Raw genomic sequence first — 230686 nt, forward strand, 5'->3', positions numbered from 1 at the left:
ACCATAGGAAAGATCAGCCGCATAGTTATCGACATCCTTTTCCAGCCCGACAGAGGTTAAAAGCTCCATCGCCCGATCATTCAGGCGATCCAGCGTATCCATCGATCGCCAGAACTGGATGGCAAGGCGATTGGGTCGCTGCAGGGCGACGCGAACATTTTCCAGAACCGTCAAATGCGGAAAGACAGCCGATATCTGGAAGGAGCGAACCAGCCCCATGCGGGCCACATTGGCGGGGGGCGTTTTGGTAATGTCCTGGCCCAGAAGCGTGATCTTGCCACTTGTGGGTTGAAGAAACTTTGTTAACAGGTTGAAAACAGTGGTTTTGCCTGCGCCATTCGGACCGATCAGCGCATGCACCTTGGCGTGTTCGACATCAAGGTTCACATTGTTGACCGCGGTAAAGCCACCAAAATCGCGGCGGAGGTCACGGGCGGAAAGGACCACCCGTGACTCGTTCGCGTTTTGTGACATACCGGGATTTTGACGTTCTCCGGTTGCCATCATGTCTTATTGCGCCAGTGCGCATCCGCTTTCGGAAGGTTTGATAAAGGCCTTGTCACCCGGGACGGTATCAAGAACCTTGTAATAGTCCCAGTCGCCCTTCATTTCGGACGGTTTTTTGACTTCCATCAGGTACATGTCATAGATCATGCGCCCATTGGCACCCACCTTGCCGTTGGGGGCAAAGACGTCATGAACCGGCATTTCATGCAGGGCCTTGGAAACGGCTTCGGTTTCGTCCGTGCCGACTTCCTTGATGGCCTTGAGGTACTGAAGAACAGCTGAATAGGTGCCCGCCTGGATCATGTTGGGCATGCGGCCGGTACGATCGTGGAAGCGTTTGCCAAATTCACGCGATTCATCGTTGCGATCCCAATAGAAACCCTCGGTCAGGGACAGGCCCTGTGCGGCTTCGGCGCCCAGGCCATGCACTTCGGACAGGGTAAACAGAAGGGCAGCAAGGCGCTGGCCACCCTGAACGATGCCAAATTCGGATGCCTGTTTAATGGCATTGGCAGTATCAAGCCCGGCATCGGCAAGGCCAATGACCTTGGCACCCGATGCCTGTGCCTGAAGCAGGAAGGACGAGAAATCGGTGCTGGAAAGCGGATGACGTACAGAACCCAGGACTTTGCCGCCATTGTCTTTGACAAATTTTGCGGTTTGTTCTTCAAGCGAATAGCCAAAGGCGTAGTCCGCCGTCAGGAAAAACCAGGTATCACCGCCATTTTTAACCAGGGCGCCGCCGGTACCAACTGCAAGGGCGTGGGTGTCATAGGCCCAATGGAAGCCATAGGGTGAACATTGATCACCGGTCAGGGCCGTTGTGGCGGCACCCGTTACAATGTCGATTTTTTTCTTTTCCTTGGAAATGCCCTGAACAGCCAGTGCCACCGAAGAGGTGGTCAGTTCCATGATCGCGTCAACCTTGTCCTCGTCATACCATTGACGGGCAATGTTGGCGGCGACATCAGGCTTGTTTTGGTGATCGGCGGTAATGACTTCGATTTTTTTGTCCAAAACGGTGCCGCCAAAATCCTCGACGGCCATTTTTGCGGCTTCATAGGACCATTTGCCGCCAAAATCGGCATAAACACCGGACTGGTCATTAAGAATACCGATTTTAACGATATCGTCGGAAACACCGGCGGCATAAGCCGGAAGCGCGGTCGCGGCGGCCATGACGGCAATGGATGCCATCGCGAGTTTCTTCATCTGAGGTTCCTCCCTAACTGAACCATATTTTAACCGCCACTCAAATTGGTGGCGGGTGACATTCCTGTTTTCCGAATTCTGCTGTGACCGTTTGTCAGTTGACAGCGGCGGAAGACAGGCAACGGATAAGTGTATACTGTTGTGTATACTTGTTCTTTTTAATGCACCGGAAGGTTGATTCGATGCCCTGACAGTTTCCGCCTGCGTGCCTTGGCGGGCAAGCGGGTTATTTATTTATTGTTCGTTATGAACGCTAACATTGACCAAAAGGTCAACAAATATATAATTTTGGACAATATCTGTACAAAAATGAACAGAACAGGCAAATGAGCAATTTTTCGTGGGATGATTTACAGTATTTTCTGGCGGTCGCACGCGACGGACAGTTATCTGCTGCCGCAAGGCGTCTAAGAACCAGTCATGTGACGGTCGCACGGCGTATTGACCGGTTGGAACAGCGATTGGGGGCCAAACTGTTCGAGCGAAACCCGCGTGGTTATGTCCTAACTCCGCTGGGCGCGCGTCTGATGTCTCCGGCCGAGACAATGGCCCAGGAGGCCGACAAATTGTTAGGCGAGGTGGGGACAGGTTCCTTTGCGCTTAGTGGTGTTGTGCGCTTTAGCGTCCCCGAAGGATTTGGCAATTTTTTCATCGGAGAAAAGCTTCCTTTTTTTGCCAAACGTCACCCCAGCCTGTCGATTGAAATGGTCAATATCCAGCAGATCGTTTCATTGTCACGACGTGAAGCGGATATTTCAGTTGCATTGAATACGCCCAAGACAGGGTCCTATCACCGCGAGAAAATATCGAGCTACGCGCTTTATGTGTATGGTTCGCGCCAATATCTGGCGGAGCACGGGCCGGTTACAGACCGCTCTCAATTGGCGTTACATCCGTTTATTGGCTATATCGAGGATATGATTTTTACCCAGGAATTAAACTATCTGGGGGAATTGCTGCCGGGACTGCGCGCCAGCTATCAAAGCTCCAGTGTCTTCGCCCAGTTAAAAGCAGCACGGGCAGGGTTTGGCTTGTGCATTTTGCCCTATTTCATGGCGGTTGCTTTTGATGATCTTGTACCGGTGCTGCCCGAAAGTGTGAGAATCATGCGCGATTACTGGATGGTTTGCCATAGCGATATGATCAATGTTGCGCGGATTCGCCTGTTGGCAGATTTCATTCGCGAAGAAACCCATGCTGCCAGTGGATTTCTGACCGGTGAGGCCATGCCTGCCGTTATCGGAGCATAACGGGCCGTGTTCGCATGGCGGGCATTGCTGGTATTGATGTGCCAAGTTGCGATAGAAGGCATGATGTTGACGAAATATTATGAGGCAGGGTGTTTAGGATGTTTTTGGGGCAGCACGGTCTTGCATCTTTTGTTTGATCCCCGCATGTTAGAAGGTGCAAATATATTTATGCTAGATCATTTTTCGGATCATATTTACTGGTTTGCACCCTAAAGCCCGCGAAATGAAAACAATGATAGATAACGCCACATCGCCGCATCGGAGAGAAAATGGGTAAGTTGGACAGGCGCCGTCGGGAAATTCTGGAAAAGGTAGCCGTTAGCGGTTTTATGACCATTGATGCACTGGCGACACATTTTGACGTTACCCCACAAACCATCCGTCGCGATATTAATGAAATGGCCGAGGAGGGGCTGATTGCCCGCTATCATGGCGGGGCGGCAAGTCTTTCGACGACTGAAAATGCTGCCTATACGGACCGTCAGGTGCTTAATCTGGAGGCGAAGCGCAAGATCGCCCATCTGGTGGCCCGGCATATTCCCGAGGGGGCATCGCTTTTTATTAATATTGGGACGACGACCGAAGAAGTTGCGCGGGCTTTGTCCGATCACAAGAACCTTAAGATCATTACCAACAACCTGCATGTTGCCGAGATTTGCGCCGCCAATCCTGGCTTTGAGGTGATTATTGCCGGGGGTGTAGTGCGGCAGCGTGACTTTGGCATTATCGGTGAAGCGACAATTGATTTTATCAGCCAGTTCAAGGTTGATTACGCCATTATCGGCATTTCGGGTGTCGATGAAGATGGCAGCCTGATGGATTTTGACTATCGCGAAGTGCGTGTCGCCCGTGCCATCATTTCCAATTCCCGACAGACATTCCTGTGCACCGATATTTCCAAATTCGGCCGACGCGCAATGGTCCGCCTGGGCCACCTTTCAGAGGTAGACGCCCTTTTTACCGATATTGCCCCCGGAAAATCGTGGGAAGGCATTCTGGAACAGGCAGATTTATCGGTATATTGCGCAGATTAAAGACAAATCGCTTTAGGCCACGACATGGTGGCCACGGTTTCGTGTGCGCATGGAGATTGGCCCTTGGGATGATCCGTTGAGCATTTGTGTCAGATGGTCGTTGTGTGCGGCCGAGATTTCATCTTGCTTGCCATGCCAATAGATGCGTCCTTCGTGCATCATGGTCAGGAAATCATAACGGTGTTTGGCGATTTCCATATCGTTGGTCACGGTTATGACAGTGGTTTTCTGTTTTTTGGCGATGGTTTCAATCATGTTTTCAATATGATTGGATAATACCGGGTCCAGACCCGCCGTCGGGTTATCGAGTAACAAAATTTCCGGATTGTTGGCAATGGCACGGGCAATGCCAACGCGTTTTTGCATCCCGCCGGACAGGTCGGACGGGCGCAATACGGCACTGTCAGCATCCAGACCGACCAGACCTAACAGTTCAACGGCGCGATCCTTGGCCTGCTTGCGACTGAGAGTGCCATTTTCGATAAGCTGAAAACATACATTTTGCCAAATCGGCAAGCTGTCAAACAGGGCGTTTTGCTGAAACAGCATGCCAATGCGATCCGACCAGTTTTCCTGGTTGTTGTCACTACTTTCGGTAATATCGACCCCATCGATCAGAACAGTGCCGCTATCGGCGCGATAAACGCCCGCCAGGCATTTCAACAAAACACTTTTGCCCGCAGCCGATGGTCCGATAATTGCCATTGTTTGTCCGCGATCAAGGGACAGGCTGACATTGTCCAGCGCGGTGTTTTCGCCAAATTTTTTGACCAGATTCTCAATTGCCAAAAAAGGCGACGTCGTGTTTGCCGGGCTTTGGGCTGTATCGTTGGGCAATGTCATGATGCAATCAGTGTTATTCATAAAATGCTGGGGCGATAGTCGCTGCTTGGCGGGCAGGGTGCAAGGATGAAATGCGCAAAAAGAAAAACGGCCCCGAAATTATCGGAGCCGTTTAGCCGTTTAAAGCCAGAATTGTGCCTAGTGCGACAGAATTTGGCTTAGGAACAGTTTGGTGCGTTCACTTTTCGGATTGGCAAAGAAAGCATGGGGTTCGCCCATTTCAACAATCTCACCGGCATCCATGAAAACAACGCGGTCGGCCACTTCTTTGGCAAAGCCCATTTCGTGCGTCACGCACAGCATGGTCATGCCTTCTTTTGCCAGTTCAACCATCACGTCGAGAACTTCCTTGACCATTTCCGGGTCAAGGGCCGAGGTCGGCTCGTCAAACAGCATGATTTTTGGCTGCATGCACAGGGATCGTGCAATGGCAACGCGCTGCTGTTGTCCGCCTGAAAGCTGGCCCGGATATTTATGGGCCTGTTCGCCAATGCGAACACGTTCCAGGTAGTGCATGGCAAGCTCGACGGCTTCCTTTTTCGGAGTTTTGCGAACCCAGATGGGGGCCAGGGTCAGGTTTTCCAACACGGTCATGTGCGGAAAAAGGTTGAAGTGCTGGAACACCATGCAGACTTCGCGGCGGACGGCCTCGATGTTTTTGACATCATCCCCCAAAAGGATGCCATCAACCGTGATTTCGCCGGTTTGATAGGCTTCCAGACGGTTCAGGCAGCGAATAAGGGTCGATTTACCCGAACCAGACGGGCCGCAAATGACGATACGCTCACCTTTGCGAACGGTCAGGTCCACATCTTTGAGGACGTGGAAGTTACCATACCATTTGTTTGCCTTGCTAATGGTAATCACGTCTTCATCGGATGGCGGCGGAGCAACATTTTTGTTGAGTTCAGTAGCATTCATTTTGTTTTTCCTCTCTCCTCACCGGCGCTCGCCTTTGCGCAATTCTTTTTCAAGATATGCGGAATAGCGGGCCATCGAGTAACAGATCAGGAAGAAGATCGCCGCTGCGAACGCGTAACCTTCGACATAATATTTGGTCCAGGCCGGATCACTGCGCAGGGCCAGCTTTACCGCACCAAGAAGGTCAAACAGGCCAATGATGACAACCAGGGTTGTATCCTTGAACATCGAGATAAAGCTGTTGACCGTTGGCGGAATAACCAGACGCAGTGCCTGCGGCAGAATGATCAGACGCATGGACTGCCAGTAAGACAGGCCAAGGCTGTCACCGGCTTCGAACTGTCCTCGGGGAACGGCCTGCAAACCACCCCGAAAAACCTCGGCGAGGTAGGCCGCGGTAAACAGGATGATCCCGATCTGGGCACGCAAAAGTTTGTCGATGGAGACGCCTTCCGGCAAAAACAGCGGGAACATGACAGATGCCATGAACAACACCGTAATGAGCGGGACACCACGAATGACTTCGATATAAACAACCGAAATGGTTTTGATTGCCGGCATGTCCGACTGACGGCCAAGAGCCAGCAGCAGGCCAAGCGGAAAGGCAAAGACAATCCCGATTGTCGAGAGGATCAGGGTGAGCGGCAAGCCACCCCAGGAGCTGTTCTGAACATAGGTGAGGCCCAACATGCCCCCCCACATCAGAATGGCAATCGCCGGAATGCCAAGAACCCACATCGGCAAAACAAATTTTTGCAGGCGCGGATATTTGACACTTGCCAGGCTTGCGACAATGACACCCAGCAAAATGATCATCGCCAGCAACGGCCGCCATTGCTCGCTATAGGGATAAACCCCGAAAAGGATCAAGCGCAAATTGGCGTTGACAAAACCCCAGCAGGCTCCGCTGACGGCTCGGCAGGCCTCAATGGTGGGGGTCAATGTGGCATTGACAAAGGCCCACTCAAAAATGGGCGGTACAATCCATGCCACAAAGGCGACGGCAAGAAGTGTCAAGATCGAGTTGAACCAGCTGTTAAACAGGTTCTTGTGCACCCAGGTGATCGCGCGCCGGCTGACAGTGCCGCTTGGACCTGGTGGTAGTTGGGTACTGGTTGCCATGTTACCTCTCCACCAATGCCATTTTTTTGTTAAACCAGTTCATGAACAAAGACGTGATCAGGCTCAGGCCAAGATAAACAGCCATATAGATCGAGATTGCCTCGATTGCCTGACCGGTCTGGTTCATGGTGGTGTTCGATACCGAAACCAGGTCCGGATAGCCGACAGCAACAGCAAGCGAGCTGTTTTTGGTCAGGTTGAGATACTGGTTGGTTAGCGGCGGAATGGCGACACGCATGGATTGCGGCAGAATGATTTTCCGCAAGGAAACCGAACGTTTCAGACCAAGACTGTCAGCCGCTTCCCACTGACCGCTTGGAACGGCCTGGATACCGGAGCGAACGACTTCCGCAACATAGGTTGACGTATAGACTGTCAGACCAATGAGAACGGCAAGAAATTCGGGCGAAATATTATAGCCGCCCTGGATATTGAACCCCTTTAGTTTTGGGATATCCATTGCAGTTGGTGCACCGCCTGCAAGATAGGCGACCAGAACCAGGCCGACAAAAATACCGATACTGGCCCAGAAAACAGGGAAGGGCTGCCCGGTGGCATCCAAACGTTTGTCGGCCCATTTCTTCATGAAATAGATGATGACAAACGCCAGAATGGCGGCAATTCCCATGAATTCATAGGCATTGTCGGCCACGGGAACCGGAACATAGATGCCACGATTGGTCATCAGAACATCGGGAATGGGTTGCAGCGCATTTCGCGCGGCAGGAAATGCACCCGGAATGATGGCGTACCAGAAGAAAAGCTGAAGCAGAACCGGAATATTCCGGAATGTCTCGACATAGACCGTTGCAAGTTTGCGTACGATCCAGTTCGATGAAAGGCGGGCAATACCAAAGATTGTGCCAATGATAGTGCACAGAACAATGCCGAGAAACGCGACCTTGACGGTATTAAGCAAGCCGACAATGAGCGCCGTTGCATAATTGCTTTTCGGCGTATAGTCGATCATGCTTTCGCTGATCCCGAACGATGCTTCCAGGTCAAGGAAGCCAAAACCGGTTGAGATGTTTTGTCGTTCCAGGTTGTCCAGGGTATTGGAAACCAGATACCAGCCAGCCAATATGACAAGTCCGATCGCGACGATCTGATAAATTACAGCGCGAACGTTTTCGTCATTCAGGTAATCGGCGAGGCCTTTGGAACGGACACCCCCCGGGGCCTGTTGAGTTTTACTCATCTGTCCCTCAGGTGTAGATTGTATCCAATATGCAGAAGCTGTAACGAAAAGCTCCGCCCCGGCAAGGAAGGCCAGCGGGCGGAGCTCATTCGTCTACGAAGGCCTGTACGATTAACGGACCGGCAAAGCGTACTGCAGACCACCGTCGGTCCACAAAGCATTCAGACCACGTTCAAGGCCCAGCTTTGCAGTTACGTTGGCTTTGTAGCTTTCGCCGTAATTGCCAACCTGTTTGACGATGCGGTAAGCCCATTCTTCGTCAACGCCAAGAGCTTCGCCCATACCCGGGGAGACGCCCAGCAGACGCTGGATGCTCGGGTTTTCGCTCTTTTTCATGTCGTCAACATTTTCGCTGTTAACGCCAAGTTCTTCGGCTTCGATCATCGCCATCAGCGACCAGCGAACCAGATCCGCCCACTGATCGTCACCCTGTGCGACAGCCGGACCAAGCGGTTCTTTGGAAATGATTTCCGGCAGAATCACATAGTCATCCGGGTTCGGAGCCATCGTCTGGCGAACAGACGCCAGACCAGAAGCATCGGTGGTGTACACGTCGCAACGGCCAGCAAAGAAGGCAGCCGTGGTTTCGTTGATGTTTTCGATAACAACCGGCTCGAAGCTCATGCCCTTGGCACGGAAATAGTCGGCCAGGTTCAGTTCGGTGGTTGTGCCCGGTTCAACACAGACGGTTGCGCCGTCCAGTTCGGTTGCGTGGGAAACACCAAGAGCTTTCGGGACCAGGAAGCCCTGGCCGTCATAGTAGTTAACGCCGCCGAAGGTCAGACCCAGTTTTGCGTCACGGGTCAGAGTCCAGGTGGTGTTACGCGACAGGATGTCGATTTCGCCAGATTGCAGAGCGGTGAAACGCTGTGCTGCAGTCATCGGAGTGTACTGAACCTTTTCAGCATCGCCCAGAAGTGCTGCGGCTACGGCGCGGCAAACATCAACGTCAAGGCCTTCCCATTTGCCTTCCGAATTTGCAGCCGAGAAACCCGGAAGACCGGTATTCACGCCGCACTGAACGAAACCTTTGGCCTTGATGCCGTCAACGACAGCGCCTGCATGGGCGTTGTTTGCGGCAATGGCAGCAACAGACATTGCGCCAGCGGCCAGGATCGTTTTCATTTTCATTTATTAGCTCCCTCATTAGCAAAGCATCTTTAACGGCTTTGGTAACTTCTATGCCACCCCAGACATGCCAAATTGGCATATCTGTCCTGTCCTTTTGTAAGGACAGCCAAATTAAGGAATTTTCGGACCATATGTGTCAAGAGTGAAAAATGGTTGGGGCGATTTCGCCACAGCAACATTTGGCCTAAATGGAGATTTTTTGCGTAATCAAATTAGCCCAAAAAAAATATGTGTAATTATTCAATTCAATTTATTAATTTGATATCAATACCTTAGGTTCTTGACCTTTTGGTCAGGTTTGTTGGCGGGATTTGCACTATTTTTTTTTCAACGCAACGTGGTATGTGCAAAAAAAATGCAAAAATTTCATTTGTTTAAAATTTCACCTCCGCTGCGGCGCGGAATCGAAACCAGCCATTGAAAGATGTTTGCAGCGTTCCCGAAAGCTGCGTTTTTCAACATTTCGGATAAAAAAACGGCCCCCTTGATGAGGGAGCCGTTCGCAATCAGGATGAATTGTTGCAGTGCAATGTCTAGTTTTGAAGAATTTCCAGATCGGCGTAAAGATCAAGTGCTTCCGGATTTGCCAGCGCCTCCTGATTCTTTACCTTTCGGCCATGAACAACATCGCGTACCGCAAGTTCGGTTATTTTGCCCGACTTGGTGCGCGGAATATCATCAACTGCAACGATTTTTGCCGGTACATGGCGCGGGGTACAATTGTTTCTGATCTGTTTCTTGATCCGGTCTATCAGGGCGTCATCCAGAACGACATTCGGGCTTAGAACGACAAAAAGGACGACACGCACATCATTATCCCATTCCTGGCCGATAACGATGGATTCCTGGATTTCGGGTAGTTTTTCGACCTGGCGATAAATTTCTGCGGTACCAATGCGCACGCCACCCGGGTTAAGGGTCGCATCGGATCGCCCATAAATAACCATGCCGCCTTCATCATCAAGTTCGACATAGTCACCGTGGCACCAGACATTGGGGAATCGGTCAAAATAGGCATCATGATAGCGTTTACCGTCGGGATCATTCCAGAAACCAACAGGCATGGACGGGAAGGGGGCTGTGCAAACCAGTTCGCCTTTCTGGTTAAGGACAGGCTTTGCATCATCGTCATAGACATTTACAGCCAACCCCAGGGCGCGGGTTTGAATAACACCGCGACGTACAGGCAGGACCGGACTTGCCAGCACAAAACAGCCCAGAATGTCAGTCCCGCCGGAAATGGATGCCAGGTGGATGTCTTCTTTTATATCGCGATAGACATAATCGAAACTTTCCGGTGCCAGCGGCGAGCCGGTTGACGTCATGGCCCGCACTGTGGAGAGGTCATGTGTTTCGCGGGGTTTGAGTTCCGCCTTGGCAAGGGCATCGATATATTTGGCCGAGGTTCCAAACAGTGTCATGCCTTCGGCATCGGCATAATCAAACAGAATGTTACCGTTGGGATAGAAGGGAGAGCCATCATACAGCAACAGAGTTGCCTCGGCGGCGAGCCCGCCCATCAGCCAGTTCCACATCATCCAGCCGCAGGTCGTAAAGTAAAAAACGCGATCGCCGGATGCAACGTCACAGTGCATAAGATGTTCGGAAACCTGCTTTAAAAGCGTGCCGCCAGTGCCGTGCACAATACATTTCGGCTTGCCGGTGGTACCCGAGGAGAACATGACATAAAGCGGGTGATTAAACGCTACCCGTTCAAATTCGATTTTTTTCGCATCAAAGCGGCCAGTATAATCTGCATAGGAAACAGCACTGCGAATGCCGGTGCTGTTTATGCCGTCAAAGGCATAGGGAACGATCACAACTGTTTCGATGGCGGGAATGCGATCGACGATGTCTTTGACCTTTTCACGGATGTCATGGCTTTTGCCGTTATAATAGTAGCCATCTACCGTGATCATGACCTTGGGTTCGATCTGGCCAAAGCGATCTTCGACACCCTGAACGCCAAAATCTGGCGAGGCCGATGACCATGTGGCACCAATCGCCGCCGTGGCAAGCATCGCAACCACTGTTTCGGGCATATTGGGCATATAGCCGCAAACGCGGTCGCCCTTTGTTACACCTTGCGCCCGGAGGGCTTGCGAAAACTTTGATACCGCAATATTCAGGTCGCACCACGACATCCGGGTTTTGACCTTGTCTTCCCCCCAAAAAACCAGGGCATCGCTGTGATCATCCCGTCGCAGCAGATTTTCGGCAAAATTCAATCGGGCATCAGGGAAAAATTTGGCCCCGGGCATTTGATGCGGGTTCTCCAGCACCGTATCGCCCCAGGTTTCGGCTTTCAGCCCGGCATATTCGATCAACGCTGGCCAGAAAGCCTGCATCTCGCGGACCGACCAGTCATAAAGGTCAACGAAATTTTCCAGTCGCAGGTCATTTCGGTTGTTCAGCCATTCACGAAAACGCGTCACATTGGCGTTTTGAATGCGTTCCGGGCTTGGTTGCCAAAGAATGTCCGTCATCGTCGATACCTCTGTTTCCTGCGTCGATGTTGTTATCTGTTTTCGGGAGCCACGGTGGTGTTGTCTTTGTCTAATTCGGTATGACCCTACCACTTTTTACGTCGAAATATGCTGCGCGGCAAGAATAGTACTATTGCAATGCCAAATAACGCCCTGGAAAGATTGTTTTCCGAGAACAAACTTGGCGATATTTTTTGATTAGGTATTTGATTTTAAGTGATTTTGCACTTTTGAGCGCAATGTTTTTTCCAAGTTAGGAAGTAGGGCTATATGGGCAGGTTCGCAACGGGGATGGTGCGATGAGGGCTGCAAACCATGAAATAAAAACGTTCCCGGCGCGCTCTGGCTTTAATGCTGTGGCATGAATGACTTGCGCTTGGGGAGCGGGGCGTTAAGCTGCGGACAATTATTGTTTGCGGAGTTTCGACATGCCTGGAAAGATAGATACTTCCTTGCCGTTCAAGCCAGTGAATATTGCGGTGTTGACGGTGAGCGACACGCGCAGTTTAGCCACAGACAGTTCAGGCGATATTCTGGTTCAACGCGCCGAAAAAGCAGGCCACGCGATTGTAGAGCGTAAAATTCTGCCCGACGACCTTGATCAGTTGGTGGTGCAATTGCGTGCCTGGTCGCTGGAGCCAAATGTGGATGTGGTTATTTCCACCGGCGGTACGGGTGTAACCGGGCGGGATGTGACGACAGAGGCCCACCAGGCGGTATATGACAAGGAAATATCGGGGTTTGGCGAACTGTTTCGTTGGCTGTCTTATGCAAAGATAGGCACGTCCACCATTCAGTCCCGTGCAGTGGCCGGGGTTGCGAACGGGACTTACATGTTTGCGTTGCCCGGTTCAAACGGGGCATGTAAGGATGCGTGGGATGATATTCTCGTCTATCAGCTCGATTTCCGTCATCGGCCTTGCAATTTTGTCGAGTTGATGCCGCGCCTGCTTGAAAAATAACCCTTTATTTTTGGTGCTCTGGCACAGGTCTGGTTGCCGCCTTTTTGCGCGGCATGTTGGCTGTTGGGCCTAGTGACAGGGGGTACATAAGGGGATGACTTAATGGAAGAACAATGGAAATAATCAGCGATCCATTTTTTTATATGGTGGCGATTCCGGCTGTCTTGATCGCCGGCGTTTCCAAAAGCGGTTTTGGCGGCGGCCTGGGGGTGGTTTCGGTTCCACTTATTGCCCTGGCTGTTTCGCCACAGGTCGCTGCGGCAATCATGTTGCCGATTTTATGCTTGATGGATTTGGCCAATGTTTGGGCGTATCGCAAAAATTGGGACCGTCGCAATATGATGATCCTGATTCCTGCCGCTCTGATCGGGATTTTGGTCGGGTCATTGTCGTTTAGTTATCTGAGCGAAGAAGCCGTCAAAATTCTGATTGCGCTGATCGCTATCGGCTTCACCCTTGATCATTGGTTGCGCCGTAAATCATCAGGCAACAAGCCGCGTTCTGCGACATGGGTAAAGGGTACATTCTGGGGCACCATTTCAGGCTTTACCAGTTTTGTCGCCCATGCAGGCGGGCCACCTTTATCAGTGTTTTTGTTTCCGCAACGGCTGGATAAAACGGTTTTTGTTGGCACGACAGTGATGTTTTTTATTGTCGTGAATTACGTAAAACTGATCCCTTATTGGTTTTTGGGCCAATTTAATGGCGCCAATCTCGAAACAGCAGCCGTTTTGGCACCTGTCGCGATTTTGGGCACATGGTTGGGCCTGTGGGCGCACGACAAGGTCAATCAGCAACTGTTTTATCGCGTTTGTTATGTGTTGTTGCTGATTACCGGGTTAAAGCTGCTTTGGGATGGTCTTACACATTACGGCGTTTTCTGATTTCGGCGGGAAAAAGTTGGTGAGTCTGGTTTGAGTTAGGGCAGGGTACAATCAGGTACCCTGCCTTTGTTTTTGGGGCCGGATTACTGTTAGCGGTATAGTGTGCCTCAGCATCTGCTTTTGAAATCTGCTTTGATGAACGTGCAGTTCCTGCTGACAGAATATGTCAGGATGTTCTGTAATGCTGAATATCTTTTAGTGTGGAAAAATATAGAACATAAGGGGAGCAAATTTTAGGGGCGTGATTATGGGAACACCGTTTAAGGAGTTGTTTTCAAAGGGGCTGATTGCCGAAATGGCAACGCACATTTTGCGTGTTTATCCGGAATTTGATGACGCGGGTTTTATGCGTGATGCGTCAAAAGATTTGGATGCACTGGAATTAAAGCAACGCAGTAATCAGGTTCTAGAGGCGCTGACGATGCACCTGCCGACTGATTTTTCAAGGGCGGTTGCAATCATTAATCAAAGCCTGGCACCAGCTCCAGGTGGTGATTTTAACGATATTACCGATCCCAAGCCGGATGTTTCGGGCCAGGGTGTCCGGGGCTGGGCCATTATGCCAATGGCTGATTATGTCGCCTTGCATGGTCAGGATAATCTCGAATTATCAATGGATAGTCTGTATCAGCTAACGCAACGCTTTAGTTCGGAATTTGCCATTCGTCCTTTTCTGGCAAATCATACTTCGCAAACATTGGCGATTTTATCGCATTGGGTGGATGACCCGAATGCCCACGTTCGCCGCCTTGTTTCGGAAGGAACACGAACGCGACTACCGTGGGGAATGCGCCTGTCGGTTTTTATTGAGGACCCTTCACCTGTTATCGCGCTGCTAACACGATTGCGCGATGACAGGGCGGAATACGTTCGGCGTTCTGTTGCCAATAACCTGAATGATATTGCAAAGGACCATCCCGATCTTGTGGCAGAAATTGCGGCAGAATGGTTACGCGATGCCCCTAAAAACCGTCAGCGCCTTGTGCATCACGCCTGTCGCAGTCTTGTGAAGCAGGGGCATGAAGGCGCGTTATCCGCCTTGGGGTTTGGCCCCGTCCAGGTCGTTGCATCGCCGTTGCGCCTAAAGAACTCCGCAATTGAAATGGGCCATGAAATTGCCTTTGCGATTGATGTAAAGAACGATGAAAAGAAAACGCGGGAACTGGTGATTGACTATGCCATTCATCATCGAAAGGCTAATGGTAGCCTGTCGCCAAAGGTTTTCAAATGGAAGAAACTGCGTCTTAAAGCAGGCGAAAGTATCAGTTTGGCGCGAACACACCGGATATACGAAATTACAACCCGCAAATATTATCCCGGACTACACATGATCGAAGTGCTGGTAAACGGGATTTCCGTGGCAACGGAGCATTTTGATTTGCAGACAGGATAATGTGTTGCGGCGTAGGCGTGGCGCAGGGGATTGCAAGATCAACTTTATTGTGGGTTTGATGCGCGGTGTATGTGGCCCTCTGGAAGGGGAGCATATTCCACTGGCATAATTTTGATAATATTGCGACAATTCGATAACGTTTTGTATTTTTGTGCTGCGTTGCGGGTTTTCCATGTCGCTTTTCATTGCCAAACTGGCCGTTTCGATCGTTGTGGTGCTTGGGCTTTCAATCCTTGCGGAGCGCGCAGGGCCCCGTGTCGCCGGCGTTTTGTCAGGTTATCCGCTCGGAACGGCAATATTGCTGTTTTTTATTGCGATTGAGCAGGGCGTGCCATTTGCTCGGGAAAGTGCGGTTTATGCCTTGCCCGGGCTGATTGCGACATTGGCTTTTTTATATGCCTATTATTTGGCGTCGCGTGCCGTTGCGCACCATTCGCTGAGGGTGCAGATGCCCGTTGCATCGCTGGCATCCTTTGCCGCATTTGTGTTTGTTTCCTGGTTGGGGCAACTTTTTACCTTCAGTCTGTTTGAGGCGGCCGCGGCCCTGTTGATTGCAATGGGAGTATCGATCTTTCTGTTCCGGGCCATTGAAAATGTCAGCATTGCGCAACGTGTACGCATAACCCGCAGCATTGTTGCCATTCGTGCCGCCATTGCCGCCCTGATTGTGGTGGCGATCAGTGGAGCGGCGGCCATTATCGGGCCGCGATGGGCGGGGTTATTTGCCGGTTTCCCGGTGACATTATATCCCATGATCCTGATTTTGCATTGGTCTTATGGCCTTGCGCCGGTCCATACCGTGATCCGCAATTTTCCGCGGGGTATGGGCGCTTTGCTAATTTACATTGTTGCTGTCAGCTATACATATCCGCAATTTGGTGCGGGTGTTGGAACGGTTCTCGCTTTTGGTGCGGCAACAATCTATCTTGTGGGCTATTCCAGCGTCGTATGGTGGCGCAGCAGGGGGCTTGTGCAAAACGGTCGCTGATCGCCGTTATTCATTCGGCACCCTTCCGGCACACCGTTACAAGAACGCATTTAGTGGGGGAGGATGAAACCGAATGCAGCAGGTTCAATCGCTGGTGCGTGCCCTTGGCATCTTAAATACGCTGGCAGATAGCGATGATGGCATGACCCTGACGGAGATCTCGCAGCGTGTTAAATTGCCGCCCTCTACGGTGCATCGCCTGTTAACCACGATGCAACACGAGCGCTACGTGACTTTTGATGGTGAGCGCACCTTATGGTCGATTGGGGTGCAGGCCTTTAGTGTTGGAAATGCCTTTACCAAGAACCGCAACCTCAGCCAGATCGCACGTCCTTATATGCGGGCCTTGATGGAAGAAAGCGGCGAGACGGTTAACCTGGCTGTTGCCGACGGTGGGGAGGTCATTTTTCTGTCGCAGGTTGAGTGCCGAAAGATGATGCGTGCCCTGGTAACACCCGGACGGCGTGCCTTGATGCACTGTTCGGGCGTTGGCAAGGCTTTGCTGGCATTTTTGCCTGCCGAGGATGTGGACGTTATTGTTGCCCAGCATGGCCTGCCTAAAATGACGGAACGAACCCGGACCTCAGCGCAAGGCCTAAAGCAGGATCTGGAAGCCGCCCGCAAGCAGGGATGGGCCATTGACGACGAGGAGCACGCTGTGGGCCTGCGATGTGTGGCCGGTGTTGTACGCGATGAAACCGGACAGCCGATTGCAGCTCTTTCGCTTTCCGGGCCCGCAGCCCGCATTTCCGAAGAGCGCCTTGCCGTTTTTGGCACGCTGGTCCGGCGTGTCTGTGGTGATTTAAGCCGCGAATATGGCGGTATTCCTGTATGATGGGTACTGTTTAACTGAGTACAGTGTTTTGTTGTGCCCAAATAAAGCGGCCCGTCATGTAGGACGGGCCGGATTGACGACTTGATTGCCTGTCATCAGCTGCCAGGGCACGAAACACCGGTGCCACCAAGGCCACAATATCCGTCAGGATTTTTGAACAGATATTGTTGATGAAAGTCTTCGGCGTAATAAAAGGTTGGTGCCGGTTCGATTTCAGTGGTGATCTCGTCCAGACCGGCACCTTTTAACGCGGCAAGATAATTGTCGCGCGAGGCCAGGGCGGCTTCGCGCTGTTCGTCTGTTGCCGGGTAAATGACCGAACGGTATTGTGTACCAATATCGTTGCCCTGGCGCATGCCCTGGGTCGGATTGTGGTTTTCCCAAAAGACTTTCAAAAGATCTTGGTACGAAATTATCGACGGATCAAAAACCACCAAAACAACTTCGGCATGGCCTGTTTGACCGGAGCAAACTTCGCGATAGGTGGGGTTTTGGGTATAGCCACCCGCATAACCGACCGCGGTGCTATAGACACCTTCCTGTTGCCAGAAAAGGCGTTCTGCGCCCCAAAAGCAGCCCATGCCAAAAATCGCCGTTTCCAGATGGGAAGGAAAAGGACCTTTTATCGGATTGCCGTTCACGACATGTGCTTCGGCGACAGGCAGGGCTTCGGCACGCCCCGGCAATGCCTCGGACGGCGAGGGCATCCGTGATTTTTCGGACGGAATGGTCTTAAACATGATCACCTGACAGATAAGAGAAACGTGTTGTTCAAAATGTAACCGGGATTTGCCCTGTTGCAATGATCGATCTGACAAATTGTCTTGATTGTTTCTTTTTTGTCCAGCCCCGGACCCCGGCATAATGACCTATGCGGCCATTTTTGCTGTCGATAAATGGTGCGATGGGATGCCATATGTTCCTATGCAGGAAGTGGGTGTAATGCGTTTGCTTCGATCCTTCGGGCTTGTCGGTGGTGGTCTGGTATTGCTGCTTGTGGGGCTGGCATTTTTGCCATTGCCACCGCCCTTTTTTGGTATGGTCCTGATCGCGTTTGCCATACCGATGCTGGCAAGCGGGTCAAAGCGGGCGCGCCGATTAATTCAGTTTGCACGCTGGAAAATTGCCCAGCGTAATGGCGTCCTTGAAAAGGCTCTTTATCAGGCCCCCCGCTGGATTGGGGTTTATCTGCGTAAAACCGATCCCGGCCCCGTTACACGGCGACTGCGGCAAAGGGAGCTGCATCAGCGGTCCTTGACCTAAGCTGTCAATTCCTGCAGGTGGCAAAGACCGGCGGTCGTGACTGTTTTAGGGCTTCACATAGCGGATAATGCAGTCGAGGTTGTTTGCCTTGAAACCCTGGCATACCCTTTCCGCTGTGCTTTTATCGGGGAAGTGGCCTGTCATCAGGCGGAAATACAGGCCTTTGTCCTTTTCGGCGTAGGTTCGGACTTCATGATCGATACCAGATAGCAGGCCGCCCGATTTTTTTTGTAGTTTTAACCAACTGGATTCGGCCATTTCCCGGCTACGATAGGCGGCAAGCTGCAGCGCGTAATATGGTTGACCAGCCTGGACGGAGGGTACCCTGTCAACGGTAGCAGGGGCCGCTGATGACGGCACCGGCGGGCCGTGCCGTTCCGGTTTTGTCGTCATTTCAGTTTCGACTGGTGCCGGTTTTGTTGCCATCCGGGCTGATTTTGGGTCGTTTGCACCGGGTACCATGTCATCCGGAAGTGGCGTTGCGCGTGTATTTTCCTGACGCGGTGCGGTCGGCATCGATTGCAGGTTACCATCTTCTTGTGGTGTGCTGTTGGGCTGCAGACTGGCACTTTTGACACTGGCGGCACCGACCCCGCCGGTCAGTTCCAGTATTTCTGACGCGGGTGATTCTTTTGGGGGTTTTACGGTGGTGACATTGCCAATGCCCACGGCCTTGTCACTTTTAAGGCTGACGGGTTCTTTGGGTGGCGTAACCCGCGCCAGGGTTTCTGTATTGGGACTTACCTCGATGGCGAAAGGCGGCGCAGGCGGATTGTTATCCTCCGGCATTGCATCCATCGGACCCGCCGTAAGGTAAAAATCGGTGTTGCGTTTTACCTTTGGCGGATTTGGCAGGGCAGGCCCGGGTGCGACTTTCGCCATTGCGACTTTTTCGTCGATTTCGTCGGATTTTGCCAGTTCCGGGTTGGAGATATCCATCATTGCCAGGCGCTGCTGTGCCAGACGCACAATTTTGCTGGAGAGATTAACACCATTGCCACAGGGCATGGTAAAGCTGCTGTCGGGATTTGCCGCTGTCAGCCACAGATAAAGTTTGCGCGCTTCGGCGGGATGCCCGCCCAGTTCCAGCTCAATTGCCTGTTTCAGGTCATTTTCCGGACTGGAGCTGATTTCAATATCCCGTTTGGCTGTATCGGTGGTGCTTTTTGTTTTGCTGTCTGGTGACAGGTAAATACCGCGTGCCGACGGGGTTTCTAGAAACAGCGAACAGGCCGCCATTTGCTGGGAAATGCTGAAATGATCAAAAGTCTGATCTGGGGGAGTGACCGTATTGGCAATGGTCGGGTGCTCTAATGTATTTTTGGCACTGTCGGTTGCGCACCCGGAGAGCAAAAGAGCCGCAGGCCCCGCAGCCATCATCAGGCACCTTGCCTGGCGAAAGTTAAGATTCCTGATTGGAAAGCTGAATTTCGCCATCGTTCCCCACAAATACCCGGCTGTTTATGCAATCACTTTATTGCGCTTATCATGTCGCAGTGCGGGGAACTGTCAAGGCGGAGTTTTGTAATTTTAAGCGATCCGAAAGTTATTGGTTGAGAATCTGGAACATGATTCCACCCAATAAAATCAAAACTGTAACTGCCAGCGAGATATTGATGATGGATTTTGTCATTCGCGACATCACTTCCGGTGCAAGAGTGCCTGACCCTTTTCCAGCACGCACGGCACCGGTTGTTGCACTTGCCAGATTGTCACGGTTCAGGATTTTGATGACCTGCTTTTTTTCCTTGCGGGTTGCATCGTCATATTTGTTCTCGACAATGCGTATTTCGGTATTATTCGTATTGTCGAGTGCCTTTTTCGCACTTTCCATTGCGGCACCGTATTCCTGAACGGTTTCCAGTTCCATCTGGTGGCCGGTCGTGCGTGTAACCATGATGGTATAGGTTTTGCGAAGAGGATTTTCTGACATTTAGACCCGTTGTAAGTGGTTGGATTGGCGACAAAATGCCCTGTTCTTACGGGAATGTATATCTATACATTCGCCTATGCTCTGAGCCCCGCGTTAGCAGGGTATTTTTTAAATCAGAGACCTGAAAGTTTGTTGCGCAGTCGTGTCACTATTGCGCGTTTGCATAATCAGGTAACGATTGTCTTTCCATATTGTTTAACGGCGCCGTGAAACAAGATCAGACGGTTCAAAAAATGGATGTGTGAATTTTTTGCCAATAGGATGGGGGGGAACAAGGGGCAGGATACCCACCCATATAAAAACCCTTCCAGGCCTGGAACCGGGAAGGGTTTGTAAATTCTCGAGAGATGTTAAGCTGGTTTCACCAGTTTGATTTTTTGCCGTTTAGCGCATCGTTCAGGTCTTTATATTGTTCGCAGTCGGTACCGCAAACGTCTTTCAGGCGGGCAAGATTTTGTTTTGCCATATCGACACGCCCGGTATGGATGTAAAGTTCGCCCTGATATTCCAGCGCACCACGATGATCGGGATTGATTTCAAGGGCCTTTTCGTAATTGGCTTCGGCCGATTTCATGTCGCCTGATTTGCGCTGGCTATAGGCAAGATAGTTCAGAACGTCGGCGTTTTTTGGATCGGCTTTGTTCATTTTTTTCAGGCTGTCGATGGCATCAGAATATTTTCCGGCATCAATCATTTTCACAACGGCCGGCAGGTCGGTTGGTGTGTCATCGCTTGAGCTGCTGAAAAAACCCGCTGCAAAACCGGCAGAGCTATAAAGGCTGACGGCACCTGCAATGGCGGCGATACGGACAAATTTGACAACGTTTTGTTTGTTCATTTGAAGCTCGTGCTTTCAATCGGATATGGCATAAAGGCGGGAATAATGTCAGGCATTGCGGGCGCATTATAGCTACATTCCGGATTTCAGTATCTCACAGCTCGCAGAATTGTTGTAACGAATGTGTGAGCCCGATGTGAAGGCGATAGCAAAAAGGCCCGCCGATGATACAGGCGGGCATTTTAAGGTGATGGCGCGATTTAGAAATCGGCTTCGATCACGCGATCCTGAATTTCACGGACCATATCTTCTGCCAGGTCGGAAATCGCAACGGTCTTCTGATGTTTGAAACCAAGACGGCGCACGGATGCGGTTTTTTCTTCGGCTTCGCGTTTGCCAAGTGCCAAAATCAACGGGATTTTGGCGTGGCTATGCTCACGAACCTTGTAACTGATCTTTTCATTGCGAAGATCAAGTTCAACATTCAAGCCTTTGGCTGCCAATGCTTCTTTGACTTCCTGTGCATAGCCATCAGCCTCGTTGGTGATGGTGCAAATGACCGCATGAACCGGCGACAGCCACAAGGGCAGGCGACCGGCATAGTTTTCGATCAGGATGCCGATAAAGCGTTCAAGTGAGCCTAAAATAGCCCGGTGCAACATGACGGGACGATATTTTTCGCCATCTTCGCCCATATAGGAAGCATCAAGACGTTCGGGCAAAACAAAGTCCGCCTGAAGCGTGCCACACTGCCAGTCACGGCCAATGGCATCGCGCAGAACAAATTCCAGTTTCGGGCCATAAAATGCCCCTTCACCAGGATTGATCTCGAGCTTCAGTCCCGCTTCTTCGGAGGCTTCGCGCAGTGCTGCTTCCGCCTTGTCCCAGATCTCATCTGACCCGGCACGCACTTCCGGGCGGTCCGAGAATTTGACAACGATATCTGTAAAGCCAAAATCCTTGTAAACCGATTTCAAAAGGTCACAGAAAATCTTGGTTTCTGAAACGATCTGGTCTTCGGTACAGAAAATATGCGCGTCATCCTGAATGAACTGGCGGACCCGCATGATGCCATGCAACCCGCCCGAAGGTTCGTTACGGTGACAACAGCCAAATTCGGCCATACGCAACGGCAGGTCACGATAGGATTTACTGCCCATTCGGAAAATCTGCACATGGCAGGGGCAGTTCATCGGCTTAAGCGCCAGAACTTTTTCATCACTATCAGGGGCCGTCGTGAACATGTTTTCACGGAACTTTTCCCAGTGACCGGATTTTTCCCACAACACACGGTCTACCAGCTGCGGCGTGCGCACTTCCTGATAACCAGCGTTGTCGAGGCGGCCTCGGATATAGTTTTCCACCTTGCGATAAAGCTTCCAGCCCTTATCGTGCCAGAAAACCGATCCCTGGGCTTCTTCCTGCATATGGAACAGGTCCATTTCGCGACCAAGGCGGCGATGGTCACGCTTTTCGGCTTCTTCCAGCATGTGCAGATAGGCATCAAGCTGTTCCTGCGTTTCCCAGCAGGTGCCGTAAATACGCTGCAGCATTTCATTGTCGGAATTACCGCGCCAATAGGCACCCGCGACCTTCATCAGTTTGAAGGCCTTGCCGATTTTACCCGTCGAGGGGGAATGCGGTCCGCGGCACAGGTCGATAAAGGCACCCTGGCGATAACACGTAATCGTTTCCGTTTCCGGCAAATCACGAATGATCTCGGCCTTGTAGTCTTCACCTTTATCAAGGAAGAACTTGATCGCCTCGTTACGATCCCATACTTCGCGTTCGATTTTCTCGTTGCGATTGATGATCTCGTGCATCTTCTTTTCGATCTTGACCAGATCGTCGGGCGTGAAGGGCGTTTTACGGGCAAAGTCGTAATAAAAGCCGTTTTCGATGGACGGGCCGATCGTGACCTGCGTGTCAGGATAAAGTTCCTGCACGGCTTCGGCCATGACATGCGCGCAGTCGTGGCGGATCAGCGGCAATACTTCGTCATGCCCTTTGGTTACGATCTCGATGGTTGCATCAGTCTCGATCTCGCGGCCAAGGTCGCGGACTTCACCGTTAACGATAATGGCAAAGGATTTTTTTGCCATGGAACTGCTGATGCTTTTGGCAACATCGAAACCCGAAACGGGACCGTCAAATTCACGTACGGCGCCGTCCGGAAGCGTAAGGGCAATCATGTTCTGCTCAACTCTGCTTTTTATACGGGCGAAATAATCAAGGCGCACACCTTATACCCGCTGTTGTTGCGGGAAGTCTGCACAAGAAAACGAATTTTGGGATGGGGTCAAGTTCGCACTTTGGAAAAGGCGACTTTCTGGGCAGCAAAAAACGCTGCACCGCCACGATGGCGTGCAGTGAATTCCGTCTTCATCAATTTTTTGTCGGCGATGCCGTGCATTGATGCTTTCCCGTTTGTTGCGGGTCAAATATAACAGGCTATTGCCTGCGGGCAAGCCGGAACTGACTGAAATCTGCCCTTTTTATACAATAATAATCAGCCAGGCGCCACCACGCCATTCAGGAAGGTCTTTCATGTCTCGCCCCGAAGTCAGACGTAACGTTATTGTTCTCAGTCTGTGTGTCGCCCTTTCGGCAAGTGCGATGTCGCTGTTGTTTACTGTTGCAGCCGTGATTGGTTATTCGCTGGCACCTGATAAATCGCTCTCTACCTTGCCAGTGTCGGCAACAATGATTGCGATGATGCTTACTACGGCACCGTCAGCTTTCATGATGAAACGGTTTGGCCGCAAGGTTGGTTTTTCCGTGGGCTGCTTGATTGGGATGTGTGGTGCCTTTTCCGGGATGGGGGCGGTTTATTGGGGTAATTTTTGGCTGATATGTGCGGCCGGGGCCTTTATCGGGTCGGCCAATGCCATTGCCATGCAATATCGGTTTGCCGCAGCCGAAGCCGCCCCGGCAGAATTTCGTTCGCGTGCGATCTCATTGACGATGCTGGGCGGTGTCCTGGCGGCATTTATCGGGCCAAATCTTGCCAGTCACGCCCGTAACTGGGTTGATACCATTCCGTTTTTGGGGACGTTTCTTGCGCTGTTGGGGCTGCAATTGTTGTTGATGTTGGCCATTGCCCAGTTGCGCCTGCCGGAAACGCACAAAAAAATACATGATGAACCCGCCCGTCCACTTGGCGAGATTTTTCGTGTGCCAGGGGTGTTGGTTGCCATTGTCGGCGCAGCCCTTGGCTATGCGGTCATGAGCTTTGTGATGACGGCAACGCCGCTTGCCATCCTTGACTGCGACTATGCCTTTGGGGATGCCGCCTTTATTATTCAGTGGCATGTGGTGGGTATGTATGCGCCGGGCTTTTTTACCGGCAACCTGATTCGCCGTTTTGGGTCACTGGTCATCATTCAGGCAGGTGCTGTCTTTACGCTTGTTTGCCTGGTGTTCGGGTTAACCGGGATTGATTTGCTGGCGAATTTCTGGCCCGCACTGGTATTGCTGGGGATTGGCTGGAATTTCATGTTCGTGGGCGCGACAACGTTACTGACGGAAAATTACCGTCCGTCTGAGCAGGCCCGTGTGCAGGCCATTAATGAATTTGCCGTGTTTGGGACAGTTGCTGTGGCTTCGTTGTCTGCAGGCTCGATTTATGCCGGAGCAGGGTGGTCCGTTTTGTTAATGTCGGCGGCCATGCCTGTCGGCCTGGTTGTGTTGATTGTTGCGATTTATGCCGTTTATAAACGCCGGTTAAAAGCAACTGCGATAAAATCAGGGTAACGGGAACGCCAAACCGCCCTGTCATAAGGGCGGTTTGGCAAGGCCTGTGGTTTGTTTATTGGCGAATAGAGCGCAAGAATTCACCAACCTGGTCGCGCAATTTGTCGCCATTTTTTGCCAATTCTGATGTTTCCCCCTGAACATGGCTCGCAGCCTTACCTGTGTCGTTGGCTGCCTCCGTGACAGATCGAACATTAGCCTGAGCAGATTCGGTGCTTTTTACAGCCTGATAAACACTGTTTGAAATCTCGTGGGTAACCGATCCCTGTTGTTCAATTGCAGAGGCAATGGCCGTTGAAATCTCGTCTACTTCGTTAATCGTGCGGGAAATGTTCTGAATGGCTTGAACCGCGTTTTGCGTTTCTTCCTGTATTGCTTTGATTTGGTTGGCAATTTCTTCTGTTGCACGCGCTGTTTGGGTCGCGAGGGTTTTTACCTCGGAGGCAACCACGGCAAATCCCTTGCCAGCATCTCCTGCACGGGCAGCTTCGATGGTGGCATTTAGGGCCAAAAGGTTGGTTTGTCCGGCAATGTCATTGATCAGTTTGACAACATCACCAATTTTTTGTGCAGCAGTCGCCAGAGATTCAATTTTGTTGTTGGTTTCGACAGCTTCTGAAACGGCAGTACTGATAATTTGGGATGATTGGTTAACACGTTTGCTGATGTCATCGATTGATGCGGACAATTCTTCTGTTGCCGATGCGACAGACTGAACGTTTTCGTTTGTTTCATGGGAGGCGGAGGCAACAACATCACACAAGTTTGCTGTTTGAGTTGCCGTTGATGTCATTGAGTGTGCGGCTTTATCGAGTGTTCTGGCGGATTCTGATACCGCTTCGACAAGTTTCCCCACAGAGGCTTCAAAAGCATCGGCCAACTTCTGACGCATTTCGTCACGTTCGGCTTCGGCAACTTTGCTATCATGAACGTCAACCAGTGACCCACATGCGCGGCGGGGAATGCCGTTTGCATCCTTCACGGTTCCACCAGTCGCCCGAAACCAGCGATAGGAGCCATCCTTTACCTTCAGGCGATATAGAACGTCATATGGTTTACCCGTTTCCAAAGCATTGCCAAAGGCGGCAAATGTGGGCGCGACATCCTCTGGATGCAGACGGTCCGACCAGGATTGCACGACGTTGGGAAAATCGTTTTCATTGTCAAAACCGCACAGGCGACGAAATTCAGGTGTCCAGGTCCATTTTGACTTTGGGTGCATCGCATCGCCATCGTGAAGAATGGCATCCCATAATCCAACACCGGAGTGTCGTGACAAAATTTGCAGCCATTCGATTTTTTCGGCTGTTTCGGCTGATGGTTTTAAAAACGCCATGCGATATACTTTCAGAACTTTTGACAATCTCATCCCTGCACCATCATCTTATCTTAAGGTGGTGATGTGCTATTCTTTTGGGATGTGTGTATTGATCAAAAGTCTTTCAAGGTTTTTGTATTCTCCATCAGTTTCCGTGCTGGTGCGTTCGTCCGTCTGTCGGTTTGGGTGATCTAACGCCCCATCATGATTTCCAGGGCATGGGAACGAAATTCACGATTGTACAGAATGACGATCACCCAAGTGGATCCAATCATGAAGGCTACAGGATGATAAAACCAAGCCAGCGCCGAAAGGGCGAAGAAATAAGCACGAATGCCACGATTGAAGTTATGGGCTGACATCATGCTCATACGGGCGGCCTGGGCTGCTATGTTGGGGCCTTTTTCATCGCTGGTTTCGGGGGTGGCACCAATCAGGATCGAACAGTAATTTGATAGCCGGAAAGCCCAGGTAAATTTGAAAAAGGCATAAACAAAGATCAACATCAGAAATACGACTTTGCAATTCCACAATAAGGGTGTGGACGCGGCGGCATAGGGCAGGGTGGAAACCAGTTCAATACCTTCTCTGCTGTAGCCAAGAAGCGCGCCCAGACCAACCAGAACCAGAATCGTTGTTGATGAGAAAAAACTGATCGCTGTAATCAGGTTGCTGGCGATAGAGGTATCAATCATCCGCAAATTACGTTTACGCATCTGTTCCATCCAGCGATGTCGATTATGCGCCATTAACGCGGAAATGCTTTTGCGTCGCCGCGTGCTGCTGTCAGCATAAAAGGTATAGCCAGCCCACCAGCAAATGGCCCAGCCGAGTGCCAGTGCATCGTGTAATGTTGTTGTTACCATTTATGTTTTTCGTCCTTTTCCCCTTTTTATGGGGGCGGATTATATCATTGATGATCAAAATTGGCTTAGGTGTTTCTTTTGGCAGCACCCTGGGCTTGGTTTATAATGATGCGATAGGCAATGAGATGACGAATTGCTGAAAATCATCTTCGGCGGGTTGTTTTCCGACCCGAGAAAGAGTATCAGCGGCGCAAATTTAACGGAGCAAATACCCCATGAGCGACCTTGATAACGACCTTGGCGAAGAAGACGTCGAACTGGCCGAATTTGAAGCACATACCGAAGCGCTGATCGAGGAAGGTCGCAGCAAGGATGATGTGTTTGAATTTGTCGGCTATATGAATATCAATGAAGTCGGCACCCACATGATTGCCGCCGAAATGGTGCTGGACGAAGACGACATCGACCAGATGAGCAAGACCCTGCGTCAGCTGGAAGTTGATTTGAAGCCACTGGGTGAATTAACCGGAGGGCTTAAGGGCGGCGAAGATGTCAAACGCGCGCTGGCGGCCCTGTTCCTTGAACTGGTGGAGCTGTGCGAACTTGACGATGATGATGAAGATGCTGGCGAATTGAGCGAAGAAGCCCTGTTGCTGTTGAACTTCATTAAACGGTTCAATCCGCAAATGCGCCGCCTGACGGTTGCGCTGACCGATACCGATGATGATGACGTATCGTGCGAATATGAAGTTGCCAACTGGTAACGGGGCAAAGGGTGGGTAACGCAGTTGCTTGCCACTGGCCGATAAATTCGATACCCACAAAGGCAGCATGGATAACCTTGCTGCCTTTTTTCTTTTGCGGAGCATCGCGGTGAGCCAGGAACGCCCGGTTTCAATGGATATGAATAACGAATTGGCGCAGGGCGAGGAACGCCTTGCGACCTATTTGGCGCGGCATGTAAAGGGCGAGGCACCGTTTCCCGAAGGACAAAAATTGCTACGCTGGATTGGCGATAACCAGGATCAATTCGCCTCGGTTTTGTCGTTTGATCTGAAAACATGTCGCAAGATCGTTTATGATTTCAGCCGCAATGGCGATGTGGTGATTGGCGGGACCAGCGACCCGGCCCGGCAGACGGAACTGATGTTTGCACAAATGGCCGCGCAGGATGCGCCTGTTGGTGTTGGCCGCTATCGCGAGGACCGGATTTGTTATCAGTCGCCTCAATTTAAGGTGGGCGGTGAAGCCCGGTCCCAGCATTTGGGGATTGATCTTTTCCTGCCTGCGGGAACGCCGGTTTTCATGCCGCTTGATGGCGTAGTGCACAGCTTTGCTGATAATGACCTGCCGCTGGATTATGGCCCCACCATTATCATGGAGCATAACCCCGAACCGGGCATCACCTTCTGGACATTGTATGGACATCTGAGCCGGGAATCGCTTGTGGGGCTTTATGAGGGCAAGCCCTTTGCGAAAGGGGAAGAGCTTTGCCAGTTTGGTGATTATCCGATCAATGGCGACTGGATACCGCACCTGCATTTTCAGATCATTTTTGATCTTCTGGGGAAACGCGGTGACTATTTTGGTGCAGCCAAACCGTCTCAATGGGATGTATGGGAAGCTATTTGCCCCAATGCAAACCTGATTTTGCAAATGCCGGAAAATGTAACAGCCAGTCGGGAAGGTGTGTGAAATGACCCAGCCCCGTTTAAAAGCCGGTATTTGGGTGCGTGGCCAGATCGGGATTTGCCAGGCCAATGGCATTACGGCAATGGTCGTGCATAAAGGCAACGAGGATGCCGGGGCGGTTTTGTTGAAACTAAACCGTTTTGCCGCAGGTTGTTTTGTATATTCGCGTGTCACCACGATGGAAGGTGAACTTGGCTGGATGCAGGTTGCAGGGGGTGGAAGCGGTGATCGTGAAACGGAAATGCAGTGCGATAAGTATTGCTGCCGACAGATTTCTTTTGACCGGGATATTTGGGTGCTGGAAGTCGAAGATCACAAGTCGCAATATGAGCTTGATGCGCCAATTGTTGAATTCTGATATAAAAAAAGGCCTGCAAGCGACTGCAGACCTTTAATTTTTTGCGATACCGGATTAAGCGGTGCGCTGCAGGATGTGATAACCGAAATCGGTTTCCACCACGTCGGACACGGTTCCGACTTCCATGTTGAACGCGGCCTGGTCGAATTCAGGGACCATCATGCCACGGCCAAAAAAGCCAAGGTCGCCACCCTGACGGCCCGACGGGCAATCGGAATTTGCCTGGGCGACTTCGGCGAAATCGGCACCATTGTCGACCTGGGTTTTCAGGTCTTTAATCAGGGTCAGGGCTTCGTCCTTGCTGCGTGACGCGGTGGAGCGTGCGGAACCGGCATACATCAGCAGGATGTGAGATGCGCGAACTTGTTCACTCATGATTTTTCCTTTCAGCCCGGCACCACACCATTGCGAAGTACCGGAAATCTGCAAAATTTCAAAATTATGGGAATTGCCATGGCTGGCACTTTCCCATAAGCCTTGTGGCTTGTTACGACAAAATGATCCGCGATGAAAGAGAAGAGGCGCACAAATGCTTGCTGTTGTTTCCCCGGCAAAGAAACTCGACTTTGAAAATCCGGCCCCAAAAATGCCTGTTAGTCAGCCGGTATTTCTGGACGATGCCGTTGAGTTGGTTGAGGTTGCGCAAAAAAAGACCCGTCGCGATTTAATGAATTTAATGGGGATCAGCGAGGATCTGGCTGAATTGAATGTGCAGCGATTTGCCCATTTCAAAACGCCTTTCACCGCCGAAAATGCCAAACCGGCGGTTTATGCTTTTCGTGGCGATACCTATGTCGGACTCGATGCTGATAACCTGAGCCAGAAAGATCTGGACTGGGCGGAAGACCATTTTCGCATGCTTTCGGGCCTGTATGGGGCGTTGCGCCCGCGCGACTTGATGCAGGCCTATCGTCTGGAGATGGGAACGAAGCTGGAAAATCCGCGCGGTAAGAACCTGTATGAATTTTGGGGCGAAAAGATTGCCCATCATTTGAATGACATCACCCGCGAGCATAAAGATCGCACCCTGGTGAACCTGGCCTCGAACGAATATTTCAAGGCGGTGAAAACCAAATTGATCGAAGGGCCGGTAATTACGCCTGTGTTTAAGGAAATAAAAGGCAACACCGCCAAAGTCATTGGGTTTTCAGCCAAGCGTGCCCGTGGCATGATGGCGCGATACATGATCCAGAACCGGTTGGAAAAGCCCGAAGACCTGAAATCATTTGATATGGACGGGTATGTTTACCGTGATGATTTGACAGACGGGAATGACTGGGTCTTTACGCGCACGCACGAATAATGTAGTGCCCGTGATCTTATTTTTTCACCAACACAGTGAGCGATCAGATGAGCGACGATCATCTCGAGCAGCCCGACGATGAAAATCATTTGCCAGAATCCCATCCGTTCTCGGGGTATTTGCGGCAGTTTTTTCGCGGACCGGGCAGGTCGCGCAGCCTGACACGTGACGAGGCCTTTACGGCCTTTTCCATGATTCTGCGTGATGAAGTCGATCCGATTCAGCTTGGCGCTTATCTGCTGATGTTGCGCTATCGCGGGGAAACCCCCGAAGAACTTGCCGGGATGATCGAGGCCGTGCGCGACATCGCCCGTCTGGAGCCCGATGAAAGCGATGTTCCAGAGGCCAGCCATCCGATGATCGATTGGCCGTCTTATGCTGCTGGACGCACACGCGGCTTGCCGTGGTTTGTGCTATCGGCCCTGTTGCTGGCACAAAACAAGATCCCGGTTTTGATGCACGGCTATAATTCGCATCTGGTCAAAGGCGTTGGCACCGAGGCGGCCTTTAAAGCCCTGAAATTGCCAACGGCCATGTCCGCCGAAGAAGCAAGGGCCGATATTGCCACACATGGTATTTCCTATTTGCCGCTGCGCCATATTCATCCCAAATTGCAGGAACTGATTGGCCTGCGGCCGTTACTGGGCCTGCGCAGCCCGGTAAATACCCTGTTGCGTCTACTCAACCCCTTGCAGGCGAAGGCGGCGTTTTTGGGGGTATTTCATCCGGCATTTTTGGATGTGCATCGTGAAACCGGCAAATTGCTGCATTTACCACGTATTGGCGTGATTAAGGGCGGTGGCGGCGAGGCAGAACGCACACCTTACAAACATGTCGATCTTCGGTTGCTCGATAATGGGGTCCTAAGCGACCTGCGCTGGCCTGCCAGCCTGGCACGGACGGAAAAACCCGAAGATGACGCCACACCGGCCAAGATGGATCATTTCCTGGGGGTCTGGCGTGGCGAAATCGAGGATGCCGATGCGATTGCCAAAATCAAGGGCAGTGCCGCAATGGCGGCATATCTGGCCGGGCGCGCGGATTATATTGACGAAGCGGAAAGCCTTGTTGAAGGCTGGTGGGATAACCGCAAAATCAAGCGGTAGTTACCTGAGGCGGTTTTGAGGAAGAAAATGTAAGGCAGGGGCGGTTTAACCCCTGCCTTTGTTGTTAGAACGACGAGCCCGGCTGTTTCAGAAAAGCCAGTTCTTCTGCGCTTGACGGGCGTCCCAGAATTTCATTGCGATGCGGATAACGGCCAAAACGATCAATGATCTGTTTGTGGCGTTTTTCGTAATCGAGATTTTCTTCAAGGCCCGGCTGGTCAAACAGCGTCAGCGCAATCTCGTGAATGATTTCGGATTCAGAGTGCATATAGGGCATATATAAAAACAGCCTGTGCTGCACATTGGACAGGTCCTGATCTGCCTTTACCCGCACGGCTTCCTGCGCCAGCACAAGTGCCATTGCATCGCTGGCAAAGGATTGTGGCTCGTCACGGTACATATTGCGCGAAAACTGATCGAGGATGATGATTTCGGCAAGGCGGCCCTTGGCGGTTTTGCGCCAGTCAAACAGTTCGCCCCTGGTGGCCGCAGCATGAAAATCGGCAAACCGTTCGGTGATGTGCCGGTCAAGTGCTGTATCTTTTTCAAACCATTTTTTGGGCGTCAGTTCCTTAAACCAGAAATGTAATATGTCGTCCGGATTCATGATGATGCGTCCTGTCGGGCTTTGTGTTTATTGCGGCGTATCAGAAACAAGTTTGCCATTTTGCAGCCGGATCTGGCGCGTCGCAACCTGCTTTAGGAACGCATGATTATGCGAAATGATCACCATTGCCTGGGGCAGATTTTGCAGGATTTCGGTCAGCCGGACTTCCACATGCTGGTCAAGGCCGGTTGTGGGCTCATCAAGCAACAGGATTTCGGGCTGCATTGCCAACACGGTTGCCAGGGCGACCAGGCGTTTTTCCCCGCCGGAAAGATGATGCGTGATGCGATTTTCAAACCCGAACAGACCAAGATCGTTCAGGGTCTTGCGTGAAATTTCCATGGCGTCGGTATCGCTGGCACCAAGGTTTAGGGGGCCAAAGGCAACATCTTCAATCACGGTCGGGCAAAAAAGCTGGTCATCCGAATCCTGGAACAATAACCCCGTGCGCCCGCGAATGGCGGCGAAATCTTGCTCGCTCACGCAGGTATTTTGCAGGATGCGGACCGTGCCGATATCGGCTTTGCGCAAGCCCATGATGATGTGAAACAAGGTTGTTTTACCGGCCCCATTGGGCCCGGTCAGCGCCACCCGTTCGCCGCGACTTAAACCGAAATCGGCATGATCCAGTACGGGTTTTGCCTGGTTAAATGAAAAGCAGATATCACGCAATTCAATCAAATCATCGGCGGGCATAGAACCTCCAGCGTGGTAAGTGCCGCTAACACTGCCAGCATTGCAATACCAAACACAATATCGCGTCGAGCCAGCCGGGGTAGGTGGGCAAAATGATAATGCCCATGAAAGCCCCGGCATTTCATCGCCCATATAATGCGTTCAGAGCGTTCATGCGCGCGCACCAGCAACATACCCACCAGATATCCGACCATTTTCCAGCTATGCCGGTTTGTTTTCAGGCGAAAGGCACGGGCACGCATGGATTGGCGGAGCCTTAAATATTCATGGTGAAGCACATCAATATAGCGAACCGTGAACATCATTAGGGTTGTCAGCTTGGTGGGCAGATAAAGGCCCGTCATGCCACGTCCAAGTTCGGTGCTGCTCATATTGCCCAGAAGGGCAATGATCCCGCACATCACGGCATTGGCCTTTAATGCAATCATGATGGCGCGATAAAGACCCTGCCAGGAGGCATCAAAGCCCCATAGCGTGAACATCACATCTCCCGGATAGGTAAAGGGCAGCAATATCAGTGTTGCGACAATAAAACCATCCATCGCCAGGATGCGGCGCAGGGATTTTCGCCAGTCAGGTGCCGAAAAGGCCATCATGGAGAGGGCAAAGAGGATGGTTGCCGTAACAGTCTGCCAACTGGCAAACGAAACCACGGCAATCGCCAGTATAATCGTTGCGGTTATTCTGACGCGGGGGTCGATTTTACCGGTAAGATCGCGGGCTGTTACCTTGCCTGCCGGTATCAGAACGGAATTTTTATTCATTCTGGCGGGGGCGATACGCGCTTTCGGGCCTGCCACCATGCAATTGTCCCGAATATGCCGATAATGATGCCAAGGCCGCCCATAATATCGGAAAAACGCACCTTGTTTTCATAAGCGACAATCTGTTCACGCAGCGGATTAACCTGCTTTGCAACCGCATGGCTGACAAGGCTGGATAATTGCTCTGCGGTTATTGTTATGCGTGGGTTTTCCGGTGCAATTACACTGCTTGTCGGGGATGGGCCGGTATTGGTCGACAAAGCAATATCGGTATTTGGCGCGTCTTCTGTGGCATTCAGGGCGATAACCGATGCCGGGCTGGTGGCAGTTGCCTTGGGCAGGTCATCGGCAAGTTCGCTGGATTTCACGATATAGGACGCCGCATGTCCATCGCCGGTATTGGCGCGAATGGTGTAATCATCCAGATGATCAACCCGAAGCCGGAATTCGCCATTATCATTGGTTTGCCCGGTCAAAAGGACTTTGCCATCGCTGCCTTCAATGGAAAAGGCAGCATGATGGGGCCGGGCGCCGCCGCCAAAATAGGCATAGCCTTCGATAATATCGCCATCGCCAAGGGCAAAAACATGAAAGCTGTGTGCTTGGGCACGATGAGGGGCGAGCAGCAGTATGATGGTGACCAGCGCAATGAAAATGGCCGTGCCCTGTGTAACAGAAGCCTTAAAGCCGGGCACACAACGATGAATGGTCGCGGGAAATGGCATGGAAGTGATCTCAGGCAGTGACACGGGAAGAGGCACCAGAAAGCAGCAGGGCTGGCCGCACCTTTTTGATCAACGAAAAAGCTGCGGCAGTCAGGAAGCCTTCGACCACCATGATGGGAATGTTGTTGATGAAAACGAGCTTTGCGGTCGCGAGAAATTCCTGGCCGCTCAGGGCAAGGGACAGGCCGACCATAACAGCACTGAGCATAATGGATGAGGCCCCGGCGACAAAGGCGACAACCGCCATGATCCGGCCATCTACGCGGGCTAGAAACGGGCTGAAAGCCAGCCCCACCAGAACCGCAGGCAGCGCCATATTGACCGTATTGACCCCTAACACGGTAATGCCGCCAAAGCCGAAAAACACGGCCTGAAGCAAAAGGGCAATGAACACCGCCGGAAAGGCCGCCCATCCCAGTATCAGACCCAGCAGGCCATTCATGATAAGATGGATGCTGGTTGGCCCGATGGGAACATGAATAAGGGACGCGACAAAAAACACCGCACTGAGCAAGGCGGTGCGTGGCATGTTTTCGATGGTGATGCCACGCAGGCCATAAGCAATGCCGCCCACCGCAATGACGGCGCCGGTCACAACCACGTCCGTTGACAAGACACCATCAACAATGTGCATTTGATCGTCCTTAAATATCAGGTTGGTCGTCGATACAACCGGCAAGGAGGCAAAGAAACCAGTGTACTGAAGTCTTATACGCAAAAAATGCGTATGCGATGACCGGTTTCATATTTTCTGAATGAAAAACAGCGTAGCGACGGAAACCGTTGAAAGTCAAGCGTCACAACGCCTATTTTCATATTTTTCCTGGAAATTTATGATAGATATTTTTTAGTCAACTATTTGTTTTTATATTATTTTTTCTTTCTTTCGTGCCTTCCGGGTTGCGCATGCTGCAAAGCGAACTGGGTTGGTCTAATTTGCCGTTTTGACCGGATTTTCGGTTTTGATCCACAAAACACCACCGCGTTCAATCGGGACATTTTCTTTGCCATCGGGTGTTGGCAGTGTGCCATCTTCAATCAATGCGGCAAAAACCCACCAGCCTGTCCAAGGGGTGGTATAGGTGAACGTGCCGTTGGCATCAGCCTTGATGATTTGGGTGGAAAAGCTGCCATTTGGCAATGTCACGCTGCCGTCATTTTTGAATTCAACTTCAATTTCGGCGAACGGTACGGGTTTGCCATTATGCTTTACCACACCGGAAAAGCTGTTGCCGGCCCACAGCCCATAGGGGCGCGTTAGGGGTTCGATCTCGACAGGAAACCCGACCATTTGATCCCACTTGCTGCCGTCACCAAAGGCATCAATGACGGTTTTGGTATATTGGACGATATATTTGCCTTCGGCAGGTTCATAATAGGGCTGAGGTTCCAGATAGAACACATAACCGGCCGGACGGGGCAGAGTGACATCGGCTTGGTAGGCCTCTTTTTTATCGACATCGTGGCGCATTAACTGATCGGACAGGTCGGTTTTTTTGCCATCCGCCTGCATCCCGAACTGGGCCGGACGTTTCATTTCCATCGTCGGTCCCATGTCGGTCGGGTGGGTAAAAATCATGTCGAAATGCACATCTTTGCCGGTGGTCTGATCCACGACATTGGTTGAGGGGATGAGTTCCTGAAAATGGGCCTGCGCGGTGCCCCCAAGCATCGATGAAACTGCAATCCCGGCAAAGATCGCCGTCAAAGTACGTGTTTTGACACTGGACATGAATTTAACCTTCTCTGATGGCGGATGTCGTTTGGACCGAACGCTAGATTTGTGAAGAACAATCGTCAAGCTATTGAAATCATTTTTTCATAAAAAATATCAAAGTGTGTGAAGTTAAAATGGTTTGTGTCCTTGCTGTCGTCCCGTCGGCTTGATGCGAGTGTAAATGCCTCTCTTTAAAAGCGTATTTTTTGCACGTATTACGGTTTATCCGTGTGTTGATAGTGGTATGATTCGGATAAGTTAGATGGGCTCGCATATTTATCGAAAAGGGGGATGGCTGTGTTAAGGATGGTCTATGTAACGCCCGATGGCGGGCGGCACTGGGTTGATAGTGAATGGCGCGATACCATGACATTGCGCGATGCGATTGCCGACAGTGTCGCGGGGGATTTGATTCGGCTTCTGCCCGGAAGTTATTTTCTGCCCGAGGCCATTGACCTGCCGCGCGATGGAACGCCGGCAGAACCTATTATCATTCGTGGGGAACATGGTGCCATTATTGATGGTCGTCGTCCGCCCGACCCTGAGGTTTCGGCCACCAGCCCGGGGCCGGCGCGTTATGCTGCATTCCGTTTGATCAATCGTTGTCATATTCGGCTGGATAATATTCGTATTGAACGCTGCTGGCCCAGTGCTGTGTATATGGAAAACAGCCACCATCTGACCTTCAAGGACATGTCGGTGGTTGGCGGGACTTATGCCTTTTATGCGGATGGTCCTGGCTGCCATCATATTTCAGTGGTGCGTTGTGACTGGGTGCAGGATGACAGCCTATGGCGTTACATCAACTGGGCGATGGTCCATGATGGCGAATTGGTGCCGGGCGAAAAGGCACCCTATCGTTATCTGAACGGGGCCTTCTTTGGCAGTAACAACATCCGGGGAGATGTTGTCATTCGCGATAATGATATCCGCCATTGTTACAATGCGATCCGGCTGGATATTTCTGATGAGAATGCCGATGCGCCTTTGGGGCAGTTCAATTGCAATGTTGTGATTACCCGCAATCGGTTTTCATTCGTGCGCGATAACCCGGTGGAGCCCGAAACCTTTGCGGTTAATTGGTGGGTTAGCTATAACCAGCTTTACAATTGCCATAAATGGTTTTCGCAGGACGGGGCGAAAGGCGGTTTTTGGTATTATTTTGGCAATCTTGGCTGGTTCGATTCCCGTCCCGGGCCCGAAGGGGACGAGAATAATGGCGGGGCTGTTTTTAAATTTGGCAAAGACCCGGATGATTTGCCAAGCCTGCCGTTCGAGACCTTTCACAACAGTTTTTATCTACGCCAGCAATATGTGAAAAAAGGAACTACCAGCCAGTGGTGCCATCGCCGCAATGCAATCGGCTATGCCGATAGGGCCGAATTGCCACCAGGCTTGATGGTGCCGGGGCAGCCGTTTTTGGGCGAGGGGCTGGAACTCTCCGCGCAGGAAGACGTCTCGTTTGAGGGTGATTTATGCAATCACCCGACTTTTCCATCGGTGTTTGACCGTTATCCTGGTGTGTATTTGGGTGGTTTCCCGGTCCAAGGCCCCATTTTCCGCGCGGGGATTTGCGGTGACCTCGCCCTGTTGCCAGGTACGGCAGAGCCTTATGACCAGCCATTGGCCGTGCCAATGCCCGATGGGACTGTTTGGCATTCGGAAAATGGTTTGATGCCAGGGGCGCTGGATGGCAATCGCCTGTTTGCCGGGCCGCGCTATCGCCCGATTGACCCGGATTATTTACAGCAATGTTTACAGGGGGCGGAATAGACATTTATCGGCGGAGAGAAAGTTGCAGCCGCGTCAAGCCGATTCATTCTGGTATGATGCTAACGTTAGCGTAAATTTATTGACTTTGACGTAGGTATGGGGCGATGGTGTAACAAGTGTCCCGAGCATAAGAAAAACAGATGAACGATAAGCTTTATAGCATCACAGAACTTGCCGAAGAGTTCGATATTACGCCACGCGCCATTCGCTTTTACGAAACCAAAGGCCTGTTATCTCCCCAGCGCGCCGGTGCAACACGTGTGTACAATTACCGTGATCGCGCAAGGCTGGTGCTGGTGCTGCGAGGCAAGCGCCTAGGCTTCACGCTTGAAGATATTAAGGAATATATCGATCTGTATGACGCGGATCGCAGTCATTCTGATCAGCTGGCGCATTTGATTCTGGTGGGGCGCAAACGCATTAGCGAGTTGGAACAGCAGCTTGAAGATGTGCAAACGACATTGGGCGAATTGCGCAAGATCGAATCTGAAGCCTATGAAGCGCTTGAATCCCGAGGCCTTGACCCCGAAGAGGCCGTGCGCGACATCGTGCGTAAATTACCGGCAAAGGCCGGGCTGTGATTTTGCGCTAACCCGCTGCATTGACGGCATTTTGACTGTTTATCATATAAAACACCCCGTCCGTGAGATGAACGGACAGGGTGTTTTTTGGTTAAGCTGCCAGCGTGGCGTTTAGTCCTGGTTGAGCGGCAATTTGACCTCGAAAACTTCCTCGTCTTCAAGATATTTGCGAGTAAAGCCCAGTTTCTCACATAGCGTGAGCATGCGCCGGTTGGATGGCAACACCTGACCAATGAAGGTGCCCACACCCTTGGTCCGGCAAAATTCGATCATTTTTTCCATCAGAATACGGCCAAGACCACGTCCCTTAATGTCCGAACGCACCATGATGGCGTATTCGGCATATTCATTGTTGGGATCAATGGCAACCTGGACAATGCCGTGAATATCCCCCTGGGCGGTGCCATCGGGAACGGTTGCGACAAAAGCCATTGCCCGGTCGTAATCAAGCTGGGTTTGCCGTGCCATTTCCGAATGCGGTAATTCGCGGACCGACCCAAAGAACCGGAAATGAATATCCTCCGGTGTCAGTTTGGACATGAACGCATAGTGTGCCGGTTCATCTTCGGGTTTGATCGGGCGCAGCATATATTGTGTGCCGTCTTCCAGCACAATTTCCTGTTTCAAATGGCGCGGATAGGGGTGAATCGCCAGGCGCGTATCCTCGCTTTCGACCTTGGGCGTGACCTTGATGCGGGCGTCAAGGGCAATCACGCCTTTCTGGTCAATCAGAAGCGGGTTCATATCAAGTTCGACCACTTCACCCAAATGCACTACCAGTTGCGACAGGCGCACCAGCGTCATGAACAGTTCTTCCAGGTTAACGGGCGGGACATCGCGATACCCCTTTAACAGGTTATAAATGCGTGTTCCTTCAACCAGTTCGCGGGCAAGCTTCATGTTAAGTGGTGGCAGGGCCATTGCCCGGTCACGCACCACTTCGACTTCGACGCCACCATGACCAAACAGGATGACCGGGCCAAAAATGGGGTCAGTCGTCATGCCAACAATCAGTTCGCGGGCATTACGCCGTGTGACCATTTGCTGAACGGTAAAGCCGCGCAGGCGTGCATCGGGGAATTGCTCGCCGATGTTTTTCAGCATTTTTTCGCCAGCATGTTCGACTTCTTCGGCATTCTCCAAATTCAGGACCACACCGCCAACATCGGATTTATGGCTGATATCGTCTGACAGGATTTTAAGCGCGACCGGAAAGCCGATTTCCTTGGCGGTGCTGACGGCTTCGGCAACATTCGTAACCGAAATGGTTTTGACCGTATTGATGCCATAGCATTGCAGAACCTGCTTTGCCTCGGGTTCGGTCAGCATATTGCGACCGGCATGAATGGCGGCATGAATGATCTGCCGGGCCTTGTCGGTTTCAGGGGTGAAATCCTGTGGTACCGACGGTGGCGTTTCCATCAGAAGGTCTTGCAGCTTGCGGTAATTGACCATGTGTTGAAAGGCCGTTACGGCATTTTCCGGTGTGCGGTAGGTCGGTATCCCTGCAGCATAAAACAGCTTGCGGGCTTGTGTGACGGTGGCTTCGCCGACCCAGTTGGTCAAAATATTCTTACGGGTGTTTTTGATGGCATCAATCACCCCGCTTGCGACCTCTACCGGGTCGGTAATGGCGGTCGGGGCGTGCATGACCAGCAGGCTGTCGATATTCGGGTCTTTTAAAACCTGTTCGATGGCACTGGCATAACGTTCGCCCGGCGCATCGCCGATAATGTCAATCGGGTTGGCATGGGACCATGTGTCGGGCAGCACCTTGTTCAGGGCATCAATCGTGCCGTCTTCGAGATGGGCCAACTGGCCGTGCTGTTCGATCAGGGAATCGACTGCCAGCACGCCAATCCCGCCGCCATTGGTAATAATACCCAGCTTGTCGCCCTTGAAGGGGCGCATGCGCGACAGCGTTTCAGCAGCCGAAAACATTTCCGAAACGGTGTACACGCGCAATACACCAGCCCGCTTGATGGCGGCGTCAAACACATCATCGGCCCCGGCAAGGGCCCCGGTATGCGAGGCGGCAGCGGCTGCACCCTCGGCAAAGCGGCCCGATTTGATGCACAGAATCGGTTTATTACGCGATGCGGCCCGGGCTGCCGAAATAAAGCTGCGGCGTTCGTGAATGGATTCGATATAAAGCATGATTGCCCGGGTTTCCGGATCAGAGCCCAGATAATCGATCACATCACCAAAATCGACATCATCGCATTCGCCCAGCGAAATAAAGTGCGAAAAACCAACACCGCGGGCTGCTGCCCAGTCCAGCACCGCCGTGCACAGTGCGCCCGATTGCGAGACAAAGGCGATTTTGCCTTTTTCAATGCTTTGATGGCTGAAGCTGGCGTTAAGGCCAATACCCGGAACCATCAGGCCCAGGCAGTTGGGGCCAAGCAGGCGCATTTTGTTGCGTGCAGCCGTTTCCAGCATGGCCTGTTTAACGCTGCGGGTTTCATCATGCGGGGTGGAACCAAGGCCGGCGGTGAGCACGATGGCAGCTTTGCAGCCTTTTTGATCCAGGCATTCCATTACTGGAATAACGGCCTTGGGCGGCACGCAGATAACGGCAAGTTCGGGAACAACCGGCAGGCTTTCAACATCGCGGTAGGCCAAAACGCCGCCAATGGACTGGCTGCGTGGATTGACCGGCATGATCGGCCCGTTAAAACCGCCTGCCAGCAGATTGCGCATGATGACCTGCCCGACAGAATGCGGGCGATTGGATGCGCCAATAACGGCGACCGAGGACGGTTTGAAGAGATGTTCGAGATTGACTGTGCTCATAACCGAATTCCCGCTTTGCTGTCGGAATGGACTGTGTGCAAATGCACAAGCTGCGCAATGTAACCCGTTTTCGATTCCGTATGATGTGATCGGAATAACGGCATTTCGCAGATGCGGAAATTATTACTTCCGACCCTTATTTGCCTTGTTCTGAATCAAAAAGGCGACAGACTTCATAATTCTGGAACAAAACTGTCAGGGCAGGGCGTGCGCATGCGTTATGAAATATGATCGGGCTTAATGCAAATGTTCGCCATGATCATGGTCAAGATCGTGGCGTTCGGAGTCTTCAATCCACTGTTCCACTTCAGCCGCACTGCTCATGGCAAGGGCGATGGCAACATCATTGTGAACATGTTCGAGACTATCAAACATCGGGCACCATCCAAAGGCCTGAATGCGTTCGTCCGTGGTTGAGGCGATAGTATAAAGCTCGCCGTCAATCGGGTGTACGGTGCCGTGAATGACATCTTTTTCACCAATGATCAGCCAGCCATCGGTTGATCCGGCCAGTGTGCCCAGTTGAACCTTGCGCAATTCGATATTTGCAATTTTCATTGGTTAATCCCTTTTGGCCTAAGGTGAAAAACGGTTAACGCCGATCAAACGAAAAAGGGACCGAACAAAATGTTCGGCCCCTTTTAAATTGGCTCCGGCAGCAGGACTCGAACCTGCGACCCAATGATTAACAGTCATTTGCTCTACCAACTGAGCTATGCCGGATCAGTGTTTGGCGCTCCGTTCGAAGCGTGTGGCAGGGGTATAATAAAACCCGGAAACGGGCGCAAGACCTTTTTTGATAAAAAAGCGCGAAAAATTCAAATTTGGCAAAATTTATCCAGTTTCAATGCCTTATCAAACGCTCAAAGCGAAGTGGGACCTGGCTGTTAAGCTACTGGTCCCGTTCTTTGGTCGTGATATATTCCAGCCCCGGCCGTGTAGGGCGCACGCCAGGTAATTCCAGGATCATCCGTCATCCCATTATGGCCCGGATAACAATTCGTTGATTGTTACGGCACAGGATGCCCCTGGGCCGCAACCAGGATGGTAAACCAGTCCTGGCGGTCCAACCTGATTGAACACGCCGTGGTGGCATCTTTCAGGCGTTCGGGTTTCATGGTGCCCAAAACAGGGATTGGCTGGCACGGTAGGGCCAAAAGCCAGGCAATGGCAATTTCGCCAATGCCGGGGGCATCGTATTTTACCCGCATGTCTTCAAGGACGGGCCTTAAATGGGCGGCAACGGCATCGTCTTTATCGCGAAACAGGCGCGCGCCGCCAAGTGGCGACCAGATCATGGGGCTGATACGGTTTTGCTGCATGAGATCAAACGTGCCATCAAAAACGGGCGCAAGCTCCAGTACCGAGCATTCCACCTGGTTTGTGATCATCGGTGCCTCAAGACGGCTTTGCAGCAGGTTGAATTGCGATGGGGTAAAATTTGAAACGCCAAAATAGCGTACTTTGCCATCGCGTTTTAGCTGGTTGAAGGCATCGGCAACTTCATCGGCAATCATCAGTGGGTCTGGCCGATGCAATAGCAGCGCATCAATATGATCGGTCCGAAGGTTGCGAAGCGAGGATTCGACAGATGCGAGAATATGTTTTTTACTGGTGTTGTAATGATTAATGCGATTTTCGGGTTTGCCCTCACAAGCTAAGGCAATATCGCACTTGGTAACGATTTCCATTTTCTGGCGCAAATGCGATGCCTTGGCCAGTGCGTTGCCAAACAATTCTTCGCAGCCGTAATTGCCGTAAATATCGGCGTGATCAATGGTGGTAATGCCAAGATCAAGGGCGGTTTCAACAAGGCGTAATATATCGTTGTCGCTATTGATATCCGGGCTGTTTCGCAGGCGCCAGGCACCCCAGGCCAGTGTTGAAAAGCTAAGGTCGTTGGCAAGTTTTCGGCGTGATAGCGACATATCCGGTCCCCGTCGCCCCGTATAAAGGCGCAAAACAGCAGGGTTTTGCGATCCAAGGGGCTATTGTTGTTGGTTTGGTTGCTGGCATTGTCCTAGCAAGCCCGTAGGGCGGGGTAAACTATTCATATATGTTCGCCAGCCTTATCATTGGGGGTGCGTTTGATGGCTTATAACGGGTGCTTGATGATGAAAGTACAAAGAAAAAGGGACCGAACCCAAGGTTCGATCCCTTTTCACATTGGCTCCGGCAGCAGGACTCGAACCTGCGACCCAATGATTAACAGTCATTTGCTCTACCAACTGAGCTATGCCGGATTAGTGGAGGCGCGAGCCGGAATCGAACCGGCGTACAAGGATTTGCAGTCCTCTGCGTGACCACTCCGCCATCGCGCCATCGCGTCGGCAGGGCGGTGTATAGCCCTATCGAATACAGCCCGTCAAGCACCCAATTTTACATTTTTTGTACAATGACAGGAATTTAGGCCAAAAAGCAGCTCAGCCGCCGGTTTGGGGCCAGCGGCTGGTGATAAAATTGTGGTGTTTGGCGGATTATGGGCAGCGTTTTATCTGTCGTTCCAGCCACGGCCGCAGCATTTTTTCGCGCCCTGACGGATCGGTGAAATACAGATTGGCAATGTCTTCGTGGCTGTTTTCCACCTCAAAAGACAGTTTGATATTTGTACCATCAAATTGAATTGTCCCCCGTGATCCTGGCTTGACTGGTTTTTTCAGTTTCACCTTGCTGCCGCCATTGGAAATGTCGATGGTTTTACCTTCGATGGTCTCGCCATTCACCGTAATGGCAATGCCGGCTTCAAAGTCAAATCGGGGGTCGCGGCGGCGATTAACCTCGGGCGTTGCCGTGCGCACGATGCGAACAAGGGTGGCACGCAATTCGGCAATGCTTTGATCGACCTGAACGGCAATGCGATTCATGCTTTCAGCACGCTCAAGGTTCTGGTCGGCTTCCCGGGCAACAATCGCGATTTTTTCGGTGACTTCATTGGAGGCTCTGGCCGTTTCAACAACGTTTCGGGCAATTTCCTGTGTCGCGCTATCCTGTTGGTGAACCGATGTGGCGACACTTGACGCTACATGGTCAATCCGGCGGATATTCTGGCTCATATGTTGGACGGTTGAGACGACCGACCCGGTGACGTGTTGTATTTCGCCGATTTGACGGGTGATTTCTTCGGTAGAGCGGGCAGTCTGGTTGGCCAGGTTTTTAACTTCTTGTGCGACCACGGCAAAGCCTTTGCCAGCGTCACCCGCGCGGGCGGCCTCAATTGTCGCATTCAATGCCAGAAGGTTGGTCTGGGCGGCGATATCGGCAATCAGTTCAGCTACTTCGCCAATCCGATCTACGCTATCTTTTAGAGATAAAACAGTGCGTTCGGCATCCATTCCTGAAGTGTTGGCTTCAGTTGTTACAGATGTTGCCTCGCTAATCTGAAGGGTGATTTCGCGAATGGACGCTGCCAGTTGTTCAGACGCCCCGGAAACAGTTTCAGCATTTGCCAGGGCCTCATGCGCAGCGGCGGCAACGCTGTCCGAATTCGATGATACTCGCTTCGACGAGCCCGCCATATCGCCAGCCGACGCGTTTAGGCGCGATGTTTGTTCGATAATGGTTGCGACAACGATCTGTAATTCGCGCTCGACCGTTTCTGCCAGATTTTGCAGGGCAGAAACACGCTGGTTTTGAACCTTTTCTTCGTTTTCACGGCGTTCAAGGATGTTATAGGCCAACTTGGCGTGCAAGGCGCGCAATTGCTGAATGACAGGTTTAAAGTCTGGCACGGTAGGGAGTTCGATATCGTGGGACAGGTCATTGCGGGCGATGGCTGCAAAATGGTCTTCCATGCGCAATAGGGGATTGCGCAGTTTACGGATGATAAGATTGCCGTAAATAACCGTAAGCACAAACGCAAACACGATAAGAAGGATATTAACTGTCAGCCCTGAATAGAGATCATCTTTTGCATTTGTAAGACCGTCATTTGTCAGTTCTGATTGCAATTTGGCAAGCTCGCCAATCGCAGCGGTTAGCGGCTCAATGGTTTGATAAAGGTGCTGTTTGACAAGGTTGTCCAGCAAAGGCCGGTCTTTGGTCTGGAAGCTTTGTTCCAGTTTTGTCGCCAGGTCGTCTGCCACTGTCATCATGGCGGTAACGTCGTGCACAAGCGATTCTTCGCTGGGATGCAAGTCACGGGAGAGGTAGTTGGCAAAATTGTCATGAATTCTGTCTTGGGCGGCCCTGATATCCTTTAATCCGCCTTCCCAGTTGGAATTTCCGTTATTGACCTTGTTTGCTGCATTCACAATGAACACAGCATAATCGTCGGATACTGACTTTAGAAGATTAAGTGGTTTGACGCGGTTTTCATAAATGTCAGAAACATGATTGATGGTGTTTTGTGCTGTCCATATGCCAAAGCCCACCGTGATAGACATTAAAACGATCAGCGATCCGAGAACCAGGGACAGGCTGCCGCGAATGCCGGTAAGACGATTCTTGATCCGGGCTGCAAGGCTATTGGTAACGATTTGGCCGTCATCAAGGCCAATGCCTGCACCTGAATTGTTGCGCAGGGCAGCATAGGTTTGTTCGGCTTGTCTTTTTTGTTCGGCCGTGGGTTTGCTTCTGATTGAAATAAAACCCGTAACGTTACCGTCTTCAATAACCGGGGTAACATTGGCGCGGACCCAGTAGTGATCACCATTTTTGCAGCGGTTTTTGACAATACCCTGCCACGGGCGGCCAGCCTTTATGGTTGACCATAAATCGGCAAATGCCTCTTGGGGCATATCGCGATGGCGGACGATATTGTGCGGCGATCCAAGCAGTTCATCTTCGGAAAAACCGCTGATCTCTATGAAGGTTTTGTTGGCAAAAACAATTTTACCACCAAGATCTGTGCGTGAGACAAGAATGCTGTCATTTTTCAATTCGACTTCTTGGTTTGTAACCGGTCCTGTATCCCGCATGATCCCCTCTGAAATTGTGAGCGTGATTTTTCGATGTGCTTGCAGGAAAGTTGATAACACACCGAAATATCAGAATTTTTTTTCACTAATAATGATTTGAGGGGCAGATATTTATACTATCCGATAGTATTATCAACAGGGAAAATCTTGCGGAGGTTTACCAACTTCTTGCTGGGCAATTTTGAAAAATTCCAGTCGATAAAGTATGTGTTAGTGGGGGGCTGCAGCCGGGAAATGGCGATTCTTTGTTTGTGAAACCTCCAGAAATATCTTGCTTACGTTTTTTGGGGCCCTGTCTCTCAGGGCGGGAAAATGTAAGACTTTTATATAGGTCGCAAAATGCAGCGCAGGCTCGACAGTCGAAGAGCAGGGGAGCGGCCTTGGAAAGTGACTGCTTTGTCTGATCAAACAGGCAATTTGGGTCCTGGTGTTGCTTTGCGGCAATTTCCAATGTTGTCAGGCGCACGCAGGCTGATTATAAACGTCTCACCTCGTCAGGCCTGCCCGGATGTGTTTCCGGTAGGCCATAGTGCATTTCTTGCGGGAATTTCAGGTCAGATATGATGGATTATCAAGTCGCGCGCCACAACATGGTGGAAAATCAGGTTCGTGCCAACAAGGTGACGGATCCTTTGGTCATCGCAGCGATGGAAGAGGTCCCGCGCGAACTGTTCCTGCCCGAAAGCAAGAAGGGTGTTGCCTATGTCGATGAAGACATTTCGATTGGCAATGGCCGTTATGCGATCGAACCGATGGTGATTGCACGCTTGATGCAGATTGCCGAAATTGAAACGACGGATGTCGCCCTGGTGATTGGTGCAGGCTTTGGTTATTCCAGTGCGCTGTTGTCGCGGGTGGCCGAAACTGTGGTTGCAATCGAAAGTGATGCAACGATGGTGCAGAAGGCCGAAAAAATCCTGCAGGAGAACAACTATGACAATGTCATCGTTGTCGAAGGCGATGTGGTTGCAGGTTATCCCAAACAGTCACCCTATAATGTGATTATGTTTGATGGTGCGGTTGCCGAAGTGCCCGAAGCCATCTTGGAACAGCTTGGCGAGGGTGGCCGTTTGCTGGCGGTTGTGCGCGAGGCTGATAAAGTTGGTGTGGCCCGTCTTTATGAACGCGAACATGGTGTGGTCGGGCATCGGGATCTGTTTGATGCCAATGTGCCGTATCTGCCAGGCTTCGAGCCGGTTGAAAGTTTTGTCTTCTGATTTGACCGTTACAGTGTTCCGGTGCTGGTGTACCAATACCGGAACGCATCGTTACGCTATTTGATATTGCAAGGTTTGTTTTAATTGGACATGGTCCGGGATATTTCGTGTCAGGAAGTTGCAAGCATGATGGAAACATCCGTTCCATTTACGCTTGTCGATGTTCGTGAAGCATGGGAGCTCGATATTTGTTCGATTGAAGGGGCCTTGCATATTCCATTGGGTGATATGGCCCGGCGTTTTCGGGAAATAGATGCCGAAAAACCGGTAGCGGTCCTCTGCCATCATGGTGTTCGCAGCCGTCATGCCGCGATGTTTTTGGTGGCACATGGCCTGCGGGATGTTTTTAATATTTCTGGTGGTATTGAAAAGTGGGCTTTGGAAATCGCGCCAGAGATGCCACGATATGACTGACGTGATTGTATGAATTCGGTTAAATAAGGGAATTTTTGGAAATTTTACTTCCAACTGGTTCTTTTTTTGGACATTTTTATTGGCAACGTTACCATATCGGAACTGCGCTGGGGTCGGGACTTAGTGTAGGACTTTGACAAGGGTGTATAAATGATAAAACGGTTCTTGCTCACCTGTAGCATTCTGGCAACGGCCGGCGTGATTTCTACGGGGGCGTCTGCTGAAACCCTCGATGATGCGCTTGCCAAAGCATATCAGAATAACCCGACCCTCGAAGCGGGCCGGGCACAATTGCGTGCAACTGATGAAGAAATCTCTCAGGCTTTGTCAAACTGGCGCCCGACGGTTCAGCTCAATGGTAGCGCGGGTATTCGCAAACTTGACGTTGATACTGGTCAGGCTGCCAGCACAAACGATACCACGCTTAATCCCTATCAGGTTGGTCTGAATGTCAGCCAGCCGCTTTATCGTGGTGGCCGGACAGAAGCCGAAACCAAACGTGCCGAAGCCCGTATTCAGGCGCAACGTGCTGCTCTGCGGTCAACCGAACAGTCTGTATTTTTGAATGTTGCAACGGCATATTTCAACGTTTTGCGTGATACGGCCGTTGTTGAACTGAACCAGAATAACATTCGCGTTCTTGAACGCCAGCTTGAGGCAACCCGGGATCGTTTTTCGGTGGGCGAAGTGACCCGCACCGACGTTTCCCAGGCTGAGGCACGTCTTGCTGGTGCAAAGGCCAATTTGATTGCGGCCCAGGGAACACTTGCCAATACCCGTGCGGTTTATGAACGCCTGGTTGGTAATGCACCGGTCGACCTGAAAATTCCGGCTTCTCTCGAGGGGCTTCCGACCAGCGTTAAGCAGGTGATCGACACTGCCAGTGTCCAGCATCCTGATGTGTTGCAGGCGCAGTATTCCGAAGAAGCAGCCCATGACAATATCCGTCTGAGCGAGGGGGCACTTTATCCCGTCGTTAATCTGACAGCGGGTTTGTCGCGTAGCCGGGAAGCCAGTTCCGAGGATACCACCACCGATACAGCCGAAGTTATGGCGGAAGTGACGGTGCCGATCTATCAGAAGGGGGCCGAATATTCCAGCATTCGTGCTGCCAAACAGACGGCAGGGCAGGCGCGCATTGTCGTGGATCAGACCCGTCGGGAAGTGATCGAAAGTGCAACCAGTGCCTGGGAAAATCTGGTAACGGCCCGTGCCAGCATCGAAAGCCAGCAGGCCGAAGTTTCGTCTGCCGAAGTTGCTCTTGATGGTGTCCAGCGCGAAGCCTCGGTTGGGTCGCGTACGGTTCTTGACGTGCTTGACCAGGAACAGGAACTGTTGCAGGCGCGCGTTGCACTGGTAAAGTCACGCCGTGATGCCGCCGTTGCCGAGTTCCAGGTTAAGGCAGCAATCGGAGCCTTGAATGCACAAGTTCTCGGCCTGCCGGTTGAAATTTACGATGTAGAACAGAACTATAATAAAGTTAAGGATCAATTGTGGGGAACTGATTGATCCGGAAGTGCCAACAACCGGCCTTGAAAAGAAAGGCCGTATAATCGACCGGATCCGTTCGGTGGTTATTTTAGCGCGGAAGAAAACCAATGAGTGATGGGCAACAGGAACCTTCAATGGAGGACATCCTTCAGTCTATCCGCAAAATTCTTGCGGATGAGGGCGAGGATGAAAAAAAGGAACCGGCAAAACCGAAGTCGGCCCCGGCTCCCGAGCCTGAACCGGAACCAGAGGTTTTTGACGAGCCGGAAGACGAATATGACGAACTGGTTCTGGAAGATGAACCAGAAGAGCTGGAGCTTGACGACGAGGAACCGGAGCCTCTTGATCTTGATGATGAAGAGGAGCTGGACCTTGAGCCTGAAAGCATGGACCTTGACGATATGCTTGATTTTGAAGAGCAGGTCGAAGAGGAAGAGCCGGAGCCCGAACCCGAGCCTGAACCTGTTCGGGAAGAGCCACGGCAGCCGATGCCAGCCTTTTATGAGCAGGAAGATGATGACGAACCGGCCCTGATTTCGGGAACGACGGAATCTTCTGCTGCCGGTAGCATGACGGAACTGGCCCAGGCGGTTGCGCGCAAGCGTGCGATTGGTTTGGGGATTAATGCCGGACATGCCACACTGGAAGATCTGGTGCGTGATATGTTGCGCCCGATTTTGAAAGAGTGGCTGGACGAGAATTTGCCTTATATGATCGAACGCCTTGTGAAAAAGGAAATCGAGCGGATCGTGAGCCGCGCCGAAGACCTCTAGGCGAGCCGATGAGCAGAATATAGCGGCGCGCCTTCGGTGCGCCGCTTTTTCTTTTAATACGAAAACCCGCAGCGGATCAGAAAGACGATGTTGGATAAAACCTACAACCCGGCAGACGTGGAAACCAAACTCTACGAAAAATGGGAAAAATCCGGAGCCTTTGCCGCCCACCCGGAAAGCAAAGAAAATCCCTATGTCATTATGATGCCGCCGCCCAACGTGACCGGTAGCCTGCATATGGGCCACGCCCTGACATTCACCCTGCAGGATATTCTGGTGCGTTATAACCGCATGAGCGGCAAGGACACTCTGTGGCAGCCCGGCACCGACCATGCCGGCATTGCGACCCAGATGGTGGTTGAACGCCAGCTTGGTGCCCAAAATGTGACCCGCCACGACCTGGGACGTGAAAAATTCGTCGAAAAGGTCTGGGAATGGAAAGAACAGTCCGGCGGGACCATTACCAACCAGTTACGCCACCTTGGTGCATCGCCCGATTGGCCGCGTGAACGCTTTACGATGGACGATGGCCTGTCGGCTGCGGTGCGCAAGGTTTTTGTCACCCTGCATAAACAGGGGTTGATTTATCGCGACAAACGCCTGGTGAACTGGGATCCGAAACTTCTGACCGCGATTTCCGACCTTGAAGTGGTCCAGAAAGAGGTCAAGGGCCATTACTGGCATTTCAAATACCCGATTGAAGGCCGCGAAGGCGAGTTTATTACCGTTGCCACGACCCGTCCTGAAACCATGCTGGGTGATACGGCTGTTGCGGTTCATCCCGACGATGAACGGTATGCCGATCTGGTTGGCAAATATTGCATTCTGCCGATTGTTGGTCGCCGTATCCGCATTGTCGCCGATGAATATGCTGACCCGGAAAAGGGCTCTGGTGCGGTGAAAATCACCCCGGCGCATGACTTTAACGATTTTGAAGTCGGCAAGCGCAATGATCTCGAAAAGATCAATATCCTCGATGATCATGCCTGCATTAACGACAATGCCCCCGAAGAATATCGTGGCCTTGATCGCTTTAAGGCGCGTGATCTGATCATTGCTAAAATGGAAGAACTCGGTTTGCTCGAAAAAATCGAGGAAACCGTTCATATGGTTCCCTATGGCGACCGTTCCAATGTGGTGATCGAGCCTTACCTGACCGATCAGTGGTTTGTAAATGCCGAAGTCCTGGCAAAACCGGCGACCGAAGCAGTTGAAGATGGCCGTATCCGTTTTGTGCCGAAAAACTGGGAAAATACCTATTTTGAATGGATGCGCAACATCCAGCCTTGGTGTATTTCGCGTCAGTTGTGGTGGGGGCATCGGATTCCGGCCTGGTTTGGCCCGGATGGCACCTTCTTTGTTGAAGAAACCGAGGAAGAAGCTATTGCTGCTGCCAAGGCCCATTACGGCAAGGATGTGGAGCTGACCCAGGAAACCGATGTTCTCGATACCTGGTTCTCGTCCGCCTTGTGGCCGTTCTCCACGCTGGGGTGGCCGGAAAAGACGGTTGAGCTGGGTAAATACTATCCTGGCGATGTTCTCGTCACTGGCTTTGATATCATTTTCTTCTGGGTTGCCCGCATGATTATGATGGGGATGCATTTCATGGATGGGCAGGTGCCGTTCCGTGATGTCTATATCCATGCGCTGGTCCGCGATGAACACGGTCAGAAAATGTCCAAATCCAAGGGCAACGTGATTGACCCGCTGGATCTGATTTCGGAATATGGTTGTGATGCCCTGCGTATGACGCTAACGGCCCTTGCCGCCCAGGGGCGGGACATCAAGCTTGCGACGTCGCGCGTGGAAGGCTACCGCAATTTTGCGACCAAAATCTGGAACGCGGCACGTTTCTGCGAAATGAATGAATGCCAGGTGATTGAGGGCTTTGATCCCAAATCGGTCAAATCCACGCTGAACCGCTGGATCGTCGGTAAGGTTGCCGAAGCCGCCAAAACCGTCTCAACCGCGATTGAAAACTATCGTTTCAACGATGCTGCGGGTGGGGCCTACCAGTTTGTCTGGGGGACCTTCTGTGACTGGTATCTGGAGCTGGCAAAGCCCGTTTTCATGGGGGATGATGCCGATGCCAAGGCGGAAACCCGCGCCACGGCAGCTTGGGTTCTGGATCAGATTTTGCTGATCCTGCATCCTGTCATGCCCTTCATCACCGAAGAGCTTTGGGCGCAGACCAGCGAAAAACACAGTGGCCTTCTGATGTCTCAGGCATGGCCGGTATTGGGCGAGGATCTGATTGATGCCAGTGTTGAGTCGGAAATGGATATGGCCTTGCGTCTGATCGGAAATATCCGTGGTGTGCGTTCGGAAATGAATGTCCCGCCATCTGCCGAAGTGCCGATTTATCTGGTGGATGCGTCCGATGCCATGAAATCGGCCATCACGGCACAGGAAGCTCAGATCAAACGTCTGGCGCGTGTTGCCAGCATTAATCTGGTCGGGCAGGACAAGGTTGAAGCCATTGCCAAAGGTGCGATCCAGACGGTTGTGGATGGCGTGCCGGTTTTTGTTTCGGTTGCCGATTTCATTGACGTGGCGGCTGAAAAGTCCCGTCTTGAAAAGGAAATCGACAAGATCGGAAAATATATCAAGGCACAGGAAGGCAAGCTGGCCAACGAACGCTTTGTCAGCCGTGCACCAGAAGAAATCGTCGCTGCGGAAAAAGCCAAACTTGAAGAGGCCCGTAATACGCTTGGCAAGCTTCAGGAAGGATATGACCGGATTGCTGCCATGTAAGGTTGCGGCTTCGCGTCAATGATTTGGGAAAGGGGTGCGGGAAATGTCGCACCCCTTTTTTGTTTCTGGAAATCTGGTGGGAATCGCCTAAATTGACGCCCTGAACATCGTGCAGGAGACAGCAGATGACGCTTTCGCGTTTGCCTTCGCCCCCTTATTACGCCGTCATTTTTGCATCGGTCCGTACTGATGAGGATGAAGAAGGCTATGGCATAACCGCCACGGAAATGAGCAACCTTGCCGCGCAACAGGATGGATATCTTGGTCAGGATTCCACAGCACGGGATGACGAAGGCATGGGGATTACGGTTTCCTATTGGCGTGATGAAGCCTCCATCCTTGCCTGGAAGAAGCAGCTTGATCACACCGCTGCGCGCAATATGGGCCGCGAGAAATGGTATAAAAGTTATACCTTGCGGGTTGCCCGCGTTGAACGGGCCTATGATTTTGACCGGCCGGAACAGGCATAATGCTGGCGATTGAGCATCCCTATATCGACCCGGAACTGGCATTTTCTGCCTTTGCCAATAATACGGGTCGGCATTTTCTTGATTCTGGCGGAGATAGCGGTTTTTCCTATATTGCCGTTCATCCGGTGCATATGATTTCGGCACGTGATGGTGTGGTAAGCGTTGATGATCAGGCCATTGATGCGGCACCCTTTACCGCCATCCGTGATTTGTTGGACAGCTATCAAATTGCCCATAATCCCGATTTGCCGCCATTTCAGGGCGGCTTGGTTGGTTATTTTGGTTATGACCTGTGCCAACAGCTTGAAACCCTGCCAGTACCGCAAAACGATTTCATCAATATTCCCGACATGTTGGCGGGCATTTATGATGTGGTAATATCTTTTGACCTTGCCAATCGGCGGATGTGGATCATCGCGCATGGCCTGGATGCCCAAAGTCAAACAGCATCCGATATGCGTGCTCAGGCACAAATTATGGATGCGCAGCAGGCCCTGGCGGGCGTGATGCAGGGGCAAAGCAAACAAACATTGCCTGCAGCACCATCCGCGCCTGCAATTGCCCCGTGGCAGCCCAATTTTACGCGCGACGGTTATCAATCCGCCGTTGGCCGGGTGAAGGACTATATTTTTGCCGGTGATATTTTTCAGGCCAATCTGTCGCAGTCTTTTTCGGCCCAATATGATTCTGCACAGCTTTGCGACCTTTGGGGGCTTTACCGGCGTATTCGGGGGCTTAGTCCGGCACCTTTTGGCGCGTTCCTGAATTTTGGCACTATTGCCATTCTGTCAAACTCGCCGGAACGGTTTTTGATGGTGGATGAAGCTGGGGCAGTTGAAACCAAACCGATCAAGGGAACGCGCCCGCGTGGCAAAACACCGGTTGAAGACGCGACTTTTGCGCAGGATCTGCTCGTATCGGAAAAGGACCGGGCGGAAAATGTCATGATTGTCGATTTGTTGCGCAATGATTTATCGCGTGTGTGCAAGCCCCATTCGGTTATCGCGGATCCGATTTGCGATCTGGAAAGCTTTGCCAATGTGCATCATCTGGTATCCACTGTGACCGGGCAGCTTGATGACGGACAAGATGCGATTGATTTATTGATGGCGTGTTTTCCCGGTGGTTCCATTACCGGGGCTCCAAAAATACGGGCGATGGAGATCATTACCGAATTGGAGCAAATGCGACGTGGGGCCTATTGCGGGGCAATCGGGTTTATTGGCTTTGATGGCGTGATGGATACCAACATCGCCATCCGAACCCTTACCGTTCATGACGGTAAGGTGGCCTTTAATGTTGGGGGTGGTATCGTTGCCGATAGTGAGCCAGCGGCGGAATATGAAGAAACACTGGCCAAGGCGGCGAAATTAATGGCGGCTCTGGATATCGTGCTTGATGATCAATAACGCGCCAATGTTGACAGTGATGCAGCAATACGAAAGACATCCCGCGTGATCTTGCTGATCGATAACTACGATTCGTTTGTTTTTAACCTGGCCCGCTATGTGCGAGAGCTGGGACGCGAGGTGATGGTGGTCAGAAATGATGCCATTGATCCGGTTATACTTCGCCGGATGGCACCTGCCGCTGTTATTTTATCGCCGGGCCCCTGTGCGCCGGACCAGGCCGGGCAGTGCCTGAATATCGTGCGTGAAAATGGGGCGGAATTTCCAATACTTGGGGTGTGTTTGGGGCATCAGGTCATTGCCCAGGCATTTGGGGGGGCGATTGTCCGGGCCAAACGCCCGCTACATGGCAAGACGACACCAATTACGCATCAGGCAAGGGGGCTGTTTAAGGCGCTGCCCAATCCGCTGACGGTGACACGCTATCATTCCTTGATTGCTGAATTACCTTATAATCACTGCCCCCTGGAAATAACGGCCCAAAGTGCCGAGGGCGAGATTATGGCACTGGCTCATAAAAGCCTGCCCTTATACGGGGTTCAGTTTCATCCCGAGGCTGTGTTGACCGCGCACGGGCATGATCTGTTGCAGAACTTTTTGACGATTGCTGATCGGTTTAACGCATCAAAAAAAGGGCATTCCGATACCGGGTCCCGGACTCTAAAGGTTGTCATTTAATGTTGTGGTTCAATGGTAAATTCCTGGCGCAAACGGATGCCTTGCTTCCGGTGCAGGATCGCGGTTTTTTGCTGGGGGATGGGGTTTTTGAAACCATGTGTGCGACGCAAGGCAAAGTAATTTGGTTGTCGCGTCACATAAAAAGAATAACGCAATCAATTGATAAATTGGGTCTTTTTTTTGTAAATCTGCCCAAAGAAGATGAACTGGCTGCGATTATCGCAACGTTATGCCGGGACATCACGAGCCCGCATGCGGTGATACGTCTTACGGTCTCGCGCGGGCAGGGCGGACAGGGCCTTTTGCCGCGTGGTGTGACGGATGCAGCTGTTTTGATAACCGCGAAACCGTTTGATCCGGGGGCAAGTAAGAGCACGGTTTCTCTGGCTGTATCGGAACAGGTACGGCGAAATCCCTGGTCGGTAGCAAGTCGCGTTAAAAGTCTGAATTACCTAGATAACATCGTCGCACGGCAGGAGGCGGACGTTCAAGGGGCAGGGGATAGCCTGATTTTGACCCAGGATGGCTTTGTTGGTGAAACGACCATTGCCAATATTTTTGCCCTTTTGGGGCACGTATTGCGCACGCCATCCCATCAAACCGGGATATTTGCGGGTTTGGCACGGGCGGAGACTATTGATTGGGCGCAAAGAAATCACATCTCGATATGTTACGATCCGCTGCCTGTTGCGGAACTTTACCGATCAGATAGTGTTTTTATTTGTAATGCCTTACGGGGTGCTTGCGAGGTCCGGGAGGTGAATGGCCGACAAATCGTGCCATCCGAACACGGATTAAAAACATATGACAAGATTTCGCAACATCTTGAAAAAAGTATCAGGGGTGCCGGTTAATTGTCATTTGGCTCTTGTGCACCCCGAACGATGAGAGTTGGGAGACGATGGGCGAAAACGGCAAACTAAAGGAAATTCCAGTCATCCGCTTGCTGGAGTTTTTGAAAAAGAATGACCAGTCTGGCAAGAAGCTGTTTGTTGGCCTGCTGGACGTCCCTGTTTCCTTAAGATTATACCCCGAAGATTACGCCTTGCTGATGCGCGAGGGGTTTCGTTTGCTGCCCGAGCGGACCCAGCAATACAAACTGGATAATGGTATGGTTGCCTTTGTGCGACTAGGGCGTGGTTTTGGTAATGTAGATCCGTTTGTCGATAGTATTTCCGCAATGCTTGAACAGGTGATATCGCGGCAGGGTTTGGGAAGTTTTCCCGAAAATTTGTGGAATGAATTTCGCTGGCCCGATGACGATGCCGCCTTGCAAACCATACTTGGCATCGACGAAAAAAAGGCGTTGCTGCCCACTGGCAAAAAGAAAATCGATTTGGCAAATATGCTAAAGAACGCCATTTCAAAAGAAGCAGTTTACGATTCCTGCCGCCGTCAGGCCATTCTGGAAATTCGCGATACGCAGCGCGAAATTATCGGTCATGAATTATATTGTTCGCTGGATTTTCTGCGCCACAATCACTTGTCGAGCTTTCAGCTTGAGGGGCCAGGTGAAATTGAAATCCTGTCGCGGGTGCTTGACGAAAAGGTGATGGCCTTAACCGAGCAATTGGCCCCGCGTATTTTGCCTGATGTGCTTCATTTAAACATCCAGGTGCAAACCATCTTTTCCGATGCGTTTACCAGTTTCCTTGATAGTGGTGATAGCCGTTTTGCCCGTAATCTTGCCATCGAGGTATCGCTGGAAAATGCTATAGCCGACTGGTGGGAATTTGAAGATGCCTGCAAATTGCTGCAATCGGCAGGCGTGCGCGTGGGCCTGGATCGGATCACGCTGCCGGCACTTGAATTTTTATCGCCGCGTAAAATCAAGGTCGATTTTCTTAAGGTTATTTGGGATCAAAATATTATTGGTTCCAAACGCGCAACAGTTGCCCAGCGTCTGCGGGAATTTGCCACCGTGCTTGGAAGCCGCAATATGATCTTGACGCGCTGCGACACCCGAACTGCCTTGCGGATGGGGCGCAGCCTTGGTGTGGATGCCTTTCAGGGCAGTTATGTCGATGCCCTGTTGGGGGCTTATCTGGCTGAGGAATGTAATTCTCCACACGCAGCAGGAAACGAGCGCCGCTGTGCCGTTTGCCAGTGGGCCCCGCGCGAAACCGAAAGCAACGGGTGCAGTTTCCATTTCCGTGCGGGCAAAGTCCTGCCCCCCTTGTGATGCCCTAAAATGGGGCTAAATATTTGGTTTCTTCCGTTTATATCCGGTCTGTCACAAGCAGTTGTTAAGGTTTGCGCTTGCCAAGCCCGGTTTGATTTTTTACTGTCGCGCTATCGGTCAAATGTTGGCCGGTATGTCGTTATTAAACGGCGCTTATTCTCAGGGCAGGGTGTAATTCCTGACCGGCGGTAACCCCAAAAGGGAAGCCCGCGAGCGCCTGGCGGTTCATCTGCCAGGGTCTAGCAGATCTGGTGTAAATCCAGAGCCGACGGTAATAGTCCGGATGGGAGAGGATAAAGCGTGACAAAATGGGACGGGCGGAAATTTTTTCGCCTTATTGTTCTGTTTTGTCGGGTATCGACAAAGGACGGTACAGCTTTGTGCCGGGTCTTTGACCTTTCTTGCGTGCCCTGATTCGTAAGCCGCCATTATTATGGAGGACGGTTATGAATCAGAGTGTTCATCAGGAACCCACATTGTCGCTGTTTGGCGATCCAATGGCCCGTATGGAACGTGCCATTGCCGATTTGCAGGCGGGCAAAGGGGTTCTGGTTGTCGATGACGAAGATCGCGAAAATGAAGGCGATCTGATTTTTTCAGCACAGCATCTTACCAATGAACAGATGGCGATGATGATTCGCGACTGTTCCGGCATTGTGTGCCTGTGTTTGACGGATGCCCAGGCCACGGTGCTTGATTTGCCGCCAATGGTGGCAAACAATACATCAAGCATGGGAACGGGCTTTACCGTATCGATCGAGGCCAGGGTTGGTGTGACCACCGGTGTTTCGGCTGCCGACCGTGTTACCACGGTCAAGGCTGCGACCGCTGACGGGGCAAAAGCCGATGATTTGGCCCGTCCGGGGCATATTTTCCCGCTGCGCGCCCGCGCCGGTGGTGTTCTGGAACGCCGGGGCCATACCGAAGCCACGGTTGATTTGATGCGTCTTTCCGGCCTGAAACCGTCGGGTGTCCTGTGCGAAGTGACCAACCCGGATGGTACAATGGCGCGGTTGCCTGAACTGGTGGCTTATGCACAAAAGCACGATATGGTCGTGATCAGTATTGAAGATATTGCGGCCTATCGTCTTTCTATGCAGGAAGCAGCTGAATAGGCTTTATACGCCAGGCCAATATGATGATTGAAAAAGGGACGGCGTTTATGCTGTCCCTTTTTGTGGTTCATGCCAGATATTAGTCGCGATCAATCGTCGATCATGCACCAGACAGGGGTGTGGTCTGATGCCTTTTCCTTGCCGCGCGGTTCGCGGTCGATGTCGGATGCGCTTAATCTGTCTGCTGCTGCCGGCGTTAGCAATAAATGGTCAATGCGCAGGCCATTATCCTTGTTCCAGGCACCGGCGCGATAATCCCACCAGCTATATTGATGGCCGCTGGCATTGAAAGTGCGGAAGGCATCAGTATAACCCATATTCATCATGGTACGCAGGCGCTTGCGTTCCTGGGTGGAGCACAGGACCTTTTCGTGCAGCTTTTCCGGGTCGTAAACATCGGAATCATCGGGCGCGATGTTATAATCGCCGCCCATCACGGCAGCTTCACCGCTGGCAAAAATGTCGTCAAAGCGGGTAATCAACCGGTCGAGGAAATTTAGTTTATAGGCAAATTTTTCGGACCCGACTTCGGTGCCCATCGGCACATAGATGGAGGCAACCCGAACCGGGTTTTCACCGGAAATGACGGCTTCTATATATCGTGCCTGGTCATCTTCATCATTGCCGGGAAGGCCACGCTGCACATCCTCGATCGGGAATTTCGATAGAATGGCAACACCGTTATAGGTTTTTTGCCCGTGGACCGCGATGTTATAGCCCAGATCCTCGATTTCCATTGCTGGGAAACCGTCATCCACGGTTTTGGTTTCCTGTAGCAAAACAACATCGGGTGCTGCGGCTTCCAGCCATTCGAGGATATTGGGCAGGCGTGCCTTGATCGAGTTGACGTTCCAGGTGGCGATTTTCATTGGGTCCTCGAATTTGCCTAAACAGTGCCGAAAAAGAAAACGGGACCTGCGATACCACAGGTCCCGAAAATATTTAACGCTTTAACAGCGGCCGATCAAATCGAGAAACTTGATCCGCAGCCACACGAGGACGACGCATTGGGGTTATTCACCCGGAATGCAGCGCCCACCAGTTCACGGACAAAGTCGATTTCGGCACCGCCCAACAGGTCAAGCGACACTTCGTCGACAACCATTTTGGCACCGTGATTTTCAAAGACATGGTCGTCGCTGCCGTTTTTGTCATCCAGCGAGAATTCATACTGAAAACCGCTGCAACCACCGCCTGAAACCTGAAGGCGCAGCATAAGGTCGCTGTTGCCTTCATTTTTGATCAGTTCCTGAATCCGCGTTGCGGCACTTTCTGTCATCTGTACTTGCCGGGATGCTTCCGCCATTTACATGCTCCTTGACGCTCAACCCAACGAAGGGGAATTTTCATTCTGAACATGATTTTACCATATTCAGACATATGTGTTTAAGCTGTATTTAGCGCGTCTGTGCCAAATGTCAAAACACAGGATCGGCAAGGCTGCCATGTTGTTGGCAGCCGCTGCTTGCGTTTTGCGATGAAATGGCTCAAAACACCGGCAGACTGTTGGCCTTTGGTCACAACTCACAACCGCAAAAGTCTTTAATGTCATGAATGTTTTCAGCCAGTTGAAAAGCGATATCGAAGGGCAAATTGCCGCCCTTCAAACCGAGGGCGTCCTGAGTGGCGAAATTGATACCGCACGTATCACGGTCGAACCGCCGCGCGACCCGTCGCACGGGGATGCCGCAACCAATGCCGCCATGCTGCTGGCGAAGCCTGCGGGGATGAAGCCGCGCGATCTGGCCGAAAAGCTGGCCGAAAAATTGCGCACCGTTCCCGGTATTGCCGCTGTTGAAATTGCCGGTCCCGGTTTTATCAATTTGCGTATGGCAAATGATTTTTGGCTCTCGCAAATTACCGAGGTTCTGAATGTCGGCACGGCCTATGGCAACAGCGACCTGGGGCAGGGCGAACGTGTAAACGTCGAATATGTTTCTGCCAATCCGACGGGGCCAATGCATGTTGGTCACTGCCGTGGGGCCGTTGTTGGTGATGTTTTGGCAAACCTGCTGGCAAAGGCAGGGTACGACGTTACCAAGGAATATTATGTCAATGATGCCGGTGCCCAGGTTGATGTTTTGGCCCGCTCCCTGCATTTGCGCTATCGCGAGGCATTGGGCCAGGATATTGGTAAAATTCCAGCTGGCCTGTATCCTGGCGACTATCTGGTGGCGCCGGGCAAGAAACTTGCCGCGCGTGACGGGGATAAATGGCTTGATCAGCCGGAAGATGCTTGGCTACAGGAATTCAGGGGCTTCGCCATTTCTGAAATGATGGGGCTGATCCGCGAAGATCTGGCCCAGCTTGGTGTCGAGCATGACGTGTTCACATCTGAAGCCGCTTTGGTTGCTGCGGGCAAGGTTCAGTCTGCCTTTGATTATCTGGAAGGTAAGGGCGATATTTATGTCGGTGTGCTCGAGCCGCCAAAAGGCAAAACGCCTGATGACTGGGAACCGCGTCCGCAAACCCTGTTTCGTTCAACCGATTTTGGCGACGATGTTGACCGTCCGCTGAAAAAGTCAGACGGAAGCTGGACTTATTTTGCCTCTGACATTGCCTGCCATTTCGATAAATATGAACGTGGTTTTGCGACCATGATTGATATTTTTGGTGCCGATCACGGCGGATATGTCAAACGCATGAAGGCCGCCACCAAGGCCATCACCAATGGCAAAGGCGAACTTGATGTCAAACTTTGCCAGTTGGTGAACCTTTTTGACAACGGCGAACCGGTTAAGATGTCAAAACGTTCCGGCACGTTTGTCACCCTGAAAGAGGTGGTTGAAACGGTTGGCAAGGATGTTGTCCGTTTCATCATGCTGACGCGCAAAAATGATGCGACGCTGGATTTTGATTTTGCCAAAGTGACAGAGCAGTCAAAAGACAACCCGGTCTTTTATGTGCAATATGCTCATGCCCGGATCAGCTCGGTATTCCGTCAGGCGCGCGAAGCCTTTACCAATGTCAATTTTTCCGATGCAGCCCTGGCTGGATGTGATCTTTCGGTGCTGAATTCGGAAGAAGAAATGCGCTTGGTGCGTCGCGTTGCCGAATGGCCGCGTATCATCGAGCAGGCAGCAACCGCGCATGAACCGCATCGTATTGCCTTTTTCCTTGGCGAAGTGGCAGCAGATTTCCATTCCCTGTGGAACCGGGGCCGCGATAACACCGAACTGCGTTTTATCAAGGCTGATGACCTTGCCGCAACCCAGGCCCGGCTGGCGATGATTCGTGCGGTCGCCCTGGTGATTGCATCGGGTCTGGCCGTTGTTGGTGTTAGCCCGCTCGAGGAGATGTAAGCATGTCCGGGGATCACAGCCGCGGATTATACGCCGAAAACCGCCGCACACCGCCGGGAACACCGGGCGGGAGTGGATGGAAACGGGGTGCCGCGACTGTGATCCTGGGTATTGCCGTTATTGGGGGTGGTATTGGTTTTGGGGCCTGGTGGTTTTATGGTCATGGCCAGCATGTCATGCAGGAAGGCGACCTTCCTGTCCTGATGCCGGAAGGCGGACCGGTCAAGGTTCGGCCAGACAATCCTGGCGGCATGGAAGTGCCCCATCGTGATACCACCATTTATCAGGAACTTGATGATAGCGGCGGGGATGTTGCCGTTGTCATTGAACCCATTCCCGATATGCCACGGGCACCCGAGGCATCCGAACTGGGGCCGCCACCTGATGCGCGCAAAATTGTTGGTGGTGAAATGGACATTTCCGCTGGCACGGATATGAATGGCCCTGAAAGTGGGGAACCGGCAACGGACCCGCAAAAACAGGCCGCCACGACGCCGGTAAAGCCAACGGTTCCTGTAACGTCCAACCCGCAAACTTCAACAGGCACGCCGGGTGTAAAAGCAGATGGTGCTGGCGTTCCGGCTACGGTTGATGCTGGATCTGAAGGGGAATTTCGTATCCAGATGGCTTCCTTTCGCGAGCAGGGGCAAGCCAGTGTGGCATGGAATAAAATATCTTCCGAGAACAAAGATTTACTGAGTAATCTTAAGATGTTTGTCCAGAAAGTCGATTTGGGCGACAAAGGTATTTTCTATCGGTTGCAGGCGGGGCCACTGGATGGTCGGGCGGCAGCCGATAAAATCTGTTCTGAACTGAAACAACGTAATGTGGGGTGCCTCAGTGTCCGGCCTTGAGTTAAAGCGACCCAAAGCCTGTATCCTTGGACTTGAAGGAACGGCATTAAGTAATTGGGAAAAAGGTTTTTTTCGCGAGGCAGATCCGTATGGTTTCATCCTATTCGCGCGCAATGTGGTCGACCCTGACCAGCTGAAACGGCTGACCATGGAATTGCGCGACATGACCGGGCGCAGCAATTTGCCCATTCTGGTCGATCAGGAGGGCGGGCGTGTTGCGCGGTTAAAGCCGCCGCATTGGCGCAAAATGCCCGCTGCGGGCGTATTTGGACAGTTATATGAGCAACGGCCCGAAGATGCCCGCGAGGCGGCCTATCTGAATGCGCGCCTGCTGGCTGCCGATCTGGTGGATGTTGGCATTTCGGTTGTTTGCGCCCCTGTGCTGGATCTTTATTTCCCGGGCATGAGCGATGTTGTCGGCGATCGTTCCTATGGCAGCGAAGTTGCCAATGTTGTCGCCCTTGCCAGTGCCGTTTCCGCGGGTTTGCTTGATGGCGGGATTATTCCCGTGATCAAGCATATTCCGGGCCACGGGCGTGCCGCCGTTGATAGCCACAAGGATTTGCCGGTGGTGACGGCTTCTAAAAGCAGCCTTTCGGTCAATGATTTTGAACCGTTCCGCCAGATGAAGGATATTTTGGCGGGAATGTCGGCACATATTCTGTTTACTGCGATTGATGATCAGCGTCCTGCAACGGTGTCACCAACGGTGATTCGGGATGTTATTCGCGGCGATATTGGCTTTGAAAACCTGCTGATCAGCGATGATTTGTCGATGGAGGCCCTTGGAGGGTCCATTGCCAGCCGGACGCATGAATGCCTGGCCGCAGGATGTGATATTGCGCTTCATTGCAATGGCAAACGCACGGAACTGGAACAGATTGTTTCCATGTCGCCCGCACTTGATGGTGTGGCTCTGGAACGTGCATTGGCTGTGACCAACCGTATATCTTCACTGAAAGGGGACGTGCCCGCCCGCCCGGTATTGGCGGACTGGAATGCGCGTCTTGCTCAGTTGCTTGCCCCTGTCTGGGCCCCGGCACAAGGAGAAGGTGCTTGAACCACGTCTTTGAAATGATTGTTTCGGCAACCACTTGGGTTTTGCCGGTGTTGTTTGCTGTGACATTTCACGAGGCTGCGCATGGTTTTGCTGCCAAGGCGTTTGGTGACGACACAGCCCAGCGTGCCGGGCGTCTGAGCCTTAATCCGATCCGCCATATTGACCCGGTGGGAACAATTGTTATTCCCGGTCTTTTGCTTTTGACAGGTGCGCCGTTTCTGTTTGGTTATGCCAAGCCTGTTCCGGTGGCCTTTCATCGACTGAGCCCGCAACGCCTGGGCATTATTGGTGTGGCCATTGCCGGACCGGCAATCAATATCGTTTTGGCGATTATTTCGATCATGCTGTTGGCCTGGCTGCCGTCGTTTTCGCCGGTTGTGAATGACTGGCTAGGCCGCACGTTGCAAAATTCGGTGGCACTCAATTGCGTCTTGGCCGTTTTCAACATGTTGCCCATTCCGCCTTTGGATGGCGGGCGCGTGTTAACTGCCATTTCACCCGCCCCGATGGCCCGTGTCTTGATGCGGATGGAAAAAGCAGGCATGGTTCTTCTGATTGCGCTGGTATTTCTGTTGCCTTATGCCACCGCCCAATTTGGTATTGATTTGCCGATTTTTCAGTGGCTTGTCATCGAACCGGCTTCGGCGTTGATCAATTTTCTGGCCAATATCATTACCTGATCATGCGATCCATTTTATTGCCGTTACACGAGAGTTGAATGGCCGAACCCGTTTCACCAGAAGCAAATATCAGTGACGAAGCTTTTGATGTTGCCCCCGTTGACGGGGGCAGTCTGGCGGATCGTCTTGTGCTGGATCTGGACGGTTTTGAAGGGCCGATCGACGTTCTGCTGGAACTGGCCCGAGATCAGAAGGTTGATATTATTCGTATATCGATCCTTGATCTGGCCGAACAGTTTTTACAATTTATCAGCCGCGCCCAGGAAATGCGCCTTGAACTGGCGGCGGATTATCTGGTCATGGCGGCATGGCTGGCCTATCTGAAATCCCGTTTGCTGTTGCCCAAACAGGATGACGACGAGGAAGAACTGAGTGCTGAAGAAATGGCCGAACTTTTGGCCTTTCAGTTGCGCCGTCTCGAAGCGATGAAAGCCGCCGGGGCAAAGCTATTGGAAGGCCCCAATCTGGGCCGTGATTTTTTTGCCCGTGGCGCGCCCGAGGAAATGAAGATTACGACATCATCGGTTTACGATGCGTCGCTTTATGACCTTTTGAAAGCCTATGCCCAGATCATGCTGACCGCCGAGGCCAAAACCCTCGAAATCGAGGCATTTGACCTTTATGCGATGGATGATGCCATTCGCCGCCTGCGTGACCTGTTTGGACGGCGGATTGTACCGCAATGGACATTGTTGCTGCAATTTATGCCACGCGGCCTGGGAACGCCTTTAAAAGCACGTTCGGCCCTTGCGGCCCATTTTGTTGCCAGCCTTGAAATGTGCCGCGATGGCGAACTTGAGATTTCGCAGGAGAAGGTTTTTGGGCCAATCATGCTGCGATCACCGCAAAAAAGGCGGGATGCCGACGGGGGCCGGTATGAGGGTGACAGTGCTGACGACGAGAATACGTTAACGGACGGGCAGGGCGGGCTGCCGGAAGATGTGATCGATGATGATCCATCCGGGGATTGGGACGAAGACGACGTAATTGAACGCAACGGGGACGATGATGAGCGCGGATAGCACCCAACAGCTTGAAATGGATGGCATGAACCAGAAACCTGCCATTGATTTGCAGCATTTGCGCATCATCGAAGCTGTGTTGTTTGCCTCAAGCGAGCCCCTGAGCGAAAAGCTGCTTGCCGCGCGATTGCCTGAGGATGCCAACATTGGCGAGATTCTGGCGGAATTACAGGAAACCTATGCTGAACGTGGGATCAATCTGGTGCATGTTGGCGAGAAATGGGCCTTTCGGACCGCCCTTGATCTTGCCGGGGACCTTCATGTTGAGGTCGAAAAGTCCAAAAAGATGACGCGCGCGACGCTGGAGACACTGGCGATCATTGCCTATCATGAACCCGTAACCCGTTCGGAAATCGAAGAAATTCGTGGTGTTGCCCTGTCCAAGGGGACACTTGATATTTTGCTTGAAGCAAAATGGATTCGTCCGCGTGGGCGCAAGCGTGTCCCGGGGCGCCCGGTTTTATGGGCTACGACGGATGAATTCCTCGATCATTTTGGCTTGCAAAATCGTGATGACCTGCCAGGGCTCTCGGATCTCAAGGCCGCTGGTTTGCTCGATAGCCGGCCTGGCATGGGCCGTTACGGGGCCAGTTCGGGCGAAGACAGCCTGCTTCCCGAGCCCGAGGATGACCCGGCGAGCACGGAATCCGCCGTGGAAGAGGCGCTTACCAGCCGGAACCTGGCCGAGCTGGATGCCGAGATTTATGCGGATTCTTTGCCCGGTGATGATCTGGAGTCCTGACAGTGTGTCATTATGGTCTGCTCGGCAAACTATTGCATGCCACGGATCATGCCGTTAAACCTGAAGCCGTAATTGAATTTCATTCGCATTACTGTATTAGGCCGTGATGCGCTGTCCGATAGAATCGCAAAAGGGTGTATAATGCCGGTTGGCCTGAGCCTTAGAAATGTCAGTCACGAATTTGGCAGCAGCCGGGTCCTGCGCGACATCAATTTTGATGTTGAACCGGGGGAACTGGTATGCCTGCTGGGGCCATCAGGTTGCGGTAAAACCACGGCCCTGCGCATTGCAGCGGGGCTGGAGCGGTTGCAGACCGGCACGGTTTTAATCCATGACGAGGTTGTGGCGTCCGCCGGCCAATATCTGGAACCCGAAAAGCGGGGCGTCGGGCTGGTTTTTCAGGATTATGCGCTGTTTCCGCATCTTGATGTAGCGGGAAATATCGGCTTCGGCTTGCGCCATATGGGAAATGCGCAACGCCAGCAGGCCGTTATCAACGCGCTGGAGCGGGTCGGTATGGCGGATTACGTTAACGCCTTTCCTCATCAATTGTCTGGCGGGCAGCAGCAGCGTATTGCGCTGGCCCGTGCTTTGGCTCCGGTGCCCCGCGTGATGTTGCTGGACGAGCCCTTTTCCGGGCTGGATGTTGCGCGCCGGGCGGAGCTACGCGACACGACGCTGCATGTTTTGAAAAATGCCGGTATTGCCACTGTAATGGTCACACATGACCCGGAAGAGGCCATGTATATGGGTGATCGCATTATTGTGATGAATGAAGGGCAGGTGATGCAGGATGGCACACCCGAGGATCTTTATTTTCATCCCGAAAACCATTTCGTCGCATCATTCTTTGGGGAGGTAAATGTTTTTCCATCACGGGTGGAGGGGACTGTTGCATCGACCCCGTTGGGGGATGTGGTTGTTGAAAATATGCCCAGTGGAACTGCAGTTGACGTACTGATCCGCCCTGAAGGACTGCGCATTGGATCACATGGCCGCGATGGGGATGTGCTTGCCAATATTGACGCCGTGCGTTCGCTGGGCGGTGTCAGTTTGATGCACCTTTCCATTCAGAACGGGCCCCATGTTCATGCCCGTGTCCCGCGTCCGCAGGTGGTTGATAAAGGCGGAGTGGTCTCTATAACGCTTGATCCCGAGATGACCTTCGTGTTTCCTAGAGACTAGAAAGGTGGCAGAAGCGTTAAATTGACAAACACCGCGTTGCGCGGTCACAGGCTTTCTGCCATTATCCCTTACCCCGTTTAAGGGGAGAGTACCGTATTGGGAGTAATAAGGTTATGAGTATCGGCGTCTGGCAAATTGTTCTGATCCTGGCCATCGTTCTGATTATTTTTGGTGCGGGCAAGCTGCCGCGTGTCATGGGAGATATGGGCAAGGGTATTCGTAGCTTTAAAGCCGGTATCAACGAAAAAGACGATGATGAATCCGGCAAAATCAGCAATAATAGCTCCGCTTCCGTTTCTAACGAAAGCAAAGACCAGGACTCGGTTAAGTCCTGATCCCGTCTGTCTGACTGGCCTTGCTCTAATAGGCGCTTTTCATGTTTGATATCGGTTGGACCGAAATGGCACTTGTGGCCGTCGTCGCGCTTTTTGTCGTCGGCCCCAAGGATCTGCCCCATGTTCTCTATAAAATGGCTCATTACTGGAAAAAAGTGCGCGGTATGGCGCGCGAATTCCAGGGTGGTATCGACAGCTTGATCCGAGAGGCCGAGCTTGACGAACTGCGCAAGCAGGCCAGTAGCGTTAATACCAGTGCCACCGAATTTCTGGAAAAGCAGATTGGTGGTGCTGACAGCAAGTCCGCTTCATCTGCTGAAAAAAAGGCAGATACTCCGTCGGTTCCGGCGGATGCGAAAATCCCGGCAAAATCTGATTCTGATAAAACGGCGACACCGGAAAAGCCGTCGTCAGATGCGGCGGCACAGCCCGCGACAGAAGCCGGAGATGGCGCGCAAGATAAACCCAAAGATCAACCTGAACCGGCAACCGTCCGGACCCAGCCGGAGAAATAGGCGTGAATATGCAGCTTCAAGACCCGCAGATGCCGATCATGGAGCATCTGATAGAGTTGCGGAATCGCCTGACCTGGTCGGTGCTGGCACTCTTTGTGACGTTTGGCATCTGCTATTATTTCGTCGAAGATATATATGGTTTTCTGGTGCGTCCCCTGGCTCAGGCGATGGGACCGGGCAGTGACCGACGGATGATTTATACCGCCTTGACGGAAGTTTTTTTCACTTACGTCAAGGTTTCGTTTTTTGCGGCCTGTTTCATCTCGACGCCGGTTGTGTTGGGCCAGATATGGGCGTTTGTCGCACCAGGGCTTTATAAAAACGAACGCAAGGCATTTTATCCGTTTCTGTTTGCCACCCCCATCCTGTTTTTTCTGGGCGGGGCGATGGTTTATTATTTCATTATGCCGCTGGCCTGGAAGTTCTTCCTCAGCTTTGAATCAACAGGTAGCCAGACGGGCCTGGCCATTCAGCTTGAAGCCAAGGTGGGGGAATATCTCTCGCTGGTGATGAAGCTGATTTTTGCTTTTGGCCTTAGTTTCCAGTTACCGGTTCTGCTTACCCTGATGGCGCGTGCCGGTTTGGTCACAGCACAGGGGCTGGCGAAAAAACGCAAATACGCCGTTGTTATTACATTCATTGCTGCCGCTATCATGACGCCGCCTGACCTGATTTCGCAGATCGGTCTCGCGGTGCCAATTATGCTGCTTTATGAAATCTCCATCATCATGGCCCGTATGAGCGAGCGCAAGCGCGCAGCAAGCATGGAAGAGGATGATCTGGACGATGAGGGCGCGCAGGATCATAGTGAGGATGATGTGAATGCGCAGTCTGCTGCTGCGGCGTCGGCTGGCAATATGGATGGTTCCTCCTCACGCGACGCTAGCGATGAAACATCGTCCAATGCCAAAAAGCAGTCAGATTCGTCTGCTTCCCGAATGTCGGGGGATGATGACGAAGATGATTTCAATAATGCCCGGTAATTAGACCTCGCAAAATACAAGAAATGCTTGGCGGGGTGGACCAACGGTTCACCCCGTCGTATAAGCAGCCCGAAAAATTCAGACAAATAAGGTGCGGTTTCATGCACGACATAAAATGGATTCGTGAAAATCCCGAGGCATTTGACGCAGCCATGAGCATGCGCAATGCCGATATTACAGCGGCACGCCTGATTGATATTGATGCCGAACGGCGCCGGCTGATGACCGAACATCAGGAATTGCTCGCACGCCGCAAAACCATTTCCGGTGACATCGGCAAGGCAAAAAAGAACGGAGAAAATGCCGACGAACTGATGGCTGAAATGGGTGGTCTTAAGGATCGCATCAAGGCCGCCGAAGATGGCCAGGCTGCGTTGAATGATCAGCTTGATCTTTTGTTGATGTCTTTCCCCAATATTCTTGATGCGTCGGTGCCCAAGGGGGCAGATGAAGACGAGAATGTTGAAATGCGTCGCTGGGGCACACCGGCCGAATTTGCCTTTACCCCGGCCGAACATTTCGACCTTGGCGAAAAGCTTGGCATGATGGATTTTGCCACGGCTGCGAAATTATCGGGATCGCGCTTTGTGATTTTGCGGGGCCAACTGGCGCGCCTTGAGCGGGCACTGGCACAGTTCATGATTGACCTGCATGTTAATGAGCATGGCTATGAGGAAACCACCACGCCGATGCTGGTGAAGGACGACGCCATGTTTGGTACAGGTCAGTTGCCAAAATTTGCCGAAGATTCCTTTAAAACCACCAATGACATGTGGCTGATTCCGACCTCGGAAGTCACCCTGACCAACCAGGTGGCAGGCGATATTATCGATGTGGCAAGTCTGCCGTTGCGTTATACCGCACTAACACAGTGTTTCCGCTCCGAGGCAGGCTCGGCCGGGCGTGATACCCGCGGCATGATCCGTCAGCATCAGTTTTCCAAGGTGGAAATGGTGTCGATTGTCGATCCCGATCAATCGGATGCCGAACTGGAACGCAAAACCAAATGCGCCGAAGAAGTGCTTGAGCGCCTTGGCCTGCCATATCGCACGATTTTGTTGTGTTCGGGCGATACTGGTTTTTCGGCCATGAAAACCTATGACATCGAAGTCTGGCTGCCGGGGCAGGGACGGTATCGCGAAATTTCCTCGTGTTCGAATACTGGTGAATTTCAGGCACGTCGCATGAATGCGCGTTGCCGTGGCCAGGGCGACAAGAAAAGCCGTTTTGTCCATACCCTGAATGGGTCGGGGCTGGCTGTCGGGCGGTGTTTAATTGCCGTCATGGAAAATTATCAGCAGGCTGATGGCTCCATTAAGGTTCCCGAAGCATTGTTGCCTTATATGGGCGGGCTGACTGAAATTTCCGCGACGAAGTAAGGTTTCTCGATGATCGATCTGCACAAGGCCCGCATTCTGATTTGCAATGATGATGGCATCGATGCACCGGGTATCAAACTGCTTGAAAGTCTGGCCCGGCAATTTTCAGATGATGTGTGGGTTGTGGCACCGTCGATTGAGCAAAGTGGCGCAGGGCATTCGCTTACCCTGCGTCGCCCGTTGCGCATTCATCAGCGTGATGATCGCCATTACGCTGTTGATGGCACACCGACGGATTGCGTTTTGCTTGCCCTGCAGGTGATCATGCGCGAAACACCCCCGGATATTGTTTTTTCCGGCATTAATCGCGGCGGCAATCTTGGCGAAGATGTGACCTATTCGGGTACGGTTGCCGCAGCAATGGAATCCGCATTGCTGAATGTTCCCGCTATGGCCTTTTCACAATATTTCACCCAAAAAATGGTCGATTGGGAAATTGCCAGGGCCCATTTGACCAACGTGGTTTCTTCACTTGTTACACAAGGGTGGCCGCGTAACGTTCTGATGAATGTGAATTTTCCAGAAAAGGAACGCGAGGGGGGTGCCAAAATTCGCATCACCCGACAGGGGCAGCGCAAAATTGGCGATCATGTTGCCCAACGTCTGGACCCGCACGGCGAACCCTATTATTGGGTGGGGGCCATTCGTTCGGAATTGCCCGAAAATGAAAACGCTGATTTACATGTGATCGAAAAGGGCGATATTTCTGTTACGCCCATCGGCCTTGATTTTACCGATAATGTGACCCTCGAAAAACTGACAAAGGCATTTCAGTGAGTACGTCTGCCATTGCCCGTACAGCCGAAATTGAAGTCCTGCTTGGCATTCTGCGCCAGGACGGCATTCATGACGAAGCCGTTTTAAGTGCTTTGGCAGATATTCCACGCGAATTGTTTGTTGCACCGCCCTTTGCCAGCCGCGCCTGGGAAAATGTTGCTTTGCCCATCAGCAAGGGGCAAACCATTTCCCAACCCTATATCGTTGCCCTGATGACCCAGGCGCTTCAGTTAAATGACCGCATGAAGGTGCTGGAGGTTGGTACGGGTTCAGGCTATCAGGCGGCCATCCTGGCCCGCCTTGCCCGTCGTGTGTACACCCTGGAACGCCACAAACCGCTGCTGCGCGAGGCTGAAGAACGGTTTCGCACGTTGGGGCTTCATACCATTTCAACCCTGCATGCCGATGGCGGGCTGGGCTGGAAGGCGCAGGCGCCTTTTGACCGTATCATCGTTACGGCATCTGCCCAGGATGTGCCGCCGGTTCTGGTCGATCAGCTGGCTATTGGTGGCATTATGGTGGTTCCGGTCGGCGAGGTTTCCCACACCCAGATTTTGTTGCGTGTGATGCGCACCCCGACCGGTATTGATGTAACGGAACTGATGCCGGTGCGTTTTGTGCCCATGCTGGCTGGTACCGAAGAATTTTAAAATCCCGTATTTTGTGAAAATTTCAATCTCGTTACCGATTGTTAACCGGTGATGCGGGAAAATCTGCGACATGATGAAAAATTATGTCAAACGCGTCGTTCATAATGTCCGGACGTTGCTGTTTGTCTGCGGGACAGCAGCAGCCCTTGGTGGGTGTTTGCTTAATTCCAAGCCCGTTCCGGTCGTTTATGGCGATGGCTCCAATTATTCGCTTTCGGCCATGCCGGATCTGCGCAATGGGGAACGTGTCATTACTGTTAAGCGCGGGGACAGCGTTTCGTTGCTGGCCGAACGGTATCATGCCGACTTTCGCAAGTTTGCTGCCAGAAACAATCTTAGCGCACCTTACGTGATTTACCCCGGCCAGCGGCTGGTTTTACCGCCCTGGCAGGCCGATTATGACAGCAGCCCGCCGGAAACGGCTGTGGCGCAATCCCGGTCCCGGTCGTCGGGTCGGAAAAATGTTGTTATTGCGGGGCGGTCCCAATCAGTTGAAATCACGTCGTCACCGTTGGCTTCACCCGCGCGGAGCGGGGAATCGCCTGACGATTCTTCGGCACAATCGGATCTCAGCCCGGTTACGGATATTACCGCATCCAAAAGCAAAGTTATTGCTGGCGCACGATTGCCTGTTCCTGGGATTAAACCGCAGGATATGGCAGCAAAGGCCGAACGGCAGTTTGCTTCGGCCAATAACTGGCATGAGTCAACAAAGAACACGGCTTCCAATAGCGGTGAGGGCGCAAGCACTGTTGCGTCGCGTGCGGTACCGCGGCCATCAAAAGTCAATGTTGATGATATTGTGCCAGCCGGTCGCCAGGGCTTTATCTGGCCGGTGCAGGGCAAGGTTGTGCTGGGTTATGGTGCAGGACCAGGCGGGCTGTTTAATGACGGCATTAACATTGCTGCCGAACGTGGCACGGCCATTATGGCAACGGATAATGGTGTTGTGACCTATGTTGGCAATGAACTGCGCGGTTTTGGCAATCTGATATTGATCAAGCATGCCGACGGTTATGTCTCGGCCTATGCCCATACTGAAAATCCGCTAGTGGCGCGCGGTGATATTGTCAGGCGGGGGCAGCAAATTTCCTCTGTCGGCTCTACCGGGGCGGTGAACCGGCCACAGCTTCATTTTGAAATTCGCCAAGGGCGCAAATCGCGCGATCCGGTAAAATATCTGCCTCAAGCCGTGGCTTCGCGTTAACAGTCAACAAACCGGCCTGAATATGATCAGGCCGGTTTGTTGTTTTAGTGTGCCAGCGGAATGGTCAGGAAATGTGTTTGCCCTGTTCGCCCGCAATTTCCTGAATGAACTGCCATGCGACTCGCCCAGAACGACTGCCGCGTGTGACCGTCCATTCCTTGGCCCGGGCAAACAGGGCGTCTTGCGGCATATCCAGGCCGTATTCTTTTGCGTAACCGGCAATGATCTCGAAATAGACATCCTGGGAAATATTGTGGAACCCAAGCCACAGGCCGAAACGGTCAGATAGAGAGACTTTTTCTTCGACCGCTTCCGACGGATTGATCGCGGTTGAACGTTCGTTTTCAATCATGTCCCGTGCCATCAAATGGCGACGATTGGATGTGGCATAGAAAATCACGTTTTCCGGGCGTCCTTCGATCCCGCCATCCAGCACAGCTTTAAGCGATTTGTATGATTCGTCTTGCAAATCAAACGACAGGTCATCGCAAAACAGAACGGTTTTGCGTCCGCTGTCTTGCAGGATTTTTAACAAAACGGGCAGGGTGGGAATATCTTCGCGGTGAATTTCCACCAGGGCCAGCGATGACGGCGCTTCCTGGTTAATCAGCGCGTGCATTGCCTTGACGATAGAGCTTTTGCCCGTGCCGCGCGCGCCCCATAACAGCGCATTATTTGCAGGCAGGCCCCGGGCAAACCGTTTGGTATTATTATAAAGAATGTTTTTCTGTTGTTCGATCCCCTGCAAAAGACCGATATCAACCCGGTTCACCTGCTTGACGGGCTGCAAATATCCGGTCTCGGCATGCCAGACGAAGGCATCTGCGATGGACAGGTCGTTTTGCTGGCGCGGCGGCGGCGCCATTCGTTCAAGCGCATCGGCAATGCGGGTTAATGTTGGCAGCAAATCGGCAAGGGTGTCGGTCATCGGGGCCTCTTGGATGTTTTCGTTTTTGGTGGCAGGGAAGGTTCTTCACTACGCTTTATGGCCGAACCCTAGCACAGCATGGTTTGCGTGGAATAGTCCGTATGAACCTGCATGATTACTGTGAATCTGGTCACAAAGACGCCTGAAGACAGGAAATTCAACCGCCAATGCGCAATGATGTGTGATTTATAAGGCACGGGCTGGCGAGTTTAAGGCAAAAAGAAGCGATCTTTCTTGCAACGGCGCATTACACCGTTATATTCCGGCAGTTGATTGGTTTTTCTGTTTTAGGTTAGGAGTTCCTAATGTTGATTTCACCGGCTTTTGCTCAGGGTGCTGGTGGCGCTGCTGGCGGAGCGGATATGCTGACCAGCTTTCTGCCGCTGATCCTGATTTTTGTGGTTTTCTACTTTTTGCTCATTCGTCCGCAGCAGAAGAAACAGAAAGAACACAAAGCAATGCTGGCTGCGGTTCGCCGCGGTGATAAAATTGTTACGGCTGGTGGGATCATCGGAACCGTCGCCAAGGTTGTTTCGGACGAAGAAGTCTCTGTCGAGATTGCTGATGGTGTGAAAGTCAAAGTCGCACGCGGCATGATCTCCAATGTTCTGTCGCGCACTGAACCGGCCAAGGGTGGTTCGGATGCCGAAGACAAGGCAGACGATAAAAAAACTGACGAAGTCAAAAAAGACTGATTTTTGTCAAAGTTTCGGGCGGAACCAACAGGTTCCGCCTTTCTGCATATTACTGGCGGTCGGCCGGGCAAGTTCTTCCTTATTATCCTGATTGAGCCCTGAGCCCGATGTCGCAATGTTCCCCAGACATCTCTGGTTAAAGGACACATGCTTTATTTTACCAAATGGAAAGCAACGCTGGTTTTGCTGGTGTGTGCTTTGGGCGTGATATATGCCGCGCCAAACTTTCTTCCCAAGGGCACTTTTCCTACCGAAGCAAGCTGGATGCCCGGCAAGCAGATTAGCCTGGGTCTGGACCTGCGGGGCGGGTCACACATGCTTTTGGAAGTCGGGGTCGATAGCGTTATTCGTGAGCGTTATGATGCCCTGACGGAAAATATGCGTGATGCCCTGCGTGAAGCCCGTATTCGCTATCGCGGTTTGCGTGGGTCGGCTGACGGGGCATCTGTCACCATCGTTAATGATGATGATGTTGAAAAGGCCCGCTCGCTGATTGCAAAGCTGGACCCGCAGACGGTTGTTGGCGGTGAAGGCAATCACATCATGTTGACCTACAACGAAAAAACGCGCCGGGAAATGGTCGATCGGGCCATTAGCCAGTCGCTTGAAGTTGTGCGTCGGCGTGTTGATGAATTGGGAACGACGGAACCGTCAATCCAGCGTCAGGGTGAAGACCGCATCGTTGTGCAGGTTCCCGGGCTGAATGATCCTTCTCGTTTGCGGGACATTCTGGGCCGGACGGCAAAGATGAATTTTCATCTGATCAACGAAAGCAAAACGCCGCAACAGGCGCGCGAGACCGGTATTCCGCCAGGCGCTGTTATTATGCCGGGGGCTGATGATGCGTCAGCAGGTGCGCCGCAGGAATATCTTGTGGATCGTCGCGTTGTTGTTTCTGGCGACAACCTGATTGACAGTCAGCCGACCTTTAATGACGGACGTCCGGTTGTGTCCTTCCGTTTTGATGCGGCAGGCGGGGCGCGTTTTGGCGATGTGACCAGTAAAAACACCGGCCGGCGTCTTGCCATTGTGCTTGATGGCAAGGTGATTTCGGCACCGCGTATCAATGAACCCATTATGGGCGGAAGCGGCATTATTACCGGCCAGTTCAGCGTACAGGAAGCAAATGACCTGTCACTGCTGCTGCGTGCCGGTGCTTTGCCAGCACCAATGAAAATTCTGGAAGAACGCTCTATTGGTCCGGGGCTTGGTCAGGATTCCATTGAATCGGGTGAAATCGCCTCTATCCTTGGTATGGTTTTCGTCATTGTGTTCATGGCGATCAGCTATGGCCTGTTTGGTATTTTTGCCAATATTGCCCTGATGATAAACCTGATCCTGATTCTGGCGGTCATGTCGATCTTGCAGGCGACACTGACATTGCCGGGCATTGCCGGTATTGTTTTGACAGTGGGGATGGCGGTTGATGCCAACGTTCTGATTTTTGAGCGCATCCGCGAAGAACGCAAGATAGGCCGGTCAATCATCAGTTCGATTGATGCGGGCTACCGTAGTGCGATGTCGACCATTCTTGATGCCAACATTACCACGCTGATTGCAGCTTTGGTGTTGTTTAGCTTCGGTTCAGGCCCGATCAAGGGTTTTGCCGTGACACTGGCTATCGGGATCATCACATCGATGTTTGCCGCCATTTGGGTGACACGACTGATTGTGGCCTCTTGGGTCAAATATCGTCGTCCCACCGAGCTGGTATTGTGAGGAAGGGAGCAAATCGCACATGAAACCTTTGCATATGGTTCCGGATGACGTGAACATCCCGTTCCTCAAATTCCGGAAACTGTTTTATATCTTCTCGCTCTCGATGGTTATTGTTTCGGGGGTCCTGTTCTTCACAAAGGGTCTTAATTTCGGTATCGATTTTCGCGGCGGTATTCTGCTCGAAATCAAAACCGAGGGCCCGGCAGACGTAACGGCCCTGCGGACTAATCTTGGCAGTCTGGGGCTGGGTGACGTTTCCATTCAGCAGTTTGGTGAACCTGACGACGTTCTGATTCAGCTTCAGCGCCAGGATGGCGATGAAAAGGCCCAGATGGCGGCACTGGAAACTGTGACCAAGGCTCTTGGTGACGGTGTCAGCATCCGCCGCTCCGAACTTGTGGGGCCGAAAGTCGGTGGGGAGCTAAAGGAAGCCGGTTTATATTCGGTTGTGATCTCGCTTGCGCTGATCATGATTTATATCTGGCTACGCTTTGAATGGCAGTTCGCCGTGGCGTCGGTCGTTGCCTTGCTGCATGACGTGATCATTACGGTTGGTCTGTTTGTGGTTTCCGGTATTCAGTTTGACCTGGCAACGCTTGCCGCCATTCTGACGGTTGGCGGCTATTCGATTAACGATACCGTTGTGGTTTTTGACCGTATCCGCGAATTCATGCGCAAATATCGCAAAATGGATTTGCCGGAACTTCTGGATCTGTCGATCAATACAACGCTTTCGCGTACCGTGATGACATCCTTTACAACGTTGTTGGCCCTGATTGCGCTGTTTTTGTTTGGCGGCGAAGCCATTCGCGGTTTCACCTTCGCACTCATTTTCGGTATCGTGGTGGGGACATATTCCTCGATCTGTGTGGCATCGCCCTTGCTCGTCGTGCTGAAATTGCGCCGCAAGATTCCCGAAGGCGAAGAAGCCAGCACTGAAGAGGCAAATGCGCTGTAATTTTGTATTGCAGTAAGATTTGATCCTACCAGATATTTACAGAAAGGCCGGGTTCGTGCGACAACGACCCGGCCTTTTTTGTGCCTAATGCAGACGCTATAAGGCTGTCCCATCCGTTATCATAAGCGAGGTCTCCCATGTCGATGGACGTTACACCGATGGTCGCATCGGGTCGCAAACTTGTTTCCAGTTACGGGGATGGTCTGTTCCGATTTGGCAATGAGAAGGCGGTCGGGTCCGTTTTGCTGTTTCCGGGTGAATTCCTGTCCTGGCCGCACCAGGATATCGCCACTGTCACCGAGGAGTCCTTTGCCGAGGTCATTTCCCGTGCCGGGCAGGTTGATATATTGCTGTTGGGGATGGGCCCCAGAATGCAGCCGGTGAAAACCGCCTGGCGCAATGCCTTGCGTCCACATGGTATCGTTATTGAACCAATGGATACCGGAGCGGCCTGCCGGACTTTTAATGTGCTGCTTTCCGAGGAACGCCGGGTGGCTGCGGCATTGATCGCCGTCTGACGGTTGTTTTTAGATCCTCTGAGCGGATGGTTTATTTGCCATTGCGGGAACATTTCCCGCTCTCTGGTGCGTTGTATGGATAGAGATATCACTGCAGACAGGGGACGGTGCAGGCTGTTTTGCTGGCAGGGCAGGCTGCATTTCTAGTATATGGAAGAACTGACTTCGGGGTTGCACAGCCTGACCGAACAGATTGTTGCAAAATTTACCGACTGGGCTGACCTGTTGGGCGGCGACGGTGTTGGGCGCGTGATTGTCGCCATTGCCGTTTTGCTGTTTTTTATTCTGGTTCGCAAATTGCTGGCGCATGGTGTTGTTGGTGGTGCTCGCCGGCTTGCCGATAAGCGAAAACACCAAACACTTGCGATGATTTTCAATGCCATACAAACACCTGTTGAAGTGTTTGTTGTGTTGCTTGGTTTCTATTTTTCAACCGAAGTAATCGACTTCTCAGACAAAACCGACGCCGTTATTTTCAGCATTTTGCGGGTTTTTGTCATTGCCACGATTTTCTGGGCATTTTACCGCGTTGTAGAGCCGCTTGCGCTTGGCTTTAATACCTTTGCCGGTCGTTTTGGGGCCGGCCTGGCCGATGATTTGCGACAGTTTTTTATTCGCTGTGTGCGGACCTTGGTGGTTGTGCTGGCCGGTGTTGCCCTGCTGGAAGATTGGGGCATCAATGTTACGGCCTTTTTGGGCGGGTTGGGGCTGGCCGGTATGGCCATTGCTCTGGCGGCAAAGGATTCGGTTGCCAATGTTTTTGGCGGATTAACCATTTTTGCCGACAAATTGTTTAAGCGCGGCGACTGGATTGAAACGCCACATTTTGAAGGTGTTGTCGAATTTGTTGGCTTGCGGGCAACCAAGGTTCGTACCTTTTCCAAGGCGCTGGTGGTGATGCCCAATGCCGAAATCGTGGATTCACCGGTGATTAACTGGAGCCGCATGACTCATCGCCGTATCAAAATGGTGATTGGCGTCGAATATCGCACCACTGCCGACCAGATTGAAAAAATCATTGAGCGTTTGCGCAGCTTTTTACAGGAAGACGAGGATGTGGCGCAGGAAGATGTGCCACAGATGGTGCATTTGGCCAATTTTGGCAGCAGTTCGATTAATATCGACCTTTACTATTTTACGCATACCACCGACTGGCTGAAATGGCGCGACATTCGCAACCGGCATATCATTGCTTTTAAACGCATCATCGAAGAAGAAGGGGCAGCATTTGCATTCCCCTCCCAGTCTCTGTATGTGGAGAGCATGCCGGATGTGAAAATGTCCGGAATGGCGGCCGATCGTGATGAGCAGAACAGGAATGCGCACCGACACTCTCAAGCAACCGGACAGGTTGAATGAGCGTGTTGCGTTTGAGCGATGGATAATTCAAAATTGATGAGTGATACACCTAGCCTTTCCTATTGTGCCGATTATGTGCGGCGGAACGACAAGGATCGTTTCCTGTGTGCGCTTTTTGCGCCGCCAGACAGGCGCGAGGATTTGTTTACGCTTTATGCCTTTAATCAGGAAATATCGAAAACCCGCGAAATGGTGAGCGAGGCCATGCTGGGGCAAATCCGCCTGCAGTGGTGGCGGGATGCCCTGGCAGATATTGCCAAAGGCAAAATTCGTAAACACGAGGTTGTTGAACCATTGGCGGCGCTGATCGGGCAGGGGCGCCTTGCACCCAAAACCCTTGAAGCCATGATTGATGCCCGCGAGTTTGATCTGTTTGATCAGGCCCCCAAAGATATGACCGCCCTTGAAGGCTATATTGATGAAACATCAGGAAAGCTAAGCCAAGCTGCCGCGACATTGCTGGGGGCAGAGGATGATGCCGCGCTAAAAGCAGCACGCCTTGCCGGGAATGCCTATGGTTTGGTGGGGATTTTACGTGCGATGGTGTTTCATGGGCGGGCCAAACGCCAATATGTGCCCGAGGATCATTTGCATAAACATGGTGTCGCGACGGGCGATATTTTTGAATTTCGCAAGACCGATGCGGTAAAAGCCATGACCCGTGACCTTGCCCATCAGGCGCAGGATAAAATCAACGCGGCACGTAAAATGCGCCGCCATTTACCGAAAAAAGCTGCACCGGCAGCCTTGCCCGTTACCCTTGCGGAAAATTATTTAAAGAAGCTGAAAAAGGCGGATTTTGACCCGTTTTCTGCCGAATTTGGTCTGGCGCGCCCGGCCAGTTTCAGGCTGACGCTCCGGGCACTTTCGGGATATTGGTAAGGCTGTATCTTTACAACCGACAAAAAGGTTATAAATCTTTCTAGATCAACCGGTTCATAACCTGTCTTTGTTGGGTGTCCGGCGATCAGAGGCTGCGGGGTCCCGAAATGAAAATATTCAGAAATATCGCGATTTTGGTCATCATCCCGGTGGGTTTGTTGATGGTGGTCTGGTCGCATAACAACCGGGCAGCAGCTACCTCGATTGATCCTTTTGTCGGAACCTATCACGGAACGGCCATTTCCGAAGAGACTGACGAATTGAAGGCGCGTGACCTGGATGTGACGATCCGGAAAAAAGATGAGGCCTTTACAGTCGATTGGTCAACCGTGATTTACAAGTCTGACGGTCGGGAAAAAAAGTCGGCCCTTAGCATTGAGTTTTTCAATACCGACCGCCCCGAAATTTATGGCAGCGCCATGCGGACCGGCCTGTTTGGCAAGCGTGTACCCAATGACCCGTTAAAAGGCCAGCCCTTTGTCTGGGCGCGCATCGTGGGCAAAACCCTGACGGTGCATGCAATGTATATTCTGGATGATGGCGGCTATGAAATGCAGGTCTATGAACGCACGCTGGATGCCAATGGCAACCTGGACCTGATTTTTAAACGGTTTCGCAATGGCAAAAGCATTCGCGAAATTACCGGTAAGTTGACTCGCGTTAACTATTAGTTGTCGCGCTAAGTCACGTAAAAACGCCCGCGCAGTTTGCGCAGGCGTTTTATTGCGTTGTTAAGGCTGTTGCCTTAATTGCCGATTTCAGCAAGCCATTCATCAAAGGCGGGAATGGCGCGGTCAGTATAAAGCTTTTTGCGATCCCGGCCTTTCACCCGTTTTGTTAGTTCCAGTTCCGGGAACAGCCCAAAATTCACATTCATTGGCTGGAAGCTATCGGCATCCGCGCCACCGGTAATATGTCCCAAAAGTGCGCCCATTGCCGTTACCGCCGGGGGCAGGGGCAATTCGCGGCCCAGCTTTTCAGCCGCGGTAAAGCGGCCCGTCATCAGGCCAACGGCCGCACTTTCCACATAGCCTTCACAGCCGGTAATTTGCCCGGCAAACCGGATGTCCCGGCGCGATTTAAGCCGCAGGGTCGGGTCAAGCAGGCGCGGGGAATTCAGGAAGGTGTTACGGTGAATGCCGCCGAGGCGGGCAAATTCGGCATTTTCCAAACCGGGAATGGTTTTGAACACCTCGACCTGGGCGCCGTATTTCAGTTTCGTCTGGAAACCGACCATATTGTAGAGCGTACCCAGGGCATTGTCCTGGCGAAGCTGCACAATCGCATAGGATTTAACGGTTGGATCATGCGGGTTGGTCAGGCCAACCGGTTTCATCGGGCCGTGGCGCAGGGTTTCGCGCCCGCGTTCGGCCATCACTTCAATGGGCAGGCAGCCGTCAAAATAGGGCGTGTCTTTTTCCCAGTCCTTGAATTCGGTTTTTTCACCGGCCAGCAGCGCATCAATGAAATTGTTGTACTGCTCTTTGTTCATCGGGCAGTTGATATAATCCTTGCCATCGCCCTTGTCATAGCGCGACTGGAACCAGGCCTTATCAAAATCGATGCTTTCCTTATACAGGATCGGGGCAATGGCATCGAAAAACGCCAGCGACTGTTCGCCGGTTTGTTCCAAAATGGCAGCAGCCAGAGAGCCCGAAGTCAACGGGCCGGTGGCAATGATGGTATTGCCCCATTCAACAGGCGGCAGGCCGTCAATCTCGCCACGTTCCATTGATATCAGGGGGTGGTTTATCAAGGCATCTGTAACGGCCTGTGAAAAGCCCTCACGGTCCACCGCCAATGCAGCGCCGGCTGGGACCTTGTGTTTATCCGCACAGCGCAGAATAAGCGAATTTGCCCGGCGCATTTCATCGTGGATCAGGCCCACGGCATTATATTCTTTGTCGTCCGAGCGGAACGAGTTGGAACATACCAGCTCGGCGCATTTGTCCGTCTGGTGAGCATCGGTCGGGCGTTCCGGGCGCATTTCGTGAATGATCACGGGGATGCCGGCTTCGGCCAGTTGCCAGGCCGCTTCGCTACCGGCCAAGCCAGCGCCAATGATATGAACAGGTGTAACCGTTTCCAAGCTGAACCTCCGTCAGAACAGGTTTTGGCATCAAGCCAAGTTTGGCCCCACACATAGCGGTCCAAGGGCACAAATATCAAGTCAATTGCAGAAAATTACCGGGTTTGAGGAATGGATGAATGTCCTAAACGTGTTCCGTATCACATTTGTCATCCTTCCGCGTCGATCAGGACAGTCTGACAACACATCAGCATTGTTCATCAGGGATAGATACAAACCATGATTGATCCAGCAAGTGCCCAAAAATCTGTGGTCGCCCACCCAACAGATACGAATATCGGTTCTGACAATGTCAGGAAAAGTGCTTCATCCGTTCCGAACAATTTTTTATCGGTTCTGGTGTCTGGGGGTGATGTTGCCCGGTTATCGGCAGCCAGCCTTGCGCTGGTATTGTCACCGGTGGTGTTGCTTGCCATCCTGGCGATATTTTTCGCGATCGACGTGATCGTCAGTTCGTGGGGCGGGCGCTTGTTCGGTTTCAGTTATGATTTGGTTTTCTTCGTGGGGATATTTGGCGCATTAGGCGCGATGGTCAGCGTCATGTTGCACATCAGTGACCCGCAGGAATGGCAAAATTTAACACCACTTGATGTTTTCTTTCGCTTTCTGTTTCGTCCGTTTTTAGGGTTTGTTTATGCCGTGCTGGCCTTGTTGATCGTAAGGGCGAATATAATTCCCGACAACCTGGACCAGCTTCAGGCTATTCGTGACCTTAATGACCTTGGATCGCTCAAACTTGATGCCGATAGCGGACAGCAGGTGGCCATCATGTTGCTGATTGCCTTTCTGGCGGGCTTTAGCGAACGGCTGGTCAAGGTCATTCTGCAAACGGTCGAAGGCCGCATCCGTGCTCTGGCGATCGGTTCCGATAGTGCCAAAACAACCTGATGCAGTCCAACGGTCAAATTGAATATTACGATAGACGCAAATGCCGTTTCAGATATTTACCAGTATAGCTGCGGTCATTTTTCATGATGTCTTCGGGCGTGCCGGCACCAACCAGTTCACCACCGCCATCCCCGCCTTCGGGGCCAATATCAATAATCCAGTCCGCTGTTTTGATCACATCAAGGTTATGTTCAATCACAACAACCGTATTGCCCTGATCGGCCAGGGTATGCAGCACTTCCAGTAATTTGCGAATATCATGAAAATGCAGGCCCGTTGTCGGCTCATCCAAAATGTAAATTGTTCTGCCAGTCGCGCGTTTTGAAAGCTCCTTGGCAAGTTTGACGCGCTGTGCCTCACCCCCGGAAAGGGTGGTGGCCTGCTGGCCCAAATGAACGTAACTTAACCCCACCTGTTTCAGGGTTTCCATCTTGTCACGAATGCTGGGAACGGCTTTGAAAAAGTCTGCACCTTCCTCGACTGTCATATCAAGAACGTCGGATATTGATTTGCCTTTAAAAGATATTTCCAGCGTTTCACGGTTATAGCGTTTGCCTTTGCACTGATCACACGTCACATAAACGTCGGGCAAAAAGTGCATTTCAATTTTGATCACGCCATCGCCCTGGCAGGCCTCGCACCGGCCACCCTTGACGTTAAAGGAAAACCGTCCTGGCTTGTAGCCACGGGTTTTTGCCTCGGGCAATTGGGCGAACCATTCCCGAATGGGGGTAAAGGCCCCGGTATAGGTGACAGGGTTGGAACGCGGGGTGCGGCCAATCGGGCTTTGGTCGATATCGATAATCTTGTCGATATGCTCAACACCTGAAATGCTGTCATGCGCACCGGGCTGGGTGCGGGCATTGTGCATCCGTTTTGCCAGCGATTTATACAGCGTTTCAATCACCAGGCTGGATTTACCACCACCAGAGACACCGGTCACGCACACGAATTTACCCAGCGGAAAATCAACATCGATATTTTGCAGGTTATTGGCCCGGGCACCTTTAATGGTAATGGCCTTGCCATTGCCATCACGCCGTTTGTCGGGCACGGCAATTTGTTCAATCCCGGTCAGATATTTACCTGTCAGGCTTGCCGGGTTTTGCTGAATTTCCTCTGGCGTGCCCTGGGCCACAATACGGCCGCCGTGAATACCGGCACCCGGGCCCATATCGACAACATAATCGGCCGCGCGAATGGCGTCTTCGTCATGTTCAACAACCAGCACCGTGTTGCCAAGGTCACGCAGGCGTTTCAGGGTTTCCAGCAGGCGGTCATTGTCGCGCTGATGCAGGCCGATGGAGGGTTCATCGAGCACATATAAAACACCCGTCAGGCCCGAGCCGATTTGTGATGCCAGGCGAATACGCTGGCTTTCCCCGCCCGAAAGCGTGCCCGATGTGCGCGACATGGACAGATAATTCAGCCCCACGTCACTCAGGAATTTCAGGCGGTCGTTAATTTCGCGCAAAATACGGCGGGCAATTTCGGTCTGTTTTTCATCCAGCTTGGGTTCAAGGGCGGCAAACCATTCCACGGCCTTGCCAATAGACAGGGCGGTGATTTCGGAAATGGTGCATTGATCAACCTTGACCGCCAGGGCTTCGGGCTTTAGGCGCTGACCGTGGCAGGCGTCACAGTCGGAAATGGTTTGGTATTTTGCCAGTTCATCGCGGGCCCACTGGCTGTCGGTTTCACGCCAGCGCCGTGACATGTTGGGAATAACCCCTTCAAAGGGGCGTGTTACCTTATAGCTGCGCGAACCGTCATCATAGGTGACGGTGACTTCTTCGTTGCCTGACCCATGCAGAATGATGTGCTTGGCCTTTTCCGGAAGCTTTTCCCACGCCACATTGGTTTTAAACCCAAAATGCTTGGCAATGGCGCGCAATGTTTGCAGGTAATATTTCGATGTACTGCTGGCCCAGGGCGCAATTGCACCGTCATCAAGCGTTTTTGTCGAGTCAGGCACCACCAGTTCCGGGTCAAATTCCATTTGTGTGCCAAGGCCATCACAAACCGGGCAGGCACCAAACGGGTTGTTGAACGAAAACAGGCGCGGTTCAATTTCCTCGATGGTGAAACCCGAAACCGGGCAGGCGAACTTGGCCGAAAACAGGGTGCTTTCACCGCTGCGGGCATCTTCGGCAAAGACGATGCCGTCGGTCAGCTCCAGGGCAGTTTCAAAGCTGTCGGCAAGGCGTGTCTGAATGCCATCCTTGACCACCAAACGGTCGACCACGACGGAAATATCGTGTTTCAGCTTTTTGTTCAGCTCTGGTGCTTCGTCGATGTCATACATCTCGCCATCGATTTTCACGCGCTGAAAACCACGTACACGAAGGTCTTTAAGTTCTTTTTTATATTCACCCTTGCGGCCGCGCACGATGGGGGCCAGCAAATAAAGCCGGGTGCCTTCTTCCATTTCCATGACGCGGTCCACCATTTGCGAAACCGTCTGGCTGACAATGGGAAGGCCGGTTGCCGGGGAATAGGGGATGCCGACACGCGCCCACAACAGTCGCATATAGTCGTAAATTTCGGTCACAGTCCCCACGGTCGAACGCGGATTACGCGATGTGGTTTTCTGTTCAATCGAAATGGCAGGCGACAGACCGTCGATATATTCGACATCCGGTTTTTGCATCATTTCAAGGAACTGTCGCGCATAAGCCGACAGGCTTTCGACATAACGCCGCTGACCTTCGGCATAGATGGTGTCAAAAGCCAGCGAGCTTTTGCCCGATCCCGACAGGCCGGTTATGACCACCAGCGAATCCCGTGGCAGTTCGACATCAATGTTCTGCAGATTGTGTTCTTTCGCACCGCGAACTGAAATTTTTGTCAGCATATCCGGCCTTTTGTTCCTGAATTGTTCGGGGAATGTATAGAGGAGCCAGTGGTTATACGCAAGTGCGCCCCCGACAGTTCCTGTCAGGATCTGTCAGCATGACTGATATGCGATCAGCACACGCGAATTTTGCGCCGCAAAAACAAAACCCGCCAGATCTCTCTGACGGGTTTTGGTAGCAGCTATTTAGGCTTAACCTTTGGCAATCGACTTGCCCGTAGCGCCCAAATCCTTGAAGGCTTCTTCAAGGCGGGCTGCCATTGAAAGTTCGGCTTCACGAACCCAAACGCGCGGATCGTACTGTTTTTTGTAGGGTTTGTCGTCGTCCGGATCGACCTGGTATTTAAAGGCCCGTTCGTTTTCTTCGACATATTTGCCAACGGCTGTCGCATAGGCAAACTGGGTGTCGGTATCGATATTCATTTTGAAAACGCCGTAACCAACGGCTTCCTCGATCTTTTCTTTTTCCGAACCGGAACCACCGTGGAAAACGAAATCAAGCGGGAAGCCATCCAAACCATGTTTTTCGGCAACGTATTTTTGCGATTCCAGCAGGATTTCCGGGCGCAGTTTCACATTGCCGGGTTTGTAAACGCCGTGAACGTTGCCAAATGCTGCCGCGACCGAAAAATGGCCCAGCGGTTTGAGGCGACGATAGGCTTCTTCAACTTCTTCCGGGCGGGTATAAAGGCGTGGATCGATATCGTCCTGACTGGTATCGAGTTCCTTGCCAATCCCGTCCTCTTCACCGCCGGTTACACCCAGTTCGATTTCCAGGCTCATATCGACAGCGGAAAGACGTTTCAGGAATTCCTCGCAGGTTGCCAGATTTTCTTCAAGCGGTTCTTCGGAAAGATCCAGCATATGCGAGCTAAACAAAGGCTTGCCGGTTTCCTTATACGCCTTTTCGCCCCAGCTCAGCATACCATCGACCCACGGAACGAATTTCCGGTTGGCGTGATCGGTATGAAGAACAACGGCGACACCATAATATTCAGCCAGAAGCTGGGCATGGCGGGCGGCGGAAACAGCGCCAATAACACGGGCCGCATTGGCATCCTTGATGCCCTTGCCGGCAAAGAACTGCGCACCACCATTTGAAAGCTGAATGATAATGTCAGAACCGGCATTGGCAGCAGCTTCAAGGGCTGCGTTCAGCGTGCTCGAGGACGTAATATTAACTGCGGGTAGAGCGTATCCGTCCTGCTTGCAGGCAGCAACGAGATCACGATAGGCCGCACCGGTTACAACACCGGGTTTAACGGAAGGCATGTGGGTACTCCTCCTGGGGGTCAGAGCATTATAACATTCCCCGTGCGGACCGACTGGTCCGCCGCTAGGGCGATCCGTAAGGAGCCCAATCCATCCGCCATATGCTGCGTAAGGTCAAGATTTTCCGTAATAGACTTTAGGAAAAACTGCTGCTCACGCAGACACAAACCATCATGATCGGGCTCGTCATCGGTTTTGATGATTTCGTCCGAATGTGAAAATTTTCCGTCCTGATCTGTGGCAGCATGGTGCAATTTTAAGGCATTCGTCTTGGTATGTGTGTCGACATTGGCCGATCCAGCGCCTTTTTCTTCTACATCTGTGATTGATACCGACCCCTTGGGCCCGATCACATCCTTAACGAAAAATGCCGTTTCGCTGATCATCGGGCCCCAGCCCGCTTCGTACCAGCCAATCGACCCGTCATCAAACCGGACCTGCAATTGTCCGTAATTATACATGTCCTCGGCCACATCGGGCGACAGGCGCACACCCATTGCATGAACCGAAACCGGTTTGGCCCCCGTCATCAGGCACATCATATCCAGGTAATGCACCCCACAATCGACAATCGGCGACACGCTGTTTAACAGGCGTTTATGGGTTTCCCAAAATTCACCACTGCTTTGCTGGTTCAAATTCATCCGCATCACCAGCGGTTTGCCCAGTGTTTGGGCCAGTTCAACGAATTTCTCCCACGACGGATGATGGCGCAGGATATAGCCGATCACCAGTTTACGGCCGTGTTTGACTGCACTTTCGATAACCCTCTCGGCATCCTCAACCGTTGCCGCGAGTGTTTTTTCGATAAACACATGCGCACCTGCTTCAAAGGCGGTAATGGCGAAATCGGCATGTGTTTCGGTATAGGTATTGATCGAAACCGCATCGGGTCGGGTTTCGGCCAAGGCGGTTTCGTAATCGGTAAATTGCGGATAGGATTCAAATCCGGCGGGCAGGGTGCCTTGTGAAATGGGGGACCGGGTGCATAGGCCTACGATCTCGAATCCGTCAAGGGCATGATAGGCTTTGGCATGGGACATCCCCATATTGCCCAGTCCGACAACAAGGATGCGTACGGGTTTCGACGTCATGGGGATGCCTCCTGATCTTATGTTTTAGATAAAATTTTTGCTTTATTTACCTGAAATCCAAGTGTTTTTAACCTCGAATGTTTCCGGGTCAAACAAAACCATATCGGCATCAAAACCCGGCAGGATTTTGCCTTTGCAATCATCAAGTTTCAGGAACGTTGCCGGATACTGCGACGCCATTCGCAAGGCTTCGCCAAGGTCAACACCGATCATTTCAACACTATTTTTGACTGCCGACATCATGTCCAGGTCCGACCCGGCCAGTGTACCATCAGCAAGGGCGCAACGCCCGCCAGAGGCTGTAATTTCTTCACCACCTAACACAAAGCTTTTGGTTTTTGCACCCACCGTCGGCATGGCATCGGTTACCAGCATAATCTTGCCTGTTTTCTTGGCCCGGACGGCTACTTGCATGGCCGCCGGATGAACATGATAGCCATCGGCGATCAGGCCACACCATGTGGTTTCGTCTGCCATTGCCGCCCCGGCAACACCGGGTTCACGGTGGGCAAGGGGGCTCATGGCATTAAACAAATGGGTGAAACCGCGTAATCCTTCGCCGATTGCCTTTTGCATGTCATCATAGGTGCCAGCTGTATGACCTGCGCACACCAGCACACCTTTGGCGGTTAATTTTTCTATGGTGCCCTTGGCAGCCTTTTCAGGTGCCAGCGTTACCAGAATGCGGCCATTTGGCAGGCTGGACAGAACCTCGATCGCATCATCTTCCATCGGGCGGATGATGTTTGGGTCATGCACGCCTTTGCGTTCCGTGTTCAGGTATGGGCCTTCAAGATGGATGCCAACGATGCCAGGTACGCCTTCATTAATGGCGTTTTTAACCGCGTCAATGGCGGCCAGCATTTTTTCGCGTGTGTCGGTAATCAGGGTCGGCAGCATGGCCGTGGTGCCAAATTTGCGGTGCCCCGCCATAATCTGGCGAATGCCGTCAACGCTAGGCGAGTGGTTTAACAAAACGCCGCCGCCACCATTGACCTGAACATCAATAAATCCCGGTGCCAGTACATTCCCTCGGGCGTCAAAAATATCAGCCCCATCGGGTATGCTGGCTGGTGACACAGCACTGATTTTACTGTTTTCAACGATCACAGTGCTATTTTCGTGAAACTGCTCGCCATCGAACAGCCGGGCATTTTTAATGGCAAGAATCTTCATCAATGCGTCTCCGTTACCTTGGAAAGATGCGGCGGTGCATCGGGGTTGCAGCCGCGCAGCAACGCAACATGTTCAGCCAGGGTATAAAATGTCTGGATCATCGCAATCGGGGCCAGCAGCGGGTGAATGTCTTCGACGACCGGTAAATGCCCCTTGGCAATTGCGTCGCCGGTTTCGGCGGCAAACAGGTTGTCGGTTTTTGCGCGCATTTCCGTCAGGAAACCCTCAACGCTTTCGCGGGTGGCGTCATCCTGTGAAAAAACCAGCAACGGAAATTCCCGCGTTACCAGCGCCATTGGCCCGTGTTTGACTTCGGCTGCACTAAAGGCTTCGGCATGCAGGCTGCTGGTTTCCTTGAATTTCAGGGCAGCTTCCTGGGCAATGGCAAAGGCCGGGCCACGGCCGATTACATAAAGCCCTTGTGACTTTGCAAGGGGCTCTGCCGCATCCAGCCAGTCTTTATCAAGGGCCTGGGTTAATTGGTCGGGCAGGGTGGCAAGGCCCGCATTCAATGCCGGGTCATCGCCCCAGCGCGCGACGATCTGGGCGATGGCCGATAATGTTGCGATATAGGATTTGGTTGCGGCAACACTGGTTTCGGACCCGGCCATAAGGGGAATGACATGATCAACCGTTTGCGCCAGTGGTGAATCGACAACATTGACCAGCGCCACGGTGCGGGCTCCGGCCTTTTTTGCAGCCATTGCACTTTGCACCAGATCGGGACTTTTGCCGGACTGCGAAACGGCAATAAACAATGCCCCCTTAACAGCCAGCGTCTTGCCATAGATGGACGTGATCGACGGTGCCGCCGACACCACAGGAATGCCAAGCTGGCTTTCGATCAGATATTTGGCATAAAGCGTTGCATGGTCCGAACTGCCGCGGCCACATGTCATGACAAAGGCAGGTGGTTGGGCGCGCAATTCATGCACCAGATCGTTGATCGGGCCAAGATTGGCAGCAAGCTGCGCCTTGATAACGGACGGTGCCTCGGCGGTTTCGCGCCCCATCTGGGTTTGCGGTTTCCAGCGTGTGGTCATGTCGGAGTTCCTTGCATGTCATGTAAGGTTTATATGCAAAAAGGCGCATGGACTATCGTGTATCGACCTGCATTTCGGCGATAAAATCGTAACTGTCGCCGCGATAATAAGATCGGGTGAATTCAACAGGGGTCCCGTTGGCCAGAAACGACCGCCGTTCGATATAAAGCGCGGCACTTCCTTCTGGCACCCCCAGTGCGCGGGCGGTTTCGCTGGTAAACAGTTCCGCGCGCAATCGCTGCAGGGCGCGATCAGGCTTTTTGCCATTTTTTGCCAGCGCATCATAAAGCGATCTGTCCACCGCCTCGGGGTCCGGGATAAATTGTTTGGGGATAACGGCAAATTCCAGCGCCATCGGTTTGTCATTCGCGGTTCGCAAGCGGCGAAACCGGGCAACTTCCGTGCCGGGTGACAGGTTTAAGGCCATTGCTTCTTCTGGCGAGGCATAGCCAACCGATTTTTCCAGCCAGATCGCTCCGGGGTTAAGGCCCCGGGTTGTCATATCCTCGGTAAAGGATGTCAGTCGGGACAGGGCCTGCTCGACGCGTGGGGCAACAAAGGTGCCAGCACCGTGACGCTGGATCAAAACGCCATCTTCCACCAGGGCCCGCACGGCATTGCGCACCGTCACGCGCGAAATTTTCAGTTCGGTTGCCAATTCGCGTTCGCTGGGCAGGGCATCTTCGACCTTTAAAATGCCATCATCGATGATGGCCTTGATGGCGGTTTGCAAACGGCGATAGAGCGGACCATGCCCTGTATTTTCAAAATCCCGGGTGCGCAGGCTGTTTAAAACGTCATCTGTTGCAATCACTGGCGTTCCTCCTGCAGGTGTTTGGCCATCAGGATGGCCCCCTCCAGCGCATCTCCGACCGCAGGGACAAGTTTGGCCTGAATGTCATCTGACATCAAATCGGCCATGCGCCGGGCGATACCCCCCATCAGGCTCAGCTTTGGGGCCCCAAAGGCCATAAGGTGACGTAAAATTTTCTCATTTGCCAATCTGGCCTGTCCGACAATGTCGCGGGCAATCGCATCCCCCTCATCCAGGGCGTCAAAAACCGTTAAGGCGAACTGGCCAAAATCTGACGGGCAGGCGGTTTCGGCAAAGGAAACCATTTCCTCGGGGCTGTGGTGGAAATGCGCCATAAGCTGGTGTGTCAGGCTGGTTGCCATACCAATTTTTTCATGGGCCAGCAGGGCTTTTTCCAGGGCCTGTTTGCCAATGCGGGCACTGCCGCCAATGTCTGAAATCTCAAATCCCCAACCCGCAATAGCAAGCTGTCTGCCATCGACAATTGCCTGCCCGCAGGTGCCGGTTCCCACAATCAGGATGGCACCATCCTCGTCGTTATGGGCGCCCAGGCAGGCTGTATAGGCGTCGGTTTCAAAAACAGCACTGGCAAAGGGATGGGGGTAAGCGGCAATATGTTTGCGTTCGCGCTCCAGCGATAATCCCGCCAACCCCATACCGGCATGAATATCCCTGATGCGCTCGCGGGGGATAGCAGCCTGGTCAAGGGTGTCGTGTGCTGCGGCGGTGATTTCCGAAAAGATTTTATCAAGTCCCAGACGGGTGTTTGCGCCGCCCCGAACGGCTTCGCCCAAAATATTTCCCAACCCGTCGCGCAGGCGTACCCGGCAGCGCGTACCGCCGCCATCGACGCCAAGAAAAAGACCATCAGAATCCGGTTTATTCATTGTTTGTCACCCCTAACTGCCTGCACCATAGCAGAGTGGTATCAATATTTGCAATACCAATATAGGTCCAGTTGAGTGCAAGTTCCGAGTTTGCGCGTTCCGCGGTCTTGTCATTCTTTGCCGATAGATGATAAAATATTTCGCATATCTGTATGAAATTTAAACATTTATCTGGTTATATGTGCTGGATTTTGATTGGGTAAGGGAGAGTAGGAAAATGGCGTTAAGCACCTTGATGCTGGTGGGCTCGGATGCGCCTTTGACCATCGCCATGTTTGACCGTTTAAAGCAGGGGTCAACACCCGTTCTTAACGCGCTTTCATTGCTGTTGATGGTGGTTTCCGGGGTGCTGGCCCTGCTTTCTGTTTTTGCCCAGCGGGATCGCACGGAAAAAAGCGAGGGGTAGCTTCGCGCCGTTTAAACCAGTTTTGAAATGAACATTGTTGAAACAAGCGGCCCGATTAGGTCGCTTTTTCTTTTGTTGATTCAGTGTTAAGGTAAAAATGATAGAAATAATTCTCCGTAAATCAACCTTAAGTAATTAATTTCTGAGTGACTGGCATGTTTGGAGCCAAAATGATGTTGTGTTTCGATAATATGACATCATTGAATGCTGGTGATTTAGCTATTGACTGAGCTGAAACATCCTCAGTTTCGTTTCACTTGCCGATCAAGTGAAAATTTAATTGTTTATTTATGCGCCAAATGAAAATGAAATTTGTTTAAAACATAAGTTTCCGAAAACTGTCACTTGAGTGAATGGGCTCTGCATTGGAAAAAATAGCCGTGTTGTTTGGCCTGGTAGACAGCGGGTCAAAGCAGGCTATTTATTTTATTTGGGAGTTCACAGAACCATGTTTCGCAAAACGCTGATGGCGGCTGCGGCGCTGTTTGCTATGGCAAGTTCGGCCAACGCAACGACGGAAATTACCTGGTGGCACGCAATGGATGGCGCCCTTGGTGACGTCGTTAATCATATTGCTGACGATTTCAACAAAAGCCAGTCAGAATACAAAATCGTGCCGGTCAACAAGGGCGGTTACGAAGACACGATGACGGCCGGTATCGCAGCGTTCCGTGCGAAAAATCAGCCCAACATCATCCAGATCTTTGATGCCGGTGCCGCCACCATCATCAATGCGAAGGGGGCTGTTTATCCGGTTCAGGATCTTTTGGAAAAATACGGCTCCAAATTCGATATTAACGACTACATCCCGGGTGTGCGTTATTTCTATGCCGATTCCAAAGGCAAAATGATCGGTCTGCCGTTCAACAGCTCGACCCCGCTTTTGTATTTCAACAAGGATGCCCTGGCAAAAGCCGGTATTCAAAACCCGCCGAAAACCTGGCAGGAATTTGAAGAAATGGCTCCGAAGCTGAAAGAAGCCGGTTATCAGGGCCTTGCTGAATCCCATAGCCCGTGGATCTTCTTTGAAAACTTCATGTCGCGCCATAACCTGCAATTGGCAACCGCCAATAATGGCTATGACAGCACCGACGTCAAACTCCTTTACAACAATGAAAACCTTAAAAATCATTGGAAAAAAGTGAAGGAATGGAAGGACAAGGACTATTTCGGTTATTATGGCCGTGCCTGGGGTGCAAACCAGGATGCCTTCCTGCAGCAGAAAGCTGCCATGTGGCTAGGGTCTTCGGGCTCGTTCGGGGGCTTGCGCAAAAGTGCGACCTTTGATTTTGGCACATCGACCCTTCCTTACTGGAAAGGTGTTGGCGATGCACCGAAAAGCACCTTTATCGGTGGTGCAGCCCTGTTTGCCTTTACCGGTCATTCGGAAGAAGAAAACAAGGGTGTGGCCAAGTTCTTTGAATTTCTGACCAAACCGCAGACCCAGTATTACTGGCACAAGGAAACCGGTTACGTTCCGATCACGAACGCAGCCTATGAACTGGCCAAAAAAGACGGCTATTACAAACAAAGCCCGGATGCCGAAGTTGGCATCAAGCAGCTTTCCGAAGAAGGCGGGGAGTGGACCAAGGGCTATCGTCTTGGCTATTATGTCCAGATTCGCGAAGTCATCTATGCCGAAGTTGATAAAATGATGAATGGTGACGAAACCGTTGATCAGGCCTTTGATGTGATCGAAACCGAAGGCAACAAGCTGCTGAAGCGTTTCCACGACACCTACAGCAACTAACATTATCCTTGCGGGGCAGGGCGACGTTTATTGTCGCCCTGTCTTTTTGGTTTTTCCGTTTCTCTCAGGCCGATATTTGTCATGAAACGCGTTCAGTTCGGGCATAGCCCGGTGCCATATCTGTTTGTGGCACCTCAAATCATTATTATTGCCATCTTTTTTCTATGGCCCGCCGCACAGGCGATCCATCAGTCATTCTTGCTTGAGGATGCGTTTGGCATGTCTTCGCAATTTGTCTGGTTTCGCAATTTCGAGGATGTGCTCTCGAATCCCGCCTGGCTAAGGTCTGCCTGGTTTACTGTCATTTTTTCGGCGCTGGTGGCCGTTCTTTCAATTGCCATTTCACTGTTTCTGGCCGTGCGTGCCGATGAAGTCATTCGCGGGGCAAAGGTTTATAAAACCCTGTTGATGTGGGGCTATGCCGTGGCACCGCCCGTTGCCGGGCTTTTGGGCATCATGATGTTCAACCCCTTGATGGGGGACCTTTACCTGTTCATTAACCGCATCGGGATTGATTTCAACCATATTCAGAATGCCAATGATGCCACCTTTGTCGTGGTGCTGATTGCGGTTTGGAAACAGGTTAGTGTGAATTTCATTTTCTTTCTGTCCGGCTTGCAGGGTATTCCCAAATCTGTGACCGAGGCGGCAACGCTGGACTGCAAAAGTGCCGAACGCCGGTTCTGGACCATTACCTTCCCATTACTGGCCCCGACGACCTTTTTCCTCATGGTCATCAACCTGACCTATGCCTTCTTTGAAACCTTCGGGATCATCGATGTTTCGACCAAAGGGGCGCCGGGTGGTGCCACGGCAACCCTGGTTTACAAGGTCTATGTCGATGGTTTCCTGGGCGCGGATATGGGCGGCAGTTCGGCACAATCGGTGCTGCTGATGATCATGGTCAGTATTTTGACCGTGTTCCAGTTCCGCTTCATTGAACGCAAAGTCCATTACTAGGAAAGGGCATCGTTATGTATCAGTCAAAATGGCGGTCCCTGACCAACCATATCATCCTAATTCTCGGTTCGCTTTTCATGATCATGCCGGTCTGGATTGCCTTTGCATCCTCGACCCACACAAGGGAATTTCTGTTCCAGCATGGTTTGCAGCTCTTGCCGGGTGGGCATTTCTTTGAAAATTACGGCAAAATCCTGTTTGATGCCGAGGCGACCAAAGGCCGTGTCACGGCCCTGCAAATGCTGTTTAACAGTATGGTTCTGGGCCTGGGCTTTGCCATTGGCAAGGTCATCATTTCCATGATGGCAGCCTATGCCATTGTTTATTTCAGGTTCCGTTTTGCCGTGCCGTTGTTCTGGGTGATTTTTTCTACCCTTTTGTTGCCGCTTGAAGTGCGCATCGTGCCGTCTTACGAGGTCGTCTCAAATCTCGGCCTGCTGAATACCTATACCGGTTTGATCCTGCCTTTGATTGCTTCGGCCACCGGTACTTTTTTCTTCCGGCAGTTTTTCCGTTCCGTACCGGATGAATTGCTTGAAGCTGCCCGTTTGGACGGGGCAGGGCCGCTGCGCTTTTTCATCGATATTCTGGTGCCCCTTTCTGTCACCATGATTGCCGCCATCTTCATCATCATGTTTGTGGTTGGCTGGAACCAGTATCTGTGGCCGCTTTTGATGACGACGGATGATCAGCTTTACACCATCGTGATCGGCATCAAGCAGGTTTACAACTCGCTTTATGAAGGTGGGCAGGTCCCGCAATTTCCCAAGGCTTTCGCCCTGACCATCATGGCATCCATTCCGCCGGTTCTGGTGGTGGTGATCTTTCAGCGCATGTTCATCCGGGGGCTGGTTGAGACGGAAAAATAAATCGTTTCAATACCCTGATATTATCTTTTGAACAAAAACATCAGTCCCCGTGACGACAGGATAAGAGAATGGCGACGTTAAATTTGAAACAGGTCGAAAAGACCTATGCCAACGGTTTTAAGGCAATTCATGGTGTCGATATTGAGATTGCCGATGGCGAATTTGCTGTACTGGTTGGCCCGTCCGGCTGTGGTAAGTCAACTTTGCTGCGCATGATTGCCGGCCTTGAAACCATTACTGGCGGCGAAATATCGATTGATGGCAGGGTGGTGAATAATGTGGCCCCGGCAGATCGCGACATTGCAATGGTGTTCCAGAATTATGCGCTTTATCCGCATATGTCGAACTATGCCAATATGGCTTACGGCCTTAAAAACCGGGGCTATAGCAAGGACGAGATTGACCGTCGTGTGCGCGAAGCGGCCGGGATATTGCAATTAAGCGAGCTGCTTGAGCGCAAACCCCGCCAGCTTTCGGGCGGGCAACGCCAGCGTGTGGCAATGGGCCGCGCCATTGTGCGTGAACCCAAGGTGTTTTTGTTTGACGAACCCTTGTCAAACCTGGATGCCAAGCTGCGTGTTGATATGCGCCTGGAAATTAAGAACCTGCAAAAACGCCTTGGTACGACATCGGTTTATGTGACCCACGACCAGGTGGAAGCCATGACACTTGCGGATCGGTTGATTGTCATGAATGGCGGTGTTGCAGAACAGATCGGAACCCCGATCGAGCTTTATGAAAAGCCGGAAACGCGGTTTGTTGCCGGGTTTATCGGCTCACCTGCAATGAATTTCATCGATGGTACCGTTTCGGATGATTGCAGCCATGTTGTCCTCAATGACGGTACACGACTGGACCTGGATCATAATGTCGCGGCCAATCGACCAGTTGTTGTTGGCATTCGTCCCGAACATCTGTCGTTGAACACACCGAGCAACAGCAAGATTACCGCCCGTGTGCGCATCATCGAGGCCCTGGGGGCGGAAACCCTGGTTTATCTGAATTTTGGGGATAAAAACGAAGCCATCACCATTCGGATGCAGGGAACGCACCAGTTTGAAACGGGGGCGGAACTGGTGCTGTATTCCAATCCGCAGCAAATCCATTTGTTTGACCGGGAAAGCGGCCATCGAATTTAAACTGGTCAACAGGATTAAAATCGTGCGAAACCACCCGTAACTTTTGCGGGTGATTTTTCTGCGTTCGGGCTGAATGCGGGCCGGCTTTGCGTATGCGACCATTTTGTCCTTGTTTCCGGGCAAGCGAAACGTTAGTTCCATGCCTAAGCAAGACAGGAGCATGATCGTGAACAGCGACCAGAAAAACGCACTTTATGCGGATGCGACAAAAGAACTGACAAGCATTACCGAAGGCGAAACCAATGTGACTGCATTGATGGCCACGGTTTGCTGTGTACTGGCAGAAAAGTTCGACTATTATTTCTGGACCGGCTTCTATATCGTTGATCCGGTCAAAGAAAATGAATTGGTGGTTGGCCCCTATCAGGGCACACTTGGATGTCTGCGTATTCCGTTTGGTCGCGGGGTTTGTGGCACGGTGGCATCTTCACGAAAAAGCAGCGTTGTCGAGGATGTGCATGCCTTTCCAGGGCATATTGCCTGCGACAGCCGTTCAAATTCGGAAATCGTGGTGCCGGTGTTTGACCGGCAGGGGTCCCTGATTGCCGTTTTTGATGTCGACAGTGTGGAAACTGGATCGTTTGACGAAACTGATCAAAAGGCACTGGAAACCATCATGGCGCAGGTATTTGCGCGCTGACCGCTTATATTCATTCGCCGGTTCTGACACGGAATCGCAAGCTAACATCGAACTCTGGAAGATAACTCATGGCAGGCAGTGTCAATAAAGTCATTCTCGTCGGTAATCTGGGCCGCGACCCGGAAATCCGTTTTACGCAGGCAGGCAAGAAAATTGCCAATTTCAGCATTGCGACATCTGAACAGTGGCGTGACCGCCAAAGTGGCGAGCGTCGTGAGCGGACGGAATGGCACCGCATCGTTGTCTTCAACGAAGGCCTGGCCGATGTTGTCGAACGCTTTGTGAAAAAAGGCAGCAAGCTTTATATCGAAGGCGCATTGCGCACCCGCAAATGGCAGGGGCAGGACGGCAAAGACAACTACACCACCGAAATCGTTCTGGAAGGCTTTAACAGCACCTTGACCATGCTTGATGGCCGTGGTGATGGCAGCGGCGGCGGCGGATCGTCGTCTGGCGGCGGTAACTATGGCAATGATAGCGGCGGCGGATATGGCGGCGGTTATGATAATGGCGGCGATGCCGGTTGGGGTAATTCTTCTTCGTCTTCGCGCAGCGGCGGCGGCAATTCCGGCCCCGGTGGCGCCCCGGACCTGGATGACGACATCCCGTTCTGATTTTTACTTGCGGCGTTAACCGTTTGTAAGGCGACGCCCTTATGGGGCACAACAGGCAGTTTTAAGGCAGCATCCATCGTGGTGCTGCCTTTCTTTTTATCATTCCAAAGTGAATGTATGTTGACATGAAAATTCATTCGGTTCACTTCGACATGTCGTGATGAAATTGCAGTGCCTGCGGACTGCCAATGGAGAAAACTGTGTGATCGGCCCTATATTTGGCAGCCCGGAGCCGGGCAGGTTTTATGATATTCAGGATTGTGCTTATGCTGTCATCCCTGACGGGAAGGGGATGCTGGGCGTTGTTCGGACGCCCAAGGGCATTATGCTGATTGGCGGGGGGATCGAGCGTAATGAAACCGCTGTTGATGCCCTGATCCGTGAAACCATCGAGGAAACCGGCAGGACAATCCGTATTGTTTCCCGGCTTGGTTTGGCGACCCAATATGTCAATAATCGCGCCAAGGGCAAATACCGCCTGAAGCGCGCGGTATTTTTTGTTGCCGAAATTTTGGCAAAGTCTGCCAAGCCTGTTGACCAGGACCACGAGTTTTTATGGCTTCCCGTACAGGATGCCGAACAGCAGCTCGTACGGTCCTTTCATAAATGGGCCGTGCAACAACATGTCAATGTGACAGATACGCTGTATTAGGATTTTGCTTTTGGCGGGTCGTTTCGGGATGTTGCCGCCGCTTAATGAAGGGCTTGAACTTGCCGGGCAAAGGTCTTGAGGATTTTGCGTAAACCATCTTCCCGAACGATCTCGATGGCTTGCGCAAGGGTAACCCATTTCCGCCCGCGATGCGCTTCTTCCCAGTCTGTTTCAGGTAACAGTTCCGTAACCTTCATGGCAAAAACCTCAACGTCGCAGCGTGCACCCCATTTCTGGTAATGATAGCTGCCAATGGCAGGCTCAAGGGCTGTGCCGATACAACCTGCTTCTTCGCGGGCTTCTTTTTGCGCGCTTTCAACCGCACTCATCCCGGGGTCAATTGCACCCTTGGGGATGACAAAATGTTTGCCGCTGCTGGAAAGCGTCATCAGGATTTCAATATTTTCGCCTGCGTCATCATCTTGCTTAACTCGGAACGGAATGACCGATGATTGCCGGTAAAAGTAAGGCGGGCGTTTGCGCCTTTCCGTACCATCCTTATCCGGCCAGGGAAAATCCTGCGGGACCTTGGAGGGGTCCACCTGCTGCAAAATACGCCCGGAAGAGGTTTCCAGATCAGCCCAGTTTCCTGTCATTTCGATCATGATCATTGCCGCAGGTTTTAATGACGGAAACATGCGTTTTTTGCGGATGTCCGCGCCCGCGATAAGGGTGGGCAGGGCGCTGATACCGGGATTATGCCCGACCATCACAACATGATGCACGTCATCAGCCAGATTTTGCAAAACGTTCCGCAATGTCTGCGCATCGGCATTATAAAGCTGGCGATCGAGGCTAATGGCCGGTTTCAGGCCGGGAAACAGCATTTTATGCAGTTTTTCGGCTGAATGCTGGGTGCGCTGTGTGGGGGAAGCCAGGATCAGGTCTGGGTAAAGCCCCTGTCTTTCCAGAAATGCGCCAATACGCTGGATATTCAGTTTACCATCTTCGGTGAGCGGTCGGTAAAAATCGCCCCGGGCGTCATAGGTGACAGCTTCACCGTGCCGCAAAAGGGTGATTAAACGTTTCATGCCGCTGTCCTTGATATCTGATGTCCATGTGGTTCGGTTTGTGGGAAACCGGATGTTTCTTGCTGTAAAAACAAACCGAAACGTGCGGTGTCTGTCAAAGTAAGTACATCGCTATCGTTAGTTACTTATGCAAGTAGAAAGTACGGTCGCCGTATTACATATATCGCTAATTGAATCTATGAAATTTTTGTGACGGGAGCGCGGCCAGCCCTACGCATTGCTGGCTTTTAGGGCAGAAATTCCCCATCCATGTAAAGCCATTTGCCATTTTGGCGCACGAAGCGTGATTTTTCATGGTGCGCACCCGAACGGCCTTTTTCCTTAAACCGTGCAATGAATTCAACATATCCGGTCTGGTCAAAAAGCCCGCCTGCTTCGGTGCTGACAATCTCAAGCCCGGTCCATTTTGTTTGCTGGCGGGCAAGACTGTCACTGTCATAGCCTGCACTGTTTTGTGCAGGCACGGTATCGGCAAGATACGGTGCATTGCCAAATACAAAGGCGCTATAGCGCGATCGCATCAGTTGTTCGGCCGTGGCGGGCAATTTTACGCCCTGGTGAAACGGGCCGCAGCAGGCACCATAATTCTTGGTGCTTCCGCAAGGACAGGGCAGGGAAATATCCTGTTGTAAAGGGATCGCAGTTGTCATTTCAAAGGCACCTGGTTTGCGAGTTGAACACGAAATAGAAGGGAACTTTACGGGTCTCACAGCGTTGTGAACATAGAGTGACCGCACCAGAAAGCAAATTGCCTTTTTTTCGCCTTATATCATTTCTACCGTGAACTTACGGGAAAGATACATATCCGACTATATCAGTCGGGTATATTTGATAAAGGACTGATATCATGTCCGAATTTGACGTCAGGTTTCGTGTTTTTAACTTGACGAAATTAGTCGGGTTTAGGTATATTAGTCTTAAAGCGGGTGGGGGCCCATTAGGCACCGCCGGATTTCAGTCCGGCCAGGTTTGGCGGACGTAATGTCGATTTGCTTCAGAGTAAGGATGAGACGTATCATGAATACAGTTATCTGCTTCAGTCGTCCTCTCGCATAGGCGTTTTGCGAAATGGCACTTTTCGGGGACCCAACGCCCCGCCGCCATTTCTGTCTATGACGTGTTTTGTTTACACAATTACGAGGTCGCGTATCGTTTCCGGTTTTGACATCAGACCCAGGATATACCGGATACGTTGACCTCCCAGGAGGACAAGAACCATGAGCACCCTTAAATTGCCTGCCGTCCCCCAGGATGACGGTTTCTCAGGATATCTTCGCCAGGTATGGAAATTCCCGATGCTGACCGCAGACGAGGAATATATGCTGGCACGCCGCTACGTGGAACATCAGGATACTGAAGCAGCCCACAAAATGGTGACGAGTCATCTGCGTCTTGTCGCAAAAATCGCCTTTGGTTATCGTGGCTATGGGTTGCCGCTGCCTGATCTGGTAGCCGAGGGCAATACCGGCCTGATGCGTGCGGTTCAGAAATTTGATCCGGAAAAGGGTTTCCGTCTGTCAACTTACGCCATGTGGTGGATCCGTGCCGCTGTGACGGAATATATCCTGCATAGCTGGTCGATGGTGAAGCTGGGCACGATGGCTGCACAGAAGAAACTGTTCTTTAGTCTGCGCAAAGCCAAGAAGCAGCTTAATATTTACGATAATGGTGAATTGACCCCGGAACAGGCCGGTGAAGTTGCACAGCGTCTGGGTGTGACCGACAAGGAAGCCCTGGACATGAACCGTCGTTTGGCGGCGCGTGACTTCTCGCTCAATACTCCGATGCCCAAGGACGAGGGTATGGAGTATCTCGATACCCTGGCATCCGAGGCACCGTCACCCGAGGCCCTGGTGGCAGATTCCGAAGAGCGGACCCTGCATAACGGCATGCTGAAAAATGCGCTTGGCGAATTGCCGGATCGGGAACGTGAAATCATTATGGCCCGTTTCCTGAGCGATGATCCGATCACGCTGGAAAAACTGGGTGAACGTTTTGGCGTTAGCCGTGAACGTGTCCGTCAGTTGGAAGCCCGCGCTTTCAAGAAGTTGCAGGAATCTGTTCTGACACAGCATCAGGCAGCTTAACCGGATTTCCGGCCTCCCGTAACATGATCAAGATTTAAGGGTGGTAACATTGCCACCCTTTTTTTGTGTTTGGATTGTTTGTTTAAGACGAAGGAAGCCGATTCCGCCGGCCGTGCGCCTGGCGCGATTTTTCGATCACCCGCAAAGTCACGGTCCATAAATTATAGGTTTCAAGCCTGTCGGGATCAGCCCAGATGGCATCACTGGCATCGTCACCGGCAATAGGCAGGGCTGTGCCGGTCACCGCATCGGCCGAAAAATCCAGAAGCGTATAATGATAAAGCGGTTTGCCATGTGCGCCGCCCGGCGTGATCAAATCGATAATCTCGAGAAATTCGATATTGGTGATACGAATGCCGGTTTCTTCAAAAACTTCGCGTTCCAGTGCCTGTTGCACGGTTTCCCCCAGTTCCTGGGCACCGCCTGGCAGACTCCATTCGCCCGCTTTGGGCGGCCGCCCCCGGCGGATCAACAGAACCTTGCCCTCATGCCAGACAACGGCCCCAACGCCAATCATGGGCCGTAACGGATTTTCCCGACCAGCAGATACAGTCATTTACAGGTCGCCATTTTCATCTTCATCTTCATCTTCGGGATCCGGGATGTCGCTTATGATTTTGCCAGTCATTTCATGGGCCTGAATAACGGTGCGCCCTAAAAACTGTTCTTCAGACTGCGGGCGCACGGACATGACAAAGTCCTGGGCGGGGGCATTGGCAACGGCAAAGGACCGGGCTGTTTCATAATCCTTGGCCCGTATATTGGCCGTGTTGATGCGAACAGCACCGTCATCATCGTAAATATATTCAACAATCCAAACCTGCAAAACGGATCCTTTTTTCTGGCGGCTTTTTGTTTGGTTGCGCTGCAAAAGCCGTTGCTGCTATCACTGTTCTAAAGAGGCCTGCTGTGACATTGATCAAATCGGGGAATGGCCGTCGCAGCAATGCCACAATTTTTCAGGCAGACTTTCAAAACATATTTGTAGTGTCTCGTTACAGTACAACCTATCAAAGGTGATAAATGAACGCCAAGCGTGATGATTCTCCCGACCATAATAACGGCGCCCCAACGCCCCCCATGCCTTCGTTGGGAATTTTAGGCCGACTGCGCACCTATTTTCTAACGGGAGTTCTGGTAAGCGCACCGCTGGCAATAACGTTTGGCCTGGCCTGGTGGTTCATCGAATTTGTCGATGGTTCTGTCATGCCGCTGATTCCGTCCAAATATAATCCTGAAATTTACCTGCCTGATGCCTATCAAAGCTATGGTATCCCGGGCTTTGGCCTGTTGGTTGTGGTTATCGCCATAACGCTGGTTGGCTGGCTGACCACCAATTTTGCCGGTCGAGCGCTCATCAAGGTTTATGAACGCATTCTCGGTCGTATTCCGGCTGTGCGCAGTATTTATGGTGCAATCAAGCAAATTCTTGAAACGGTTCTCGCCAATCAATCCAATGCCTTTCGCCAGGCTGTTTTGCTGGAATATCCGCGTCGCGGTATGTGGGCGATCGGGTTTATTACCGGCGAAACCAAGGGTGAAGTGCAGCACCTGACCGAAGATACCGTCATCAATGTGTTTTTGCCGACAACACCAAATCCAACATCGGGATTTTTGCTGTTTGTCCCGAAGCGGGATGTCATCGTGCTGGACATGACGGTCGAGGAAGCCATTAAAATGGTGATGTCGGGCGGGATCGTCACACCGGTGGACCGCCGCCCTGCCGAAGAACAGGACAAGCCCCAGGTATCGGCAAAAACCTATGAGGATGTCGATATTTTGCGCGAAAAGGAAAAAGCCCCTGTGCTGGTATCCCGTCATGAACCGGGGGCAGCACCACAGGAACCTGAAAAACAGAATTCCTGAAATTGGCCGCAACCATCGCCAACATTTTGATCCGCACGAATTAGTATCAAGGGCAGGGGCATATTCCTGCCCTTTTTGTTTTGTGATTAGCCAGAGCGAAAATAACGAACCGCTTCATCGCGCTCGAATAAATACAGGAGCAATCGAAGCGATTGGCCGCGCTCGGTTTGTAAATCGGGGTCACGTTCCACAATCAGCCGGGCATCATCACGGGCAATGGCTAAAAGGTCGCCGTGCAAATCCAGGCTTGCCAGGCGATAGGCCTGAAGGCCGCTTTGCCGGGTTCCCAGAACTTCACCCGCACCGCGCAGGCGCAAATCCTCCTCGGCGATGACAAAGCCATCTTCGGTTTCGCGCATGATTTTAAGCCGCGCCTTGGAAATCTCGCCCAGGGGGGAGCCATAAAGCAGCAAACATGTCGACGCCCCGCTGCCGCGTCCGATGCGCCCGCGCAACTGGTGCAATTGCGCCAGGCCAAACCGTTCGGCATGCTCAATTACCATAACGGTGGCTTCGGGCACATTTACCCCAACCTCGATCACGGTGGTGGCGACCAGAATGGACAAATCGCCGTGGGCAAATCTGTCCATGACCTCGTCTTTTTCCTTGCCCTTCATCTTGCCATGAACAAGGCCAACGCGCCCTTCGCCAAACTGGTCAACAAGGATACGGTGGCGTTCTTCTGCGGCTTGCAGATCGACGATTTCGGAATCTTCGACCAGGGGGCAAACCCAGTATATTTTTGCCCCCTGGCGCATGGCACGGCCAATACCGGCGGCAACATCTTCAACCTTGTCGATCGGGAGAACACGGGTATCAACCGGCTGGCGTCCCGGCGGTTTTTCATCCAACCGGGAAACTTCCATATCGCCAAAGGCCGTTAAAGTCAGGGTGCGCGGAATGGGGGTTGCCGTCATCACCAGCACATCAACCGCCGTGCCTTTGCCCGCCAGCATCAGGCGTTGATGCACGCCAAAACGATGCTGTTCATCAACCACAGCAAAGGCGAGGTCGTGAAAGGCGACACTTTCCTGAAACAGGGCGTGAGTGCCAACGGCCACGGCAAATTCACCATTTGCCAGTCCATCAAGGATTTTCTGCCGCGCCTTGCCTTTGTCTCGCCCGGTCAGAAGGGTGCAGGTAATGCCGATTTTTTCCAGCATCGGAGCAATGGTTTCAAAATGCTGCCGGGCCAAAATTTCGGTCGGGGCCATCAGGGCGGCTTGCCGCCCGGTTTCGACCGCATTTAGCATCGCCATTAAGGCAACAACCGTTTTGCCCGACCCGACATCCCCCTGCAGCAGGCGCAGCATACGGCCCGTGCTGGCCATATCTTCGTTAATATCGCTTAGCGCACGTTTTTGCGCCCCCGTCAGGGCAAAGGGCAATTGCTTTGCCAGCAAGTTTCGTAACCTTCCGTCACCCTGAATGGAACGACCGCCCAGCTTTTTCATTTTCGCCCGAATCAGCGTTAAGGCCAGTTGGTTTGCCAGCAATTCATCATAGGCAAGCCGCGCCCGTGCGGCGTGATCTGGTAACAGATCACTTTCATTTTCCGGTTTATGTACTTGATAAAGGGCGGTTTTGAAATCCGGCCAGCCGTGACGTGCCTTCAGCGCCTTATCATGCCATTCTGGCAAGTCTGGCACATGGCCCAAGGCAGCCAGGATGGCCTTGGTCAGGGTTTTTCCGGTCACACCTGCCGCCATCGGATATACCGGCTCGACCGTTTGAATGCTTTCGCGTTCGGCTTCGGTGCCAATGCGATCCGGATGGGTGATTTGATATTCGCCGCGATAATGGTCAATTTTACCGGAAATGATGCGCTTTTCACCTTCGGGCAACACATCATTCAGATATTTGGCACGGGCATTAAAAAACACCAGCGTGATAAAGCCGTCCTCGGTGCGGCAGACAATACGGTAAGGGCGCCTGCGGTCTGGGGCGGGTTCGTGCCGCTCCACAACAACATCCAGGGTTACAATGGTACCATCAATGGTTTCGGCCAAAGGCGGGGAAAAACGCCGGTCAATCAGCCCGCTTGGCAAATGCCACAAAAGATCAACCAGATGTTCGCCGCCAATAAGACGTTCCACCAAAGGTTTCAGGCGCGGCCCGATACCGGGCAGGCTGTTGATTTCGGCAAATAGCGGAAACAGAATTTCGGGGCGCATTGGCTTATGACTTGAAACTCAGAAATGGAACATTATAAGAACAAAGGCTTGTTTCTGTTCGGTATACAGCATATTTTCACGCTCGCAACCATCGAGTTGGCCCCCTGGGGCAAAACAATTGTGCGCGGCATGGACCAATTTCGGATTTTACCGTACAAAGCATGCCATTGCCGCAAAGCACCATCGTGCCATATGAAAGCGGGCGCGAAAATAGTGACAGGAGAATAGGGTCCATGAGCAACCAAGACACCGACCATGAAAATGAACTGGAATTGCGGCGCAAGAAACTGCAATTTCGCGGTGCGCATCGCGGGACCAAGGAAAACGATATTCTGATTGGCCGCTTTATGGATGCCCACCTGGCGACCCTTAATGCCCGCCAGCTTGATGAATTTGAAGCCCTGATTGTCGAAGTGCCCGATGCCGACTTTTTTAAATGGGCCACCGGCAAGGAAAAGGCACCAGCCGCCTATGACACCGAAGTCCTGGCTATGATCAACGCCCTTAGCAACGCCCGATAAAGCATTGAATAAAATCAACGATATCATTTCGCGCCATGATCGTGTCCGTCTGGGCGGTGTTCCAGAAGGGTATGATGCACTTTTGCTGCGCGAACTGCTTGATGCAGCCAAAGGCAGTCGTACCATTTTGCATGTCGCACGCGATGACAAGCGAATGGCGCAAATGGCCGAAGGCCTGCAGTTTTTTGCCGGCGAGGTCGAGGTTTTGACATTCCCGGCCTGGGATTGCCTGCCTTATGACCGCGTATCGCCCATCGCCGAAGTCACCGCGCGCCGGGTGGAAACCCTGACCATCCTTGCCGATAAAAAACAGCCCGCCGGTGAATTTGGCCGTATTGTTTTAACAACCGCCGCTGCCGTCATGCAGCGTGTTCCGATGGTCGATGTGATGGAAAAGGGTAAATTGACCCTGACCACCGATCAGGAATATTCGCGTGCGGACTTGACGGCTTATTTCGAGCGTATGGGCTATGGCCGTGCCGAGCAGGTTATGGAACCGGGCGATTATGCGGTGCGCGGTGATATTGTTGATATTTTTGCCCCCGGCATGAAAGAACCGGTGCGCCTGGACTTTTTTGGCGATGAAATTGAAAGTATTCGCCGCTTTGATGTTGAAAGCCAGCGCACGGTTGGGCGGGTGAATTCGGTATCGCTGTTACCCGTTGGCGAAATCTATCTTGATGCCGATACCATTTCACTGTTTCGCAGCAAATATCGCGAATTGTTTGGCAATGTGTCGCAGACAGATCCGCTTTATGAATCGATCAGTGCCGGGCTGAAATATGGCGGCATGGAACATTGGCTGCCCCTGTTTCACGATGGGCTCGATACCCTGTTTACCTATGTGCCGGATGCGATTGTCAGCCTGGATCATCAGGTGGACGAGGCGGTCGATAATCGCCTTGAAATGATCGACGATTATTATCAGGCCCGCCAGAACATCAAGGGCGGCGGTCTTTCGGGCGACAGCGTTTATAAACCCGTGCCGCCAGAACGCCTTTATCTGGATAGGGCGGAGCTGGAGCGCAATCTTGCCGGTCGGCTGGTAATGGATTTATCGCCCTATGTAGAAGAAGAAAATACCGAACGCGGTATTTTTGACATGGGGGCGCGTAAGGGCCGCGACTTTGGCGATATTCGCGCCCGGGCCGATGTGAACCTGTATGATGAATTGCGCGATTTTATCTCTGCCCAGCGTGGTAAGGATAACAAGGTCGTTATTGCTTCCTATTCCGATGGATCGCGGGACCGTATGGTCTCGCTTTTGCGCGAACATGGCGTTGGCAAGGTGGTGAATGCCGAATGCTGGGAAGACATTACCGATGACCTGGGCAGCGAGCATTGCGCTGTTGTGATTCTGGATATCGAACATGGCTTTCGCCGTGAAGGCCTGTGGTTTTTAACCGAGCAGGACATTCTGGGCGACCGTATGAGTCGCCCGGGTGGCCGCCGACGCAAGGCCGAAAATTTCCTGCGTGAGGCTTCCGAAATTGCCGAAGGCGACCTGGTTGTTCACATCGAACATGGCATTGGCCGTTATCTGGGGCTGATGACTGTGACCGCCGGCGGTGCCCCGCATGACTGCTTGCAGCTGGAATATGATGGCGGTGACAAACTTTTTGTGCCGGTCGAAAATATCGAGGTTCTGTCGCGTTATGGCTCCGACGAGGGGCTGTCGATCCTGGATCGGTTGGGCGGTGTCGCCTGGCAGGCCCGTAAGGCCAAATTGCGTGAACGTATTCGCGATATGGCCGATAAGCTGATCAAGGTGGCCGCTGCGCGACATTTGCGTAAAGGCGAGGCGCTCACCGTGCCCGAAGGCGCCTATGACGAATTTTGTGCCCGTTTTCCCTTTACCGAAACCGAAGACCAGGCCCGCGCCATTCACGATACCCTGGGTGATTTGACTGCAGGCAAGCCGATGGATCGCCTGGTATGTGGCGATGTTGGCTTTGGCAAAACCGAAGTCGCCCTGCGGGCCGCCTTCGCCGCTGTCATGTCGGGCAAGCAGGTGGCGGTTGTGGCCCCAACAACCTTGCTGTGCCGCCAGCATTACCTGAACTTCAAGGAACGCTTTAACGACCTGCCAGTACGTGTTGAACAGCTTTCGCGCCTTGTCACCGGCAAGAATGCCAAGCTGGTTAAGGATAACCTTGAAAGCGGGCATGTCGATATTGTGTGTGGCACTCATGCGCTTTTGGGGCAGGGTGTCAAATTCAAGGATCTGGGTCTTCTGATTGTCGATGAGGAACAGCATTTTGGTGTGAAGCACAAGGAACGGCTCAAAGAGCTTAAAACCGATGTGCATGTGTTAACGCTTACAGCAACGCCTATTCCGCGGACTTTGCAATTGGCCCTGACCGGGGTGAAGGAACTTTCCATCATTGCAACGCCGCCGGTCGACCGGCTTGCAGTGCGCACCTATATCACGCCTTATGACCCGGTTGTGGTGCGTGAGGCCATTTTGCGCGAACGCCATCGGGGCGGGCAGATTTTCTATGTTTGCCCCCGGGTTTCCGATATTGGCCGGGTGGCCAAGGAACTTGAAACACTGGTGCCGGAAATCAAATTTGATGTGGCACACGGGCAAATGGGGGCGCGCGACCTTGAACAGGTCATGACCGATTTTGTTGAACGCAAATTCGATTTGCTGTTGGCAACCAATATCATTGAATCGGGCATTGATGTGCCCAACGCCAATACCATGATTCTGCATCGTGCCGATATGTTTGGCCTGGCCCAGCTTTATCAGCTGCGCGGGCGTATTGGCCGCTCCAAGCAGCGGGCTTATGCTTATTTGACGCTGCCAAATGGCAAAAAGCTGACGGCAACGGCGATGAAGCGCCTGGAAGTGATGCAAACCCTTGATAGCCTGGGGGCGGGCTTTAACCTGGCCTCGCATGACCTGGATATTCGCGGGGCAGGGAACCTGCTGGGTGAAGAACAGTCCGGCCATATCAAGGAAGTCGGGATCGAGCTTTATCAGCAAATGATCGAAGAAGCCGTGGCCGAGGCCAAAGGGGAAATCGAGGATGCCGCTGATGCCGGATTTGTGCCGCAAATCAATATCGGTATGCCGGTTTTGATCCCGGATCGTTATGTGCCGGATTTGGGGGTACGCCTTGGCCTGTATCGCCGTCTTTCCGAATTACGCACGCGCGAGGAAGTGGATCAGTTTGGCGCGGAAATGATCGACCGGTTTGGCAAACTGCCCAAAGAGGTTGAAAACCTTCTGGATGTGGTGACGATCAAGCTTTGGTGCCGGGCATCCAACATCGAAAAACTTGATGCCGGGCCCAAGGGGGCGTTGATTACGTTGCATAACAATGAATTCCCCAATCCGGCTGGTTTGATTGGATTTATCCAGCAGCAGGTCGGCGTTGCCCGCCTGCGGCCAGATCATAAAATTGTTTATACGGCAGGCTGGGACGGACCAACTGACCGATTGGAAGGTGTCAAACGCCTCATGCGTCGCTTGTCGGATATCGCGGCAAAGGCCTGATTTCAAAGGTTATTCATTTTTTGTATCAGGGTGAAACAATAATGGCGGCACCATATCTCGGTGCCGCCATTTGTTTGATTGTTCTGCGGGGAGTTATTGCAACATCAGGCTGTCTTCCTGGCGTGCCAGGCGGATCATGCGTTGTAAAATAGCCGGTTCCTGTGCGCCTGAAAGGGCATGGCGGCCATTAAACAAAAAACAGGGCACGCCACTGACACCCAATTGGTGGGCCAGGCGGCTTTCCTGCATAATGAATTCATGGTCCATATCGCCATGCAGATAATCAATGATCTCGCTGCGGTCTGCACCATGAGAAACCGCGATTTCGACAAGAATATTGCGATCTCCGATATCCTGGCCGTTCAAAAAATAGGCGGCAAAAATATCCTCTATCAAATCGCTGCCAATCGCGGGATTTTCGGCGCACATTTTATAAATCAGCCGATGGGATTGTCTTGAATCCGGGGTTACGCGAATGGCATCAAAATCAAAATCGATACCAACACTGGCACCGGCGGCGGCGATGGATTTATAAACGCGGTTCGCACTGTCCATGCCGCCGAATTTGGTGGATAAGTACCATTGCCGGTCAACGCCGCCTTCGGGAATATCGGGATTGAGCAAAAACGGCCGCCATTGAACGGCAAAGCCGGAAAGGTCTTCTTTTTTAAGGGCCTTTTCCAACCGTTTTTTGCCGATATAACACCACGGACATACAGTATCGACAATCGCTTCGATGCGCATGGCGGAAAGCTGCATGACCGTGATCCTTTCTTTTAAATACCAGCCTTAACCGTGCAGGAAAGACGTGCCGTGATCAAGCTTAACCCCAAGGTGATCCGCAACGGTTTGACCAATATCGGCAAAGGTATCGCGTCCGCCAATCGGGCCGGGCGCAATGGCCGGGCCAAATGCCAGAATGGGCACCACTTCGCGGGTATGGTCATTGCCCCGCCAGGTTGGATCACAGCCATGATCGGCCGTAATAATCACCAGATCGCCGGGTTTTAATGCTGCCCGCAATTCGGGCAGGCGGGCGTCAAATTCTTCTAGCGCGTTGGCATAGCCTGGCACATCGCGGCGATGACCAAACTCCATGTCAAAATCAACCAGATTGGTGAAAACCAGGCTGTTATCGGGGGCTTGCGCAATTTCACCCATCATGGCGTCAAACAACGCCATGTTGCCCGCCGCCTTGACCTTTTTGCTGATCCCGCGCTGGGCATAAATATCGGCGATTTTACCCACCGAAATCACCGTGCCACCCGCCTTGGTAAAAATATCCAGCAAGGTGGGGTGGGGCGGCGGTACTGCAAGGTCACGACGGTTGGCCGTGCGTTTGAAATCCGCCGGTGACGAGCCAACAAAAGGCCGGGCAATAACACGACCAATATTGTAAGGCTCCACCAAAGTGAACGCGGTTTCACAAACCTCCATCAAACGGTCGAGGCCGAAATGTTCCTCGTGAGCGGCAATCTGAAACACGCTATCGGCCGAGGTATAACAAATCGGTTTGCCGGTCCGGATATGTTCTTCGCCAAGACGGGCAATGATTTCGGTGCCTGATGCGTGGCAATTGCCCAGAATACCGGGAATGCCGGTTCGTTTGATCAATTCGTCGGTGAGCTCTGCCGGGAAGGTCGGGACTTCGGCGGGGAAATAGCCCCAGTCAAAATCCACCGGGACACCGGCAATTTCCCAATGGCCGCTGGGCGTGTCCTTGCCGCGCGAAACTTCGCGGGCAAAGCCATAGGCCCCGATGATGGCGCCACCATGTTCCAACCCCGGCGGCAGATGCCCGTTTACATCGCGCGCGGCCTCGCCAAGGCCAAGGGCCGTCATGTTCGGCACATTAAGTGGACCCTTGCGAAAATCGGTATCAGCCTGACCCCTGGCACAAAGTTCGGCGATATGGCCGAGGGTATCGGAACCGGCATCGCCAAATTTTGCGGCATCCGGCGCGGCACCAATTCCAAAACTGTCGGCAACGATCAAAATGGCGCGTGCCATGTAAAATCCTTTCGTGGTCGTCACAAAGGGCAGGGACCAAGTTTACCCGCCTGTCATGGCCCAAAGATAGGCATTAATATCAATAGCTGCCAGCATCGTTTGCCGGGGTTTCACCATTGTCAAAACCGCATGTCTTTAACAGATCCGTCAGCACACTGCTGGCACCAAAGCGGAACGTCGACGGGCACGCCCAGTCCGGTCCCATCATATCGTCTGCAATTGCCAGATAAAGGGCAGCATCCTGCGTATTGCGTACCCCGCCCGATGCCTTGAAACCACAATCCAGGTTTTGTTCGGCCTTGGCATCGCGGATAGCGGCCATCATGGCAACGGCAGCTTCGGGCGTTGCGCCTGTGGCAACTTTGCCGGTCGAGGTTTTGACAAAATGGGCACCGTTGGAAATGGCAAGCCGTGCTGCATCATAAATCGCCTGGGCATCAGGATATTCACCGGTTTCAAGAATAACCTTCAATGTCAGAATGGGGCCACAGGCCTGACGGGTGGCGGCAATAACCTCGGCCGTGGTATCATGATCCCCGGCAAGAAATGCGCGATAGGGCATGACAAGGTCAATTTCGTCGGCACCGGCGGCAACAGCGTTGGCCGTTTCATCTGCAACACGTTGGGCGGTTTCATCGCCTTTGGGAAAATTAACGACCGTTGCGGTTTTTATCCCGCTTTTGCCCAGTGTTTTCCAGGCTGTTTCAATAAAGGGAGCATAAATGCAAACAGCGGCAGTATGGCCCGCAGGGGTTTGGGCTTTATGGCACAGGGCCTCGATTTTCTCGGCAGTGTCATCATCATTCAGGCTGGTCAGATCCAGAACAGAAATCGCCCGTTTGGCTGTTTCCTGATTGGCAATTGATTTTTTGTGTGCGTTTTCAATTATTTCTGGAATGGTATTTATGTCGAACATTATCATTGCCTCAAATAACCAGGTCGTTCCGTCGCCCTTATCGTCGCTGTTTGATCCATTCGGCTTTAGGGCGTCTCCCATCACGTTATACCGGATACTGCGTAAGGTTTCATAACCGAAAAAGGCCCGGCATCGATTAAATGCGCGGGCCTTTATTCACTATGTTTGCGGATATCGTTTATCGGGCGGTCAGCAAATTGCCGCTTTTACCAGCCAGAATTTCAGCCCCGGCAATAGAGCATAACAGCCCGCCAGGCACCACCAGGCGTCCGCCGACGCGGGCATACATGAACCCATCGGTACGGCTGCTAAACGGTGTTTTTTCGCCGGTTTCAGTATCAAGAACATATCCCAGTTCCTGACCTGCTTTAACATGGTTACCGGGTTTGGCAGAAAATACAATCACCCCGCCATGTGTTGCGGTAACGCGGTCTACACCTGCAAGCGGTGTTGCATCGCATTTTGCTGCCGGAAGCGGGCCGGGATCGCCGGCAATAACTTTACGGCGTTGCAGGAACCGGAACAGATTGGCCGCATCCTCGGCGGCGTAATGGTCATAAACATCCTGTTCGCCGCGCAATTCGATGGTGGTGGCCAATGTTGCCATCGGAATGGGATATGTATCGCCAAATTTGCGGCGTAGCTCCACCCAGGGGCGGCTAAAGGCTTCGTCGAACGGATTATCACCGGATTCCTCGGCGATCAGGCAGGCACCGGCCCCCAATTGCGCACTCAAATCCGCTGCATCAGGCCAGCTTGAATCGCTGGTATAAATGTGCATGGCGGCTTCCCAGTCGCAATGCAGATCCAGCACCAGATCGGCATCAATTGCCAGTTCTGCCAGCGAAAAACGCAAATCCTGCAAATCGGTCAAGGGACCGGAGGTCACCCGGCGTTCCTTGATCAGGCGGCGCAGTTCAGCCCGGATCAGGGCAATATTCTCGTCGGCATTCTGGCCCAGCTTACCCTCAACTATGGCAAGAAGTTCGTCACATAAATCGGGATAATGCCGGTTGAAGTTTTGCCCGGTACGCATTTCAAAGCGGCCCAGCGGTTTCATGTCCACATATTGCGTGAAACCGATCGGGTTGGCAAAGGGGACAACAACGACTTCACCCGTGATGTCACCTGTTGCTTCGGCATCTGCCAGCAGCTTTTCAAGATGGTGAAGCACCAGGACGCCCGGCAGTTCGTCGGCATGCAGGGCTGCCTGGAGATAGGCCTTGGGGCCTTTGCCCGGCGTACCGTAGGTGCGAACGGTCAGGGCACGTTGGGTGCCCATTTGGGGGCGAAGAAGCTCAATGCGCTTTTGCTGCATTTCATACCTTTGAATTTGTTGTCTCTGTCGGTGGCGCCGACGGATGGGGGTTTAACATATTCAGTCCCGGCGAACACCCGAAAGAAACCCGTCAACGGCAGCTTTCAGGGAAATGCCCTGCTGACTTAGTTCGTCGGAAACGCGGGTGACTTCCCGCGATGCCAGGTCAGATTCTTCCGATGCCTTGGCAACGCCGTCAATCGAAGAAATAACCGATTGTGTCCCATTGGCGGCCGAATTGGCACTTTGCGAAATTTCTGCCGTGGCACTGCCTTGCTGTTCGATGGCGGCCGAGATGCTGGCTGTCAGGGTGCTCAGCTCACTGATCGTCCGGGTGATGGTTTCGATTGCCTTGACGGCTTCGACGGTTTCACCCTGAACTTCGGCGATCTGACGGCCGATTTCCTCGGTGGCCCGGGCTGTTTGCGAGGACAGGTTTTTAACCTCGCCCGCCACAACGGCAAATCCCTTGCCCGCATCCCCGGCACGGGCGGCCTCGATGGTGGCATTCAGGGCCAGAAGGTTAGTCTGTTCGGCAATTCCGCTGATCAGGGCAACAATTTCGCCAATCTTGTTAACGGACTGATCCAGATCCTGGATTTTGCTATTGGCAGCCTGTGCCTCGCTAACGGCTTCTTCGGATTTGGTCAGGGCCGTTGCTGAATTGCGGCCAATTTCATCAATCGAGGAAGAAAGCTCGGTCGTGGCTGTTGATACGGTCGTTACGTCATTTGAGGCACTTTGCGAATGCCCCAGGGCATCACTGCCAAGGTTTCTTGTTCGTTCGGCAGCCGTTTTCATCGATTGCCCAGCGTGATCAAGATGGCCCATAGAGGCATTGAGTTTTGTCAGAATATCGGTGATTTCATCTTCAAACTGTTCGGTAAGGCGTTGAAGTCGCTGGCTATACTCAAGCTGCTGGGCTTTCTTTTCTTCTTCCTGGCGCCGCATGTTGCGCCGTTCCTGGATATTGTTTTTGAAAATAGCCAGTGCACGGGCAAATTCGCCGATTTCATCGGTGCGATCCGTCGAGGGAATTTCAGCCGTCAGGTCATCATCGGCAAGGCGCATCATGGTGGCCCGAACATCGTCAAGCTGGCGAATGACACGGCGAACAATAAACTGGCCGACAAGCCCGATCACCAGCAGAATTGCAATGGCCCGCATGATCATGGAATTGCGCAGATCAGCGACAGGCGCCATAATTTCACTGACCCGTGCTTCGGCGATCATGGCCCAGGTGTTGGTGCCATATTGAATGGGCTTGTAAGCCGCAACCTTTTCGACATTTTGATCATCCTGATAGGTCATTACACCACTATTGCCAGCCAGTGCTGCGTCAACCGGTGCTGTCGCATGAAGGGCGGTCAATACTGCCTGCGAACGTTCGTCGCCTCCTGTCATCTGACGATCAACCGTGCGTAAAAGCTTATCGGGGCCCACAAGATAAATAGAGCCGGTTTCACCCAATCCGGCGGGATCGGCGGTGACTTCGCTGATTTCCGTAACCGGTTGCTCAACAACCAGATAACCACGGACATCGCCCTTGTCTGCCACAATCGGGGCAACGACAAAACGCGAAATCAGATTGGGAACATTGCGAACAAAATCGCCAAAGGCAACCGGTGTGTTGGCGGGATCGGCCATCACCCCCTTAATGAGGGTCGCCAACGCCGGATACGGAAAATTACCATTGCTAATGTTTTGGGCAAATTCATCGCGTTTATTGACGGAATAAATCACATCACCGCTTAAGGATACCAGCATAAGGGAACGGTAATGGCGTTCGTTTGCAATTGCTCTTAGATCAACGTGGAAACGGTTGTGATAGCGGGTATAAGGCGTGCGCTCTTCGGGCTTGGTCAGTTCGGCGCGTTTGTCTGCCGGGTTCGGATTTTCATCAATAAACAGACGACGCAGGTTTTTGGCACCTCCGTCGCCCTCTAGGGCCCAACCAGATGCAAAACTGTCATTGGCTTCCTTGATCTGCAAACTGTTGGCAAGGCGTTCTACCGACTGGTTTTCAACATTCAGCAAACGGTTAAGTGTTGACGTCCTGGCGTCAAGCAAGGCCGTTAGTTTTTCGGCTGAAAGAGTACGAATGTCTTTTGAAGCCAGCCAGTAATCGGCGGCGCCAAGCACCAGAATGGAAATCAGGGAACTGATGGCAACAAGCAACGGCAGCTTGACGGCCAGACGCATATTTTTCTTACGCGAATGGGTCGCAAGGCCAGCGGCGGATGAACGCGGCATGGTGGGCGAAAACCTTTAAAATTGCGACCGGCGGCAGGACACCGGTCGCACGTAATGGAAAACCAGATCAGGTCAGGCCTGGATGTCCGTTTTGATGGGTTGTTTTTTGTTTGCCTGACGAACTTCATTGCGGCGCAGATATTTCTCCACACCTTTGAAACCAAAGGTCAGCACATAGACGATGACCAAATAGATAAACCCGGCGGAAATAAAAGCCTCATAGGGCAGGGCGGTACGCGCGACAATTTTACGCGCGGCACCTGTCAATTCCATCATGGTGACGGTGGAGGCCAGAGACGTTGCCTTGAGCGTAAAAATGACGTCATTGGTATAGGCAGGCCAGATGATCTGCCACATACGCGGGAAAATGATCCGGCGGTAGGTGGTAACGGGTGTCATACCGCAGGCACGGGCGGCTTCAATTTCACCGCTGGGAACGTTGTTGATGCCGCCGCGCATGATTTCAGCGACATAGGCCGCCGTGTTAAGCACAAAGGTTAGCAGGCAATACCAGTAGGGATCCCGCAGATAGGTCCATGTCCAGCTGTCCTGAATGCCATCAATATTGGCAATCAGCTGCCCAACGCCATAATACATCATGAAAAGCTGCGCCAGCAGCGGTGTGCCGCGAAATACATAGATAAAGCTGAAAGGCACGGCCTGCACCCAGACCTTTTTGGAGGTGCGGGCGATGGCCAGAGGAATGGCAAGCAGGCTACCGAAAATCACCGATATGACCAGAAGCTGAAGCGTGAGTCCCAAACCCTGGATCAGCCAGCCATGATATTTATCGAGAACATAAATCAGATCTTCAAACATGATCATGCCCTCGCAATACCACGGGAAGCCCGCTTTTCAAGATAATGGAAAGCAATCAGCGATACCGTGGTAAAGGCCAAAAACATCAACATTGCCGTTAAATAAAAGGTGAAAGGTGCCTTTTCAGTCCCGGCACCAATTGCGGCCATGCGCAAAATCTCCTCAAGGCCAACAACCGAAATCAGCGCGGTATCCTTGATCAGAACCTGAAACAAATTGTTTAGCCCTGGCAGGGCAAAGCGCCAAAGCTGCGGCAGCTTGATGCGGTAAAATATTTGTGTGGGCGTCATGCCGCAGGCAATTGCCGCCTCGATCTGGCCCTTGGGAATGGCCAGCATGGCTGCGCGGAACACTTCGGATGCAAAAGCCCCCTGAACCAGTGCCAGGGCGGCAACACCAGACCAGAACGCCGGAATGTCAACGCGGGCGGACTCACCACTGATCAATTCAGCGATTTTTTGAACCGCAATCGTGCCGCCAAAATAGATAAGTAAAATGACCAAAAGTTCGGGAATGCCCCGGATAATAACCGTATAGCTTTCGCCAATCAGGCGCAGAACTTTATAGCGCGACAATTTTGCCGACGCTCCCAGCAGGCCAATAATAATCATAAAGGGCAGGACGGTCAGGCATAATTTGATGGTGACAAGCCCACCATCAAGCATCTGGTCGCCACGCCCGTATAAATCAAACATGTTTTCTCTCGCAAGCCTTGATGCCGGTTAGAAAAAGGACCGGCAATAAGGGAAGGGCGACACCAGAGTGCCGCCCTTTTCCGGTCAATCACCGCGGATGCAGGTTGATATTCGGGAAATATTTCTTGTTCAGTTTTTCATAGGAGCCGTTGCCCAGCATTTCAGCCAGAGCCTTGTTGAACATTTCTTTCAGGTCCTGGTCTTCTTTGCGCAGACCAATGCCAACGCCTTCACCAAACCATTCAGACGGCGCAAATGTATCGGAAACGAAGCTGTAGCCCTTGCCTGCATCCGATTCTACCCATTTAACCAAAACGCCGGAATCAGCCAGGGTTGCATCAATACGGCCAGCCGTCAGGTCAAGCAGAGCGTTATCCTGGGTGTCATACATGCGGATTTCGGCATTCGGGAAGTTGTCTTCCAGGAAGTTTGCATGCGTCGTGGAACGCTGAACACCAATGACCATGCCATCAAGTGCGTCTTCCATAACCTTGCCGTCTTTATAGGCTTCGATTTTCATGCCATCTTTGCCAACAAAAACTGCCGGTGTAATGCAGTAATAGTTGGTGAAATCGATGGAACGCTTGCGTTCTTCAGTAATCGACATCTGGGCAATGATGGCATCATATTTTTTTGCCAGAAGGCCCGGAATAATGCCGTCCCAGTCCTGGGCGACGATTTCGCATTCAACGCCAGCAGTTTTGCAAAGCTCTTTGGTGAAATCGACATCAAAACCCTGAAGGTTTCCGTCTTTGTCGATGAAGTTGAACGGAGGATAGGCACCTTCCGTTGCAACGACGACTTTTTCCCAGGCGGCACTTGCGGCAGATGCGCTAAGTGCAATACCGACAGCTGCAGCCGCAGCAGCCTTAATCCAGTTCTTCATTCATAGTCTCCCTTGTTGTAACGGAAAGGCAACTTATGCTGCATCTTCCCTGTCCGGTCTGCCACCGCCAACCGGTATATCCAGATCAGAAATCGCGCTGAAGAAATTGTTTCATGCGTTCCGATTTTGGATTCTCGAAAACCTCTTTCGGGTCTCCGGATTCTTCGACAATTCCCTGATGAAGGAACATGACCTTGTTTGATACCCCTTTGGCAAAGCCCATTTCGTGGGTTACCACCAGCATGGTACGGCCTTCCTCCGCAAGATCTGTCATTACCTTGAGAACTTCGCCAACCAGTTCCGGGTCGAGTGCCGAGGTCGGTTCGTCAAACAGCATGACTTCGGGTTCGATCGCAAGCGCCCGGGCAATGGCAGCACGCTGCTGTTGGCCCCCGGAAATATGACCGGGATAATAATCGCGGCGTTCATACATGCCGACCTTGTGCAACAGGGCATCGGCACGTTCTATTGCCTGTTTGCGCGGTACACCCAAAACATGCACCGGCGCCTCAATCACATTTTGCAAAATGGTAAGGTGGCTCCAGAGATTGAAGCTCTGGAAAACCATTGCCAGCTTGGTGCGGATACGCTGAAGCTGTTTTTTGTCGGCAGGTTCCTGGCCTCCATCGGCCAATGCGCGCATCTTGATCAATTCGCCATGTACATAGACATGGCCTGAATCGGGTGTTTCAAGAAGATTTATGCAGCGCAGGAAGGTACTTTTACCGGACCCCGATGAGCCAATAATGGAAATGACATCTCCGGTATTGGCAGTCAGATCAATGCCTTTGAGCACTTCGTGATCACCAAAATTCTTGTGCATCCCCTCGACTTTAAGGGCGGGTGTTGCTGTGCTCATAACGATAAAAAGAGCCCCCTGTTGGTATTTGTCAGCGTGTCTAGGACATCTGGATACAGAGAAACGTCAATTGAATAGCCATTTGATGATTCCCCCGAATATCATTGTGCCCACCAATAATGGCGCGTGATGGGACCGTATTTCTACTGATTTTTTACATATCTATGAACAAAAAGCGCTAACCAGTCAGATATGATGCCTGTTTTTTCAATTTCTGGCAAAGATTCTGCCGCCAGAGTTGTTTTTGCGCAATAAAGTGTCTGCCTAGATTGAGGGCAATGCAAATCCCTGATTAAACTGTAACCAGAATCCGCTTTTAAAAGATTCGCGTTAAGGCTTGGCTAAACACCTTCCTTGGCTTGGGAAGGCCTCAGGAATATCTAGGTATAGATTTAGCGCGCTGTAGGGGAACGAAATGGGAAATATTCTTAAGGCTATTGCCGTAATTGAATTTTTTGCAGCCATTTTCTGGGCTGCGAAAATTGCAGAATTCGGCCAAAAAACAGATCATTGCAAAGCAATCTCGGATATTCTTGTCAGAATGCAATGCGAAGACCTCGTAAAAAATACGTCCGCAGGCTCAGATATTACCGCGATCTATATCATTGCTGGCGGCATTGTTGCGGCTCTCGTTTTCTTCGCCCTTGGGCATATGCTAATTTTGGTAGAACAAATTCACAAACGAACATTTGAGGGCACGAAATAGGCCGTTGCAAGACAAGAGATAAGGAGGTTGAGTATCCCATTTTCGGCTGCTTCCAGGCGGCTCAAACCGGAAAATCCGTCAAGAAACACCACATAAGCAATTGAAATTGTTGATTTTTATTTTTGAATTGCTTTTGGGAAAATGGCGGAGAGACAGGGATTCGAACCCTGGGTACCCGTAAAGGCACGCCGGTTTTCAAGACCGGTGCATTCAACCACTCTGCCATCTCTCCGCAATGTGGTCGTTTCTGGTGCGGCCATTCAATAAGGGCAGGGGGGCGCGCTGTCAATATCTGTTATTCGGTTATTGCACGATAAAATTTAACTTATTTTTGCCGATGCGAGAGGACAGCCGTGCGGGTATTCCTGTATCCAAAAGGGCGGGGCGAGGGAGAAGGTCAGAGTGTTTTTTGTTTTTTCAAAGATTGCGACATTTTTTATTCTAATGGGAAATCTGGTGACGCTCGGTTTTGGCGTGGCGTTGCTGATGCTGCTGTTTCGCAAATCCCGCAAGCTGGGGCATCATTTACTGGTCGTGATCGCTGTTTGTTGTGTTTTTGTCTCGCTTATCCCGGTTGGAGAAATAGGGGTGCGCATACTGGAAGACCGCTTTCCCAAGCCATCGTTTGAAAATATTGCCACACAGGATATTGCCGGTGTGATCGTTCTGGCCGGTGCGGTTGATGGTGATCAATATGTCGGGCGTGACCAGGTGGAATATAACGCGGCGGCAGACAGAGTTTTGGAAATGCTGGCCCTGGCGCGGCAATTACCAAAACTGCCGGTCATTTTTACGGGCGGCGATAATGTAATCAATACCCGCAAGTTTAGTGAGGCCATTGCCGTGCGCAATGATTTGGACCGCCGCAAACTGGACCGCGACAATATTTTTTACGAAGAAAAATCCCGCAACACAGCCGAAAACGCGGCCTATAGCCACCAGATGATTGCTGAAAAATGGCCGGGAAAAGCTGATGGAACCTGGATTTTGGTGACATCGGCCCGGCATATGCCCCGGGCAATGGGGGTGTTTCGGCGTTACGACTGGTCAATCATTGCCTGGCCGGTAGATTATATTGCAAGGCCGCAGCGCCATTTAACAGATATTAACGTCTCACATTCTATCAAGATGCTGGAAGATGCGTTGAAAGAGTTTGTCGGGCTAACGGCCTATTATTGGACCGGGCGGACAACGACGTGGTTTCCGGCACCGTAAGAACGGTTCGTTAAATTCAAAACCGATTAATTCTGAGATATAAGGACAGGGCAATTACCATGAAAATTCGGACATTCGGAACTGTTGCCACACTTCTTGGTGCGCTTCTGGCAGCGAGCCCGGTTGTGGCTGCGCCCGCAGATGCCCCATTGCCCGCCTTTACGACGGAAGGCTTTGATAGCTGGCTGGCTGATTTTAAAACCGAGGCCCTGAAAGATGGTATTTCGCAAAAAACGCTGGATGCCGCCTTTGCCAATACCCAACCGATCCCGCGCGTGATTGAGCTTGATCGCAGCCAGCCGGAATTTAAGCTGACATTCGAACAATATATGCAGCGCGTTGTGCCGCAGTCCCGCATTGATGAGGGCCGCAAGAAATTTGCCGAGAACCGCGATATTCTGGAAGCTGCCGCCAAAAAATACGGTGTGCCAGCCCATTACCTGGCAGCATTTTGGGGCATTGAAACCGGATATGGCAGACATACGGGCGGCTTTTCGGTGATTGATTCGCTGGCAACCCTGGCCTTTGAAGGGCGCCGGGCTGAATATTTCCGCGGTGAATTGATGAAGGCGTTAAAGATCATTGATGCCGGGCATATTTCGGCTGATGCCATGGAAGGATCCTGGGCCGGTGCAATGGGGCAGGCGCAGTTCATGCCGTCCACCTTTATGGCCTACGCCACCGATGGCAATGGCGACGGAAAAATCAATCTTTGGACTCAGAAAGAGGATGTCTTTGCCTCTGCCGCCAATTACCTGTCGTCGGTCGGTTGGAAAGAGGATGAACGCTGGGGCCGACAAGTAATCCTGCCCAAAGGGTTTGATGCCGGCAAGGCAGGCCGCGATATCCGTAAACCCATTGCCGAATGGCAAAAAATGGGCGTACGCATGCCCAATGGTGCCGATTTGCCAAAGGCTGATATGCAGGCTGCGATTGTGCTGGTAAATGACGGGAACGGTCCTGCCTATATGGTCTACAACAATTTTAACACCATTATGCACTGGAACCGGTCGACTTATTTTGCCATTGCTGTTGGTACACTTGCCGATGCGATTGCCGGTCGTTGATCGGCCTTTAACGACCCAGAGTGACGAGGAAAAACTGGATGCCAAAATCAGCTCTTAGTCCGGCTCGCCCGTGGTGGCGCCTTGGCTGTCAGGTGACAGGAATCGCGACCATGTTGGTGATGCTGGCGGGCTGTGCGGAAACCCAGCTTGCAGTTCATGGTGTTAAACGGATAGGCGCACAAAACCAAACAAGTGCACCTACGCAAATCGGCGCTTATAAAATAGGCAAACCTTATGAAATTGGCGGGCAATGGTATTACCCGGCCGTCGATTACGAATATCGCGAAACGGGCATTGCATCCTGGTACGGCCCGAAATTTCATGGCAAATACACCGCCAATGGCGAGATTTTTGACCAGAATGAAGTTTCAGCGGCACACCGAACTTTGCCACTGCCCAGCATTGTGCGCGTGACCAATCTTGAAAATGGCCGCTCGTTAAAGGTGCGTGTTAATGATCGCGGGCCTTTTGCCCGCAGCCGCATTATCGATATGTCACGCAAGGCTGCCCAGCTTTTGGGGTTTGAAAAGCAGGGCACGGCTAAAGTGATGGTTGAGGTCCTGGAAGCCGAAAGCCAGCAGGCTGCCCTGATCGCGCAAGGCAAATCTGCAACCCCGACAACCGTGACTGCGGCCGAAAAAAGTACGGTAACGGCCGCCCCCCGGGCATCGGTAGAGACGGTTTCGCTTGATGCGCCACAAGGGAACCCGACCCCAAAAGATTTTAACGATAGCCCGCAAACCACCAAGCGGGCAAAATATCATCCTGTTTCGCCAGCTAATGATGTTGCTGTAACCGCACAGGCCAACCCGGAAGTCAATATTGCCGCCGTACCGCCCAGTGCCATTTATGTGCAGGCGGGTGCCTTTTCGGTTTATGATAATGCCCTGAACCTGCGAAACCGGCTTTTTAATCTTGCGCCAACAAAAATCGAACCCATTGATGTTAAGGGAACGACATTTTACCGCGTCCGGCTGGGGCCAATGGCGACTGTGCCCGAGGCCGATGTTTTGCTTGACCGTGTTCTGGCAACCGGGCAAACCGGGGCAAGGGTGATTGTTGAATGTGCCGGAGCAGGGGAGATGACTGCTGCCGGATGCTAATTTGATCGGGTAAAAAGGGCGCAAACGCAAGATTTGCACATTTTTGCCCGATTTACGACATAGGACGGCCCTGTTGGCCTTTGGCCAATCCTCCGGGGACGAAATAAATCAACAGGACAAGGACGTTATGAATTTACTTCCGTCAATTCCGTGCAAAGCCACATTTAGCCGGCTTCTCGCCGGGGCTGTGCTTCTGGGAACAGCGATGGCGGCTTCGGTCAGCCATGCTCAGTCGATCGAAACGATCGCACGCGAGGCGTATCTTGTTGATTATGATACCGGTACCGTCCTGTTAAACAAGAATGGCGACGATCTTGCCGAGCCGGCATCGCTGACCAAAATGATGACGATCTATATGCTGTTTGATCGTATCAAGAATGGCAGCCTGACATTGCAGGATACCTTTCACGTTAGTGAGCATGCCTGGAAAAAAGGCGGCTCGAAGATGTTTGTCGAGGTCAATTCCGATGTTTCCATCTATGATTTGATCCACGGTATTATCGTGCAGTCGGGTAATGATGCCGCCATTGTTGTTGCCGAAGGTATCGCCGGTACCGAAGATGCTTTTGCCCATGAGATGACGGAAAAGGCCCGTGAAATTGGCATGACCAAATCGGTCTTTAAAAATGCCACCGGCTGGCCTGCCGAAGGACATGTGGTTACTGCGCATGACCTTGCGACTCTGGCGCACCGCACGATCCATGATTTCCCGGAACTGTATAAATTTTATAGCGAACCTGTTTTTACCTATAACGGCATTCGTCAACATAACCGCAACCCGCTTTTGGGCACCAGTGCTGGTGTTGACGGCATGAAAACAGGTCATACCGAGGCCGCTGGTTATGGTTTGACGGCTACTGCCAAGCGTGATGGCCGTCGCCTGATTTTGGTGGTAATGGGCCTTAATTCGATGCGTGAACGCCGCACCGAGGGCCAGAAGTTGCTGGATTGGGGATTCCGCGAGTTTGACAATTACCACCTGTTTAAAAAAGGTGACGTTGTCAGTACGGCCGATGTCTGGCTGGGAGATTCCGGCAAGGTTGATCTGGTGACGGATCAGGATATTACCCTGACGATACCGCGCAAAGATCGCAAGGATATGAAGGTTTCTGTCGTTTATGAAGGTCCGATCCCGGCTCCGGTTAGTGCTGGTCAGCAGGTTGCGACCCTGAAAGTCGAAATTCCCAACCAGGATCCACAATCCTTCCCGCTTTATGCCAAAACCGGGGTTGAACGCCTTGGCCTGGTCGGCCGCATTGGTGCAGCGATCAAATATCTTGTCTGGGGGGGCAGCAACGGGTGAGCCTCCCGGACGGAATTTTTATCAGCTTTGAAGGCGGTGAGGGCAGTGGAAAATCCACCCAGATCCGCCTTCTGGAGCAATGGTTTCGCCATCGTGGCTGTGACGTCATTGTCACCCGTGAACCAGGCGGATCACCGGGTGCGGAGGAAATCCGCGCCCTTTTGCTTACCGGGGATTCCGGTCGTTGGGATGCTGTTGCCGAGGCCCTGTTGATGTTTGCGGCACGGCGCGACCATGTGGAGCGCACAATTCGCCCGGCACTGACGCGCGGGCAGGTGGTGTTATGTGACCGTTTTGCCGATTCATCGGTTGCCTATCAGGGCTATGGTCACGGGCTGGGCGCGGAATTTATTGCGCAATTGTGGCAACTCGCGATTGGCGGTTTTAAACCCGATCTGACCTTGATGATGGATTTGCCGATTGAAACCGGCCTTGCTCGTGCCTTTGCCCGCTTTGCCGATGCCAAAGCTGCCGAAGACCGGTTTGAAAAAATGGAACTCGATTTTCATCATCGCCTGCAACAGGGCTTTCGCGAAATTGCGGCAGCCGAACCTGAACGCTGCCGGGTGATTGATGCCGACGGTGACATCGAAACGGTTTCAGGGCGTGTTAATGCCGTTGTTGAGAAATTTGTCGCAGGTCGATCATTATGACAAGCGATGACAGTGCTGAAAACGGATATCCCGAACCGCGCCAGAATCATCAGCTTTTGGGCCATGACGCGGTTGAAAAGGTAATTATGGACGCCTGGAACAGCGGGCGCATGCACCATGCCTGGCTTTTGTGTGGACCGCGCGGGGTCGGGAAGGCGACGCTGGCCTATCGTATGGCGCGCTTTGTGCTGTCGCAGGGCGGTGAAAACGCAGGCGGGGGCCTGTTTAACGACAAACCAACCAGTTTGTATGTTGCGCCGGAAGACCCGGTTTTTCGTAGAATTGCAGGCGGCGGGCATGGCGACCTGAAAGTCGTCCAGCGTCTTTATGACGAAAAGAAGAAACGTCTGCAGGGCGAAATTACCGTTGATAATGTCCGCGCTGTTGGCGGTTTTATGTCAAAAACCTCGGCCGAGGGCGGCTGGCGAATTGTTATTGTTGACGCAGCAGACGAGCTTAATCGCAATGCAGCCAACGCCATTTTGAAGGTTTTGGAAGAACCGCCGTCAAATGCCATGATGATCCTTGTTGCCCATCAGCCAGGCAAGCTGTTGCCGACCATTCGGTCGCGCTGTCGCCGGTTGAATCTGGGCACGCTGGAAGATCAAACGGTAACATCGCTTCTGGCGCAATATTGCCCGGATATGGCAACGGATGACTTATATGCGCTGGCTGGCCTTGCCGATGGCAGCGTTGGCCGGGCCTTGCAATTGCACGATGTTGGCGGCCTGGAGCTTTATACCGAGCTTGTTCGTCTTATTGCCGGCTTACCGGAGCTTGACGTGGCGGCCCTGCATAAATTCGCCGAACGTTTTTCACTGGCCGATCGCGACGAAGCCTTTGTGACGGTAACGGCACTTTTGAACTGGTGGCTGGCGCGAATGATACGGTTTGCCGCAACCGGAAGTGCACCGCGCGAAGTGGTTGAAGGTGAATTGCCCGCGATGCAACGCATGGCAGCTGCGCAACCGCTTGATCAATGGCTGGAGGTATGGGAAAAGATCACCGACCTGATGTCAGCGACGCGCGGGCTTCATCTGGATCGCAAGCAGGCAATTTTGAATGCGTTTTTCCTGCTTGAAGAAACGATTAGAAGCTAGTGCTGCCGGGCTGATTTAAATATAAATGACCTGACGGCCCGCAAGGGCCGTTTTGCGTCATGCTTTAATACGAAGGATTGCGACCATGACCGGGCAAAAACCGCCCTTTTACATCACGACGCCGATCTATTATGTCAATGACAAGCCGCATATTGGCCATGCCTATACCACGCTGGCTGTTGACGTGATGGCACGTTTCAAACGGCTTGATGGCTATGATGTGATGTTCCTGACGGGAACGGACGAGCACGGTCAGAAGGTGGACGCATCGGCGGCGGCCAAGGGCATTGACCCACAGACCTTTACCGATCAGGTATCGCAGAATTTCCGCGATCTTGCCGTGCATATGAATTATTCCAACGATGATTTCATCCGCACCACCGAAGAGCGCCACAAAAAGGCCTGTCAGGCCCTGTGGAACACACTGGTGGAAAAAGGCGAGATTTATCTGGGTTCCTATGACGGCTGGTATTCGGTTCGTGACGAGGCGTTTTACGCCGAAAAGGAACTGATTGAAAAAGACGGCAAAAAACTTGCCCCGACGGGTGCGCCCGTCGAATGGGTTTCCGAACCCAGCTATTTCTTCAAGCTGTCGGAATGGGGCGACCGTCTGATTCAGTTTTACGAAGACAACCCTGATTTTATCGCACCGAATTCGCGCCGTAACGAAGTGATGAGCTTTGTGAAGGGCGGCATGCACGACCTTTCGGTCTCGCGCACCAGCTTTAAATGGGGGGTGCCGGTTCCGGGTGATGAAAAGCACGTCATGTATGTGTGGGTGGATGCGCTGACCAATTATCTGACGGCGGTTGGGTATCCCGATGTAAACCCGGACATGATGGAAAAATACTGGCCGGCGGATTTGCATATGGTAGGCAAGGATATTGCCCGTTTCCATGCGGTTTATTGGCCGGCCCTGTTGATGGCAGCAGGGATCAAGCCGCCCAAACGTGTTTTTGCACATGGCTGGTGGACCAATGAAGGCCAGAAGATTTCAAAATCGATTGGCAATGTGATTGATCCGTATGATTTAACCGCAAAATACGGCCTGGATCAGACCCGTTATTTCCTGCTGCGCGAAGTGCCGTTTGGCAATGATGGTGATTTTTCCCATCAGGCGATGGTTAACCGCATGAACAGCGAACTGGCAAACGACCTGGGCAATCTGTGCCAGCGCGTTTTGTCGATGATTGGGAAAAACTGTAATGCCAAGGTGCCGGCTGCAGGTGAATTTACCGATGCCGACAATGCCATTTTGAGCAAGGCACACGGCATGCTGGAAACCGCACGCAACCATATTGATGCCCAGGCATTTCATAAAATGATCGAAGCGATTTGGTCGCTGGTCGGCGATGCCAACCGCTATGTCGATGAAATGGCGCCCTGGGGCCTGAAAAAAACCGATCCGGCACGGATGGAAACGGTTCTTTACGTGCTGGCCGAAGTTATCCGCCATGTCGGTATTCTGGTGCAGCCTTTGATGCCGGAATCGGCGGCAAAAATTCTGGATCAGTTGGCTTTGGGAGAAGATGTTCGCGGTTTTGACAGTCTGGGTGCTGACAATGCACTGGTTGCCGGCACCGATTTGCCCAAACCGGCTGGCGTGTTTCCCCGTTATGTTGAACCTGAAACAGAAGGAGAGAAGGCATGAATGTCGCCCTTGTCGACAGCCATTGCCATCTGGACTTTCCCCAGTTTTCTGAAGATTTTGCGGGCACGATGGCGCGTGCCCGCGATGCCGGTGTTGGCATGATGGTCAGCATCGGTGTGCGATTGTCTGCCTTTGACAAGGTGCGCGAGATTGCCGGGCGGGCCGATAATATTTACTGTACGGTCGGTGTGCATCCGCATGAAGCAGGTAAAGAGGGGCTGTCGACTCCCGATATCCTGATTGAAAAGGCCCAGGACCCGAAGGTTATTGGCATTGGAGAAAGCGGGCTGGATTATTTTTACGATAATGCCCCGCGTGATGCCCAACAAGAAAGCTTTCGCGCTCATATTGCCGCCTGTCGTGAAACGCAATTGCCGTTGGTCGTTCATACACGCGATGCCGATGACGACACGATGGATATTCTTGAAGAAGAATATGCCAAAGGTGCGTTTCCCGGTGTGATCCATTGTTTCAGCTCGTCGGCCGAACTGGCCCAGAGGGCACTTAAAATCGGGTTTTACATTTCGTGTTCGGGCATTATCACGTTTAATTCCGCAACCGCCATTCGTGATGCGGTAAAGGATGTGCCGCTGGACCGGTTGCTGGTTGAAACGGATTCACCGTATCTGGCACCGGTGCCCAAACGCGGTAAAACCAACGAACCCGGATATGTGGCCCATACCGCTGCAAAACTTGCAGAAATCAAAAATGTTAGTATCGAGGAAATCGCCCGCATTACTACGGATAATTTCTTTACCCTGTTTTCCAAGGCTGATCGTTCGCTTCTGAGCAACACAGGAGCAAGCGGGCAGTGACGAAAATTACCATCCTTGGCTGCGGGTCCTCAAACGGGGTGCCTTCCGTTGGTTTGGGATGGGGGGCGTGCAACCCGGATAATCCGAAAAACCGGCGGCTGCGCAGTTCGATCCTGATCGAGGAAGCGGGCAAAAAAATCCTGGTGGATGTGGGGCCCGATTTTCGCGAACAGGCATTGGCCGCCGATATCCGGCATATTGATGCGATCCTGTTTACGCATTCACATGCCGATCATGTGCATGGCATTGATGATCTGCGCTGGATCAACGTTGCCATGCACAGTCCGATTGATATTTATGCCTCTGCCGAGACAATCCAGACCCTGGAACACCGGTTTGATTATGTGCTGCAACCGTTGGCTGAGGGGGTGGATTTTTATTATAAGCCCGTCCTCGTTCCCCATCAGATAGATGGACATATCGATATTGGCGGGGTGCCGGTAAAAGTTTTCCCGCAGGATCATGGCTTTTGTGAAAGTCTGGGCTTCCGGGTGGGCAACTTTGCCTATTCAACCGATGTGGTGAATTTGCCGGAATACTCACACCAGTTTCTCTATGACCTGGATGTCTGGGTGGTTGATTGCATGCGCTTAACGCCGCATGCAACCCATGCACATCTTGAAAAAGTAATGGGCTGGATCTCGGAATTTAAGCCCCGGCAGGTTTATTTTACGCATATGAGCATCCAGGTCGATTATGACCAGATCAATGACATAACGCCGGACCATGTGGGGCCGGCATATGATGGGTTGGTGATTGAAATTTGATTTATAATCAAAATATTACGCTGATTATTTCATCCATCGCGCAATCATTTTGTGCTGCACATTAGCCTGAGCTGCCACGCGATAATAAGACAGCATCTCGCGCATTGGATCGGATAATCGGTCAAAGCCGGAAATAAAGGCCACAACAATCCCGATGGTGGTTTGTCCTTCAATCACCATATACCCGCCGACAATCAACACAATCAGTGGTGTCACACCATTAAGGAAGTTGATAATCGCCTTCATGCCGAATTTCAGCACAAAGGTCACCATGCGGTTGCGATAAAGAATATCGATCCGGTCGGGAAGCTCCGTTTCTTCCAGGTCTGTATCTTTGTGGGGCAGGTGGGTAAGGTCGTCCCCAACCCGGCGCATGGTATTAACGCGCCGTGCAATCAGCACATTAATGCGTTTTTGAACAACCGGGACCAGCAACACCTGGGGAATAAGGGCTGCCAACCCGATTGCCGCAACAAGCGGTGCCTGGGACAACATATAGCCCAGACCAAAAATCAGCATCGCGCTGTTGACCACCGGCTGGGACATGCATTCGCCAACGAAACCACCAAGTTTGTCAATTTCGGTACCGATGATCGAAACGACTTTTCCGTCTTCTTCATGGGCACGTTCGCTTTCATTGTCCTCGTGCAACTGGCTGAGATGCAAGCGGTTATAGCGAATGGAACTTTCGCTGAGCCACCCCTGATAAAGCCGCAACAGATATTTGCAAAGCCCGTGCAGGATTAATACCGTCGCATAGGCAGCGGCAAGCTTGAGCAGCAGGTCGAGCTTGCCATCAGATATGGCATCATCTACTAACCTTCGCTGCAATTCGATGGGCAGCATATTCAGGGCAGCAACAACAACGGCCAGTAACGATACCCAAAGCTGGTGAACTCCGCTCATCCGCCAGACATAGCGCCACAAGGATGGGGCAGGCGTATCATCACCGGTTCTTTCGGGTTTACGGGGCTCGATCATGTCGAAATGCCTTTAACAAAGAAGATACGAAAACAGGATCAGAAGAATGAATTAGATTATTGAGTATGAACGAAAAAAGCTCCCGAATGATCCGGGAGCTCTAGGATGTTTTTTCACGATTGTGTGACGACCTGCTTATTCAGCCGGGTGCGAGACAATCGGAATATGTTCGTTATCATGGCCATGCTGGGTGAGAGGCCGGTTTCCGGTGAGGCGGCGCATCATTACGTAGAAAACCGGGGTTAAAAACAGACCGAAGGCCGTAACCCCGATCATGCCGGAAAATACCGCAATCCCCATTGCCTGCCGCATTTCAGCGCCTGCGCCAGTGGAAAGAACCAATGGTACAACCCCCATGATAAAGGCCATCGATGTCATCAGGATCGGACGCAGACGCAGTCGGCTGGCCTCTATCGCAGCCTGGATGGGTGTTTTACCGCCAAATTCAAGCTCGCGGGCAAATTCGACAATAAGGATCGCATTTTTTGCCGATAACCCGACCAGAACCATAAGGCCGATCTGGGTGAAAACGTTATTTTCTCCACCCGTAAGATACAGCCCGGTAAAGGCGGAAAGAAGCCCCATCGGCACGATCAGGATAATCGCGATGGGCAGTGTCAGGCTTTCATATTGCGCGGCAAGAACCAGGAAAACCAGAAGCAGAGCAATCGGAAAGACGATAACACCCGTGTTGCCAGCAAGGATTTCCTGATAGGTCAGTTCCGTCCATTCATATGAAATGCCCGGCGGCAGGGTTTCGTCGGCAATGCGTTGCAGGGCATCCTGCGCCTGACCCGATGAATAACCCGGGGCAGGATTGCCGTTAATATCGGCCGACAGAAAACCATTATAGTGCATGGCACGTTCCGGCCCGAAGGTCGGGGAAACCTTTAGCACGGCTGACAACGGCACCATGTCACCATTGGCACTGCGCACTTCAAGGTCGCCGATATTGTCTTCGTGGGCTCGATAAGGGGCATCTGCCTGTACCCGCACGCTGTATGTCCGGCCAAAAATTGTGAAATCATTGACATACATGCTGCCCAGATAGATTTGCATGGTTTGCAAAACATCACTGACCGAAACACCCAACTGACGGGCTTTGGTTCGGTCAATGTCGGCATAAAGCTGCGGAACACTAACCTGATAAGTCGAATACACACCCGCCAGTTCAGGCGTTTGATAGGCTTTGGCCAGTAATGCCTTGCGGGCATCATCCAGTGCCTTGTAGCCCAGCGAGGCACGGTCTTCGAGCTGCATTTTAAAGCCGCCCGTTGTGCCCAGCCCCTGAACCGGCGGTGGGGGAAAGATGACCGTGAAGGCCTGCGGGATAGAGGCGAATTGCTGGTTAAGTTGCCCGGCAATGGCACCGGCGCTCAGGCTCGGGTCTTTGCGTTCAGCAAAAGGTTTGAGGGTGGCAAAAACAATGCCGGAGTTTGAACTGTTGGTGAAGCCATTGATTGAAAGGCCCGGGAAAGATACTGCGTGTGCAACACCGGGATTGGCAAGAGCAATATCGCCCATCTTGCGAATGACATCGTCAGTGCGGTCCAATGTTGCGCCATCAGGCAACTGGGCAAAACCGATCAGATATTGTTTGTCCTGTGACGGAACAAAGCCACGGGGAATTTCGCGAAACAGGCCGAATGTCAAGGCAACCAGTGCCAGATACAGACCCATCATGACGGTTTTGCGGGTTACGATGCCGCCAACACTTTTGCTGTAACCATTTGATCCCTTGGTAAACACCTTGTTAAAGCCGCGAAAAAACCAGCCGAATGCCCCATCAAGGATGCGGGTTGGCAAATCGCGCGGGGCATCATGCTTTTTAAGTAACAGGGCAGAAAGGGCAGGTGACAGGGTGAGCGAGTTAATGGCAGAGATCACCGTCGAGATGGCAATCGTTAGGGCGAACTGACGATAGAACTGTCCGGTCAAACCACTAATGAAGGCCAGCGGTACGAACACCGCCACCAGCACCAGGGCGATGGCGACAATCGGTCCTGAAACCTCCCGCATGGCGCGATAGGTTGCCTGGCGCGGTGAATAGCCTAATTCGATATTGCGTTCGACGTTTTCAACAACAACGATGGCATCATCCACGACAATCCCGATGGCAAGCACCAGTCCAAACAGACTAAGCGCATTGATCGAGAAGCCAAACAGATACATCACCGCAAATGTCCCAACCACGGAAACCGGTACGGACAAAACCGGGATCAGCGATGCCCGCCATGTCTGAAGGAAGACAATTACCACCAGCACCACCAGAGCGATGGCTTCAAGCAGGGTATGAATAACCGCATCAATCGAGGCACGAACAAATTCAGTCGTGTCATAGACGATTTTGTAATCAACGCCTTCCGGCATGTAGGCTTTGACTTCCTTCATCGTCTCGCGCACATGATCGGCAATGTCGATCGCGTTGGACCCGGGAGCCGCGAAAATACCCAGGCCGACCGCATCCTTGTTGTCAAGCAGGGCGCGCAGGGAATAATCGGCGGCACCAATTTCGATGCGGGCCACATCGCGCAGCCGCGTAACAGAGCCATTGGGCCCCGAACGTACAATGATGTTGCCAAATTCCTCCGGGTCCTCCAGGCGGCCCTGGGCATTGACCGACAATTGCAGGTCAAGATCGGGGGAAGAGGGGGACGCCCCGATAACGCCGGCTGCCGCCTGAACGTTCTGATCGCGGATTTCATTGACGATATCGCTGGCCGAAAGGCCCTGTTCGGCAACCTTTTGCGGGTCCAGCCAAATGCGCATGGAATATTCGCCGCCGCCAAAGGCATTTACCTGGCCCACCCCCTGAATACGCGCAAGACGGTCCTTGATATTCAGGATGGCATAGTTACGCAGATAGTTCATATCGTACCGCCCGTTGGGCGACACCAGGTGAACCACCATCGTCAAATCTGGTGAACTTTTAATCGTTGTGACACCCAGGCGCCGGACTTCCTCAGGTAGGCGCGGTTCTGCCTGTGAAACGCGGTTTTGAACCAATTGCTGGGCTTTGTCCGGGGCTGTTCCGAGCGCAAAGGTCACGGTTAGTGTCATGACGCCATCGGTGGTCGCCTGACTGCTCATGTAAAGCATGTCTTCAACGCCGTTGATGGATTCTTCAAGCGGTGTTGCGACACTCTCCGCAATCACTTTCGGGTTGGCCCCCGGATATTGGGCCCGCACCACCACGGAAGGCGGCACGACCTCGGGATATTCTGCCACTGGCAGCAACGGGATCGAGATAATCCCTGCCAACAGGATAAGCAGTGACAGCACCGCCGCGAAGATCGGGCGATCGACAAAAAACTTTGAGATGTTCATAAAATTGGTGTCCCGAGCCCCTAATTAAGAGCGGGAATCTCCCTTAATTGTACGACCGGCCTCGACGACGGCACGACGATCCATAGAAACGATTTCAGGGGCGACGGTCATACCCGGGCGAATATGCTGCAGGCCTTCGACAAGGATACGATCGCCATCTTTTAGGCCACTTGTGACAATGCGCATGCCATTCTGTTCGTCACCAACACGAATTTCGCGATATTCGACAACATTTTGTGGGTTTACCACCAGAACGAACTTTTTATCCTGATCGGTGCCAACAGCGCGTTCGGCAATCATGATTGCCTTGCCAGCATTGGCCTGGCCCAATTCAAGGCGGGCAAACTGGCCCGGTACAAGACGGCCTTTCTTGTTGTCAAACACGGCCTGGACGCGAATGGTGCCGCTTTTTGAGTTGAATTCATTATCGATCATCTGAACATGACCGGTAATGACATCAGGGCCAATAAAATCACTGCTTAGCTGCACCGGGATTTTCTGAACGGTATCGACAGACGGCTCGTCATTTTGGTGCATGGCCTGCAACAATGCCTGTTCGTTGACATCAAATGTCGCATAGATTGGGTTAACCGAGACCAGCGTGGTCAGGATTTCGGCATTTGCACCGGCAGCAACCAGATTGCCTGGGGTGAGGCGAATGTCGCCCACACGGCCTGAAATTGGTGCTCTGATTTCAGTATAACCCAGATTAAGTTTGGCGAAACGAAGCTGTGCCTGGGCCGAATGCAGGTCGGCTTCGGCATTCTGTTTGGTTTCCTGGCGTTGATCCAGAATTGTGCGGGTAATAACACGGGTTTTCCAAAGCTCGTTACCGCGTTCAAGCTCCGTTGTTGCCAGTTTCAGACGCGACCGGGCCGAAGAAACGGCAGCTCCTGCACGGGCAACCTCGGTCTCAAATGGGGCAGGGTCCAGGGTAAACAGTAAATCCCCCTGTTTGACCAGTTCGCCCTCGCGAAAATGAACTGCCTTGATCGCCCCGGCCACGCGCGGGCGTATTTCAACACGATCAATGGCTTCCAGTCGGCCCGAAAAACGTGACCAACGGGTGATATTTTGATTGTGAATTTCGGCAACAGCCGCCGGAACCGGCGCGGGGGCCTGGGCCGGAGCAGGGGCTTCCTGTTGTTCTTCGGCGTGAATGAATGGCACTGCAACCAATCCACTCGCGCCAAGGGCAACCAGCGCAGCAATGACAGCGCCAGCCCCGTATCGCAATTTGGATTTCGATGACACTATGTCTCTCCAGATTTCATTGGGCATATGACATGCAACTTTGGTGCGACCATATGCCGCAATGCGAGATTGCAATAGCTGGTGTTTCCAACACTTAGCGTTCCAAAATAAGAACGAAGCCAAATCTCAATACAAATCACGCACTCAATGCGCCGACAAATCGGTATAGCAATGATGTGATATGAGAAAGTCCGGGAAGGAAGTTCCAGCCGAAGCAATCGGGGAATATGTGGCAAAAGATACGTACAATCAGAGCCGCTACGTTAGAGCAATGATCGCCGTTTTTTGCACGATCCTGCAAATTAGCGCCGCAAAGATATATGTGCTTAAGAAATCCAGAGGGTTATCGTTCTGCATTCAGATAAGGAGATATGGAGACGATACGGAAATCCACTAAGGTTTGAAGTGCAGAGTTTGTTCAAGTTAACGCAATGGCCTACGAGAATGGAACATACGTCTAGAAATCATGAGCAGAGCGGCAGAAACGGGCGTTTCTTTTTGCACCACCAAAAGTTCTATAATATATATTATGACAAATTAAGATCATTAACCGAGTACATCAGGCGATTGATATATGCTTTAAAAAACAACAGGTTAAACGTCCCTGTAAAAGCATAGAAACAATGATCTCCTTTCCCGTACTCTCACTGAAAACGCTACCTCCCGCCGAATTAGACAGACTATCCCAACATTTCCAGTACTTAGCCGATACTTGCGCAGACTTTGCAAAGGCAAATCGCAAGCGCGACCATCACACAGCATACGTGCGCGATTATCGCAAGCAAATTGACGCGACCGTAGACGCGATACGCGCCAAGATCGACAAGGGCCTTGATGAAGCTACCGCTCTACGTAAAGTTGTGGCAGAGACCCGCCTTCCAGAGGCAACAATTTTTGCAAGATGGCGGTTGCATAAAAAGCGAAAGACCCGTGATTATGTCAAATTACGGGGTCAAAAAATCATGCAACTGAAGCGACGCGGGCACACGAATAAGGAAATCGCACAAAAAATCGGCCTATCCGCAAGTCAGATAGGCCGCATCATTGCCAAAATTTCGGTCGAAACGGGTTAACGTCCGCCCTTTTCGTGCATGAAGATCGACAGCAGACCAAACAGACCTGCGCCGATGGCGGTTGCATAATCGCCCTGGGCGATGGCATGGCCCGCATTCGTGACGGTATCTGCAATCGCCGGGGCTTCGTTGATTTTCCCCAAGACACCCACCGACGTAATCACACCGGCAAGCCCTGCATAAGTGGACGGTTCCTTGAGACGGTCTTTCACTTTTTCCCACATTCTTAATGCTCCCCTGAAAGCTGGATTTCGAGTTTCAACAAGCGGCGATCAAACCGCCACATGATCAGCACAAGGGCGATAGACGCGAGATTTCCGCCCCCCTGCAAGATTTCGGCAATTGGCAAATCCATAGCTCACCATTTTTTCATGTATTTGCCAGCCAGATAGATGCCGCCGCCGATCAGGGCCGCATTACCGACCTTTTGCGCGGCGTCACTGGCAAGCCAGACCCCACCACCACCGACAACCACACCGATAGCAACCCCGATAAGCAATACCGGCATTACTTGCGGCCTTTGGCCTTGACCACGCGCCCGCCTTTAGCGAAACGATAGCCTTTTTTCAGTCGTCCGTTTGATTTCAAGCCAGTCTTGGCCATGTCATTTTCCCCCTTATTGATCGTCTGCAATCGCAACCCCAAGCGCACGATTACCCCCTTTTAAAACTTGCCATGACCATCAGAGCCCCGGCGACAAGCAGGCCGATTAACGGCCAATTGATCACGGTCTTTTCGATACCGACCACAAGCGGCGTGTCATTGCCCTCAAACGGGCCCGGCGTTGCGTTCGGCTCTTTTTCATAGGCGGCGACCTCTTCCGCCATGTTAATGCAGGCGGTTTGATCCAGTGCGTTGCAGGCCAACCATTTACCGTTTGCATATTCGACCGCGTGTAAGTCTGGATCGTAATAGACCGCCATTATTCCCCCTTACGCCCGATAAAAGGCATGTCGGCCAATGTCGATAAGGTGGCTCATTGTTTGCGCCCAACTGGGTAAAACCACGTTGGGATTGAAATAATGATCCGCGCCCCCGGTAATATCTGGCAACGTGCCAGCAACCGCACGGGCGGCAATCTGCAAGGCTTCTGCAAAGGCCGGGTTGTTCGTGGTTACGGCATGGGCCGGTTGATAGTTCGGATCGCCTTTTGTCCAGGCCGTAAACTGGCCTTTTTTCTGGCAGACTTCGACAACGGTTTTGCCGTACCAAGTCTGTTTTGCAACCCGGTTCATCACCACGTTCGCCACGGCCTGCATACCGCGAGTGCCCTCGCCGCGTGCCTCGCCCCAGATCGTGCGGGCGAGGATGTCAACATCTTGCGCCGTGCGACCGGGATTTGACCCGACGTCATAGTTTGACGGTTCGGTAGCGCCCGACCGTGCGGCCATGAAAGCGGCATAGGCAAGCCCACCGGCACCGATTAGCAAAAGTGCATCTTTATTCATTTGGCGCGGCCTCCGGTTCGGGTTTTGGCAGTTCAACCATTTCCCTCTTAATGACCTTTTCGGCACCATCAGCGAAAATTTCGGTTGTGACCCGGCGACCGTCCGGAAACTGATCGACGCGACCCCCGACAACATCGTCGGGACCGGGTGCAGCAGGTTCAAAAACCGCCATGTCCTGTTTAACGCTGGCAACGATTTCAGAAAGCGGGCGGTCGTCGCCCTGGCCCCGCAATTGATAGGCCAACTGCATGATTTCCATGTTTGTCATCACAGATAATCCCACGTCAGTTGCAGCGAACCGGAATTAGAGCCGCTGCCAATAAAATAGACGCCGTCACCAGCAGGGAGATAAATCGGATCGCAATAGTTATAAGCAACTGTATAATTGTTATAAAATTGCAGTATTTTACGTTTCGTCGCGTCATTCCATGAAGACGGTGCGTCTGGACCGACAAAAACAGCGCAAGCATCCCCAGCGGCATTAGCTCCGGTAACCGTGCGAATAATGACCCCATTCGTGTTAGATGCTGGGTCAAGCATCACAAACGGCACAGCATCTACGTTTATTCTTGACGCAAATGACGCGCCGACTTTGTGTTTTGGTGCTTTGAAATTGCTCTGATAACCGGTCTCTTCAAAGGCAGACCGACTAAAACGGTACCAATATGTATTATTTACATCACCGTTACCTTTTAAGGCGGCAAAACTCTCCCCGGTATCAGGATCAGCAACGCGCAAAATGCCGGATGCAGTCAGGCGGTTGTCGTTGACGCGCCCCATCGCGGTTGCAATCTGAAACGTTACGGGCGTGTCGTTCGGGTTCAGCAACTGGATGCGTTTGAACTCGTAATCAAAATCCAGACTGACACCGGCAAAGAATGCAGAACTTGAACCGTCATCAATGACGATTTCAAGGGCAGCACTTGCCTCAAAACAGGTAACAGAACGCCCTGCCCGCGTGATGGTGAACAGTTCGCCCGGCTGGATCGTCCCTGCATAAGTCTGATAACGGGTAATGCTCATGTTTAAACCTATTTCTTAAGAATTGCGGGCAGGATGAAGGCCGCACCAAGGACCGGCACGCCGATTTTGATCAACAGTTCAAGCGTGTTTGCGGTTTCCGACGTGTTGGCTTTACGCACTGCTTCCATTGCAGCACCTACCGTCTTGTTCGCGTCTGACAGCGCCCCGAATGTGCTCCCGACAACAACGCTTGTCAGGTCAATCACATCGGCGGCAACGTCCCCGGCAAAGTCGAAGGCTTCCGGGCTGGTCGCGTCAATCGTAACGGATGCGCTACCACTTGCCGCGATAGACCCGTTGTCGGCCCCGGCCCGCTGGTCATAGTTCTGGCTGGTCGTGCTGCTTTTGCTGCTCGAATGACTGAAACCCGCGCTCATACCAGAACCTTTCTCATGACCGTTTTCGCAACGGTGTAGCCCTGTTTTTTCATCTTATGCACCAAGCCGGGGCGATGCGTTGGCGCGTCAACGGCCCGACAACCCAGCTTTTTCGCCCATGCTTCAAGGGCCGGCATACAGGTCTTAACCAGATCAACCCCGGCCAAATGGCTATTGGCGCATTCAATGATAAAATATTTGCCGTCCCCGCCCTGCTCGATGCGGACAAGCAGGGTGCCAATGCGTTCGCCCCTGGCCTCGACCGCGAGAATTGCGGCGCGACCGCTTTCAACATCATTGCGCAATCCGTCAAGACCCGCCGGGCATTCAGGCAGGACAACGGGGCGGATATGGTCCGCCGCCGTTTGATCCCACTGTGACAGGCCGATGTTTATTTTTTCAGGACCAGCCATGCCACTCCCCCCATAACAATCCAAGGCACAACGGACGCAATCAGGTTGACCGGCGTTTGAGCCGCGCCACCGACTGAAAACGGGGCCGTATTGTAGGAATAAATATGCCCGCTATCGGCTTTGCTGCCCGCCGTGGCATGGCTGGTCGTGTCGATAAACGAACCGCCACCCCCGCCAGCCATGCCGCCGCCGAACATGCTCATAAGACCCTGAAACATGTTCGCCCCCTATTTGCGCCCTCGCGTGATCAAGATCATCCCCGCCAGCAGTGCCACGCCAACGCCGATGTAAAGCCCAAGATTGGGATTACTGGCTTGCACCGGGGCAGCCGGATTTGACCAACCGCTGTTATAGTTCTCACCATCGGCATAATTGTTGGAATTGCTGGCATTGTTTTCCCCGCCAAAGGTGTTTTGCCAATCGGAATAGGTCGAAAAGACCGCATCTTTGGCCTGTCCAAAATACTTAAACAGGTTGTCTAATGCGCCTTCCCAGCCCCCCGGACTGGTCTGATTGTCTTGTTCTGCCATGTGATCCCCCCAAGGCAAGCCGGAGTGCATAAGCACCCCGGCCTATTCCGATTAGGCAGCAACCGCCCCGCGCACTTCTTCGGTGTACAGGTTGAAATTGCCGGTCGCGCCCATTTCAAGGCGTACCCGGAAATCTTCCAGCAGCATCGGTAGCATGTCTGAAAGCCGATCACTTTCCACCATGTCAATGTGCGTGAAACCGGGCTGCCATACCTTGCCGGTCTGGATGGCCGTTGCCTCGCCCACTACCCGGTCAAAATCGCGGATAATGCGCTGGTTTGCTTCAAGCTGAACGCTCGAAATCTGATCAGTGCTGATGTGCATTGCCAGCAGGTTGTAGGACGTGCGCGGCAAATCCTGCAATTCGCGGGTGCCTTGGTTGCCAACGTTAAACGGATATTTCTTGATCGCGTAAAACTGGCCGAGCGGCGTATTCGGCCCGATCCGGGCATAAACCACCAGTCCCGGGGACGTCACACCGTCCTTGATGTCAATTTCAAGCGAAAGCGACTGAATATCCGCCGTGCCGATGGCCGGGGCATCCTCACCAGCCGCTGTGCGCTGTGACGGATTAGCAAACATCAAGGGCAAGGCACCGGCTTTAACCGTCTGCCCTTTATATTTCAGGATCACGGCGAGATCAGCCGCATCAACGCGGATGCTTTCCTGTCCGTCGATATACAAGCGAATTTCGCCGATCACATCGCCCAAGCTGGAAACCGGCACGTCAACAATGCCGCTGCCAAGGTCCGCACGGATGCGTAGCATAAGCTGATAATACGTAATGCCCAGCGGCAGATTGAAAGTGGCCGTCTGGCCCGCACCAATGCCCGAACCGTTCGGCATTTTCTTGAAAATTCGTGTGGTCATCGCCTTGCGGCTCCCCCTGTTTTCTTTTCGTTATCTGGCCGCGCCAGATCACATGTCGAAGCCGTCGGACGCCTGCTTAACAACAGAAATGCCGTAACCGACATTCATGATGTAACCGGCAACCAGAACCCCAAGGGCGACAAGGCCCACCGTCTTGATGTCTTTGGTCATTTTTCCCCCGAAAAGCCTTACACGTTGGCTTTGATGAATTTGTCGTAAATGACCATTGCAAGCACCGAAGTCGCAACGGTCACAGCGATTGATTTAACGTTCACGAGAACCCCCAACTTTGCGCCGAAAACAAAAAAGCCCGGTCGCCTGTTGACAACCGGGTTACGCCCAAATTTTCGGGAACTCAAATCTAGGTAACGTTACGTTACCTTACGTAGGAAAAATCATGATTTTTCAGTTTTTTCCCTTACGGATTTCACCATCCTTTTCCCAAAGGTAACAATGGGGCAGAAGGCTTTGAATTTGTTCCGGTTTCACCCCGCCAAGTTCATCACACGCTGCTTTAATGTCACGCGGCCCTTTTTGCCGGAAAACATAAGTTTCGGTGCAATTGCCACGAAAATTTGTGTTTACGTTGGCAATGCGTTGCGAAACGCCAATAATGTTAATTCCTGAATGACGACCGCGTGAGCAAAGATCACCAAAACCGCCAAACTTGCGCGGGATGCCGGTTACAGGAAATGACGTGTGCATTTCCTCAACCAGTAGCGTAATCTGGCGATTGTCCCTGCCTTCAAAAAATGGCGTTTGTGCCAGTTTCAGCAGCTTGGACAATCTGTCCAGGGCCTCCATTTCGGCACAGGCGGGCGGCACATAAGCCACCTTGAAATTGCGTTTCCAGTTTCGCGCCATATATCGGCGCACCTCATCAATGGATCGTACTGTGAAAACTCCTTTCACCTCGCTGTATTCGTCTTGGGTGTCGAAAATGACCGCCCGCTTGCATTTCGCAATCAGCGCCTTTGCCCGGCGTGATTTGCCGGAACCGGACCGGCCCCAAATGCCGATCCGTCCCGCGTCCGAAATCGCGACCATTATGCAGCGGGTGCCCAGCCAACAACATCGGGGGTTTCAGCCTGTTTTTCGCCCGGTGGCGCATCTTTGGCCGGTTCGGCATCGTTTGCCCCGGCCCGTTTCTTTTCGGCCCACAGCGCGGCGTTTTGGGCGGCAATGCGTTTTTCACGCAATTCCTTGGCAACACCCATGACCTTAGGCACTGCAAACATGCCGATAACGGACAGGCGCTTGTACCAGACGCCCCCCGGCTGAATAATGAAATGCAGCCCCGGTGTTTCCAGACAGATTTCATACATTTCATCCGATGCAGCCCGGGCTTGCTGCATTTCGTCTTTTTCGATCTTGAGAGATTGCACATAAGGCGGAATCAGTGCGGTCAGGTTAAAGGCGGCACAAAACCCGACAAAAAACGCATCCTTGCCGATAAATTCGGCCTGTGTGGCACCTTCCCCCATTTCCCCGGCTTCTGTGTCGGTTTCGGTGGTAATCCCTTCCATGCCACCAAAATCGTCCCCCTCGCCTTCAATCGGGTCAACCGTGAAGGACGCCAAATGTTCGGCCCCCGCTGCAAAGTCCGGTTCAGGATCGGAGATATTCCCGGATTGCGTCAACCGCTCGGGGTTTATGGCCGTGCTGGATTTCAGGTTGTTCTTTGTCGTCTTGCTGGTCGTTGCCCCCGGCAACCATTCGTTTTGTTCGGTCATCATCAAAGCCCTTGCGTTCATGCGCTTTTTTGGCATCCCAATAAGCGCGCAATTTCTGATTTGAAGCGACCCGTCCCCATTTTTCGTGGTGCGAACACCCTTGACCATTATTCATGTCGTTGGGTGTGCAAAAGTAATATGCGATCTGGTTTTTATTGGCCTTGATATGCACGGGGTTCCCACACCCCGAACAAGTACCAATTTCGATCACTGTCCCCGGATCAACGGTAGCCATTTTCTAAGGCTTCGATCCGTGCGGCCATTGTTTCCATCAATGCAACCGCATCCTGCAAGGCCAATTCTGCTTGTTGCGCCTTAGCAAATAGCGGGACTTTTTTCGCCTCCGCAATGCGCTGCTTGAGACGCTGCAATTGTTCGTTCATCAAGGATCACCCCATCTTCGTCATGGATTTCATACCGGCGAAAAACCTTTGTCATTTTGTCCTTAAACTCCTTGGCGCTTTCTCCTTTCACGTTGTTGGCAATCATTTCGGAAATCAGTTTAGGCAGTTCGGCCAGTCGGTCTTTGTGGACCCCGGCCAGAACGGCAAAATTTGCAGACAGACCGATCATCATTGCGGAAATGGTTTGCCGTTGCTGTTCCTGCATGACCTGTTTCACAACGCCCGGTGTGGCATTGCTGGTATATTCAAACAGGTTTTCCCCGACGACACGGCGGCAGCTTTCCCACATTTCATCGTCGGGTATCCGCGTTACGTTATCGGCCTCGTCCCACAATTCGGCCTTGTAACGTATACGTAGGAGCGCGTGAGCATATATGTCGCCTAATTTGGCCCGCAAATCGGCCCATGACGTAACGCCCCATTGATCCTTTAAATGTTTCTTCCCGGCGCGTAATTCGATGCGCCACATCTGATCCCCGGAGGCTTCAAATTCGTCCCGGTCAATCCCCCAAATCTTCCACCATTCATCTTTACGCTTGGCGACAATATCGCGACGTTTGTCGTAAATGCAGATTTGCCGCCCCGGCATTTTGCCAATGGTCAAGCCGGTACACTGGCGCTTTTGCCAGTGCTGCCCGATTTCTTCCCCGTGCATGTCTGCCTTGGTTGTTCCGTGCAAGGCAAAACGATGTGGATCAAGGCGAAAATCGCCGGACATACGCCAATCCATTGCAAAATCAACGCGGGCTATTGCCTCTTGCAGAACGGTCGCGCCAACCGCGTCAAGGTCCGCATACATGCGCGATATGGCCCCTTCAAAGCCATAGGCGGCCAGGGTCGCAGACTTGCAGGAAACCCGAATATTCCATCCTTCCCGCTTCTGCGATTTGGAAAAGAACCATGTAAAGCCAAGGTTGCCTGTATCAACCCGGTAGGTATACCCGCCCCGCGCCCCGGTTTCAGCGACATGCCCCTTAAATTTCCCGACTTGCGCAAAGGTTTCCTGCTTGGTTTCTTGCGCTGTCACCTTGGCAGCTTCAAACAATTCGACCGCCCGCAATGGAATGAAACCCTGAAACGTCACGTCTAAGCCATCAAAACCCGCGTAAATTAAATCCATTTTTCCCGTTCCCAGTCATCCGTTGTAATCAGAAGGGGGCGTGATACAAAAATGCCCCCTTTTGCCTCTCTAACCTGGCAACAATTCGGCCTGGCCGGCCGTATTCTTGGCATGGAAGTGAGCCAGGTCATTATTGGCCTGGTCATCGATCACTTTCTTGGCCCAGCCAGCAATGAACCGCGAATATGCTGGCGGGACTGCCTGCACAATTTCCCGTCTGTTCATCCAATGAATTCCCATAGCGTCGCACCAGGCCGAGAACGTGCCAGCTGACCCCCCGCCACCACCGGCGACAGTGACCGATCCGGGCCGCGTATCTGGACCAAATCGCGGCCCGGGCGCAGGGGCCAAAACAGGAAAATTCACCTCGAAAATGCGTTTGCGATAAGTGTTTAATCCGAACATGTCCCCGGTTAAAACGACATCAGGTCGCAAGGGCGCACATTCAACATTTTCCATACAATAAGGCTTGCCGGATGCTTCAAGCGCCGCACGACAAGGCTCTATCAAATCTTCATGCAAGGCCCGCCTGTCCATTGGTGTCGCTTTTGAAAATTGCTGGCATGGCGGCGAAGCCCAAATAAAATCAAACATGCCAAGATCAAGCCAGGTCAGAACCTCGAAAACATCACCAACGATTTTTGGAAATGGATAGTTTTTTGAATACTTGCGATCCACTCCGATCACTTCAAAACCGGCTTCGGCTATCCCTTTAGACGCGCCACCTGCACAGCAAAACAAATCAAGAGCTTTCATCGCTCAAACCCCTCGACATAGCCCCACCTGGCAAACTCCATTGACCACATGCGATAATTGTTGAACTCGCGCAGATTGCGCACCTGCCCCCACAAACGGTTAAGCGTTGACTGGGTCAGCAGCCTGCACATCGGCCAGATTTCAAAGCTGTCTATCGGGGCCGGTTCTGCTAGCGTCATCTTTTCGCAAGCTGCCAGCAGGTCAAAACCGCGATCTCGCGGAAGGAATGCGGCAAACTCGTTACCGTCCTCATTCCATTCAACAAAGACGTGCTTGCACCGCTGCAAAGCTTCTCCAAAGGCCACCATGTGAACGGGCGGGGCCTTACGGTCCCGCCCTTGCTCGTTTGCCCTGTTAAGCGGCTGCATTTGCACCCGCCCGGCGCGGGCGCTCCCATTTGATTTCGTAGGTTCCGGCTTTCAGTTCCCACGCTGTCAGGTTCAGCGACATATGAAAGCTGGGATCGTCGAGCGTCATGGTCAGGAACTTTTTGCCTGCATTGTCCCCGCGCTTGATTTCCTTGATCCATGCCGCGCCAATCTTAACAGCACCCCGGCGACCGGCCCCGAAAACGTCGAAGGCAGGGCGTCCCGGTCCGTTTTCATCACCAACGGGCGGTTTGCCACTTTTCCAGTTTTCAGGGATTGCATGCAATTCAATGTCAATCCCGAAATCCAGCGTTTCAAACTTGCCGTTTGCACTGGTGAACTTTTCATCAAAATTCAAAACATTCATCGGTCCATTTCCCTAGTGTGATTGCAAATTGGCGCTTCGCGCAGAGGGTTTTCTTTGGGTTTAAAAGGGGGCGGCAGGTTTTCGTTGCTCACATCTGGCGCATTACCTTGTGGTGACTTACGGCACTGCCCGCCCCGCTTGATGGAGAAGCGCAAAACGCCCCTTCCAAACCCCCGGTAATTTTGGCTCCCCAGCCTCAACCGGGCGAAACTTTAAAGACTTAAAAGGCTGGTTTGGTCCGTGTTGGCCTGCCTTGCGCGTGCTTCAAGGATTTCTGCAATATCGCCTAACCCTGCCTCGTGGCATTTAACCGCGGCTTCCAGCATTGCTTTTTCTGCAACCTCACAGGCTAAAACCGCCCAGATCATCGCTTTGCGCGCTGAATTGCCCTGATTTTGCTTTGATTGCGTCATTTTTCGGTTCCCTTTTCCCATTTACCGTTCCCGGGATTTGAGGGGCCAGCCGGGTAGCCAGCCCCTCGACCGCTGGGAAAACGGATCGCTATTAGCAACGCATCAACGTCACATGACGTTAGACAAAACAAATCAGAAATCATTGTCAATGTCTAATATCACATGACATATTGATTTCTGGGAAACGGAGGTTGCTATGAATACGATTGACGATTATTTGGACGCCGCCATCATCAACGAAAAGTTGCGCTCGGATCGCGCTTTGAGTGTCAAGTTGGGATTGTCGCCGGGATCAGTTAACCATTTCCGCACAAAAAAGGCTTGGCCTTCTGACAACACAATGATCAAGATTGCCAGTCTTGCTAACATGGACGAAACCGAGGCCCTTTTAAGCCTTAACATTTGGCGCAACATGGATGGTGCCGCCGCGCCCTTGTATTCGCGCCTCATGGACAAATTAAAAGCCGCCGCGATGCTTGGAATTGCTATGTTTTTTATTATTGCAGCCTTTAGCGGAACGTCTACCCCTGCTCACGCCGACCAGTTGCATGGGGTATTCAATGGTATATATTATGACAAATAATTTCCAGTCTACAGATACCGACGATGAAGTTTCTGCATGCGCCGTCTTTCGTTGCGCGACCGGCATTGCCGGGTTTCAGCATCCCGTGGATGAATATGACCGTGTTCATCAATATCGAATGTCCGGCTGGCCCCGATAACACCATTTTCCGAACTGTAAACCCCGACAACCATAATTTCAAAGGAACGGCATTTGATACCTTGATCTGTCACAAGCCCGGCTTCGCCTCGTTTGTGATCTTCCGCATGACGCTGTGAAATCAGCCGTTTGATGTCGCCAATGTCAAGGGAGCATCCGGCCGCCAAAGGCCCCTGAAACGTTCCGTAAGCATTCGTGTCAGCCTGGCTGTCCTCCTGCATGGGTTCCCAGTCGCTAACCAGGTGCCATGTTTGTTCATCGTTGTTAAAAAGCCCGACCAGAATGACTTCTATATGGACGCTTTCCAGACTCATATTGCTGACAAGAAACCGCGAATGCAGTGTGCGTCCACGGGTTTGGTTGATCAGGATTTTGGGACGTTTGGTACGCCGATATTGCGCAAGCAGGATCTGGGCATAAAAGATCCAAATTCCCAGCGTAACAAAACTGATGGCTAGCTGGAGAACGGTATTGTGAGTCGTGATCCATTCAAGCATGCAAACCTGCGAGACTGCGAATTGAGGAAAACCTTCAAGACGCACCTTTAACGTCATAAAAACGTGAAAGGTTCCAGCAGCCATTCACCGGAAAAATAATAACAGTGCGACACCAGCATAGAGATAAAAAACACCCGCGTCGCAATTACACCCTGCCCGTCTAAGTTAACCGATAATCAATGTGTAACCGTCATTGGCTCAGACATTTTTTCCGGTATCGGGGCTCTTTTCGACGATTGCTTCATGATCAAGAAGTGGTGCGACATCGATATCTCCAGCGTCCATCATGGTTGAGACCCGCTGTAAAGCGGCGACGAGAAAGCTTTGCTCCCATTCCTCAAGATTCTTGAATTTCTCGGAAAAACGGTCATGCAATGCCATCGGCGCCTTGCCCAGCACATCATGCGCCATATCTGTCAGCCTGACATATACTTTGCGTTTGTCGGAATGTCCGCGGGCGCGCTTCACAAGTCCCATTGACTGCAATTTATCGACAAGAGAAGTAGTCGAGGCCTGGGCAAGGTTCACTTTAGCCGCGATTTCGCCAACGGTCATTTCCCCTGCATCGTCAAGAGACTGCAAGACAAGCAACTGTGATGTTTTCAGGCCAGCGAGTTTACTAAGCCGTTTGGCATGAATGTCACTGGCGCGAAGAATGCGGCGAATTGAAATCAATGCGTCGTGCAACTTGTCCATTTGCGGATCCGATAGAACTCATTCCAGATTTTTTTATAGCCCTCAAACCCCTGAAAGACAAAGGCTTTTCTCATGATCAATCGCAAAACTATGTAAGTTTATATCGAATACTATATTTTTGTGACGCTGAAAAACTTTGATAATGAATTTGTTCCGCATCATAATAAAAATTATTTTTACGTTTTATATCAATGAATTAATCGAAATTTTTGACTGCGGAGGATCAATGATGTTGATTAAAATGTATCGATAATCTATATTTCTTTTCATTCATCTAGATCGATTGGCGAAACAATTAGGCAGATAGAACGATGAAAGTTGCCACAAGCGACGGCAAGTCAAAAAGCAAGACCAAGAATCTGGTTATTCGTAAGCCGAATTCCACAGACGGAGCGGCGGTGAACGAGTTGATTGCAGATTGCAAGCCGCTTGATGAGAACTCTGTTTATTGCAACCTGCTTCAATGTTCCCATTTTGCGCCGACCTGCGCCCTTGCAGAGCTTAACGGTGAAGTTGTGGGGTTTGTTTCCGGCTACCTTGTGCCCGAAGCCCCGGAGCGCCTGTTTATCTGGCAGGTCGCGGTATCTCCCAAGGCGCGCGGACTTAAACTTGGCAAGCGCATGATCCTCGATATTCTGGATCGTGGGATCTGCCATGATGTAACGGAGCTTCATACGACCATTACGACCTCCAATGCACCGTCTCAGGGTGTTTTCAGGTCCGTGGCCCGCGAGCTGGAAACAGACGTTAACCGCAAGGTGCTTTTTGACCGTGAGAAGCATTTTGATGGCGCAGCCGCCAGCGAAATTCTCTGGCAGATCGGCCCGTTTGAGCGGGTTGATGTTGAACGCGTTGCTGCCTGAGGCTCTTACGCCGTGATTTTAAAAAACGCCGAATTTCCGGAACAAAACCGGACCTTCGGCGTTTAATTTGCCAGACGAATTTTATTTCTTCCCAAAAGAAAGAGAAAGTTATGACTGTATTTGATCGCCTTGAGTCGGAAGTTCAGAGCTATGCACGCTCCTTCCCTGTTACCTTTGATAAAGCCGAAGGTGCCTGGCTGACGGATACGGATGGAAATCGTTATCTGGACTTCCTCGCCGGTGCCGGTAGTCTGAATTACGGGCACAACAACCCTGTTCTTCAGGAAGCCCTGATTGACTATATCAAGTCAAACGGCATCACGCATGGCCTTGACATGCACAGCAGCGCCAAGGAAAAATTCCTGACCGCGATGGAAGAGAAACTCTTCAAACCGCGCAATATGGAATATAAAATCCAGTTTACCGGCCCGACCGGTACCAATGCTGTTGAAGCAGCTTTGAAGTTGGCACGCCGTGTGAAAGGCCGTGAAAACGTCATTTCCTTTACAAACGGTTTTCATGGCGTAACCCTTGGGGCGCTGGCTGTTACCGGTAACGAACATCACCGTGGTGCTGCTGGCGTATCGCTGGATAATGCCGTTTCTGTCCCGTTCGACGGTTATATGGGCGATGGTGTGGATACCACCGACTATCTTGACCGCGTCCTGAGCGACAATTCCAGCGGCGTTGAATTGCCTGCAGCCATCATTGTTGAAACTGTTCAGGGTGAAGGTGGCCTTAATGCTGCTGACTTTGACTGGCTGAAAAAAGTCGAGGCCCTGTGCCGCAAGCACGACATCCTTCTGATTGTTGATGATATTCAGGCTGGGTGTGGCCGTACCGGTACATTCTTCAGCTTTGAACCGGCCGGTATTAAACCGGACATTGTGACGCTGTCGAAATCCCTTTCAGCCTATGGCCTTCCGTTCGCGGTTGTTCTGATCAAACCGGAATACGATGTATGGCATCCGGGCGAACATAACGGCACGTTCCGTGGCAACAATCATGCCTTTATCACCGCTGCTGCGGCGCTGGATCATTTCTGGTCGGACGATGCGTTTGCCAAAAGCATCCAGGAAAAAGGCGAATTTCTTGGCAAGCGCCTTGAAGAAATCGCCTCGCGCTATGGTGACAATGGCAGCATCTATCGCAAAGGTCGCGGACTGATGCAGGGGATTTGCTTTGAAAACGGCGAAATCGCCGACAAGGTAACATCTGAATGCTTCACTCATAACCTGGTTATCGAAACCAGTGGCCCGGAAGATGAAGTTGTCAAATGCCTGGTGCCCCTGATTATTTCGATGGAAGATCTGGCGCATGGCCTGGATATTCTCGAAATGTCGACCGCCAAGGTCATGGGCAAGGACGTTGTGACCGCAAAGGCCGCAGCCGAATAATAAAAGTCTTTTAGGGTGACGGTACGTGCCGTCACCCACTTCACCCAGTTATATATGATAGATCAAAGAGTTAGAGATGATTGTTCGTACACTGAAAGAATGTGAAGAATCTGGCCGTCGTGTTGTTTCGGACAACTGGGAAAGCACCCGTTTGTCCCTGGCGGATGATGGCATGGGCTTTTCGTTCCACATCACGACCATCTATGCCGGTACCGAAACCGAAATCTGCTATGCCAACCATTTTGAAACGGTTTACTGCATTTCGGGTAATGGCGAAGTTGAAACCATTGAAGATGGCAAGAAATACAAGATCGTACCGGGAACTGTTTACATCCTGAACAAACATGATCGCCATTACCTGCGGGGTGGCACGGAAGACATGGTTGTTGCCTGTGCCTTTAATCCGCCGCTTAACGGCCGCGAAACCCATGACGAAAATGGTGTTTATCCGCTCGATGGCGAAGCCCTTGCCAGTTAACAACTGTAAGACGGGGCAGGTATTGCATACCCTGCCCCGCTCCAAGAGAGAAACTTTCAAGGAAACGGCCCCTAAAGGAGGCATCATGGTTTCAGCCCGTAAACAAGCGGACGCCGGACATAGTGTCCACAAAATCGGTGGAACGTCCATGACGCAGGTTCAGGCTGTGATGGATAACATTCTGGTTGGTGATCGCAGCGAGAGCGACCTTTATAACAGGATTTTTGTTGTTTCAGCCTATGGCGGCTTTACCGACCTGCTGCTTGAAAACAAAAAAACCGGCGAGGCGGGCGTCTACCAGCTTTATGCCGGTTCGGAAACGGATTGGGCATGGGGTGACGCCCTGACCAAGGTAGCCGATAAAATGTGTGCCTTGAACGAGGAAATTTTTCAGGATCAGAACGATCTGAAGCTGGCAAATTCCTTTGTTCAGGAACGCGTTGAAGGTACACGCAGTTGCCTGATGGATTTGCATCGCCTGTGCAGCTTTGGTCATTTCAAGCTGGAAAAACACCTGCTAACCGTACGTGAAATGTTAAGCGCCATTGGCGAAGCCCACAGTGCACACAACACCATGTTGCTGTTGCGCGGCAAGGGCGTAAATGCCGTATTTGCCGATCTTTCCGGCTGGCGCGAGCCCGAAGCATCGACCTTGGATCAACGCATCAATAGTGTTTTTGACAATATTGATGTGAACTCCCAGCTGCCGATTGTAACCGGCTATGCTCAGTGCAGCGAAGGTTTGATGAGCATCTATGGGCGTGGCTACAGTGAAGTGACCTTCTCGCGCATTGCCTGCCTGACAGGTGCGCATGAGGCCATCATTCACAAGGAATTCCATCTTAGCAGTGCCGATCCGCGCATTGTTGGTGAGGATGCGGTCCGTCCGATCGGACGCACCAGCTATGACGTTGCTGACCAGCTGTCAAACATGGGTATGGAAGCCATTCATCCGCGTGCGGCCAAGGGCCTGCGCCAGAACGGTATTCCTCTGCGTATTGCCAATACCTTTGAGCCCGAACATCCGGGTACTGTTATTGATGATGACTGGAAACCGGACGACAGCCGTGTCGAGATTGTGACCGGCATCGGTGCTGCATTCGAGATCGAGGTTTTCAACCAGGATATGGTTGGTGTGCCGGGTGCGGAAGAGGAAGTACTGAGTGTTCTGAAACGCTACAAGGTTCCGACCGTAACAAAGAACCTGAATGCGAATACGATTACGCATTATGTTTCAGCGCCGCTCAAGCAGATACGCCGTTGTGTTGAAGAGATTGAAACCCGCCAGCCTGAAGCGACGGTTAAAACGCGCAAGGTTGCGATTGTTTCGGTCATTGGTGCCAACATCAACCAGCCGGGCCTTTTTGCCCGTGCGGTCAGCATCCTTGATGATGCCGGTGTTGAACTGGTTGCCAGCCATTCGCCCAGTCGCCGGGTTGACCTGCAATTCGTGGTGACAGAAAGCGACTTTAACAAAGCAATCGTTGCCCTGCATCGCGGTCTGGTCGAAGGCAAAAAAAACACCTCAAAGAAAGCCAAATCCTCGGATGAGGATAGCGGTTCAGAAGACCAGGTAAAACTGTCTGCCGCCTGATTTTCAATCCTGAAAACGATCGCCAAACAGCCACGTCATTGATTTGACGTGGCTGTTTTTGTTTGGATGACGGTTTGATTACTTAAAGGTAACAGAGAAAAGAACTTTCCGCCCGGCACTAGCAAGCTGCCCAGCCCTCACCTTAATATTCAACAAAACGTCCTATCAAATCCCTGACGACGCCGCCGAGTTTCCTTTTCCGTCGTTGTAATCCAGTGATTTCATGCAAATAGACACATATGACTAATGATGCTGCGATGGATATTCATGTGCGAAAATCGGTTGTAACACCGCTTTTATCGCGTTTCCGCCCGTCAGGCATAAGCAGCGACCTGATATTGCCGCTGGTGCTGTTTTTTATTGGTGTGATCGCCTATTTACCAGGCCTGTGGCAGGTGCCGCCGCTTGATCGCGATGAACCGCGTTTCACCCAGGCGACCAAGCAAATGCTTGAAACCCGTCAATATGTCGATATTCGCTTTCAGGATCAGCCGCGCTATAAAAAACCTGTCGGAATATACTGGCTGCAATCTGCCGCAGTCCTTTTGACCGGGCATGATGCCAGGGCCCCGCTTTGGGTTTACCGCCTGCCCTCCTTTGCCGGTGGCATTTTGGCCATTCTGCTGACTTATTGGGTTGCCCGGGCTTTTTGCGATCCCAAAGCCTCTTTTATTGCTGCCCTTTTTGTTGGGTCGACGATTATTTTAGGCGTTGAATCCCGCCTGGCAAAAACCGACGCTTCCCTTTTATGGACCATTCTGATGGCGCAAGGAGCGCTGGCCCGCCTTTGGCTTAGGCAAACACAGCACCCACGCTGGGGATTGGCCTTTGTTTTTTGGACAGCCCTTGCCGTGGGGATTTTAATCAAGGGGCCGATTGCGCCAATGGTTGTCTGCTTTACGGTGCTGGGCCTTTGTGTCGTAAAACGGGACATCAAGTGGTTCAAAGCCGCCGCACCGTTATATGGGTTTTTATGGCTATGTGTTCTGATATTGCCATGGTTTTTTGCGATTGCAAAATTGACTGACTATTCCTTTTTTCAGGAATCCATCGGTCATGACCTGCTGGGAAAAGTGGTCGGGGGCCAGGAAAGTCATGGCAAGCCACCAGGGATGCACCTGGTGTTTATGTTCTTTGTGTTCTGGCCGCTTACCGGATTTTTTGTGCTGGTCCTGCCACATCTGTGGCGCAAACGTTCGCAAAAAATGGTCCAGTTTTGCGCCTGTTGGTTTGTCCCGTCCTGGATTGTCTTTGAGCTGACAGGCACAAAATTACCGCACTACACCATGCCGCTTTTACCGGCTCTTGCGATATGCGTGACGGCAAGCCTATGGAATAACAATACAGTTCGTCAGACCAACAACTATCTTGCATGGGGCAGTGCAATTGTGTTGGCTCTGCCTGCAATCTTGTTACCCATTACGACAATCGTGCTTCCCCTGCACCTGAAAATTTCTCCCTCTGTCCCGGGTGTCGGCGTGTCCATTCTTGCTGCCGTCCTGGCAATAATCGCGGCCATCTACATCATCAAACATCGTGTTCGTCACGCCATGCCCTTTGCAATTATTGGCGCAATTATAATGAGCACCGGTTTTTGGGGATTTGTCGCGCCATCCCTAAGCCCGATCTGGATCAGCTCGCGCCTGGTGACGGCAATTTCAAAAGTCGCCCCCTGCCCTTACCCCGCTGTTGCAATTGCTGGCTTTAACGAACCCAGTTTCATCTTTCTTGAAGGCACCCATACGCGCGTTTTATCCGGCGCCCAAGCGGCAGACTTTCTATCAACCAGCCAGGAAGCCACACCAGCCGATGCTATTGCCCCTGCAACAGATCAAACAAACACCTGCCGAATTGCCGCGATTGAAAGCCGTCAAAAGGCCGCCTTTCTTGACGAAGTTGCGAAGATGGGCCTCCGCACCAAGCCAGCAGCATCGGTGCAAGGTCTTAATATCAATGGCGGCCATCATTTAAATATCGAAGTTTATGTGAATTCCCGAAACAAAACGGATCAATGACGGATAATGTCATGCGTTTTCGAGAGCTATTTCTGGGCACCTGCCAACGCATTATCGCAAATGCCACAGGGTCATACCGCATTTTCAAAAATCGCAAATGTCGGATTCGGTTATCTGGCAGCTCGGTTTTACCGGTATGTTATCCGCAAAACCTGGCCGCCCTTGTGCTGATTGGCACTGGCTTGTGCATGATCTTTCTGGACGAGCCAAGCCATTACTGGCGCGAAACCCTGCCAGTGGGTTTTTTGCATACATTTGGCTGGCTCAACGCGCTGGGTAATTCATCGTGGCTGTTGATTGGCAGCGGTGTTTTATGTCTGGTTTTGCTTGCTCAAAACACCCGAAGATATGGTTTTCGGTTGCGGATGGCGCTTTATTCCGCCTTCATTTACAGTGCTTTTTTGTGTTACACAGTGGCGGCCAGTGGCCTGCTTGTCATCGCAATCAAATGGCCGCTAGGGCGCGCCCGGCCCAAATTATTTGACACAATGGGGGCTTTTCATTTTGATCCCCTGATTTTTAAGGCCGCATATTCAAGCTTTCCTTCTGGTCACTCCACCACAGTCGGTGCGACGATTGTAACGCTGTCGCTAATTTTTCCATCTTGGCGGGGCTTCATTATTGCGGCCGGTTTTTGGGTGGCGATCAGTCGTGTCATATGGGGCGCGCATTATCCATCTGATGCCTATACCGGTGTTTTGTTGGGGGCGGCTTTTTCATATTATAGCGCACGTATTTTGGCCCGCCGCCATATCGGATTCAAGTTATCCGATGATGGGCGTTTACATCGATCTTTAGGGGTTTCATCTGCTCGCCAATGCAGGCATGTTATCGGCAAGATGCTGAAAAGGCAAAAGAACAGGCAGGCGACGACATCTTCCTCAGTCCCGGATATCGTTGTGCAACCACCCGCCCCTTTAAGATCGAGAAAATGGAATGTCCGATAGCTCCAAGACTGCAATAAATGATCTACTTATGATCATGGCCCGACTGCGCGACCCGAAAACTGGCTGTCCGTGGGATATTGAACAGGATTTCTCGACGATTGCCCCCTACACCATCGAAGAAGCCTATGAAGTGGCCGATGCCATCGCCGATAACGATATGGTGGAGTTGCGCGAAGAGCTGGGAGACCTGTTGTTACAGGTCGTCTTTCATGCGCAAATGGCTGAAGAATTGCAGCTTTTTACTTTTAATGATGTCGCCCAAAGCATTACCGATAAAATGATTGCCCGGCACCCTCATGTTTTTGGCGACGGGGATGCCAAAACTCCTGAAAATGTCAACCAGACCTGGGAAAAACTGAAAGCGGCCGAACGCGCGCGCAAGGCAGATCGAAAAGGTGATGCCGTGCCAAGTGCGCTGGATGGTGTGGCCTCCGCCCTTCCCGCCCTGATGCGGGCAGAAAAGCTGACCAAACGTGCCGCCCGTGTCGGCTTTGACTGGCCCGATATTGAGCAGGTTTTTGATAAGCTGACCGAGGAAATTGGCGAATTACGCGCTGAAATGACCGAAAACCCGGTACAGGATCGCCTGGAAGATGAATTGGGGGATATGTTATTTGTGATGGCCAACCTGGCCCGCAAGATGAAAATTGACCCGGAAGTGGCCTTGCGACGCGCCAATCATAAATTTACCCGACGGTTTCAGTTCATTGAAAAGGAACTGGCACAGGTGGGTAAAACACCGGATCAATCCTGCCTCGACGAAATGGATGATCTTTGGAATGCTGCCAAAATTGCCGAACGGAAGAAGGCCGCAAGCAAGAGCTGACGACCTTCAAGCAGATTATTTATTGCCAAACAGGTTGCAGCAATTGGTTGATCTCGTCCCATAATTCAGGTGAGGATGCGCAAATCAGGGCTGCTCCACTGCCATTGGCATGATAATCGTCTTTTTGGCCATCTTTCGAGAAATATCGGGCAATCCCGCCGGCCTCACGAACCAGCAAGGTTCCCGGTGCGTGGTCCCACGGCTTTAGGGTGCGATAAACGCAAAAATCATAGTTTCCTAGCGCTACATCCTGATATTCGGCACCACAACAGGAATAGTAGGACAGTTTTTCAAAAAAATGGCGCTTGCCATAGGCCTTGGCAAGACGGTTGCGAACATAGAAAATCAGAAAACCACGGGCGCTAGAGGCCGACATTATTTCAGATCGGACCTTCACGGGCATTCCGTTATGAAAGGTGCCACTTCCGTGCTCAGCAACGGTCACGTCACCGGTCAAGGGATCAACGATCCAGGCGGCAACTGTCCTGCCATCTTGATAAAGAGCCAGCATGGAGCGAAACGGCTGGCGCTGGTGGGCAAAGTTTTTGGTGCCGTCAACCGGATCAATAATCCAGATCGGTGCTGTGCCCGCAAAAACGGTCTTTTGCAAGGAGGCATCATGATGTGCTGCCTCCTCACCCAGCGCGACACTGCCTGGAAGTAATGCTGTCAAACGCCGGGTTAAGATACGTTCGGCCTCGGTATCAGCAATTGTCACCAAATCCTGGGCATGGGTCTTGGTGTCGATATCACCGGCTTCAAGTTGCCCGAATCGTGGCGCAATTTCTTCTGCGGCGACCTCGCGGATAATGGTTGTTACCTTGTCTATATCCGGTGTCATCACGTTAAACTTCCTGCGTCCTGTTCGGGTTAAACGGTTAAACGGAATAAAGTTCCAAACCGTTTTTCTGGCACCAGTCCTCGAATCGACCCAAACGTGTCTCATCAAGACGGATCTCGATACTGATGCCGTCATTGCCTTCGATACGGTTCAAAACTTCGCCCTGCTGGTAAAGTCCGGCCAGTGCCTTGCCATTGGCATAAGGCACCAGAACCTGAAATACCGGCATTTCGGCGGTCAGGCGGTCTTCGACCAAACGCAGCAAGCTGTCACAGTTTTCGCCGCTCAGAGCAGAAACCACAATGGTGTTATTTTGACGGCTGCTTTGTTCCAGCACGGCAAGGCGGTCTTCTTCATCCAGAAGATCAACCTTGTTTAAGGCTTCAACCAGTTCTGCACCATCAATAACCTGCTGCAAGCCAAGTTCTTTAAGGACTTCCAGCACATCTTGTTTTTGTGCATCGGTTTCAGGCGAGGACGCATCGCGAACATGAACAATCAGGTCCGCTTCCAGCACTTCTTCAAGTGTTGCACGAAAGGCAGCCACCAAGTCATGCGGCAAATCGGAAACAAACCCCACCGTATCAGACAGGATGACCTTGCGACCGCTTGGCAGCTCCAACCCGCGCATGGTGGGATCAAGAGTGGCAAACAGCATGTCCTCGGCAAACACGTCGGACTTGGTTAAGCGGTTAAACAGTGTCGATTTCCCGGCATTGGTATAACCAACCAAAGCCACAATCGGATAAGGCACACGGCGGCGGGCCTTGCGGTGCAAATCGCGTGTGCGTTTCACTTCTTCAAGTTCACGCCGCAACTTTGCCAGCTTGTCCCCGATCAGGCGACGGTCAATTTCGATCTGTCTTTCACCCGGTCCGGCCAGAAAACCACGGCCCCCACGCTGGCGCTCAAGGTGCGTCCATGTACGCACCAGACGCGAACGCTGATAGCTTAACAGCGCAAGCTGAACCTGCAGGCTACCTTCACGGGTTTGCGCACGATTGGCGAAGATCTCGAGGATCAGGCCAGTCCGGTCAATAACCTTGGCCTTCCACGCACGTTCAAGGTTACGTTGCTGAATCGGGGTTAACTGGCCATTGACCATAACAAGGTCCGCTTCTTCGTCACGGATCCAGTCGCCGATTTTTTCGACGGTTCCCGTTCCGAAAAGCGTGGCCGGGCGCGGCTTTGCCACCGAGACGATTTCTGCCCCGGATACGTCAAAATCAAGCGCACCAGTGAGATTTACCGCTTCGTCCAGACGCGACTGAGCGTCACGCCAAACTGAAGCGGCGTCCATACGTTTGGGATCCGGATGGATCACCAAGACGCGGGGGCGAGCGTCTTTATCGTCCACCCCCGATGTCAAAGTTTCGTCAGCTATTTTCTTCGTCCGTGGCTGGCTGGCTTGGATCAAACAATTTAATGGGCGTCGTCGGCATTACCGTCGAAATCGCATGTTTGTAAACAAGCTGTGTATGGGCATCGCGCCGCAGCAAAACAGAAAAGTTGTCAAACCAGGTAATAATCCCCTGAAGCTTGACTCCGTTGACCAGAAATACGGTAACCGGCGTTTTGTTTTTACGGCAATAATTCAGGAATACGTCCTGAACATTTTGTGATTTTTCCGCCATTGGTTAGACCTAGCCTTCTTTTATGAGCGTTTTTTTGGTTTTGGGCGGTCAAGGAAAATACCGAACCATTACCCCCCTCAGGAATTAACAGTTCGCGTCCCACCTTCTTATGACCTTGTGGAACTATAAGGCTTTCCCCAAGTGTTTTACAACCCCTGCAAGCTCTTCGCAATCACGGAAATGCCAATCAGGGCAAAAAGCCGCCGTTTCAGCGGCATCAGCACCACCGGTTACTTCGTCGCCAACGATGATGGCAACGGCCCCGGCATTGCGTGCGCATTCAATATCAACAACGCTATCACCGACAAACCACAGAGTCCCGGTTTGCGTTGCAGCATTTTCACCCAGCGCCATGTGAACCGGGTCAATTGCCGGTTTATCCTGGGCCGCATCAGTTGCCCCAATCTGTTTGCCAAAAAAATGCCCCCACTCCAGATGGGCAACTTCGGCGCGCAAAAACGCACCCTGTTTGTTGCTGACGATTGCCGTGTAAATGCCCGCATCCTTCAAAGCCAGCAAAAGGTCATGCGCGCCCTTCAGGGGCTCAACCTTTTCAAGGTGAATGCGTGCAAAATGGTTATAAAACCGGTCCTTGGCACCTTCCCAGTCATCGCCGAACAGAGCAGGAAAACTGTCGCGCATGGAGCGGGCAACACGGACATGGGCTTCTTCCATTGTCCAGCGTTCCAGGCCGTAATCATCAAATGTCAAATTCAACGCTACAAGAATCGGCCCCCAACTATCGACAAGGGTATTGTCCCAATCAAACAGGACGGCATCCGGGCGCGTAAGTTCAGGTTTTGACATTGTTAAAATTTCAGTTCGTTAGAATGTAAAGTAACACCCTGCTTGATATAAACGGTATCTTACAGGGAAAGGTGAAAAGAGCGGGCACAAAGCACCCTACCCGTCTTGATCCAGTGATCAGCGTCCCTGTTTTGCCTGGTCAGCCAGTTTTTCCATCGCATCGAAATAGGCATTGCGCAAGGTTTGGGCGACTGGCCCCATCTCGCCATTGCTAATGGCAACATGATCGATTTTCCAAACCGGCATCACAAAGGTTGAGGCACTGGATATAAAGGCCTCGCGTGCGTTTTGCGCTTCTTCGACGGTGAAAGGGCGTTCTTCAAAACGAAACCCATTTTCGCGGGCAAATTCAAGCAAGGCCATGCGCGTAATCCCGCGCAGGATATTATGGTCCGCCTGTCGGGTGACGATGACGTTATCCTTTGTCACAATCCAGGCATTCGATGATGCCCCCTCGGTGACATATCCGTCTTCATCAACCTGCCATGCCTCAAAGGCCTTGGCCTCGCGGGCTTTTTGTTTGGCAAGGGCTGCGGGCAACAGGCCAACCGTTTTGATATCGCGCCGCGCCCAGCGTTGATCGCGGGTTGTAATAACCGCTACCGGCTTCACATCGCGCCCCGGAAAGCTTTTGCTGCGCGCGGTGACAACAATCGTGGGCATGGCAGCATAGGGAAACGGAAAATCACGTGCAGCAACGCCGCGCGTGACCTGAAAATAAACCAGCCCGTCGCGTACCAGATTTAACCGCACCATCCGGCGCAAAACCTGCGACAAGGCCGCCCGTGCCATCGGCATGGCGATTTGCAATTCCGAAAGCGACCGTTCAAGCCGGTCAAGATGCCCCGCCTCGTCTATTAACTGGCCTTTATAAACCGCCACCACTTCATAAACGCCATCTGCGAACTGAAAACCACGGTCTTCAACATGAACGGATGCTTCTGAATGTGGAACATAACGTCCATTCACATAGGCGATGCGCGACATTTAACAATTTCCAGATAAATCAATATGGTGGTGGATGTTTAAAAAGCAGTTTGCAAAGTAATCAGGTTCGACAGGTTAGAAATATTCCAGCCGGACCGCAAACATCTTTTCAACCTTTTTAATCTGCTCGGATCCGGCGAAAACCACGATACGGTCATTCGCCTCGATCACGGTATTGGCACGCGGCATAACAACCTTGTCATCACGCAGGATCGCACCAAAAACAACACCCGGTGGCATTGCAATGTCTTTAATCGCTTTGCCAACAATCGGTGCTGTTTCAAGGGCCTCTGCCTCCAGCACTTCACCAAACCCTTCGGACAGGCTGTGAACCGCACGGATACGGCCACGGCGCACATGTTGCAGAATGGTGGAAACCGTCGTCATGCGCGGGCTGATTACCACGTCCACACCGAGTTCGGATACCAGTGAGGTATAAGTACTTTTATTGACCAGCGTTAAGGCACGCGGGCAGCCATACCGTTTAGCCAGAAGCGACGACAAAATGTTGGTTTCGTCGTCATTTGTCAGGGCCACCACAGCCTCGGCATTGGCAACGTTGGCTTCTTCAAGCAGTTCGGGGTCCAGCACGTCCCCACACAGAACAACGCTTTTCTTTGGCAGCTTCTGGGCGACAAACCGGGCCCGTTCCGGGTCGGATTCAATAAGGCGGGTCGTAACCCCCGGGAAATTGTTATTGATTTCTTCGGCAAGGAACAGGGCAATATTGCCGCCGCCAAAAATAACAATACGGCGTGCTTCGGGGTCTTCATGACCAAAGGCCGACATGGCCCGGTCCACCTGATCACTGGAAACAGCCAGATACACCAGGTCGCCCGCCAGCATCTGGTCTTCGCCTTTGGGATAAACCGGTTTGTCATTACGGATCATCCCAAGGATCGAAATATTGAGATCGGGAAACAACTGATGCAGCTGGCGTAGCGGCGTATTGATCACCGGGCAGTCTTCGTTGCACCGCAAGCCAAGAATTTTAACCATGTCATCGGCAAACGGGATCATATCAAATGCCCCGGGGGCCCTAAGGCGGCGCGCAACCGCACGGGCCACTTCCATTTCCGGTGAAATGACAACGTCAATCGGCAGCTTTTCCCGGCCAAATAATCCGGCCCATTCAGGCTGCAGATAGGTCTGGCTGCGAATACGGGCGATTTTGGTGGGAACGTTAAAAAGCGAATGCGCCACCTGGCAGGCCGTCATATTGACTTCATCGGCAAAGGTCACCGCGATCAGCATATCGGCTTCTTCTGCGCCGGCCTGCTGCAGAACATCGGGGTGCGACCCAAAGCCGATGATCCCCTTAACTTCCAGGGTGTCGGAAATTTTGCGAATCAGTTCTTCGGACTGATCAATAACCGTCACATCGTTTTGTTCGGCTGCAAGATACTTGGCAATGTGGAACCCCACCTGCCCCGCGCCGCAAATGATGACTTTCATTTATGTTTTCTCCTGATCAAAACCCTGTGGACCAGAACCGGTGCGATGGCATCAATCGCCAACACGGTCCCCGTAAATTCCCAGGCTTTTGAGCTTTCTATGCAAAGCGGAACGTTCCATTCCGATAAAATTGGCAGTTTTCGAAATATTGCCACCAAATCTGTCCACTTGTGTTTGCAAATATTCCTTTTCAAACAATTCGCGGGCTTCACGTAAAGGCAGGGCCATGATTTCGCTGGTTTTATCAAAGACAAGCGATTCAGGCATGTCGGAAAACAATTCACTTGGCAGCATTTTGCCGCTGATCATCTGGGTGCTGTCGCCTGGTGCCATGATCATCAAACGTTCGATCACGTTTTTAAGCTGACGCACATTTCCCGGCCAGTCATAGGCATGCAGGGCGGCAATCGCTTCGGGGGACAGGGTACGACGGGGCAAACCGGTGGCATCAGCATAACGCGACAGGAAATAATCAGCCAGTTCGGGAATATCATCCCGCCGGGCCACCAGTGGCGGCACTTCAAGCGGTACAACGTTGAGCCGGTAATAGAGATCCTGGCGAAATTTCTGTTCTTCGATCTTTTCTTCGAGATTCCGCGACGTGGTCGCGATTACCCGCACATCAACACTGACCGGTACGGAACCGCCGACCCGCACAAAGGTTTGATCCTGCAGGACCCGCACAATTTTGCCCTGGGTTTCAAGCGGCATATCAGCCACTTCATCAAGCAAAAGAGTGCCGCCATGTGCGATTTCCAGCATTCCGGTGCGCGCTTCACGCGTTGCATTGCCAACCGCACCAAACAACGAATCTTCCATCGTCTCGGGTGATATATTTGCGCAATTCAACACAACAAAGGGACCATTTGCCCTTGCTGAATTCTTGTGAACCAGCCGTGCAACCACTTCTTTGCCAACGCCGGCCGGGCCGGAAATAAGAATACGGCTGCCGGTACGGGCGACACGGTCAATCGCCTGGCGCAAATTAACGATTGAAGGGGTTTTTCCGACAATTTCAACATCGCCGCCAGCGCGAAGTGTCAGTTCACGGTTTTCACGGCGCAGGCGCGCATCCTCGATCGCCCGTTCAACAACAAGCAATAACCGGTCCGTATTAAACGGTTTTTCGATAAAATCGTATGCACCATTACGCGATGCTTCAAGCGCGGTTTCAATATTGCCGTGACCGGAAATCATGACTACAGGGACTTCGGGATGTTCGCGCTGGATCAGCTTTAAGGTCTCGATCCCGTCATGCTCGCTCCCCTCCATCCAGATATCAAGCACCACCAGTGTCGGTCGCCGTGCGGCAACCTCAGAGAGGGCCTGCTGGCTCGATGCCGCAGCCCGGGTGGTGTAACCTTCGTCTTCCAGAATGCCAGCAATGAGCGACCGGATGTCTTCTTCATCGTCGACGATTAAAATATCGTGCGCCATGTTTCGACAATAACCTTGGTGTTTCTATTCATTTTTCTTGCCGCACAAAAAATGCGTCATACGGCTGGCGGCAAACTATCACTGTCCGAAGAATTTTCAGTTAATTTTGTAGAATTCTTTGGAAAAGACAATGTCACTCGCGCGCCTGTTTCTTCTCTGTCGGCGAGTATAAGCTCTCCGCCGTGGTCTTCCATGATTTTCTTAACGATCGCCAGACCAAGCCCGGTTCCCTTGCTGCGTGTCGTAACATAAGGCTCGGTCAAACGTTCGCGGTGTTCGGTAGGCAAGCCCCTGCCGTTATCCTCTATCACAATATCAATCCGCTGATCCGGATCGTTGCCTGGGCGAATATAAACGCCAATATGCCCCGGCGGCAGGTCGCCGTCACCTTTATCGCGCCCGGCAATGGCCTCTGCCGCATTTTTAAGGGTATTGATCAGGCACTGGTTCACCTGGCGGGAATCGCATTGGATATGCGTATCGATCCCGTCATCAATGACAAAGTCATATTTAATTGCTGAATGCGCCTGCTGTTGCAAAAATAGGGCATTTTTAGCTAGGTCAGCCAGATTTTCATTGCGCATTTTCGGGCTGGGCATTCGGGCAAAAGACGAAAACTCGTCCACCATTCGACCAATATCGCCAACCTGACGGATGATGGTTTCAATGCAGGTTTTAAATATCTCGGTATCGCTTTGAATTTCCTTAAGATATTTGCGACGCAGCCTCTCCGCCGAAAGTTGGATCGGTGTCAGCGGATTTTTGATTTCATGTGCAATACGTCGTGCAACATCAGCCCAGGCCGCCATACGCTGCGCATTCTGAAGTTCAGTCACATCATCAAAGGTTACAACATAGCCAAAAATGGAACGATCCCCTGCACGCTCGACCGTAACTCGGGCAAGTAACATCAGGTTTAGCCCGTCACGCCGAATTTCGATCTGGCGGGGTTTGGAACGTTCTCCTTCCTTGATGGCCTCGTCAAAAAGCACGTTAAATTCGGGTATAACCTCGCAAATGGGCTGCCCCAATTTGTTGTCAATATCCAGCCCCAACAGTTCCGACGCACTTCGGTTTGGCAAATTAATGCGACAATCGGCATCAAGACCAATCACACCTGCTGTCACCCCACCCAAAATAGCTTCGGTGAAGCGCCGTCTTTCGTCATTCAGACGATTCGCTGCAATCAGTTCGGCACGTTGCGTATCAAGCTGAGCTGTCATCCGGTTAAAGGCCCGGCTTAAGGCCTCCAGCTCGTCTCCCTGCCCGTCTAACGGTACACGGAAGGACAAATCACCGTCACGGACCTTTTCGGCCCCGTTAATCAATTGCGAGATCGGCTCCACCAGCCGCGTTGCAACCGTAAGGCCCAACATCACGGCAGCAAGCAACAGGACCACAGCGATGATGACAAAAATCATCACAAAGGTCACGACGATGCCGGAACGTTCACCTTCAAGGTTTTCATAGGCCTTAACCGCACGTCGGGCCTGTTCGATGCGATCAAGAACGCTGCTGTCAACGAACCGACCCACCAGCAAAAAGCCATCGATAAAATTATCCAGCCGCACAACGGCACGAATGCGGTCCTCGGTATCGCCCAGCATCAGAACAACGTCATTGACCCGCGCCCGGTCAAAGACCTCCTGTGGAACGGGCGCCCCTTCGGGATCATAGGAAAAACTGTAATCGGACTGGGCAATCACCTTGCCGCTGCCATCAATGATCAGGGCTTCGGGTAGACCGCGGGCATCGGCCTGCGCCGTCAATATGCGCGACAAGCGGTTGGGATCGGTTGCAAAGGAAACCCCAAGGCGCTGCAAATCGCTTGCGGTTGCCAAGGCATCGGCGCGGATAAGTTCCTGATGTTCCTGAAGATAAGCTTGGGCAATGACCATGCTTTCTTCAACCGCCGTGCGAATACGGTCGCTAAACCAGCCCTGAATGCCAAAATGCAGAAACAGGGCCGAAAACACGGCCACAATAATGGCGGGCGTTACGGCAACCAGACTGAACATCAAAACCAGCCGTGTGTGCAGCTTTGCCCCGGCGGTTCCCTTGCGCCGCTCCACCCAGATTTGCACCAGCTTGCGCGCCACCAACGTTGCCAGTGCAAGAAGCAATATCAGGTCGATATTAAGCAGGATAATAATGGTACGTGGATCGGGCCGTAATGGCGCCGTTCCCGTCATGGCAAGATAGGTGACTGTCGCGGAAATCAGGGCGGCGATGACCAGTCCGATTGCAAATTTGCGCGACTGTGCAATCCGTCCCAGCAATTTGACAAATGCCGATTGCTGCCATGCCTTACGGCGCTGGCGCACGGGTAAGCTCATTTTGCGCCCCGTACCACTTCCAAACCCAGATCCCGGATTTTCTTGCGTAAGGTATTGCGGTTAAGCCCCAAAACTTCGGCCGCCTTCACCTGATTACCCCGAGTTGCCTCAAGCGTCACGGTTAATAGTGGGCGTTCCATTTCGCGCAAAATGCGGTCATACAGACCACTGGAAGGCAAATCATCGTCATGGGCGTCATAATATTCACGCACATGCCGCTCAATTGATTCCGAAAGCGATTGCGGTTCACCAGCCGGGGCCGATTCTGCCACGCTGTTTTCCGCAAACTCGGTTTCAATCACGTCAACGCCAATCATGTCCTGCGAATAGAGCGCGGTTAAACGCCGCACCATATTCTCAAGCTCGCGAATGTTACCGGGCCAGCGATGCGCCTTCAGGCGTGCCATTGCTTCAGCAGACAGGGTTTTGCGTGGCAGGCCCTGCTCGCTTGCCTGGGCAAGAAAATGATTGACCAGTTCCGGGATATCTTCAAGGCGTTCACGCAGGCTGGGCAAACGAATGGGAACCACATTCAACCGATAGAAAAGATCCTCGCGGAAACTGCCTTCGCGGATCAATTTGCGTAAATCACGGTGTGTTGCGGCAACAATTCGCACATTGACGCGAATGGGGGTTCGACCGCCAACACGGGTATATTCGCCTTCCTGCAAGACACGTAAAAGCCGGGTTTGCGCCTCTAGCGGCATGTCCCCGATTTCATCAAGAAACAGTGTGCCACCTTCGGCCTGCTCAAACCGGCCTACCTTGCGTTCATTGGCACCGGTAAAGGCGCCTTTTTCATGACCAAAAAGCTCGCTTTCAATCAATTCACGCGGGATGGCGGCCATATTGATGGCAACAAACGGGCCGTGCCGACGCGATCCATATTCATGAAGTGCGCGTGCCACCAGTTCCTTACCGGTCCCGCTTTCGCCCGTTACCATCACGGTCAGGTCAGTATTCATCAGGCGCGCCAGCGAACGATAAATTTCCTGCATTGCCGCGGAACGGCCGATTAGCGGCAGGCGATCATCACCCTCCTCGCCTGCCGGTTTGGCATTTTCCTGATTTACCGGTGTTTCAAGCGCACGATCAACAATTCCCATCAATTCGTTCAAATCAAAGGGTTTTGGAAGATATTCAAACGCACCGCGCTGGGCGGCTTTAACCGCTGTTAACAGGGTATTTTGCGCACTCATGACGATAACACGCAGATCGGGGCGCAGCTTGCGAATACGCGGCACCATATCCAGGCCATTTTCGTCGGGCATCATCACATCGGTGATCACCAGATCACCCTCGCCATCCGCGATCCAGTCCCACAGGGTTTTACCGTGTCCGGTGCTACGAACTTCGTGGCCCTGCCGCGACAGAGCCTGCGTCAGAACGGTACGAATGGCGCGATCATCATCGGCGACAAGAATACGGGCTGGTTGCGCACTCATAGTGTTTCTTCCTTGATCCAGCTATCTTTCTGATTGGCTTGAATATCTTCTGCCAGGGTCCGATGATAGATCGGCAGCATAATTTGAAATTCCGCCCCGCCTGTCGGCACGTCTTTTACCTCGATCACGCCGCCATGATCGGCAATGATTTTCGCAACCAAAGCCAACCCCAAACCGGACCCGGTAGGCTTGGTGGTGACGAAGGGATCAAACAGGCTTTCGCGCATATCGGGCGGAATCCCCGGGCCATTATCACGAACGGAAACCACCAGCGGCAAATGCACACGGGTATCGCCGCCTGCAACTGCAAGGCGTACACCATGTTGATAGCGGGTGGAAATCGTAATCAAACCTGTTTCGGACTGTACTGCCTCGGCCGCGTTTTTCACCAGATTTAAAAACACCTGGATCAGCTGATCGCGGTTACCATAAACCGGCGGTAAGGACGGGTCATAGATTTCTTCAAAATGCAGGTTATGACCAAAACCATTTTCGGCCAGGCGACGCACATGTTCCAGCACCGTATGAATATTGACCGCACCGCGCTCCAGCGGCTTGTCCGAAAATATTTCCATGCGGTCAACCAGGTTCACAATCCGGTCGGCTTCATCACAAATCAAGCGGGTCAATACCCGGTCATCTTCGGTTGCCGTCTGTTCGATCAACTGGGCGGCCCCCCGGATGCCTGACAGCGGATTTTTGATTTCATGGGCTAAAATGGCGGCCATCGCACTGACAGATCGTGCCGAATTACGGCTCAGCAACTGGTTATCAATTTTTTGCGCAATCGAACGTGGTTCGAATGTTAAAACGGCACACCCCGTTTCATCCGCCATTGATCCAACCGTTAAATTAACGGCATGGCGCCCAATTTTCGGGCTCTCGATCAGCAGGTCATGGTCAGCAACAAGCGTCGCCTCATCAATCGCCTGCGCAACAAGCGAGAAAACGGGGCTGTCTTCCGGAATGAAATCTTTGAGGTTGCTGCGGCATAATACTGCCGCACTGGTGTTAAACAGTTGTTCGCTCGCCTGGTTGACAAAGCGTATTTTGCCATCCCGATCAGCAACCACAACTGCACTGGCAATGGCGTTCAAAACGCCAGCGGGATCAACAGAATATCCCTTGCCAAAGCCTAGCCTCATTTTTGTCCCCCGATCGTCAATCAGTTATCAGGCAAATGATTGCGGCCATTTCAGGCGGCACATTCACGTAATTCGGTTTCAATTTTGGGTTCATAAAAGGCACGAATGGCATCTTTAACCTGAACCGGATCATCCAGCACATTAACAGTTCGGCGAAACTCGGTTGCGTCGCGCAAACCGTTGCAATACCAGCCAAGATGCTTTCGCGCGATGCGATAACCGGGAATGAGCCCGTGATGATCCAATATTGCATCATAATGGGCCAAAATGGTTTCAAGCTGCTGTTCGAGCGTCGGTGACGGCAGTTTTGTTCCCGTTTTCAGATAATGGGAAACCTGCTTTAAAAACCAGGGCCGCCCCTGCACGCCCCGACCAATCATAACGCCATCGGTACCGGACCGTCGCAAAAGCTCTGCGGCGTCTTCTTCGCTTTGCACATCGCCATTACCAATGACCGGTATGGACACGGCGGCCTTGACGTCAGTAATCGCATCCCAGTCCGCCTCGCCCTTATAGAACTGGCAGCGCGTGCGACCATGAATAGTCAACATCTGTATTCCCAAGTCCTCGGCAATACGAGCCAGACGCGGCGCATTGCGGTCATCGTCATCCCAGCCAAGGCGCATTTTAAGGGTAACGGGCACCTTCACCGCATTTACGGTTGCTTCCATGATCTCGGCAGCCAGCTTTTCCTGGCGCATCAGGGCTGAACCGGCATATCCCTTGGTCACTTTCTTTGCCGGGCAGCCCATATTGATATCAATGATCATGGCTCCACGGGCTTCATTCATTTTCGCCGCTTCGGCCATTTCTGACGGTTCGGTGCCGGCCAACTGCACCGAAAGCGGGCTTTCGGCTGCACAATCGCCGTGCATTTTACGCACTTCTTTCTGATGCTGCTGAATACGGGTCATGGCGTCCGACGCAATCATTTCCGACACAACGAGATGATCACCAAAACGGCGCACCTGCTGACGAAATGGGAGGTCAGTAACACCTGACATCGGTGCCAGAACAACATTTTCCGGCACGGTCACAGAACCGATCTGCAAAGACATGAAGAACTTCCGATTGCCTAAAACTTGGGCAGATTAATGAAACTGAAGGCAGAGTGCAACAACTCTAAGCGTAATAAGCCTACGAATAGTGTAAACAGCATAAAATTGGCTGTTTTCACCCCAAAAGATAGACCGTTACGAAACGCACCCCCGGAAATGCCAGCGTTAGTAACAACCACGCGCCCAGCACAAACCTTACCGCCATGCGCCCGCGCAAACTGGATCGTTCATGTATCCAGATCAGGGTGCAGATAACGGCAAAACCCGACAGCGTCAGCAGCATTTTATGATCAATTGTCCATAAAGCGGTGCCTTCTATCTGACGCAGGGCAAAACCAGTGACAATACCAACGACAAGCACCCAGGCAGACCATTTAAGATAGCTGATCAACATCAGCTCACTATCGCGCAATGGCGGCAAACGCCTGCTCCAGCGGTTGGGGCGCCGGTTTTTAAGGGCATTTTCCTGCACGACATAGGCCATTGCCGCAATGGCTGCGATGGTAACAAGCGCATAAGTGATCAGGGATGTTCCTATATGCACCCACAACCAGGCGGAATAAAGCACCTGTTCCTCAACCTGGCCCGGTGCGGCACCGCCGATAGATTCGAAAATGGCGGCAACAACGCCAAACAGGATCAGGTATGCCCCAACATAACCGCCCAGTCGCCAAACCTGCTGATGGAGCACACAGGTCGCAACACCCCCGAAGATAAACAGCACCGTTAACTCCGACCAATGCAAGGCAGCAGAAAACCCGCGCGATTGCACAGCCTCGCCCGTCAGGCTTAATACCGCGATGGTTCCTGCAATACCCACACCGATCGAGGCATAAAACCAGAAATCACGCTGTGGCTCACGCCGCATGATCTGGCATGTCAGGGGCAAAAGGGACAGAATATGAATGGCGGTGGCGAACATGCAAAAATGTCCAGAATGGTTGCAGGCAACAGAAGATAAAATTTGGCGACTTGGCAAATCGGGTTGGTAAAGTTAGCTTGTCGCCCACTTTATTGATGTGAGCATATATCGTTTATGAACAAAAAAATCTCGGTTGTCATCGTTGCTGCCGGTAGCGGTAGCAGATTTGGTGATCCGCTGCCAAAACAATATCATCACATAGGTGACAAAACGCTTCTGCGTCATAGCATCGAAGCGTTCATGCAGCTTTGCCCAGCCCATCATATTCAGGTTGTTTATAATCCCCTGCATCAAAATCATCTGGACGCCGCGATTGGCGATTTGATAACGGGCAAAGGGTTGCGTCCAGCTGTTGCCGGTGGTGCCACGCGACAGCAATCAGTGCTCAACGGCTTGCGTGCCCTGAGCGATGTCACACCGGATTATGTCCTTGTGCACGATGCGGCCCGCCCCGGCATTGATCCTGATGTCATTTACCGCGTTCTTGATGCCTTGCAAGATCACAAAGGGGCCATTCCCGGCATTGCCGTGCATGACACCATTAAACAATGCGATGATGACAAGGTCATTTTGCGTACCATTGCGCGTGATACCCTGATGCGGGCGCAAACGCCGCAGGGATTTGACTTTAACGCCCTTCTGATGGCCCACACCAAATTCGAGGGCCAGGAAATGACAGATGATGCCAGCCTGCTTGAGCAACTGGGTATCCCTGTCAAATGTGTGCCCGGCAGTGAGCGGAACGATAAAATCACCCGACGCGACGACATTGCCCGGCTGAGCGAATATTTAACCCCGGAAAATCCCCCCGAAAATCCCCTGAAAGAGCACGCCATGATTGCAGAAGAATATCGCACCGGCACCGGCTTTGATGTCCATCGCTTTGCACCGGGTGATGCCTGCATGTTATGTGGTGTCTCGGTACCGCATAAGGCCCGGCTAGAGGGACATTCCGATGCCGATGTTGGCCTGCATGCCCTGACCGATGCCATTTTAGGCGCAATCGCTGCCGGGGATATTGGCCAGCACTTCCCGCCCAGTGATCCGCAATGGAAAGGTGCGGCATCGGACCAGTTTTTAAAACATGCAGCCAACCTGGTTGCCCAGCGTAACGGGCGCATTGTGAATGTCGATGTGACGCTGATTTGCGAACGCCCGAAAATCGGCCCGCATACGCCAGCCATGCGCCAGGCCATTGCTACTATCCTGTCCATCGACATTGACCGCGTCAATGTAAAGGCCACCACGTCCGAACGTTTGGGTTTTACCGGCCGCGAAGAAGGCATTGCCGCACAGGCCGTCGCCAGTATCGCGCTTCCCCGCACGGCATAAACGCGTAAAGCAACCGATAAAACCTTCACGCACTTACGACAACAGGCGGGCCACATGACCCGCCTGTTGTCGCATCAACGCAGAATAATCTCTCAGGCTTCCGCTTTTTCTTCTTCCGGCAATTGATATTTTAAAATTACCGGCACTTGGGCCAACCCAAACAGCAATGTGATGGGGGTAACGGCCCAAACCTTAAAGGCAACCCAAAAGTCGGTACCAAAATTGCGCCAGACCACCTCGTTGGCAATGGCCAGCACCACAAAAAACAGGCCCCAACGCCAGGTCAAAGTACGCCAGCCTGCATCCGTTACCTGAAACGCCGTTTCCAAAACGAGTTTCAAAAACAGCTTTCCCATCGCAAGACCACCAAACAGAATGGCCGCAAACATCAAATTCACGATGGTCGGCTTGATCTTGATGAAAAGCTCATCTTGAAGATACAGCGTTAAACCACCGAAAATAATAACAAAAAAACCACCGATAAGTGGCATCATCGGAATGGTACGGTTGATCAGAAACGACACAGCAAGCGCAACGACTGTCGCCACAACAAAAACCAGCGTTGCCGTCATCAGATTATGTGTAATGCTGTTAATTGCAAAAAACAGCACCAGCGGCCCCATTTCCAGGACCAGTTTGGTTACATGGTTCATTGTGTCACTTCTTTTGTCATTAAGGCGCCATCCTATTGTCGGCAGGGGCGCGGCGCAACAGCGCGATTGCCTTAAGGCCCCTCAAATTTCCGTCAGCTCACTTGTTGGTGCAGCCAGGCCGCATAGCCATCATTAATCCGGCCAAGCGGCACTTCAAGTACACAAGGGGTATCATAAGGATGAATGTCCAGCACATGGGCCTGCAATTTGGAAAATATCTGTTTTTCGGTTTTCAGCAGCAAAACAGTTTCACTTGCCTCTTCCACTTCGCCATTCCATTCATAAACCGATGTCATTGACGGTAAAATGTTGGCGCAGGCCGCCAGCCTTGCGCCGAGCGCGGAACGGGCGATTTTGCGTGCACAATCCATATCCGGCACCGTGACATAAGCCATTACCATTTCAAGCGCATTGGTTTTGATATTTGTCATGGCAGTTGCCCTTTCTGCGAAATTCGGCAAGACTTTGGCTATGATACGCCTACCAGATCCCCCCCGTTTTTGGGGTACGTTCAACAGGGAGTTTTATCATGCCAGCGGCAAAGGCGACAAAGCCGACCAGCACCCAGAAAAACTGGCTTAAACGTGGCCTTTCACAGCCAGGAGGCAAATTGCCACTTTTTGATGAACAGGGAAAGCAGGTATCGGCAAAAACGGTTCAGGCCTGCATTGACCGTGGCTGGGCCGAACCCTGGTTTGCCAATCCGTTAAAACCCGACTGGCTGGTCTGCAAGCTTACCGATAATGGTCGCAGTGTGATAAAGGAATAATCTGTCTCTGGCGATCCGGTATATTCGTCATCCCTACTAAGGCCAGAGTTTGGAGAAGATAATAAAAAACCCGCGCCACGAACTGGTGCAGGTTAACTGTTTTGGATCCTTGAAGGAATTGGTCGGAGCGAGAGGATTCGAACCTCCGACCCCCTGCACCCCATGCAGGTGCGCTACCAGGCTGCGCCACGCTCCGACCGATGTGCGCCTTGCGGCGCGGACAGATACATAGCCCCGCCGCGCCCAAGACGCAAATGGTTTTTACGGATTTTTTTTCACTTCCTGAAGAGTAGCCCTCAAAAGCGATTGCAATCCTTCAAGTTCGCCTAAAACGTTCATCAGCGACTGCCGATCAATCGCTTTTTTCGACGAATCTGAAACAACATCAATGGCATCGTCTGAAACTGATTCGGCATAAGACACAGTTTCGCTGTCCGCCACGGAAGCATCTTTTGAGGCAGGCTGGATAGCGCCACCAGGCAACGTCCCGCCATTTTGCGCGATCAGTTTTTGTACACCCTTGATGGTGTAACCCTGATCATGCAAAAGCGCACGAATACCTTTGAGAAACTCAATATCATCCGGCCGATAATAGCGACGACCACCCGCCCGCTTCATCGGTTTGATTTGCGGAAATTTCTGCTCCCAGAAACGCAAGACGTGCTGCTGCAGACCCAATTCGGTTGCCGCCTCGCTGATTGTTCTGAAAGCAGAGTCAGATTTCATGGTACGGCGATTTTTCGCCGTCTCCCCCAATTCATTTTTCATTGATCGCGTTTATTCGTAATTTTATGCGTTAATGCGCGATTTGAGAACCTGGGACGGTCTGAAAACGAGCACTTTGCGGGGTAGAATCGGCACTTCTTCACCCGTTTTCGGGTTCCGGCCGATACGCTCGCCTTTGCTGCGTACGGAAAAACTGCCAAAAGAAGAAATTTTGACAACCTCGTCCCGGATCAGCGCACTGGAGATTTCGTCCAACACTGTTTCCAGTAATTGGGCAGATTCATTTCGCGACAGGCCGACTTCCTGATAGACCGCTTCGGCTAGATCGGCGCGGGTAACCGTTGTTTCCGACATGCAGACCGCCTCCTCATAACAGGGCAATGAACACAAAGGTATAGTTGGTGGCTAAATCAGTCAATATCAATAGGATACACGTGATTGTGGCGGAAAATTGCACTTTTTACGCCAAATCACTGATTTTTAATCATTTTTCCTGATTTTAGCTTATTTTGACCTTTAAAACAGATAAAAATTTTACCAACGTACCAGTGAAGCACCCCAGGTAAATCCGCCGCCCATTGCCTCAAGAACAACAATATCGCCGCGTTTGATACGCCCATCATGCACGGCTTCACTCAGTGCCAGCGGAATGGACGCGGCTGATGTATTGGCATGACGATCAACCGTCACGACCACACGATCCGGCGAAATGCCAAATTTGCGCGCCGTACCATCCAAAATGCGCTGGTTGGCCTGATGCGGTACCAGCCAGTCGATTTGCTCTGCTTCGATCCCTGTATCTGCAAGGACTTCACGAATAACCGATGCCAGATTGGTAACAGCATGACGAAAAACCTCGCGGCCTTCCATTTGAAGATGACCAACGGTCTGGGTTGAAGACGGCCCGCCATCGACATAAAGCAGTTCATATTTGCTGCCGTCAGAATGAAGCCGGGATGCCAGAATCCCCTGATCCTCAATTGTGCCGGTCCCTTCATAGCCCTGCACAATAACCGCCCCTGCCCCGTCACCAAACAACACACAGGTACGACGGTCTTCCCAGTCCAGAATGCGCGAAAAAGTTTCGGCACCAATCACAAGTACGGTTTTGGCCTGACCATTGCGAATATACATATCCGCGGTTGTCAGCGCATAAATAAAACCTGAACAAACCGCCTGCACATCAAAGGCAAAACCAACCACACCAAGGCGATGCTGAATTTTTGTTGCCGTCGCCGGGAACGTGTTATCCGGCGTAGCCGTCGCAACAATGATCATATTGATGTCAGAGGCCGATACCCCGGCATGTTCCATCGCCTGAACAGCAGCATGATAGGCCAGATCACTGGTTGTTTCGCCCTCGGCTGCAATATGGCGCTGACGAATACCGGTTCGGGATACTATCCACTCATCTGTTGTATCAACACGATGTGCAAGTTCTTCGTTGGTCAGCACATTAGAAGGAAGATAGGAACCACAACCAATGATGCGTGAACGAATTGTCATGATGATGAACTGCCAATATGCGAAGGTTTAAACAAGGAATTACTGTGCGGTATCTTCAGGCGCAACGTCAGGGTCTTTAACTTCCGCCTTGGACATTTCAGCCTCGAAAGAGGCAATTTCCGCCTTGATCGTTTCATTCAGCCGATTGGCAATCAAATCATGGCACACACCAATGGCGTTTGAAAAACCAAGCGCATCCGTGCCACCGTGGCTTTTGACGGCAATACCATTAAGCCCCAAAAGCATCGCTCCATTGTAACGACGCGGGTCCATACGTTCGCGAAAACGCTGAAGCGAACGTCGTGCAAGCAAATAGCCGATCTTAGCCCAAAAAGAACTGCGAAATGTTTCGCGCAGGAAATGCACCAATAGACGTGCTGTTCCTTCTGCCGTCTTAAGGGCCACATTGCCGGTGAAACCATCGGTGACAATGACATCGACGGTTCCCTTTGCCAGATCATCCCCCTCGACAAACCCGGCAAATTGAATAGGCAAATTGATTTCCCGCAGGATCGATGCCGCCTTTTTGACAGACTCATTGCCCTTGAGTTCCTCAATACCAACATTGAGCAAACCAACAGAAGGCTTTTCAATGCCAAACAAAACGCGGGCAAAAACCTCGCCCAACAGGGCAAACTGCACCAGGTTTTCTTCGTTGCATTCAATATTTGCGCCCAGATCCAGCATAATGGTTTCACCACGCTGGGTCGGCATATAAGTGGCAATTGCCGGGCGATCAATTCCCGGCAGTGTTTTAAGAACAAACTTTGCCATTGCCATCAATGCACCGGTATTCCCGGCAGAAACGACGCCCTGGGCGTCACCTTCCTTTACGGCGTTGATTGCCAGACGCATACTGGAGTCACGACGCTGGCGCAGGGCAACGGACGGCTTGTCGTCCATCGTTACTTCCTGCGTTGCATGACGAACCTCGGTCACAGCTGCCAGTTCCGGACAATTATCCAGAAGCGGTTTGATCCGCGCCTCGTCGCCATACATCAGAAACTTCAAATGCGGCAAACGTTTAAGCGCGATTTCAGCCCCCGCGACAACCATGTCGGGCGCGTGGTCTCCCCCCATCGCGTCAAGTGAAATGCGAACCTGTTCAGGCAATGTATTCTCTTGTCGTTGTTTTAAACATTATATACAGGAAAACGTAACCGCCGCGAAACCGGTCTGCGCCGCGGTTCAGCGAGATACGCCCGGAAAGCCCGTAATTACCGGAAATTCCGTTGCGGCACAAGGTAAAGCATCAGAAGCTTCAGTTCTTGTTTTCCAATTTTTCCTTTAAGCCCGCCAGTTTGGCGAACGGGTTCGGCTGTTCTTCAACTTCCTCTTCCTCGGCGAAATCGTCAATATCAACACCGTCCTTGCGCGGATACGGGTCCATCGAAATTGCCAGGAACTGGGAAGCCACTTCACCAAGGTCAATCTCGCCATCGGTCAAGGGTTCGGGCTGATCCAGCAACGCCATCAGTTCTTCTTCACTGAGGCCTTCAAGATCATCCGCGGTCGATGGCAGGTTGTCCTCGCTGACATGCGGCGAATACAGAACCTCGATTTCATCATCAACGGTTTCGGGAACCGGCTCTAGGGAAACGACACAACGCTGTGTAATTTCAGCATGCAGCGGGCCACGCACCGTGACTTCGCCGTTCCCGGCAACGGTCAGGGTCAGCTTGGCGACCATTTTCTCGATACCCACCAAATCGAACCGGTCCGCAAGAGCCGCACGTTCGGCTGCAGTCGCTTCGATATCATGGGTGGTTTTTTTCGCGGTCAGTTCGTGCACTTTAACAATGCGCGAAAATTCCGGTGTCAGATTTTCAGACATTACGTAAGCTCTTTTGTTTTCAGTTTTTTACTGTCCGGCGGCTTCGTATGGCGGCGCCGGAAACGAGACTTCACCACGCAAAAGCGCATCATCATCCAAAAGCGAGAGATGGTCTAACGTGGCAAAAACATAAGCCGTCATCGTTGCAAGCTGATCAGGTGTGACCTGGGTATCTGCAAACAGGTTGCGATCCAATGCCGCAGCCAGACTGGCATCACCGGCCAAAACACCCTCTTCATAGGCGACAATACGGCCATGATAGGATTCTGACATTTTGCGTATGCGTTTGAGGATGCCAACATCCCCAATCCCCATTTCCCGCATATTCTGATCAAGATCAGCAAACATCACATCAAACACCTGCTGGGCAAGTTCTTTTTGTGCAGAGCTGCCTTTCAGCCGGCGAAACAGCATAAAGGCATGGACCAGAATCAGATCAAAGCGGCCTTCTTTTGTATCGGTAACACCGCCCTGAAGATAAAACTCAGGTCGGCGCGCCTGGTTTACCAAAGCAGTATATAACGCATAGGCAGAATCAGGATTTTTGCCTTTTTTTGTTAACCAGCCGAACAACGTGCCACTCCTTCGTTGACATTCGAGCCACAGCAAGCAGAATGCCTTGAAATTTTCGGGACGAACGTCCCATCCTGTTGCCCGGCACTATCATGCGCTCTGCGCTGAAACTCAAGGCAATTCATTTAAGATATCAACAAACGGATCAATCCGGTGGGTTCAATGGATTCAAGACTAAAACGCTTCACCTTCCTGTGCGTCGCTGGTTTAACCGCCGCCTATCTTGCCGCCTGCAGCCCACAAATAGCTAATCGTGGTAATTTGCCCGAACCCGAAGATCTGGCTCAGATCAAGGTGGGGCAATCTACCAAAGGAGATGTCACCGATCTCCTTGGAACGCCATCAAGTGTTGCGACATTTGATCCGAATGTGTGGCTTTATATCTCCCGTCAGGTTGAAACGCTGGCCTTTTTCAAGCCGGAAGTCACCAAGCAGGAAGTTGTTGTTATCAGCTTTGACGCCTCAAACCGGGTCGATCTGGTGAAAGAATATCATCTTGAAGATGGCAAGCGGGTTGAACCCAGTGATCGCGTCACACCGACGGCCGGTCGCGAACTGACCATCCTGCAACAGTTGTTTGGCAACCTTGGCCGCTTTAGTGAGACGGCCAAATAAAACCACCCTGATCTAATCCATAAAATCAGGAAAATATTTTAAGGCTTTGAAAAATGGTCGAACCCGCCTTTGGCGAGTTCGGCCATTTTACCATCCAGAGACTTCATTAAAATCTCGCCCGGAGTCTCCGTTACCGTGCCAATAACAGTAACGTCATTTCCCAAGCGGGCAATATCGTCTGCCGGGCCGCACAGCAAGAGTTCGTAATCATCACCACCGGTCATAATTTGCTGCCAACAGGTGGCATCGTGGTCTACAGCCGCCCTACCCGCAACAGATAACGGAATGGCAGCCTGATCCAGAATCACACCGACATTAGAAGCATGGGCAATTTTGCGAATATCGCCCGCCAGTCCATCCGAAATATCCATTGCGGCAATACGTGCCCCCAGTGCCGAGGCTTTCATACCGATTGTTAATCTGGGCTGTGGCAGCCAGTAGCGATCTGTCAAAAATGCCCTTAAATGCTGATCCGTCAGATCAAGCCGATTTTGCAGGATCGCCAGGCCAAGTGCGGCGTCACCCAAGGTGCCTGTCACGGCAATAACGTCACCTGGCCGCGCTGCATCGCGTCGCAATGCCCGTTCGGCAACCACTTCGCCGATGGCCGTTAAGCTGAAAAAACTGGGCCCGACCGTGGATACGGTATCACCACCATACAGTTCGACGCCCCAAAAGGCGCAGTCCTCGCCAAATGACTTGGCAAAAGAAACAATCCAGTCTTCGGGAAGGTGCCGATTATAGCCGCACGCCAATACCACGCCCGTCGGCCGCGCCCCCATTGCCGCGATATCGGATAAATTGACGCGCAATACCTTGCGGGCAATGGTTTCAGGAGCATCAACGGCACGAAAATGTACGTCGGCCACCAACGCATCGCACGTTACAACACTGCTGTTCCCTGGCATTTGCGCAAAAATGGCGGCATCATCGGTTAATCCCAATGATGCCGCCGAATGGCGGGCAATCGGCGTGAAATAGCGCGCGATCAGTTCAAATTCGCCTGATCGCTGCACAGCTCACTCCTTGTTTGCTTCAAGCGGACGCAATGACTTTCCGATACGGTCCAGTACCGCATTAACTAAACGGGGTTCGTTTTCATCAAAGAACGAATGCGCCACATCAACATATTCGGTGATGACAACCCGCATCGGGACATCTTCACGCATCATCAATTCATACGTGCCAGCGCGCATGATACTGCGCAAAACAGATTCCAGCCGTTTTGTCGTCCAGCCTTTTTCAAGGGCACCGTCAATCAGGGCATCAATATCCACCAACCGGTTTTCAACACCCTGCACCAGATCGGCAAAAAAACCGCGATCCGGATCAATCAGGTTTTCATTCGGTTCGTCACTGTCACGCTGCCCCTGTCCATCAAGGCGGAACTCGGAATATTCCTGCACAACGCGCCCTGCGCCGGCCTGCGACAGATCAGCCTGATACAATGCCTGAATGGCGGCAAAACGTGCGGCACTGCGACGCTGGGCAATGGTGGGTTTGGATTTCTCGGTCATTACTTGTGATGTATTCCAAAATGGTTTTGAACTTCGATCATGCGCAGAACGGCATTGGCAGCCTCGCCACCCTTGTTCTTTTCGTCCGCACTGGCACGCGCCAAAGCCTGGGCTTCGTTTTCAACGGTCAGAATACCATTGCCGATGGCCAGGTTATAATCCAGGCAAAGCTGCATCAGCGCCCGGTTGGCTTCGTTACAGATATGATCGTAATGAGTGGTTTCACCCCGGATCACGCAGCCCAGGGCCAAATAACCGTCATAACGCGGGCCGGTTGCCAGTTCGTTCATCGACTGAACAGCATAACGGATCGCAACAGGCACCTCGAAGGCACCACTCACGGAAAGACGGTCCCAGGTTGCCCCGCCCGCTTCAAGCGTGCTGGCAGCACCTTTCACCAGATCTTCGACGATATGAGTGTAATATGGCGCATCAACAATCAGGATGTGCGGGGAGCTTGTGCTTTTCATTTTTCCTCCGAGACGCAAAGCGGACGCTGATCAACCAGATTTAGACCAAATCCGTCAAGCCCTACGATGTGACGTTTGGTGTTTGAGAGCAAAATCATGTCTCGCACCCCCAAATCATGCAAAATCTGGGCGCCAACTCCATAGTCTCTAAGATCGGAGTCTACCGAGTCTGTGCCCGCAATATCTGCGCGCAATCCCGATCCATCACCACCATGATGGTCGATCAGGCCGGCAACGGCACTAGAAAGGCTGTTGGCCCGTGCCTCGCGAATAAGGACAATAACACCCCTGCCTTCTTCGGCAATGGCATTCATCGCTGCATGCAAATCGCCCCCATGCCCGGTCTGGCGGTCGCCCAGCACATCCTCAAGCACATTTAAGGCATGAACACGCGTCAACACCGGTTCGCCATCCGAAATATCGCCTTTGGTCAGGGCAATATGTTCGGCATAGTTTAGCGTATTTACAAACAAATGAAGATCAAACGCGCCGCCATGAATGCTTTCGATTTTGGTCGTCGCTTTACGCTGCACGACTTTTTCATGCTTGCGGCGATAACGAATCAAATCGGCAATCTGGGCGATTTTTAAATTGTGCTTTTGCGCAAATTCCACCAGTTCGGGCAAACGGGCCATTTCGCCGTTTTCGTTCATGATCTCGCAAATCACACCCGACGGATTAAGCCCCGCCAGGCGGGCAATATCCACCGATGCCTCGGTATGGCCTGCACGAACCAGAACGCCGCCATCACGCGCACGCAAAGGAAATACATGCCCAGGCGTGACAATATCATGCCGGTCGCTTGTCGGATCGATGGCAACTGCAACCGTCCGGGCACGGTCCGGTGCGGAAATGCCGGTGGTTACACCGGTTTTAGCCTCGATTGACACGGTAAAGGCAGTTTCATGCCGCGTCCCGTTGGTTGCTGTCATCAAGGACAGGCCCAAATGGTCGCAACGGGTGGATTCCAACGTCAGACAAATCAAACCGCGCCCGTGGGTCGCCATAAAATTGATGGCTTCAGGTGTCGCCATTTGGGCCGGTATCACCAGATCCCCTTCATTCTCGCGATCTTCATCATCTACAAGAATGAACATGCGCCCGTTGCGGGCTTCCTCGATAACATCTTCAATGGGCGACAAATGACGGTGAGGCATGGCGATCAGTCCTTTCCAACCATTCGGGCAACGTAACGGGCCAGCATGTCGATTTCGAAATTGAAACGATCGCCCACTTTACGACCGCCCAAGGTGGTGTGGGTCTGGGTATGTGAAATAACGTTAATGCCAAAACTGTTACCATCAACCTCGTTAACCGTCAGGGAAACACCATCAAGCGTAATTGATCCCTTAGGGGCGACATAACGGCCAAATTCTGCGGGCAGTTCAAAGGTCATCCGCATGGAATCACCTTCGGGATGCAATGCCGTCAGGGTTGCTACACCATCGACATGCCCCGATACAATATGCCCGCCAAGCTCGTCGCCCATACGGAGGGACTGTTCAAGGTTCACACGGCTACCGACATCAAGATCGCCCATCGTGGTCATAGCCAGACTTTCGGCAGAAGCCTCGATCGCGAACCATCCTTCACCCTTTTCAACAACCGTCATGCAGGCGCCACTGCAGGCAATTGACGCGCCCAGGTCAATTTTTGACGTATCAAAGGCGGTATTGAACTCAAAGCGGGTGTCGCCCTTCTTTTCAACTTTGCGAACGGTTCCGATGTCGGTGATGATACCAGTAAACATATAAATTAATCCGTTATTTTAGCGTAACTTATCAAAAAATCCTGACCAACAGCGTCAACGGACTGACGGGTGAAACGCGGCATATGGGCGAGGTTTTGCAACCCCAGTTCCGCAATAATCCCGCGCCCGTCCGCACCAATAATGCCCGGTGCCTGAAAATGTATAATCCGGTCTACCAGGTCCTGCTGCAAAAGAGCTGCGGCGAGTGCGCCGCCGCTTTCGACAAGAATACGCGTAAGCCCCTGTTCTGCAAGAACATGTAATACATCATGTAGGTCAAAATGTCCGTCCGCGCATCGGGCGGAAAGCACTTTTACGGCTGTTTTTGCAAAATTCTTTTCAGCGAGTGATTTATGTTCGGATGCGACAAACAACCAGGTTGGTGTTTCGTCAGCAGAACGTGCCAAATTGCAATCGGGCGATACACGAACCGTTCGATCCAGAATAATTCGGACTGGGGAGTGGTGTTCTCGGCCGACAATGCGGCACCGCAAGTCAGGATTATCGGCCAAAACCGTATTGGCACCAACAAGGATCGCATCGTGGTTGGCGCGATAAAAATGGCCCTTTTCCCGGGCGTGACTGCCCGTGATCCACTGGCTGGCCCCATTGGCCAGGCTGGAACGCCCGTCCAGGCTACCAGCCAGCTTTAACGTAACAAGCGGCCTGCCTGCGCCAACACGCAATAAAAACCCGGCATTATGCGCGTGCGCTTCCGATGCCAAAAGGCCGGTTTGAACCACAATACCGGCATCTGCCAGCATTTGATGGCCGCGCCCGCAAACCCGGGGATCAGGGTCCTCAAGAGCACTGATCACACGGGAAACCCCGGCCTCTATCAAGCCAAGGGCACAGGGCGGTGATTTGCCATAATGACTACAAGGTTCCAGTGTTACATAGGCCGTTGCACCGCGTGCGTGCGCACCCGCCTGATCAAGCGCAACCCGTTCGGCATGCGGACGGCCTCCTGGGCGGGTCCATCCGCGACCAACAATTTCGCCCTCACCCGAGACGATAACGCAACCCACGGCCGGATTAGGCCATACATTTCCCAGTCCGCGCCGGGAAAGGCTTAGGGCAACCCGCATAAAATGACGGTCATCATCACTAAAGATTGCCCCGGACATGATTACTGTTCCGATGCCTCTTCGTTATCCTGCATATTTTCCACGAAGGCTTCAAAATCTTTCGCTTCGCAGAAATCCTTATAAACAGAGGCGTACCTCACATAAGCCACCTGATCGAGGGCATGCAATGCCTCCATCACAATACCGCCGATGGTATCGGTTGTAATGTCGCTTTCGCCACTGCTTTCAAGGCGGCGCTGAATACCGTTCAGGGCCTTTTCAACGCGTTCATCCTCGATCGGACGTTTCCGGCAGGCCAGGAAAATAGACCGTGCCAGTTTGTCGCGATCAAAAAGTTCGCGCTGCCCGTCTTTTTTCACCACCATCAATTCCCGCAATTGAACACGTTCAAAAGTGGTGAATCGCGACCCGCACGCCGGACAAAATCGACGCCGACGAATGGCGTGATTTTCTTCGGTCGGACGGGAATCCTTCACCTGGGTATCGTCGTGACTACAAAACGGACAGCGCATGATCTGTTCTCGCTATATTTCAGAGAAATCAGCTATAGATCGGGAACTTGTTGCAAAGTTCCTGAACCTGGGCACGTACCGAAGCTTCAACTTCGGCATCGCCTTCCGGCTGATCAACCAGAGCATCAAGCACATCGGCAATCAGCTTACCGATCAGTTTGAATTCTTCAGTCCCGAAACCACGCGTGGTGCCGGCCGGGGTACCAAGACGAATGCCCGAAGTCACAGTCGGCTTTTCGGTATCAAACGGAATGCCGTTTTTATTGCAGGTGATCCCTGCCCGTTCCAGGGCGATATCGGCAACGTTGCCCTTCAACCCCTTCGGACGCAAATCAACCAGCATCAAATGGGTATCGGTGCCATTGGTGACAATGTTGAAACCGCGCGACTGAATAACGTCCGCCAGCACCCGGGCGTTATCAACAACCTGTTGGGCATAGATCTTAAATTCAGGACGCAGTGCCTCGCCAAAAGCAACAGCCTTTGCCGCGATAACGTGCATCAGCGGACCACCCTGCAGACCCGGGAATACGGCCGAATTGATTTTTTTGCCGATTTCCAGGTTGTTTGACAGGATCATGCCGCCGCGCGGGCCGCGCAGGGTTTTATGGGTGGTGGTGGTAACAATATCGGCATAAGGCAGCGGGCTCGGGTGAACGCCACCGGCAACCAGACCGGCAAAATGCGCCATGTCGACCATCAGGTAAGCCCCGACCTTATCGGCGATTTCACGGAAACGTTTGAAATCGATCTGGCGGGGAATGGCCGAACCACCAGCAATGATCAATTTCGGATTATGTTCAACAGCCAGAGCTTCAACATCATCGTAATCGATCAGGAAGTCCTGTTCACGCACACCATATTGAATGGCGTTAAACCATTTGCCCGACTGGGCCGGACGCGCACCGTGGGTCAGGTGACCACCGGCATCAAGGGACATACCCAGAACCGTATCGCCCGGCTGCAACAGGGCCAGCATAACTGCACCATTGGCCTGTGCGCCCGAATGCGGCTGAACGTTGACGAATTCACAGCCGAACAATTCTTTTGCCCGGTTGATGGCCAATTCTTCGGCAACGTCGACATATTCACAACCGCCGTAATAGCGGCGCGACGGATACCCTTCGGCATATTTGTTGGTCAGGACGGATCCCTGTGCTTCCATCACCGCCTTGGAAACGATATTTTCAGATGCAATCAGTTCGATCTGGTTTTTCTGACGATCAAGCTCATCGGAAATGGATTTGAACAATGCCGGATCTGCATCCGACAGGCTGGTCGAGAAAAAGCCGTTAAAAGACATGGGCTAGCCTTTCAATAAAACGGAAAATATAGAGCCCAAGAGCCCTGGTGCGTGCCATATGGCGAATTTGATTATTTATTATTTAGGGGTGGTCAGCTTGTCGACACGAAGTTGATGACGACCACCTTCAAAGGGAGTCGAGACAAACGCATTGACACAATCCTGTGCAACGGCAACCCCCGACAGGCGCGCCCCAAGACACAAAACGTTGGCGTTGTTGTGTTGACGGCACAATTCAGCAGAAAGCCGGTCATGAACCAGGGCTGCACGAATTTCGGGATAACGGTTTGCCGCGATGCTCATGCCAATACCAGATCCGCAAACCAGAATACCACTTTCAGCTTTGCCATCGATAATGGCCTTGCAAACAGCATAGGCATAATCGGGATAATCAACCGACGCCGAACCATCGGTCCCAAGGTCAAGAACCTCGTATCCCTGCTCGGAAAGTTGCGAGACGATTAAGGTTTTGAGGTCGACACCGCCGTGATCGGCAGCAATAGCAATGGTTTTAGCCGACATTCCCAGCACCCTTTTCAAACTGATAATGAAATTTGAGCGCCTTTTAGCACATCGCCTTCCCCATGCCAACGCACAGTCGCGCCGTTATGTGTGTGTTCTGCTATGCACATTGTGCGACCAAAAAGCACTTGTCTGCGCAACCAATGGTGCCACATCATTCAAATACAGTCTGTTAGCCATGCGATCATGGGCAAATAAACACCAAAAAAAATGCCCGGCATCTTAACTATTGAGTAGAAACTTACTATTTATATGAAGAAGCGAAACGTCAGTTTTGACCTGTCAACTATACCGCTGTACGTTTGTTTGAATTAATGTTATTTGTTAAGTATAAAAATGACGTTTGAGCCATATGTTTCCGCCATTATTGAACAAACGTAAATGCTGATTATATACCCTTCATGCTGCATTCTTTGCCGCAATTGGGGACCGGTTTAAGGACACAACAAAAAATGAATGACCTGACGACTGACACCTTTGATCGTGATGAACTTCTGCAAATGACAGTCGATATCGTTTCGGCTTATGTCAGCAACAATGCACTTGCGGCAACGCAGCTTCCGGAATTGATCACAACAACATTCCGGTCGCTTGAAGATTTACGAGGTGTCGAAGAGATCGAAGAAGAAGAACCGCTGAAACCGGCAGTTCCTGTCAAAAAATCGATTGGCGATGACTATATTATCTGTCTCGAAGACGGCAAAAAATTGAAAATGCTCAAGCGTCATCTGCGTACAACTTATGATATGACGCCGGAAGAATACCGTGCGAAATGGGGTTTACCCGCCGATTATCCGATGGTTGCGCCTAACTACGCCAAGCAGCGTTCGCAATTCGCCAAAAAAATTGGCCTGGGCCGCAAGGCGGACTAACGGACCGATTTTCCAACTGACCTGTTAAACGGCGCCCTGATCTTAAGGGCGCCTTTATTTATGGCATTTAAGTATTACTTAGAATTGACATGACGCCAGTTGAACGGTGATCATTTTTTATTGATGTGAAAAATTAGATTAAATCCAAGGTCTCCTGTCGATAAAAAAAGCCCGGCGCATAACACGCCGGGCTCCGAAATCGTCAAGCTCGATTAGCCAAACTTAATCGGCATAGTCGTAGCTGCCATTTTCCCATTTATAGAAAACATAACCTGGTGCTGCAACGTCCCCCTTGGAGTCAAAGGAGATCGAACCTAGGACGGTATCAAATTTGTCACCGCTCTTGAGTTCTTTTACAACCGGTTCAAAGTCGGTGGTACCGGCTTTGCTCGCAGCCTGGGCCCAAGCCTGGATCGCACCATAGGTATAGAGGGTGTAACCTTCCGGCTTGTAGCCTTTGGTTTCAAAGTATTTGACGAGGTCCGCGTTGCGCGGATCTTTTTCAAGCGCCGGCCCCGCCGTGAACATGGTGCCCGCACCGGAATCACCCGTGATGGACCAATATTCAAGGGTATTGATGGCATCCCCTGACATTGCCAGCGTATCCATGCCCTGGGCACGCATCTGACGCACGATCAAACCAAGTTCGGTATGATAGCCACCGTAATAAAGCACATCGACATTTTCAGACTTCAGCTTTGTCACCAAGGCCGAATAGTCTTTTTCACCCGGAGTGATGGCTTCATACATCACTTCCTCAACGCCTGCCTCATTGAGGAACTTCTTGGTTTCGTCCGCAAGCCCCTTGGAATAAGCCTGTTTGTCATGAACGATGGCAATGCGCTTGTCAGCGAAATTTTTCGCCAGATATTTGCCGGCAACTTCGCCCTGCTGATCGTCACGGCCACAAACGCGAAATACGTTATCAAGGCCACGTTCGGTCAGTTGCGGATTGGTCGATGCCGGTGAAATCTGAATAATGCCTTCTTCATTGTACACTTCAGATGCCGGGATAGACGAACCCGAACAGAAGTGACCGGCAACCAGAGCAACATCCTTGCTCACCAACTGGTTGGCAACAGCAACAGCCTGCTTAGGATCGCAGGCATCATCGCCAACTTCCAGAACCAGCTTTTCACCATTAACACCACCGGCTGCGTTGATGTCTTCAATAGCTTTGGTTGCACCCTGACGCATCTGTTCACCAAATGCAGCATACGGACCAGTCATCGGGCCGACAGTTGCAATGGTGATGTCAGCCTTTGCCGCCCCCATCGACAGGACAAGCGCAGATGCAGTTGCCAGAAGGCCAAGCTTGGTTTTCGACATAAGTGAAGTCTCCCTGTTCCAAAGGTTGGTTCCGACACCATGCCAGAACCATCTTTTAGGATATGAAACCGGCCTGGTTATTTTGCCCATTTACCGGTTTCATCTCCTGGTACTCTAGCACCCCGTTTCGAGTGTGCAATAGTACAAATCCAATATTCACCAACAAATGGTTGTATAGACATGTTGGTAAAAAGTTATTTCATTCAACCCCTTCACGAGAGCGATAGGCAAATGGGCCAACACGCTCATACAACCAAGGATACTGAGACAGCATCTTGTTTACCCGCACAATCCGAAAAGAAGTCATCGCAATGGCAAACAGGATGATCGTGTCAAAGATAAACCCTGATAGTGACAGCAATTCACCGCCAAACAGGGCATATCCGAGGAAACGGGATGTGAACCCCAGCAGGATTGAATACGGCACAAGATGGCCTACCGGACGCCAGGTATTGGCCACGGCCTGCCCGGTCATCACTGCGCAAAACCCCATCAGGATAATCGTAATCCCGATTGTGACACCAAGGCTGGTACCTGTAATTGCTTCCATAACGCTTTCTCCTAGTGTCCACCTTCAAGATACGCAGCGCGCACTTCAGGATTTGCCAGCAATTCAGCGCCGCCACCCGACATGGTAATGTTACCATTAACCATGACGTAGCCGCGATGAGCGAGTTTCAACGCATGGAAGGCGTTTTGCTCAACCAGGAACACAGTCACCTTGTTTTCCTTGTTGATCTTTTTAATGGTGTCGAAAATCTGCTTGACCACCAGAGGCGCCAACCCAAGGGATGGTTCATCAAGCAATAACAGTCGTGGACGCCCCATCAGGGCACGGCCAATTGCCAGCATTTGCTGTTCACCACCCGACATTGTACCAGCACGCTGGCTAATGCGTTCCTTCAGGCGCGGGAATAGATCAAACACCATTTCCAGGTCTGAATCGAAATGCTTTGGGTCCTGGGTGCAGGCGCCCATCTGCAGATTCTCATAAACCGACATACGCGGAAAAATACGGCGCCCTTCCGGCGACTGCTGAATACCAAGCTGGCAAATCTCGTGTGTCGGCATCCGGCTGATGTCGGTGCCTTCAAACAAAATACGCCCCTTGGTCGCCTGCGGGCTTCCGCAACATGTCATCAGAAGGGTTGTCTTACCTGCGCCATTGGCACCAATAAGCGTAACAATTTCGCCTTCATTGACTTCCATATCAATGCCCCTGAGGGCTTCGATATTACCGTAGAAGGTATGCACACCTTCAATTTTCAACATGGTCATATCGATGTCTCCCTCACTGCGCCTTCGGATCAAGGTGAAGATCGCTGGCAACTTCCGGGGGAAGTTCGTCATCTTCTTCTTCACCAAGATACGCACGGATCACCGCCGGGTCGTTCTTCACGGCGTCGGGGTTTCCGTCTGCAATTTTTTTGCCGTAATCAAGCACAATGACATGATCTGAAATCTGCATGACCACGCTCATGTCGTGCTCAATCAGCAACAAACCAATCCCCTGCTCGTCACGGATGCTTTGCAATAGCAGGTTCAATTCCGCAGATTCACGCGGGTTGAGGCCAGCTGCCGGTTCGTCAAGGCAAAGCAGTGATGGCTCGACACACATTGCACGGGCAATTTCAAGACGCCGTTGATTACCATAGGGAAGATTACCGGCATTCCAGTCTGCAAATTCATACAAACCTGTTTTGTTCAGCCAGAACTTAGCCCTTTCCAACGCCTCCTTTTCCGCACTGGCATACCGCTTCAGGTTAAATAACCCGGCCAGAGAAAACAGGGATGCGTCCATTAGGCGATTATGCTGGGCGACAATAAGGTTTTCCAAAACAGTCATCCCGGTAAACAGGCGAATATTCTGGAACGTACGGGCAACACCATTGTTACGCGAAATTCTGAAGCCCTCGGCACGTTCCAAAAGGCGCGGTCCGTCCTTGGCATTCAATGTCAGGCGGCCTTCGGTCGGTACATAAAAGCCCGTAAGACAGTTGAAAACCGTGGTTTTACCAGCACCGTTCGGACCGATAATCGCGGTAATTTCACGCTTTCTGGCAGTAAAGGACAGATTATCAATCGCCACCAAACCGCCGAAACGCATAGTAAGATGTTCGACTTCAAGCAATTTGTTGTCGGTCATGATTTTTCTCCGGCAACTTTTTCTTTCTTGCTCATATTCAGCAGGATCGTCGGGTCACGGAAAGACAGAAGACCGCGCGGACGCCACAACATGATGGCAACCATCCCTGCCCCGAAAATCAACATGCGATATTCGGCCAATTCACGGAACATTTCTGGGAAACCGATCATGACGATGGCGGCAAGTACCACCCCGATCTGGCTGCCCATACCACCCATCACAACGATGGCCAGGATCACGGCAGATTCAAGGAAGGTAAAGCTTTCCGGGCTGATAAAGCCTTGACGGGTTGCAAAAAATGCTCCGGCAAAGCCGCCAAACATGGCACCAATAGCAAAAGCCGAAAGCTTGGTGTTGGTCGGATTAATGCCGAGCGAACGACAGGCGATTTCATCCTCGCGTAATGCTTCCCAGGCCCGGCCGATTGGCAATTTGCGTAGACGCATAGTGACAAAGTTCGTCACCAAAGCCAAAATCAGGATTAGGTAATACAGGAAGATCAGACGGTGCATCGACGAATAGTCTATGCCGAACAAGTCGGAAAAAGCCGTCACACCTTCAGGCACCCGGCGCGAGAATTCTGCCAGACCAAAGAAGGAGGGGCGTTCGATCGAGGCAATGCCATCCGGACCACCGGTAAGATCATACCAGTTGATCAGGACAACACGGATAATTTCACCAAAGCCCAGCGTCACGATGGCAAGATAGTCCCCCCGCAAGCGCAGAACCGGAAAACCCAGGATAATGCCAAAGCTGGCCGAGAAAAGACCCGCCATTGGCAGGCACAGCCAGAAGCTCAGACCAAAATGTTGGGACAACAGGGCATAAGAATAGGCACCAACGGCGTAGAAGGCCACATAACCAAGGTCCAGAAGACCCGCCAGCCCCACCACAATATTCAGGCCCCACCCAAGCATGATGTAAATCATCACCAGGGTTGCAAGGTCAATGGCGGAACGGTTTTCCCCAAAAAGCAGCGGGAAGATGAAGAAGAAAAGAATACCGACAAAACCGATCTTCTTGGTATTTGTCCGATAAGCCACCTGCAAACGTGCAGACAGGCTTTGGGCTTTTTCTTCCTCGGTCACGACCCGTTTGGTCGAAGCCGAAAAATAAGCAATGGCAAAGACCACAGCAATCATCGACAGAAAGACAATTACACTGGTTACACTTTGAAATGCCATATCAAAAGTAACGGGTGCAGCCCAACGATCATCCATGTCGCGAAACCGGACGAACATTTCAAACACCATCACCGCCGAAATCACAATCAAAGCCGACTGTAAAAGACGGGACATGCGTTCCCGACGGACGATCAACCCGAGACGCCCGACAAGCGTTGACGCGATGGCAAGAATAACCAGATCCCAGCGAAGAGCCAGTTCAAGCCCTGTCGGACGATCAACCGTTTCCACCCCGAGGATCATGATCGACATCATGAAAGCAATAACAGCAAAGAACGCGAGTTCCTTGGCGATATCAGCTGGCGTAATACGCGAAGATGTAAGCAAAGACGACATCAGACTTTCTCCACCTCCGGCTTGCCCAGAAGACCCCAGGGACGGAAGATCAACACCAGAACCAGAATGCCAAACGTTGCGACATCCTTGTATTCAATGGTGAGATAACCCGACCAGAAAGATTCGATCAGGCCAATTAGCAACCCGCCGAGCATTGCGCCCGGAAGCGATCCGATACCGCCAAGAACGGCAGCAGTGAACGCTTTCACACCAGCAAGGAAGCCAATATAGAAATCGATCACACCATAATACAACGTCACCATCATCCCGGCGACCGACGCCAGGGCCGCGCCCATGACAAAGGTGGTTGAAATGGTACGGTCCACATTGATGCCAAGCAGCCCAGCCATCGTACGATCCTGTTCGCAGGCACGCTGCGCACGTCCAAGCGATGTTTTGGCAATCAGGGTCGAAAAGACAACCATCAGAACAAAGGTCAGCACGATGATAATGATCTGCATGTAACTCAGCTGAACATTAAAGTTCGGGCTTTCCATCAGTGTGATCCCGCCCTTGATAAAGGGCTGCATTGCCTTGACACGCGCACCCTGCGCAATCTGGACAAAGTTCTGAAGGAAGATCGACATCCCAATGGCAGAAATAAGGGCTGCCAATCGGAATGATCCACGCAATGGCCGATATGCAATGCGTTCAACGCCCCAGCCATAAACCGAGGTCATTACCATTGATACGACCAGCATCAAAAGAAGTGTTAACGGCAGAATGCCGCTAATTCCTGCCGCCTGACAGATCAGGAACGTAATCAGGGAATGAAAAGCGCCCAGCATGTAGATTTCGCCGTGCGCAAAGTTGATCATACCGATGATGCCATAGACCATCGTGTAACCGATCGCGATGAGGCCATAAATGGCGCCAAGCGTCAGACCATTGATCAATTGTTGTAAAAAATAAGCCCAATCCATTGCTCAACCTTAGATTTGGCACAGACAAACGCCGTCCTCGACAGCAAGGCCGAAGGCAAAGAACAAGGATATACAAATGTTTTTGGGTAAGAACCCATCTCCCCATTGCCCCCTCGCAAACCTCCGAAGCCTCCGTCTTTTTGTTATCGGGGTATCCCCGCTTTTAAGTTTCCGGACGCGACCATTCTTTTGTGGTTCTATGTCCGAAAACGCGATTTACGATTGAAACCTTAGACACATGTGGTCAATGGCTGCAAGCGTGTTTGGAAAATTGGTTGAATCTCTGGTTTTCCCTCTCCCGGATAGAATTTTTTACCATAAAGGAGAAATAACCAACGCTTCCAATATTGTATATTTTATTCCTTATTCAAAATGTATTCAAGTTTTTGTACTGCAACGCGCTTCAGTTGTTCAGGATTGCGCGATACCGGGCCTGCAACCGTAACCTCTTTTCCTGTTACGGAATCAATCGCCGTGCAGCGAAGATATTGCCCTACCTGCTTGAATTCTATATAAATTTCGCGATTTTTTGATGAAGCTGGTGCCATGACTGAATGTGGAACCCTTGTTTATTCCCGTCATCAGGAATCCGTAAAAGTTGGTATAACAGCAAGAATACTACCAAACCTGCCGAATCTGGACATAGAAAATGCGAAGGACCGAAATCCTTCGCATGGCATAATAGTCGATTATGCTGTCAAAGGCCAAAACTGCCTTAATAAGTTGCGTTATTCGCCATCCAGCATTTTGACAATTGCCGAAAAATCCCGGCCACCGTTTCCGCCAGCACTGTACATTGCATACAGGCTTTCGGCGAGTGCCCCCATCGGGGTCGTCGCATTTGCCGATGCCGATGCCTGCTGTGCCAGTTTAAGGTCCTTAAGCATCATATCAACGGCAAAGCCTGCCTGATAATCCCGATTGGCCGGTGACGTCGGCACGGGCCCTGGAACCGGGCAATAACTGGTCAGCGACCAGCACTGACCTGACGCCTTGGAAGAAATATCAAACAATTTCTGCGCATCAACACCAAGCCGTTTTGCCAGCATAAATGCCTCGGACACAGCAATCATGCTGACACCGAGGATCATATTGTTGCAAATTTTGGCCGCCTGCCCAGCCCCGCTGTCACCCGCATGAATGATATTACTGCCCATCGCCTGCAAGATGGGCTCTGCCGTGGCAAATGCCTCTGCCTCGCCGCCCACCATAAAGGTAAGGGTACCGGCAGTTGCCCCCCCAACACCGCCAGATATGGGAGCATCAACAGCACGCATCCCTTTTTGTTTGGCAAGTTCTGCGGCCTTACGCGCGGCATCCACCTCGATGGTGGAGCTGTCAATCATCAGCGTACCGGGTGCTGCATTGGCAAGCAGCCCTTCCGCACCGTCATAAACACCCAGCACATGCTTGCCTGCCGGAAGGACTGTGACGATGGCATCAACGTTTCCCGCAACATCTGCCAGTGATGCGCTTGCAGTTGCACCAATATCCACCGCCGCCTTCACCGCCTCGGTCGAGAGATCAAAAACCTTAACTTCATGGCCGGCACGAACAAGGTTGGCAGCCATCGGACCGCCCATATTGCCCAAACCGACAAAACCAATCTTTGCCATTTTTACGTCTCCTCTGATGGTCCGGTTGATACCGGTTTATTTGTTCATCATGTGCCAGCGTAAATACACGCGGCATAAACCGTCTTATAAAGGCTTATATCGCCAGTTCTTTTGTCACGGGCAAAGGTGCGAAAAACGCATCCACATCACGCGGATCAACCTGGCCGACATCTCCCTGCGCCCAACGCGGGGCATGATCCTTGTCAACGATAACAGCACGGACTCCTTCAAACAGATCAGGTTTTTCAACCATACGCTGGCTTAAGCGAAATTCCATTTTCAGGTCTTCCGCCAGATCAAGCTTTGCCCCTTCACGTATCTGTTTAAAAGTAACCGCCAAGGCCATAGGTGACTTAGATATTAGCATTTTCAGCACTTTAACTGAAAATTCTGATCCATTTCCTTCAAGGTTACGAAAAACATCGATCAGGGTTTCAGCAGAAAAGACAGCATCAATCTCCGCCCGAACATTTTCCAGATCAGCCTTGCCATGCTCATGGGAATAGTTTGCCAGTATCTTGTCTACCCGCTGACACACAATTTCATAACCAGTGCCATCGGCATGAAAATCAGCCGTTGCCAGCGCATTCTTGATTTCCGGAATATCCGCACTTAGCGCCCCATGCGTTGCTATGCCCGTATAAAGGCAATCCGCCGCTGCCAAACGCGCACCAGTCAGGCCAAGATATATGCCGGTTTCACCCGGGCAGCGCGGCAGGAAATATCCCCCGCCCACATCGGGGAAAAAACCAATTCCGGTTTCTGGCATGGCAAACATGGTTTTTTCTGTCACAACCCGATAGCGACCATGAACCGATACCCCAACACCACCACCCATTGTGATGCCATCCAGCAAGGCAATACAGGGCTTGGGATACACCGACATATAGTGATTTAGCTGGTATTCGCGGCGGTAAAAGGCATCCAGCAATTCCGGCTTGTTCTGCATACGGGCATCATAAAGCCCGCGAATATCCCCGCCCGCACAAAATGCCTTTTCCCCTGTCCCTTCTATGGTCAGCACCGCAATGGCATCGTCGTGTTCCCATAGGCGCATTTGATGGTGAATGGCATCCACCATCGGCAGGGTCAGCGCATTCAGGGCTTTGGGCCGATTCAAGTGAATTTCACCCACCGCGCCATTGATGACAAATTCGACACCAACATCGTTCATATCTCGGGCTCCTGGTCGTTTAAGGGCAGGCATTGATCAATCACGCAAAGCCGCACGCGCGATGATAACCCGCATTATTTCATTTGTGCCTTCAAGGATTTGGTGCACACGCAGATCACGCAGCAGCCTTTCGACGGGATATTCGCGAATATAACCATAGCCACCATGCAGCTGCAGGGCATCATTACAAACTGCAAATGCACTGTCAGTCGCATAGCGCTTGGCCATCGCGCAGAACTGTGTGGCATCATGGGCCTGCGCGTCAAGCTTGCAGGCAGCCTTGTGTAGCAACAAACGAGCGGCCTCCAGTTCTGTTACCATATCGGCATATTTGAATTGCAGGGCCTGGAACGTTTCCAGCGGTTTGCCAAATTGCTTGCGAACCCGCATGTGTTCGCGCGCATGTTCCATTGCGGCACGGGCCCCACCAATCGAACAGGCGGCTATATTCAATCTTCCTCCATCAAGGCCCTTCATGGCGAATTTGAACCCATCGCCCTCGGCGCCCAAAAGGTTTTCCGCCGGTATTTTGCAGTCACTGAAAATAACCGCCGAGGTTGGTTGACTATGCCAACCCATCTTTTCTTCCAATTTGCCAAATGACAGCCCTGGCGCATCCTTGGGAACAATGAATGCTGAAATCCCGGAGGGGCTGTCATCTCCCGTACGCGCCATAACAATATAAATGTCACTGCGCGACCCGCCAGAGATAAAGGCCTTTTCCCCATTCAAAACATACTGATCTCCATCCCGCACTGCCCGCGTCCGAAGTGAACCCGCATCCGAACCAGCACCTGGTTCCGTCAAACAATAACTGGCAAAATGTGCCATACTGGTTAGCTTGGGCAGGAAGGCCTGGCGCTGCTGTTCATTACCGAATCTGTCTATCATCCAGCACGCCATATTATGGATTGAGAGATACGCCGCCGTAGACGGGCATGCTGTTGCCAGTTCCTCGAATATGATTGCGGCATCAAGGCGCCCTAGCCCGGCACCACCCACATCATCGCGGGTATATATCGCGGCAAAGCCCATTTCGGCGGCTGCGCGCAGGGTCTCTTCGGGAAAAATATGTTCGGCATCCCATTGTGCAGCACGCGGGGCCATCTCGCCCGCCGCAAAATCGCGGGCAGCCTGTTGAAATGCCTGTTGGTCTTCTGAAAGGGCGAATTCCATTGGATTTTCCTCGTCCGGGCGTGTTGTTTCCTTTTACGTAAACGTGAATAATGCCAGATGTCAATTAATTCGGCATAACTATACCAAAATACGACATTATACAGATCAGGGAAAACCATTACCTGTGCCACGGGGCATGTCGCACGTCTTGCCCGTATGGAATTATTATGTCTTACTGCGCCTCAACGTGGAAAAACAGCAACAGGGAAATGGAAATGACCGACAGTAAAAACCCGGAAACAATAGTCCTGCACGCAGGTTATCGTGCCGATCCGACCACCGGCTCGGTTGCCGTGCCAATTTATCAGACAACCAGCTATCAGTTCCGCGATACGCAGCACGCCGCAGACCTGTTTGCCCTGAAAGAACTGGGCAACATTTACACCCGCCTGATGAACCCGACCAATGATGTCCTGGAACAGCGCATAACAGCCCTTGAAGGTGGCGCCGCCGCCGTTGCAGTGGCATCGGGCCAGTCGGCCTCGACCTTTGCGATTCTGAACATTGCCCAGGCAGGCGACAATATTGTCAGCTCAACCGACCTTTATGGCGGAACCTGGAACCTGTTTGCCAATACCTTCAAGCAGATGGGCATTGAAGTCCGTTTTGCCGATCCGTCAGACCCGGAAAACTTCCGCAAACTGGCCGATGACAAAACCCGCGCCTTCTATGCCGAAACCCTGCCCAACCCGAAACTGCATGTTTTTCCGCTGCGCGAAGTGGCCAACATTGGCGATGAACTTGGCATTCCGCTGGTGGTTGACAATACTGCCGCCCCGGTGCTGTGCCGCCCGATTGAACATGGGGCTGCTATTGTCATGTATTCGACAACCAAATTTATTGCCGGTCATGGTACGTCGGTGGGGGGTATCGTTGTTGATTCCGGCCGTTTCGACTGGGAAAAACACGCAAAACGCTTCCCGCTTCTGAACCAGCCAGACCCCAGCTATCATGGGGCTGTCTGGACCGAAGCCGTTAAACCGATTGGCCCGGTGGCCTATGCCATTAAACTGCGCTGCACCCTGTTGCGGGACGTGGGCGCCGCGGCCTCGCCGCTAAGTTCCTTCCAAATCATTCAGGGTATGGAAACCCTACCCCTGCGGATGGAACGCCATTGCGAAAACGCCAACAAGGTTGCCGTATTCCTGAAAGACCACCCGAAGGTCGCCAAGGTTATTCATCCCAGCTTGCAGGAAGGAGAAACCCGCCGTCGCGCGGATGCCTATCTGAACGGCGGTTTTGGTTCGCTAATGGGGTTTGAGCTTAAGGAAGGTCGCACGGCGGGCGAGAAATTCATCAATAGCCTGAAGCTGTTTTATCATGTCGCCAATATTGGCGATACGCGTTCTCTTGCCATTCATCCGGCAACGACAACCCATTCCCAGCTTTCAGAATCGGAACTGGCCGCATCGGGTGTCAGTGAAAGCTATGTCCGCCTGTCGATCGGGATCGAACATATCGACGATATTCTGGCAGACCTTAAACAGGCACTTGATGCCAGTTAAGATTCAGACATTCTGATAATCGTCCGCGTCAAACACCGGTCATGCTTTGCATGGCCGGTTTTTGTTTGACCCTATCAGTACCCAGCCTGTAAATATGCAATAAAGGCAAAACGTGCAAAATAGGCAAAATCATGTCGAGCATCGAAAACCGTCACCGCGAGATTACATCCTTACTCAAGCAATATGGCACCGTCCATATTCATGATCTGGCAGAGCGCCTGCACACATCGCTCGACACAATTCGCCGCGATTTGCGCCAACTGGAGCAACAGGGCGATTTACGACGCATCCACGGAGGTGCCATTTTGCCTGCCACGGGTGACGGCAGTTATCAGGAACGCAGTCAGGAAATCCGCCCCGAGCGGACAACAATTGCCCGCTATGTCGCCCAAAATCATATCCCCGATGATGCCATCGTCTTTTTCGATAGCGGGACAACGGTGCTTGAGGTCGCTCGGAACCTCAAACCATCCTTTCATGGGAGCGCAATCGTTCTAAATCCTGCAGCGGCGGTCATTCTTGCAGACCACCCGAATGCAAACGTGATCATGGTTGGCGGTAAAATCCTGAAAAAGGAAATGGTCGTTTCCGGCGCTGGAACGGTAGATGAAATCCGGCATTATCACGCCGATATTTGCATTCTTGGAACCTGCGCCATCCATCCAGAATTGGGTGTCAGCACTCAAAATATCGACGAAAAAGCCAGCAAAGCTGCAATGATTTCCCAATCATCCGAGGTCATTGCGATTGCAACGGTCGACAAATTTGAAACCAGGATGCCCTATAAAGTGTGCGATACAAATTTGGTCAGTACCCTTGTGACCGGCCGCAAGCTATCTGAAAGCTATTTATCAAATTATCGCACTCAAGGCATTGAGGTTGTTCAGATATGAGCAATCCAGCATTGTTACTATCTGATGCAGAAAAACGGCGTGCCCATCAGCATAGCCGGGGTATCTTTTTTATTCATGGCGCGGGTTTCGCCAGTTGGGTTCCGCATATCCCGCTGGTTCAGGAACAACTTTCGCTTAATCATGAACGCTTGGGCATTGCCCTGTTGGCGGCGGCGATTGGCGTTATTGCCGCCATGCCCTTTGCGGGTCGATTTGCCGATATGTTCGGCTCCCGTCAAGTCGTAAAGATTGCGGGACTGTTTTTCTTTCCCACCCTTGCCCTGCCTATTTTCATGCCGTCCTTTTGGGCTCTCGCACTCTCGCTGCTTTTCATGGGTTTTGCTGCGGCGATGATGGATATTGCCATGAATGCAAATGGCGTGAGCCTGGAACGTGCGCGCGAAAGAAGCATTTTATCGGGCCTGCATGGTTTCTGGAGCCTTGGCGGCTTTACAGGTGCCGGATTTGCAACATTATGGTTCGCCCTGCCCCTGGCAAAAACCATCCATCTTCCCTTCAGCGTAACAATATTGCTTGTCGCCCACTGGTATTTACAAGCAGGCCTGATTGAAGATCAGGCAAAATCAGCGACGCGCCAGCCTTCAAGCACAACGAAGGAGCCCGGGAAGAATGCCAAAACCAACAAAGAGACGGACAAATCCATTTTCTGGGTACTGCTTCCCTTTGGCATTTGTGCCTTTATCGGTCAATTTGGCGAGGGCGTTGTTACGGACTGGGTTACAGTCCTGATGATTGACACTCTTGGTAGCACTGCAGCGATTGCCGCCGCGGGATTTGCCTTATATTCGGCTGCAATGGCGCTAACCCGCCTGAGCGGGGACTGGCTGGTGATGCGTTTTGGCCGACCCGCAATTTTACTAACAAGCTGTGTTCTTGCAACATCAGGATATCTTATTATCGCCTTATCCCCCCATTTCGTCCTGTCCTGGGTCGGCTGTTTTATCGCGGGCATGGGACTCGCAGTGATTTTGCCACTGCTCATTTCAGCAGCAGCAAATAGCACAGGCAGAAGTGGCGGGACTGTCGTCGCGATCATTGCGGCAACCGGCTATACCGCCCTGATGGCCGGCCCGCCCTTTATCGGCGCGATTGCCGAACGCTATGGATTGGTGAACGCCTTTTTAATGACGGCATCCTTCCTGACACTGATCATTCCGGTATATCTGACCAGCATGCGGCAACGGTTAAAAACTGTCCGCAATAGTTGAACAATCGATCATTCTGGCGCATAAAACTGCTTCCACGCCACCATCTACACCCGCGCGAAAGAGCAAGATCATGTCCCATCCTGTCAGTTACGGCACCTTCCCCCGCACTCGCCTGCGTCGTCCCCGCATGACCGATTGGTCACGCCGCATGGTTGCTGAAACCCGCCTGAGTGTTGATGACCTTATCCTGCCGGTTTTTGTCATTGCCGGAAAAAACGAACGAATCGCCATTCCATCCATGCCGGGCGTTGAACGTCAAAGCATCGATATACTGCTCAAAACCGCCCGTCACGCCGAAAAGCTGGGTATTCCTGCCCTCGCACTGTTTCCCTATATCGATCCGGCATTAAAAACACCCGATGCCAGCGAAGCCTATAACCCGAACAATGTTGTGTGTGATGCCATCAAGGCCATCAAGGATGCCTGCCCCAACCTTGGCATCATTGCTGACGTCGCCCTGGACCCGTTTAACTCTAACGGACAGGACGGCGTGGTCGTCGATGGTGAAATCCTGAATGACGAAACAACCGAGGCTTTGGTCCGTCAGGCCCTGGTTCAGGCGCAGGCCGGCTGTGACATTGTCGCCCCATCCGATATGATGGACGGTCGCATTGCGGCCATTCGCGACATGCTGGAAACCGAAAACCTCAAAAAAGTGCAGATCATGGCCTATGCGGCCAAATATGCGTCTTCCTTTTATGGTCCGTTCCGCGATGCCATTGGTTCGGCCAGCGCCTTGGGCAAAGCAGACAAAAAAACCTATCAGCTTGACCCCGCCAATAGTGACGAAGCATTGCGCGAAGTGGCTTATGATCTGGAGGAAGGAGCTGATTCCGTTATTATCAAGCCGGGACTGCCCTATCTTGATATTGTCCGTCGAGTGCGTGACACATTCGGCGTCCCGGTATTTGCCTATCAGATTTCCGGTGAATATACCATGTTACGCGCAGCAGGAGACCAGGGCTGGCTTAACTATCTCGCCTGTGCCACCGAAACCCTGGCCTGCTTCAAGCGCGCAGGTGCATCCGGCATTCTGACTTACAGCGCAATCGATGTTGCCGAATATATCAGTTAAATCACCGCTAAACCGGGCAGAAATAAGGGGTGCTGCACGGGCACCCCTTTCTTATAGATTATTCAAGTCCTGCACCAATGGCAGGTGCCCTAAAATGGGGTCGAAAACCTGAACGGTCATATAACAGTTCCAGGTCATCATAACCGTCCAAGAATCCCCCCCGCGTGACCAACAGGGTTTTGATCCCGGCCGCCAATCCCCCCAAAACATCGGTATGCAAGGTATCTCCAACCATCAAAATACGCTGCGGATCAATATCAGGGTAACGGTGCAAAATATCCTCGAAGACTTCGCGGTAAGGTTTGCCAACACATTCAGGCACCACGCCACAGGCATCCGCCGCCAGATGGGCAAAATAACCGGATTCTACCGATAAGAAATGCCCCATCGGTGCACAAATATCGGGATTACCCACAAGAATTGGCCGTGGCTTGTTTGCCAGGCTTTTTTCCAGCTTTTGTTGGCGCCGATCATTCCAGGCATCGGAATCAATCAGGACAAAACCCTCTACTGCATCATAATCGGTATCATCATCGCCTAAAAACCGCGCCTGCCCCGGCAATTGATCAATCGGCCAGTGTGCGGGTGCCATCACCCCCCAACGGGCAACATCAGGATGGCGTTTCATCATGGGCACAATATATTTTGCACTGCTGACAAGGGATTCCAGCGAAAAGTCAAATCCCCGTTTTCGATGTCGTTCAATGATGGCCTCTGGCGCATTCGACGCGTCGTTGGTGATAATGGCTAGCTCAACATTTCGCGCCCGTAATGCCGATACAGCCTGCAAGGCGCCCGGTATCGCCTCGGCACCGGAATTGAGCACACCAAAGGCATCAAAAATAATGATGTCAAACTGATCGGCAATTGCCAGGATGTTTGCAACTTCACCTGTTTCTTCAGGCAACTGCTCCGGCATTAGCCTTGGCATTCTGTCTGCATAGTTCAAATAAGCTGCAATGGCACTTTCGCGGTCAAGCGCAGGTCTGACACCTGTCATTATGCTTTGCCTTTCAAATTTTATTTTCGACTCAAACTGCCGGCATATGATGCGAGTCTTTGATCGATTCCCGCATTTTTCAGCCAACAACGCCCTGTCATCCCGGTTGAACGCATCATCAGTGCCTGTAAAAGACCAGAAAATCAATAAGGCTCAAAAACGTAAACCGAAGTGCGAAACGGGCTGAGGGCGGGAAATGCCAATACAGTAAAAATTTGGGTAATTTTATTAGCCATGCGTGTTACGCATGTCGTTAAAATTGGCAGATTTGGAAAATCAATGGTTATTTTGATTAAATTTTGGACAATTGCTTAAATTCTGCGCTTTGTCTGGCCCTGATCTGCAAAAAACGCAATGGTTAAACGCCGCATCCAGGCTTATCTTCCAAATCAACAGATAACAGCAATCACTACCGACACGGAAATCTCTTTGAAGGATCCTGTCGCCCTGATTGCAAGAGCAGACCGACACGTCGAACCATTCAGTATGCCATCAGGCATCACAGGGGTCACATGCCGGTTCCTTGAATGAAGTTTCCGACGCTGTCGGACGGTTTGAAATAGGTGATAAAATGATCCTGACAAAAATTTTCGCTTACCTGCGTGCCCTGCGTATTCAATACCAGACCCAGAATGCTCTTTCCAAACTTGACCAGCGTGAACTGGCTGATATTGGCCTGAACCGCGATCAGATCGAAGACGTTGCACATCGTGTTGCCTTTGGTCACTAAGATTTGCAAATCTTTCCGGTCTGCCCAAACAAAAAAAGCTCCGTGCGTTGAACCCGCCGGAGCTTTTTTGCTGCCTGCTTTATGAGACAGGATGATCAGGCAAACAAAGCACGGTAGTCCTCGCGCAGGATATTTTTCTGCACTTTTCCCATTGTGTTGCGCGGTAGTTCGGCCAAAAAAATCACTTTCTTTGGAACCTTAAAATTCGCCATTAGTGATTTGATATAATTAATAATATCATTTTCCGAGATATGTGCATCCCCATCTCGAACTACAATGGCGACAACCGCCTCGCCAAAATCGGGATGCGGCACACCAATAACCGCACTTTCCAGAACGCCGTTCATTTTATCGATCTCGGTTTCAATTTCCTTGGGGTAAATATTAAACCCGCCTGAAATCACCAGATCCTTTGCCCGCCCGACAATATGCACATAGCCCTTCGCATCAATCAGGGCGATATCACCGGTAATGAAGAACCCATCATCGCGAAATTCCTCACGCGTTTTTTCCGGCATCTTCCAATAGCCCGCAAAAACATTGGGCCCGCGCGCTTCGAGCACCCCGACCTCGCCGGTCGGAAGAATATTGCCATCCGTATCGCATACCCGAACCTCAACCCCGGGCAAAGCAGGCCCGACCGTATGAATGATACGTTCCCCCTGTAACGGGTTTGACGTCGCCATGCCCATCTCTGTCATGCCATAGCGTTCCAGCAAATAGTGCCCGGTGCGCTGATGAAAGGCCGAAAATGTTTCGGGCAACAACGGCGCAGATCCTGAGATGAACAGGCGCATATTTGACACCAAACTTGCTGAAAAATCTTCTCCCGCCAGCAAGCGCACATAAAATGTCGGAACGCCCATCATGACCGTTGAGCGCGGCAACGCCTTAATCACCTGATCCCGGTCAAATTTCGGCAAAAAGATCATGCTGGCACCTGACATCAATACACAATGACAGGCAATAAACAGACCATGTGTATGGAAAATAGGCAGGGCATGCAGCAAAGTATCGCTAGCCGTGAACCCCCATAAATCCACCAGGGTTTGGCCGTTTGACCACAGGTTCATTTGGGTCATCATGGCACCTTTGGGTTTACCAGTGGTGCCGGATGTATAAAGAATTGCCGCAAGATCATCATCCTCACAGGCAATCGGTGCAAAATCACCTGCCTGACTTACGGCAGCATCAGCAATGCTACCATTGCCATCACCATCAAGCGTATAAACCGCACAACCAGCCCGCCCCTGAACGATCGCGTCCATATCGGCCTTACCCCTCGGCGGACAAACAACCACAGCCGGAGACGCATCCTCGATGAAATAAGACAATTCGTGAGTTTGATAGGCCGTATTTAGCGGCAAATATACCAAACCCGCCCGAATACAGCCCAAATATAAAAACAGGGCTGCGGGTGACTTTTCCACCTGAACCGCAACGCGGTCGCCCTTTTGCGCCCCGGCCTGCACCAACGCATTGGCATAACGCGCTGACCATTCGTCGGCATCGCGATATGTCAGGCAATTGCCATCGGGAGTTTCGATAAGGGCTTTATCCAGATTGCTTGGAAAACTGGCCCGAAGGCGCATAAAAAGACTGGTGGTCACGTCATTTCCCCTATTGGATCGGTTAACGGGCCATGCCAAAACACAGCCCGTTTTGAACCAACCTAATACAGGAAAATAAAATTTGCAATTCGGTACGGCTTTACCGGGTTAGCAAATAAGGGCTATTCCGGCCCGGTTTGGCCTTCGATATTAACCAACCTGAGGAAACTCGCCGTCAATGTAAGGGAAAGCTTCCCCGACTGTGACCAGCAATTCCGGGAAAAAGCCGTTAAAATGGGTTGCCAGCGCATTGGAATAGGCACCGATATGACCAAATTCGATCCAGTCACCTTCACGAATATCAGCCGGCAACGTCACCGTTTGTGGCAACACATCCATATTGTCGCAGGTCGGCCCATAAATCGTAAATTCCAGAGTTTCTTCGGGATCAAAATCCCCACCGATACGCATGGGGCGCACCGGATAACGCAAGTTCCCTGTTACCGCCTCAGACAGGCTGCCATAAATACCGTCATTGATGAAAAGCTGGTCTTCCTTGCGCAATTGAATTTGCGTCACCAACGAAACCCCACTTGAGACCAGGGCCCGCCCCGGCTCGCACATAAAGATAATATCGGGCATATCAAGCCAGCGAATACAATCCTTTATTTCGTCCATAAAGACCTCGAGGCCCGGACCGCGCTGGTTCATATATTGCCCCGGAAAACCGCCCCCAACATCAATGGAATGAATTTTAACACCTGAAAAATCGATCACCTGGCGGATCAATTCGATGGCAATACGATAGCCATTCGGACTGATACATTGTGAACCAACATGGAAGCACAGCCCGGCCTTGTATCCATATCGATCTACTTTCTTGAGAAGTTCTGCTGCCGTCATCGGGCGGGCACCGAATTTTGCCGACAGATTATATGCCGCCCCGGCCGGCGGCGTTGCCAGGCGTACATGGATCACCAAATCCGGGTCTTCATCCGTCTCACGGCGAATCTTATCGAGTTCATCTTCGGTATCGATCACGAAATGGCGAATGCCAAAAACACGATGCGCACTGCGAATAGCATCACGGCTTTTTACCGGGTGCATAAAATAAGCATCCATTCCCGGGAACTGCCGGCGAACCAATGCGATTTCGTCGGGGGATGCCGTATCAAAATGACGCACGCCACCTTCATGCAAATAACGCATGATTTCAGGGTGCGGGTTACATTTCACCGCATACAATACCTTGCCAGGAAACATTTCGACAAAGCGTGAGGCTACATCACGCAATATGTCGGGACGCAGACAGTAAACCGGATAGGACGGTTTGAGTTCCTTTACGACATCATAGGTCGTATCAAAATGGCGTGGCATCGCTGGCTCCGAACATTTCCAAACATGATTAAAACTTAAACGCCCGCAGCAACAGGCTGTTCCGGCAAATTTATCAAGGTTCGACAGCCTAACAAGCAAGAGACAAAATGTCATGGCGCAACAGATGCAAAGGACTTGCAATCATTCAGCCATCCGCTTAATTTGGTAAAACAATACCAAATAACCACTTAACTGGTAGTACTTCAAAACATGAAGTAAACCGGCAAAAACAGGGAGGCTTCCGTGACTGTGGAACTGGAACTGGACCCATTCGTCCTGGCGAAATCACTTTCTGGCGTACACCTGATTGATGGTGAATTTGTTGCCCCGTTAAATGGTAAAACATTTGATGTGTTGAACCCGGCCACCGGCAAATCAATCGGCCAGGCCGCCGAAGGCGACAAGGCTGACGTTGATCGCGCCGTCAAAATTGCCAAAGAAGCCCAAAAATCCTGGGCGGAGCGCCCGGCACGTGAACGCGGAAAACTTGTGGCCGAATGCGGCCGCATTCTTAACCAGCACGTCGATGAACTGGGCAAACTGATTGCCCTGGAATCAGGCAAGGCCCTTCGTACCGAAAGCCGGGTTGAGGCATCGGTGCTGGCAGACATGTTTGTATTTTTTGGTGGCCTGGCTTCGGAACTCAAGGGCGAAACGGTTCCCTTTAACCCCAATATGATGACCATGACGACCCGGGAACCGGTGGGCGTTGTCGGGGCGATCATTCCCTGGAACGTGCCGCTGTTGCTGATGGCGATTAAGGTCGCACCTGCCCTGGTTGCAGGCAACAGTGTTGTTGTCAAATCCGCCGAGGACACGCCCTTTACCGTTCTGCGCGTCTGCCAGATCATGCAGCAGATTTTGCCAAAGGGTGTCTTGAATATCCTTTCCGGCTTTGGCCCTGGCTGTGGCGGGCCGCTTGTCGAACACAAGGACGTCAAGAAGGTTTCCTTCACCGGGTCCGTTGAAACCGGCCGTACCGTTTATCGGGCCGCTGCGGAAAAATTGATCCCGGTGACGCTGGAATTGGGCGGTAAATCCCCCATGATCGTAATGGACGACGCCGACCTTGAAAAGGCGGTTGCCGGTGCCATTGGTGGCATGCGCTTTACCCGCCAGGGGCAAAGCTGCACGGCATCGTCCCGCATTCTGGTGCATGAAAAGCTGCATGACGAATTTGTCAGCCGCCTTAAAGACCGCGTCAATGCCCTCAAAATGGGCAATCCGCTTGATGAAAGCACTGATATTGGCACCATCATCAATGCCAAACAGCGTGCCAAGGTTTGTAACTATATTGAAATCGGCAGCGAAGAAGGTGCGACGAAACATGAACTAAGCGCCCTGCCCGACGACCCGGAACTGGCAGATGGACAATATGTCCGCCCGGTCATTTTCACCGATGTCAAACCGGATTCCCGGATTGCCCGTGAAGAAATTTTCGGCCCGGTCGCCTGTGTATTCAAGTTCAAGACATTTGAAGAAGCCCTTGAACTTGCAAACGATAGTGACTTTGGCCTGGCTGCCACTGTATGGACCACCGATCTTAGAACGGCCCTGGTTGCGACCAAGCGCCTAGAGGCAGGTTTTGTGCAGGTCAATCAGAACCTTGTGGTTCAGCCCAACCTGTCCTATGGCGGCATAAAGCTTTCAGGGTTGGGGCGTGAAGCATCACTTGAAAGCATGCTTGAGCATTTTACCCACAAGAAAACCATCATTCTCAATATGGAATAAGGGAAAAACCGCCAGTTATGTTCCCACCGGGTTGCATTGCGAAATATGCAACCCGGCTTTTTCCCATGTTTTCTTGACCTGAAGTGTCTGATCCGTAAAAGTGCGTTTTATTCGCGCTTACAGTTCTGAAAGTATCTGGCACATGTCTGACGGCACCGACACCACACTGTCGCCCTGTTCTCCTCCCTGTTATGCAGGCGTGGCTGACATGATGCTTATTATTTGCTCCATTTCCATTCGGCGAATGTGAACCCTGTCATCTGCGGATGACAGGCCTGATGTAACCATCAATCCAATCCCTACATTCACATTTGCAGTTGCTGCCTTGATTATGGGCAGAACCTACAGGAGTCTGGAAATGGCTGTTTCCTATCATGATATCGTCCGTGCTTCGCGTTTGCTTGAAGGTATAGTTGCCAAAACGCCGCTGGTAAAATCTCAAACACTGTCAAAAATTTGCCAGGCGGATGTCTATCTGAAGCTGGAAAACCTGCAATATACCGCTTCCTTCAAGGAACGTGGCGCCTATGTAAAATTGGCCAGCCTTACCCCTGAAGAACGCGCCTGCGGCGTTATTGCCGTATCTGCAGGCAACCACGCACAAGGTGTTGCCTATAATGCCAAACGCCTTGGCATCCCGGCCACCATCGTCATGCCGGAAAACACCCCGTACACCAAGGTGCGCCATACCCGTTCACATGGTGCGGAAGTTGTTCTTAAGGGGGCGGTTCTGGCCGAATCCATGCAGGCGGCACAGGAAATTCAGCAAGAACGTGGCCTGACATTTGTTCACCCGTTTGATGACGAACATATCATTGCCGGTCAGGGAACCGTTGGCCTGGAAATTTTGAATGAAGGTGCCGATTTTGACACCGTTATCGTTCCGGTTGGCGGTGGAGGACTGGCATCCGGGATTGCAACCGCCATAAAGGCGCGGCGGCCCGACATTGATGTCATTGGTGTAGAAACCAAGCTTTATCCGTCAATGTATGAAGGCATAAATGACAAAGAGTTTTCAGGCGGTGGTGTCACCATTGCCGAAGGCATTGCTGTTAAACAGCCCGGCGGCAAAACCCTAGAGATTTGTCGGGAATTACTGAATGACGTTCTGCTGGTTGAAGAATCAGCCATCGAACGGGCCATTCAGATGTTGATTGAAATTGAAAAAACCGTTGTCGAGGGGGCCGGTGCCGCGCCACTTGCCGCCCTGCTCGACCATCCGGAACGCTTTGCGGGCAAAAAGGTTTGCCTGGTCATTAGTGGCGGCAACATTGACAGTCGCCTTCTTGCCCAGGTTCTAATGCGTGGTATGGCGCGCGAGGGTCGACTGGTCCGTATCCGTATCGAAATCCCCGATGTTCCTGGTGCCCTGGCCCGCATCAGCACCCTGATTGGCAACGCGGAGGCCAATATCATCGAGGTTTACCACCAGCGATATTTCTATGATATTCCGGCAAAGCAGACCGATGTTGATATGGTTCTTGAGGTACGCGACACCACACATGCCCTTCAGGTTGTCGATTACCTGAAAGAAAATGGCTATGGTGGGCGTTTGCTGGGGAATACGTCGCTGGATTGATCCACCATCATCAAAGGACGTAACGCATCGGGGATTTTAGTGTTACGTCGCTTTGGTTTGTTGCGGTTGGGTACTCCAGATCAGAAATATCTTATGCCCGGTCCAACCGGGCATAGGCACCACCGTAATATAACAAAGGATCACCGGTTTCGCCCAACTCAACAGCATTGACCTGGCCGACAATAATGCTGTGATCTCCGCCATCATGGACGGCGTGTCGTACACAGGAAAAAGTCGAGATGTTCCCTAACAAAACAGGCATGCCATGACCATTATCTGTAAAACGGGTGTTTTCCCAGCGATCATCAATCGGCGCGGCAAAACGTTCGGCCAGTTCTTTTTGCGAAGTGCGCAAAACATTGATGCAAAAATGCCTTATGTTCCCCGTAAACACATCATGCGTCGCAGCACTGCGCGCGACCGAAAACAGCACCAGTGGTGGCTCCAGTGATACCGAAGAAAACGAATTGATAGTAATCCCGACCTTCTGTCCATCCGTATCACGGCTGGTAACAACGGCAACACCAGTCGCGAACTGGCCAAGGCAATCCCGGAAATGACGTGACGAGAAGGACATATTCAAATTACAGCTTTCATTGTTCTGTGCGTAAGGCAAAATTTGCGAGAAGCCACAGGAAAATGGCGACAAATTTAAAAACTGTCAAATACTGACATAAAACGATTTGCAAACAGTATGTTATTAACAAAACGAACTAATTGTATCATAGCTGATAAGACTTTTGTAAAAAGGCTCATCGTAACGTTTGAAGAGTGTTTTACCTGCATGGACAAGAACGCCCTGTTTGCAGGCACAAGGGGTATTAGATGTTTCTAATCATTGGTTATGTGATTGTGATCGGCGCGGTCCTGGGGGGATACCTGCCGCACGGCAAGTTTAGCGTTCTGATACAGCCCTTTGAAATCGTCATCATCTTCGGTGCAGCTTTCGGTACGTTCCTGATTGCTAACCCGATGAGCGTTCTCAAACGCAGCGTGTCCTTTACCATTCGTGCGATGAAAGGTGCCAAGAAGAAACCAGCCTATCTGGAACTTCTTGTATGTCTTTACGCGGTATTTCGGCTGGCAAAATCCAAAGGCGACCTTGCCCTGGAAAGTCACGTTGAAAATCCGGAAAGCTCGGCCCTGTTTAACAACTTTCCCGGCGTAACGGCAGATCATCACGCACTTGAATTTTTGTGTGACTATCTTCGTTTGTTAACCCTTGGCACAACGAATGCCTATGAACTTGAAGCCGTGATAGACCAGGAACTTGAAGCCCACCACGAAGAAGATAACGTGGTGCCTGACGCCATTCAGGCCGTCGGTGACGCCCTGCCCGGCCTTGGTATCGTCGCGGCCGTACTAGGGGTTATCAATACGATGGGGTCGGTTACAGAACCGCCTGAAATCCTTGGTGAAATGATTGGCGCGGCACTGGTTGGAACGTTCCTGGGTATTTTGGCATCCTATGGTTTTGTCGGTCCGACATCGGCCATTATCAAACGAACGCTTGAACAGGATGCCAAATTCTATGTCTGCATGAAAGCAGCCCTGATCGGGCATATGCAGGGCTATGCGCCGCAGGTTTCCGTGGAGTTTGCCCGTAAAATCCTGCCGCCAGAAATTCGCCCAAGCTTCAAGGAACTTGATGACGCCATTCAGAATGCACCAAGTGTTTAACCCTCAATAACGATTTGATGCGCCAACGTGACCGCTTGCTTTTGTGCCAGGATATAACACTCTGAAATGCCCGATATCGTAATAAAGAAAGTCAAAAAAGGCGGACATGGCGGCCATCACGGTGGGTCATGGAAAGTTGCCTATGCTGACTTTGTGACTGCCATGATGGCTTTCTTTCTGTTGCTGTGGTTACTGGGGAGTTCCACAGACGAACAGTTAAAGGGCATTTCAAACTATTTCGCCCCGGAATCAATTTCGCAAAGTGAATCGGGGGCTGGCGGATTGCTGGCTGGTACCAAACTTGCCGATTCAGGCTCGATGCGATCCGAAAACGGCGCCCCTGTCATCCAGATGGACATTCCACCAACGCCTGATGCGACAACAGTGCAAAACCAGGGCAACGGCGAAACCGAAGCAGAAAAAGCGGCCAAAGAAGCCGCCGCCAACGAGAAAAAGGAATTTGACAAAGCCGCCCAGGACTTGAAAGAGGCAATGGAGAAATCTCCGGAACTCAAGGAATTGTCAAAAAACCTCCTGGTTGAACAAACGGATGAAGGTTTGCGTATCCAGATTATTGATAAAGATGGCACATCGATGTTCCCGAGCGGAAGTGCCGACTTACGTGACCATACACGCCTGCTCTTGAAACAGGTTGCCACAGCAATCAAGGATATGCCGCAAAAAATCGCTATCGAAGGGCATACCGATGCCGTGCCCTATTCTCATTCTTATGGAACCTATACCAACTGGGAACTGTCGGCGGATCGCGCCCTGGCCACCCGTCGCCAATTGCAGTTAGATGGTTTGCCGGACGACCGGTTTGGCAAGGTCTCAGGCGTGGCCGATACGGTTCCGTTCATCAAGGATGACCCCAAAGACGAACGAAACCGGCGTATCAGCATTACACTTTTGCGTGGCACCGGAAAGCAGCCTGAAAAACAGGACGAGGAGCAGGACACCAATGATGCAGCCCCCGCATCGAGCCTGTTTGCCCCGCGCGACCGAGATGGCAACACCGTGCCGCCAGCGATTGATCCCGATGCCCCGGTTCGCAGGCCCACCTTTTCGGTTCCGTCCCGCAACTGATTGATCGTTAAAGGTCATTGCTGTTAATGTCGGAAAAACTGTAAGTCTGTCAGGGCCTACCCCCAATGAGGCGGGCCTTGCTGTAACATATTAGTCAACAGCGACTTTAATGTTTGCCTCCGGATAACTACACTAGTTTAATAAGGTAAATCTCAAAGGCACGGACATCAATTCGCCATGACGGTCAACCAGCGTCGCCAGACACAGCATTATTTCATTACGGCTCCCATGCCCTGCCCGTATTTACCGGGCCGGTTTGAGCGCAAGCTGGTGACAGAACTGCGTGGTCCCGAGTCCAACAATATCCATAACCTCCTGTCGCGGGCCGGGTTTCGGCGCAGTCACTCGATTGCCTATTTGCCCGCATGCACCGAATGCGATGCCTGCATTCCTGTTCGGGTGAACGCCAAAGACTTTAAGGACAGCAGGACCTTTCGCCGTAACCGTGCGACAAATGAGGATCTGACACGGCAAATTTTTGCGGCCTCGGCCACCCAGGAACAATTCCACCTGTTTTCCGATTATCAGGCTGCCCGTCACGGCGATGGCGACATGGCGCGCATGGATGCGCGGGATTATCGGGCGATGATGGAGGATACGACCGTTGAAACCTCCATCTTTGAATACAGAAATGCCGATAACCGGCTCATTGCGGTTGCGCTGGTGGATGCACTTTCTGATGGTCTTTCCGCCGTCTATAGCTTTTTTGATCCCAGAGAAGATCGCAGAAGCCTAGGGACTTATATCGTTCTCGATCTGGTGGCCGAAGCGGCCCGCATGAATTTGCCCTTTGTTTATCTTGGCTACTGGGTTCGTGAATGCCGCAAAATGTCCTACAAAACGCGGTTTAAACCTCTGGAAGCTTTTCGCGATGGGCAATGGGTTCAGCACACCCCTGATGACGGCACAAACCTTTCCGATTAATCGAAACAATCGACCAAAGTTTAACCCAGAGTACTGATCTGCAGTTGCCTCCTATCCTTAACGACTATAATCTTTCATTACAGGGCGAAAAAAACGCTTTGTAGAAAAAGAAATTAGTTCTTGTTTGCTGGGAGGCTACAAACAATGAAACGTCGTCAATTTCTGAGTGGTGCCGCACTTGCTGGTGCCACGGCTGCCGTTGCATCGGCATTTCCAAAACCTGCACTTGCCCAAGATGTCCGTGAATGGCGTATGGTCACGACATGGCCCAAAAACTTTCCTGGCCTTGGTACCGGGGCCAACCTTCTGGCCGAGTATATCAATAAGGCCTCTGATGGACGGATGAAAGTCACCGTTTATGGCGCAGGTGAAATTGTTCCGGCCTTTGAAGCCATTGATGCAGTTGGCAATGGAACGGTCGAAATGGGTCACGGGGCCCCTTATTACTGGAAAGGCAAAGTCGCAGCCGCACAATATCTGGCAGCCATGCCCTTTGGTCTGACTGCCCAGGAACAGAATGCCTGGTTCCAGTATGGCGGGGGACAGGAAATTGCCGACAAAATTTATGAAAAACTGAACTGCAAATTCTTCCCGTCCGGCAATACCGGCACCCAAATGGGGGGCTGGTTTAACAAGGAAATGAACACCATTGACGACTTTAAAGGTCTGAAAATGCGCATTCCCGGCCTTGGTGGTGAAGTTATTCAGGCGGCGGGTGGCAATGTGGTTAATCTGCCAGGTGGTGAAATTCCACCTGCGCTTCAATCGGGTGCCATTGACGCCACCGAATGGGTTGGCCCTTATAATGATTTGGCATTTGGTCTCTATAAAACGGCCAAATATTATTATTATCCCGGTTGGCATGAACCGGCCACGACCCTTGAAAACTTCATCAATCTTAGTGCCTGGAACGACCTGCCCGACGACCTTAAAGCCATTGTCGAACAGGCAAACCGTGCAACCAACCAGATGGTTCTGTCGGAATTTGTCGCCCGCAATAACCAGGCGCTCAAAACCCTTCAGGAAAAACACAATGTCGATGTTCGCCCGTTCTCAGACGATATTCTGACCAATCTGGGGGCTCTGTCGGGCAAGGTGTTGCGTGATCTGGTCGCATCGGATCCACTCTCCCAGGAAGTATTTGACAGCCTCATCGCCTTTCGCGAGCAGGCGGCGTCCTGGGCCAAATATTCGGAATTGGCCTTCATGCAGGCACGCACCCTGCCCTTCAAATACTGATCAACAATCAAATTTCCTGATAGATCTGCATTTGGGTCGACACATCGTGTCGGCCCTTATTTTTACCTTCTGGCATAGAAAAAGGGCCGAATAACCGGCCCTTGATCTTAAAATATGGTGCAACACATCCGGGATGCCTAATTTAACAACACCTTCGGAAGCCAGGTTGCCAGTTCCGGGAAAATTGCCAGCAAGACAAGGGCAAGAACCTGAATCAGAACAAACGGAACGATGCCACGGTAAATATCCCATGTTTTGATCGAGGGTGGCGCAACACCGCGCAGATAAAACAGGGCAAATCCGAAAGGCGGTGTCAGGAAGCTGGTCTGCAGGTTGATGGCAATCATGATCCCCAGCCAGACCGGGCTGATATCCATTTTCAGCAGGATCGGACCGACAATCGGCACCACCACAAACACGATCTCGATAAAATCGAGGAAAAAGCCCATGACAAACATCAGGGTCATAACAACCAGCATCGCACCAAACAGACCGCCTGGCATGTTATGCAAAAGTTCTTCAACCAGATGATCGCCACCCAGGCCACGGAAAACCAGCGAGAAGATTGACGCACCAAGCAAGATGATAAAAACCATCGAGCTGATTTGCACCGTCTGGCTCATGACGTGCCGCAAAACAGCCAGATCAAGCCGACGATAACACGCTGCCAGAATCATGGAACCCACACTGCCAAAGGCCGCAGACTCAGTCGGCGTGGCAATGCCGGTCAGGATCGATCCCAGAACGGCAACGATCAACAATGCCGGCGGCACCAATGCGCGCATGACATCGCCAAACAGCCCTTCAGGCCGTTTATCTTCCACCAGGGCCGGTGCCGATTTGGGATCAATAAAGGACTGAATAATGACCCAGCCAATATACATCGCCACCAACAGCATGCCGGGAATAAATGCCCCGACAAACAGGTCAATCACTGAAACAGGTTCCGGTGCCCAATTGCCAAGTGAACGCTGGGCTTCAGCATAGGCCCCCTGTAAAATATCGCCCAGCAACACCAGAACGATAGAAGGCGGAATGATCTGCCCCAAAGTACCCGATGCACAAATAACACCCGTTGAAAGACGCGGGCTATAACCGGCTTTTTGCATCGCAGGCAAACTCAGCAGGCCCATCGTGACGACGGTCGCCCCAACGATACCTGTTGATGCAGCCAGCAACATGCCGACAATAACGACCGAAATGCCAAGACCGGCGCGGCGTTTGCCAAATAACATGCCCATCGTCAGCAAAAGCTTCTCGGCGATACGGGCACGTTCAAGCATCACGCCCATAAACACGAATAACGGAATGGCAACATAAAGTTCGTTGCTCATCACCCCGAAATAGCGCGACGGCAGAGAGCCCAACAGTGGCATGTCGAAGACACCCATTGAATGGCCGATCAGGGCAAATGCCAGCCCCGTACCACCGAGCGAAAACGCCACCGGAAAACCAAACAGCAGGACGCCACACGCCACTGCAAACATTAAAAGGCTTAATACTTCCCCCGACATCAGACGCCCTCGTGTTCTTCTTCGTTGGTTTCAAATTCACGATGGCCTGCCAGCACCAAAATACTGCGTGCTACCAGAGAAAGCCCCTGAAGCCCCATCAGGATGCAAAATACCAAAATGACCGACTTAAACAAAAACAGCCCTGGCAGGCCCCCCGTTTCCTGGGACCCTTCAAGCCGTTTCCAACTCGTGATCACATAGGGATAACTATAAACAAAAACCAAAATCAGAACGGGCAGCAGCAGGAATAGCGTTCCGATCAAATCAACCCATGCCTTGTAGCGTGCCGACGCCGGACGGTAAAAAACATCGACGCGAACATGCCCGCCATGCAGCAACGTATAGCCCGCACCCAACATAAAAATAATGCCGTAGAGCCATAAATAGCTCTCCTGCATTGAAACCCAGCCAACCGAAAACCCGTAGCGCAAAGTTGCGACGAGAAAGGTGATTACCACCAACGGAATGGTCAGCCACGCCACGCCACGACCGATCGCGTCATTAAGACTGTCAATCAGCCGCACAAAACGTGCCAAAAAATACATGTTTCCTCCCTCACCCGGAATCTCTTATCGCTGGTTTCCGTCATTCCCGGTCCCCGGCGGAGCAAAGTTACAAATATATGGCCTAAAACACCATGTTTTTTGCGACTTTGGATCACGTTAACTTTTTAAATTCAAAATCCGGCACGCTGGAAACCCGTTCCAGGCCAGCTCCAAACGAAAGCCCTTTGCGCGACGGTCAATCCTTACAAATAAAAACCTGAAGCCTAGACAAACAGGCTTCAGGTTAAGGCCAGTCAATAAGGCGTTATCTCGTCATTCAAAGCGATTGGAACGCGGAAAGCCGTTAGGTGGCAATCGCCCCGCACCTGCCCGCTTGCCAATCCATTCCGCCAATTCGGTAACAGTACGGGTCCGGCCTTCGCTTCCGCCCATTGTCCAGGTCAGACCATCTTCAATATTAAATAGCTTCAGATCAGCAAGGCCACCCTGGCGGTATTTCTGCAAAATCACACCACGGCCCCGCGTCATTTCCGGAATTTCCTCGACCGGGAAAATCAGAAGCTTGCGATTATCGCCCAACACTGCAACATGGTCTTTATCGACAGACAAAAAGATCAACGCTGTTTCATCTTTGCCAAGATTCAAAACCTGCTTGCCATTTTTAGTCTGGGCAACCACATCGCTTTCCGCAACCTGGAACCCGCGCCCAGCCGAGGATGCCACCAGCAATTTGCCATCGGGACGATGCACATTCATCGACACAATGTCATGTTCCTGCGGCAAATCAATCGACAGGCGGATCGGCTCGCCATGACCACGTCCACCAGGCAGCTTATCACATCCCAGCGTGTAACAACGGCCAGCCGAGCTCATGATCAACAGCTTGTCGGTAGTAAAGGCCTTAAGTGCAAACCGGCTTTCGTCCCCATCCTTGAACTTGAGGTCCGAAATATCCGTTGTATGACCCTTCAGCGCACGGATCCAACCCATGCGTGAACAGATTACTGTAATCTGTTCACGTTCAATCAGGGCTTCAAGCGGTACGTCAATTTCCTGCGGGGCATCGCCAATTTCGGTGCGACGTTCGCCAAGCGCAGTTTTCTTGCCAAATCTTTCGCGGGTTTGCTCAACCTCTTCGCGAATACGGCTCCAGCGCAGTTCTTCGCTGGCCAGCAAAGCTTCCAGACCGGCTTTTTCTTCGCTCAGTTTGGAATGCTCGTTTTTGATTTCCATTTCTTCAAGCTTGCGCAACGACCGCAAACGCATGTTCAAAATGGCATCGGCCTGAACTTCCGTCAGACCAAAGACCTTCATCAATTCGGTTTTCGGCTCATCTTCAAAACGGATGATCCGAATAACTTCATCAAGGTTCAGATAGGCAATCAGATAACCATCCAGCACTTCAAGGCGATGGTTGATCTTTTCCAGACGATGCTGCGACCGGCGAACCAGAACTTCCTGACGGTGCGCCAAAAAGGCCCGCAGAACTTCGCGCAAATTCATCACACGCGGGGTATTATCGGCATCCAGAACGTTAAGGTTCAAACCAAACCTGATTTCAAGTTCGGTATTTTTGAACAGCATCTCCATCAGATGTTCGGGTTCAACCGCGCGCGAACGCGGTTCAAACACCAGACGGATCAAATCGGTTGATTCATCCCGCACATCATTTAGAAGCGGCAGCTTTTTGGCAAACATAAGATCAGCAATACGCTCGACCAGTTTTGCCTTTTGCACCTGATAGGGAATTTCGGTGATCACGATCTGATAAAGACCGTGCGTCATTTTTTCGACTTCCCATTTCGCACGCAAACGAAATGATCCGCGACCTGTGGCATAAGCCTCAAGGATATTTTCCCGCGGTTCAACCAGCACACCACCCGTCGGAAAATCCGGCCCCGGCACACAGCGCACCAGTTCGGCAATCGAGGTTTCAGGATTGTCGATCAGCTTAATCAGGCCGGAACATAATTCATCGACGTTATGCGGCGGGATGTTGGTTGCCATCCCCACGGCGATCCCGGCGGCACCATTGGCCAACAAATTGGGAAATGCTGCCGGCATCACGATCGGTTCGTGGTCTTCACCGTCATAAGTCGGACGGAAATCAATCGCGTCTTCGTCAAGGCCTTCCATCAGCACAGCTGCAACGGCGGTCATGCGGGCTTCTGTGTAACGCATGGCAGCGGCATTATCGCCGTCGATATTGCCAAAGTTCCCCTGCCCGTCAACCAACGGATAACGCACCGCGAAATCCTGCGCCAAACGTACCAGCGCATCATAAACCGACTGGTCCCCATGCGGGTGATATTTACCAATGACGTCACCAACGACACGGGCACATTTCTTGAAACCCTGTTCAGGATTAAGTTTCAATTGCCGCATTGCATAAAGCAGCCGACGGTGAACCGGTTTCAGTCCATCGCGAACATCGGGCAGCGAACGCGACATGATGGTCGACATCGCATAGGCCAAATAACGTTCGCTTAACGCATCGGCAAGGCGGGTTTCCCTGATCTGCCCGGCATTGCCCGGGTCGGAGGATTTCGTGCTCATGAAATGTTTTTCTTAATCCGGAACAGGTTGAAGTCAAATTCGACGGCACATTGATGATGATCACATCTGGCCGCGCCGCACCATACTACTTTCAGGGCGGGTGTGGTCAACAGATGACAGGGGCAAAAGCGTGCTTTTAATTATGTTTTTGTGTTGTCAGGCACAAATTACCCCGTCAGCCGCTGCTGATAATAAACTTGCGATGTCGCAACTTCGCTTTTTACGCAATCAGTTTATGCGGCCCTGTTGCCATATCATGGATGCCAGCCTGTCACGGGCGGCAACGGGTTTAATGCCTTTGGCCTCAAACAAGTCACGATGAATAAAAAAACCCGACAGTCTCAGGGCCTGGTTATATTGCTCCTCAAGCGGGATCTGTTTGGCCTGATCCGAGGCTGCCTGCCCAGCCAAAAAGGCCGGCAAGGGTAAAAGACGGTCTGAAAACGGTGTTCCTTCCGCCAAGGATACAGCCCGCCCGCTTTTGGGCGAAACAAAATGCAAATCCAAAGATTTTCCTGTTACAGCACAACAGGATAGATCAAGGCCATAACCCAATTCCTGAAGAAAACCGATCTCCCAGCGCAAATAGGCAGGCTTCCAATATTCGGTTTTCAGGGCGTCGATAAGACCCAGCGTCCCCTTAAATAACGGCTTCTGTGCCACACGTTCCGGCAAAGCCACTTCAAGCAGCGTACAGGCAGACGACAATGCGAGCAATGGCCCGGGTAGTGCAAGGAAATCGACGATATGAGATTGAAGCAGTTCACATTTAAACTGCCCTAAATGTTCGGAAAGACGTGCAGACCAGGTGACACGAACAAGATTTCCGGTTTCCAGCGCCCCCCGCAGGGATTTTCCCGATGCTCCTTTGACCATACCGGCGTAACGGCCATAATCTCGCGATAGCACCGTCAACCGAACGGAATTTTCGCCCATCTTGCGTGTAGAAAGCACAATCGCATCATCACGCCAGTTCACACGATCCCCCGAAATTCAATAACCGGAAACCATAACAAACCGGATCAGGTGAAAAGCCATCCCCATTACAACAGAGACAAAAACGACCAAAGCAACTGCCAACAGGACATAACGACGCCAACCCGTCAATTCCGAGAGACTTTTGATAGGTTCATCCTGATCGGAATTATGCCGGTTGTCTGACATCTCAAAATGGCCGCGTTGCCGGATTGCGCCACAACAATCCGAGAATAAAAATAACAACTGCAATGACCAAAACCAGCATATTCATGGGCTTGCCCAGGAAGTTCTGATTGCGTTTTAAATCACTGCCATCATGACGATAACGGAACGGCCGACGGGATTTCATGGCAATGATCAGGGCGACGGCTGCGCCCACCACAATCAACACCATTCCCCAAAACTGATTGGTTTCCATTGCCTGTTCCCGTTCCGCGCTATTGGCGCGTCATGCGTTGTGATCCAGCCCCCAAATTGCCAGACGATTTGGGTCATCGCCCCAGTTCTCACGAACTTTGACAAACAGGTACAAATGCACCCGCCGTTCAAAAATGGCTTCCAGATCCTTGCGGGCGTCCGTCCCCAGCATCTTGATCCGCTTACCACTTTTACCCAGGATAATGGCTTTCTGGCCTTCCCGCTCGACAAAAATTGTTTGTTCGAGTTTTACCGATCCGTCTTTGCGTTCTTCCCACAGCTCTGTTTCCACCGTGGCAGAATAGGGCAATTCCTGCTGAAGCTGATAATACAGCTTTTCACGGGTGATTTCAGCAGCCAGCAAGCGCAGCGGCATGTCGGAAACATCGTCTTCCGGGAACATCCACGGGCCGCTGGGCATTTTGGCCGCCAGGAAATTGATAAAATCCTGGGTACCGGAGCCCTTTTTTGCCGAAATCATAAAGACATCGGTAAAGATTTCCTCGCCAAACAGTTCGCCAGAAAGGTGCAACAGTTTTTCCTTGTCGCGCACTTTGTCGATCTTGTTCAAAAGCAGGATCGCCTTGCGTTTCTGCTTTTTGAGGTTTTCGATGATCAGGCGCACATCATCGTTGATGCCCTGCTGTGCATCGATCACAAGAACGATCAGATCAGCATCGTCCGCCCCGCCCCATGCGGCCTTGACCATCGCACGGTCCAAACGGCGCTTGGGCTGGAAAATACCGGGTGTATCAATAAAGACGATCTGCGCATCCTCGGCCATGACAATGCCACGCACACGTGACCGTGTCGTTTGCACTTTGGGCGAAACGATTGATACCTTGGTCCCGACAAGCTGGTTTAGCAATGTGGACTTACCAGCATTGGGCGCACCAACAAGGGCGACAAAGCCACAACGGTGCGGCTCATCATTCTGGTCTGGCATCGAGGCAGGAACCTCATTCATGGTTCAATTCATCCAACATTCGTTTTGCAGCAATCTGTTCGGCTTCACGTTTTGATTTACCCTCGGCACGAACAGAATGACCGTCGCTGGTCGTCAGCTCTATTGTAAATACCGGTGCATGTGCCGGGCCTTCACGCCCTACCATCTCGTAAACAGGTAAGGGCTTGCCCTGGCCCTGCAAGGCTTCCTGCAACTGGGTTTTTGCATCCTGCGGCGGTTTGGGGGCTTCATCAAGCAAAGGTTGCCACAACCTTTCAATAAAGGCGCGTGCCGGCTCCAAACCACCATCAAGATACAAGGCCGCAATCACGGCTTCCATGCAGTCAGACAAAATAGCCGGGTTGCCACCGGCACCTGCGGCACGTTCGCCCTTTGCCATTTGGATATAATTGCCCAGATCAAGATCAATGGCAATTCTTGCCAGTGTTTCCCGGCGCACAAGTGCAACAAACCGTTTGGCCATTGCACCTTCGCGTTCGCGGCCAAAACGGGTGTAAAGCATTTCGGCAATCACCAACCCCAAAACGCGGTCGCCCAGAAACTCCAGTCTTTCATTCCCGCCGCTTAGCGCATCTTTACCCTTGGCGGCACTACGGTGCGTTAATGCCACACGCAGCAGGTCTGGTTTGGCAAATTCATGATCGATATGTCGCAACAAAGGCGCCATGTCGGTCATCAGTTTACTCCCTTAAACAGTCGATCGAAACGAATGCTGCCCAAATCATAGATCGGCTGGCTGCTATCCTTTGAATAGAACAGGAATTCAGCCCGACCAACCAGGTTTTCAAACGGAACAAAGCGATAGCGTGCGGGGAAAGCACGGCTGTCGGCAGAATTGTCCCTGTTATCCCCCATCATGAAATAATGGCCATCCGGCACGGTATAGGGTTCGGTATTGTCAGCCGGACCCTTGTCACCAAATATTTCAAGAATACGGTGAACTTTTCCACCCGGCAAGGTTTCCAGATATTGCGGCACGGCAATCGCCTGACCGTTGCCGTCCGTCAGGATATAATCTTCGATGCGTTCACGCTCGACGATTTTGTTATTGATATATAGACGGCCCTGTTTGACCTGCACCGTATCGCCCGGAAGCCCGATTACACGTTTGATATAATCCTGGGAGGGATCGGCTGGCAGCTTAAAGACAATCACATCGCCGCGTTTGGGCTGGCTTGCAAGAATACGACCAGGAATAAGCGGCAGGCTGAATGGCAGGCTGTGCTTTGAATAGCCATAAGAATATTTTGAAACAAACAAATAATCGCCAACCAGCAAGGTTGGAATCATAGAGCCGGAAGGAATATTAAACGGCTCATATGCAAAGGTTCTTACCAACAAAGCAATGACAATTGCCCAGAAAACGGTCTTAAGAGTATCAAAAAGGCCACCTGGCTTTTTCTTCTGCACTAACTTTTCCATCCAGGGTTCAACCCTTTTTCAAATCAAAATTCAGTCTGCTGAAATCACAACAACAGCATTCGCCATCGGGTATTCATCGGTCAGGGTGACATGCACAGAAGCAATTTTCCCCTCAGGCGTTAATTCATCAAGGCGGCGTTTTGCCCCGTCAATCAACGCCATGTCCGGTTTACCGCTAGGCTGATGAACAACACCCATTGTACGATGATGCACACCACGGCGAAACCCCGTCCCCAGCGCCTTGGAGCATGCCTCCTTGGCGGCAAATGCCATTGCCAGAGAAGAAGCCATTCGTTCAGGTCGCCGAACCGCGCGGGCAATTTCCACATCGCTATAAACACGACGCAAAAAACGCTCCCCGAACCGGTTCAGGGTTTTCTCAATACGCCGGATATCGCACAAATCCGTTCCAATGCCAACAATCATTGGTCCGAACCTGATTGCCCCCGCGCTTCGCTCATCATGCGGCGCATTTCGCGAATGCTCCCGTCAAGCCCGGTAAAGATCGCCTCGCCAATCAGAAAATGTCCAATATTCAATTCTCGAATTTCAGGCATCCCGGCAATCGGGGACACCGTCTCAAAGGAAAGGCCGTGCCCGGCATGAATTTCAAGCCCTTGCGCCGCACCGTATTTTACGGCTTCTGCAATACGGGAAAGTTCACGCGCCCTTTCATCCACTGTCGCATCACAATAGGCACCCGTATGAATTTCAACAACTGGTGCGCCCAGCGATACAGCAGCATCCAGCTGTTTCTGCGATGCCTCGATAAACAGGGATACACGAATACCGGCATTTCCCAGTTCCGAAACAAACCGTTTTAAATGATTGTGTTGTCCTGCAGCATCAAGGCCACCTTCGGTGGTGCGTTCTTCGCGTTTTTCCGGGACGATACAGGCGGCGTGCGGGCGTGTTTTAAGCACAATTTCCAGCATTTCGTCGGTTGCCGCCATCTCGAAATTCAGCGGCAAATCGATTTCCGCCCGCAGACGCTTTATATCCCGATCGGAAATATGACGACGATCTTCACGCAAATGCGCAGTAATTCCATCCGCCCCCGCCGCGGCAACAATTTTCGCCGCCCTTACCGGATCAGGATGCACGCAGCCCCGCGCATTTCGGATTGTGGCGACATGGTCAATATTTACACCCAAACGTAAATCGTTGCTCATTTCGTATCGTCCTGCTGCCTGTCTGTATCGTGAAGCAATGTACGTTTCGCGGTTTCAAGGACCGGTTTTAAGGCCCGTTTTTCGTGAATTGTCATACGACGCAAAATGCGTTTGTGACGATACATAACAACCGCACGATAGACAGGAAAGTAAAACAGTAGCCAGATGAACACAACGGTCGGAATACAGCCGACAATCATGGGCCAAATGATATCAACAATACTGGACCATAAGCGTGCCAGATCCGCCTGCTCTGTCGCGTTCCATATCCCGAAAATCAGCCCGCGCCCCACATAACTGACACCTTCTACCGTGAAATCCCACAGCACAGCCATGTTGAAATGCACACCCTGGACCGACGGGTCACTGCCCAAAATCCACAAACCGCTGTGATACAACCAGAGCCAGATAAAGGGAAATGTCCAGGGATTGCCAACAATCGTGCCCAAAAGCGACGCCACCAGATTGGCCCGCAAGATCAGACTGAATAATGCCGAGAGGACAAAATGAAACCCGATAAAGGGCGTAAAGGAAACAGCCGCACCAATCGCAAAACCCGACGCAATACTATAGGGCGTTCCCGGCAGGCGGGCGACTCGATGGGCAAAATAACGTGATGAACGACGCCATCCGGCCCGCGGCCATAACAGCCCGCGAATGCGTTCAAAGTAACTTGGTTTTATGCGACGCTGGAACATACGGTGTCAGACAAATGACATGATAGGAGGGAACGGGAGAAATCCCGCGCCGCTATGGGTAAGTGCAGAAAGCCGCGTTGGCAAGAAAATAGCGTCGTCGCCATCATATTTCCGATCAACCACGCGCCCGCTCCACTGTATTGACAACCGGTGTTGCCCGCAGGGCAGCTATGATATTGGTAAGATGTTTGACATCTACAACATCAATATCAATCAGCATTTCAAAAAAATCCAGCGTCCGACTGACAAACCGCAGGTTGGTAATGTTGCCATGATTTTTTGCGATGACGCTGGTGATGGCCGACAAGGCCCCCGATTCATGCGATACCGTCAACCCCAAACGCCCAACAAAATGCTCCGGCTCGCCACCATTATCCCAGCCGACATCCAACCAGCGTTCGGGTTGATCCGCAAAAGTCTCGAGTGTGTCACAATCAATTGTATGAATTGTCACCCCCTTACCAGTGGTGACAATCCCAACAATCCTGTCTCCCGGTAGCGGATGGCAGCAACCGGCATAATGTACAGCCATCCCCGGGATAAGCCCCTTTAACGGTATGGCATGATCACGCTTGCGGGTATTTTTACCATCGGCCGGCACAAATTTTCGGGGCGGTTGCGTATCCTTTGTCCCGGGGAAAACCGCATTGGTGACTTCCCGACCGGTAATGTGCCCCGCGCCCACGGCAGCAACGAGCGCATCCACGGATGGCTGCTTGAATATCTTTAAAACGCCTTCCAGCCCCTTTTCCGAATAATCGTATCCCGCCTGACGGAAGGCTTTTTGCACAATGGCTTTGCCCAGGTCACGATATTGGTCTTCCTGCTGCTGACGGATAAAGCGACGGATACGCGCGCGGGCCTTGCCGGTAACAACAAACCGTTCCCAGGTCGGATTCGGGGTTTGCGCCTTTGACGTAACAATCTCGACCTGATCGCCGTTATTAAGCTGGGTGCGCAACGGTACCATCGCCCCATTGACCTTTGCCCCAACACAGGTATCGCCGATATGGGTATGAATCATATAGGCAAAGTCAACTGGCGTACCGCCCGTTGGAAGCGCAATCACGTCTCCTTTGGGCGAGAAACAGAAAACCTGGTCCTGAAACATCGCCAATTTGGTATGTTCCAAAAACTCTTCGGGTTCCGAGGCATGTTCCATAATATCCAGAAGATCACGCAGCCAGCGATATTGCGTGCCTTCCTTTTCCGGGCCACCGCCTTGTTTATAAGCCCAATGGGCCGCAACCCCGAGCTCGTTGACTTCATGCATTTCGTGCGTTCTGATCTGCACTTCAATACGATGATTTTCAGGGCCAATGACGGTTGTATGGATGGAACGATAACCGTTTGGTTTCGGGGTGGAAATGTAATCCTTGAAGCGGCCCGGCACCACCTTATAAGCCGCATGCAAATATCCCAGAACCTCGTAACATTGCGGCATCGTATCGACCATGACACGAAACGCCATAATGTCTGACAACTCACCAAAGGTGATGTTTTTACGCTGCATTTTCTGCCAGATCGAATACGGGCTTTTTTCCCGGCCATAAATCTGGACAGCGGGGCCATCAGTCGAAATAACCTCTTCCAGTTCCTTGACGATGCGCGCGACGACATTGTCGTCTTTGTGCCGCAAGGTTTCCAGGCGGGAAATAATCGAATTGCGCGCCTCTGCATTCAGGTGATGAAACGCCAGCTCCTGCAATTCTTCCTTGATATCGTGCATCCCGATGCGTTCGGCCAAAGGTGCATAAATATCAAGGGTTTCGGCTGCAATCCTCGCACGTTTTTCCGGTTTGGAAATATAATGCAGGGTGCGCATATTATGCAGGCGGTCAGCAAGCTTGACCAAAAGGACCCGAATATCCTCCGACATCGCCAGCAACAGCTTGCGCAAGTTCTCGGCCTGCTTGGAATCAGCTGATTTCAGCTCAATCTGGGTCAGCTTGGTAACACCATCCACCAGCTTGAGGATTTTGGGACCAAAAAGCTTGTTGATCTCTTCTGGCGTTGCATCGGTATCTTCGATGGTATCATGCAACAACGCTGTAATGATCGTATCACAATCCAGCTTATAGTTCGTCAGGATACCGGCAACCTCGATCGGATGCGAAAAATACGGGTCGCCGTTGGCCCGCTTTTGAGAACCGTGTTTTTGGGTGGCATACACATAGGCTTTATTCAGCAGTGCCTCGCGTGCATCTGCATCATATGCCTTTACCCGTTCCACCAGTTCATATTGACGCATCATTCAGGATCGACTCCCATCCCGGTTCTCAATCAAACAAGCACATATATAGAAGATAGTACAAATGGCACAAAAAAAAGCCACGGAATAAAAATCCGCAGCTCTTTTTTATTAAATCATTATTTTCAACGCACTAAGAAAGATTATTCATCTTCTTCCGAAGGTGCGGAAGCCGCTGCAATCGGGGCAAACTCTTCAATTGCCTCAGCCATCAGCTTGGGACCGAATTCGTCTTCAACATCTTCGGGCTCTTCGGTTTCAACATGACGTTGAAGGCCTTGAATCATGCCGTTGCGAAGGTCATCAAAATTAACGGTGACTTCGGCAATTTCGCGCAGGGCAACAACAGGATTCTTGTCGTTGTCACGATCAACGGTCAGTTCTGCCCCTGCCGAAATGTTGCGTGCACGCTGAGCTGCCAGCATCACGAGCTCGAAGCGATTGGGAATCTTGTCAACGCAATCTTCGACGGTAACGCGCGCCATAAATTTCTCCAGCAAAAGAATAGGTATCCAGACCGATCTTTATAAGGCCGGCGGATACTTGTTGCAATACCAAACCACAGAAAAGCAGGTGATTTTTTCAATCTAGCAGCACTTAATGGCAGTCTTCGTTTCAGATGACCTCAATCGTCGCTCATCTGACGGATTTCCTGCCCGGCGGGTAATTCGTCAATCAGCTCACTCACCGTTTTGTTCAAAACCGGATGCACCCAGTCTGGTGCCACATCGCGCAACGGCAAAAGAACAAAGGCACGATCGTGCAATCGCGGATGCGGCACAACCAGCCCCCCTTCGTCACTCACCTCAACACGGCCATAGGCAACAAGATCAAGATCAAGAACCCGCGCTTCATTGCGCTTAATCCGCACCCGGCCAAAACCCGCCTCGATTTCATGCAAATGGGCCAACAGGTCATGCGGCGGCAATGTTGTTTCAGCTCGGATGATGGCATTAACATACCAGGGCTGATCAGAAATCGGTACCGGCGCGGTTTCATAAAATGAGGATACGTCTGCCACAGCCAGGCCCGCCAAACCGTCCAGCGCCTCGACCGCTGCACGCACAGCCGCAGCAGGCGGACCAAACCGTTCCGTCGGCAAATTTGCTCCCACAGCAATCAGAACGGCAGCATCAGACGCTTTCTCAACTTTTTCCACTTCGGGCTGGAATATCACCTTGGGCTCACCTTATATGCAGGTTCAAACTCAAGGCGCCTGTTTACGGAACGGCATTCAGGCTGTCTATGACAATTTGGTTCTTTCTTTGCCGGAACTTGCGATGTAAAACAGGGGTCAGCATTTGCAAATTACTCATTTTAAAACGCTATTTAAGGATATTTACGAATGATTTTTTACCCGCAGGAACGGATCGGGCTGTTTATTGATGGCTCGAACTTGTATGCAGCGGCCCGTGCACTTGGTTTTGATATTGATTACAAACGCTTACTAGATCTTTTTGCCCAAAAAGGTCAACTTATTCGGGCTTTTTATTATACTGCTTTGATTGAAGATCAGGAATATTCGCCCATACGCCCGCTTGTCGACTGGCTCGATTATAACGGCTATACGATGGTGACAAAACCGACCAAAGAATTCACCGACGCGGCCGGACGACGCAAGATCAAGGGCAATATGGACATCGAACTTGCCATCGATGTCATGGAAATGGCCCAACACCTTGATCATGTTGTTATTTTCTCTGGTGATGGTGATTTCCGCCGTCTTGTTGATGCGGTTCAGCGCAAGGGCGTTCGCGTTACCGTTGTTTCAACAGTCAAATCAAACCCACCGATGGTGGCCGATGAATTGCGCCGCCAGGCCGACAATTTCATCGAGCTGACCGAACTTGAAGGTACCATCGCGCGAAAGGTACAACAGCGCCGGGATGATGATCATCCTGATTTGGGTGACATTGACGACCATCCGATTCATCCGAACCTGGACGAAATCGATTTCGATTGATCCTTGCGTACCGCCCCGTCATATCCAATTTCAGGTCCGTTATGACTGAATTTTTAGAACCGGCAAAAGATTGCCCCTTATGCCCGCGTCTTGTTGAATTCCGTCATGCCAACCAGGCCAAATTTCCGGAATTTTACAATGGCCCTGTTCGGCCCTTTGGTCCTCTGTCTGCCTGCCTGCTGATCGTTGGATTGGCACCGGGCTTAAAGGGGGCAAACGCAACAGGACGGCCCTTTACCGGTGATTATGCCGGTGACCTGCTATATGCCACCCTGGGGAAGTTCGGCTTTGCCCAGGGATCATATGACAAACGCCCTGACGATGGCCTTGAATTGATCGATTGCCGCATCACCAATGCGGTCAAATGCGTGCCACCAGAAAACAAGCCGACAGGCCCCGAAGCAAATACCTGTCGGCCATTTCTGATCAGTGAAATTGCGGCCATGCAAAACCTCAAAGGCATTTTATGCCTGGGGCAAATCGCCCATCAGGCGATGCTCAAGACCTTTGGCATCAAACTTTCTGCGTTTAAATTTGCCCACGGCGCACAACATCGGCTGGAAAATGGTCTTACATTATTTGATAGCTATCACTGTTCGCGTTACAACACCCAAACCTATCGCCTGACACCAGAGATGTTTGAAAACGTCTTTGCCGACATCCGAACCCATCTGGATTGTTAACATTGTCTGACCCGTTACTCTTTAACGAATTCGATTTCCCGACATCAACAGATGCCCCTGCGGCCAAGTCACCGCTAGAGGTTCTGAAGGATGTGTTCGGATATGACAGTTTCCGCGGGTTACAGGCCGACATTATCGACAATGTAATTGCAGGCAACGACGCCCTGGTTCTAATGCCAACGGGTGGCGGGAAATCGCTTTGTTATCAAATTCCGGCCTTATGTCGGCACGGGACAGCAATTGTCGTATCCCCCCTGATCGCGCTGATGAAAGACCAGGTTGATGCGCTAACACAATTGGGCATCAAGGCCGCCTATATTAATTCAACCCTGTCGCCTGATCTTGCCCGCGAGGTTGAAATGCGGGCGATAGAGGGTGATATTGATCTTCTTTATGTCGCGCCAGAGCGCTTTGCCACAGACCGCTTTTTGAACCTGCTGGATCGCATCAGCATTTCGCTGTTTGCCATCGACGAAGCCCATTGCGTTTCCCAGTGGGGGCATGATTTCAGGCCGGAATATCGCAAGCTTGACCTTTTACCGACACGCTTTCCACATGTGCCACGCATTGCGCTGACGGCAACTGCCGATGCTCCCACGCGCAAGGATATTGCCGAAAACCTGCATCTGACCGAAGCCCGCTGCTTTTTGACAGGGTTTGATCGGCCCAATATTACCTATCGCATTGAAACCAAGGGCAACAGCAAACAGCGCCTGCTGTCATTCCTCAACCGCGAGCATCCCGAGGATGCCGGTATTGTTTACTGCCTGTCGCGCCGCAAAACCGAAGATGTTGCGCAATGGCTGACCGATAATGGTCGCCCGGCCCTGCCCTATCATGCTGGTCTGTCACAGGAAATGCGTCAATTACATCAGGACCGTTTTTTACGTGAAGAAGGCCTGATCATTTGTGCAACCGTCGCCTTTGGCATGGGCATCGACAAACCGAATGTGCGGTTTGTTGCCCACCTGAACCTGCCCAAAAGCATGGAAGCCTATTATCAGGAAACCGGCCGCGCCGGGCGCGATGGCCTGCCTGCCAACGCCTGGATGAATTACGACCTCTCAGACATCGTCTCCATTCGCGGTATGCTGGCGGCGTCCGATGCA

231 protein-coding genes, 5 tRNA genes and 1 riboswitch (2 of these 237 only partly in view) are annotated in these 230686 nt (G+C 51.9%); of the genes, 98 read left to right on the top strand and 138 right to left on the bottom strand.

Features of this window, described 5'->3' with window-relative positions; genetic code table 11:
• Both LF95_RS07295 and LF95_RS07300 read right to left on the bottom strand, forming a co-directional pair.
• Positions 1–504, bottom strand: the 5' portion of a protein-coding gene (locus tag LF95_RS07295; RefSeq protein ID WP_252509713.1) for an ABC transporter ATP-binding protein. The gene continues 297 nt to the left of window position 1, outside the view; 504 of the gene's 801 nt are visible here — the first part of the coding sequence; the start codon lies at positions 502–504; its stop codon lies beyond the left edge, outside the window.
• Positions 505–510: 6 nt separating this feature from the next.
• Positions 511–1719, bottom strand: a complete 1209-nt coding sequence (locus tag LF95_RS07300; RefSeq protein ID WP_073954324.1) for an ABC transporter substrate-binding protein — start codon at positions 1717–1719, stop codon at positions 511–513.
• Positions 1720–2045: 326 nt separating this feature from the next.
• On the opposite strand from LF95_RS07300, the gene LF95_RS07305 reads away from it, so the two are divergent.
• Together LF95_RS07305 and LF95_RS07310 are read left to right on the top strand one after the other, a co-directional pair.
• A complete protein-coding gene (locus LF95_RS07305) occupies positions 2046–2969 on the top strand; it encodes a LysR family transcriptional regulator (RefSeq protein ID WP_073954325.1) in 924 nt (307 codons plus the stop codon).
• Positions 2970–3238: 269 nt separating this feature from the next.
• Positions 3239–4003: a DeoR/GlpR family DNA-binding transcription regulator gene (locus tag LF95_RS07310; protein WP_073954326.1), complete on the top strand. Its 765-nt coding sequence runs from the start codon at positions 3239–3241 to the stop codon at positions 4001–4003.
• Positions 4004–4015: 12 nt separating this feature from the next.
• On the opposite strand, the gene LF95_RS07315 is transcribed toward LF95_RS07310, so the two are convergent.
• The 6 genes from LF95_RS07315 to LF95_RS07340 form a co-directional block, all read right to left on the bottom strand.
• Positions 4016–4846, bottom strand: coding sequence for an ABC transporter ATP-binding protein (locus tag LF95_RS07315; protein ID WP_073954914.1), 831 nt, complete (start codon positions 4844–4846; stop codon positions 4016–4018).
• A gap of 138 nt (positions 4847–4984) precedes the next feature.
• A complete protein-coding gene (locus tag LF95_RS07320; protein ID WP_073954327.1) occupies positions 4985–5767 on the bottom strand; it encodes an amino acid ABC transporter ATP-binding protein in 783 nt (260 codons plus the stop codon).
• A gap of 18 nt (positions 5768–5785) precedes the next feature.
• Positions 5786–6889 carry an amino acid ABC transporter permease gene (locus LF95_RS07325; protein ID WP_073954328.1) on the bottom strand — a complete coding sequence of 368 codons (1104 nt, stop codon included), beginning with the start codon at positions 6887–6889 and terminating at the stop codon, positions 5786–5788.
• A 1-nt stretch (position 6890) separates the two neighbouring features.
• Positions 6891–8087, bottom strand: coding sequence for an amino acid ABC transporter permease (locus tag LF95_RS07330; RefSeq protein WP_073954329.1), 1197 nt, complete (start codon positions 8085–8087; stop codon positions 6891–6893).
• Positions 8088–8198: 111 nt separating this feature from the next.
• A complete protein-coding gene (locus LF95_RS07335) occupies positions 8199–9218 on the bottom strand; it encodes an amino acid ABC transporter substrate-binding protein (RefSeq protein ID WP_083607552.1) in 1020 nt (339 codons plus the stop codon).
• Positions 9219–9751: 533 nt separating this feature from the next.
• Complete coding sequence (locus LF95_RS07340) at positions 9752–11704, bottom strand: acetoacetate--CoA ligase (RefSeq protein WP_073954330.1); 1953 nt, start codon at positions 11702–11704, stop codon at positions 9752–9754.
• 428 nt (positions 11705–12132) lie between these two features.
• Here LF95_RS07340 and moaB point away from each other — a divergent pair, with 428 nt between their 5' ends.
• From moaB to LF95_RS07365, 5 genes are all read left to right on the top strand, one after another.
• Complete coding sequence (moaB, locus tag LF95_RS07345) at positions 12133–12666, top strand: molybdenum cofactor biosynthesis protein B (protein ID WP_073954331.1); 534 nt, start codon at positions 12133–12135, stop codon at positions 12664–12666.
• Positions 12667–12779: 113 nt separating this feature from the next.
• The gene (locus LF95_RS07350) at positions 12780–13550 is read left to right on the top strand and encodes a sulfite exporter TauE/SafE family protein (protein ID WP_073954332.1); all 771 of its coding nucleotides are present in this window, start codon (positions 12780–12782) and stop codon (positions 13548–13550) included.
• A gap of 247 nt (positions 13551–13797) precedes the next feature.
• Positions 13798–14943: a DNA alkylation repair protein gene (locus LF95_RS07355; protein ID WP_073954333.1), complete on the top strand. Its 1146-nt coding sequence runs from the start codon at positions 13798–13800 to the stop codon at positions 14941–14943.
• 172 nt (positions 14944–15115) lie between these two features.
• Positions 15116–15931: a hypothetical protein gene (locus tag LF95_RS07360; protein ID WP_073954334.1), complete on the top strand. Its 816-nt coding sequence runs from the start codon at positions 15116–15118 to the stop codon at positions 15929–15931.
• A 73-nt stretch (positions 15932–16004) separates the two neighbouring features.
• Entirely contained in the window at positions 16005–16766 is a 762-nt protein-coding gene (locus LF95_RS07365) for an IclR family transcriptional regulator (RefSeq protein WP_073954335.1), read from the top strand.
• A 95-nt stretch (positions 16767–16861) separates the two neighbouring features.
• On the opposite strand, the gene msrA is transcribed toward LF95_RS07365, so the two are convergent.
• On the bottom strand, positions 16862–17506 hold the full coding sequence (gene msrA, locus LF95_RS07370; RefSeq protein ID WP_073954916.1) for a peptide-methionine (S)-S-oxide reductase MsrA: 645 nt from the start codon (positions 17504–17506) through the stop codon (positions 16862–16864).
• A gap of 202 nt (positions 17507–17708) precedes the next feature.
• Between msrA and LF95_RS07375 the strand changes: the two genes are divergently transcribed.
• Positions 17709–18029, top strand: coding sequence for a PGPGW domain-containing protein (locus tag LF95_RS07375; protein WP_168173670.1), 321 nt, complete (start codon positions 17709–17711; stop codon positions 18027–18029).
• 45 nt (positions 18030–18074) lie between these two features.
• Here LF95_RS07375 and LF95_RS07380 read toward each other — a convergent pair whose 3' ends face one another.
• The 4 genes from LF95_RS07380 to thrS all read right to left on the bottom strand — a co-directional run bounded on the left by LF95_RS07380 (position 18075) and on the right by thrS (position 22932).
• Positions 18075–19409: an SPOR domain-containing protein gene (locus LF95_RS07380; protein ID WP_073954337.1), complete on the bottom strand. Its 1335-nt coding sequence runs from the start codon at positions 19407–19409 to the stop codon at positions 18075–18077.
• A 166-nt stretch (positions 19410–19575) separates the two neighbouring features.
• On the bottom strand, positions 19576–19962 hold the full coding sequence (locus tag LF95_RS07385) for a hypothetical protein (protein WP_073954338.1): 387 nt from the start codon (positions 19960–19962) through the stop codon (positions 19576–19578).
• A 361-nt stretch (positions 19963–20323) separates the two neighbouring features.
• Positions 20324–20800, bottom strand: a complete 477-nt coding sequence (locus tag LF95_RS07390; protein WP_073954339.1) for a tetratricopeptide repeat protein — start codon at positions 20798–20800, stop codon at positions 20324–20326.
• Positions 20801–21000: 200 nt separating this feature from the next.
• On the bottom strand, positions 21001–22932 hold the full coding sequence (gene thrS, locus LF95_RS07395; protein WP_073954340.1) for a threonine--tRNA ligase: 1932 nt from the start codon (positions 22930–22932) through the stop codon (positions 21001–21003).
• A 355-nt stretch (positions 22933–23287) separates the two neighbouring features.
• Here thrS and LF95_RS07400 point away from each other — a divergent pair, with 355 nt between their 5' ends.
• Positions 23288–24493, top strand: a complete 1206-nt coding sequence (locus LF95_RS07400) for an MFS transporter (RefSeq protein ID WP_073954341.1) — start codon at positions 23288–23290, stop codon at positions 24491–24493.
• 55 nt (positions 24494–24548) lie between these two features.
• Here LF95_RS07400 and LF95_RS07405 read toward each other — a convergent pair whose 3' ends face one another.
• Positions 24549–25862, bottom strand: a complete 1314-nt coding sequence (locus LF95_RS07405; RefSeq protein ID WP_174560995.1) for a methyl-accepting chemotaxis protein — start codon at positions 25860–25862, stop codon at positions 24549–24551.
• 140 nt (positions 25863–26002) lie between these two features.
• Positions 26003–26677 carry a DUF599 domain-containing protein gene (locus LF95_RS07410; RefSeq protein WP_073954343.1) on the bottom strand — a complete coding sequence of 225 codons (675 nt, stop codon included), beginning with the start codon at positions 26675–26677 and terminating at the stop codon, positions 26003–26005.
• 215 nt (positions 26678–26892) lie between these two features.
• Here LF95_RS07410 and LF95_RS07415 point away from each other — a divergent pair, with 215 nt between their 5' ends.
• From LF95_RS07415 to LF95_RS07425, 3 genes are all read left to right on the top strand, one after another.
• Positions 26893–27381 carry a hypothetical protein gene (locus LF95_RS07415; RefSeq protein WP_073954344.1) on the top strand — a complete coding sequence of 163 codons (489 nt, stop codon included), beginning with the start codon at positions 26893–26895 and terminating at the stop codon, positions 27379–27381.
• A 109-nt stretch (positions 27382–27490) separates the two neighbouring features.
• A complete protein-coding gene (locus LF95_RS07420; protein ID WP_252509688.1) occupies positions 27491–28312 on the top strand; it encodes a peptidoglycan DD-metalloendopeptidase family protein in 822 nt (273 codons plus the stop codon).
• Position 28313: 1 nt separating this feature from the next.
• Complete coding sequence (locus LF95_RS07425; RefSeq protein WP_073954345.1) at positions 28314–28667, top strand: DUF1491 family protein; 354 nt, start codon at positions 28314–28316, stop codon at positions 28665–28667.
• Positions 28668–28721: 54 nt separating this feature from the next.
• Here LF95_RS07425 and LF95_RS07430 read toward each other — a convergent pair whose 3' ends face one another.
• Positions 28722–29042: a peptidylprolyl isomerase gene (locus tag LF95_RS07430; protein ID WP_073954346.1), complete on the bottom strand. Its 321-nt coding sequence runs from the start codon at positions 29040–29042 to the stop codon at positions 28722–28724.
• Between the two features lie 154 nt (positions 29043–29196).
• Here LF95_RS07430 and yaaA point away from each other — a divergent pair, with 154 nt between their 5' ends.
• Positions 29197–29970: a peroxide stress protein YaaA gene (gene yaaA, locus LF95_RS07435; RefSeq protein ID WP_073954347.1), complete on the top strand. Its 774-nt coding sequence runs from the start codon at positions 29197–29199 to the stop codon at positions 29968–29970.
• 47 nt (positions 29971–30017) lie between these two features.
• Positions 30018–31076, top strand: coding sequence for a glycosyl transferase family protein (locus LF95_RS07440; RefSeq protein WP_073954348.1), 1059 nt, complete (start codon positions 30018–30020; stop codon positions 31074–31076).
• A 64-nt stretch (positions 31077–31140) separates the two neighbouring features.
• On the opposite strand, the gene LF95_RS07445 is transcribed toward LF95_RS07440, so the two are convergent.
• The 6 genes from LF95_RS07445 to LF95_RS07470 form a co-directional block, all read right to left on the bottom strand.
• Complete coding sequence (locus LF95_RS07445; RefSeq protein WP_073954349.1) at positions 31141–31683, bottom strand: DUF924 family protein; 543 nt, start codon at positions 31681–31683, stop codon at positions 31141–31143.
• 27 nt (positions 31684–31710) lie between these two features.
• Complete coding sequence (locus tag LF95_RS07450; protein ID WP_073954350.1) at positions 31711–32379, bottom strand: energy-coupling factor ABC transporter ATP-binding protein; 669 nt, start codon at positions 32377–32379, stop codon at positions 31711–31713.
• The gene (cbiQ, locus tag LF95_RS07455) at positions 32361–33143 is read right to left on the bottom strand and encodes a cobalt ECF transporter T component CbiQ (protein WP_073954351.1); all 783 of its coding nucleotides are present in this window, start codon (positions 33141–33143) and stop codon (positions 32361–32363) included. The genes LF95_RS07450 and cbiQ overlap by 19 nt, the downstream gene beginning before the upstream one ends.
• A complete protein-coding gene (locus LF95_RS07460) occupies positions 33140–33868 on the bottom strand; it encodes a hypothetical protein (RefSeq protein ID WP_073954352.1) in 729 nt (242 codons plus the stop codon). The genes cbiQ and LF95_RS07460 overlap by 4 nt, the downstream gene beginning before the upstream one ends.
• Positions 33869–33878: 10 nt before the next feature.
• Positions 33879–34502 (bottom strand): cobalt transporter CbiM, encoded by a 624-nt coding sequence (cbiM, locus tag LF95_RS07465; RefSeq protein WP_073954353.1) that lies wholly within the window; start codon positions 34500–34502, stop codon positions 33879–33881.
• Between the two features lie 297 nt (positions 34503–34799).
• Positions 34800–35600 carry a DUF4198 domain-containing protein gene (locus LF95_RS07470; protein ID WP_083607555.1) on the bottom strand — a complete coding sequence of 267 codons (801 nt, stop codon included), beginning with the start codon at positions 35598–35600 and terminating at the stop codon, positions 34800–34802.
• A 276-nt stretch (positions 35601–35876) separates the two neighbouring features.
• On the opposite strand from LF95_RS07470, the gene LF95_RS07475 reads away from it, so the two are divergent.
• A complete protein-coding gene (locus LF95_RS07475) occupies positions 35877–37358 on the top strand; it encodes a right-handed parallel beta-helix repeat-containing protein (RefSeq protein ID WP_073954354.1) in 1482 nt (493 codons plus the stop codon).
• Positions 37359–37498: 140 nt separating this feature from the next.
• Positions 37499–37939: a MerR family transcriptional regulator gene (locus tag LF95_RS07480; RefSeq protein ID WP_073954355.1), complete on the top strand. Its 441-nt coding sequence runs from the start codon at positions 37499–37501 to the stop codon at positions 37937–37939.
• 111 nt (positions 37940–38050) lie between these two features.
• On the opposite strand, the gene LF95_RS07485 is transcribed toward LF95_RS07480, so the two are convergent.
• The 7 genes from LF95_RS07485 to LF95_RS07515 all read right to left on the bottom strand — a co-directional run bounded on the left by LF95_RS07485 (position 38051) and on the right by LF95_RS07515 (position 45612).
• Positions 38051–40735 (bottom strand): bifunctional acetate--CoA ligase family protein/GNAT family N-acetyltransferase, encoded by a 2685-nt coding sequence (locus LF95_RS07485; RefSeq protein WP_073954356.1) that lies wholly within the window; start codon positions 40733–40735, stop codon positions 38051–38053.
• Positions 40736–40972: 237 nt separating this feature from the next.
• The gene (locus LF95_RS07490; protein ID WP_073954357.1) at positions 40973–41293 is read right to left on the bottom strand and encodes a hypothetical protein; all 321 of its coding nucleotides are present in this window, start codon (positions 41291–41293) and stop codon (positions 40973–40975) included.
• 89 nt (positions 41294–41382) lie between these two features.
• Positions 41383–41458 (bottom strand) — tRNA-Asn (locus LF95_RS07495).
• Positions 41459–41745: 287 nt separating this feature from the next.
• Positions 41746–42663 carry an aldo/keto reductase gene (locus LF95_RS07500; RefSeq protein ID WP_073954358.1) on the bottom strand — a complete coding sequence of 306 codons (918 nt, stop codon included), beginning with the start codon at positions 42661–42663 and terminating at the stop codon, positions 41746–41748.
• 239 nt (positions 42664–42902) lie between these two features.
• Positions 42903–42978, bottom strand: a tRNA-Asn gene (locus LF95_RS07505).
• A 4-nt stretch (positions 42979–42982) separates the two neighbouring features.
• A tRNA-Cys gene (locus LF95_RS07510) sits at positions 42983–43056 on the bottom strand.
• A 156-nt stretch (positions 43057–43212) separates the two neighbouring features.
• Positions 43213–45612 (bottom strand): methyl-accepting chemotaxis protein, encoded by a 2400-nt coding sequence (locus tag LF95_RS07515; protein WP_168173671.1) that lies wholly within the window; start codon positions 45610–45612, stop codon positions 43213–43215.
• A 602-nt stretch (positions 45613–46214) separates the two neighbouring features.
• Here LF95_RS07515 and LF95_RS07520 point away from each other — a divergent pair.
• The 11 genes from LF95_RS07520 to ribB (LF95_RS07570) all read left to right on the top strand — a co-directional run bounded on the left by LF95_RS07520 (position 46215) and on the right by ribB (LF95_RS07570) (position 58154).
• Entirely contained in the window at positions 46215–46868 is a 654-nt protein-coding gene (locus tag LF95_RS07520) for a protein-L-isoaspartate O-methyltransferase family protein (RefSeq protein WP_073954360.1), read from the top strand.
• A gap of 90 nt (positions 46869–46958) precedes the next feature.
• Positions 46959–47282: a rhodanese-like domain-containing protein gene (locus tag LF95_RS07525; RefSeq protein WP_073954361.1), complete on the top strand. Its 324-nt coding sequence runs from the start codon at positions 46959–46961 to the stop codon at positions 47280–47282.
• A 150-nt stretch (positions 47283–47432) separates the two neighbouring features.
• On the top strand, positions 47433–48791 hold the full coding sequence (locus LF95_RS07530; protein WP_073954362.1) for a TolC family outer membrane protein: 1359 nt from the start codon (positions 47433–47435) through the stop codon (positions 48789–48791).
• Positions 48792–48880: 89 nt separating this feature from the next.
• Positions 48881–49546, top strand: a complete 666-nt coding sequence (locus tag LF95_RS07535; protein ID WP_252509690.1) for a DUF2497 domain-containing protein — start codon at positions 48881–48883, stop codon at positions 49544–49546.
• A gap of 87 nt (positions 49547–49633) precedes the next feature.
• On the top strand, positions 49634–52300 hold the full coding sequence (locus LF95_RS07540) for a valine--tRNA ligase (protein ID WP_073954364.1): 2667 nt from the start codon (positions 49634–49636) through the stop codon (positions 52298–52300).
• A 125-nt stretch (positions 52301–52425) separates the two neighbouring features.
• Entirely contained in the window at positions 52426–52770 is a 345-nt protein-coding gene (locus tag LF95_RS07545; RefSeq protein ID WP_073954365.1) for an antibiotic biosynthesis monooxygenase family protein, read from the top strand.
• Entirely contained in the window at positions 52770–54179 is a 1410-nt protein-coding gene (pabB, locus tag LF95_RS07550; RefSeq protein WP_073954366.1) for an aminodeoxychorismate synthase component I, read from the top strand. Before LF95_RS07545 ends, pabB begins: the two co-directional genes overlap by 1 nt.
• Before the next feature lie 45 nt (positions 54180–54224).
• Positions 54225–54857: an anthranilate synthase component II gene (locus LF95_RS07555; RefSeq protein ID WP_073954367.1), complete on the top strand. Its 633-nt coding sequence runs from the start codon at positions 54225–54227 to the stop codon at positions 54855–54857.
• Positions 54857–55711 carry an aminotransferase class IV gene (locus LF95_RS07560; RefSeq protein ID WP_073954368.1) on the top strand — a complete coding sequence of 285 codons (855 nt, stop codon included), beginning with the start codon at positions 54857–54859 and terminating at the stop codon, positions 55709–55711. The genes LF95_RS07555 and LF95_RS07560 overlap by 1 nt, the downstream gene beginning before the upstream one ends.
• A gap of 47 nt (positions 55712–55758) precedes the next feature.
• On the top strand, positions 55759–57039 hold the full coding sequence (locus tag LF95_RS07565) for an EAL domain-containing protein (protein ID WP_073954369.1): 1281 nt from the start codon (positions 55759–55761) through the stop codon (positions 57037–57039).
• Positions 57040–57190: 151 nt separating this feature from the next.
• A riboswitch (FMN riboswitch) is annotated at positions 57191–57338 on the top strand.
• 147 nt (positions 57339–57485) lie between these two features.
• Positions 57486–58154: a 3,4-dihydroxy-2-butanone-4-phosphate synthase gene (ribB, locus tag LF95_RS07570; protein WP_073954370.1), complete on the top strand. Its 669-nt coding sequence runs from the start codon at positions 57486–57488 to the stop codon at positions 58152–58154.
• Positions 58155–58243: 89 nt separating this feature from the next.
• On the opposite strand, the gene xth is transcribed toward ribB (LF95_RS07570), so the two are convergent.
• Both xth and erpA read right to left on the bottom strand, forming a co-directional pair.
• Positions 58244–59023, bottom strand: coding sequence for an exodeoxyribonuclease III (gene xth, locus LF95_RS07575; RefSeq protein WP_073954371.1), 780 nt, complete (start codon positions 59021–59023; stop codon positions 58244–58246).
• A gap of 95 nt (positions 59024–59118) precedes the next feature.
• Positions 59119–59460, bottom strand: coding sequence for an iron-sulfur cluster insertion protein ErpA (erpA, locus tag LF95_RS07580; protein WP_073954372.1), 342 nt, complete (start codon positions 59458–59460; stop codon positions 59119–59121).
• Positions 59461–59704: 244 nt separating this feature from the next.
• On the opposite strand from erpA, the gene argS reads away from it, so the two are divergent.
• The 14 genes from argS to LF95_RS07650 all read left to right on the top strand — a co-directional run bounded on the left by argS (position 59705) and on the right by LF95_RS07650 (position 72845).
• On the top strand, positions 59705–61456 hold the full coding sequence (gene argS, locus LF95_RS07585) for an arginine--tRNA ligase (RefSeq protein WP_073954373.1): 1752 nt from the start codon (positions 59705–59707) through the stop codon (positions 61454–61456).
• A 2-nt stretch (positions 61457–61458) separates the two neighbouring features.
• Entirely contained in the window at positions 61459–62310 is an 852-nt protein-coding gene (locus LF95_RS07590; protein ID WP_073954374.1) for an SPOR domain-containing protein, read from the top strand.
• On the top strand, positions 62297–63370 hold the full coding sequence (nagZ, locus tag LF95_RS07595) for a beta-N-acetylhexosaminidase (RefSeq protein WP_252509691.1): 1074 nt from the start codon (positions 62297–62299) through the stop codon (positions 63368–63370). Before LF95_RS07590 ends, nagZ begins: the two co-directional genes overlap by 14 nt.
• Entirely contained in the window at positions 63367–64050 is a 684-nt protein-coding gene (locus LF95_RS07600; RefSeq protein WP_083607556.1) for a site-2 protease family protein, read from the top strand. Before nagZ ends, LF95_RS07600 begins: the two co-directional genes overlap by 4 nt.
• A 38-nt stretch (positions 64051–64088) precedes the next feature.
• Positions 64089–65072, top strand: coding sequence for a segregation and condensation protein A (locus LF95_RS07605; RefSeq protein ID WP_083607557.1), 984 nt, complete (start codon positions 64089–64091; stop codon positions 65070–65072).
• The gene (scpB, locus tag LF95_RS07610) at positions 65059–65814 is read left to right on the top strand and encodes an SMC-Scp complex subunit ScpB (RefSeq protein ID WP_143181965.1); all 756 of its coding nucleotides are present in this window, start codon (positions 65059–65061) and stop codon (positions 65812–65814) included. The genes LF95_RS07605 and scpB overlap by 14 nt, the downstream gene beginning before the upstream one ends.
• A 141-nt stretch (positions 65815–65955) precedes the next feature.
• Positions 65956–66999 carry an ABC transporter ATP-binding protein gene (locus LF95_RS07615; protein ID WP_073954377.1) on the top strand — a complete coding sequence of 348 codons (1044 nt, stop codon included), beginning with the start codon at positions 65956–65958 and terminating at the stop codon, positions 66997–66999.
• Between the two features lie 113 nt (positions 67000–67112).
• The gene (locus LF95_RS07620; RefSeq protein ID WP_073954378.1) at positions 67113–67334 is read left to right on the top strand and encodes a Sec-independent protein translocase subunit TatA/TatB; all 222 of its coding nucleotides are present in this window, start codon (positions 67113–67115) and stop codon (positions 67332–67334) included.
• A 41-nt stretch (positions 67335–67375) separates the two neighbouring features.
• Positions 67376–67849 carry a Sec-independent protein translocase protein TatB gene (tatB, locus tag LF95_RS07625; protein WP_073954379.1) on the top strand — a complete coding sequence of 158 codons (474 nt, stop codon included), beginning with the start codon at positions 67376–67378 and terminating at the stop codon, positions 67847–67849.
• A gap of 8 nt (positions 67850–67857) precedes the next feature.
• Positions 67858–68832, top strand: coding sequence for a twin-arginine translocase subunit TatC (tatC, locus tag LF95_RS07630; RefSeq protein ID WP_168173685.1), 975 nt, complete (start codon positions 67858–67860; stop codon positions 68830–68832).
• Positions 68833–68933: 101 nt separating this feature from the next.
• Positions 68934–70211, top strand: coding sequence for a serine--tRNA ligase (serS, locus tag LF95_RS07635; RefSeq protein ID WP_073954381.1), 1278 nt, complete (start codon positions 68934–68936; stop codon positions 70209–70211).
• A gap of 9 nt (positions 70212–70220) precedes the next feature.
• Entirely contained in the window at positions 70221–70988 is a 768-nt protein-coding gene (gene surE, locus LF95_RS07640; RefSeq protein ID WP_073954382.1) for a 5'/3'-nucleotidase SurE, read from the top strand.
• A gap of 11 nt (positions 70989–70999) precedes the next feature.
• Positions 71000–71638, top strand: a complete 639-nt coding sequence (locus tag LF95_RS07645) for a protein-L-isoaspartate(D-aspartate) O-methyltransferase (RefSeq protein ID WP_073954920.1) — start codon at positions 71000–71002, stop codon at positions 71636–71638.
• 70 nt (positions 71639–71708) lie between these two features.
• Positions 71709–72845, top strand: a complete 1137-nt coding sequence (locus tag LF95_RS07650; protein ID WP_252509692.1) for a peptidoglycan DD-metalloendopeptidase family protein — start codon at positions 71709–71711, stop codon at positions 72843–72845.
• Between the two features lie 64 nt (positions 72846–72909).
• Here the strand turns inward: LF95_RS07650 and LF95_RS07655 are convergent, their stop codons facing one another.
• The gene (locus LF95_RS07655) at positions 72910–73773 is read right to left on the bottom strand and encodes an ATP-binding protein (protein WP_073954383.1); all 864 of its coding nucleotides are present in this window, start codon (positions 73771–73773) and stop codon (positions 72910–72912) included.
• 305 nt (positions 73774–74078) lie between these two features.
• Between LF95_RS07655 and yajC the strand changes: the two genes are divergently transcribed.
• The 7 genes from yajC to LF95_RS07690 all read left to right on the top strand — a co-directional run bounded on the left by yajC (position 74079) and on the right by LF95_RS07690 (position 80575).
• The gene (gene yajC, locus LF95_RS07660) at positions 74079–74468 is read left to right on the top strand and encodes a preprotein translocase subunit YajC (protein WP_073954384.1); all 390 of its coding nucleotides are present in this window, start codon (positions 74079–74081) and stop codon (positions 74466–74468) included.
• A gap of 147 nt (positions 74469–74615) precedes the next feature.
• Positions 74616–76187, top strand: a complete 1572-nt coding sequence (gene secD / locus LF95_RS07665; RefSeq protein ID WP_073954385.1) for a protein translocase subunit SecD — start codon at positions 74616–74618, stop codon at positions 76185–76187.
• Between the two features lie 19 nt (positions 76188–76206).
• The gene (gene secF / locus LF95_RS07670; RefSeq protein ID WP_073954386.1) at positions 76207–77145 is read left to right on the top strand and encodes a protein translocase subunit SecF; all 939 of its coding nucleotides are present in this window, start codon (positions 76207–76209) and stop codon (positions 77143–77145) included.
• 137 nt (positions 77146–77282) lie between these two features.
• Positions 77283–77663, top strand: coding sequence for an Mth938-like domain-containing protein (locus LF95_RS07675; protein WP_252509693.1), 381 nt, complete (start codon positions 77283–77285; stop codon positions 77661–77663).
• A 150-nt stretch (positions 77664–77813) separates the two neighbouring features.
• Positions 77814–79022 (top strand): mechanosensitive ion channel family protein, encoded by a 1209-nt coding sequence (locus LF95_RS07680; RefSeq protein WP_073954387.1) that lies wholly within the window; start codon positions 77814–77816, stop codon positions 79020–79022.
• 36 nt (positions 79023–79058) lie between these two features.
• Complete coding sequence (locus LF95_RS07685; protein ID WP_073954923.1) at positions 79059–79904, top strand: phytoene/squalene synthase family protein; 846 nt, start codon at positions 79059–79061, stop codon at positions 79902–79904.
• A 107-nt stretch (positions 79905–80011) separates the two neighbouring features.
• Entirely contained in the window at positions 80012–80575 is a 564-nt protein-coding gene (locus tag LF95_RS07690; protein ID WP_083607559.1) for a hypothetical protein, read from the top strand.
• A 74-nt stretch (positions 80576–80649) separates the two neighbouring features.
• On the opposite strand, the gene trmFO is transcribed toward LF95_RS07690, so the two are convergent.
• The gene (trmFO, locus tag LF95_RS07695; RefSeq protein WP_073954388.1) at positions 80650–81993 is read right to left on the bottom strand and encodes a methylenetetrahydrofolate--tRNA-(uracil(54)-C(5))-methyltransferase (FADH(2)-oxidizing) TrmFO; all 1344 of its coding nucleotides are present in this window, start codon (positions 81991–81993) and stop codon (positions 80650–80652) included.
• A gap of 219 nt (positions 81994–82212) precedes the next feature.
• Here trmFO and LF95_RS07700 point away from each other — a divergent pair, with 219 nt between their 5' ends.
• Complete coding sequence (locus tag LF95_RS07700; RefSeq protein ID WP_073954389.1) at positions 82213–82881, top strand: hypothetical protein; 669 nt, start codon at positions 82213–82215, stop codon at positions 82879–82881.
• Positions 82882–82906: 25 nt separating this feature from the next.
• Here LF95_RS07700 and uvrA read toward each other — a convergent pair whose 3' ends face one another.
• The 7 genes from uvrA to LF95_RS07735 form a co-directional block, all read right to left on the bottom strand.
• On the bottom strand, positions 82907–85735 hold the full coding sequence (gene uvrA, locus LF95_RS07705) for an excinuclease ABC subunit UvrA (RefSeq protein WP_073954390.1): 2829 nt from the start codon (positions 85733–85735) through the stop codon (positions 82907–82909).
• A gap of 192 nt (positions 85736–85927) precedes the next feature.
• A complete protein-coding gene (gene fbaA, locus LF95_RS07710) occupies positions 85928–87007 on the bottom strand; it encodes a class II fructose-bisphosphate aldolase (protein ID WP_073954391.1) in 1080 nt (359 codons plus the stop codon).
• Positions 87008–87027: 20 nt separating this feature from the next.
• On the bottom strand, positions 87028–88101 hold the full coding sequence (locus tag LF95_RS07715) for a Gfo/Idh/MocA family oxidoreductase (RefSeq protein ID WP_073954392.1): 1074 nt from the start codon (positions 88099–88101) through the stop codon (positions 87028–87030).
• A gap of 42 nt (positions 88102–88143) precedes the next feature.
• Complete coding sequence (gene nagA / locus LF95_RS07720; protein ID WP_073954393.1) at positions 88144–89277, bottom strand: N-acetylglucosamine-6-phosphate deacetylase; 1134 nt, start codon at positions 89275–89277, stop codon at positions 88144–88146.
• Positions 89277–90320, bottom strand: coding sequence for an SIS domain-containing protein (locus tag LF95_RS07725; protein WP_073954394.1), 1044 nt, complete (start codon positions 90318–90320; stop codon positions 89277–89279). Before LF95_RS07725 ends, nagA begins: the two co-directional genes overlap by 1 nt.
• A 52-nt stretch (positions 90321–90372) precedes the next feature.
• Positions 90373–91134, bottom strand: a complete 762-nt coding sequence (locus LF95_RS07730) for a GntR family transcriptional regulator (RefSeq protein WP_083607560.1) — start codon at positions 91132–91134, stop codon at positions 90373–90375.
• A complete protein-coding gene (locus LF95_RS07735; RefSeq protein WP_073954395.1) occupies positions 91131–92021 on the bottom strand; it encodes a glucosamine kinase nucleotide-binding domain-containing protein in 891 nt (296 codons plus the stop codon). Before LF95_RS07735 ends, LF95_RS07730 begins: the two co-directional genes overlap by 4 nt.
• A gap of 217 nt (positions 92022–92238) precedes the next feature.
• Here LF95_RS07735 and LF95_RS07740 point away from each other — a divergent pair, with 217 nt between their 5' ends.
• The 8 genes from LF95_RS07740 (at position 92239) to LF95_RS07775 (ending at position 99051) form a co-directional block, all read left to right on the top strand.
• On the top strand, positions 92239–92427 hold the full coding sequence (locus LF95_RS07740) for a hypothetical protein (protein ID WP_215905656.1): 189 nt from the start codon (positions 92239–92241) through the stop codon (positions 92425–92427).
• Between the two features lie 448 nt (positions 92428–92875).
• Complete coding sequence (gene ugpB / locus LF95_RS07745) at positions 92876–94177, top strand: sn-glycerol-3-phosphate ABC transporter substrate-binding protein UgpB (RefSeq protein WP_073954396.1); 1302 nt, start codon at positions 92876–92878, stop codon at positions 94175–94177.
• 81 nt (positions 94178–94258) lie between these two features.
• Positions 94259–95137, top strand: a complete 879-nt coding sequence (locus LF95_RS07750) for an ABC transporter permease subunit (RefSeq protein ID WP_073954397.1) — start codon at positions 94259–94261, stop codon at positions 95135–95137.
• Positions 95138–95151: 14 nt separating this feature from the next.
• The gene (gene ugpE / locus LF95_RS07755) at positions 95152–96006 is read left to right on the top strand and encodes a sn-glycerol-3-phosphate ABC transporter permease UgpE (RefSeq protein WP_073954398.1); all 855 of its coding nucleotides are present in this window, start codon (positions 95152–95154) and stop codon (positions 96004–96006) included.
• A 68-nt stretch (positions 96007–96074) separates the two neighbouring features.
• Positions 96075–97145, top strand: coding sequence for a sn-glycerol-3-phosphate import ATP-binding protein UgpC (locus LF95_RS07760; protein WP_073954399.1), 1071 nt, complete (start codon positions 96075–96077; stop codon positions 97143–97145).
• 160 nt (positions 97146–97305) lie between these two features.
• Complete coding sequence (locus LF95_RS07765) at positions 97306–97785, top strand: GAF domain-containing protein (RefSeq protein WP_143181966.1); 480 nt, start codon at positions 97306–97308, stop codon at positions 97783–97785.
• 68 nt (positions 97786–97853) lie between these two features.
• Positions 97854–98399 carry a single-stranded DNA-binding protein gene (gene ssb, locus LF95_RS07770; RefSeq protein ID WP_073954400.1) on the top strand — a complete coding sequence of 182 codons (546 nt, stop codon included), beginning with the start codon at positions 97854–97856 and terminating at the stop codon, positions 98397–98399.
• 202 nt (positions 98400–98601) lie between these two features.
• Positions 98602–99051 carry an NUDIX domain-containing protein gene (locus tag LF95_RS07775; protein WP_073954927.1) on the top strand — a complete coding sequence of 150 codons (450 nt, stop codon included), beginning with the start codon at positions 98602–98604 and terminating at the stop codon, positions 99049–99051.
• Positions 99052–99092: 41 nt separating this feature from the next.
• Here the strand turns inward: LF95_RS07775 and LF95_RS22595 are convergent, their stop codons facing one another.
• Both LF95_RS22595 and LF95_RS07790 read right to left on the bottom strand, forming a co-directional pair.
• Entirely contained in the window at positions 99093–100082 is a 990-nt protein-coding gene (locus LF95_RS22595) for an NUDIX domain-containing protein (RefSeq protein ID WP_083607561.1), read from the bottom strand.
• A gap of 227 nt (positions 100083–100309) precedes the next feature.
• Complete coding sequence (locus tag LF95_RS07790) at positions 100310–100732, bottom strand: YchJ family protein (protein WP_073954401.1); 423 nt, start codon at positions 100730–100732, stop codon at positions 100310–100312.
• 567 nt (positions 100733–101299) lie between these two features.
• On the opposite strand from LF95_RS07790, the gene rpoH reads away from it, so the two are divergent.
• Positions 101300–102169: an RNA polymerase sigma factor RpoH gene (gene rpoH, locus LF95_RS07795; protein ID WP_073954402.1), complete on the top strand. Its 870-nt coding sequence runs from the start codon at positions 101300–101302 to the stop codon at positions 102167–102169.
• Between the two features lie 82 nt (positions 102170–102251).
• Here rpoH and LF95_RS07800 read toward each other — a convergent pair whose 3' ends face one another.
• Entirely contained in the window at positions 102252–102725 is a 474-nt protein-coding gene (locus LF95_RS07800; protein ID WP_073954403.1) for an NUDIX hydrolase, read from the bottom strand.
• The gene (locus tag LF95_RS07805; protein WP_073954929.1) at positions 102726–102995 is read right to left on the bottom strand and encodes a hypothetical protein; all 270 of its coding nucleotides are present in this window, start codon (positions 102993–102995) and stop codon (positions 102726–102728) included.
• A 197-nt stretch (positions 102996–103192) separates the two neighbouring features.
• Here LF95_RS07805 and LF95_RS07810 point away from each other — a divergent pair, with 197 nt between their 5' ends.
• Positions 103193–104035, top strand: a complete 843-nt coding sequence (locus LF95_RS07810) for a DUF502 domain-containing protein (RefSeq protein ID WP_073954404.1) — start codon at positions 103193–103195, stop codon at positions 104033–104035.
• Between the two features lie 86 nt (positions 104036–104121).
• On the opposite strand, the gene recG is transcribed toward LF95_RS07810, so the two are convergent.
• A complete protein-coding gene (gene recG, locus LF95_RS07815; protein WP_073954405.1) occupies positions 104122–106209 on the bottom strand; it encodes an ATP-dependent DNA helicase RecG in 2088 nt (695 codons plus the stop codon).
• 233 nt (positions 106210–106442) lie between these two features.
• On the opposite strand from recG, the gene LF95_RS07820 reads away from it, so the two are divergent.
• Together LF95_RS07820 and mfd are read left to right on the top strand one after the other, a co-directional pair.
• Positions 106443–106730 carry an FAD assembly factor SdhE gene (locus tag LF95_RS07820; RefSeq protein WP_073954406.1) on the top strand — a complete coding sequence of 96 codons (288 nt, stop codon included), beginning with the start codon at positions 106443–106445 and terminating at the stop codon, positions 106728–106730.
• A 4-nt stretch (positions 106731–106734) separates the two neighbouring features.
• The gene (gene mfd / locus LF95_RS07825; RefSeq protein WP_073954407.1) at positions 106735–110232 is read left to right on the top strand and encodes a transcription-repair coupling factor; all 3498 of its coding nucleotides are present in this window, start codon (positions 106735–106737) and stop codon (positions 110230–110232) included.
• 93 nt (positions 110233–110325) lie between these two features.
• On the opposite strand, the gene LF95_RS07830 is transcribed toward mfd, so the two are convergent.
• The 9 genes from LF95_RS07830 to LF95_RS07870 form a co-directional block, all read right to left on the bottom strand.
• On the bottom strand, positions 110326–110991 hold the full coding sequence (locus tag LF95_RS07830; protein ID WP_083607562.1) for a DsbA family oxidoreductase: 666 nt from the start codon (positions 110989–110991) through the stop codon (positions 110326–110328).
• Between the two features lie 30 nt (positions 110992–111021).
• Positions 111022–112242, bottom strand: a complete 1221-nt coding sequence (locus LF95_RS07835; RefSeq protein WP_073954408.1) for a phosphopentomutase — start codon at positions 112240–112242, stop codon at positions 111022–111024.
• Positions 112243–112321: 79 nt separating this feature from the next.
• The gene (gene deoC / locus LF95_RS07840) at positions 112322–113158 is read right to left on the bottom strand and encodes a deoxyribose-phosphate aldolase (RefSeq protein WP_083607610.1); all 837 of its coding nucleotides are present in this window, start codon (positions 113156–113158) and stop codon (positions 112322–112324) included.
• A 178-nt stretch (positions 113159–113336) separates the two neighbouring features.
• The gene (locus tag LF95_RS07845; RefSeq protein WP_073954409.1) at positions 113337–114476 is read right to left on the bottom strand and encodes a succinylglutamate desuccinylase/aspartoacylase family protein; all 1140 of its coding nucleotides are present in this window, start codon (positions 114474–114476) and stop codon (positions 113337–113339) included.
• Between the two features lie 60 nt (positions 114477–114536).
• Positions 114537–116729 (bottom strand): methyl-accepting chemotaxis protein, encoded by a 2193-nt coding sequence (locus tag LF95_RS07850; RefSeq protein ID WP_073954410.1) that lies wholly within the window; start codon positions 116727–116729, stop codon positions 114537–114539.
• A 72-nt stretch (positions 116730–116801) separates the two neighbouring features.
• Positions 116802–117548 carry an ABC transporter permease gene (locus LF95_RS07855; protein ID WP_073954932.1) on the bottom strand — a complete coding sequence of 249 codons (747 nt, stop codon included), beginning with the start codon at positions 117546–117548 and terminating at the stop codon, positions 116802–116804.
• Positions 117549–117550: 2 nt separating this feature from the next.
• Positions 117551–118243 (bottom strand): ABC transporter permease, encoded by a 693-nt coding sequence (locus LF95_RS07860; RefSeq protein WP_073954411.1) that lies wholly within the window; start codon positions 118241–118243, stop codon positions 117551–117553.
• 88 nt (positions 118244–118331) lie between these two features.
• Positions 118332–119129: a lysine/arginine/ornithine ABC transporter substrate-binding protein gene (locus LF95_RS07865; RefSeq protein ID WP_073954412.1), complete on the bottom strand. Its 798-nt coding sequence runs from the start codon at positions 119127–119129 to the stop codon at positions 118332–118334.
• An 85-nt stretch (positions 119130–119214) separates the two neighbouring features.
• Positions 119215–119988, bottom strand: coding sequence for an ABC transporter ATP-binding protein (locus LF95_RS07870; RefSeq protein ID WP_073954413.1), 774 nt, complete (start codon positions 119986–119988; stop codon positions 119215–119217).
• A gap of 415 nt (positions 119989–120403) precedes the next feature.
• Between LF95_RS07870 and LF95_RS07875 the strand changes: the two genes are divergently transcribed.
• Positions 120404–120694: a hypothetical protein gene (locus LF95_RS07875; RefSeq protein WP_073954414.1), complete on the top strand. Its 291-nt coding sequence runs from the start codon at positions 120404–120406 to the stop codon at positions 120692–120694.
• 142 nt (positions 120695–120836) lie between these two features.
• Here the strand turns inward: LF95_RS07875 and LF95_RS07880 are convergent.
• Positions 120837–120926: transfer RNA gene (locus tag LF95_RS07880), tRNA-Ser, on the bottom strand.
• A gap of 224 nt (positions 120927–121150) precedes the next feature.
• Between LF95_RS07880 and LF95_RS07885 the strand changes: the two genes are divergently transcribed.
• The 9 genes from LF95_RS07885 (at position 121151) to LF95_RS07925 (ending at position 130368) form a co-directional block, all read left to right on the top strand.
• Positions 121151–121909, top strand: a complete 759-nt coding sequence (locus LF95_RS07885) for a YdcF family protein (RefSeq protein WP_168173672.1) — start codon at positions 121151–121153, stop codon at positions 121907–121909.
• A 59-nt stretch (positions 121910–121968) separates the two neighbouring features.
• Entirely contained in the window at positions 121969–122976 is a 1008-nt protein-coding gene (locus tag LF95_RS07890; protein ID WP_073954416.1) for a lytic murein transglycosylase, read from the top strand.
• 38 nt (positions 122977–123014) lie between these two features.
• Complete coding sequence (locus tag LF95_RS07895; RefSeq protein ID WP_083607563.1) at positions 123015–124079, top strand: septal ring lytic transglycosylase RlpA family protein; 1065 nt, start codon at positions 123015–123017, stop codon at positions 124077–124079.
• Between the two features lie 127 nt (positions 124080–124206).
• On the top strand, positions 124207–125382 hold the full coding sequence (locus LF95_RS07900; protein WP_073954418.1) for a D-alanyl-D-alanine carboxypeptidase family protein: 1176 nt from the start codon (positions 124207–124209) through the stop codon (positions 125380–125382).
• Positions 125379–126035: a dTMP kinase gene (gene tmk / locus LF95_RS07905; RefSeq protein WP_073954419.1), complete on the top strand. Its 657-nt coding sequence runs from the start codon at positions 125379–125381 to the stop codon at positions 126033–126035. Before LF95_RS07900 ends, tmk begins: the two co-directional genes overlap by 4 nt.
• Positions 126032–127135, top strand: a complete 1104-nt coding sequence (locus LF95_RS07910; RefSeq protein ID WP_073954420.1) for a DNA polymerase III subunit delta' — start codon at positions 126032–126034, stop codon at positions 127133–127135. Before tmk ends, LF95_RS07910 begins: the two co-directional genes overlap by 4 nt.
• 85 nt (positions 127136–127220) lie before the next feature.
• Positions 127221–128786, top strand: coding sequence for a methionine--tRNA ligase (gene metG, locus LF95_RS07915; protein ID WP_073954421.1), 1566 nt, complete (start codon positions 127221–127223; stop codon positions 128784–128786).
• The gene (locus LF95_RS07920; RefSeq protein WP_073954422.1) at positions 128783–129601 is read left to right on the top strand and encodes a TatD family hydrolase; all 819 of its coding nucleotides are present in this window, start codon (positions 128783–128785) and stop codon (positions 129599–129601) included. The genes metG and LF95_RS07920 overlap by 4 nt, the downstream gene beginning before the upstream one ends.
• Positions 129598–130368, top strand: coding sequence for an MBL fold metallo-hydrolase (locus tag LF95_RS07925; protein WP_073954423.1), 771 nt, complete (start codon positions 129598–129600; stop codon positions 130366–130368). The genes LF95_RS07920 and LF95_RS07925 overlap by 4 nt, the downstream gene beginning before the upstream one ends.
• A 24-nt stretch (positions 130369–130392) precedes the next feature.
• Here LF95_RS07925 and LF95_RS07930 read toward each other — a convergent pair whose 3' ends face one another.
• The 3 genes from LF95_RS07930 to LF95_RS07940 all read right to left on the bottom strand — a co-directional run bounded on the left by LF95_RS07930 (position 130393) and on the right by LF95_RS07940 (position 135930).
• Positions 130393–131349, bottom strand: a complete 957-nt coding sequence (locus tag LF95_RS07930; protein WP_073954424.1) for an ABC transporter transmembrane domain-containing protein — start codon at positions 131347–131349, stop codon at positions 130393–130395.
• 135 nt (positions 131350–131484) lie between these two features.
• The gene (locus tag LF95_RS07935) at positions 131485–134676 is read right to left on the bottom strand and encodes an efflux RND transporter permease subunit (protein ID WP_073954425.1); all 3192 of its coding nucleotides are present in this window, start codon (positions 134674–134676) and stop codon (positions 131485–131487) included.
• 24 nt (positions 134677–134700) lie between these two features.
• Positions 134701–135930 carry an efflux RND transporter periplasmic adaptor subunit gene (locus LF95_RS07940; RefSeq protein WP_073954426.1) on the bottom strand — a complete coding sequence of 410 codons (1230 nt, stop codon included), beginning with the start codon at positions 135928–135930 and terminating at the stop codon, positions 134701–134703.
• 623 nt (positions 135931–136553) lie between these two features.
• Here LF95_RS07940 and LF95_RS07950 point away from each other — a divergent pair.
• Positions 136554–137003 carry a hypothetical protein gene (locus LF95_RS07950; RefSeq protein ID WP_073954428.1) on the top strand — a complete coding sequence of 150 codons (450 nt, stop codon included), beginning with the start codon at positions 136554–136556 and terminating at the stop codon, positions 137001–137003.
• On the opposite strand, the gene LF95_RS07955 is transcribed toward LF95_RS07950, so the two are convergent.
• From LF95_RS07955 to LF95_RS08035, 20 genes are all read right to left on the bottom strand, one after another.
• Positions 137000–137227 carry a hypothetical protein gene (locus LF95_RS07955; RefSeq protein ID WP_073954429.1) on the bottom strand — a complete coding sequence of 76 codons (228 nt, stop codon included), beginning with the start codon at positions 137225–137227 and terminating at the stop codon, positions 137000–137002. The two genes, LF95_RS07950 and LF95_RS07955, sit on opposite strands and share 4 nt — an antisense overlap.
• A gap of 2 nt (positions 137228–137229) precedes the next feature.
• The gene (locus tag LF95_RS23630) at positions 137230–137358 is read right to left on the bottom strand and encodes a hypothetical protein (protein ID WP_256359943.1); all 129 of its coding nucleotides are present in this window, start codon (positions 137356–137358) and stop codon (positions 137230–137232) included.
• A gap of 3 nt (positions 137359–137361) precedes the next feature.
• Positions 137362–137511: a hypothetical protein gene (locus tag LF95_RS22940; RefSeq protein ID WP_168173673.1), complete on the bottom strand. Its 150-nt coding sequence runs from the start codon at positions 137509–137511 to the stop codon at positions 137362–137364.
• 145 nt (positions 137512–137656) lie between these two features.
• Positions 137657–137926, bottom strand: a complete 270-nt coding sequence (locus LF95_RS07960) for a hypothetical protein (RefSeq protein ID WP_073954430.1) — start codon at positions 137924–137926, stop codon at positions 137657–137659.
• 9 nt (positions 137927–137935) lie between these two features.
• Positions 137936–138451, bottom strand: coding sequence for a cell wall hydrolase (locus tag LF95_RS07965; protein WP_168173674.1), 516 nt, complete (start codon positions 138449–138451; stop codon positions 137936–137938).
• Positions 138444–138719, bottom strand: a complete 276-nt coding sequence (locus LF95_RS07970; RefSeq protein ID WP_073954431.1) for a hypothetical protein — start codon at positions 138717–138719, stop codon at positions 138444–138446. Before LF95_RS07970 ends, LF95_RS07965 begins: the two co-directional genes overlap by 8 nt.
• Positions 138719–139474: a hypothetical protein gene (locus LF95_RS07975; RefSeq protein ID WP_073954432.1), complete on the bottom strand. Its 756-nt coding sequence runs from the start codon at positions 139472–139474 to the stop codon at positions 138719–138721. Before LF95_RS07975 ends, LF95_RS07970 begins: the two co-directional genes overlap by 1 nt.
• Before the next feature lie 8 nt (positions 139475–139482).
• Positions 139483–139851, bottom strand: coding sequence for a hypothetical protein (locus LF95_RS07980; protein WP_073954433.1), 369 nt, complete (start codon positions 139849–139851; stop codon positions 139483–139485).
• On the bottom strand, positions 139848–140264 hold the full coding sequence (locus LF95_RS07985) for a hypothetical protein (RefSeq protein WP_073954434.1): 417 nt from the start codon (positions 140262–140264) through the stop codon (positions 139848–139850). The genes LF95_RS07980 and LF95_RS07985 overlap by 4 nt, the downstream gene beginning before the upstream one ends.
• Positions 140243–140482, bottom strand: coding sequence for a hypothetical protein (locus tag LF95_RS07990; RefSeq protein ID WP_073954435.1), 240 nt, complete (start codon positions 140480–140482; stop codon positions 140243–140245). Before LF95_RS07990 ends, LF95_RS07985 begins: the two co-directional genes overlap by 22 nt.
• Before the next feature lie 9 nt (positions 140483–140491).
• Entirely contained in the window at positions 140492–140794 is a 303-nt protein-coding gene (locus LF95_RS07995; protein WP_073954436.1) for a hypothetical protein, read from the bottom strand.
• 51 nt (positions 140795–140845) lie between these two features.
• Positions 140846–141664 (bottom strand): major capsid protein P2, encoded by an 819-nt coding sequence (locus tag LF95_RS08000; RefSeq protein ID WP_073954437.1) that lies wholly within the window; start codon positions 141662–141664, stop codon positions 140846–140848.
• 48 nt (positions 141665–141712) lie between these two features.
• Positions 141713–141835, bottom strand: a complete 123-nt coding sequence (locus tag LF95_RS23635; protein ID WP_256359944.1) for a hypothetical protein — start codon at positions 141833–141835, stop codon at positions 141713–141715.
• Positions 141836–142069: 234 nt separating this feature from the next.
• Entirely contained in the window at positions 142070–142711 is a 642-nt protein-coding gene (locus tag LF95_RS08005; RefSeq protein WP_073954438.1) for a helicase HerA domain-containing protein, read from the bottom strand.
• Positions 142711–143400 carry a hypothetical protein gene (locus tag LF95_RS08010; protein WP_143181968.1) on the bottom strand — a complete coding sequence of 230 codons (690 nt, stop codon included), beginning with the start codon at positions 143398–143400 and terminating at the stop codon, positions 142711–142713. Before LF95_RS08010 ends, LF95_RS08005 begins: the two co-directional genes overlap by 1 nt.
• Before the next feature lie 312 nt (positions 143401–143712).
• A complete protein-coding gene (locus LF95_RS08015; RefSeq protein ID WP_073954440.1) occupies positions 143713–144921 on the bottom strand; it encodes a hypothetical protein in 1209 nt (402 codons plus the stop codon).
• Positions 144922–144990: 69 nt separating this feature from the next.
• Complete coding sequence (locus tag LF95_RS08020) at positions 144991–145677, bottom strand: DNA cytosine methyltransferase (protein ID WP_073954441.1); 687 nt, start codon at positions 145675–145677, stop codon at positions 144991–144993.
• Positions 145674–146045, bottom strand: coding sequence for a hypothetical protein (locus tag LF95_RS08025; protein ID WP_073954442.1), 372 nt, complete (start codon positions 146043–146045; stop codon positions 145674–145676). Before LF95_RS08025 ends, LF95_RS08020 begins: the two co-directional genes overlap by 4 nt.
• Positions 146032–146412, bottom strand: coding sequence for a DUF736 family protein (locus tag LF95_RS08030; protein WP_073954443.1), 381 nt, complete (start codon positions 146410–146412; stop codon positions 146032–146034). The genes LF95_RS08025 and LF95_RS08030 overlap by 14 nt, the downstream gene beginning before the upstream one ends.
• 212 nt (positions 146413–146624) lie before the next feature.
• Positions 146625–146825: a hypothetical protein gene (locus tag LF95_RS08035; protein WP_073954444.1), complete on the bottom strand. Its 201-nt coding sequence runs from the start codon at positions 146823–146825 to the stop codon at positions 146625–146627.
• 196 nt (positions 146826–147021) lie between these two features.
• Between LF95_RS08035 and LF95_RS08040 the strand changes: the two genes are divergently transcribed.
• Positions 147022–147408, top strand: a complete 387-nt coding sequence (locus LF95_RS08040; RefSeq protein ID WP_073954445.1) for a hypothetical protein — start codon at positions 147022–147024, stop codon at positions 147406–147408.
• 8 nt (positions 147409–147416) lie between these two features.
• Here LF95_RS08040 and LF95_RS08045 read toward each other — a convergent pair whose 3' ends face one another.
• Both LF95_RS08045 and LF95_RS08050 read right to left on the bottom strand, forming a co-directional pair.
• The gene (locus LF95_RS08045; protein WP_073954446.1) at positions 147417–148043 is read right to left on the bottom strand and encodes a hypothetical protein; all 627 of its coding nucleotides are present in this window, start codon (positions 148041–148043) and stop codon (positions 147417–147419) included.
• Between the two features lie 198 nt (positions 148044–148241).
• Positions 148242–148739, bottom strand: a complete 498-nt coding sequence (locus LF95_RS08050) for a MarR family winged helix-turn-helix transcriptional regulator (RefSeq protein WP_073954447.1) — start codon at positions 148737–148739, stop codon at positions 148242–148244.
• Between the two features lie 311 nt (positions 148740–149050).
• Here LF95_RS08050 and ectA point away from each other — a divergent pair, with 311 nt between their 5' ends.
• The 7 genes from ectA to mazG all read left to right on the top strand — a co-directional run bounded on the left by ectA (position 149051) and on the right by mazG (position 156859).
• Positions 149051–149602 (top strand): diaminobutyrate acetyltransferase, encoded by a 552-nt coding sequence (ectA, locus tag LF95_RS08055; RefSeq protein ID WP_073954448.1) that lies wholly within the window; start codon positions 149051–149053, stop codon positions 149600–149602.
• A gap of 110 nt (positions 149603–149712) precedes the next feature.
• A complete protein-coding gene (gene ectB / locus LF95_RS08060; RefSeq protein WP_073954449.1) occupies positions 149713–150999 on the top strand; it encodes a diaminobutyrate--2-oxoglutarate transaminase in 1287 nt (428 codons plus the stop codon).
• Between the two features lie 76 nt (positions 151000–151075).
• A complete protein-coding gene (locus tag LF95_RS08065; RefSeq protein WP_073954450.1) occupies positions 151076–151477 on the top strand; it encodes an ectoine synthase in 402 nt (133 codons plus the stop codon).
• Between the two features lie 85 nt (positions 151478–151562).
• Positions 151563–153071: an aspartate kinase gene (locus tag LF95_RS08070; protein ID WP_073954451.1), complete on the top strand. Its 1509-nt coding sequence runs from the start codon at positions 151563–151565 to the stop codon at positions 153069–153071.
• A gap of 239 nt (positions 153072–153310) precedes the next feature.
• Positions 153311–155086, top strand: coding sequence for an ArnT family glycosyltransferase (locus LF95_RS08075; protein WP_215905658.1), 1776 nt, complete (start codon positions 153311–153313; stop codon positions 155084–155086).
• Positions 155083–156033, top strand: a complete 951-nt coding sequence (locus LF95_RS08080) for a phosphatase PAP2 family protein (RefSeq protein ID WP_073954452.1) — start codon at positions 155083–155085, stop codon at positions 156031–156033. The genes LF95_RS08075 and LF95_RS08080 overlap by 4 nt, the downstream gene beginning before the upstream one ends.
• On the top strand, positions 156023–156859 hold the full coding sequence (gene mazG, locus LF95_RS08085) for a nucleoside triphosphate pyrophosphohydrolase (protein ID WP_073954453.1): 837 nt from the start codon (positions 156023–156025) through the stop codon (positions 156857–156859). Before LF95_RS08080 ends, mazG begins: the two co-directional genes overlap by 11 nt.
• Positions 156860–156878: 19 nt before the next feature.
• On the opposite strand, the gene LF95_RS08090 is transcribed toward mazG, so the two are convergent.
• The 12 genes from LF95_RS08090 to ccsA all read right to left on the bottom strand — a co-directional run bounded on the left by LF95_RS08090 (position 156879) and on the right by ccsA (position 170926).
• On the bottom strand, positions 156879–157700 hold the full coding sequence (locus LF95_RS08090; protein ID WP_073954454.1) for an inositol monophosphatase family protein: 822 nt from the start codon (positions 157698–157700) through the stop codon (positions 156879–156881).
• A gap of 37 nt (positions 157701–157737) precedes the next feature.
• On the bottom strand, positions 157738–159000 hold the full coding sequence (gene hflX, locus LF95_RS08095; protein ID WP_083607565.1) for a GTPase HflX: 1263 nt from the start codon (positions 158998–159000) through the stop codon (positions 157738–157740).
• Positions 159001–159076: 76 nt separating this feature from the next.
• Complete coding sequence (gene hfq, locus LF95_RS08100; protein WP_007089557.1) at positions 159077–159334, bottom strand: RNA chaperone Hfq; 258 nt, start codon at positions 159332–159334, stop codon at positions 159077–159079.
• Between the two features lie 123 nt (positions 159335–159457).
• Positions 159458–160141, bottom strand: coding sequence for an HAD family hydrolase (locus tag LF95_RS08105; RefSeq protein ID WP_073954456.1), 684 nt, complete (start codon positions 160139–160141; stop codon positions 159458–159460).
• Positions 160142–160258: 117 nt separating this feature from the next.
• Positions 160259–161128, bottom strand: a complete 870-nt coding sequence (locus LF95_RS08110; RefSeq protein WP_073954457.1) for a D-amino-acid transaminase — start codon at positions 161126–161128, stop codon at positions 160259–160261.
• 75 nt (positions 161129–161203) lie between these two features.
• Positions 161204–162583 carry a Trk system potassium transporter TrkA gene (gene trkA / locus LF95_RS08115; protein WP_073954458.1) on the bottom strand — a complete coding sequence of 460 codons (1380 nt, stop codon included), beginning with the start codon at positions 162581–162583 and terminating at the stop codon, positions 161204–161206.
• Between the two features lie 51 nt (positions 162584–162634).
• Positions 162635–164020, bottom strand: a complete 1386-nt coding sequence (locus LF95_RS08120) for a nitrogen assimilation response regulator NtrX (RefSeq protein WP_073954459.1) — start codon at positions 164018–164020, stop codon at positions 162635–162637.
• Positions 164021–164076: 56 nt separating this feature from the next.
• Complete coding sequence (locus LF95_RS08125) at positions 164077–166356, bottom strand: sensor histidine kinase NtrY-like (protein ID WP_083607566.1); 2280 nt, start codon at positions 166354–166356, stop codon at positions 164077–164079.
• Positions 166353–167801, bottom strand: coding sequence for a nitrogen regulation protein NR(I) (gene ntrC / locus LF95_RS08130; protein WP_073954460.1), 1449 nt, complete (start codon positions 167799–167801; stop codon positions 166353–166355). The genes LF95_RS08125 and ntrC overlap by 4 nt, the downstream gene beginning before the upstream one ends.
• Positions 167798–168946: a two-component system sensor histidine kinase NtrB gene (locus LF95_RS08135; protein WP_073954461.1), complete on the bottom strand. Its 1149-nt coding sequence runs from the start codon at positions 168944–168946 to the stop codon at positions 167798–167800. Before LF95_RS08135 ends, ntrC begins: the two co-directional genes overlap by 4 nt.
• Positions 168947–168996: 50 nt before the next feature.
• On the bottom strand, positions 168997–170004 hold the full coding sequence (dusB, locus tag LF95_RS08140) for a tRNA dihydrouridine synthase DusB (RefSeq protein ID WP_073954462.1): 1008 nt from the start codon (positions 170002–170004) through the stop codon (positions 168997–168999).
• Positions 170005–170119: 115 nt separating this feature from the next.
• Positions 170120–170926 carry a cytochrome c biogenesis protein CcsA gene (gene ccsA / locus LF95_RS08145; RefSeq protein WP_073954463.1) on the bottom strand — a complete coding sequence of 269 codons (807 nt, stop codon included), beginning with the start codon at positions 170924–170926 and terminating at the stop codon, positions 170120–170122.
• Between the two features lie 114 nt (positions 170927–171040).
• Between ccsA and LF95_RS08150 the strand changes: the two genes are divergently transcribed.
• The gene (locus tag LF95_RS08150; protein ID WP_073954464.1) at positions 171041–172258 is read left to right on the top strand and encodes a bifunctional 2-C-methyl-D-erythritol 4-phosphate cytidylyltransferase/2-C-methyl-D-erythritol 2,4-cyclodiphosphate synthase; all 1218 of its coding nucleotides are present in this window, start codon (positions 171041–171043) and stop codon (positions 172256–172258) included.
• A gap of 92 nt (positions 172259–172350) precedes the next feature.
• Here the strand turns inward: LF95_RS08150 and LF95_RS08155 are convergent, their stop codons facing one another.
• Positions 172351–172911 (bottom strand): septation protein A, encoded by a 561-nt coding sequence (locus tag LF95_RS08155; RefSeq protein WP_073954465.1) that lies wholly within the window; start codon positions 172909–172911, stop codon positions 172351–172353.
• A 92-nt stretch (positions 172912–173003) separates the two neighbouring features.
• Positions 173004–173342, bottom strand: coding sequence for a divalent-cation tolerance protein CutA (gene cutA, locus LF95_RS08160; RefSeq protein ID WP_083607567.1), 339 nt, complete (start codon positions 173340–173342; stop codon positions 173004–173006).
• 98 nt (positions 173343–173440) lie between these two features.
• On the opposite strand from cutA, the gene LF95_RS08165 reads away from it, so the two are divergent.
• Complete coding sequence (locus LF95_RS08165) at positions 173441–173680, top strand: hypothetical protein (RefSeq protein ID WP_073954466.1); 240 nt, start codon at positions 173441–173443, stop codon at positions 173678–173680.
• A 119-nt stretch (positions 173681–173799) separates the two neighbouring features.
• Here the strand turns inward: LF95_RS08165 and LF95_RS08170 are convergent.
• The 7 genes from LF95_RS08170 to LF95_RS08200 form a co-directional block, all read right to left on the bottom strand.
• Positions 173800–173876, bottom strand: a tRNA-Pro gene (locus LF95_RS08170).
• 65 nt (positions 173877–173941) lie between these two features.
• Positions 173942–174448 (bottom strand): MerR family transcriptional regulator, encoded by a 507-nt coding sequence (locus tag LF95_RS08175; RefSeq protein WP_083607568.1) that lies wholly within the window; start codon positions 174446–174448, stop codon positions 173942–173944.
• Between the two features lie 21 nt (positions 174449–174469).
• Positions 174470–174760, bottom strand: coding sequence for an integration host factor subunit alpha (locus LF95_RS08180; protein ID WP_073954467.1), 291 nt, complete (start codon positions 174758–174760; stop codon positions 174470–174472).
• A gap of 180 nt (positions 174761–174940) precedes the next feature.
• Positions 174941–175912: a beta-ketoacyl-ACP synthase III gene (locus LF95_RS08185; RefSeq protein WP_073954468.1), complete on the bottom strand. Its 972-nt coding sequence runs from the start codon at positions 175910–175912 to the stop codon at positions 174941–174943.
• A 39-nt stretch (positions 175913–175951) separates the two neighbouring features.
• A complete protein-coding gene (gene plsX, locus LF95_RS08190) occupies positions 175952–177025 on the bottom strand; it encodes a phosphate acyltransferase PlsX (protein ID WP_073954469.1) in 1074 nt (357 codons plus the stop codon).
• Between the two features lie 148 nt (positions 177026–177173).
• Positions 177174–177746, bottom strand: coding sequence for a YceD family protein (locus LF95_RS08195; protein ID WP_073954470.1), 573 nt, complete (start codon positions 177744–177746; stop codon positions 177174–177176).
• Positions 177747–177773: 27 nt separating this feature from the next.
• A complete protein-coding gene (locus LF95_RS08200; RefSeq protein WP_073954471.1) occupies positions 177774–178319 on the bottom strand; it encodes a ubiquinol-cytochrome C chaperone family protein in 546 nt (181 codons plus the stop codon).
• A 162-nt stretch (positions 178320–178481) separates the two neighbouring features.
• Here LF95_RS08200 and LF95_RS08205 point away from each other — a divergent pair, with 162 nt between their 5' ends.
• The gene (locus LF95_RS08205) at positions 178482–178934 is read left to right on the top strand and encodes an outer membrane protein assembly factor BamE (RefSeq protein WP_073954472.1); all 453 of its coding nucleotides are present in this window, start codon (positions 178482–178484) and stop codon (positions 178932–178934) included.
• 38 nt (positions 178935–178972) lie between these two features.
• On the opposite strand, the gene thiL is transcribed toward LF95_RS08205, so the two are convergent.
• From thiL to rpiB, 9 genes are all read right to left on the bottom strand, one after another.
• Complete coding sequence (thiL, locus tag LF95_RS08210) at positions 178973–179950, bottom strand: thiamine-phosphate kinase (RefSeq protein WP_073954473.1); 978 nt, start codon at positions 179948–179950, stop codon at positions 178973–178975.
• 3 nt (positions 179951–179953) lie between these two features.
• Complete coding sequence (nusB, locus tag LF95_RS08215; protein ID WP_073954474.1) at positions 179954–180451, bottom strand: transcription antitermination factor NusB; 498 nt, start codon at positions 180449–180451, stop codon at positions 179954–179956.
• Entirely contained in the window at positions 180451–180921 is a 471-nt protein-coding gene (locus LF95_RS08220) for a 6,7-dimethyl-8-ribityllumazine synthase (protein ID WP_073954475.1), read from the bottom strand. Before LF95_RS08220 ends, nusB begins: the two co-directional genes overlap by 1 nt.
• A complete protein-coding gene (gene ribB / locus LF95_RS08225; protein WP_073954476.1) occupies positions 180918–182078 on the bottom strand; it encodes a 3,4-dihydroxy-2-butanone-4-phosphate synthase in 1161 nt (386 codons plus the stop codon). Before ribB (LF95_RS08225) ends, LF95_RS08220 begins: the two co-directional genes overlap by 4 nt.
• A 5-nt stretch (positions 182079–182083) precedes the next feature.
• Positions 182084–182671, bottom strand: coding sequence for a riboflavin synthase (locus LF95_RS08230; RefSeq protein ID WP_073954477.1), 588 nt, complete (start codon positions 182669–182671; stop codon positions 182084–182086).
• A gap of 5 nt (positions 182672–182676) precedes the next feature.
• Positions 182677–183798 (bottom strand): bifunctional diaminohydroxyphosphoribosylaminopyrimidine deaminase/5-amino-6-(5-phosphoribosylamino)uracil reductase RibD, encoded by a 1122-nt coding sequence (ribD, locus tag LF95_RS08235; protein WP_073954478.1) that lies wholly within the window; start codon positions 183796–183798, stop codon positions 182677–182679.
• A 2-nt stretch (positions 183799–183800) separates the two neighbouring features.
• Positions 183801–184271: a transcriptional regulator NrdR gene (gene nrdR / locus LF95_RS08240; RefSeq protein ID WP_073954479.1), complete on the bottom strand. Its 471-nt coding sequence runs from the start codon at positions 184269–184271 to the stop codon at positions 183801–183803.
• Positions 184272–184299: 28 nt separating this feature from the next.
• Positions 184300–185574: a serine hydroxymethyltransferase gene (gene glyA, locus LF95_RS08245; RefSeq protein WP_073954480.1), complete on the bottom strand. Its 1275-nt coding sequence runs from the start codon at positions 185572–185574 to the stop codon at positions 184300–184302.
• Between the two features lie 78 nt (positions 185575–185652).
• The gene (rpiB, locus tag LF95_RS08250) at positions 185653–186096 is read right to left on the bottom strand and encodes a ribose 5-phosphate isomerase B (protein WP_073954481.1); all 444 of its coding nucleotides are present in this window, start codon (positions 186094–186096) and stop codon (positions 185653–185655) included.
• 452 nt (positions 186097–186548) lie between these two features.
• On the opposite strand from rpiB, the gene LF95_RS08260 reads away from it, so the two are divergent.
• Entirely contained in the window at positions 186549–186968 is a 420-nt protein-coding gene (locus tag LF95_RS08260) for a Ros/MucR family transcriptional regulator (protein ID WP_073954483.1), read from the top strand.
• A 222-nt stretch (positions 186969–187190) separates the two neighbouring features.
• Here LF95_RS08260 and LF95_RS08265 read toward each other — a convergent pair whose 3' ends face one another.
• From LF95_RS08265 to LF95_RS08310, 10 genes are all read right to left on the bottom strand, one after another.
• Entirely contained in the window at positions 187191–188297 is a 1107-nt protein-coding gene (locus LF95_RS08265; protein ID WP_073954484.1) for a branched-chain amino acid ABC transporter substrate-binding protein, read from the bottom strand.
• Positions 188298–188496: 199 nt separating this feature from the next.
• Positions 188497–188847, bottom strand: a complete 351-nt coding sequence (locus tag LF95_RS08270) for a DUF6867 family protein (RefSeq protein ID WP_073954485.1) — start codon at positions 188845–188847, stop codon at positions 188497–188499.
• Between the two features lie 11 nt (positions 188848–188858).
• Entirely contained in the window at positions 188859–189569 is a 711-nt protein-coding gene (locus LF95_RS08275; RefSeq protein ID WP_073954939.1) for an ABC transporter ATP-binding protein, read from the bottom strand.
• A 19-nt stretch (positions 189570–189588) separates the two neighbouring features.
• Positions 189589–190443 (bottom strand): ABC transporter ATP-binding protein, encoded by an 855-nt coding sequence (locus LF95_RS08280; protein WP_073954486.1) that lies wholly within the window; start codon positions 190441–190443, stop codon positions 189589–189591.
• Complete coding sequence (gene livM, locus LF95_RS08285) at positions 190440–191963, bottom strand: high-affinity branched-chain amino acid ABC transporter permease LivM (RefSeq protein ID WP_252509695.1); 1524 nt, start codon at positions 191961–191963, stop codon at positions 190440–190442. The genes LF95_RS08280 and livM overlap by 4 nt, the downstream gene beginning before the upstream one ends.
• Positions 191963–192886: an ABC transporter permease subunit gene (locus LF95_RS08290; protein WP_073954487.1), complete on the bottom strand. Its 924-nt coding sequence runs from the start codon at positions 192884–192886 to the stop codon at positions 191963–191965. Before LF95_RS08290 ends, livM begins: the two co-directional genes overlap by 1 nt.
• Positions 192887–193242: 356 nt before the next feature.
• The gene (locus tag LF95_RS08295) at positions 193243–193434 is read right to left on the bottom strand and encodes a DUF6898 family protein (RefSeq protein ID WP_073954488.1); all 192 of its coding nucleotides are present in this window, start codon (positions 193432–193434) and stop codon (positions 193243–193245) included.
• 180 nt (positions 193435–193614) lie between these two features.
• Entirely contained in the window at positions 193615–194502 is an 888-nt protein-coding gene (mmsB, locus tag LF95_RS08300; protein ID WP_073954489.1) for a 3-hydroxyisobutyrate dehydrogenase, read from the bottom strand.
• 94 nt (positions 194503–194596) lie between these two features.
• Positions 194597–195676, bottom strand: a complete 1080-nt coding sequence (locus LF95_RS08305) for an enoyl-CoA hydratase/isomerase family protein (protein ID WP_073954490.1) — start codon at positions 195674–195676, stop codon at positions 194597–194599.
• Positions 195677–195712: 36 nt separating this feature from the next.
• Positions 195713–196852, bottom strand: coding sequence for an acyl-CoA dehydrogenase family protein (locus LF95_RS08310; RefSeq protein WP_073954491.1), 1140 nt, complete (start codon positions 196850–196852; stop codon positions 195713–195715).
• Positions 196853–197067: 215 nt separating this feature from the next.
• Between LF95_RS08310 and LF95_RS08315 the strand changes: the two genes are divergently transcribed.
• The 4 genes from LF95_RS08315 to hemB all read left to right on the top strand — a co-directional run bounded on the left by LF95_RS08315 (position 197068) and on the right by hemB (position 201554).
• The gene (locus LF95_RS08315; RefSeq protein ID WP_371440810.1) at positions 197068–198357 is read left to right on the top strand and encodes an O-acetylhomoserine aminocarboxypropyltransferase/cysteine synthase family protein; all 1290 of its coding nucleotides are present in this window, start codon (positions 197068–197070) and stop codon (positions 198355–198357) included.
• Between the two features lie 131 nt (positions 198358–198488).
• Positions 198489–199250, top strand: coding sequence for a DeoR/GlpR family DNA-binding transcription regulator (locus tag LF95_RS08320; protein ID WP_073954493.1), 762 nt, complete (start codon positions 198489–198491; stop codon positions 199248–199250).
• The gene (locus LF95_RS08325; RefSeq protein ID WP_073954494.1) at positions 199247–200479 is read left to right on the top strand and encodes an MFS transporter; all 1233 of its coding nucleotides are present in this window, start codon (positions 199247–199249) and stop codon (positions 200477–200479) included. The genes LF95_RS08320 and LF95_RS08325 overlap by 4 nt, the downstream gene beginning before the upstream one ends.
• A 70-nt stretch (positions 200480–200549) precedes the next feature.
• Positions 200550–201554 carry a porphobilinogen synthase gene (gene hemB, locus LF95_RS08330; protein ID WP_073954495.1) on the top strand — a complete coding sequence of 335 codons (1005 nt, stop codon included), beginning with the start codon at positions 200550–200552 and terminating at the stop codon, positions 201552–201554.
• Positions 201555–201612: 58 nt separating this feature from the next.
• Here the strand turns inward: hemB and LF95_RS08335 are convergent, their stop codons facing one another.
• Positions 201613–202554, bottom strand: coding sequence for an HAD-IIA family hydrolase (locus LF95_RS08335; RefSeq protein WP_073954496.1), 942 nt, complete (start codon positions 202552–202554; stop codon positions 201613–201615).
• Positions 202555–203125: 571 nt separating this feature from the next.
• Between LF95_RS08335 and LF95_RS08340 the strand changes: the two genes are divergently transcribed.
• Positions 203126–203284, top strand: a complete 159-nt coding sequence (locus LF95_RS08340) for a DUF1127 domain-containing protein (RefSeq protein ID WP_143181969.1) — start codon at positions 203126–203128, stop codon at positions 203282–203284.
• A 95-nt stretch (positions 203285–203379) separates the two neighbouring features.
• Here the strand turns inward: LF95_RS08340 and LF95_RS08345 are convergent, their stop codons facing one another.
• Positions 203380–204894, bottom strand: coding sequence for a malonate--CoA ligase (locus LF95_RS08345; protein ID WP_073954498.1), 1515 nt, complete (start codon positions 204892–204894; stop codon positions 203380–203382).
• A gap of 150 nt (positions 204895–205044) precedes the next feature.
• The gene (locus LF95_RS08350; protein ID WP_073954499.1) at positions 205045–206211 is read right to left on the bottom strand and encodes a type III PLP-dependent enzyme; all 1167 of its coding nucleotides are present in this window, start codon (positions 206209–206211) and stop codon (positions 205045–205047) included.
• A 243-nt stretch (positions 206212–206454) separates the two neighbouring features.
• Here LF95_RS08350 and LF95_RS08355 point away from each other — a divergent pair, with 243 nt between their 5' ends.
• Together LF95_RS08355 and LF95_RS08360 are read left to right on the top strand one after the other, a co-directional pair.
• Positions 206455–207942, top strand: coding sequence for an aldehyde dehydrogenase family protein (locus tag LF95_RS08355; protein ID WP_073954500.1), 1488 nt, complete (start codon positions 206455–206457; stop codon positions 207940–207942).
• 358 nt (positions 207943–208300) lie between these two features.
• On the top strand, positions 208301–209521 hold the full coding sequence (locus LF95_RS08360; protein ID WP_083607569.1) for a threonine ammonia-lyase: 1221 nt from the start codon (positions 208301–208303) through the stop codon (positions 209519–209521).
• Positions 209522–209612: 91 nt separating this feature from the next.
• Here LF95_RS08360 and LF95_RS08365 read toward each other — a convergent pair whose 3' ends face one another.
• Positions 209613–210098, bottom strand: a complete 486-nt coding sequence (locus tag LF95_RS08365) for a flavin reductase family protein (protein WP_073954502.1) — start codon at positions 210096–210098, stop codon at positions 209613–209615.
• Between the two features lie 248 nt (positions 210099–210346).
• Between LF95_RS08365 and motA the strand changes: the two genes are divergently transcribed.
• The 4 genes from motA to LF95_RS08385 all read left to right on the top strand — a co-directional run bounded on the left by motA (position 210347) and on the right by LF95_RS08385 (position 214450).
• Positions 210347–211201 (top strand): flagellar motor stator protein MotA, encoded by an 855-nt coding sequence (gene motA / locus LF95_RS08370; protein ID WP_073954503.1) that lies wholly within the window; start codon positions 210347–210349, stop codon positions 211199–211201.
• A gap of 66 nt (positions 211202–211267) precedes the next feature.
• Positions 211268–212287: a flagellar motor protein MotB gene (gene motB, locus LF95_RS08375; protein ID WP_073954504.1), complete on the top strand. Its 1020-nt coding sequence runs from the start codon at positions 211268–211270 to the stop codon at positions 212285–212287.
• 177 nt (positions 212288–212464) lie between these two features.
• Positions 212465–213211, top strand: a complete 747-nt coding sequence (locus LF95_RS08380) for an arginyltransferase (RefSeq protein WP_073954505.1) — start codon at positions 212465–212467, stop codon at positions 213209–213211.
• Between the two features lie 144 nt (positions 213212–213355).
• Complete coding sequence (locus LF95_RS08385) at positions 213356–214450, top strand: TRAP transporter substrate-binding protein (RefSeq protein ID WP_073954506.1); 1095 nt, start codon at positions 213356–213358, stop codon at positions 214448–214450.
• 137 nt (positions 214451–214587) lie between these two features.
• Here LF95_RS08385 and LF95_RS08390 read toward each other — a convergent pair whose 3' ends face one another.
• The 14 genes from LF95_RS08390 to folK form a co-directional block, all read right to left on the bottom strand.
• Entirely contained in the window at positions 214588–215964 is a 1377-nt protein-coding gene (locus tag LF95_RS08390; protein ID WP_073954507.1) for a TRAP transporter large permease, read from the bottom strand.
• Positions 215964–216509: a TRAP transporter small permease subunit gene (locus LF95_RS08395; RefSeq protein ID WP_073954508.1), complete on the bottom strand. Its 546-nt coding sequence runs from the start codon at positions 216507–216509 to the stop codon at positions 215964–215966. Before LF95_RS08395 ends, LF95_RS08390 begins: the two co-directional genes overlap by 1 nt.
• Positions 216510–216782: 273 nt before the next feature.
• Positions 216783–219026: a DNA topoisomerase IV subunit A gene (gene parC, locus LF95_RS08400; RefSeq protein WP_073954509.1), complete on the bottom strand. Its 2244-nt coding sequence runs from the start codon at positions 219024–219026 to the stop codon at positions 216783–216785.
• A gap of 228 nt (positions 219027–219254) precedes the next feature.
• Complete coding sequence (recO, locus tag LF95_RS08405) at positions 219255–220004, bottom strand: DNA repair protein RecO (protein WP_073954510.1); 750 nt, start codon at positions 220002–220004, stop codon at positions 219255–219257.
• Positions 220005–220191: 187 nt separating this feature from the next.
• Positions 220192–220422 carry a hypothetical protein gene (locus tag LF95_RS08410; protein ID WP_073954511.1) on the bottom strand — a complete coding sequence of 77 codons (231 nt, stop codon included), beginning with the start codon at positions 220420–220422 and terminating at the stop codon, positions 220192–220194.
• A gap of 30 nt (positions 220423–220452) precedes the next feature.
• Positions 220453–221388 (bottom strand): GTPase Era, encoded by a 936-nt coding sequence (era, locus tag LF95_RS08415; RefSeq protein ID WP_073954512.1) that lies wholly within the window; start codon positions 221386–221388, stop codon positions 220453–220455.
• On the bottom strand, positions 221381–222064 hold the full coding sequence (gene rnc / locus LF95_RS08420) for a ribonuclease III (RefSeq protein WP_073954513.1): 684 nt from the start codon (positions 222062–222064) through the stop codon (positions 221381–221383). The genes era and rnc overlap by 8 nt, the downstream gene beginning before the upstream one ends.
• Entirely contained in the window at positions 222064–222810 is a 747-nt protein-coding gene (lepB, locus tag LF95_RS08425) for a signal peptidase I (protein ID WP_073954514.1), read from the bottom strand. The genes rnc and lepB overlap by 1 nt, the downstream gene beginning before the upstream one ends.
• A gap of 30 nt (positions 222811–222840) precedes the next feature.
• Positions 222841–223236 carry a holo-ACP synthase gene (acpS, locus tag LF95_RS08430; protein WP_073954515.1) on the bottom strand — a complete coding sequence of 132 codons (396 nt, stop codon included), beginning with the start codon at positions 223234–223236 and terminating at the stop codon, positions 222841–222843.
• Positions 223233–223982: a pyridoxine 5'-phosphate synthase gene (locus LF95_RS08435; RefSeq protein ID WP_073954516.1), complete on the bottom strand. Its 750-nt coding sequence runs from the start codon at positions 223980–223982 to the stop codon at positions 223233–223235. The genes acpS and LF95_RS08435 overlap by 4 nt, the downstream gene beginning before the upstream one ends.
• A complete protein-coding gene (locus tag LF95_RS08440; protein WP_073954517.1) occupies positions 223979–224680 on the bottom strand; it encodes a DUF2062 domain-containing protein in 702 nt (233 codons plus the stop codon). Before LF95_RS08440 ends, LF95_RS08435 begins: the two co-directional genes overlap by 4 nt.
• A gap of 115 nt (positions 224681–224795) precedes the next feature.
• Positions 224796–226934, bottom strand: coding sequence for a RelA/SpoT family protein (locus tag LF95_RS08445; protein WP_073954518.1), 2139 nt, complete (start codon positions 226932–226934; stop codon positions 224796–224798).
• A 140-nt stretch (positions 226935–227074) separates the two neighbouring features.
• A complete protein-coding gene (rpoZ, locus tag LF95_RS08450) occupies positions 227075–227416 on the bottom strand; it encodes a DNA-directed RNA polymerase subunit omega (RefSeq protein ID WP_073954519.1) in 342 nt (113 codons plus the stop codon).
• A gap of 140 nt (positions 227417–227556) precedes the next feature.
• A complete protein-coding gene (gene folK, locus LF95_RS08455) occupies positions 227557–228108 on the bottom strand; it encodes a 2-amino-4-hydroxy-6-hydroxymethyldihydropteridine diphosphokinase (protein ID WP_252509696.1) in 552 nt (183 codons plus the stop codon).
• Between the two features lie 168 nt (positions 228109–228276).
• On the opposite strand from folK, the gene LF95_RS08460 reads away from it, so the two are divergent.
• The 3 genes in view from LF95_RS08460 to recQ are tightly spaced (at most 41 nt apart) and all read left to right on the top strand, a layout consistent with a single transcriptional unit that may run on beyond the window.
• The gene (locus tag LF95_RS08460; protein ID WP_073954520.1) at positions 228277–228894 is read left to right on the top strand and encodes a LabA-like NYN domain-containing protein; all 618 of its coding nucleotides are present in this window, start codon (positions 228277–228279) and stop codon (positions 228892–228894) included.
• A 41-nt stretch (positions 228895–228935) separates the two neighbouring features.
• Positions 228936–229577, top strand: a complete 642-nt coding sequence (locus LF95_RS08465; RefSeq protein ID WP_073954521.1) for a uracil-DNA glycosylase — start codon at positions 228936–228938, stop codon at positions 229575–229577.
• Positions 229578–229579: 2 nt separating this feature from the next.
• Positions 229580–230686, top strand: the 5' portion of a protein-coding gene (recQ, locus tag LF95_RS08470; RefSeq protein WP_073954522.1) for a DNA helicase RecQ. Its footprint extends 759 nt past the window's final position; only the first 1107 of its 1866 coding nucleotides appear in the window; it begins with the start codon at positions 229580–229582; its stop codon lies beyond the right edge, outside the window.

Source organism: Thalassospira sp. TSL5-1 (assembly GCF_001907695.1).
Classification (GTDB): Bacteria; Pseudomonadota; Alphaproteobacteria; order Rhodospirillales; family Thalassospiraceae; genus Thalassospira.

Coding starts and splice junctions, on each gene's coding strand:
- LF95_RS07965 (WP_168173674.1), bottom strand. CDS start 138,451: ATGAATAAAGATGCACTTTTGCTAATCGGTGCCGGTGGGCTTGCCTAT.
- LF95_RS07715 (WP_073954392.1), bottom strand. CDS start 88,101: ATGACGTCGAAACCCGTACGCATCCTTGTTGTCGGACTGGGCAATATG.
- ectA (WP_073954448.1), top strand. CDS start 149,051: ATGAAAGTTGCCACAAGCGACGGCAAGTCAAAAAGCAAGACCAAGAAT.
- LF95_RS07615 (WP_073954377.1), top strand. CDS start 65,956: ATGCCGGTTGGCCTGAGCCTTAGAAATGTCAGTCACGAATTTGGCAGC.
- LF95_RS07870 (WP_073954413.1), bottom strand. CDS start 119,988: ATGAGCACAGCAACACCCGCCCTTAAAGTCGAGGGGATGCACAAGAAT.
- LF95_RS08395 (WP_073954508.1), bottom strand. CDS start 216,509: ATGTATTTTTTGGCACGTTTTGTGCGGCTGATTGACAGTCTTAATGAC.
- LF95_RS08195 (WP_073954470.1), bottom strand. CDS start 177,746: ATGTCTGAAAATCTGACACCGGAATTTTCGCGCATTGTTAAAGTGCAC.
- LF95_RS08275 (WP_073954939.1), bottom strand. CDS start 189,569: ATGTTGAAAATTGAAGGTGTGCATACCTTCTACGGTAATATCGAAGCC.
- LF95_RS07680 (WP_073954387.1), top strand. CDS start 77,814: ATGGAAGAACTGACTTCGGGGTTGCACAGCCTGACCGAACAGATTGTT.
- LF95_RS07990 (WP_073954435.1), bottom strand. CDS start 140,482: ATGTTTCAGGGTCTTATGAGCATGTTCGGCGGCGGCATGGCTGGCGGG.
- hflX (WP_083607565.1), bottom strand. CDS start 159,000: ATGGACGCCGCTTCAGTTTGGCGTGACGCTCAGTCGCGTCTGGACGAA.
- nrdR (WP_073954479.1), bottom strand. CDS start 184,271: ATGCGCTGTCCGTTTTGTAGTCACGACGATACCCAGGTGAAGGATTCC.
- LF95_RS07835 (WP_073954408.1), bottom strand. CDS start 112,242: ATGGCACGCGCCATTTTGATCGTTGCCGACAGTTTTGGAATTGGTGCC.
- LF95_RS08305 (WP_073954490.1), bottom strand. CDS start 195,676: ATGAACGATGTTGGTGTCGAATTTGTCATCAATGGCGCGGTGGGTGAA.
- LF95_RS07895 (WP_083607563.1), top strand. CDS start 123,015: ATGCCAAAATCAGCTCTTAGTCCGGCTCGCCCGTGGTGGCGCCTTGGC.
- LF95_RS07300 (WP_073954324.1), bottom strand. CDS start 1,719: ATGAAGAAACTCGCGATGGCATCCATTGCCGTCATGGCCGCCGCGACC.
- LF95_RS07960 (WP_073954430.1), bottom strand. CDS start 137,926: ATGGCGGTCTATTACGATCCAGACTTACACGCGGTCGAATATGCAAAC.
- secF (WP_073954386.1), top strand. CDS start 76,207: ATGAAACCTTTGCATATGGTTCCGGATGACGTGAACATCCCGTTCCTC.
- LF95_RS07380 (WP_073954337.1), bottom strand. CDS start 19,409: ATGATGGCTGCGGGGCCTGCGGCTCTTTTGCTCTCCGGGTGCGCAACC.
- secD (WP_073954385.1), top strand. CDS start 74,616: ATGCTTTATTTTACCAAATGGAAAGCAACGCTGGTTTTGCTGGTGTGT.
- ugpE (WP_073954398.1), top strand. CDS start 95,152: ATGTATCAGTCAAAATGGCGGTCCCTGACCAACCATATCATCCTAATT.
- LF95_RS08270 (WP_073954485.1), bottom strand. CDS start 188,847: ATGGAAGCAATTACAGGTACCAGCCTTGGTGTCACAATCGGGATTACG.
- thrS (WP_073954340.1), bottom strand. CDS start 22,932: ATGATTGCCCTTACGCTTCCGGACGGCGCCGTACGTGAATTTGACGGT.
- LF95_RS08065 (WP_073954450.1), top strand. CDS start 151,076: ATGATTGTTCGTACACTGAAAGAATGTGAAGAATCTGGCCGTCGTGTT.
- LF95_RS08105 (WP_073954456.1), bottom strand. CDS start 160,141: ATGTCAAAACCTGAACTTACGCGCCCGGATGCCGTCCTGTTTGATTGG.
- ntrC (WP_073954460.1), bottom strand. CDS start 167,801: ATGAGTGCGCAACCAGCCCGTATTCTTGTCGCCGATGATGATCGCGCC.
- LF95_RS08295 (WP_073954488.1), bottom strand. CDS start 193,434: ATGGCACCAGCTTCATCAAAAAATCGCGAAATTTATATAGAATTCAAG.
- ribB (WP_073954370.1), top strand. CDS start 57,486: ATGAATCAGAGTGTTCATCAGGAACCCACATTGTCGCTGTTTGGCGAT.
- ribB (WP_073954476.1), bottom strand. CDS start 182,078: ATGCCTCACCGTCATTTGTCGCCCATTGAAGATGTTATCGAGGAAGCC.
- LF95_RS08265 (WP_073954484.1), bottom strand. CDS start 188,297: ATGTCGAAAACCAAGCTTGGCCTTCTGGCAACTGCATCTGCGCTTGTC.
- LF95_RS07450 (WP_073954350.1), bottom strand. CDS start 32,379: ATGCCCGCCGATGATTTGATTGAATTGCGTGATATCTGCTTTTCATTT.
- LF95_RS07325 (WP_073954328.1), bottom strand. CDS start 6,889: ATGGCAACCAGTACCCAACTACCACCAGGTCCAAGCGGCACTGTCAGC.
- LF95_RS07760 (WP_073954399.1), top strand. CDS start 96,075: ATGGCGACGTTAAATTTGAAACAGGTCGAAAAGACCTATGCCAACGGT.
- LF95_RS08080 (WP_073954452.1), top strand. CDS start 155,083: ATGACGGATAATGTCATGCGTTTTCGAGAGCTATTTCTGGGCACCTGC.
- LF95_RS08165 (WP_073954466.1), top strand. CDS start 173,441: ATGCCAGCGGCAAAGGCGACAAAGCCGACCAGCACCCAGAAAAACTGG.
- LF95_RS08045 (WP_073954446.1), bottom strand. CDS start 148,043: ATGCTTGAATGGATCACGACTCACAATACCGTTCTCCAGCTAGCCATC.
- LF95_RS08040 (WP_073954445.1), top strand. CDS start 147,022: ATGAATACGATTGACGATTATTTGGACGCCGCCATCATCAACGAAAAG.
- erpA (WP_073954372.1), bottom strand. CDS start 59,460: ATGGCGGAAGCATCCCGGCAAGTACAGATGACAGAAAGTGCCGCAACG.
- LF95_RS07605 (WP_083607557.1), top strand. CDS start 64,089: ATGGCCGAACCCGTTTCACCAGAAGCAAATATCAGTGACGAAGCTTTT.
- LF95_RS08135 (WP_073954461.1), bottom strand. CDS start 168,946: ATGAGGCTAGGCTTTGGCAAGGGATATTCTGTTGATCCCGCTGGCGTT.
- LF95_RS08360 (WP_083607569.1), top strand. CDS start 208,301: ATGGCTGTTTCCTATCATGATATCGTCCGTGCTTCGCGTTTGCTTGAA.
- LF95_RS07320 (WP_073954327.1), bottom strand. CDS start 5,767: ATGAATGCTACTGAACTCAACAAAAATGTTGCTCCGCCGCCATCCGAT.
- LF95_RS07490 (WP_073954357.1), bottom strand. CDS start 41,293: ATGAAAATTGCAAATATCGAATTGCGCAAGGTTCAACTGGGCACACTG.
- livM (WP_252509695.1), bottom strand. CDS start 191,963: ATGTCGTCTTTGCTTACATCTTCGCGTATTACGCCAGCTGATATCGCC.
- nagA (WP_073954393.1), bottom strand. CDS start 89,277: ATGAAGATTCTTGCCATTAAAAATGCCCGGCTGTTCGATGGCGAGCAG.
- cbiQ (WP_073954351.1), bottom strand. CDS start 33,143: ATGAATAAAAATTCCGTTCTGATACCGGCAGGCAAGGTAACAGCCCGC.
- LF95_RS07500 (WP_073954358.1), bottom strand. CDS start 42,663: ATGTCGCTATCACGCCGAAAACTTGCCAACGACCTTAGCTTTTCAACA.
- LF95_RS08280 (WP_073954486.1), bottom strand. CDS start 190,443: ATGACCGACAACAAATTGCTTGAAGTCGAACATCTTACTATGCGTTTC.
- mmsB (WP_073954489.1), bottom strand. CDS start 194,502: ATGGCAAAGATTGGTTTTGTCGGTTTGGGCAATATGGGCGGTCCGATG.
- LF95_RS07865 (WP_073954412.1), bottom strand. CDS start 119,129: ATGAAGAACTGGATTAAGGCTGCTGCGGCTGCAGCTGTCGGTATTGCA.
- deoC (WP_083607610.1), bottom strand. CDS start 113,158: ATGTTCGACATAAATACCATTCCAGAAATAATTGAAAACGCACACAAA.
- LF95_RS07650 (WP_252509692.1), top strand. CDS start 71,709: ATGATGAAAAATTATGTCAAACGCGTCGTTCATAATGTCCGGACGTTG.
- LF95_RS08220 (WP_073954475.1), bottom strand. CDS start 180,921: ATGAAAAGCACAAGCTCCCCGCACATCCTGATTGTTGATGCGCCATAT.
- LF95_RS08390 (WP_073954507.1), bottom strand. CDS start 215,964: ATGTCGGGGGAAGTATTAAGCCTTTTAATGTTTGCAGTGGCGTGTGGC.
- LF95_RS07410 (WP_073954343.1), bottom strand. CDS start 26,677: ATGGTAACAACAACATTACACGATGCACTGGCACTCGGCTGGGCCATT.
- dusB (WP_073954462.1), bottom strand. CDS start 170,004: ATGTCTTTGCAGATCGGTTCTGTGACCGTGCCGGAAAATGTTGTTCTG.
- LF95_RS07860 (WP_073954411.1), bottom strand. CDS start 118,243: ATGTTTGATTTATACGGGCGTGGCGACCAGATGCTTGATGGTGGGCTT.
- LF95_RS07920 (WP_073954422.1), top strand. CDS start 128,783: ATGAATGTCGCCCTTGTCGACAGCCATTGCCATCTGGACTTTCCCCAG.
- LF95_RS08365 (WP_073954502.1), bottom strand. CDS start 210,098: ATGTCCTTCTCGTCACGTCATTTCCGGGATTGCCTTGGCCAGTTCGCG.
- ccsA (WP_073954463.1), bottom strand. CDS start 170,926: ATGTTCGCCACCGCCATTCATATTCTGTCCCTTTTGCCCCTGACATGC.
- LF95_RS07620 (WP_073954378.1), top strand. CDS start 67,113: ATGAGTATCGGCGTCTGGCAAATTGTTCTGATCCTGGCCATCGTTCTG.
- parC (WP_073954509.1), bottom strand. CDS start 219,026: ATGAGCACGAAATCCTCCGACCCGGGCAATGCCGGGCAGATCAGGGAA.
- yajC (WP_073954384.1), top strand. CDS start 74,079: ATGTTGATTTCACCGGCTTTTGCTCAGGGTGCTGGTGGCGCTGCTGGC.
- uvrA (WP_073954390.1), bottom strand. CDS start 85,735: ATGCTGACAAAAATTTCAGTTCGCGGTGCGAAAGAACACAATCTGCAG.
- tatC (WP_168173685.1), top strand. CDS start 67,858: ATGCAGCTTCAAGACCCGCAGATGCCGATCATGGAGCATCTGATAGAG.
- LF95_RS08320 (WP_073954493.1), top strand. CDS start 198,489: ATGTCGAGCATCGAAAACCGTCACCGCGAGATTACATCCTTACTCAAG.
- LF95_RS08005 (WP_073954438.1), bottom strand. CDS start 142,711: ATGGTCGCGATTTCGGACGCGGGACGGATCGGCATTTGGGGCCGGTCC.
- LF95_RS07315 (WP_073954914.1), bottom strand. CDS start 4,846: ATGACATTGCCCAACGATACAGCCCAAAGCCCGGCAAACACGACGTCG.
- LF95_RS08465 (WP_073954521.1), top strand. CDS start 228,936: ATGACTGAATTTTTAGAACCGGCAAAAGATTGCCCCTTATGCCCGCGT.
- scpB (WP_143181965.1), top strand. CDS start 65,059: ATGAGCGCGGATAGCACCCAACAGCTTGAAATGGATGGCATGAACCAG.
- tatB (WP_073954379.1), top strand. CDS start 67,376: ATGTTTGATATCGGTTGGACCGAAATGGCACTTGTGGCCGTCGTCGCG.
- cbiM (WP_073954353.1), bottom strand. CDS start 34,502: ATGCACATTGTTGATGGTGTCTTGTCAACGGACGTGGTTGTGACCGGC.
- LF95_RS07765 (WP_143181966.1), top strand. CDS start 97,306: ATGATCGTGAACAGCGACCAGAAAAACGCACTTTATGCGGATGCGACA.
- serS (WP_073954381.1), top strand. CDS start 68,934: ATGCACGACATAAAATGGATTCGTGAAAATCCCGAGGCATTTGACGCA.
- LF95_RS07850 (WP_073954410.1), bottom strand. CDS start 116,729: ATGCCGCGTTCATCCGCCGCTGGCCTTGCGACCCATTCGCGTAAGAAA.
- ribD (WP_073954478.1), bottom strand. CDS start 183,798: ATGTCCGGGGCAATCTTTAGTGATGATGACCGTCATTTTATGCGGGTT.
- mazG (WP_073954453.1), top strand. CDS start 156,023: ATGTCCGATAGCTCCAAGACTGCAATAAATGATCTACTTATGATCATG.
- LF95_RS07890 (WP_073954416.1), top strand. CDS start 121,969: ATGAAAATTCGGACATTCGGAACTGTTGCCACACTTCTTGGTGCGCTT.
- LF95_RS07535 (WP_252509690.1), top strand. CDS start 48,881: ATGAGTGATGGGCAACAGGAACCTTCAATGGAGGACATCCTTCAGTCT.
- LF95_RS08155 (WP_073954465.1), bottom strand. CDS start 172,911: ATGAACCATGTAACCAAACTGGTCCTGGAAATGGGGCCGCTGGTGCTG.
- surE (WP_073954382.1), top strand. CDS start 70,221: ATGATCGATCTGCACAAGGCCCGCATTCTGATTTGCAATGATGATGGC.
- LF95_RS07995 (WP_073954436.1), bottom strand. CDS start 140,794: ATGGCAGAACAAGACAATCAGACCAGTCCGGGGGGCTGGGAAGGCGCA.
- LF95_RS08315 (WP_371440810.1), top strand. CDS start 197,068: ATGACCGACAGTAAAAACCCGGAAACAATAGTCCTGCACGCAGGTTAT.
- LF95_RS08180 (WP_073954467.1), bottom strand. CDS start 174,760: ATGTCGGAAACAACGGTTACCCGCGCCGATCTAGCCGAAGCGGTCTAT.
- LF95_RS08175 (WP_083607568.1), bottom strand. CDS start 174,448: ATGAAAAATGAATTGGGGGAGACGGCGAAAAATCGCCGTACCATGAAA.
- LF95_RS07655 (WP_073954383.1), bottom strand. CDS start 73,773: ATGACCGACACCCTTGCCGATTTGCTGCCAACATTAACCCGCATTGCC.
- LF95_RS07350 (WP_073954332.1), top strand. CDS start 12,780: ATGGAAATAATCAGCGATCCATTTTTTTATATGGTGGCGATTCCGGCT.
- LF95_RS07685 (WP_073954923.1), top strand. CDS start 79,059: ATGAGTGATACACCTAGCCTTTCCTATTGTGCCGATTATGTGCGGCGG.
- LF95_RS07980 (WP_073954433.1), bottom strand. CDS start 139,851: ATGAGCGCGGGTTTCAGTCATTCGAGCAGCAAAAGCAGCACGACCAGC.
- xth (WP_073954371.1), bottom strand. CDS start 59,023: ATGAAAATCGCCACCTGGAACGTCAACTCGATCAAGGCACGCCTGCCC.
- LF95_RS22595 (WP_083607561.1), bottom strand. CDS start 100,082: ATGAAACGTTTAATCACCCTTTTGCGGCACGGTGAAGCTGTCACCTAT.
- LF95_RS07360 (WP_073954334.1), top strand. CDS start 15,116: ATGTCGCTTTTCATTGCCAAACTGGCCGTTTCGATCGTTGTGGTGCTT.
- LF95_RS07390 (WP_073954339.1), bottom strand. CDS start 20,800: ATGAACAAACAAAACGTTGTCAAATTTGTCCGTATCGCCGCCATTGCA.
- recG (WP_073954405.1), bottom strand. CDS start 106,209: ATGCGCCCCGAAATTCTGTTTCCGCTATTTGCCGAAATCAACAGCCTG.
- LF95_RS07830 (WP_083607562.1), bottom strand. CDS start 110,991: ATGCAGCTTTCCGCCATGCGCATCGAAGCGATTGTCGATACTGTATGT.
- LF95_RS07810 (WP_073954404.1), top strand. CDS start 103,193: ATGAACGCCAAGCGTGATGATTCTCCCGACCATAATAACGGCGCCCCA.
- LF95_RS07700 (WP_073954389.1), top strand. CDS start 82,213: ATGATTGATCCAGCAAGTGCCCAAAAATCTGTGGTCGCCCACCCAACA.
- LF95_RS07520 (WP_073954360.1), top strand. CDS start 46,215: ATGGATTATCAAGTCGCGCGCCACAACATGGTGGAAAATCAGGTTCGT.
- argS (WP_073954373.1), top strand. CDS start 59,705: ATGAATGTTTTCAGCCAGTTGAAAAGCGATATCGAAGGGCAAATTGCC.
- LF95_RS07400 (WP_073954341.1), top strand. CDS start 23,288: ATGTCTCGCCCCGAAGTCAGACGTAACGTTATTGTTCTCAGTCTGTGT.
- motA (WP_073954503.1), top strand. CDS start 210,347: ATGTTTCTAATCATTGGTTATGTGATTGTGATCGGCGCGGTCCTGGGG.
- LF95_RS07365 (WP_073954335.1), top strand. CDS start 16,005: ATGCAGCAGGTTCAATCGCTGGTGCGTGCCCTTGGCATCTTAAATACG.
- LF95_RS07475 (WP_073954354.1), top strand. CDS start 35,877: ATGGCTGTGTTAAGGATGGTCTATGTAACGCCCGATGGCGGGCGGCAC.
- ectB (WP_073954449.1), top strand. CDS start 149,713: ATGACTGTATTTGATCGCCTTGAGTCGGAAGTTCAGAGCTATGCACGC.
- LF95_RS08020 (WP_073954441.1), bottom strand. CDS start 145,677: ATGAAAGCTCTTGATTTGTTTTGCTGTGCAGGTGGCGCGTCTAAAGGG.
- LF95_RS07415 (WP_073954344.1), top strand. CDS start 26,893: ATGAGCGACCTTGATAACGACCTTGGCGAAGAAGACGTCGAACTGGCC.
- LF95_RS07445 (WP_073954349.1), bottom strand. CDS start 31,683: ATGAATCCGGACGACATATTACATTTCTGGTTTAAGGAACTGACGCCC.
- LF95_RS07355 (WP_073954333.1), top strand. CDS start 13,798: ATGGGAACACCGTTTAAGGAGTTGTTTTCAAAGGGGCTGATTGCCGAA.
- LF95_RS08340 (WP_143181969.1), top strand. CDS start 203,126: ATGATCCTGACAAAAATTTTCGCTTACCTGCGTGCCCTGCGTATTCAA.
- trkA (WP_073954458.1), bottom strand. CDS start 162,583: ATGAAAGTCATCATTTGCGGCGCGGGGCAGGTGGGGTTCCACATTGCC.
- LF95_RS07335 (WP_083607552.1), bottom strand. CDS start 9,218: ATGAAAATGAAAACGATCCTGGCCGCTGGCGCAATGTCTGTTGCTGCC.
- ssb (WP_073954400.1), top strand. CDS start 97,854: ATGGCAGGCAGTGTCAATAAAGTCATTCTCGTCGGTAATCTGGGCCGC.
- LF95_RS08460 (WP_073954520.1), top strand. CDS start 228,277: ATGATTTTTTACCCGCAGGAACGGATCGGGCTGTTTATTGATGGCTCG.
- LF95_RS07480 (WP_073954355.1), top strand. CDS start 37,499: ATGAACGATAAGCTTTATAGCATCACAGAACTTGCCGAAGAGTTCGAT.
- LF95_RS07985 (WP_073954434.1), bottom strand. CDS start 140,264: ATGGCTGGTCCTGAAAAAATAAACATCGGCCTGTCACAGTGGGATCAA.
- hemB (WP_073954495.1), top strand. CDS start 200,550: ATGTCCCATCCTGTCAGTTACGGCACCTTCCCCCGCACTCGCCTGCGT.
- LF95_RS07430 (WP_073954346.1), bottom strand. CDS start 29,042: ATGAGTGAACAAGTTCGCGCATCTCACATCCTGCTGATGTATGCCGGT.
- LF95_RS07405 (WP_174560995.1), bottom strand. CDS start 25,862: ATGAGATTGTCAAAAGTTCTGAAAGTATATCGCATGGCGTTTTTAAAA.
- LF95_RS07725 (WP_073954394.1), bottom strand. CDS start 90,320: ATGACCACACGCTGGAAACCGCAAACCCAGATGGGGCGCGAAACCGCC.
- LF95_RS08435 (WP_073954516.1), bottom strand. CDS start 223,982: ATGAGCAACGATTTACGTTTGGGTGTAAATATTGACCATGTCGCCACA.
- LF95_RS07330 (WP_073954329.1), bottom strand. CDS start 8,087: ATGAGTAAAACTCAACAGGCCCCGGGGGGTGTCCGTTCCAAAGGCCTC.
- lepB (WP_073954514.1), bottom strand. CDS start 222,810: ATGGAAAAGTTAGTGCAGAAGAAAAAGCCAGGTGGCCTTTTTGATACT.
- LF95_RS08150 (WP_073954464.1), top strand. CDS start 171,041: ATGAACAAAAAAATCTCGGTTGTCATCGTTGCTGCCGGTAGCGGTAGC.
- LF95_RS07955 (WP_073954429.1), bottom strand. CDS start 137,227: ATGTGGGAAAAAGTGAAAGACCGTCTCAAGGAACCGTCCACTTATGCA.
- LF95_RS07305 (WP_073954325.1), top strand. CDS start 2,046: ATGAGCAATTTTTCGTGGGATGATTTACAGTATTTTCTGGCGGTCGCA.
- LF95_RS08380 (WP_073954505.1), top strand. CDS start 212,465: ATGACGGTCAACCAGCGTCGCCAGACACAGCATTATTTCATTACGGCT.
- LF95_RS08025 (WP_073954442.1), bottom strand. CDS start 146,045: ATGCAGCCGCTTAACAGGGCAAACGAGCAAGGGCGGGACCGTAAGGCC.
- LF95_RS07820 (WP_073954406.1), top strand. CDS start 106,443: ATGAGCAACCAAGACACCGACCATGAAAATGAACTGGAATTGCGGCGC.
- LF95_RS08015 (WP_073954440.1), bottom strand. CDS start 144,921: ATGGATTTAATTTACGCGGGTTTTGATGGCTTAGACGTGACGTTTCAG.
- LF95_RS07970 (WP_073954431.1), bottom strand. CDS start 138,719: ATGACAAACATGGAAATCATGCAGTTGGCCTATCAATTGCGGGGCCAG.
- LF95_RS07750 (WP_073954397.1), top strand. CDS start 94,259: ATGAAACGCGTTCAGTTCGGGCATAGCCCGGTGCCATATCTGTTTGTG.
- LF95_RS08350 (WP_073954499.1), bottom strand. CDS start 206,211: ATGCCACGCCATTTTGATACGACCTATGATGTCGTAAAGGAACTCAAA.
- msrA (WP_073954916.1), bottom strand. CDS start 17,506: ATGTTTAAGACCATTCCGTCCGAAAAATCACGGATGCCCTCGCCGTCC.
- ugpB (WP_073954396.1), top strand. CDS start 92,876: ATGTTTCGCAAAACGCTGATGGCGGCTGCGGCGCTGTTTGCTATGGCA.
- LF95_RS08010 (WP_143181968.1), bottom strand. CDS start 143,400: ATGATGACCGAACAAAACGAATGGTTGCCGGGGGCAACGACCAGCAAG.
- LF95_RS07930 (WP_073954424.1), bottom strand. CDS start 131,349: ATGATCGAGCCCCGTAAACCCGAAAGAACCGGTGATGATACGCCTGCC.
- LF95_RS08260 (WP_073954483.1), top strand. CDS start 186,549: ATGAATGACCTGACGACTGACACCTTTGATCGTGATGAACTTCTGCAA.
- LF95_RS08050 (WP_073954447.1), bottom strand. CDS start 148,739: ATGGACAAGTTGCACGACGCATTGATTTCAATTCGCCGCATTCTTCGC.
- LF95_RS07340 (WP_073954330.1), bottom strand. CDS start 11,704: ATGACGGACATTCTTTGGCAACCAAGCCCGGAACGCATTCAAAACGCC.
- LF95_RS07375 (WP_168173670.1), top strand. CDS start 17,709: ATGCGTTTGCTTCGATCCTTCGGGCTTGTCGGTGGTGGTCTGGTATTG.
- LF95_RS08410 (WP_073954511.1), bottom strand. CDS start 220,422: ATGGAAACCAATCAGTTTTGGGGAATGGTGTTGATTGTGGTGGGCGCA.
- LF95_RS07540 (WP_073954364.1), top strand. CDS start 49,634: ATGTTGGATAAAACCTACAACCCGGCAGACGTGGAAACCAAACTCTAC.
- LF95_RS08125 (WP_083607566.1), bottom strand. CDS start 166,356: ATGAGCTTACCCGTGCGCCAGCGCCGTAAGGCATGGCAGCAATCGGCA.
- LF95_RS08230 (WP_073954477.1), bottom strand. CDS start 182,671: ATGTTTACTGGTATCATCACCGACATCGGAACCGTTCGCAAAGTTGAA.
- metG (WP_073954421.1), top strand. CDS start 127,221: ATGACCGGGCAAAAACCGCCCTTTTACATCACGACGCCGATCTATTAT.
- LF95_RS07440 (WP_073954348.1), top strand. CDS start 30,018: ATGAGCGACGATCATCTCGAGCAGCCCGACGATGAAAATCATTTGCCA.
- moaB (WP_073954331.1), top strand. CDS start 12,133: ATGCCTGGAAAGATAGATACTTCCTTGCCGTTCAAGCCAGTGAATATT.
- hfq (WP_007089557.1), bottom strand. CDS start 159,334: ATGGCGGAAAAATCACAAAATGTTCAGGACGTATTCCTGAATTATTGC.
- rpiB (WP_073954481.1), bottom strand. CDS start 186,096: ATGTCGGCTAAAACCATTGCTATTGCTGCCGATCACGGCGGTGTCGAC.
- LF95_RS08385 (WP_073954506.1), top strand. CDS start 213,356: ATGAAACGTCGTCAATTTCTGAGTGGTGCCGCACTTGCTGGTGCCACG.
- LF95_RS08075 (WP_215905658.1), top strand. CDS start 153,311: ATGACTAATGATGCTGCGATGGATATTCATGTGCGAAAATCGGTTGTA.
- LF95_RS07935 (WP_073954425.1), bottom strand. CDS start 134,676: ATGAACATCTCAAAGTTTTTTGTCGATCGCCCGATCTTCGCGGCGGTG.
- acpS (WP_073954515.1), bottom strand. CDS start 223,236: ATGATTGTTGGCATTGGAACGGATTTGTGCGATATCCGGCGTATTGAG.
- era (WP_073954512.1), bottom strand. CDS start 221,388: ATGAATGAGGTTCCTGCCTCGATGCCAGACCAGAATGATGAGCCGCAC.
- cutA (WP_083607567.1), bottom strand. CDS start 173,342: ATGACAAATATCAAAACCAATGCGCTTGAAATGGTAATGGCTTATGTC.
- nusB (WP_073954474.1), bottom strand. CDS start 180,451: ATGACCGAGAAATCCAAACCCACCATTGCCCAGCGTCGCAGTGCCGCA.
- LF95_RS08035 (WP_073954444.1), bottom strand. CDS start 146,825: ATGACGCAATCAAAGCAAAATCAGGGCAATTCAGCGCGCAAAGCGATG.
- LF95_RS08440 (WP_073954517.1), bottom strand. CDS start 224,680: ATGTTCCAGCGTCGCATAAAACCAAGTTACTTTGAACGCATTCGCGGG.
- fbaA (WP_073954391.1), bottom strand. CDS start 87,007: ATGCCTTCCGTTAAACCCGGTGTTGTAACCGGTGCGGCCTATCGTGAT.
- LF95_RS07385 (WP_073954338.1), bottom strand. CDS start 19,962: ATGTCAGAAAATCCTCTTCGCAAAACCTATACCATCATGGTTACACGC.
- LF95_RS07310 (WP_073954326.1), top strand. CDS start 3,239: ATGGGTAAGTTGGACAGGCGCCGTCGGGAAATTCTGGAAAAGGTAGCC.
- LF95_RS08310 (WP_073954491.1), bottom strand. CDS start 196,852: ATGGAATTCGCCCTTTCAGAAGACCAACAGGCATTTCAACAGGCTGCC.
- LF95_RS08120 (WP_073954459.1), bottom strand. CDS start 164,020: ATGGCGCACGATATTTTAATCGTCGACGATGAAGAAGACATCCGGTCG.
- LF95_RS08325 (WP_073954494.1), top strand. CDS start 199,247: ATGAGCAATCCAGCATTGTTACTATCTGATGCAGAAAAACGGCGTGCC.
- LF95_RS07975 (WP_073954432.1), bottom strand. CDS start 139,474: ATGAGCATTACCCGTTATCAGACTTATGCAGGGACGATCCAGCCGGGC.
- rpoZ (WP_073954519.1), bottom strand. CDS start 227,416: ATGGCGCGCGTTACCGTCGAAGATTGCGTTGACAAGATTCCCAATCGC.
- LF95_RS08110 (WP_073954457.1), bottom strand. CDS start 161,128: ATGTCGCGCATCGCCTATGTGAATGGACGTTATGTTCCACATTCAGAA.
- LF95_RS22940 (WP_168173673.1), bottom strand. CDS start 137,511: ATGCCGGTATTGCTTATCGGGGTTGCTATCGGTGTGGTTGTCGGTGGT.
- LF95_RS08290 (WP_073954487.1), bottom strand. CDS start 192,886: ATGGATTGGGCTTATTTTTTACAACAATTGATCAATGGTCTGACGCTT.
- LF95_RS07690 (WP_083607559.1), top strand. CDS start 80,012: ATGAAAATATTCAGAAATATCGCGATTTTGGTCATCATCCCGGTGGGT.
- LF95_RS07560 (WP_073954368.1), top strand. CDS start 54,857: ATGTTGTGGTTCAATGGTAAATTCCTGGCGCAAACGGATGCCTTGCTT.
- LF95_RS07675 (WP_252509693.1), top strand. CDS start 77,283: ATGTCGATGGACGTTACACCGATGGTCGCATCGGGTCGCAAACTTGTT.
- LF95_RS07735 (WP_073954395.1), bottom strand. CDS start 92,021: ATGAATAAACCGGATTCTGATGGTCTTTTTCTTGGCGTCGATGGCGGC.
- glyA (WP_073954480.1), bottom strand. CDS start 185,574: ATGTCTTTTAACGGCTTTTTCTCGACCAGCCTGTCGGATGCAGATCCG.
- yaaA (WP_073954347.1), top strand. CDS start 29,197: ATGCTTGCTGTTGTTTCCCCGGCAAAGAAACTCGACTTTGAAAATCCG.
- motB (WP_073954504.1), top strand. CDS start 211,268: ATGCCCGATATCGTAATAAAGAAAGTCAAAAAAGGCGGACATGGCGGC.
- LF95_RS07545 (WP_073954365.1), top strand. CDS start 52,426: ATGACGCTTTCGCGTTTGCCTTCGCCCCCTTATTACGCCGTCATTTTT.
- LF95_RS07425 (WP_073954345.1), top strand. CDS start 28,314: ATGACCCAGCCCCGTTTAAAAGCCGGTATTTGGGTGCGTGGCCAGATC.
- LF95_RS07800 (WP_073954403.1), bottom strand. CDS start 102,725: ATGACTGTATCTGCTGGTCGGGAAAATCCGTTACGGCCCATGATTGGC.
- LF95_RS07910 (WP_073954420.1), top strand. CDS start 126,032: ATGACAAGCGATGACAGTGCTGAAAACGGATATCCCGAACCGCGCCAG.
- LF95_RS08335 (WP_073954496.1), bottom strand. CDS start 202,554: ATGACAGGTGTCAGACCTGCGCTTGACCGCGAAAGTGCCATTGCAGCT.
- LF95_RS08090 (WP_073954454.1), bottom strand. CDS start 157,700: ATGACACCGGATATAGACAAGGTAACAACCATTATCCGCGAGGTCGCC.
- rpoH (WP_073954402.1), top strand. CDS start 101,300: ATGAGCACCCTTAAATTGCCTGCCGTCCCCCAGGATGACGGTTTCTCA.
- rnc (WP_073954513.1), bottom strand. CDS start 222,064: ATGACCGACATGGCGCCTTTGTTGCGACATATCGATCATGAATTTGCC.
- LF95_RS07530 (WP_073954362.1), top strand. CDS start 47,433: ATGATAAAACGGTTCTTGCTCACCTGTAGCATTCTGGCAACGGCCGGC.
- LF95_RS08185 (WP_073954468.1), bottom strand. CDS start 175,912: ATGACAATTCGTTCACGCATCATTGGTTGTGGTTCCTATCTTCCTTCT.
- LF95_RS23635 (WP_256359944.1), bottom strand. CDS start 141,835: ATGACCAAAGACATCAAGACGGTGGGCCTTGTCGCCCTTGGGGTTCTG.
- LF95_RS08205 (WP_073954472.1), top strand. CDS start 178,482: ATGGATTCAAGACTAAAACGCTTCACCTTCCTGTGCGTCGCTGGTTTA.
- LF95_RS07845 (WP_073954409.1), bottom strand. CDS start 114,476: ATGCAGCAAAAGCGCATTGAGCTTCTTCGCCCCCAAATGGGCACCCAA.
- LF95_RS07470 (WP_083607555.1), bottom strand. CDS start 35,600: ATGTCCAGTGTCAAAACACGTACTTTGACGGCGATCTTTGCCGGGATT.
- pabB (WP_073954366.1), top strand. CDS start 52,770: ATGCTGGCGATTGAGCATCCCTATATCGACCCGGAACTGGCATTTTCT.
- LF95_RS08000 (WP_073954437.1), bottom strand. CDS start 141,664: ATGACCACACGAATTTTCAAGAAAATGCCGAACGGTTCGGGCATTGGT.
- LF95_RS07590 (WP_073954374.1), top strand. CDS start 61,459: ATGTCCGGGGATCACAGCCGCGGATTATACGCCGAAAACCGCCGCACA.
- LF95_RS07740 (WP_215905656.1), top strand. CDS start 92,239: ATGGCGTTAAGCACCTTGATGCTGGTGGGCTCGGATGCGCCTTTGACC.
- LF95_RS07525 (WP_073954361.1), top strand. CDS start 46,959: ATGGTCCGGGATATTTCGTGTCAGGAAGTTGCAAGCATGATGGAAACA.
- LF95_RS23630 (WP_256359943.1), bottom strand. CDS start 137,358: ATGGATTTGCCAATTGCCGAAATCTTGCAGGGGGGCGGAAATCTCGCG.
- LF95_RS08445 (WP_073954518.1), bottom strand. CDS start 226,934: ATGATGCGTCAATATGAACTGGTGGAACGGGTAAAGGCATATGATGCA.
- LF95_RS07790 (WP_073954401.1), bottom strand. CDS start 100,732: ATGACAACTGCGATCCCTTTACAACAGGATATTTCCCTGCCCTGTCCT.
- LF95_RS07950 (WP_073954428.1), top strand. CDS start 136,554: ATGATCTCCTTTCCCGTACTCTCACTGAAAACGCTACCTCCCGCCGAA.
- LF95_RS07875 (WP_073954414.1), top strand. CDS start 120,404: ATGGGAAATATTCTTAAGGCTATTGCCGTAATTGAATTTTTTGCAGCC.
- LF95_RS07485 (WP_073954356.1), bottom strand. CDS start 40,735: ATGAGCACAGTCAATCTCGAACATCTCTTCAAACCGTCCTCGGTCGCC.
- LF95_RS08070 (WP_073954451.1), top strand. CDS start 151,563: ATGGTTTCAGCCCGTAAACAAGCGGACGCCGGACATAGTGTCCACAAA.
- LF95_RS07460 (WP_073954352.1), bottom strand. CDS start 33,868: ATGCCATTTCCCGCGACCATTCATCGTTGTGTGCCCGGCTTTAAGGCT.
- LF95_RS07855 (WP_073954932.1), bottom strand. CDS start 117,548: ATGTTTGAAGATCTGATTTATGTTCTCGATAAATATCATGGCTGGCTG.
- LF95_RS08030 (WP_073954443.1), bottom strand. CDS start 146,412: ATGAATGTTTTGAATTTTGATGAAAAGTTCACCAGTGCAAACGGCAAG.
- LF95_RS07565 (WP_073954369.1), top strand. CDS start 55,759: ATGGGCGAAAACGGCAAACTAAAGGAAATTCCAGTCATCCGCTTGCTG.
- LF95_RS07900 (WP_073954418.1), top strand. CDS start 124,207: ATGAATTTACTTCCGTCAATTCCGTGCAAAGCCACATTTAGCCGGCTT.